The following is a 230686-nucleotide window of genomic DNA, read 5'->3' as shown; positions in this document are numbered from 1 at the left end:
TAAGCAGAACGGGCAATCATCGTGGTCGTCGAAGTTCTCCAACGCCCGCTGGGTGATCCGCACCTTCCGGCCGTCGGGTAGGCGAAACTCCTCCTCGTCTTCCATACCAGCAATGCTCACACCGGATACCGACAGCTCAGGTTGGCGGGTGTCTGCTCTTAACACGATTGAACGGTTCCGAGTTCTTGCTGGCGACGTCCATGATCGCCTTTGCCGCAAGTCGTGGATAAGAGCCCAAATTCCCCTCTATGTTGGCCGGTATGGCTATTTCACGGTGTCGTAAAGGGGGCTCGTTGGTCGCCGCGGTCGCGGTGTTGATCGGAGTCGGGGTGGCACCGGCCGGACGCGGCGGTGCCGATCCGGAGTGTGCCAACGGGCAACCCGACGCCGCCCCTGCAGGCAAAGGTCAGCAGGTGATCGTCGACTACTTCACGGCAATCAACAACCACGACTACCGCACCGCATGGGGATACCTCGGTGGGCCGGTCCGTGCCATGTACGGCGCCGGGCTGACGACGTTCTCGTCGATCATGGGCGAGCACGTGAAGTGCGTACGAGTCACCAACATCGCCGTGGCCAGGAGTAGCGACCCGGACATCTCGGCGTCGCTCGGAATCCAGTGGTATCGGGTGACTTTCGATGCCGAGTACCTCACGCCGTTCGAGGCCGGTGCGGGCACCCTGCCGCCGTTCTACAAGACGCACGCCGACCCCCATGAGGGAGCGCCACCGCCGCTGATCATCAACCAGGGCACCAGCCCCTGAGTCTTCGGGCAGGCCCGCCGTCGACGTCGCGGAATATACCCCTACCGGTATTTGTTGGGACGGGTTGGACCACCGAAAGGACCGCGATGACCCTCACCGACACTCCCACCGCCGCCATGCCCCGGATTGGCGAACCGGCACCGGCTTTTTCCGCCGTCACCACCCAGGGGCCCATCAACTTCCCCGCCGACTACGCCGGCAAATGGGTGATCTTCTTCTCCCACCCAGCAGATTTCACGCCGGTGTGCACCAGCGAGTTCATGACGTTCGCGTCGATGCAGCAGGAGTTCGCGGCCTATAACACCGAGCTGGTCGGCTTGTCCGTGGACTCGCTGTACAGCCACATCGCCTGGTTACGAACCGTCAAGGACAAGATCACCTTCCGCGGTATGCACGACGTGGAGGTCGGCTTCCCGCTCGTCGAGGATGTCTCGATGCAGGTCGCGCAGAAGTACGGGATGATCATGCCGGGCGAGGACGCCACGAAGGCAGTGCGCGCGGTCTTCATCATCGACCCCGGGGGGATAGTCCGCGCGATCATCTATTACCCGCTGAGCCTCGGACGCAATTTCGACGAGCTGTTGCGAGCGGTCAAGGCCCTGCAGACGGCCGATCGCTTCGATGTCGCGACGCCGGCCGATTGGCGACCCGGTGATCGGGTAATCGTGCCGCCGGCAGGTTCGTGCGGCACCGCCAAGGAGCGAATGGACGGTCACGTCGCGGGCGTCGAGTGCAACGACTGGTTCTTCTGCACCAAGGAGCTCAGCGCCGACGACGTCGAGTCCGCTATCCGAGTCGACGGCCCTGGCTGACTCGCCGGCTGCCGACGCGCCCAATCGGTACCTTCCCACGCGGCGGCGCACCTGCCGGGAGGTCCCGGATGACGACCCGGCCGACTTCGGCTGTCCAGTGCCGGATCAGCGCGGGACCACATCCAGACTGGGGCTGAAGATGTTTCGCGTCGGCAAGGCGGCAAGCTGACGACGGTGGAGCACCGTTTCCGGACGCGTTGCCGGCGTCACCGGGCGCCGTGGCAGGCTGTGCGTCGTGACCATGGCAGAAGCGGCGAAGCTCGCCTTCCAGATAAGCCTGTTCGTCGTGATCCTGGGCTACGGGTTGACCGCGCGGTTCGCCGACGTGGGCTACCTGGCGCAACGCCCGGGACTGCTGGCGCGATCCCTGCTGGCCGTTCTCGTCGTTGCACCCGCGGTGGCGGTGCTGCTGGTCCAGATGATGGATCTGCGGCCGGAGGTTGCCATTGCGCTGGTGACGTTGGCGATCTCACCGTTGCCGCCGTTGTTGCCCCGCCGCGGGGAAAAGGCCGGCGGGCAGGTCCAATTCGGGCTGGGCCTGGTCATCGTGTTGGCGGTGCTCGCCGTTCCCGTGCTCGCCGTCGCCGCGACCTTGCTGGGCAACGTATTCGGGCATCAGTACGTGGTCAGCCCGTGGGCGATCGGCAAGCTGATGCTGGTGTCGGTGTTGGCGCCGCTCGTCGCCGGAATGACGATCGGGGCGGTCTGGCCGGCGGCGGCCAAGCGTATCGCGGGTCCCATCGAGAGCGCCCAACGCTGGGTGCTGCCGGTGGCGATGATCGTGCTGTTGGTCACCGCGGCGCCGCGGATGTGGAAGCTCATGAGCGGTTCCACCCTGGTAGCCCTGGCGGTGTTCGTTGTGGCCGCGTTGCTCGCCGGGCATGTGCTGGGCGGGCCCGATCGCCAGTTTTCGGCGGTGGTGGCTTTCGCGAGCAGTTGCCGCCACCCGGCGACCGCGCTCACCATCGCGTCGGCGAATTTTCCCGACACCGACGAACGCGGGGCGGTTGCGCTCTACGGCCTGATCACTGCCGGTGTCGGCCTGATCTACACCCGCTGGATACGTCAGCGGGAAGCCGCGACACCCGGCTGACCTGCCGGACTTGCCCGGTTAGAGAATTCCCAAGCCGTGCAAGGCTTTCCACCCGAACCAGAGTCCGAAAACCGTCCCGACCACAACCATGATGGGCCGGTCGTTTGCCTGCAGCCAGCGCAGGATCCGGTCCAGCAGGGTGCGCGACTGGGCGGGGAATACCGCAGCCATCGCGATGATGAGCAGATTGGCGCTCATAGCCAGCAGCACGAACGCGATGTAGGAGGCGATATTGGCAGCCCGCGGCAAACCCGCGCCGCCGATCACGCTGATCGCCGCCAGGGTGAACACCCACGCCTTGACCGAGACCGTGATGACACCCGCCCCGATGAAGAAGGCCTTGGTGGGTGTCGCCGACATGAGCATGCTCATCCACTTCGGTGGCGGCGCCTCGGGATCGTCGTCGCTCAGCAGCTCGCGCGCGGCGGTGACCAGAAACAGCAGGGCCACTACCAACAGGACCGTCGACATAATCCAGTGGTGCGGGTGACTTGTGTCGGCCTTGCGGGCTCCCCAATGCAAGATGGTGCCGAAAATGAGGCCCTGCAATAGGCGGGTGCCGATATGCCCGGCGACCCAGGCGCCGGCCGTCCGCAGATGCGATGGCGTGCCCAGCAACATGATCGTGATCGCGATCTCGATCGGTTCCAGGACGCCGCCGAGAATCAGCGGGATAAGGCTGCTCCACATGGCGGTCACCGGCTGAGGATAGCGAGCCGTCGCCCCGTCTCGGCTACTGCGAGGTCAGCGCGGCGCGCATCTCGGCTTCGGCGATCGCGGCGGCGAGATCGGCCGGATGCGGGTCGACGGTGGCGTCGATGCGATCGATCCGGCCCGTGAACCGGAAGTCATGCCCGTACGGTGCCACCGGAGACCCGGTATCGACGCCGACGTCCAGCGTTTCGCCGCTCATCGAGAACCGGAAGGGTACCGTGCGCTCGAGGCGGCCGCTGACCACGGCGGCGCCGTCGACCAGCAGCGTCACCGATGCGCCCTTGCCCAGTCCCCCGCCGTCGTAATCGAACGAAAGCCCAAGGTTCACAGGGCCTTCGGGCAGTGGACCGGGTGCGGTGACGGTGGTGAGTTCGTGGCCCAGATAGTTGTAGGCAAAGCTTGGCACGCCGTCTTGCAGATAAAGGCTCCACCCGGCCATCGCCCCGCCGACGGAGATGACCACCCCCTGAGCGCCGCCGGGCGAGACGTGCAACTGTGCCCGCAGCGTGAACGACGTGCTGGTGTAGCTCAGCGTCACGGGTTCGGGGATGCGTACCTGGCCCGGGTAGTAGGTGACCGAGGTGCGATCACCGAGCAGGCTTGGCCGGTTGACCGGCAGCGCCCGCGCCAGCGTGGCATCACTGAGCGGGTAGACGTCGTACTTGCGTGCTTCGGCGTCGAAAACGGCTTGCAGCTCGGTGAGCTTGTCCGGGTACTGCTCGGCCAGGTCGACACCCTGGCTGAAGTCGTCGGCGAGATGGTAGAGCTCCCAGCGCTCGGCCTCGCCGAACGGAATGTTGCGCTGGGCACGGATCCAGGGCAGTCGACCATGGAAGCAGCACGCCATCCAACCTTCGTGGTAGACGGCGCGATTGCCGAAAATCTCGAAATACTGCGTAGTTCGGTGGCTTTCGGCGTCGGCGTCGGCGAACGAGTACCGCATGCTGACGCCTTCGAGCGGCTTCTGCTCGACGCCGTTGACGCGTTCGGGCATCTCGATGCCGGTGACTTCCAGGATGGTGGGGACGATGTCGATGACGTGGTGAAACTGGCTGCGCTGCTCTCCCGCGTCGGCGATGCCGCGCGGCCAGGAGATGGCCAATCCGTTGCGGGTGCCGCCGAAATGCGATGCCACCTGCTTCATCCACTGGAACGGCGCGTCGAGCGCCCAGGCCCAGCCGACGTTGTAGTGGTTTTCGCAGCGGGCCGTGCCGAAGTCGGCCATGTGGTCAAGGAGCCATTCGGGGTCTTCGGGCAGCCCGTTTTGAAACGCTGGCGAGCTCCAGGCACCGTGCAGGGTCCCTTCAGCCGACGCGCCGTTGTCGCCGCACACATAGATGAACAGTGTGTCGTCCCATTGCCCCAATTCGTCGATGGCGTCGACGACCCGTCCGATCTGGGCGTCGGTGTGGGCGAGGAACCCGGCGTAGACCTCCATCAGGCGCTGCGCGACCGGCTTGTACCGATCGTCGTAGTCCGCCCAGGCGGGTATCTGCTCGGGCCGCGGAGTCAGCCGGGTGCCGGGAGGGATGATGCCCATGTCGATCTGGCGGGCATATGTCTTCTCCCGCAATGCATCCCAGCCGTCGTCGAACTGGCCGGCGAACCGGTCCGACCACTCCGGCCACACGTGGTGCGGGCTGTGCGTCGCCCCGGGCGCGAAATAAAGGAAGAACGGTTTGTCGGGCGCGGAGGTTTTCTGCCGGCGGATCCACTCGATCGCCTTATCGGCCAGGTCCTCGCTGAGGTGATAGTCGTCGCGTCCCAGATACGGCTCGACGGGGGTGGTCTGGTCGTAAAGCGCCGGCTCGTACTGCGACGTATCGCCGCCCAGAAAGCCGTAGAAGCGCTCAAAACCGAGGCCGGTGGGCCAGCGGTCGAACGGGCCGGCGGGGCCGATCTCCCAGGTGGGGGTGAAGTGCGCCTTGCCGATCAGCGCGGTGCTGTAGCCGTTCATCTGCAGGATCTGTGCAACGGTCGCGGTGCTCTGTGGCAGCACGCTGTCGTAGCCGGGGAATCCGTAGGCGATCTCGCAGATGGTGCCCATGTGGGCGCTGTGGTGGTTGCGTCCGGTCAGCAGCGCGGCGCGCGTCGGGGAGCACAGCGCGGTGGTGTGGAATTGGTTGTAGCGCAAGCCCGCTCCGGCAATGCGTTCGAGAGTGGGTGTGGGAACCGGTCCGCCGAACGTGGATGCGGCGCCGAACCCGACGTCGTCGAGCAATACCACCACGACGTTGGGAGCACCCGCGGGTGGATACGTGATCGTCGGCGTGACCGGGGTGGACCCGGCCAAAGTCGGGTTGATGACGCCGGTGAATGGTTCAGTGCCGCGTGGTAGGTCAACCACTATGCCTCCGTTGGTCGTCGGGTGGAGCCTTCTGGATACCGATCCGTCCGGTGTGTTCGGCTTCGCATCGCTCACCGGGCCACTACACCGTAGTGGCTGGAGGTTATGCGGCTCTAGGCAGTCGACGAAGGGTGTAATGACCCGATCTAGACGGCTGCGCTGCAGCGCTTGGTTGCGTCGCGAACACCGGAAGAACGTTCGATGTAGGTAGAGCTTGCCGATGTGCTGCTGTGCAGGAGTTGAAGGATTGTCGGCCGTTCGGAGTCGCCCTTGCTGGGTGGCTTCAAACCGTCACATGCTGCGGATCGGCGATGTGATCGGCGATCAATCCCATTGTGCACCGCTGTATCCCATCGTGATGCCTAGGATCCGCAAGCCATGCTGCCGGGACCCCCTCCCGACGTCTGGTGATCAAGATCCGTCTTGTGATCGGTGTGGTGGCCGCGGGTCGGGATGGCGTTGGGGTGATGAGATCGGTTGTCGGACCGCTGCGTTGGTTTGCGGTGGGCACCGGCGAATCCAGTGCGTTGTTCGCTGTGGGTGAACATGTGAAATCGGTTGTTCGGCAGTCACTTTCTGCCCGGGTTTGTGTCAGAGGCCGCCGATAGGTTGGGTGTCATGGCGGAGCGCGAAGCGATCACGGCGGCCTTCGACGGGTTGGATGCCGCGCTGGATGTGGTGGTGGGTCTGGACTTTGACGCGTTGACCACGTTGGAGTGGTTGGCGTTGCTGGAGCGCTGCGAAAAAGTGCGCCGGCGCCTACCCGTACCCGAGCACCAGCTGATCAACCACCTGGCCCGCCAAGCCAGCGCCGAAGAGCTGGGCGGCAAACTGTCGCATGCGATCGCCGAGTGGACACTGACCAGCCGCGCCGAGGCCACCCGGCGCATCAACGCCGCCGCCGATCTGGGGCCACGGCGCGGGCTCACCGGTGAACCGATCGCCCCGGCGCTGGCCGCCACCGCCGCCGCCCAACGCGACGCCAAGATCGGCGCCGAACACATCACCGTGATCCGCCGGTTTTGCCGGCAGCTGCCCGGCTGGGTCGACCAGCCCACCCGCGAGCGCGCCGAAGCCCAACTGGCCCGCCAAGCCAGCCAGTTTCGCCCCGAACAACTCGCCGAGCTGGCCGCCACCCTCGCCGACTGCCTCAACCCCGACGGCACCTACACCGATCAGGATCGGGCGCGGCGGCGCGCTCTGACGTTGGGCAGCCAACACGCCGACGGCATGTCGGAGCTGCGGGGACTGATCACCCCCGAACTACGCGCCACCCTGGAAGCGGTGCTGGCCAAACTGGCCGCCCCGGGCATGTGCAACCCCGAATCTGAAAGCCCATGTGTCGAGGGCACCCCCAGCCAAGACGCCATCGACGCCGACACCCGCTCGGGCGCCCAGCGCCACCATGACGGGCTGCTTGCCGGGCTGCGCACCCTGCTGGCCTCCGGAAACCTGGGCCAACACAATGGGCTGCCCGCCTCGATCATCGTGTCCACCACGCTCAAGGATTTGGAGTCGGCCGCCGGCGCCGCACTGACCGGCGGGGGCACCATCGTGCCGATGTCGGATGTGATCCGCCTGGCTCGCCATGCCCACCACTATTTGGCGGTTTTCGACCAAGGCAAAGCGTTGGCGCTGTATCACACCAAGCGGCTGGCTTCCCCGGGGCAGTGAATCATGTTGTACGCCAAGGAACGTGGCTGCACCGCCCCAGGCTGCGACGTCAAAGGCTACTACGGTGAAGTCCACCACGTGATCCCCTACGCCCAATCGCCCACCACCGACATCAACCAACTCACCTTCGCCTGCGGACCCCACCACAAACTCCTCGACAACGGCTGGACCACCCGCAAAAACACCCACGGCGACACCGAATGGCTCCCCCCACCCCACCAAGACCGCGGCCAACCCCGCACCAACACCATGCATCACCCCGAAAAACTGCTCCGCCACGGAGACGACGACGACGAACCCCCATAGCCGGCACCACATCCCACACATACCTGTCCCTGGTGGATGACGTTGCAACACAACGCCATACGTGCTCAGGTCACCGCACGAGGCAACTAGCGGCCATTCGTGGATACGGGACGTTGTCGGCCTCGTCGTGTGCACACGACGTGGAGTTCCGGGGCGTAGTCACCGCCTGCTTTCGCATGCACCAGCGACAACGGCGGCTATCGCACAGTCTGGCCCAACCTCATGGCTCAGAAGTGTTGCGCAACAAGGATTTCCATGGGTTGACGCTGCCAGGTCCGACTCTCGGAGGAGCTAGTGCGCTCCCAATACGCCGCTGAGATATTGGGCACGACAGGCCCGGCGAGCCAGCTTGCCGCTGGTGGTGCGCGGAATGGCCCCGGCGGGGAGGAAACGCACGTCGGCGGGCGACAGACCATGGCGTTCGGCAACCGCGGCCCGGATCGCCTCGATCGCCGGTTGCGGGTCGGCGTGGCTGGTGCCCGCCGCACGTTCGGCAATGATCACCAACCGGGGACGGGTGTCGTCCGCATCGTCCGCATCCGGCAGCTCGTTGGCCGGCGCCGCGAAAGCCGTCACATATCCGCGCCGGACGATGGGCGATGCCGCCGCGACGGTGGCTTCGATGTCCTGCGGATAATGGTCGTGGCCGTCGATGGTGATGAGATCGGCGATCCGCCCCGTGACGTACAGTTCACCGTCGAGGTAGACGCCCAGGTCTGAAGTCCGCAGCCAATTCCCTTCGAGCGCAGCGCCGTTGGCGCGGCTGTGTTCACCGAGCTGCGCTTGCAGCCTGGCGCCGAAGGTGTGGCGCGTTTCGTCCGGCCGCCCCCAGTAGCCGCGGCCGACGTTGTCGCCCTGCAGCCAGATTTCGCCGACTTGACCATCCGGCAGCTCGGCGCCGGTTTCGGGGTTGACGATCACCGCCCACAGACTGCGAGCGACGTGACCGCACGACACCTGCACGACGGCGTTGGGGTGATCCGCCGCGACGGGGACCGCACGACCGCAGCCCAGTTGTTCCCGGTCGAGGTAGACCACTGTCGTTTCGGCGGCGTGGTCGATGGTCGCGACGAGCAGCGTCGCCTCGGCGATGCCGTAGGAGGGCTTGAACGCCGTCCGCGGTAGTCCGTAGGGCGCGAACGCTTTGTTGAATGTCGTGATCGCCTCGATGCTGACCGGTTCGGATCCGATGATCAGCACGACGTTGCGCAGGTCGATATCCTCGCCCGCGGCGGGCAGGCCGCGCTGGGCGGTCCACTCGTAGGCGAAGTTCGGCGCCGCGGTGACCACCCGGCCGGTCCGCGACCCCGCGGCCAGCGCATGGATCCACCGCTGCGGCCGACGCACGAACGCGGTCGGCGACATCAGGGTTGAGTGCCCGCCGTACACCGCTGGGAAGCCGATCATGGACAGGCCCATGTCGTGGTAGAGCGGCAACCAGCTGACGCCGTGAGTGTTGCGGTTGAGCAGGTCGATCGACAGGATCATCTGCACCAGGTTGGTGCCGACGGCGCGGTGAGTGATCTCGATGCCGACGGGCGGCCGTGTCGAGCCCGAGGTGTACTGAAGGTGGGACACGGCGTCGATGTCCAGCTCGACCGGACTGAACTGCTCCCCTGCCGAATCCGGGATCTGATCGATGATGATGACGTGGGGCTTTCGCAGGTGCGGCCGGCCGGCCAGAAAGCCCTCCACGGCGGCCTTCGCTGTCGCCGTCGTCAGAACGACCGTGGGCTCCGAGTCGCGAAGTGCGGTATCGAGACGTTCGGCGTGGCCGGGCAATTCCGGGGCAAACAGTGGCACCGCGATAGTTCCGGCCTTGATCGCCGCGTAGAAACCCGCAACGTAGCCGATGCCCTGCGGCGCCAGGACCGCGACCCGGTCGCCGTTGCCGGCGAGTTGTTGGATCTGCGCACCGATGGCCGCCAATCGCACCCCCAACTGCGCCCAGGTCACCTCAAGGGCCTGACCTTCAGCGGAACGGGTGTAGTCCAGATAGCGATACGCGATGGCGTCGCCGACATTGGCGATATTGCGTTGGATGAGGGAGATCAGGGTGGTGCCGGGCGGCAAGGCGATACTGCCGTCGGCTGCCAGGCAGTCATCGATCTCCAGCAGGCCTTCTGGAGCCCGGGAGCCCTGCGGGGAACCGTCGTTCATACGCGGCAGTCTATGCACCGGCGCACGGCTGACACGGCAAGCAGCGGTGGCCTCGGCCACCGATCGGGTGGCTCGATGGAACTCGCCGCGGCAACCGGTCCACTAGAGTCCGTGCGGAACCCGCTCGCCGATCGCGTAAGCCAGGAGTAGCCATGGACCCAGTCGACCAGCGCGCCCGGGCCGTCACCCGCGACGAGGCGCTGAGCCGCGTGCTGGCATATCGCGAGCGCGGCCGGTCCCGGCCGACGGTGGTGCGCGTATCCCTGGCCGTGCTCGCCGGCGCGTTGCTCATCGCCTCCATCCCGCTGATCGTGCTGCTTCCCGAGCTGGGCATCCCGGCCCTGCTGGTCGCGTTTCGGCTGCTCGCGGTCGAAGCTGATTGGGCCGCACGTGCCTATGCGTGGACCGACTGGCGCTTCACGCAGGCGCGTGCGTGGTTGCACCGTCAGTCCGGGTTTGTGCAGACAGCCGTGATAGGCGGATTGCTGCTGGCGGCCGCCGCTCTGGTGTGGCTGGTGGTCGACGAGTTGGTCTAGGCAGGTCTGGGCAAGGTCTAGGCAAGGGTGACCCAATGACGACGGAACGGGACCAACAGACCGGGCGGCGCGGCGTGTTGCAGCCCCTCACCGCGCTGTGCGTTCGGTATGTCGAACGCCTCATGCCGGATCCGTATTTGTTCGCGGTCATCCTGACCGTCCTGGTGGTCCCGCTGGTGGCGCTGCTGGTCGACGGCGCGACGCCGGCCGGCGTGCTCAAGGCGTGGTACGCCGGCGTGTGGGGATCGCAGAACATCTTCACCTTTGCCTTCCAGATGGTACTGATCCTGGTGACGGGCTATACGCTCGCCGAGGCGCCGATTCTCAAGCGGGCCATCATCGGGGTGGCGAGCAAGCCGACGAACCAGGTGGGGGCGGCTCTGCTGTGTTTCGGTGTCAGCGCCGTCCTTTCGTTGCTGAACTGGGGGCTCGGTCTGGTCGCGGGGGCGCTGGTCGCCCGCCAGGTTGCCAAACGGCTTGCGGGCGCCCATTTCGGTTATCTCGTCGCCGCGGCGTTCATGGGCTTCATCGTCTGGACGCAGGGGCTGTCGTCGTCGATTGCGCTGGCGAACACCGATGTCAGCAGTCCGATCAACGTGATACACAAGCTGACCGGCATGGTGGTGCCGCTGAAGCTGACGATTTTCCAGCCCTACAGCTGGGTGGCCGTGATCGTGGTGCTGGTGCTGCTCGCGCTCGCGATCCGGCGGATGGAGCCGGCGCAGCCCCTCGAGCCCGACCCGGCCGTTTTCGAGGACGAGGAGCCCGTCTGGGCCCCGCCCGCGGGCAAGCGCACGTTTGCCGAGTGGCTGGAAAACTTGTGGATTCTCAACGTTGCCGTCTTCGCCGCCGGGATCACCTACTTCTGGCTGAGCGGGTTTGCGTTGAACATCTCGTCGATGGTCATGCTGTTCACCGTCACCGGTGCGTTGCTGCACCGCACACCGATCCGGTTCATCCGAGCGTTTTCCGGTGCGGCGAGGGTGTCTGGCCCGCTGCTGTTGCAGTACCCGCTGTACGGCGGGATCGTCGGTCTGCTGGGCTATGTACCGGCTGGATCGGGCAAGCCGCTGCAGACGGTGCTCGCGGCGGCCCTGGTGACCGGCGCCGGCCAATACACCCTGCCGTTCTTGACCTTTCTCGGTTCGATCGTCATCTCGCTGTTCGTGCCGTCCGGCGGCGGGCACTGGGCCGTGCAGGGGCCCGTCGCGGTTGACTCGGCGCTTGCGATCGGCCAGCACTCACCGGCCTACCTTGGGCTGATCTCGATGTCCGTCGCCGTCGGCGAAGCGGTCGCGAATATGATCCAGCCGTTTTGGCTGCTGCCGCTGCTGGCCATCGCGAAGCTCAATGTCCGCCAGGTGATGGGGTTTACCGTCGTGGCCTTCCTGATCGGTTCGGCGGTGTTCGGCGCTGCGCTGCTGATTGCGCCCTATGTGCTCTGACGACACGACCGGCTACCCGGTCGACGAGATCAGCGCCCGGCTGGCTCGCCGACTCGTGGACAGTCAGTTCCCGCACTGGTCGTCACTTGCCCTCACGCCCGTGGCCCGCCAAGGTGTCGACAACCGCACCTTCCGGCTCGGCGAGGAGCTGTCGATCCGGTTGCCCACTGGTGATCGGTATGCCGAACAGGTCGCCAAAGAACAGCATTGGCTGCCCCGGCTGGCGCCGCGGCTGCCGCTGCCCATACCCCAACCCGTCGCGATGGGCAGACCCGCATTTCACTATCCCTATCCCTGGTCGGTATACCGTTGGCTCGACGGCGCCACCGCGGAAGAGGCGGTCACCGACTGGGGCCCGATCGGGTATGCGCTGGGCCACTTCCTGCGCGCACTGCACCACATCGATCCCGGCGACGGTCCAGAACCCGGGCCGCACAACTTCTTTCGCGGCGCACCCGTATCGGTGTACGCCGAGGAAACCGGCGCCGCCATCGACGAGCTCGGTGGTGAAATCGACGTCGCCGGCGCGCAAGCGGTGTGGGCCGTCGCCATCGGCAGCACCCGCGCTGGCGAACCGTGCTGGTTTCACGGCGATATGGCCGCCGACAACCTGCTGACGCGGCGTGGACGCCTCACCGCGGTCATCGACTTCGGGCTCTGCGGTGTGGGAGACCCCGCGTGTGACACCGTCCTGGCCTGGACCCACCTCGACGCGGGCAGCCGAACGATATTTCGCCGCGCGCTGGACATCGACGCCGCAACCTGGGCCCGCGGCCGCGGGTGGGCGTTGTGGAAGGCCCTGATTAGTTTGCGCAGCCACCTCGAAGCCGACGACCCGCACGCCGCAGCGGTTGTCCGGGCCATCATCAACGGTGTCATCGCCGACCACGACGCTGACCGATAACGACGGCCGCCGGTACGACGAGGCTGCCCGACGTTGTGTGCCAACAGTTTTGACTGCTACCCCTTGCCAAACGCCGCCGGCTGGCATAGGCCTGAACAATGACATCGAACGAATCGCAGCAACCGAACCGCCCCGACAGCAGTGCGTTCGGCCCGGTGATCGGCGGACTCGGCCCGCGGCTGCGCGCCGAGTTCGAGCAGTTGCACCGGTCGGAGCGCACCATCCTTGCGGCGCTGGCCAAACCGGAGGTCGCCCGGCAGTTCGCCACCGACCCGCTGGCCACACTGGCGGCGCTGAAAATCGACGTCCCGCCGATCATCAAACAGCGACTCAAGGCGGCGTCGCTGACCGGCGACGCCCCGGACCTGCACCGGCCACGGGCGTTCCGGTTGCCGAACGGACAGGTGATCACCGCCAACGTCAACATCCGATTCACCGGCTAGGCCACTGGTGGCCAGATAAGGAGGGCGTGATGTCGGGGGAACAGACACACGGCTACGACCTCGTCGTCGAATTCGCCGAACAGGCCTATCAGCAGCTACTGAGCGTCGTCTTCGACACCGGCGGCTTTCTGCTGGGCACCATCCTGGGGGGCCTCGGCATCCATCTCGACCCGGCCACGCCTTTTTCGGTGACGGTCTCCTTCGACCGGCCGGGTGGCCTCCCGCCCGGCGCGACCGACGTCGTCGACATCCATGTACTGCTCGGCGACGCCGGCACAGTCGGGGCGCTGCGCATCGTCGCCAGCGTTGACGTGGACACCAGCACCAACGGAATCGATCTGGTGCGAATCGATCTCGAACAGAAGCTGTGGCTCACCGAGATCGCGGTGGCGGGGTTCCCGATCCCCGGCCTCGACGGACTGTTCGCCGCCTTCCTGCGGAACAACGTCAAACTGATCCCGCTGGTGCCGTTCCCCGTCGACCACGCCACCAGCACCACGACCGCAATGAAGAACGCCGACGTGCACATCGTCGACGACACCTCCCCGGCCGACAAAGACGCGTCGGCGTTCCTGGTCACGTTCGGCGGTGGCAGCCCCGGCGACAAGTCGGCGTTTACCCAGAACTTCATCACCGGGGGCGGCAACGGGGGGATCGTCGCGTCGATGGGCTGGATCTGCCGGGTCATCAGCCCGATGATCGACAGCGCGCTGAACCTTGGCGGCGCGTTCACCAACTGCACGCTGACCCGCACCGTGCGCATCGACGAGGACAACGAGGTGGATCTGACCGGGTTGTCGATCACCGCGGGTGACGACGGCGCCTTGCACGTTCAGGTCAAGATCACCAAGTCGGGCTTCTGCTATGCGGCCACCGGCACCGTCGGGGCGAAGATCACCATCGCCGTCGCCGGCGGCCAACTCGTCGTGCAGGTCCAGGCGGACGATCCCAACGTCGACGTCGACATCCCCTGGTACTGCTGGGTGGCGGGGGCGGTGATCGGCGCACTGCTCGGGGCGCTGCTCCCCTCCGTGATCTATGTGATCGTCGGCGCGGTGCTGGTCCCGCTCATCATGTACATCGCTGAAGAGGTGATCGAGGGCACCATCAACAGCGTCGCCGCACACATCACCGACGCGCTGAACCAGCTGCTGGTCCCGGTCAACATCCCCGCGGTGGGCTTCAACATCGTGTTCAGCGACGCGCACATCGACGACGTGCAGATCGGATGCCGCATCCGGCCCATCGACACCGCCCCGGTGCGCGCAGCCGGCACCGTCGTCGTGCCCAACGGTTCGTCGTTCGACCTCGACAGCGGCCGAGTCGGCGTCCGCGACATGCCCAGCGGCGACCTCACCGTGCTCGGCGGTGCGTTCGACCGGACGGTGCGGGCGGTATGCGGTGCCCGCTGGGCCCGAACGGGCCTGCGCGACTTCGACGGCCTGTACCGCGCGGCCGTCTACGGCTACGCCTACGACGCTCCCAACCCGATACCCCTCGCCGACCTGGCGACCGTTGACCCCTTCGGGCTGCTGTTCGGCAACCCGTTTAGGGAATCGCTGCGCATCTACGGCGTGCGCACCAACGAAGGCAGGTGGGCGGCCGTCCAAGCCGTCGACGTGACCCTCGACCACATCCGGTTCCGCTACATCACCTGGGAGAAAGCGCTCGCCTCGGTTCAGATTGTCGGCGGATTCACCTGTCCGCCGAGCGTTTTCGGCACGTTCGGCGAGGTCGCCAAGCCGGGCGCGGCGGTTTTCGCGCCCTCGCCGGCATTGCGCGCCAGCGCAGTCGGGACGCAGCGTGATCCCTGCAACCAGTTGCGTGCGGCGCTGGATGCCGTGGCCGCCGCTCCCCCGGCGGTCAAGGGCGCCGACACCGTGAACGACGCCATTCGCGCGCTACCTCTCATCGATCGGCGCATCGGCACATTCGCCGGAACCGTGGTGCGGCCGATGCGTCCGCAGGGCCGATTCGACGCCATCGCAACGGGTTTCGGTCCGGGGCTGGAGGCGAAGTGGCAACTCGACGGCACCGCGCTCGGGGCGGCCAGCGGGCAGGTAGACCTGGGCGGCGGCGCGATCGCGCACTACCGGCTCACCGGAACCACCCTGTTGCTGACCGTGCAGGCCGGCAAGCCCGTCGAGATGCTGCTATCGGTGACCGTCGTCGACGAAGAGGCGCACGTGGCCTCGGCCGAACGGTGTGTGCACTACGAGCCGCGATGCGTCAGCCGCGGCCGCCTGACACCGACATGGAGCGACTACCGCACGGCCTGGGCGACGAACTTCGGCGTCGTCGAGGTCCCGGCACCGCACCCGGTCATCGGCTGACGAGCCGCTATGACGCGGGCTCTTGCTCGTCGGCCTCCCGGTAGGGCGCACCCAGATGGGGCACCTCGAGCGGCCCGGCGCGACGCGCGGCCGAGATGGCGCTGCTCAGCAGCGGCGCCAGCCCGGCGAACGATCCGACATCGAACAGCAACAGCGTCAGCAGACGGTTGTGCACGTAGCCGAACGAGCTGCCGGTGTCCGGGTCGGCCCAGCCAAGGGTTCCGCCCAGACCGATGTGGCCGTATCCGGGCAGCAGTCCCGGCACCGGCGACGACTGGTAGCCGTGGTGATAGCTGAACGGTATCCCCAGGTTCAGATCCGGTGTCAGATTGGGCTTTCCGCGCAGTTGGCTGACCAACTCAGAGGACAGCAGCCGGGTCCCGTCAATGACGCCGTCGTTGGCGATCGCGCCGTACACCTTGGCCAGCCCACGCGCGGTGACCACGCCATTGACCGCCGGAAGCTCGCCGTCGAGAAACGGCATATCGCCCTGCAGCATCGACATGATGCCCGGGAAGTAGATCGAACCGAGCAACCCGGAAAACGACAGCCCGGCGACCTTCGGCGCAACGAAGTCGAGCACCGGCGTGGGGATATTCGCCTGCGGTAACAGCGTCTGCGCCGCCGTGGTGGGCGAATCGGCCGGCGGACGGCCCAGATGCAGACCGTCGATGTCGAGCGGGAGGGCGAGCTCTTCACGGAACAGCTCCCGCATGCCCTTGCCGGTCACCGCCCGGGCCAGACCGGACAGCAACCATCCGTAGGTCACCGCGTGATACGCCATCTTTTTGTGGGTGTGGTCCAGCGGCGCCGCGGCCAGCTTCTCCTCCATCAGGAGGTGGTCCAGCACTTCCTTCTTGCCCACCCCCTTGAGGTGTGACAACCCGGCCCGATGCCGCAGCACGTCGCTGACCGTGACTTCGGACTTGCCGTTCGCCCCGAATTCCGGCCAGTATTCGGCGACCGGCACGTCATAGGACAGCAGCCCACGGTCGACCAGGCGGTGGATTACCGTCGCGGCCAACCCCTTGGTCGCCGAAAACACCATGGCCCCGGTGTCGGCCGTCCATGGCACTTTGCCACGCCGATCCGACCAACCGGTCCAGACGTCCACGACCTGCACACCGTCGATGTAGACCGCCAGCGCTCCGCCGCCGAACATCCGTCCGGGAAACAGCGCGTTAAACGCCCGGATGAGTCCGGCGAAACGGGAATCGCAGGCACCTTTCACGCCGGACGGCAGGCCATTGTCGGTGGTCAAGACGGACGGTTTCGCCATAACTGAATGATTATGCCTACCGCGCGCGGCGCTTGGGAATGACGCATCGGGTTGAAATGGTGATTGCCTCGAAGCTACATCCAGAGACGCCCCAGTGCGTCGGCCATGGTTTCGGGGTCCTGCTTTTCGGTGTTGCAGCTGACGGCCACCGCGGTCCGGCGGTCGCTGCTGATACGGAACTCGGTAATGAACCCCGCCCAGCTGCCGCTGTGTTCGAGCGTGCCGTCGGCGCGCGAAAAGATGCCTGCGCCGTAGCGGTCGCCGCCGCCGGGCTCGGTTTCCACCGCCCCGGCCAGCTGCTCGTCGAGCAGTTTGGGGCCACCCACCGTGCCGGTTCGGTAGTTGTCCGCCCATCGCACGAGTTGGCTGGGCGTGGTCTGGATGGCCCCATCACCGATCTGCTCCCATGGCGAGTCCAGCACCCGGAACTGGGAACCGTTGTCGCCCTTGTCATACGACACGGCCTTTTCGGGAATCTTGCCGACCGGATCGACCACCATGGCCAGCCCGAGCGGTTGGAAGACCTCGGTGCTCAGGAATTCCGGCAGCGGATGGCCCGACACCCGCCGGACTATCTCACCCAGCAGCAGGTAGTTGGAGTTGGAGTACTCGAAGTGGGCGCCCGGGCGAAATCCCAGCTCCGGCGCCGCGGCCAACGCTTGCAGCGCTTGAGCCTGGGTGGTCCGGTCGGTTGATTGATATCCCTGTTCTTCGAGCAGTCCGATGTAGTCGGGTATGCCGCTGGTTTGGTGCATCAGTTCGGCCACCGTCACGGTGGCGGCCCAGTCCGGCAGGTCGGGAACGTACTGGGCCAGCGGGTCGCCCAGGGCTAGCCGCCCCGCATTGACCAGCAACAGGATCGCGGTAGCGGTGAACTGCTTGGACACTGACCCGATGTCGAAAACGGTGTCGGCGGTGATCTTGGTGCCGTTCGCCAGGTCCGCGATACCCCGAACTCCCGTCCAGACCACTTTCCCCTCCACGCCCACCGCAGCCGAGCAACCCGGCTCCTCGGCGTTGACGGCGCCGTCCAACACGGCCTGACTGCGGACCCTGACGCCGGAGTTGGCGGCGCCGGTCGCGGTGGTGGTGGTCGAGGAGCTGACGGCGGTGTGCTGGCCAGCGCACCCACCGAGCAGCAACGCGACCGCCAACAGGGGCCCCCACCTGTGTCGCTTGCCGGCACGACCTGCCCGGGCGTGGCCGGGCTTGGCCGGAATCGCGGTCGCGGAAGGAGACAGCGACACCTCAGCTTGAGCGTTCATGCCGCGCAACACGGTCGCCATATCCCCTTCGTCGTCATCACCGACCCGACCGCTCGGATCGTGTCATCGGATGGAATCCGTTGTTCGCCGGGCTGCGCGGTGCCGCGGGCAAAATCACGGTGCCGCGGACCGGGTAAATCGGTTTGGTTGCTTGGGCTTTCAAGCGTCTGATCGGAAGAGGCGGCCCACCAGGGATCGGTTCGGGTCGGCTTCGCGCTCGGCGAGCATCAGTTCGATGCCCTTCTCGATCGCGGCGGCCGCACGCTCGCGCACCTTACGGGCAGCGTTGTCGTCGGCTTCGTGTCCGGCGAACTCGGTGGTGTCGATCGGTTCGCCGAACCAGTAGTACTGCCGCTCGGGTCGCGGTACCGGGGTCAGCCCCACGCCGCGAACCAGCGGTGGGCCGTCGGGCGTGCCGAGCAGCTTGGCAGCCAGAAACTGGCTCGGCGCCAGCAGGGGGGAATCGGTGTCGAGCACGATATCGATGCCGTGTTCGGCTCCCACCGAAGCGAACGGCACAATCGGATACCCGTGCTGAATTGCCAACCGCGCGAACCCGAGTCGGTTCTTCCAGACCAACTTGTACTGCTCGTTCTTGCGCTTGTTGACCTCACGGGCGCCGCCGGGAAACACCATGACCAGTTCGCCGCGGCGCATCAGTTCCGAGGCAATCTCGCGGGTGCCTTCGACGACTCCCATCCGCGTCAGCATGTCGCGCCACCCCGGAACCTTGAAGTGGGCGTGGTCGCCGAGGGATCGGACCAATCTGCCGCGCTCCCAGAGCTCTGCGGCCAGCAACGGCGCGTCGACCAAGCCGAGCGTGTTGTGGTTACCCACCAGCAATGCACGTTCGGTCGGCACATTCTCGATGCCATAGACCTTGGGCTTGATCAGTATTCGCAGCGGCTTCATCAGGCGTAACGCCGCGTCGACGTCAGCTTGGGACAGCGCGGCTGGAACTGAGACAGTTTCGGCGTTCGGCACATCGTGAGTATGCCCCGGCGCCGCCGCCGCGGCATTGTTTTCGCTGCCCCGCGACTGCCCGAGGCGCTCCGCAGGCGGTGTCGCGGTAGGGTACCCGTCAGCCAGGTCAGTTTTGTCGGGGCGGGAGTCGGATATGCCGGGACGGAAGTTCTCCTTCGAAGTCACCAAGTCCAGTAGCGCGCCGGCCGCGACACTGTTCCGGCTCGTGACCGACGGTGGGCGATGGTCAGAGTGGGCCAAACCCATCGTCCTGCAATCAAGTTGGGCGCGCCAAGGTGATCCGGCGCCCGGCGGGATCGGAGCCGTCCGCAAGGTCGGCATGTGGCCGGTGCTGGTGCAGGAGGAGACCGTCGAGTACGAGCAGGATCGCCGTCACGCCTACCGGCTGATCGCGCCCCGGACACCGGCCAAGGACTACCACGCGGAGGTCGTCCTCACGCCGAATGCGTCGGGCGGCACCGATATCCGCTGGAGCGGCTCGTTTACCGAGGGCATCCGCGGAACCGGACCGGCGATGCGGGCGGCACTGGGCGGCGCGGTCAAGTTCTTCGCCGGCCGGCTGGTGAAGGCAGGCGAACGCGAGTCCGGTACCGCACCGTAGCATTGTGGGCTTGGCTCAACGACTTTCGGGTCGCGCGGTCGAACTGACCTCATCGTGATACTTCTTGGTCATGTGCTCGATGGCCTGCAGCTGGGTGCGTGCGAGGTCGTCACGCACCTCGCCGGCGCGCGCGGCGGCGTCGAGGGTCGGTTGCGCCTGCCCTTGAAAGTGCGGCATTACTTCGGCGGCAAACAATTCGGCGGAGCGCTTGGTCGCCGCCGGGTTGGCCCACTCGTGACCCATTTGCAGCATGCAGCCGAATCCGCCGGACTGATCCCACAACCGCTGCACCTGCGCCCGCGCCCGATCGGGGGTGCCGATCACACCGGCCCCATTTTCATTGATCATGTCGATCATTTCGTCGAGCCGGTCTCCCGACATGGTCATCTGCGGGAAAGCGGCAATCTTCTGGAAATAGCGGAACCAGGGCTCGATACCGAATTTCACGTCGGCACGGGCCTGCTCATCGGTCTCGGCGAGGTGGAAGGGACCCACCAGCGTCCAGTCCTTGCGGTCCACCCGAGTGCCGAACGCTGCGGCGCGTTCCTCGACGATGCCCCAGTGATACGACAGCGCATTGAAACCCTCGATGGTCAGCGTCGCACCGATGGACAACAGCCCGACGCCGTACTTGCCGGCCAGCCGCGCGCCGGTCGGTGACGCGACCGCGGCGACCGCCAGCGGGATGCCGCCCTCGGAATACGGCGCGAGCTGCAACTTGGCGTCGAAGAGTTGGTGCGTGGCGGTTTTGGCGGTCACGGTCTCCCCCGCCAGCAGCCGGACGACGATGTCGAGGTTGGTTTCCAGAAGCTCCCGGGTGTCGGTGGGCGTCAACCCGATCATGGACGAATCCGTGGGCAGCGAACCCGGACCCATACCACCGATCACCCGGCCACGGGTGAGGTGATCCAGCAGCATCAACCGGTCGGCGACCCACAGTGGGTTGTGGTAGGCGAGTGAGATGACCCCGGTGCCGAGTCGGATCCGTTTGGTTCGTTCTGCGGCGGCGGCAATGAAGATTTCGGGCGAGCTGATGATCTCGCTGCCCGCCGAGTGATGCTCGCCGATCCATGCTTCATCGAAGCCCAGGGCGTCGAGATGTTCGACGAATTCGAGGTCGCGTTGCAAGGCCAGCGTCGGGTTGGTGCCCGCGCGGTGGAACGGGGCGATGAAATATCCGAACCTGAGCTTGGCCATGTCGATGCTCCCTTGCGATCCGCCTGAAGCGAACCTTAACCGTTGCCGACCGGTCTCAGGCCGCGACGGGAGTCAACGACGGCGCGCCATCACGGGTAGCCACCGCAGATGTTGCCGATGCAACCGCCACCGCCGCCCGGTCCGCCGCCGCCTCCGCCGACACCGGGAATGGTGCCGCCCCCACCGCCCGGTCCGCCGCCGCCGGTGGGTCCGCCCGGGATGCTGCCGCCACCGCCGCCCGGTCCGCCGCCGCCGGTGGGTCCGCCGGGGATGCCGCCACCACCGCCGGGAACGCCGCTGCCGGACGGCCCACCCGGTGCCGGGGACGTTTCCGACGGAGGCAGGCTGGATGGGGCGGTCGTTGTCGTTGTCGACGGCGTCGTGCTGCTGGTGGGTCCCTTGTTGCCGCCGCCACCGCAGGCCACAGCCATGACCAGCATGGCGCCGCCACCGAAAACCGCGAATGCTGTCCTGGCTGGTCTTGTCATCAGCTTCTCACTTTCGGTTCAAGGCTTTCGGTTCAAGGCATGCGCCGCATACCCCCAGTTGCCCCGGCGTAAACCGCAGGTCGGGTTGGTCTGGCCGCGTGATAGATCGCGGAAGGTCTTATTCCCTGCCTTCCCGACATCGCCCGCGGCTCCGCGCAATCTGGCCGCTGGCATCGCCTCAGCTAGTTGTTTCATAACTGGAAAGCTGTGATAACCGGATCGATTCCGGGCTCAAGTTGGCCCTTTCTGCTTGAGGATGTCCCGAGTCCCGTGGAACTTCGGTGGCGGTCCGGTGAGCATCAGGCTGCGCTCACCTGATCATTGTGCGCGACGGGTCCGACATGTTTGGCGGCTTCATGTTCGAGCGCGGTCCGTAGTGCCGGCAGGTGCAGGTGACCGTTGACGCGACGGAACTGCTTGCCGGCCTCGACCATCCCAGCCGCGCACCAGCGCAGCGCCATCTGCCCGTCGCGCCAGCGTTTGACGTTCCCGGCGTGCTCGCGGCACACCGAGATCATCGATTCGATGCAGTTCGTCGAGCGTAGTGTCCGCGCCAGCGTGGGCGGCACGCCGAGGCGTAGCACCGTGAGCGTCTCATCGAGGCCCTCGCGCAGGCTGGCCGCCGCGCCCGGGTGGGTACGGTCGAGTTCGGCGGCCAGGGCCAGCAGGGCCGCCTCGGCCTCCAGCGCCGAGTCGGCGTGGTAGGCGTCGGTCATCCTGCGGCCGGCGGTGCTGCGAAGCCGTTGCGGCAGATGGTCTTTCACATTCCTGATCTTATGGAGCTGACAACGTTGGATGACCGGATGGTCGAGCACGTCGACTACCGCCTTGCGCAGCGCCTTGGACCCGTCCAGGCCGACCAGCATCGGCCGGGTCACGTCCAGGCCCCGTTCCCGCAAGTCCACCAGCAGGCCGGTAACCAGGGTCGCGTTCTCCGTGGAGCCCTCCACCAACGCCAACGGATGCTTGACCCCGTCGATGCCGATACCCAGGGCCACCACACAGCACGATTCGGCGAAGTGCACCCCATCGATCATCAACGCCACCAGATCCAGCCCCGACAGATCCGCGGCGAGCAGCTCGGCCAGCGCGGTCTCGGTCATCGCGACGAACCTGCGGGAGACCGCTGACTTGCTTGTCGCCGAGGATGTTTCGGTGACCTGCTGCCCGACCGGCTCCAGCCCGACCGGGTAACGGCGGGTCGAGAGCCCGGCGAGCATCTTCTCCATCGCCATCTTGCCCAGAATCTCCGTCGAACTGAACAACTCATACGAGGCGACCGGCAGTTCGCCCGCCCCGTCGGCGGCCCGCACCCGTGGGCGGGTCACCGGCACCCGGCGACCACCCAGGGTCACCGAGCCGCGTTCACGGCCGTGGCGCACCGCTGTCCGCGCCGCATCATGGCGGCCCTTCGGCCCAGCCAACGCTGTCACGTCGGCCTCCATCAGCATCTGCATCACCTGCAGACCGGCGCCCACGGCCAAAGCCAGCAGGCCCTCCTGCATGTTCTCGGCGATCTCGGCCATCGCCACACTGACGTGTTCTGGGATCGCGGGCGCCGTCGCGTCCACGGCCAAATTCTGGTTAGCCTCGGGCTTTCACACTGAGTGATCTTGATTGCGTGTGTTGAACGAAGAAAGGTGCTCTGAGCTGGGATAATTTGGCTTGCTGAAGGACCAGATCATCGCAAGAATCGGAGCACCAATCTGGTGGGCAAGTCTAGGTCGTGTTACCCGTCGTTGGCGTTGGATGGTCGTGCAACCGGTGTCGTGTCGCATGCTGGTGCGGTTGTGCTGCTGCGTGCCGCCGAGCGGGTGAGGCTGACCGGGGCGTTGTCGGGCGCGTTGGCGCCGTGGCGTAAACCGCTGGCCAGCCACGACCCCGGCAAGATCGTGCTCGATGTGGCTATCGCGCTGGCGCTCGGTGGGGACTGCCTGGCTGATGTCGGCCTGCTGCGCGCCGAACCCGGGGTGTTCGGTACGGTCGCATCCGATCCCACCGTGTCGAGGTTGATCACTTCGTTGGCCGCAGATGCCCCGAAAGCGTTGGCGGCCATCGGCTCTGCGCGGGCCGCCGCACGTGCCGCGGCGTGGGCGGCTGCTGGACAGGCCTCGCCGGGTCATGGGATCGATGCCGATCACCCGTTGATCATCGATTTGGATGCGACCCTGGTCACCGCGCACTCGGAGAAGGAGAAAGCCGCACCAACATTCAAGCGTGGCTTTGGGTTTCACCCGTTGTGTGCGTTCGTCGATCACGGCAGTGCGGGAACGGGGGAGTCGCTGGCGATCTTGCTGCGGGCCGGCAATGCCGGCTCTAACACCGCCGCCGACCACAAAACGGTCCTCGCGTGCGCGCTGGAGCAATTGCCCTTTCAGGTCGGCTATCGGGTCGGCAAGAAAGTTCTGGTGCGCACCGACGCCGCCGGGGCCACCCACGAATTCCTCAACTACCTGAGCGCGCGCCGGCTGTCCTACTCGCTGGGATTTGCCCTCACCGAGACGATGGCCACCGGCATCGACGCGATTCCCCAGACGGCGTGGACCCCGGCCTACGACGCTGATGGGCAGGTCCGTGACGGGGCGTGGGTCACCGAGGCAACCGGGGTCGTTGACCTGTCGGACTGGCCCGCGGGGATGCGGCTGATCGTGCGCAAAGAACGCCCTCATCCGGGCGCCCAGCTACGTTTCACCGACCGCGACGGGTTACGGCTGACCGCGTTCGTCACCAACACCACCCGTGGGCAGCTGCCCGATCTCGAACTGCGCCATCGCCGCCGCGCCCGCTGCGAAGACCGCATCCGGGTCGCCAAAGACACCGGCCTGGCCAACCTCCCCCTGCACGGATTCGACCAAAACCGGATCTGGTGCGCATTGGTGCAGCTGGCCATGGAGCTGACCGCCTGGTGCCAAATGCTGGCCTTCGAGGAGCACCCGGCGCGGCGCTGGGAACCCAAACGACTACGGCTGCGGCTGTTTTCGATCGCCGGCCGCCTGGCCCGCCACGCCCGCCGAACCCGGCTGCGCCTCGCCGCGCACGCACCCTGGGCCGACGTGTTGACCACCGCGTTGGCCCGCCTGCAACCCGGCTGACCAACTACCCAACCGTCCCCACGACCCCAAGAAAGGACCACCCGGGCCCAAGGAACCCCGCAGAAGCCGCTGACCCGGGCCCACCACCGCACCCCCCAACCGAAAATCAAGATCCAAAACCACAATCCGACCCGATCAGGCCACCACGTCAACCCCACGAAACATCCGGGTTAGTCTTCTTCACGGTGGTGGTCCCCTTGCAGTTGGTGTTCTTGGCGGAACGCCCGACACCTACCACACGGCAGGTCTCAAGCGGGGGACCGCCACCTCAAGTTCTACGACGCCCGGGACAACCTCTTTCTGCTTTCCGCACAGATCTTCTGATGTCAGCGCTCTTGTCTCAGGGCCGTCGTCAGCGCCTGGGTCACAGGTATGCGGGGATAATGTCGAGGTTGAATGTCCGATTAGCCGGCTAGCCCTGCGTCGCGGCCGCATCGGACCAATTCGGTTGGCCGCCAGTCGATTTTGTGCTGGCGACAACTACTTTTTGCTTGACATTGACCACTCAACACCCCGCCTAGCGCGGACGATGTAAAGAAGTTAGGCGTTATTTCACAAATGTCATCACATTTCTATAACAGTCCCATACCGTTTTGATTAACCGGATAGGTCGTCCTGTCTCGCCGCGTAGCTTGTGCACAACGCACGGCTTCTTGGCGACCGGTCTTAGAGCTCGAGTGCGCTTCACCGGGAAGGGTCGAAGCGATGAATTTTTCAGTGCTGCCACCGGAGATCAACTCGACGTTGATATACGCCGGTGCAGGTTCGGAAGCGATGTCGGCAGCCGCGGTGGCCTGGAACGAGTTAGCTGACGAATTAGCCTTGGCGGCAACCTCTTTCGGATCGGTGACCGCTGGGCTGGTCGGTGGATCGTGGCAGGGCCGCGCGGCGGTTGCGATGACAGCGGCGACGGCTCCTTACGCTGGCTGGCTTACCGAGGTGGCGGCGCAGGCCCAGCAGACGGCCGCGCAAGCCCTAGCCATGGTGGCCGAGTTCGAGGCCGTCCGTTCGGCGATGGTGCAGCCAGTCCTGGTGGCAGCCAACCGGAATCAGGTGATTTCGCTGGTGATCTCCAACCTGTTTGGGCAAAACGCTCCGGCCATCGCTGCGGTGGAAGCCGCTTACGAGGAGATGTGGGCCGTCGATGTGTCGGCCATGTCGGCCTACCATGCCGGGGCTTCGGCCGCCGTCTCGGCGTTGACTCCCTTCGCGCAGATTGTCCAGGGCATGGCGGGGCTGCCAGCTCAGCTGGTCGCAGCCCCGGCGGCCATCGCGACGGCCGCACAAGCGGCCGTCTCGAGTATCCCGAGCGTGATGAGCAACTTCAGCCTGGGCTTTGCAAATGCCGGTTTCGGTAACGTTGGCAATGCGAACCGCGGCAATTTCAACCTGGGCAATGCAAATCTCGGCAGCACCAATTTCGGTAGTGCGAACCTCGGCAACCTCAATTTCGGCAGCGCAAACCTGGGCAGCTCCAACTTCGGCTTCGGCAACCTCGGTAGCAATAACATCGGTTTCGGAAACGTGGGTCCGGGTGTGACCGCAGCCCTGAGCAACTTGGGTTTCGGCAATACCGGCAGCAACAACATTGGCTTCGGAAATACGGGTAACGGCAACATCGGCTTCGGCAACACCGGCAATGGCAATATCGGCATCGGGCTGGATGGGAACAACCTGCGGGGGTTCGGCGGGCTGAACTCTGGCGCTGGCAATATCGGTTTGTTCAACTCGGGCACCGGGAATATCGGCATCGGAAACTCGGGTACCGGAAACTTCGGTATCGGAAACTCCGGCAACAGTTACAACACCGGCATCGGTAACTCGGGCGAGGCAAACACGGGATTCTTCAACGTCGGCATCGCCAACACCGGCTTCGGCAACACAGGCAACTACAACACGGGCAGCTTCAACCTGGGCAGCTTCAACACGGGTAACTTCAACCCCGGCAGTTCCAACACCGGCTCGTTCAACCCCGGTGACCTCAACACTGGTTGGGCAAACACGGGCAACGTCAACACCGGCGCACTCATCTCGGGCAACTACAGCAACGGCTTCTTATGGAGAGGCGATTACCAGGGCTGGCTCGGTGTTTCCGGCACAATCACTATTCCCCCAGCCGCACTGGACCTCGACGGTACCGGCCTCCTCGGCCCGATCACCGTGCCGCCTATCCGTATTCCGCCGATCAATTTGGGGCTTAACAGTAACGGGGCTATTGTCGGTCCGATTACTGTTCCGCCGATTCATATTCCGCCGATCAATTTGGGGCTTAACAGTAATGGGGCTATTGTCGGTCCGATTACTGTTCCGCCGATTCATATTCCGCCGATCAATTTGGGGCTTAACAGTAATGGGGCTATTGTCGGTCCGATAGCTGTTCCGCCGATTCATATTCCGCCGATCAACTTGGGGCTTAACAGTAATGGGGCTATTGTCGGTCCGATAGCTGTTCCGCCGATTCATATTCCGCCAATCAGCTTGGGTCTCAACAGTTCCGGCGCTATCGTCGGGCCGATCAATATCCAACCAATCAGCATCAATCCGATTGGCTTATCGCTATCGAGCAACCCGCTAGTCATCCCGATTACGATTCCCCAGTCTCCCTTTACATTCGGCATCTTTCCCTTGCCGCCCGCCCCAGGTACCATCGGCCCCTCCGCGGTCGATCTGACGGTAGGCGGCATCACGGTGACCGGTACCATCGGTGGCATCACCACACCAACCGTCAATATTTCGGGTATCCCTTTGGGTATCAATGTGGGTGGTGTTGTTGGTGATCCGGTGAATGGCATCACGCTGTTCCCGGGTGGTTATACGCTTCCTGGGATTCCGTTGGGTATCAATGTGGGTGGTGTTGTTGGTGATCCGGTGAATGGCATCACGCTGTTCCCGGGTGGTTATACGCTTCCTGGGATTCCGTTGGGTATCAATGTGGGTGGTGTTGTTGGTGATCCGGTGAATGGCATCACGCTGTTCCCGGGTGGTTATACGCTTCCTGGGATTCCGTTGGGTATCAATGTGGGTGGTGTTGTTGGTGATCCGGTGAATGGCATCACGCTGTTCCCGGGTGGTTATACGCTTCCTGGGATTCCGTTGGGTATCAATGTGGGTGGTGTTGTTGGTGATCCGGTGAATGGCATCACGCTGTTCCCGAACGGCTACACTCTGCCCCAGATCCCGTTGAGCCTTCATGTATCCGGTCCCGTCGGCCCGATCAATATTCCGGTCGATATCGGAGGAGGGCCGGGTTTCGGAAATTCGACCAGCACCCCGTCATCGGGCTTTTTCAACAGCGGTCCCGGTAGCGCCTCGGGTATCGGCAATATCGGGTCGGGAGCTTCGGGCTTCTGGAATCTTGCTCAGAGCTTGGGGAACTCGGGCTACTTTAATGTCGGGCCGTTGACATCGGGTGTCTTCAACTTCGGCAACACCGTCTCAGGCGTCTATAACACAAGCACGCTTGGCTTGGCGACAGCGGCCTTTAGCTCGGGCGTCGGCAACACCGGCAGCCAGCTCGCGGGCATCTTGCGCGACGGCGTGGCAGGGACAACCTTCAACTTTGGCTTCGCCAACCATGGCAGCCTCAACGTGGGTGGCGCAAACGTCGGTGACTACAACCTCGGCAGCGGAAACGTCGGCAACTACAACTTTGGTTCAGGCAACGCTGGCGGCAGCAACTTCGGCTTCGGCAATGTCGGCGGCAGTAACTTCGGCTTCGGGAACTTTGGCAGTAACAACTTCGGGTTTGCAAACACCGGTCCGGGGTTAACGGCAGCCCTGCACAACGTCGGCTTTGGCAACGTTGGCAGCAATAACGTCGGCTTCGGCAACTTCGGTAACGACAACCTCGGCTTCGGCAACACAGGTAACGGAAACATCGGTATCGGGCTGACCGGCAACAACCAGCTAGGGCTTGGCGGGCTGAACTCGGGCAGCGGAAACATCGGCTTCGGCAACTCTGGTACCGGAAACATTGGTTTCTTCAACTCGGGCACCGGAAACTTCGGCGTAGGGAATTCCGGCAACTACAACACCGGGCTGGGCAACGCGGGCAACGCCAACACTGGCTTCTTCAATGTCGGCAGCGTCAACACCGGGGTTGCCAACACGGGCAGTTACAACACGGGCAATTTCAACACCGGCAGCATCAACACGGGCGACTTGAATCCGGGAAACACAAATACCGGCTACTTGAACCCGGGTGATTTGAATACCGGCTGGAGCAACACCGGCGATGTCAACACCGGTGCCTTGATATCCGGCAACTTTAGCGATGGCTTGTTGTGGCGGGGCGACTTCCAGGGCTTGCCGGGCTTCTCGGGCACAATCACTATTCCCCCAATCCCACTAGGCGTCCATGTGACCGGCGGTGTAGGCCCTATTATTGTGCCTGACATTAATGTACCCGCAATTCCGCTTGGTATTAATGCCATCGGCACAGTGGGCGCGATCTCTGTGCCTAGTGTCCCCATTCCTACGATTCCGCTGGGTATTAATGCGGGGGGTACGGTGGGCGCGATCTCTGTGCCTGGTGTCCCCATTCCTACGATTCCGCTGGGTATTAATGCGGGGGGTACGGTGGGCGCGATCTCTGTGCCTGGTGTCCCTATTCCTACGATTCCGCTGGGTATTAATGCGGGGGGTACGGTGGGCGCGATCTCTGTGCCTGGTGTCCCTATTCCTACGATTCCGCTGGGTATTAATGCGGGGGGTACGGTCGGCGGGATCAGCGTGGGTAGTATCACTGTTCCCGGAATACCTGTGACAGTCGGCGTGACGGTGCCAGTCGATGTCACTATTCGAGCGGTTCCATATAGCGTCGCTCTGGTCGTTTCGGGCACCATCGGCCCCATCACACTAAGTCACTTCGACATTGGCCCCACGTTGACTGGCGGCACGGGCCCAATCGTCGTCAACGGTGTCAATATTCCTCAGTTCGGTTTCAGCATCCCGTTGAGCGGCCAGCTTAATGGGTTCACGATTCCTGGGTTCGATATTGGGCAGTTCGGTTTCAGCATCCCGTTGAGCGGCCAGGTTAATGGGTTCACGATTCCTGGGTTCGATATTGGGCAGTTCGGTTTGAATATTCCGTTGAGCGGCCAGGTTAATGGGTTCACGATTCCTGGGTTCGATATTGGGCAGTTCGGTTTGAATATTCCGTTGAGCGGCCAGGTTAATGGGTTCACGATTCCTGGGTTCGATATTGGGCAGTTCGGTTTGAATATTCCGTTGAGCGGCCAAGTCGGTGGGTTCACCATCCCTGGTATCACCATTGGTGGCTTCCCCCTGAACGTCGATCTGAACGGTGGATTAGGACCGATCAGTATCCCGATTAATATCGGAGGCACCCCGGGTTTCGGAAACGTTACCACGAACCCGTCGTCGGGTTTCTTCAACAATGGCGACGGAAACGTATCGGGAATCGCAAACGTGGGGTCCGTTATTTCAGGCTTTTGGAACCAGGTCCCGGATTCATTGCCCGGCATAATTTCGGGTTACTACAACGTCGGGCACCTGGAATCGGGCATGTGGAATCTCGGCAACACCATCTCGGGTCTGTACAACACCAGCCCGGTTGGCACTCTTACGTCGGCCTTCAACTCCGGCGTCAAGAACGTCGGGCAACAGCTCGCGGGCTTCTTCCGCACGGGCACTGGGCCGTAATAACTGGTCAGGGCCGGCCAGCCCGACAATGGTGCCGCCAGGACCGACGCCTACCCCTCCTTGGTGATCAACTGCCGCAGCGCCACCCGGTCGGCCGTCAACAGCTCCTCGATGCGCGGCTTGTTCACCTCGGCCACGATGATCTCGCCGACGTCCTGGTTGACCTCGCTGAAGATGCCGTGCGACTTCATCTTTGAGGTCTGGTACTGGTTGTCCTCGGTCGGCGTGACGTAGTAGACGGCGTCGGCCTTGAACCGGTGGACCAGCCAGAGGTGGATCAACGTCATCAGCCGCTTCTGCCGCAGCTTCTGGGCGAACGTGTTCTGGTCACGCACCGTGAGGATGCTGCGGCCGTGCCGGTCCTTGATGGGGTCGAAGACGACGTTGGCCAGCTGCTCGCCGTCGTTGCCGTAGATCCCGAGCTCGAGCACATCCGAGCCGGCGCGGCGGGGCCGCAATTGCACCCGCAGCTTCTCACCGAGCTGATAGTGCTCGCTCCACAGGGCCAGCCATTCCTCCAGCAGCTTCTTGGGCACCTCGGTCTGGACCAGGTGCTGATGCTGTGTGGAGCCCTTGCCCATCGCCTTGGTGGTGGCCGTCCGGCCAGACGAGGCGGCCAGTGCGGCGTCGCTGCGTGGCCCGCCGACCAGGGTCTGCGGGGTGCGGTAGGGCGACTCGACCAGGCGCATCTTGCGCTGCAGGCGGGCCAGCGCAAGCATGCCGTCCTGCTGCAGCGAGGTGGCGAACTCCTCGGCTGCAACGCCGTCGATTTGATGCCCGCCGTAGGTGATGAAGTTGAAGACGAATCCCATCTTGCCGAGCTCAACGGGGAACTGCTTCATCTCCTCGTCGGTCATACCGGTGGTGTCCCAGTTGAACGATGGCGAAAGGTTGTAGGCCAGCATTTGGTCGGGGTACTCGGCATGGATCGCCTCGGCGAATTGGCGGGCATCGGCCAGATCGGCGGTCTTGGTTTCCATCCAGAGGATGTCGGCAAACGGTGCGGCCGCCAGCGATTTGGCAATCGCATACGGAATGCCGCCACGAACCTGGTAGTAGCCCTCCGGGGTCTTTGCCAGCTCGCAGTCCCACCCCGGGTCGGCGCCCAACTCCTTGGCCTTTGTCCGTGCGGCGTAGAGCGAGGCGCGACGGGCGAACGCCCGCCATTCCTCGGGACTCATGCCCACGGATTCGCCTTCACTCTCACCGAACGCGAGGACGTCGGCCACGGCTTCGCCGTACGTCATCAGCCCGGCGTCGTCCTCCCAGGCGGCCACGAACCGCGACTCCACCTGGTCGAAGAGGTCGTCGATCGACGTCATGCCATTTTCCCGCCAGGTGTTGACGGCATCGGTGATCACGCCCATGATGCCTTGACGCTCGAGCCAGGCGCTGGCCGTCGCGTACTCACCCTCGGGCAGCGCGTAGAGAAGGTGGCCGTTCAATTCTTTGACGCCCAGCTCGTAGAAGCGCCGCAGCATCGCCAGGAAGCACGCTTTGTACGAGGGAATGTTGAGGTTGGTTGCGCCGAGGAGGAACGGCTGGTCGCGTTCGTCGGCCCGGCTGTCGATCAGGTTGGCTGCCTCGGCGTCGGTGCGCGCGACGATGATGCCGGGCACCCCCATGACATCGAGCTGGAATCGGGCGGCGTTGAGTCGCTTGATCTGTTCGTCCGACGGCACCAGAACCTTGCCGCCCTGGTGACCACACTTCTTGGTGCCGGGGCGCTGGTCCTCGATGTGGTACCCCGGCACGCCGACCTCGACGAAGCGGCGGATCAGGTTGCGGACGTGCGGATCACCGCCGTGGCCGGTGTCGGCGTCGGCGATGATGAACGGCCGGAAGTCGTAGACCGGGGCCGCAGCGCGCTGCTGTTCGGTCATGTTCAGCCGCAGATACTCCTGGTTGCGGTCGGCGGTCAGCAGTGCGCGCACCAGGACGGCGGCGTCGTCGGGCACCTGGCTCAGCGGATAGCTGGCCAGGTCGGGGCCGGGATCTTCGGTGGTGGAACCCTTGGCTGAAGTGGCCCACCCGCCGAGGTAGATCGCCTCGATGCCCATACGCTTCATGCTCACCGCTTGCCCCGGCGAATAGGGGCCGAAAGTGGTGACGCTCTTGTGTTCGGCGAAAAGCTCGCGCAGGCGCTCGTAGAAAGCCGCCGCCGCGGTGCGAGCCACGGTGTAATCGACCGGGATTGTGCCGCGCTGTTCTACGACTTGCCGGGCAGTGTAGAGCCGGATGATGCCGGCGAAGCGGGCGCTGTCGAAGTATCGCTGCGTCTCGGCTGTCTCTTTGTCGAAGTCTTGCTCGAATGGTGTACGGACCGCAGTGTCCGTTTCGGCGATAGCCATGGGCTTGCGCTCCTTTGTGCGCCCGATTCCGCTGACGCAGAGAGTGTATCCCTGGATTGGGCGGTTAATTCACGGGCTGACCGGGTGGTTGTCCACCCGGTCCGACAGGCGGCGGTGAGGCCGCGCGGACGGTGGTCGCCACACCCGGGAGCGCGAGGTCAGTGTGGCTCGCGGCGCCCCGGCTCGTTCAACCAGTCCCGCTGGCGCCGGACGAACTCCGCGTCGACGACACTGCCGTGGCCGGGGACGTAGACGGCGTCGGGTCCGCCGAGTGCCAGGAGCCGATCGAGCGTCGCAGGCCAGGCCGCGACATCGGAATCGGCGTCGATCAGCGGATCGGCGGACTCCTCGATGAGGTCGCCGGTGAAGACCACGACCGGTTCGCCGCCGGCGGCTGCACCCGGGACCACTACCACCAGGTCGGCGGTGGTGTGTCCGGTGCCCGGGTGGGTGACCGTGACAGAGCGGCCGCCGAGATCGATTACCGCGTCGTAGATACCCCGCCGAGGTGGCCGCAAGGCGGCGATCGCGCGGTCGATCTGCACCACGTCGGCGCCGTATTGCAGTGCATGGGCGCGTAGCTGATCGGTCGCCGACGACAGATAGTCGACAACCTCGGGAGCGGCGTATATCTGGGCGCCGGCGAAGCCTGCTGATCCCAGCACGTGGTCAAAGTGCTTGTGTGTCAAGACAATATGTGTTACCCGGCAATGGGCGATCTGGCTGACGTCGGCCTGGATCGCGGCCGCTTCAGCCAGCGTGGTGCCGGCGTCGATCAGCAGTGCCGTGCCGCGGCCCACCACCAGGCCGACCGTGACGTCGCAAAACGGCAGTCGGCAGCGATACACGCTCGCGGTCAGCTGTTCCCAGCGGTAGTGCACAGCTAGCACGATAGGCCGCGAAGCCCGGCCGCCGTCCCAGCCAGTCCGGCTTGGTACCAGGCGACAAACGGATTGCCGGCGTGTTCAATCACAGGGGACTCCCGCTTGCGGGGTTGCGGCAAGGCCGGGTGCTGCGATTCGACGAGCCGATTCGGAGGAACACAATGCGTGCAGTCGTTATCACCAAGCATGGTGACCCATCGGTGCTGCAGGTGCAGCAGCGGCCGGACCCGCCGCCACCCGGTCCGGGCCAGCTGCGGATTGCCGTTCGCGCCGCCGGTGTGAACTTCGCCGACCACCTCGCCCGGGTCGGCCTGTACCCGGATGCACCGAAGCTTCCGGCGGTGGTGGGCTACGAGGTAGCCGGGACGGTCGAGGCCGTCGGCGAAGGTGTCGACCAAAACCGGGTCGGCGAACGTGTCCTGGCCGGAACACGATTCGGTGGCTATGCCGAAATAGTGAATGTGGCCGCGACCGATTCGGTGGTGCTTCCCGAGGCGTTGAGTTTCGAGCAGGGTGCCGCGGTTCCGGTGAACTATGCGACCGCGTGGGCGGCACTGCACGGCTACGGGTCGTTGCGTGCCGGCGAGCGGGTGTTGGTTCATGCGGCCGCGGGTGGCGTGGGCATCGCGGTGATTCAATTCGCCAAGGCTGCCGGCGCCGAAGTGCACGGCACCGCCTCGCCGGGAAAGCACCAGAAGCTGGCCGAGTTGGGCGTGGATCGTGCCATCGACTACCGCCGCGAGGGCTGGTGGAAGGGCCTGGGGCGGTATGACCTCGTGCTCGACGCACTCGGCGGCACCTCGCTGCGGCGGTCCTACGATCTGCTGCGCCCCGGGGGAAGGCTGGTCGGATACGGGATTTCGAACATGCAGCACGGCGAGAAGCGCTCGTTGCGCCGGGTGGCTCCGCATGCGTTGTCGATGCTGCGCGGCTTCAATCTGATGAAGCAACTCGAGGACTCGAAAACCGTGATCGGTCTCAACATGCTGCGGTTGTGGGACGACCGTGGCACCCTCGAACCCTGGATCACGCCGCTGCGCGAGGCTCTTGACGAGGGTACGGCCCGGCCGATCGTTCATGCGACTGTGCCGTTCGCGGAAGCGCCGGCAGCGCACCGGATTCTGGCGGCACGGGAGAACATCGGCAAGGTTGTCCTGATCCCCTGAGGACTGGAACGCCGGATGGCGGTGCGTTGCCAGGGTCGTCGTCACAGTCGACGATTTCGGTTGTTTGAGCCGGCGCGGTGTTGGTTATGTTTTTTCCCATGGCCGTCACCGAGTCCCGCGAGCTCATCATCGAGGCGACGCCCAAGGAAATCCTGGACGTATTGTTCGACCTCGAATCGTTGCCGGAGTGGTCCTCGATCCATCGAAAGGTCGAAATCCTGGAGCGCGACAATCAAGGCCGTCCAACCAAATCTCGACAAGAGGTCAAGATCGTCGGCGTCGGCGATGAGCAAGTGCTGGACTACTCGGTTCACGACGACGGCGTGAGCTGGACCTTGGCCAGCGCCAAACAACAACGCGGGCAGCAGGGCCGTTACACGCTGACCCCGGACGGCGATTCCACCCGGGTTCGGTTCGATCTCACCGTGGACCTGCTGGTGCCGTTGCCGGGATTCCTGGTCCGTCGAGGTGCCAAAGGCGTGATGGACACTGCTACCCGAGGCCTTCGTGACCGGGTGTTGGCGGTCAAGGGGCGCGCCGGCTAAGGCGCGGCGGGGGCGCACGGTTGATCGTCGATCGGCGGCATCCGGCGGGTGAAACCGCTTTATTCCGCGGTCGCTGAGCGCGACACTGTCCATATGAAACTCGTAGCGGCGCATCTACTTAAGTCCGTCGCCCCGGCTTTCACGGGGCTCGCTCTGGTGCTGGCATTGGTTGGCTACGGCGGCGGCGGCAACACTCGAACGCCTTCGTCGGTGCCGACCCTGCTGACGGCAGGCATGACGAAGGCGGCACCCGCCGGCGGGCCATTGACGATCAGCAGTCCCGCGTTCGCCGACGGCGCGCCCATCCCCGTGCACTACACCTGCAAAGGGGCCAACGTCGCGCCGCCGCTGAGCTGGTCTGCGCCGTTGGGGGCAGCGTTAGTTGTCGATGATCCGGACGCGGTCGGGGGAAACTACGTCCACTGGATCGTGATCGGAATTCCTCCCGGAGCCGGCAGCTCCGCGGATGGTCAGACTCCTGCTGGAGGCACCAGCCTGCCGAACTCGGGTGGCCAGGCCGCATACAGCGGGCCCTGCCCGCCGCCGGGCACCGGGACTCACCACTACCGTTTCACGCTGTACCAGCTTCCGGCCACGCTGCAGCTTCCCCCAGGATTGGTCGGGTTGCAGGCGGCTGAGGCGATAACGCGAGCCACCACGGCGCAGGCCCAACTCACCGGAACGTTCGGAGGCTGACCGATCCCGTCGGTTACCGGTCGTCCAGTGCCTGATAGGCGGCGTTGTAACCGGGAATGAAGGTGATGCCGGGACCGCCATCGCATCCGGCGCAGCCGAGATACAGACCGTCGATCGGAATCGGGAAGTCGCGAAATCCTCTGGGTCCCAGACGGTTAGGGCCCATCAAATCGGGGTGCAGCAGCCCGTGCCAGAAAGCGGCGGCGGGGGTGCCGAACATTCGTTTGCATATGTGCGGCGCGCAGATGATCTGGCGGATCACAATGTCTTCGCAGTTCGGGGTGAGCGGGTGATCTTGTCGATAACACGTTGAGCCATCTCATTTTTGAGGTGGCCGTGTTGGTTGCGGTGGGCTTCGACCGGAAAGCCGTAGGCGAACGCGCTCGCGGCGTGCTTACCGGGCGGCGCGAGGCCGGAGTCGTGCACCGACGGTATCTGCAACCCCATCGACGGATTGTCCGGCACGGCGCTCCACCAACGTCACCGAGGTGCCCTGCATGTCAGACACACAGGCGATATCACGGGCGATAACGCTTCAATGAATCGCCTCATGGTCAGCGGCCCCGATCCGTGACGAATGCTTCGGCGCCCCAAGAGCGCTGCCGCAGCGCGTAAGTCGCCCAGCAAACCCATCAGACGTCGCTGTGCCGGATTCGGCCACTGCGGGCCGCGGCGCAGTTGATCGCACGGTGGAATCGTTGTTGTGACGGGCAGGCGTGGACGTGCGTGCTCCCCTACGGCGCGAGCCTGATAACGCCCGGTGGCGAGGGGCGTGCCGGCGACGGCTGCACCGGACCGCCGCCGCCACCACTACCACCACTACCACCACTGCCACCACTGCCACCATTGCCGCCACCGCCGCTGCCACCGGGGCCGGCTCCGGGCTGAGGAACATCAGCCGGAAGCTCCACCTCTTGCAGAGGTGGCGGCGGCTCTTGTGGTGGCGGCGGTTCTTGTGGTGGCGGCGGTTCTTGTGGTGGCGCCGGCGATCGCTTTGATGGCGGCGGTGTCGCGATCGGCGCGGGCGGTGTCACGATGTGCGCGGTCGGCGGCGGTGGTGCCGGAGTTTGCGGCGGGCTCGGTAGCTGGGGATCCCCCTCGGGAACGGATGCGATCAGCGAAGCCAGCATCGTGCCAAGAGCGTTACCGGCCGACCGGTTTCCGTGGCGATCCTCCATGACAGCACTGCGATCCATCAACGGCAGGCGCGTTGTAGCGATGCCGGTCGGTTCGTGCCACGTCGCCGGCATGGTGGTCACGTCCAACGCCGGCAGCGTCAGTACCTCGCATCCCACATCGACTGCATCTCGGTTGTACGTGGCGATCCAGCGGGTCGGTTCATTCGATTGCGGCGCGGGAGTAGCTGTGATGGAAGCGATCTTGCCCCGGTCGTACGGACAGTAGATCTCCACCGCCGCGGTGACGAATCGGGTCATGGTGGACGTGACGCGCCTGGGCGGGTATTGGCGCAAGGTCGGGTCCATGTTGTACGCGTCGTTGCGCAGCCCGTCGACTACTTCGTCCACCGGCATGCCGCCATCGAGTTTGCGACAAACTTTGTGGGCTGCGGCGATCACGCGGGGCACATTTGAGAGGACAGGGATTTCTTTCTTCTCGAGCAGCGCCAGAAACTGGTCGTCCTGGTTCGGGTCGGCCGCTGCTGCGCCGCCCCGGAGAATTGCTGTGCCGGTTACCACCACGACGGCGCTAACCAAGGCGCCGACGTGACTAGTGATGCCGCTGAACATGGCAGGGGCTTCCATTCCGCTAGAGGCGTCACTTGGCGGGCTTTGGATCGCGATTTACGCCGCACGAGTGGCTGTCTGGTCAGGTTTCCCGGGATACCTCCGTATCTTTTTGTCCGCATTCGCAGCATGCCACACACATACCCCACCTGGGTAGGGGCGAAAGACCCTTTAGCTTGGGCCGGGCCGCAGGTCGCCTGCCCAAGCCGATATGAGCGGGCGCGCTTCGCCGCCGTTAGCCTGTAACGGGTGGCATTCGGCGGCGAAGCAGCAGCCGGACGGTGCGGCCGCTGATGGTCTCGGTCACCCAAAACGGCGAAGAGGACTGCTCTTTCGCCCGCGGCCGGGCACGTTACTCACCCGAGAGCTCGAAGGAGTGTGGCAATGTCGCTGACCACCCGCCTGACCGAATTCTTCGGGATCGAACATCCGATACTGCTCGCGCCGATGGCCCTGGTTTCTGGGGGCAGGCTCGCGGCGGCGGTGACCGCGGCCGGGGGTCTGGGCCTCGTCGGCGGCGGCTACGGCGAGGCCGATTGGCTGCAAGCCCAGATCGACGAAACCGACGGTGCGCGAGTCGGATACGGGTTCATCACCTGGAGCCTGGCAGGTAATCCCGGGCTGCTCGACAACGCTTTGGCGCAGCAACCCGCGACCATCATGCTGTCGTTCGGTGATCTGACGCGGTTCGCCGGGCGCATTCGCGGCGCCGGAGTTCCGCTGACCGCTCAGGTGCACACTCTGCACCAGGCGCGCCTTGCCGTGGCAGCCGGCGCGCAGATCATCGTCGCCCAGGGCGGCGAGGCGGGCGGGCACGGAACGGGCGCCCGGTCGACGTTCACACTGGTGCCCGACGTCGTCGACCTCGTGGCGCAACGCTCGCCGGAAACGCTGGTGGTGGCCGCAGGCGGCGTCGCCGACGGTCGTGGACTGGCGGCCGCGCTGGCGCTCGGGGCCGACGGCGTGCTCGTCGGCACCCGGTTCTGGGCGGCGACCGAGGCGCTGGTGTCACCGCGAGCCCAGCAGCGAGGTATCGACGCCGGCGGTGACGACACAGTGCGCACCAGAGTCTATGACATTGTGCGGCAGCGTGATTGGCCTGACGAATACGACGCCCGGATGGTCGGCAATGCCTTGACAGCGAGGTGGCGCGGCCACGAGGCCGCATTGTCGGCCCGGTTGCCGGAGGTGCTCAGCGAATTCGAAAGGGCGACTGCGGCAGAGGATTTCGACGTCATCACGGTACTCGTCGGCGAGGCGATAGGACTTATCCACGACGTTCGCCCCGCCGCTGAGATCGTGCATCACATGGTCCGCGCGGCCGCACGAATCCTGAATCAGTAAAGCGGCGACCACGCCGATGTTCGCAGCAGCCGGCTCTGCCACTGGTCGCGGTGTTTCAGCGCCTCGTACATGTAGCTGCCCGGCCCTCGGTGCTCCGGCGGAGCGTCGTTGGTCAGCAGCTGCACCAGCGCCGCATAGTTGTTGGAATCGTCAACCTTTTGCCACAGCATCGCCTCTCGGTGCCGGTGGCTGCCATGTGCGACCTGGAAGCAGGCCTGGATGTCGAGTATCCGCATGCCGGCTGGGGCCTTCGACAGCGGCCGGTAGTAGATCTCGTCCCAGGAGCGGATGCAGTCGTCCAGCGGCGCGTAGGGCCAGCCGGTGTCCTCCATGAACAGGCTCAACGGATGGGTCGCACCGTCGGTGGGGACCGCCGCCAGGTCCACCGTCTGCAGCGGGGACCAATCGACCGGCAGCAAGATCTTGCCCGTCGCGTCGTACCGGAGATTGTCGAGCTCGCGCATCCAGGGCCGAAGGTCGCCCTGCTGGGCGCGACGTACCAGTCGCTCCCAGGCAGCGCCGTCGGTAATCGCGGTGATGGTGACGACGGTGTAGGAGGCCCCCGAACCGTGCGCGTGATTGGTGTACCAGAGCAGCCGAGCGTCGTCGTCGTGGGCCAGTGTGGGCATCCAGCCTTCCCGGTAGGCGGTCTCGAAACTCGTCCTGCCGCGCGCCGACCACCTGGTGGGTTTCATGCAGAAACAGCATCCGAACTCCCGTTCACCCTCCAGCTCAATCCTCGCCCGAGATCAGCGCGGCCAGCTGACGGCGATTGACTTTGCCGGTCGCGCTGTACGGGATGGCCTCGATGATCGCCAACTTCTCGGGCAGCTTGAAATACGCGATCAGATCGCGACAATGCGATCGCAGCTCGTCCAGCGTCACCGGACTGCGGACCACCACCGCAGCCCCCACCCGCTGGCCCATCTCCGCGTCGGCGATTCCGGCGACGGCGACGTCGGTCACCGCCGGGTGGGAACGCAGCGCCTCCTCCACTTCGATCGGCCCGAACTTCTCTCCCCCGCGGTTGATGGTGTCCTTCACCCGGCCGGTCGGGTAGAGGTAGCCGTCGGCATCCACGCGGCCGAGGTCGCCGGTGCGCAGCCACCCGTCGGTGACACTCTGGGCCGTCTTGACCCACAACTCGCCGACTGTTGCCGGCGCGACGTCCGCGCCCGTGGCGGGGTCGACCACCCGCACCTCGACTCCGGGCAGCGGACGGCCGACGGATCCCGCCCGCGCCGGGTCGTGATGATCCTCGGGCAGCAGCGTCGTATAGGCGCCGAGTGTCTCGGTCTGACCGAACACGTTGGCGAAAGCCACATGAGGGAGTGCCGCCATCGCCCGGCGCACCAACGCGATGGGCGCGGCGGCGGCTCCGTAGGCGATGGCGACCAGCGAGGTGAGATCGGTGCAGGCGAAGTCGGGATGGTCGAGAATGCGCTGCAGCATCGTCGGCACCAAGAAGGTGGCGGTAACACGGTGCTGCGACACCAGACGCAACCACTCACCGGCGTCAAAACGTGTTTGCACCACCGAAGTGTTGCCCGAGTACAGGCTGCCCAGCATGCCGAGAGCACCGCCGACATGGAAGAAGGGAACGCACATCATCCTTACCGACGGTGTCGCGTCCGCCCGAAACGGTGGCGACATCCGTTGGATCCGCGTCGTGAGCTGCCGGCCGGTGATGCCGACCGCTTTGGGGAGTCCCGTTGTGCCGCTGGTGAACAAGATCAAGGCCTCGCGGTCGTCGACGTCGTGAGTCGGCAACGCCGCCACGGCGCGGTGTTCGTCGACGAGGTCTGTCACCACCGTCAGCGCGCCGGCGTCGCGGACCCGGTCTGCGTAGGCAGCCCCCGCAACCGCCACCGGCGAGCAGCCGGCGTTTTCCAGCAGCACCCGCAGCTCTGCGGGAGTCAGCGCCGGGTTCATCAACGCCGCTGCGGCGCCGATCCGCGCCGCCCCGAGCACGGTCGCGATCGACAACAGGCTTCCGCCGTCGACGACGGCGACGCGCTCGCCGGGTCCAACCCCATGGACGGCGAGGCCGGCGGCGCACTGCCGGACCGCCGCACCGAGGTCGCCATAATTGATGTAGCGCTCACCGATGATGAGCGCCGCCCGGTCGGCAGTGCCGGCCGCCGGCGCGTCGATGATGGTGCCGATGTTCATCTGCGGCCTAATACAGGGGTGACCACGCGCAGGTGCGCAGCAACCGGCTGGTCCACTGGTCGCGCAGGTCCAGGGCGTCGTACAGCCAGGTGCCCGGGGCGCGGTGTTCGGGCGGAATATGGGTCCGGAGCAGTTCCAGCAGGGCCTCCGGCCGCCGGATGCGCTGCATCAAGATCACCTCCCGCCGCAGGTGGCTGCCCAACGCGGGCTGGAAAGCGGCCTGGATGGTCAGCATCGACTGCGGCCGCTCCAGGCTGCGGGCATATACCGCGCCGCTGCGGTCGATGTACTCCTCGAACTTCTCCTGATAGGGCCACATGGTGTCTTCCAGGTAGAGGGTCAGCTCGTGCTCGCGCCCATCGGACGGCACCTCCGCGAAGGACACGTCCTGCAGCGGCGACTACGGCAGCGCCACCAGCAGTTTGGCTTCGACGTCGTGACGAAGCTCGTCTAGTTCGCGCATCCACTTCTGCAGATCGCCTTTCTGCACCCGCCGCGCAAGGCGTTCCCATCCCGCACCGTCTTCGACGGCGGTGATGGTGACGACGGTGTATGCCGGGCCGCTGCCATGTGCGTGATCGGCATACCAGAGCAGGCGGGCGTCGTCGCCGGCGGCGAGCATCGGCATCCGGCCGTCGCGAAACGCGATCTCGAAATCATCCTCTGCGCGCCCGCGTACCTTGTGTACCTCGTGCATGAACAGCACGCCGAGACCTCCCACGCGGCGCCGCCCGGTCAACGCCCTCGTCCACGGACGCTAATCCCGAGGGTCCGGCCTGTCCACGTCGGGGTTGGCCGAGGCCGCATCGGATGCCAGCTAGGACACCGGCCGCGAACGGGAGCGGCATGTCCGTATCCCGCTGTGCCCGTTCGTGTTTGAGGAACCCCGGCCGCAATCGCCCGCCACGCCACCGCCGAGGGCCGGATGCGGCCGATTGGCGAAGTGGCATCGAGCCTGCGCTCACCGCTTGAATCCAAGGCGCGTATGGCGTCTATGGCCGCAGAATCGATGTCCTGGACGCAGGCTCGACACGGTGGCCGCAGGATCGATGCCAGGGCCGCAGAACCGAGGCCGTAAGCAGCAAGACTCGATGTTCAACGACCCAGTGGGCGTTCGGCGAGCCAGCAGGCGGCCACCGCCCGCGGTTCGGCCCCGCCCCGCCACATGGGCGCACACCCGGCCCGGAACTGCGAAGCACATCTGGACAGTCGAGCCGAGAATCTGGTTTGCTCCGATCGGTAGTCGTATTCACCCGGCAGGAGTTCGCGCATGACCCGACTTGACGTGCCGGACGGTCCCGGCGGCGAAGCCGCGATGATCTGGACGCTGCGTCCCGAGCTCGGTGGCATGGTCGAGCGGATGATCCGCGACGCCTACCAGCAGAGCATCGTGGCGGCCGACGAGCGCGAGCTGGCCAGGATGCGTATCGCGCAGATCAACGACTGCGTCGCGTGCTCGGGTTTTCGTGCGCCGTCACTGCTGGACGCCGGCCCGAAAGCCCCGGCGCCCGAGCTCTACGACCACGTCGCGGATTACGCCGGCTACCCGGGCTACACGCCACGCCAACGCCTTGCCATCGAGTTCGCCGAGCGCTTCGCCACCGACCACGCGTCGCTTGACGACGCATTCTTCGGGCGGCTGCGAGCAGCGTTCTCCGATGCGGAAATCCTCGATCTGACGCTGTGCGTCGCGGTGTTTCTGGGCCTGGGACGTTCGCTGACAGTGCTCGGGGTCGACCACTCCTGCGCGATCGACATCTAGGACACAAATGGACTTCACGTGGACCTAGCCTCGGTCGACGAGCTGCTCACCACCACGCGGTCGGTGCGCCGACGCCTCGATCTGACCCGGCCTGTCGGCCGTGAGGTGATTCTCGAGTGCCTGCGGCTGGCCACCCAGGCGCCCACCGCCAGCAATGCCCAGGATTGGCGCTGGCTAGTGATCACCGACGCCGACAAGCGCGCCGCGATCGCCGACATCTACCGCAGCGTCGGCGCCGAGTATCTCGCCAGGGTTGCGGCCACCGCGTCCGATCCGCAGACCCAGCGGGTGTATCGCAGCGCGCTCGGCCTGACCGAGACGCTGGCCCGGGTTCCGGTGCATGTCATTCCCTGTCTGCAGCAGCGCATCGACGAAAGTAACCGGCTGGTCGCCGCGTCGGCCTGGGCGTCGATCATCCCGGCCGGCTGGAGCTTCCTGCTTGCGCTGCGGTCCCGCGGATTGGGATCGGTGTGGACGACGATGCATCTGGCGAAGGAGAAAGAGGTAGCCGGGGTGCTCGGTGTCCCGGATACGGTCACCCAGGCTGCGCTGTTCCCGGTGGCCTACACCGTCGGCACCGACTTCCGTCCGGCCGCGCGGCCGCCCGTGGAGACCATCACGTATTGGGATACCTGGGAACAGCCTATTGGAGAAAGCTGATGCAGTCCTACACCGTGCGATTTCACGTCGACGCGCCCCCGAGCAAGGTGTGGCGGGTGCTGCATCCGCCCGCGCCGCCGAATTCTCCGCGGCCGCGGGTGCTCCGGTGGCCGACGGGCAGCATGGAAATTTTGCATGAGGGAGACGAGGCCGGCGAAGGTCTGGTCCGCACCTGCATTTTCGAGGTGCCCAAGTACCTGCTGTCCGGTGGCAAGGGGCGGTCGTTCGAGACCGTCACGGAGGCAAAGATCAACGAGCTGTCACGATATGTGGCCGTCGGCGCGCCGCTGTGGTCGCGCGCCGAGGGCTATCACCAACTCGACAAACAGCCCGACGGCAGCACCACACTGACGTTCCACGAGACCTATCACGCCTATAACCCATTGTTGCGCTTCTTCCTCGAACGCCCAGTGCACGCGGCAATTTCGCGCGACAACCTCAAGACCTACGAGCATGCGCTGGGTTACGCCGGGCGGGTCACCCGACTGGACCCGTGATTTGGCTTCCGGCCCCGGGAACTGCTGCGTTAACTTCGGACTCACACGAAGGTGGTGATCAACGCCAAGACGGCGATGCACCAGGCCAGGACGGCAATCAGCACACAGAGGGATCCAACCGCCGCGAGCCGGTCACTGCGGTCGGCGTTTTCGTCCAGCATGACGGCGAAACTACTGGGCATTCGCCGGAATACGTCCGGCCACGCCACCCGCGAGGCGGCCCTCTTGATACCGGTGGGGTCTTCGTCGGCGCGGCGGCGTGGCGCCACCGCGGTGCCGTTCGTGACAAGCACAAAGCCCACGGCAAACGACGCCACACTCGCCACAATGAGCAGCACGGCAAGCCACAGCATCATGTCCTCCCCTCTCTCGACCCCGTCACCTGTGTCGTCGACTCCAGTTGCGTTGCGGCCCACCATGGTCCCGCTAGGCGCCCGCAGTCATGGTGGATACCCCAACCCCCGTTCACGGAAACGACGATCGCCGGTCGTGCCCTGGTCTTGCGCGCGATTCCACACGCGCCACGTGGTCGGTCCTCACCGTTGCGAGTGATTCGTACCGTGACGGCGGTTCGAAATTGGCTGTCCGCCCCGGTAGGCTGCTGAGCTATGAGTTCGAAGGCGCCAGCTGCCGGATTTCTCGCCGGGGGGCTGATCCTCGCGGGCTGGGCCGGGTCCGCTGGTGTGGCGGCTGCCGACCCGCAGCCGGCACCGCCTCCCGCGCCCAAGACGACCATCGATCACGACGGCACCTATACGGTGGGCGCCGACATCGCGCCGGGCACCTACAGCTCTGCCGGGCCTGTGGGTAACGGCACCTGCTACTGGAAGCGGTTAGGCAATCCCGACGGCGCCCTGCTCGACAATGCCCTGAGCAAGAAGCCGCAGGTAGTGCAGATCCAGCCGACCGACAAGGCATTCAGGACATCCGGTTGCCAGCCCTGGCAGATCACCGGCGAGGGCACTGCGCCGGCGGAAGTTCCGGGGCCTGCGGCAGGCGCCCAGCTGCAAACCGATCTGGCGATCCTCAATGGGCTGCTCGGCCCGACCGGCGAACGGGTGCCACAGTCCTGACGGCGGGGTGACGCTGCTGTGGCTGACCGTGTGCAACAGGTCGTCGTCATCGGTGCTGGCGTCAGCGGATTGACCTCAGCGCTATGCCTGGCCGAAGCGGGATGGCCGGTGCACGTCTGGACCGCAGCGATGCCGCAGGACACGACCTCGGCGGTGGCCGGGGCCGTGTGGGGCCCGGTATTCACCGAACCTGTCGCCAAGACGCTGGCTTGGACGGCGGAATCACTGCACGTGTTCGGCGAACTCGCCAAGGACCCCGCCACCGGAGTTCGCATGGCACCGGCCCTGACTGTCGGTGACGTACCCGTGGGCGCGGCGCTGCCGCCGCAGGTCGCGTTGATCCCCGACCTACGGCCGGCCGATCCGGCCGAACTACCCGAGGGCTTTCCGGCGGGGTTTTGCTCCACGCTGCCCATGATCGACATGCCCCAATACCTTGACTACCTGACCAAGCGGTTGGCCGCGGCCGGCTGCGGGATCGAGATCCGTCCGGTGCGGTCGCTGGCCGATGCCGCCGACGCCGCACCGATCGTGGTGAACTGCGCCGGTCTCGGCGCCGCAGAGCTGACCGGCGACGACACGATGCGGCCGCTGTTCGGCCAGCACGTTGTCATGACCAATCCCGGTCTGGAGCAGATATTTCTGGAACGCAACGACGCCCCGGAATGGGTCTGCTACTTCCCCCACCCGCGGCGCGTGGTCTGCGGCGGCATCAGCATCGCCGACCGCTGGGACACGACTGCGGACCCCGCGGTGACCGAAAGGATCCTGCAGCGCTGCCGGCGGATCGAGCCGCGGCTTGGCCAGGCCGCGGTGATCGAGACGATCGCGGGGCTGCGTCCCGACCGTCCATCGGTGCGGGTGGAATCCGAGGCGCTCGGCCGGGCGCGGTGTATTCACAACTACGGTCACAGCGCCAACGGAGTAACGCTGTCGTGGGGATGTGCGCGCGACGTGGCGCGCCTCGTCGGCGCGCAATGAGTGTCAGGCCGGCGGCGCCAGCGCGTTCTCGACCGAGGTGTACATCGGCAGCAGGCGACGCAGGCCGCACGCGGCGATGGTGCGGGCCACGATCGGCTGGTTGCTGACCAGCCGCAGGTTCACGCCACGACGGCGGCACCGCACCGATTCCTGCGCCAGCACGGCGTACGCGCACGACCCCATGAACTCGAGGTCTCTGACGTCGATGACGAACGGACCCGGCGCGATGGCAATGGCGGCGCTGCGGGTCACCAACCGTTGCCAGACTGTCTCGTTGCTGGCATCGATGTCGCCGCCGACGTGGACCACTACAGCCGAGCCGGTAGATTCGGTGACTGCCCGTAGACCGCTTTGCGCGTCACCTAGTTGCAAACTCAGCCGCGTGCTCGCGGGACCGGAGGATGCTCCGAGCGCGACAGTGTCCATCTTGTGCAACGTCCCGTCCGTCGTGTGGTGCTAAGTGCTGCCGTCCTGGCTGCGGGAAGGCGCGCGGGTGATCGTCGTGGCTAGGAGTGCCCTGTTTTCACAGTGGTAGTAAGCATATGTGTAACAGATCCTGAAATAGAAGGATGTCCAATACCAAATTTTGCGCAATTCATGGCGGCGGGCACGTTCTTGGCTGTGCGAGCCACCGGGCGCGGCGACATCACTACTATCTGGATCACGCTTGTATCCGGATCAAGCTTGCTACTGCTAGGAGAAACCGGCCAATAACGCGGTGAGCATCGATTACACGCTGCATGACCACCTCGACCACATTGTCACCATCACAATCAACCGGCCCGAGGCGCGCAACTCTCTGGACATGGCGCATTTCCGCGACCTCGCCCACGCCTGGGCCGCCTTTCGCGATGACGCCGATGCCTGGGTCGCCGTCGTCACCGGCGTTGGGCACGACTTCTGTACCGGAGCCGACCTCAAGAAGTTCATCCCCGAGCTGACCGGTGATCGTCCCCGGCCCGAAGGATGGAACAAGGACGACGCCATCCATGCCGTGTTGCATCGGTTCCCGCTCTACAAGCCGGTTGTCGCAGCGGTGAACGGCACGTGTGTCGCGGGCGGCTTCGAAATGCTGGGCTTGACCGACATCCGAGTGGCGGTGCCCGAGGCGAGATTCGCGGTGATGGAGCCCAACCGCGGACTCTTCGCGGGCGGCGGCAGTACCGTGCGACTGCCGCGCCAGATCCCCTACGCGTTAGCGATGGAACTGCTGCTGACCGCCGACCTGGTGGACGCGCAGCGCGCGCTGGCCATGGGGCTGATCAACCGCGTGGTTGCGGCCGACCGGCTGATGGATACCGCCTATGACTACGCCGCGCGTATCGCCGCCAACGCTCCGCTTGCGGTATCGGCAACAAAGCAATCCGCCGTCGAAGGCCTGGCACTTGACCTGGAGTCGGCATACGACAACGAGACCCGGCACAGCGACCGCATCTTCGAGACCGAGGACGCCAAAGAGGGGCCGCGCGCCTTTGCCGAGAAGCGACCGCCGCGATGGCGGGCGCGCTGACGGGTCAGCTAACTGCGGCTGCGCGCGGCGCGGCGAGTCAGCAGCGACAATAGCCAACTCACGATCGACAACAGGATCGCCGCCCAGATTGCGCTCCACCAAAAATGGTCGATCTGTAGACCCCAGTGGGTGGTGTCCTTGGTGATCTGGGCGGTGATCCACAGCATGAACGCATTGATCACGATATGAAAAAGACCGAGGGTGAGGATGTACAGCGGGATCGACAGGAATTGCACGATCGGCTTGATGATCGCATTAACCAATCCGAAGATCACCGCGACGACGAAGATGATGACGACCCGCTGCAGCGTCGTATCACCGCCGACAAAGCGCACCCCCGAAACGCACAGGGTGACCACCCACAACGCAAACCCCGTCAACGCCGCACGAACCAGAAAAGGGCCCATACGCCGATCCTGCCATCAATTCAGCGCATAGAAGCGCTGGGCGTTGCGGCCGCCGATCTTTTCCCGCGACTCTTCGCTGATGTCGGACCGGGTGCGCAGATGCTTTGTGCTCTCCGGCCATTCGCCGTCCCAGTGCGGGTAGTCGCTGGCGAACATGATGAACTCGTCGCCGAGTACGTCGACCACACCCGGCAGAATCGGCTCCTCGGGCTCGCAGGTCACCCAGATGTTGCCGGCCCGCCAGTAGTCGTGCGGGTCGCGGCGCCAGCCGCCCTCGATCCAGTCGCCGCGCTTCTCGTAGTGCTCATGTAAGCGGTCGATGAAGAACGGAACCCAGCCGGCACCCGCCTCGAGGAAGGCGACCCGCAATCGCGGATGGCGTTCGAAGACGCCGCCGGAAACCAGCGCGGTCATCGCGGTCATCTGGTCGAACGGAAAGCTGATGCAGTGCACCTGGATGTAGTTGGTGAAGCGGTCCACCCCGATCTTGGGTAGGTGGATACCCGGGGCGCCGTGGATCCCGAGCGGCATCTCCAGCTCAACGGCGGCGGCGTAGAACGGGTCGAGGTCAGGATGGTCGAGGTTGCGCGTCTTGAGTGCCGGCGGAACCAGGGTGGCGACCAGTCCCAGGTCTTTGGCCTCGGCCATGATGTCGATGGCCACCTGCCCGTGTTCGATCGGGGTCACGGCGACGCCGCGTAGCCGGCCCTTGGACGGCGCGCAGAAATCGGCGATCCACTTGTTGTACAGACGCGCGAAACCCGCTGCGAAATCGGGGTTTTCCAAGCTGGGCACGCACAGCCCCAGGCTGGGATACAGCACCATCGTGTCGAGGTGATCGCGGTCGGCGTCACCCAGGACACCCTCGGCGGTCGCGGTGTGGATGTCGCCTGCCGTGGTGATCCCGTGCTGGGGTGGGCAACCCGCGCCGGGTCCCGTGTCCTCCGGGTAATTGCGGCCTTCGATCCGCAGCCCTGGTCGTCCGTCGCTGCTGAGTTGCACGTATTCCGGCCAGCGCTTGAGTGCTTCGATGGCCAATGACGGGTTTTCGGCGACGTGTCCGTCGGCATCGATGATTCGCATGTTCCCGAAGTTACTCGCGCGCTTGCCATACCCCAAGGTTCGCGGAATCGCACCCGTGCTGCACGATGCTGACGTGACAACACCGGGGCTGACCGTCGACCAGCGAAACTCGTTCATTGCGGCGTTCCTGGGCTGGACAATGGACGCCTTCGACTACTTCATCGTGGTGCTGGTCTATGCCGACATCGCAAAAACCTTCCACCACACCAAGACTGAAGTTGCATTCGTCACGACCGCCACCCTGGCCATGCGCCCGGTGGGTGCGCTGCTGTTCGGGCTGTGGGCCGACCGCGTCGGCCGGCGCATTCCGCTCATGGTCGACGTGATGTTGTATTCGGTGGTCGGATTCCTGTGCGCCTTCGCGCCGAACTTCACCGTACTGGTGATCCTGCGCCTGCTGTATGGCATCGGGATGGGCGGCGAGTGGGGGCTGGGTGCTGCGTTGGCCATGGAGAAGGTTCCGGTCGGTCGGCGTGGGTTCTTCTCCGGGCTGCTGCAGGAGGGCTACGCGTTCGGCTATCTGCTGGCCACCCTGGCCTGCCTGCTGGTGGTGAACTGGCTGGGTCTGTCGTGGCGCTGGCTGTTCGGTCTTTCCATCATCCCGGCGCTGATCAGCCTGATCATCCGCTACCGGGTGAAGGAGTCTGAGGTGTGGGAAGCCGCGCAGGACCGGATGCGGCTCACCAAAACCCGAATTCGCGACGTGCTGGGCAACGCCGCGATCATCCGCCGGTTCTTTTATCTGGTGTTGTTGATGACCGCCTTCAACTGGATGAGCCACGGCACCCAGGACGTCTACCCGACCTTCTTGACCGCGACCGCCGACCAGGGGGCGGGGCTGTCGACCGTGACCGCCCGCTGGATCGCGGTCGTCTACAACGTCGGCGCCATCATCGGCGGGCTGGTGTTCGGCACGCTGTCGCAGCGATTCGGCCGCCGCTACACGATTGCGTTCTGCGCGGTGTTGGGGTTGCCGATCGCGCCGCTGTTCGCCTACTCCCGCACCGCGGCGATGTTGTGCCTTGGTTCCTTCCTCATGCAGGTCTGTGTGCAGGGCGCCTGGGGGGTGATTCCCGCGCACCTGACCGAGATGTCGCCGGACGCCATTCGCGGTCTGTATCCCGGTGTGACGTACCAGCTCGGTAACCTGCTGGCGGCACTGAACCTGCCCATTCAGGAACACCTGGCCGCGTCGCACGGGTATCCCTTTGCGCTGGCGGCGACGATCGTACCGGTGCTGACCATGGTTGCGATCCTGGCCATGGTCGGCAAGGACGCCACCGGTGTCCGCTTCGGTACTGCCGAAAGTGCCCTTCTGCCAACGCAAGTCGCGTAGTCTACGGGGCGCTCAAGGTGCGCCGCAGCAGGTGCATGGCCACTGTCGTCGAGCGCTCGCGGATATCGGACCGGTTTCCGGGTAGCCGCAGCGTGCGGGTAACCGTGCGGCCATCGTCGAGTAGCACGGTGAAGCACACCGTTCCCACCGGCTTTTCCTGCGTTCCCCCGCCGGGTCCGGCGATCCCGGTGATCGCGACAGCGGTGTCGGCGCCGAAGCGTTGCAGCGCACCCGCCGCCATCGCCCGGGCCACCGGTTCGGACACCGCGCCGTGCGTCTGGATCAGTGCGGGGTCGACGCCGAGTAGTTCTGTTTTCGCGCCGTTGGAATAGGCGACCACGCCACCGGCCACGTAGTCCGAGGAACCGGGATGGTCGGTCAGCCGTGCCGAAAACAGCCCGGCGGTGCAGGATTCCGCGGTGGCTATCCGGCGGCCGGCCAGCATCCGGGCGACCACATCGTCGACCTGGGAACCGTCTTCGGAATAGATCTGCTGGCCGTGCTTGTCCCGCAGCAGCACGGTCAGTTGCCCGTACACGTCGGCGTCGGGCGGCTCGTAGCGGGTGACCATTTCGATCTCGCCGCGTCGCAGGCAGGTGGTGATCTCGAGCCGGTCGTAGCCGGGGATGGATGCCTGGGCGGCCCGCAGGGTCTCGGCAAGGCCGGATTCGGGCAGGCCGAACATCCGGATCGTGTCTTGCCGGTAGACGGTTCGGCCGGCGATCGCCTCTTGCGCGGCGGGTGTATGAATGGCCTTGTGCCACATAGGTTGTAGCTCGCGCGGCGGTCCGGGCAGTACGATCACCGCCGGCTTTCCGGGCACGACGACACCTGGTGCAGTGCCCACCGGGTCAAGTACCTGCGCGCCGGCCGGGATCATGGCCTGCTTGCGGTTGGCGGCCCGGACGGCCTCGAAGTCGCCCGGGTTGAAGTGGGCCATGAGCTTCTTGAGGATGTTGGCGATGGTGTTCTCGACCTCGGTGTCCAGCATCAGCTCGCGGCCACAGAACCGGGCCACCACTTCGACCGTCATGTCGTCGGCCGTCGGCCCCAGGCCGCCGCTGGTGACGATCAGGTCCACGCCCTGGTCGGCCAGGAAGCGCAGTTGCGCCTCGATGTCGGCGGAGCGGTCGCCGCAGATGGTGATGTGAGCCAGTTCGACCCCCAGCTCCAGCAGCCGATCGGCGATCCAGGGGCCATTGCGGTCTTGCACTCGTCCGGTGAGGACTTCGGTTCCGGTAACGACGATGCCCGCGCGTGCGCTCACCGGAATGAGCCTACGTACCGGAGATCGCGGTGTTGAAAGTACGTCGGTGCCAACCGGTTACCAACTACGCGACAATGTGGCCGATCCGCTGCCCGCCCCAGAGTCGGACGCAGGCGTCCGGCGGGGTGCTAGTTGCCCGGTCGGCCTGGTTCGCCGGGTTGGCCCGGCTGCCCGGGTTGGCCCGGCTGCCCGCCCGCGCCGGGGGCGCCACCGGGGCCGCCCGCCCCGCCCTGACCGGGCTGACCGCCGGGGCCTGGTGCTCCGCCCATGCCGCCGTCACCGCCCCGACCGCCTTGGCCACCCGGGCCGCCGTGGCCACCCGGCCCGCCGGCACCGCCGCGGCCACCTTGTCCGCCTCGACCTCCGGCGCCACCTCTCCCCCCGGCTCCGCCGGCAACGCCTTGGCCGCCTGCCCCGCCCGGACCGCCCGGCTGGCCGGGTTCACCGGGCTGGCCGGGTTCACCGGGCTGGCCGGGCTGGCCGGGCGAACCCTCCGAGGGCGTATCGGCGTTCATGCGCGTAGGGCCGGTGCTGGGATAGGACGAAGAGCCATTTGTCTGCCTTTCCGCAACGCGCCTGGTTTCTACGCTCGAGTCAAACTACTCGACCTAGCTGACGGTTCGCCATGACTTGCGGGGCAACTGCGGCCGGTCGCAGACGGGGCGCATCCGTCGACCCCCGAAGGAACTCATACCGTACGCACAACACACTCCGAGATTTCAGGTTTCGGTGGAAATTTCATGGGCGCGCCGTCGCGCATATGCCGCGCGGGATTTGTGACGTTGCCGACCGGCGGCCCGACAAGGTTGTCGACGCGGCCGGTCCGCGCAGCTGGGCTGATACGCATCGTGCGTTGCCTGCATACCGGTGCCGTCATCGCAGCCCTTTCGACCGGATCTGCTCGTGGCGCTCGGTGGGTGATTGCCGGTGCGCGGCGCGCGAGAATGTGTGAATGATCGACTTAGAGGTACTTCAGGCCGACGTAACCAAGCTCGAACTCGACGCGATCACCAACGCGGCCAACACCCAGCTTCGCCACGCCGGTGGCGTCGCCGCGGCGATAGCGCGCGCCGGCGGACCGGAAGTGCAGCGCGAATCAAACGAGAAGGCGCCCCTAAGGCTTGGGGAAGCGGTCGAAACCACCGCGGGCATGATGCCGGCGCGCTACGTCATCCACGCGGCGACGATGGAACTCGGCGGCCCGACCTCAGCCGAGATCATCAGCCGCGCCACCGCATCGACCCTGCGCAAGGCCGACGAGCTGGGCTGCCGTTCGCTGGCCCTGGTGGCATTCGGCACCGGCGTAGGCGGATTCCCGGTTGACGAGGCGGCACGACTGATGGTCGACACGGTTCGTCGGCACCACGCGGCTTCCCTCGAGCGCATTGTGTTCGCGGTCCACGGCGACGCCGCCGAGCGCGCATTCACCGCGGCCGTGCAGACTCAAGGTGACAGATAGCGTTCCACGGACGCGACTTTTCGGGTCATCGCATCGACCGCCCCCTGACGCCAATCCGCTTTGATCACCGTGCTCACCCGTGGCGCACGAGCGGCCACCGCCTCCACCGCGCGCTGCACTACCGCCATCACTTCTTCCCAGGTATCTCCCTCGATCACGGTGAACATCGAATCCGTCTCGTTGGGCAGGCCGGAATCACGGACCACCCGAACCGCTTCGGCCACAATCTCGCCGACAGCCTCGCCCACGCCCAGTGGAGTGACGGAAAACGCGACCAGCACCGACATACGACGAGACTACCCAGCGCGTTCGCGGTCAAAGCCGTCCTGGCAGCATCGAACTCCATGCGGATTCTGGTCCAGCGGGTCTCATCGGCGGCGGTGGTAGTCGACGGCAAGGTCGTCGGCGTCATCCGGCCGGAGCCGCAGGGCCTGCTGGCATTCGTCGGCGTCACCCACGCCGACGATCCCGACAAGGCGCAGCGGCTCGCCGAAAAGCTTTGGACCTTAAGGATTCTCAGCGACGAGAAGTCCGCTTGCGACGTCGACGCACCGATCTTGGTGGTCAGCCAGTTCACCCTCTATGCGGATACGGCCAAAGGCCGGCGGCCCTCCTGGAACGCCGCCGCACCGGCCGCTGTGGCCGAGCCGCTGGTGGCGGTGTTCGCCGAAGCGTTGCGAGGCCTTGGCGCACACGTGCAAACCGGGGTCTTCGGCGCGCACATGCACGTGGATTTGGTCAATGACGGCCCAGTGACGGTAATGCTGGAGCTGTGACACGAGAGGACGGCCCGTGACAACACCTGAATTCGGATCGCTTCGCTCCGACGACGACCAGTGGGACATCGTCAGTAGCGTGGGTTACACCGCGTTGCTGGTGGCGGGATGGCGCGCGCTGCATGCCGTCGGCCCACACCCGCTGGTCCACGACGAATACGCCAAACAGTGCGTCGACGCGTCCGGGGACCCCTATTTGAGCGAGCTGCTTGCCAACCCGGTAACCTCCGGCGACCAGACGGCCTTCCCCCGCCTCTATGGCGTGCAGACCCGATTCTTCGACGACTTCTTCCGCTCGGCCGCCGACGCGGGACTCCGTCAGGCGGTGATCGTCGCCGCCGGCCTGGACTCACGCAGCTACCGGCTTGAGTGGCCATCCGGGACAACAGTTTTCGAGATCGACCTGCCCAAGGTCCTGGAATTCAAAGCGCGCGTCCTGGCCCAGCGAGACGCCGAGCCCAAAGCCCACCGAACCGAGGTAGCCGCCGACCTGCGCACCGACTGGCCGAAACAGCTGAAAACGGCCGGCTTCGATCCGCGACAGCCCAGCGCCTGGTCGATGGAAGGCCTGTTGATGTATCTGACCGGTGAAGCCCAAGACGCGCTGTTCGCAAGGATCGACGAACTGTCGGCACCCGGCAGTCGAGTGGCCGTGGGCGCCCTGGGCACACGCCTTGACCACCAGCAGCTCGCCGCTCTGGAAGCGACCCACCCCGGGGTCAATCTGTCTGGGAACGTAGACTTCTCGGCTCTCAGCTATGACGACAAGACCAACCCGGCAGAATGGCTGGCCGACCGCGGGTGGGTCGTCGGACCCGTCCGCAACACCCTCGAGTTGCAGGCCGGTTACGGAATGACGCCCCCGGAGGTGGACGTGCAGATCGACAGTTTTATGCACTCCCAATACATCACGGCTACTAAGGGGTGAGCAGGACCTTCACGTCGTCGCCCGACCGGGACCCCGCTATCGCGTAGCCCTTGGCCGCCTCGTCCAACGGCAGCGCCGTGGTGAAGATGCCGTCGACTTCGAGGCGGCCCGACCGAAGCAGCGGGATCAACTCCGCCCAGGTGCGCTGCACCGGCGCAATCGTCAGTCGCAGCGTGATGCTGCGCAACAGGCAAGCCAGGGCCGGAAGCGGGAACGGCCGCAGATCATGGACCCCGACGACCGAGACGGTGCCGCCGGGCCGCACCGCGGTCAGCGCGTCGGTGATGGACGCGTCGGTGCCGACGGCGTCGATCACCGCGTCCGCGCCACGGCCACCGGTGGCGGCAAGAACGGTCTCCGCCGCCGGCGAGTCGACGGGTGTGGCGCCACATCCCGCGGCGCGGCGCAAGCGTCCTTCGACTCGGTCTACAGCGAAAACCGTTGCCGCGCCATGGAGGAATGCGGAGCGCACCGCGCATAGCCCCACCGCGCCCAGGCCGATGACCGCTACCGTGCCGCCGAACGGTATGTCGGCCCGGCGGGCGGCCGCCCAACCCGTGGCGAGATTGTCGGTGAGCAGCAGCGCCTGTTCGGTGGTGATCCCGCCGGGAACCCTGAGCACCTGGAAGTCGGCGGCAGGTACTGCCAGCAGGTCGGCCTGCGCGCCGCCCAGCGCGCCGGAGCCGAAAATCTGTGGGCCCAAACGACACATCGCCGGGTCGCCGGTAGCGCACCCCTCGCAGCCGCCGCAGCCGGCCACCGAGGACACCAGGACCTGGTCACCAACCGTGACGGAACGCACCTGCGGTCCGGCTTCGACGACGGTGCCGACCGCTTCGTGACCGAGGGCGACCGGTTCGGCCAGTGGATAGTCGCCGTCGTAGAAGTGCAGATCGGAACCGCAGATACCGGCGGCGCTCACGGCGACGATGACGCCGTCGGGTCCGGTAAGCGTCGGGTCCGGACGTGTATCGACGCGGATTCTTCCCGGCCCGTCGATGACTACCGTGCGCATGTCGGGGTGCTCACTTTCTTTGTCGCAGAATGAATTGAGACCAGTCCGGTTCTCGCACCGCCGCCCAGTACTCGCTGAGCCGCCACGGGCTGACGGTATGGATTTCCCCGTCGGCGTTTTTGAAGTAAGAGTGTTTGACGTCCGGATGTGACCACACCATCTGCTGTATTTCGGCCTGCGTACGCTGATGCCAGTCAGCGGCGGCTCGAGCCGTCGGCTCCATCGAATGTACGTCGGCGGCAATCAGGTGTTGCAGACACAGATTGATGTAGCGCATCTGGAGTTCGGACTGGAAGATCAGGCTACCGCCATGGGCCAGATGAGTGCCGGGCCCGTAGATGAGGAACAGGTTGGGAAACTCCGGAACCGTGATGCCAAGATAGGCATAAGGTCGGCTGCCCCAGCTGTCGCGCAGGTCAATCCCGTTGCGGCCGAGGATTTTCAGCGGCCACAGCACGTCGGTGTGACGAAACCCGGTCGCGTAGATGATGACGTCGACGGGGTATGGCTGACCGTCTTGGGTGACGATGCCGCCGGGTGTGATTCGCCGGATCGGCGTGCGCACCAGTTCGACGTTGTCCCGTTGCAAGGTCTGCAGCCAGCTGCCGTTGTCTTGCAGTGTCCGCTTACCGGTGGCGGGATAGTCGGGCATCACCTTCGCCAACAGCTCATGGTCGTCGCCGACTTGGCTGGTAATCCACTGGCTGAACATCATCCGCGCCGCGGCGTTCATCTCGCTGACGGCATAGTCCTGATCGGGGTAATCCGGGTCGGCACGCGCCGCGTCGAGTCCCTTATCGGCTCCCGGCCACAGCAGCAGGAACCGATACCACCTGCCATAAAACGGTAGGTGCCGCATCGCCCAGCGGACCCCGTCGCCGACGCAATCGTGGTACATCGGGTTGGGAAACATCCATTGCGCGGTGCGCTGGAAGACGGTGAGACGCTCGACGTCGCCCGCGATCGCCGGCGCGATCTGGAAGCCGCTGGCGCCCGCCCCGACCAGCGCGACCCGTTTGCCGGTCACGTCGACGGAGTGGTCCCAGGCCGCGGAGTGAAACGACGGTCCGGCGAACGTGCCGGCACCATCGAATGGCGGGATATGCGGTCGGTTCAGCTGACCGACCGCGGTGATGACGGCCCGCGCGTTCACGGTGGTCTGGCCGTCGGGCGACCGCAACGAAACCGTCCACATGCCGTCGTCGTCGCGCCACTCGGCGGCCAGGACCTCGGTGTCCCAGCGCACCTGGCCGGACACGCCGTACTTGTCCATCACCTGGGTGAAATAGTCTCGCAGCTCCCACTGTTCGGCGAAGAAATGTGTCCAGTCATTGTTGGGTTCGAAGCTATAGCAATAGAAATGGTTCGCCACGTCCACACGGGCTCCGGGATAGGTGTTCTCCCACCATGTTCCGCCGGGGCCGGCGTTCTTCTCGATGATGGTGAAAGGAATGTTTGCCTGTTTCAACCGGATTCCAGCCAGAATGCCGGATTCGCCGCAGCCGATGACGACGACCGGCAGCTGGGCGGCGCGCTCGGACGGGATGGGGGCGGGCCGGCGTGGATCGACCCCGTCGAGGTCCATCTCTTCCAGTACCAGGGGCAGGTAGTCGTCGGCAACGTGTTCGCAGGCCGCCCAATCCATCATTTTTCGGATCAGGTCGATGCTCAGCGGCTCGGGTTCGGGGCAGCCGCGGTCACGATACTGCGAGATCACCGCCAAGGCTTCGGCGCGGGCGCGGGCCTTGTCCTCCTCGGACATAAACCCCTGGACTTCGTTGAGGAAGAGCCCCATCGGCTTGAAGTCACGAATAAAACGGCAGTCGCCGGTGATGTGCACCAGCGACAGCAACAGTGTCGGGATGCTGACGTCCTCGAGCGCGGACGCGATCTCCGGGGTCGAGGTGGTGAAGGGCAGGCCGGCGTACCCGCTGCGCATCGAAGCCGATCCTTTCGTACGATCCAATTACGATACCGAGCGTTTCGTAATTGTCCGGCATCACGCTACCCCGACGCCCGGTAGCCGATCAAGGGGATCTCGCGGCGCTATGGCGCGTTCGAGCAAGCAGTTACTCGCAGCGAGGGTCGGGAGCATCGGGCAGGGTGCCCTCGATTTCGCGAACGGGCTACGGTGTCACCCCGCGCTGGAGTGACGAGTCCACGCCAAATGTACTGAAGCGACCTATTCGGGCTGATACTTCCGACCCTCGGACTCGATACTGAGCACCACGAGGAATTCTGATACGGCCAAATGGCCAAGGGATCGGCGACCCGATCGACGAGGCCCGAAAGCGGGTATGCCTCTGCGGATTGAGGCAACGAATCGGCCGCGGGGGCATTGGCGGCTTTGGCGCAAGTGGCGCAACAATTGCGAGCACCCGGGACCCTCGATACGCTGTGCCGCGATGGACGCTGAGTACACCGTGCGCGCGGAAGCCGCGAATATGCGGAGTTTCGCGGAATCGTCGTGTGCTGCTGCGTCCGAAGGATGTGGGCCCATCGGACCGCCCGGACCGGACGACGCAAGGTCGTTGACGCTGCCGCCGGGTTTGCCGATTTCGCGGACGTCGATCGGGAACGTCGGTGTCGCTTGTCAGATCAACGCGACGGGGTCCGCGCGGGGTTTGCGCGAGGTCGGCCATGGTTGAGCCGTTCGCGGCCGATCCGGCCCCAATGGTCGACGCGGTCGAGCGGACGGCTGAGTTCGGGTGTTATGCCGAAAGTGTGCTTGCCGAAATAGACCAGCTGTTCGGCACGCCGGGTGAGGCGTGGACGACGGAAAGTGCGGCGCGCTGCCCGACAACCGCCGGCTCGGGCAGCGAGGGCCGTCTCCGACACAGAGATGGCCTGAGCAAGGACGGGACACCACATGAATTCTGCAATTCAACCGATGGTCTCATAGTCGATGGCAACTTCTATCTGCCGGGCAGTTTGCCGTCATACGACGAGCTGGTGGAATTGACAAAGACGGATCCTGATGCGGCCTACTATTGGTCGGGTCTTGACGCGCGGGGAGTGAGCGTCGGGCCGGACGGTTCGAGAATCGCCGAACGGCTGGCGGGTGAGGCGAACGGCACCACGCTGAAAATGCTGCTGGAACGAAATGGGATGCAGCCAATTCCGGGATGGAATAAGTGTGACCCGGAACTGGTCCGGTTTTGGCACGACGCGGCCAGGGCATACGCCGATAACTGTAGTGGGACGGTAACCGCGGTGGTGGGATGTGATGTGCGCCCCGACAACATCTGGCAGACAGTCGAGGTCCCCCGGCTGACAGATAATCTGAACGTAGCCAAGATCATTCAGATTGACCCGGACTCTCGTCTGACAACCGTGATATTCGAACGGTATGTCGAGGAGTGTTCATGGCAGGGCCAGGCGGAAGTTGTCGAACCAGGCCGGGCGGTCCACTTCGTCGAAACACCATCCGCACAGCAATGACGGGGAACGTCGGCAACTCTCGCGCAGGCTCGCATGGCTGAGATTGCGCTGCCAAGAAGCGCGTGGGTGGCTGGCGTCGCGGCGGCCGGGAGCGAACGGGTGCTCGTCGGTGTGGGTCGGGTGGTGGCGTGACGGTTTTGTTGGTCAATCCTGCCGGGGTTCGTGGCAACGGGCGATCCTATGTCGGCGCACAAAAACTTTGGGGTCCGTGGGTGTATTCGTCGATGCCGATGGAGCATTTGGGGATGATGTCGATCAAGGCGTACGCCAAGAGGCGTGGGCTTGAGGTCGTGACGGTCAATGGTTTGGTGGCCGGGCATGAGGGTGTGGAGCAGACGTGGCAGGCGATGCAGGCCGCGGTGGCGGTCTCGGGTGTGCCGCGGTTGGTGGGGTTTTCGTGTATCGACACTTTTGCCGAGGTGTTGTGGTTGGCTCGGCGGGCGCGTCAGTGCTGGGAGGGTGTGCAGATCGCGTTGGGCAATGTGATTGCCACGCTGAACTATGAGCGCATTCTGGGTGAGTATGACTGCTTTGATTTTGTGGTGGTCGGTGATGGGGAGGTGGCGTTTACCGAGTTGGCCTTGGCGGTGGTCAATGGTGCTGGGGTAGAGGGTATTGCGGGGCTGGCGCGCCGTGACGAGCAGGGCCGGATCGTGTGCTCGCCGTCGGGGTTGGTTGATCTGGACGAATTGCCGTGGCCGGCTCGTGAGGAGTTGCCGACGGTGCTCGGCGATGGTTTTGCTGCGTCGGTGTTTACCACCCGGGGTTGTCCGTATCGGTGCACGTTTTGCGGGACGGGGGCGGTGTCGGCGATGTTGGGCCGCACCAGTTATCGGGTTAAGTCGGTGGATGCGGTTGTTGACGAGATCGGTTATTTGGTCTCGGATTTCGATGTCAAGTTTTTGTCGATTACCGATGATTTGTTTGTGTCCAAGCATCCTGGTTCGCAGCAGCGTGCGGTCGAGTTTGCCTCGGCGATGATTGGCCGGGGTATCGATGTCAACTTCATGATCGATATCCGGTTGGATTCGGTGGTCGACCTCGAGGTGTTCAAGCAGTTGTACCGGGCGGGTTTGCGGCGGGTGTTTGTCGGGTTGGAGACCGGTTCCTACGATCAGCTGCGCGCTTACCGCAAGCAGATCCTCAACCGTGGCCAAGACGCCGCCGACACCATCAACGCGTTGCAGCAGTTGGGAATTGACGTGATCCCCGGGACCATCATGTTTCACCCCACGGTGCGTCCCGAGGAGCTACGTGAAACCGCCCGCCTGCTGCGGGCAACCAAATACCGGCATCCCTTCAAGTTCCTCAGCAAGATCACGCCGTATCCGGGAACGCCGTTGTACCAGGCGTATTCGGCGGCAGGCTATCTGAGTGCGGAATGGCCGCTGGGCCAATGGGACTTCGTCGACCCGCACGCCGCCCGGGTCTACGCCGATGTCGTTGCCCGCATCGCCCCCGACGAGAACATCAGCTTCGACGAGGCCGAAGCGTTCTTCCTGGCCCGCCTCGACAAATGGGACAACGCCACCGCCCTCAACGCCGGGTGACGGCCCGCTACTGCTTGTGCGAAACGTCGGCGACCACGCCGCCGTCTATGACGAACTCGGCGGCGGTGGCATATGACGACTCGTCGCTGGCCAGGAACAGCACGAACGTCGACACGTCCTCGGGTTCTCCGGGGCGTCCGAGCGGGATGTGGAGCATGTCCTGGGGCAGTTTTGCGGTCATCGGGGTGCGGATAAGTCCCGGGTGGATGGAGTTAACCCGAATGTTGTTGGGCGCCAACTCCAATGCTGCGGACTTGGTCAGGCCACGCACTGCCCACTTCGACGTCACATACCCGTGCACCCATGCCGCTCCGCGCAGGCCCTCGATGGATGAGACGTTGATGATCGAGCCGCCGCCGGCAGCGATCATCGGGTCGATAACAGCCTGGATGCCCAACAGGGTGCCGGTGACATTGACGTCGAGGATCTGTTGCCACTTGGTCAGGTCGAAAGTCTTGAGCGGACCGTAGTTGATGATCCCGGCGTTGTTGACAAGGACGTCGAGCTTCTCGAACTCCCCCACCGCCGTTTCGACGGCCGCCGTCCACTGCCCCGGTTGGGTCACGTCCAGATGCACGTAGCGTGCCGCGGGGCCCAAGTCGCCGGCCAGTGCCCGGCCTTGCTCATCGAGAATGTCACCGATCACCACCTTGGCGCCCTCGGTGACGAGCAACCGGGCATGGGAGGCCCCCATCCCGCGAGCACCACCGCTGATCAGTGCAACCTTGTTGTCCACCCGGCCCATGACGGGCCAGGCTACTCCCGGCACATCGCGGTACGAGAAGCTGTTCGACTACGTCGCAACCGGGCACGCGAAATAATGATTGGCGTAATGGCCGGCGCCGGTTGCCAATGGGAGGTGAATGAGCGTCGTGGCCCCGTTACTCACGGCCTGCGGCGGGTTCTTGTTTGCTGTCTTGTGGATGGACTTGATTTTCGACGTCCAGGTTCTGCGGTACCGACGACCGAGCGCCCAACTACCCGAGCCGGTGCTGGCATCCATCGCCGGCTATTACCATCGCGCGACGACCACATCGCGTCCGATGAGTCGATTGATCGCGCTGGTGATGGTGATCTTGTTGAGCGGACTGGGGTTCGAGGCCGTGCGCGGTCCCGAGCCCGGTTGGTTGTTGGCGGCCTCGGCCGTTCTCGCCGGTATCCCGGTCGGGCTGGCTGCCGTGCACACGGTTCCCTGCGCGGTTCGACTTGGAAAGCGCGTCGATAGCCCTGTCGAACAGACCCGCCTCGCGCGAGCCATCTGCCGGGATCACCTCGTCTGCGTCGGTTGCATGCTGGTGTTCCTGCTCCTGTGGTTGGCATACAGCATCGCCTCCTGGAAGGGCCCCCGCTGAAGGGCCCTAGTCGCCACGTGCGCCACCTTGCTGGCCGCGTCGGCAACACCCGTACTAAACTAGAACACGTTTCAATTCGGCGAGGGGCCCAGGAGCAGGCATGCATACCGCCATATGTGACCAACTTGGCATCGAGTTTCCGATCTTCGCATTCACCCACTGCCGCGATGTGGTTGTCGCTGTCAGCAAAGCCGGCGGGTTCGGCGTCCTCGGCGCCGTCGGCTTCACTCCCGAGCAACTGGAGATCGAACTGACCTGGATCGACGAGCACATCGGCGACCATCCCTACGGCGTCGACATCGTCATTCCCAACAAGTACGAGGGCATGGACTCGCACCTGTCCGCCGGGGAACTGGCCGAGACGTTGCGCAAGATGGTGCCCCAGGAGCATCTGGATTTTGCCAAGAAGATCCTCGCTGATCATGGTGTGCCGGTCGAGGACGGCGACGAGGAAAGCTTGCAGCTGCTTGGCTGGACCGAGGCGACGGCCACCCCTCAGGTCGAGGTGGCGCTGCAGCACCCGAAGGTGGCAATGATCGCCAACGCCCTGGGCACCCCGCCGGTCGACATGATCAACCACATTCACGACGCGGGACGCAAGGTTGCCGCGTTGTGCGGCTCGCCCTCACAGGCCCGAAAGCATGCCGATGCCGGCGTCGACGTCATCATCGCCCAGGGTGGGGAGGCCGGCGGGCACTGCGGTGAGGTCGGCTCGATCGTGTTGTGGCCGCAGGTGGTCAAGGAGGTCGCGCCGTTACCGGTCCTGGCGGCCGGCGGCATCGGCACCGGTCAACAAATCGCGGCAGCCTTGGCCCTGGGTGCCCAGGGGGCCTGGACCGGCTCGCAGTGGCTGATGGTCGAGGAGGCCGCTAACACCCCGGTTCAGCAAGCGGCCTACGCCAAGGCGACCAGTCGTGACACCGTGCGCAGCCGGTCGTTCACCGGTAAGCCTGCCCGCATGCTCCGCAACGACTGGACCGAGGCCTGGGAGCAGCCGGACAGCCCGAAGCCGCTCGGCATGCCGTTGCAGTACATGGTGTCCGGCATGGCGGTGCGAGCCACCAACAAGTATCCGAACGAGAGCGTCGACGTCGCGTTCAATCCCATCGGGCAGGTCGTCGGTCAGTTCACCAAGGTCGAGAAGACCGCTACCGTCATCCAGCGGTGGGTGCAGGAGTACCTCGAGGCAACGAACCGGCTCGACGAGCTCAACGCCGCCGCGACCGTCTGAGACGCCCTGAGACGCCCAAGCACCGGCTAATCCTCGGCTAATCCAGGTCGTCGTCCTTGCCGGTGAATACCTCTTTAACCCTGTCGACCGCGTGAGTGGCGATGTCGATCGAGCTCTGCACGATGCCGCTGGCGCCCCCGGCGATGTCGCCGCGGATGATGTCGCCGGCGTTTTCGACGATGTCCGACGCCTTCTCGACGGCGTTGGTCGCGATGTCCTTGGCTGCGTCGACTGCATCTTTGGGATTGATGGCCATCGGAGGCTCCTAATTCGTTGACGGGATGCTTGCTACGACTGTAGACCCCACAAGGGGCATCAGTTCCCAGGTCAGTAGTCGACCAGCGTGCGCCAGTAGTGCTCCGGAATTTCGTCGCCGGACTGCAATACGCGTGCCAGCCCGACTGCCATCGCGATGCCGAGCAGTCCCAGCCATAACCCCGCCAGCGCGATGATCCACCACAGGACCGCGGTGACCGCTGGCCACGGTGACACCAGGGCGAGCACCGGTGCAAAGAAGAAACCGGTCCCGACGTACCACGCCGAGCCCGCCCGATCCGACGCGAGGACCAGCCGCAACCATCGTGGCATCGGAGACTCAGCTGGCTGGCGGTCGGTCGTCATCGCACTAGATCAACCGATCATCCTTCGGGCGGGAAGAACCCGGCCCCGGTGAACCACCCGGCTTGCCATCCCTGCGCCCCCAGACACAACATCGGCAGGCCGTCCGGCGTCTGCGCCGCCGCCTGCGGACCCGGGCAGGGGGCACCCGCCTGCTGCACCCCGTACAGCGGGTAGGAGATCACCCAGTAACCGGTGGTGGCTGCCGGGAACTGGTTCGGTGGCGGGAAATGACAGGCTTCGGCCTGTCCGCTGGTGCCGCGGCCAAAGATGAAGCGCTCGTAATTGTCACACGGCGCTCCCAACGAGGCGTCATAGTTCATCCCGGGCACATCACCTTCGTAACGCCCGTTGTCGGCGCCGGCGACCGGTGCCAGGCCGATCGCGGCCCCGGCGATCGCGGCGGTGGTCAGCAGTTCCCGAATCATGTCGACCCCTTCATGCCCTGCAGCACCGGCTAATGTCACCACAGCATAACGACTGTGGCGTAGCCCACAACAGCCGCCGCGACCCACGCGACCTTGTCGATGCAGGGCAGGTGACCAGGGAATTCCTCACGAGCCGCTGATCGTGGGCGAACCACCACACTGGCGCCGATAGTCAGCCGGCATCCGTCGCTCATGCCAGCCCGCTCCCCCGCCCGCCGGACGCTTGCCCGACCGGTCGGCATCACAACTCACCGGGAACGACGCGGTAGCCCGACCGGACGCATCCGCGGCTGTAGACCAGGGCCGGCTGAACACGTTGCAGTTCGGCCCTCGCCACGTTGCATCAATGCTTCCCATCTCAGGTGGAGCAATGGATTATTGGCAGTAGACGACCACTAGCAGAGTTCATATTGAGGAGTGGGCCTTGTCAACAGCCAAGTCAGCGGCCAAACCAGCAGCCAAGCCGGTACCCAACCTGCCCCCCGGGTTCGACTTCACCGACCCAGACATCTATGCCGAGCGCCTGCCGGTGGCAGAACTGGCCGAGATGCGCCGATGCGCGCCGATCTGGTGGAACGAGCAGCCGATCGGCTGCGGCGGCTTCGATGACGGCGGCTATTGGGTGGTGACCAAACACAAAGACGTCAAAGAGATCTCGCGCCGCAGTGACGTCTTCTCCAGCCTGCAAAAGACTGCGCTGCCACGCTACAAAGACGGCACGGTCGCCGAGCAGATCGAGCGAGGCAAGTTCGTCCTGCTCAACATGGACGACCCACAGCACACCCGGCTGCGCAAGATCATCTCCCGCGGCTTCACGCCGGGGGCCGTCGAGCGGCTGCGCGACGAGCTCAACGAGCGCGCCCGGCGCATCGTCGAGGCCGCGGCGGCGCAGGGTTCCGGCGACTTTGTCGAGCAGGTGTCCTGCGAACTGCCGTTACAGGCCATCGCCGGGTTGCTCGGCGTGCCCCAGGAAGACCGGATGAAGCTTTTCCACTGGTCGAACCAGATGGTGGGCGACCAGGATCCCGAGTTCGCCAGCAATGACGCCATCACCGCCTCGGTCGAACTGATCATGTACGCCATGCAAATGGCGGCTGACCGGGCCAAAAACCCGGGGCCGGACATCGTCACCAAGCTCGTCGAGGCCGACATCGACGGCCACAAGCTCTCCGAGGACGAGTTCGGCTTCTTTGTCATTCTGCTGGCCGTTGCCGGTAATGAGACAACCCGCAACTCCATCACCCAGGGCATGATGGCGTTCACCGACTTTCCCGACCAGTGGGAGTTGTACAAGCGGGAGCGTCCCGCCACCACGGCCGACGAGATCGTGCGGTGGGCCACCCCGGTCACCTCGTTCCAGCGGACCGCGCTGCAGGACTACGAACTGTCCGGGGTGCGGATCAAGAAGGGTCAGCGGGTGGTGATGTTCTACCGCTCAGCCAATTTCGACGAAGAGGTGTTCGACGACCCGTTCACCTTCAACATCCTGCGCAGTCCCAATCCGCACGTGGGGTTCGGCGGCACCGGCGCGCACTACTGCATCGGGGCCAACCTGGCTCGGATGACCATCGACTTGATGTTCAATGCGATCGCCGACGCCGTGCCCGACTTGGCGTCGACTGGCAAACCCGAACGGCTGCGATCGGGCTGGCTGAACGGAATCAAGCACTGGCAGGTCGACTATCACAGCACCGCGTCGACGAAATGCCCTGTCGCACATTGACTCGAGGAGATGCCCTTTTCGCATGCGGCGGACGGTTACGCGGCGATGGAGCAGGGACGGACACGCTATCGCACTGTCCTCACCATGTGAATACGGCGCCGACTTGATATGTACGTCTATTTGTCAAATAGGCAAGGTGAAGCGGCGGCCGCGACCGTCGTCGTGGCCGCCGGTTGGTTGACCGGATAGTTCCTCGATGGTGTCGAGGGTGTCGTATCGACGCGTGTGAGGTCTAATAGAGTCGTGACGTGAGCGACACGGTGTGGACGCTGGACCCATCCGGCGGTGAGTTGATCGTTCTTACCGGTGTCGCGGGGCGAGCCGCCCGAATGGGCCATCGGCTCACCATCGCTATGACTCGCTGGCAGGCCACGGTGAGCTGGGTGGCTGATGAACCCGCCACCGCAGAGCTTGCCGTGGAAGTGGATTCGCTGGAGGTGCTGCGCGGCGAGGGTGGTGTCAAGAGCCTGTCCGGGCCGGAGAAGGCCCTGGTCCGGGCAAATGCGCTGAAGTCGCTCAACGCCGGTCGCTTTCCGGGTATCCGGTACAGCGCATCAGAGATTGACAAGACCGAGGACGGTTACCGCCTCACCGGACAGCTGCAGATCCGGGGCAAGTCGCGTCAGCACGTGATCGACCTGCGCGCCGAGGATCTTGGTGACTCCTGGGCGATGTCTGCCGAATCGACGGTTCGCCAGTCCGACTACGGGGTGAAGCCCTATTCGCTATTGATGGGCTCGTTGCAGGTCGCCGACGAGGTGACCGTTTCTTTTCGCGCGGTTCGGCCCAAGAACGGTTGACACTCCGATGCGGGGTTGGCGCTGCAGCCAGCGTCCGCCGTCAGACCCGCACCGGCGACAAAACCATCCGATCGTCGATTCGGCAGTTCGACTACTCCGGCGGCTCCATGCCGGTGTCGCCGTAGGTGCCGGGAATGTGCTTGAGCACCCGGGTCAACAGCGGCGATCCATCGCTCGGACTCGGTTGCGACGCAACATCGTTCGGCTGCTCGGTGATGGTGTCGGTAAGCTCTTCACCGGAAGTGAGCTGGATGGGCTCCCGCTCTGTCGCGGGCTCCGGATGAGGAGTGGGCAGCTGGGCACTCGCGGGCACCGAAGCTGCTGTCGCAACTGCCTCAGCGATTTCCGCTGTCGATGTGGGTACGGAGCGCAGTGCCGTTTCGGAGTGCCTGTCCGGAGTCAGTTGCAGGCCAACTGCCAGCGACACCGAAGCCACGAAGGTAACCGCAGCCGCCGCCAAAGTGGTTGCAGCTCCGGTATATTGGCGTGACCGCTTGGACACGGCGATGGCCTCACCGGTGTCTGCCACCAGTCGCTCGTCGGTGAACTCGGTGGTTCGGGCCGCCGCCTGCGCCGTGCCTCGCGCGATTGTCACCTGCGCCATGGTCTGTGCGAAAACCGGTACCGGCAGCGCGGTTTCGAGTTGCCAGGAAAAGTCGCTGATGTCAAGGTCGGAACCCACCACCACCACGGCGGCCGGACGCCACGCACTGCGGTCGAACATTCCGGTCAGCCACGAGGTCAGCCCGTCATAACCACCACGGACATGTTTGATTGCTGTTTGCGTCTTTCCGTCGCGGGTGTCAACCATGACGACGGTTGCCCATTCGTGCTCGAGGATGCACACCGCGGTCTGTTCGTATCCGATGACCGGTGCGACCGCCTCGGCCAGCGTCTCGACGGCATCGAGCAGCCGAACCGGTACCACGTTGTCGAATCCGGCGTCGGTCAAGGCCTCGACCAGTAACGCGGCTTGGGCGGAAGCTTCGTCGTTCCACGTCACGCCGACGACACGTAAACGGTGGCCGGCCTCGGCTGCCAATTCCCCCGCACGAATGACTTCCGCCGCCGCCTGTTCCGCGGCATGGACGATGCCCACTCCGCGGCCACCGCGCAGCTGCATTTCGTGATGATGCAGGATGGTGCCTTCTGCGCCGTGCCCTTCAGCCAGGACCCAACCCAGTGCGGTCGGCGTCACTGACAGCCCAAGTACCGTCTCCAAAATTTCGCACCTCAATCGTTCCCGAATCGTTCCCGGTTCGTCAGGCGCCTCGAGCCAACGCCGTCGCACCCGCATACACCGAGGGACCTGGTGTGCTGGTGCCTGAGCGCCGGAACGGACCGGATAGCCCGGAAGATCCCGGAGGATCGTTGTCTCCATCGGCTTGCCTGACAGAGACTACGCGGTCGGCGTAAGTTCGGCTTCGCCGGAGGGCAAACCGCCAGGTGACTCACATGAAATGGACATGGCGCTCGGACCGCCGGACGCCGTCGCAGACTTGCACCGGATGCACCGGCGCCGGGCTTTCCGGTCGTCTGGGCACAGGCCCGGGGTAAACCCGCGAAACGTTGCTCGAGCTACTTCCGGCGTGTCGAGGTCCGACGTGCCGCATCGGTTAACTATTCTTTCTACCGCTCCCCGCCTGCCGCCTTCTGCCCTGCTCCGGGTGCCTAGCACTCGTTTGCGCTCTCGGATTTTCCGGACCGCAACGGGGCAACGGGGGAAGCGGTGAGTCCGTCGCCGGCTCGCATAGCACAGTTGCTGTGTCGGCGGGGGTAACCGATATCGAAATGGAATGACTTCGCGTCCCGATCGACATTTGCCCTACTCACACGGTAAGTTCTGCCGGGAGCACGCGAGCACATACGGACAAGGGGCAGGGTATGACAGACGTGAGCGGGAAGATTCGGGCGTGGGGCCGACGCCTTCTGGTCGGCGCGGCCGCTGCTGCGGCCCTTCCTGGCCTGGTCGGACTCGCCGGCGGAGCGGCGACCGCGGGAGCGTTCTCCCGGCCCGGCCTGCCGGTGGAGTACCTCCAGGTGCCGTCGGCTGCGATGGGTCGCAGCATCAAGGTTCAATTCCAAAGCGGCGGGGATAACTCGCCGGCGGTGTACCTGCTCGACGGTCTCCGCGCTCAAGACGACTACAACGGCTGGGACATCAACACCCCGGCCTTCGAGTGGTACTACCAATCGGGCCTGTCGGTCATCATGCCGGTAGGCGGACAGTCCAGTTTCTACAGTGACTGGTACAGCCCGGCCTGCGGCAAGGCCGGCTGCACGACCTACAAGTGGGAAACCTTCGTCACCAGCGAGCTGCCGCAATGGCTGTCCGCGAACCGGAGTGTCAAGCCCACCGGAAGCGCCGCGGTCGGCATCTCGATGGCCGGCTCCTCGGCCCTGATCCTGGCGGTCTACCACCCGCAGCAGTTCATCTACGCGGGTTCACTGTCGGCCCTGATGGACCCCTCCCAGGGCATGGGGCCGTCCCTGATCGGCCTGGCGATGGGTGACGCCGGCGGTTACAAGGCCTCCGATATGTGGGGACCCTCAAGTGACCCGGCCTGGCAGCGTAACGACCCGTCGCTGCACATTCCCGAGCTGGTCGCCAACAACACCCGCCTGTGGATCTACTGCGGCAACGGCACCCCGTCCGAGTTGGGCGGTGCCAATGTTCCGGCCGAATTCCTGGAGAACTTCGTTCGCAGCAGCAACCTGAAATTCCAGGACGCTTACAACGCCGCGGGCGGCCACAACGCCGTGTTCAATTTGGACGCCAACGGCACGCACAGCTGGGAGTACTGGGGCGCGCAGCTCAACGCTATGAAGGGTGACCTGCAGGCCAGCCTCGGCGCCCGCTGATCGCGCAACGCTTAAGCTACTGGGCTTGACGGCACGACGCCGTCAAGCCCAGTAGTGTGTTCGGCACCTTGACGGCTGGTCCGGTGCGTACAACCAGCCGGTCTACCTGCCCGCACCGAACTGGCTGGTGATGTCGACCCAAGCGGTGCCGTCGCGGCGGTGATCATTGATGTTGCGGCACTGACCGTACAGCCGCAGGACGCCCGCGCCGACTTCGTCACGGTGACGGTAGATGATCACCGTGACGTCGTCGTGGGACAGAGTCCGGCCGAACACCTGGTCGTTGGGCGGCAGCCCCTCGGTCCAGCCGTGGCTGACCAGCGCCGCCATGACGTCGCGAAAGTACCGGTCGGCAGGTGTCTCGGCGGGCAGCGCGAAGGTCAGGTAGACCGTCCCTTGATAGGGCGGATCGTCGCGGTTCTTGCACGACATCAAGAGGTACCCGGCGGTGGTCGTCCGAAGTCCTGCGATCTCGACGATCTGTTTTGCCTTGTCGACAACCTGGGCCTCGGTCGCGGCGTCGTCGAGGGGGCGGACGGGGTGCTCGAGAGAGTTGGCGGACGAAGCACGATCGCGATTCGCCACCAGCAGGACAGCCCCACCGAGCAACAAACACGTCACCAGCGCAGCGGCGAGTACGGCCCGAATCCCTCGGGCCCGCAACCAATCTGCGCTAGCAGCCGCGTGCCGAACCATCAGCCGACTGGTCACCTCCGGAGATGCCGGCGATCAGGCCGCCGATACACGACGGACAACTGACCGGCGAGACGGACCGCGCGACGGTCCAGGTCGGCTCACGAACGGGTGCGGCTTCAGCGGCCACCCCGACATCGTCGACTGTCATATGCCGCGATGCAAGAACTTCCGGACCGAGCCTGCGGGTCTTCCGCAAACGAAACCTGAGTCAACAGCCAATCTCAGCAACATCCATCCGGGGGCGGCCAACCCGGCGGCCGGGTCGCGGGCTGCAGGCCTGACCACCCCATCGGCCGACCCGCGAGCGGTCGGCGTCAGGGCCGGTGCCCGAGGTGCCCAAAACTAAGACTTTGTCTCAGATTGTGGCCTCGCGAAGTTTGCTGGAGTCGTCGGCATGCGCCTGCCGAATCGCCAGCGCGCCCGACGAGTCAACGCGGGCTCCCCGCTTGGACAGTCGTTGTCAACGGGTGATCCGAGGCCACAGCGTGACCCGTACACCCAGACCCGCCGGTGGTTTGATTCGCCCGGCCGGACGTCGTTTGCGCAAATCACAATGCGGCGGCTAACCAATTTCATAAGTTTTTCTAGGCGGTAACGCTTTAGCCACGGCCGCCGAAATGCCGGACATGACACGCATCGCAAAGCCCCTCATCAAGTCCGCCACGGCCGCAGCACTCGTCGCAGCTTCGATGTCACTATCCACCGGCATCGCCCACGCCGACGTCATGAACTGGGACGCTGTGGCGCAGTGCGAGTCGGGTGGCAACTGGACCGCCAACACCGGCAACGGCGCCTATGGCGGACTCCAGTTCAAGCAAGCCACGTGGGACGAGTACGGCGGCGTCGGTAACCCCGCGACCGCCTCTAAGCAGCAACAAATCGCCGTGGCCAACAGAGTTCTAGCCGGCCAGGGACCCGCCGCGTGGCCGAAGTGCGCCAGTGCCGGCGGTCTGCCGCCCGTGCCCGTGGTGTTGCCCAAGCCGGTACGGCAGCTGCAACAGACGGTGACTGAGATCATCTCGCTATTCACACCGCATCAGTGAATATCGGTGTTTCCGTTCCCAGCGTTACAGGGACGTGATTGGATCATGCTATGGAGGGTTCGGCAACGGTTCACATGGCGGCCCCGGCGGAAAAGATCTGGGACTTAATCGCCGATATTCGCAACACCGGACGGTTTTCACCCGAAACGTTCGAGGCCGAGTGGCTCGACGGTGCGACCGGCCCAGCACTCGGCGCCCGATTCCGCGGACACGTCCGGCGCAACGAGATCGGTCCCGTCTACTGGACGGTGTGCAAGGTGACGGCGTGTGAGCGCCCTCGTGAGTTCGGGTTTGCTGTGATGGCCGGCGGTAGATCGGTCAACAATTGGCACTACCGGCTCGCCCCGGCGGGCGATGGCACCGATGTCACCGAGTCGTTCCGGCTCACCCCTTCGGTGTTAACGACCGTGTATTACTGGGCGTTCGGTGGCTGGTTGCGCAAGCGCCGCAACATCCGGGACATGACCAAGACGCTGCACCGTATCAAAGATGTCGTCGAAGCCGACTGAGGGCGGGCTCTACCGGATCGTATGAAGTCGATATTCATCACCGGCGCCGGTAGTGGAATGGGCCGTGAAGGGGCAAGGCTCTTCCACGCCAAGGGCTGGCGCGTCGGTGCGGTGGATCGCGACGACGCCGGTCTGGCAACCCTGAGCGGCGAGCTCGGCGCCGGGTTGTGGACACGAGTGGTCGACGTGACCGACAAGGCCGCGCTCGACTCGGCGCTCGCCGACTTTTGCGCCGGCAACACCGGCGGCGCGCTCGACATGATGTGGAACAACGCCGGCATCGGCGAAGGCGGGTGGTTCGAGGACGTACCGTATGACGTCGCGATGCGGGTCGTCGATATCAACTTCAAGGCGGTGCTGACCGGGGCTTACGGCGCGCTGCCCTACCTGAAGAAGATCCCCGGCAGCCTGATGTTCTCGACGTCCTCGTCTTCGGCCACGTATGGCATGCCGAGACTTGCCGTCTACTCGGCTACCAAGCACGCGGTCAAAGGGTTGACCGAGGCGCTCAGCGTGGAGTGGCAGCGGCATGGTGTGCGGGTGGCCGACGTGTTACCCGGTCTGATCGACACCGCGATTCTCACCTCGACGCGCCAGCATTCCGAGGAGGGCGCGCCTACGCTTTCGGCGCAGCAGATCCGTGCCGCCGCTCCCAAGAAGGGCATGTTCCGGCTGATGCCCGCGACCAGCGTCGCCGAGGCGGCCTGGCGAGCCTACCAGCACCCCACCAGATTGCATTGGTATGTGCCCCAAAGCATCCGGTGGATCGACCGGCTCAAGGGGGTTAGTCCGGAATTCGTCCGGCGTCTCATCATCAAAGCCCTGCCCAGGCTGCAGCCGGGGCAGCAGTAAAGTTTCGTGCACAAGGCTCGGGCCCGCAATGTCCACAACGTCCACAAGGCCCACAAGGCCCACAAGGCCCACAACGGAGGTGGCTGGTGCGAAGCCGGTTGGTAAGGGTGGCAGTGATTGCCGTGGTCGTGGTCGCGGGCCTTTCCGGGTGCGCCGAGGCGCAGACAGTACCCCGCAAGGCCGCACATCTGACAATCGATGGATATACACGCACCACGCGTCCGGCCGCATGCAGCCAGGAGCAGACCTACCGGACTATCGACATCCGTGACCGCGACGGACACGTCCAGGCCGTGGTGTTGGTCAGCGGTGAACGGGTGATCCCACAATGGGTCAAGATCCGCAACGTCGACGGGTTCAACGGCAGCTTCTGGGAAGGCGGGGTGGGCCAGGCCCATGCCGACCTGTCCCGCGGCACCTACACCATCACCGGCAGCGCCTACGGCATCGGCAACAGCAACCCCAACAAGGTCGTGACCACGGACTTCAAGATCGTCGCCGACTGTTGAAACGTCACGCGCGTCCCGACCCGACGGGCTTAGCTTAGGCTGGGTCGCAAAGCGCCCTGGCCCGCAACGGGATGGAGGAGCGGTGAAGGACCGACTGCACTGGCTGGCGTTGCACGGGCTGATCCGCGGCATGGCCGACGTCGGCGTTCGACGAGGTGAACTACAGGCCCGGCTGATCGCCGACCCGGCCGTTGCCGCTAACCCGGTGCCGTTCTACGACGAGCTGCGCCGCCACGGCCGCTTGGTGCGGACCCGAGTCAACTGCCTGACCGTCGACCATCAGCTCGGCCACGACATCTTGCGCTCCGACGACTTCCAGGTCATCTCCCTCGGCGAGAACCTGCCGGCAGCGCTGCGATGGCTGGAGCGCCGTACCCGTGATAATCAGCTGCACCCGCTGCGCCCGCCGTCGCTGCTGGCGGTAGAGCCGCCCGATCACACCCGCTATCGCAAGACGGTGTCGGCGGTGTTCACCGCGCGGGCCGTTGCCGCACTGCGTGATCGGGTCGAGCAGACCGCCATCAGTCTGTTGGATCAGCTTGCCGCCCAACCCGGTGTGGTCGACGTCGTCGGCCGGTATTGTTCCCAGCTGCCGATCGCGGTGATCAGCGAAATCTTAGGGGTGCCGGCCCACGACCGCCGACGGGTCCTGGAATTCGGCGAACTGGCCGCGCCCAGCCTGGATATCGGCGTGCCCTACCGGCAATACCAGCGCGTGCAGCGCGGTGTGAAAGGGTTCAACGCCTGGCTCGTATCGCATCTCGAACAGCTGCGACGAGCCCCCGGCGACGACCTGATGAGCCAGCTGATCCGCACGGCCGAAAGTGGGGACCCGGAAACGCATCTCGACGACGACGAGCTACATGCGGTCGCGGGGCTGGTGTTGGTCGCCGGCTTTGAAACCACAGTCAACCTGTTGGGCAACGGAATTCGGATGTTGCTGGACATGCCCGAGCATCTGGACACCCTGCGCCAGCGTCCTGAGCTGTGGCCGAACGCGGTCGAAGAGATCTTACGGTTGGATTCGCCGGTCCAACTCACCGCGCGGGTGGCCCGCACCGACGTCGAGATGGCCGGCGTGCCGGTCAGACGCGGTGAAATGGTGCTGATTTGTCTGGCGGGGGCCAACCGCGATCCGTCGGTGTTCCCCGACCCGGATCATTTCGACATCGAACGTCCCAATGCGGGCAAGCATCTCGCGTTCTCCACCGGCCGTCACTTCTGCCTTGGCGCCGCGCTTGCCCGCGCCGAGGGCGAAGTCGGGCTGCGCACGTTCTTCGAGCGCTTCCCCGAAGTGCGGGCCGCCGGCGCCGGAAGCAGGCGCGACACCCGAGTGTTACGGGGCTGGTCGACGTTGCCGGTCACCTTGGGGCCGGCCCGCACGCTCGCCGCTCAGTAGCGCTGCGGCTGAGGTGATCAGAGCCGACCGTGCGGCACGACGCGGGGTGGTTGCGGATGTCGATCGGCACAATCTCGGTGCCGCGGCCTGCCTACCGGTGTTGAGGGCTCCCGCCACCGAGTTCTCGACAACGCAGCCATAGTGATTGGTCGCTAAGTGGGTGGCCAGGCCCTGGCGGGTACGGCGATTGGCGGCAAACAGACCAGCGGCGGCAGCACGCACCGGCTTTGACGGTTTTCACAGCTAGCTGAGGTAGCAATCCCGCCTCATCTTGTACCGTCTTGCCACGGTGGGACTTGGGAGCACTGGCAGAACTCGACGATGGCAGTCGACCATCGCAATCGTCGCCGCGCTGAGCCTTTTCGTTGCCCTGATCGCAGGGTCCTCGTTGCGTCCCCGGTTCTCTCCGGCTACATTGCCGGAGCCTGTGACGTGGGGGTTTGTTGGCGTTGGCGTCGTGGTCTGCTGCGTCAGAGCTTCGGCCGGGTGTCGTGTACCGGGCTGCATCCGCGGCCGCTGCGGTTAACCGAGATACCTTGTCCCAGCTCTGCGTCGTTCGCTGCTGATAGGTCAGTGCCGGCCCGTCGCACCATCAGGCTCGGCTTTAAGAGGTCAACGCGCGCAACGATTTACGCCAGCGCTGAGGTTTTCGATGCGCGAAGGCAATCACAAGGATCCTGCCTGATTATTTGCCTGCAGCGGTAGTGGGCCAAGCCGTTCGACGGGACAACACGACACTCGACGTCGGTCTATTTCCCCGCATCAATGTCTTGGAGAAAAGTCATGCTTGCAAGCGCCACTCAACCCGCCCGACCCGCCGCACGGCAGGTGAGACAGCAATGAGTTTCGAAGTGCGGCGACCGGAAATCAATTCCGGGCGAATCCACTCGGGATGCAGCCTTGGCGAAAGCCAGCCGCGCCCGTTCCACCTGCCCCGGCTGGAGCATTCCACGCTACCAATGGCCGCTGACCGGGGTGTCGGATGGAAGACGTTACGGGACGCCGGACCAGTGGTATTCATGAACGGCGCTTACTACCTGACCCGTCGCGAAGACGTGCTGGCAGCGCTGGGCGAGCCAAATCTTTTCTCCGCACATTTGGCGCTTCAGCCCCCAGGCAACCCGGTGCCGGTACTGCCTTCGGCATTCGACCCCCCCGAGCACACCCGCTACCGCAAGATTCTGCAACCATACTTCAGCCCGCACACGTTGGGTAAATACCGGCCCGTGCTGCAGCTCCACGCCGCTGAAATGATCGGTGTCCTCTCCCGTCGAAACGAGTGTGAGGCCATGGCAGATTTCGCGCGCCTCTACCCGTATCAGGTATTCATGGACCTCTACGGGCTGCCGTTGGAGGACCGGGATCAAGTGATCGGGTGGAAGGACGCCTTTGTGGCCGACAAGTCCGGCGGTCATGAGCTATTGGCGTATTTCACCGACGCCATCCGACAGCGTCGGCGAGACCCGGGTTCTGACATGTTGTCGCAAGTGATGGCCGGTCCGGGCGACCTCAGTGACCTAGAGCTGCTCGGGATGACTCAACTGCTGATTGTGTCCGGTCTGGACACGGTGGCCGCGGCGCTCGGTTTCTCGCTGTTCGAATTGGCGCGCCGACCGCAACTGCGCAGACAGCTCGACGAAAAACCCGAGCAGATCAAGGTTTTCATTGAAGAGATCGTCCGGCTTGAGCCGTCGGCGCCGTTGGCGGCCCGGGTTACCACCGATTTCGTCAACGTGGGTGGCATGACGCTTCCCCCGGGAACGCCGGTGCGGTTGTGCACAGCCGCGATCAACCGGGACGGTAGCGACGCGATCTCCACCGATGACCTGGTCATGGACGGAAAGGTACACCGCCATTGGGGATTTGGAGGCGGACCACACCGCTGCTTAGGTTCCCACCTGGCACGAACAGAATTGACCATCGTTGTCGGTGAGTGGCTCAAACAGATCCCGGACTTCGAACTGCCACGGGGCTACACCCCCTACATCAAATTCCCGTCGAAGTCCTTTGCGCTCAAGTCGCTACCGCTGAGCTGGGGCCGACGGTCATCTTCTGACCCACGCGGCTTAACGCCGGCGGCAGCTAGCCACAGGAGGATTGCCCGCTCGATGGCCGGGTCAGCGGATAATCGGTTGGCTGGTACCGGTGGTGCGCCTGAAGGTTCCGGCGCCGGCGTGGCGCTTGGATAGTCGGTAGGACCCAGTGTCGAAATCTGATGCGCGGGCGCTGTGGTGCGGACTCGCGACGGGTTGACACCAGCGCCGATACCACGTGTCATTGGCCGTTATGACAGATGTTTCTGCGACCGCGGCCGGCGATGTGGTGTTGGGGCTGTGGCGGGCCCTGGCCCGGCGGGATTGGGATGGCGTCAAGACGATTCTGTGCCCGGACTGCCTCTACGTCGACATGCCGGTGCCCGCGCTGTCTGCGCGTGGTCCCGACGACATCGTTACGCGACTGAAGCTCGGACTGGAGCCGCTCGCCGACTACCAAAACCATGACGGGCTGCTGCTGTCCGATGGATCAGATGTAATGTACGAGCATTCCGAGACCTGGACCTTCGCCACCGGTGAACAAGGGCTGCTGCGGTTCGTCAGCGTCCACAAGGTGGTCGATGGCAAGATCGCCGTCTGGAAGGACTATTGGGACTTCAACAGCCTGGTCAGCTTCGCGCCGCCGAACCATTTTGAGAACCTTGCAAATGCGGACACCAGCTGGGTATTTGATGCCACTGCGTTAGTTTGACACGGCCCGCTCTATGTTTAGTGATGGTGATCCGGCCAACACCTCCTCGTCGGAGTCGTTGATCGGCACAGTGTCGCCGAAGTCGGCCGGTCCGGCGAACTCCATGCCAACGAGGCTCATTTCGCAGTCCGCCTCGCTCTTGAGCCGCACCGCAGTAGCGCGCAAACCCGCTGGGGAGAACGCATTCCGCTCAATCGGGGTAGTGTGGGTCTGCGGCGGCCAGTCGATGACGCGTTCGACGAATACCTCGCCCGGTTCGGGATCGAAATGCTTGTGCAACAGCCACACACCAAACCGCTGCCAGGCATCAGCCGCGACCAGATAGGCGCCGAGATCGCTCAGACGGTCCCGGTCATCGCCAGTCAAGATACCGACGTCGGTGCCGTCCATGTCGGCTAATTCCGTGTAATCCTCGACTCGATGATCCTGCAAAGAAAGCATGACACTTCTCCTACCGCTCCTGCAGATTGACGGCCCCGAAAAGGGTGCACAAACCAAACCGTAACAACCGAGGCGCATATATTTCACGGTGCAGCGGCTTACGAATGCCGACGCCGGTTGGATCTTTGACGCGACCGGCTTCGTCTGATTTTCGCCGTTACGAATTAACCTGCGCTACAACGCGACACAGCACAGCACCGGCCAGAACCGGTGATCGTGGGGGTGCTGTTCAGGCTCGGCTGGGTAAGGTCACCCGGCAAGCCTGACCGATGTCCAGGGTCCGCAACACCCGCCCCATTCCCACCCATAGCGCGCAGGACAAGGCCAAGTCGGCGAGCAATTCGTCGGAGAAGTGTTCGCCGCAGCGGCTCCAGAAATCATCGTCGTCACGCAGCACGGTGTGCTCGGTGGCGAAACGGTACGCGAACTCGGCTGCCAGCCGCTCCTGTTCGCTGTAGCCCGGCCAGGTGCGCCATTCGGCCGCGTGGGCGTAGAGGTCCTCGTCGACCCCGGCGGCAGGCCCGTCGGCATCGCGGGTGTTGGCGCAGACAGTGCACTCGTTGTTGTCGGCAATCACCGCGCGCGCAAGCTCGCGGGTGCGCATCGGCAACCGGTTGCTGGTGTAGACCGCCCGGCTGAAGGCGGCCAGCGCCCCGCCGAGCTCAGGGGATTTTGTAATCCAGCGGGCCACGTCGTCGTCGGCAAAAGCTCCGATTCGGCTCATGGCGCGATGGTACGCCCCGGGCGGCGCGCTGTCGGTCAATGCAGGCGCGGTATTGCGCCGGTGGGGTTGGGGGCTACCGCACGGGTAGCCCCAGTCGGCGCGTCGCCGGACCAGTCACGGCCCCAATCACGCTGCGCGAGAACACGATACGCAATATGTCGGAGAGCCGTTTCCGCTTCGCGGCGATCCGGCCGGCGTTCGAAGCCGGGCGCTCTGGCCAGTTTGTCCGCGATCCAGTTCAACAGCAGCGAGTACACGTATTCGACTTGGTGAACCCCCGCGCCGGTCAGCGACATCTGATCGCCGTCGCGCTCGACATATCCCGTGGCAACCATTCGGCTGAAGGTGGGCTCCAAGACCTCGAAGGGCAACCCCAGGTGGTTACCGATGTCGGTGATCCGGGCCGCTCCGAAGAACTGCTGATAGCGGTTGATGCGCAGCAATCCCCAAAGACCGGCGACGTCGAGCCGGCAATCGGGGCGCATGGCGATGCTGCGCAGTCGCATACCGGGATCGCCGCGCACAACATGCGACCGATCGTGTTCTCCAACAGCTTCTCCGGCGTCTCGGTGGTCGGCATCCCGAATCCGTCGCCCACATCGAGCGCGATGTTGTGGATATCGCGTAACGGCACTTCGCGCAGGAACAGCGCCAGGACGAAAGCAACGGCGGCAATCGTTGCCGCCCAAAGAAACACCTGGCCCAGTGATTCGGCGTAGGCCCGCACGGCCGGTGCCGCCACAGTGAGAGGCTGCCGGTGCAGGGCTTCCGGGGAACTGACCGACTCCGCCGACAACCCACTGCGTGCCAGCGCCGGGCCCAATCTGTCCCGCAGGAAGTTCACGAACAGCGAGCCGAAGACCGCCGCACCGAACGAGCCGCCGATGGTGCGGAAAACGTCACACCCGACGTCGCCACACCCAGATCCTCGAAATCGGAGGTGCTTTGCACGACGAAGACCAGTACCTGCATGGAAAGGCCGATACCGGCGCCCAGCACCAGCAGGTACAGCGACTGCACCACGGCGGGGGTTGTTGCATCCATGCGCGACATCAGCACAAACGCGACCGCCATCAGCGCCGTACCGGTCACCGGGAATACCTTGTACCGGCCGGTGCGGCCGACCACGACACCACTGCCGGTGGAGTGACCAGCATCCCGACCACCATCGGCAGCGTGCGCAGGCCCGAGGTGGTGGCCGAGACACCGTCCACATACTGCATATAGGTGGGCAGAAAGGTCATCGCGCCCAGCATCGCCAACCTCACGACAGAAGCCAGCACGCAGCACAGAGTGAACACCGGACTGCGAAACAGCCGCGGCGGCAGGACCGGTTCCCGGGCTCGGCTTTCCACCTAGACGAAAACGCCCAGCGCGGCAGCGGCCAACGTGAAAAGCCCGACAATGGGGACCGACACCCACGGGTACACGGTGCCGCCACAGCTCGTCGCCAGGGTCAGTGCGGCAGCACCCACGCCGACGGCGACGATCCCGGCATACTCGATAGCCGGTTTGGCGCCGGCGGTCAGCGCAGGGATCGCCGCCGCCGCGACGAGGATGACGACCACCGAGATCGGGACGTTGATCCAAAAGGCCCACCGCCAGGTCAGGTAGTCGGTGAAATAACCGCCCAGCAGTGGTCCGACGACCGTGGTGACGCCGAAGACCGCGCCCAAGATGCCCTGGTAACGTCCCCGTTCCCGCAGCGGAACGACCTCCCCGATCAACGCGGTGGCAGTCACCGTGATCGCGCCGCCTCCGACGCCCTGCAGCGCCCGCGCTGCCACCAGCATGGCCATCGACTGCGCGAGTCCGCACAATATCGACCCGACGACGAAAAACACCACCGCCGCTTGAAAAACGCGCTTGCGACCGACCAGGTCGCCCAGCTTGCCGACGAGCGCGGTGACGATGGTCGACGCCAGCAGGTAGCTTGTGACCATCCACGATTGATGCCCGGCATCCCCCAGGTGGGCGACGATGGTCGCCAGTGCGGTGGCGACGATGGTCTGGTCCAACGCCGCCAGCAGCATTCCGAGTACGACCGCCAGGAAAACAAAGTTGCGCCGTTGCGTGCTGATCAGCGTGCCGCCGGATCCGGTATCCGTAACAACAGCTGTCGCGGTTGTCATGCCTGTCTTTACCGTCGGCGTCGGATGCCGGCCCGGCGAAGCGTACGCCTGACACCGCGCACCGCCGAGCACCCGGTTTGGGCAGCGGCGGGAGGGGCGCGGGTGGTCAATTCTCGGGATGCCCAGGATAGCCACCGGTCAATCGTGGCGGAGTCCGAACTGCCGGGCCGGAAGTGGCCAGAATGCGCTAAGAACCTGCGGTGACTGCGCGGGTCCTACTTGGCAGCAGCGAGGGTGCCCGCCGGCGCCAACTCGTCGTCCAGGTCTGCGTACCAATCGCGCTGAACCAGCACCCCGTCGGTGAGTCGTTGTAGAGCGGCGTCGAATTCCTGGTGGTCGGGCTGCTGCTCGACGCCGGGCGCTACGGCCAAGTGGTCGACAAGCCACTTCCGGAGCAGGCCCGAGAGGGCTTCGACCCGGCCGAGCCCGGCGGCGGTCAGCGACAGGACGTCGCCGTCGCGTGACGCGTAGCCGGTCTGGACCAGCCGGTCGAAGACCGGTTCCAGCACCTGATGAGGCAGGTGCAGGTGTTTGGCAATGTCGGTGAGCCTCGCGGTCTCGAAGAACCGTCCGTATTGATAGATCCGCAGTACACCCCACAGCCCGGCGACGTCGAGCTCCGAATCCTGGTACGCCGCAGCAAGATTCGGCAGCCGCACCTCGGAAGCTTCGTGCAGCAGATGGGTGACCGCAATTTCCAGCACGTCCTCCGGAGTTTTCGTTCTGGGCACGGCGAAGCCGTCTCCGAGGCAGGCCGGGCTGTCGTGGATATCGGCTAGCGGAACCTCTCGCAGGAACAACGCGAGGATGAAGCCGGCCAAGGCTACCACGGCCGCGCACAGAAATACCTGGTTGAGCGACTCGGCATAGGCTCGCACGATCGGTGAGGCAACGTAGTGCGGCAGGCGGTGTAAGACGGCCGGGGAGTGCGCGGCCTCGATGGGCGCGCCGCTGGTGACCAGCGCGGGACCTATCCGCCGGCCCAGGAAGGTTGCGAACAGCGCGCCGAATATCGCGGCACCAAACGAGGCGCCGACCACACGGAAGAAGGTCACGCCCGAGGTGGCGACGCCGAGGTCCTCAAAGCGGGAAGTGTTCTGCACGATGAGAATGAGCACCTGCATCGACAAGCCGATCCCGGCACCCAGAAGCACCAGGTACAGCGACTGCACCAGCCACGGCGTCGACTCGTCCATCCGGGACAGCAGCAGGAAAGCGATGGACATCAGCGCCGTCCCCGCGACCGGGAAAATCTTGTACCGGCCCGTCCGGCCGACCATGATGCCCGCACCCAGCGAGGTGGTCAGCAGGCCGACCACCATCGGCAACGTCCGCAGACCCGAGACGGTCGCCGAGGCGCCCTCGACGTAGCGCAGATACATCGGCACGAAGGTCAGCGCACCCAGCATCGCAAACCCGACCATCAAGGACAGCACGGAGCACACGGCGAACACCTGATTGCGAAACAGGCGGGGCGGGAGGATACCCGCAGCGGCTCGGCTCTCGACCCACACGAAGGCGCCCAGCGCCACCGTGGCGCCGACGAACAGCCCCATGATCGGCGTCGAGCCCCACGCGTAGGTGCTTCCACCCAGGCTGGTGGCCATAATCAAGGCCGTCGTGGCCAGCGCAATGACCATGATCCCGAGGTAGTCGATAGCCGGTTTGGGGCGGCGGGGCAACGCGGGAATGGCCGTAGCGGCCACTGCGAAGACCACGATCGAGATCGGCAGGTTGATCCAAAATGCCCAACGCCAGTTCAGATAGTCGGTGCAAAAGCCGCCCAGCAGCGGGCCCGCGACCGTGGTCACCCCGAACACGGCGCCCAAAATGCCCTGGTAGCGGCCGCGATCCCGCAGTGGGAAGGCCTCGCCGACCAAAGCGGCCGCCGTCACCGAAATCGCACCGGCGCCCACGCCCTGCACAGCCCGCGAAATCGCCAGCATGGTCATCGTTTCCGCTACCCCGCACAGCACGGAGCCGAGCAGGAAGACCAGGACCGAGCCCTGCAGCACCCGCTTGCGACCGAGCAAATCGCCCAGCTTGCCGGCCACCACGACAACGATGGTGCCGCCCAGCAGGTAGCTGGTGATGGCCCACGATTGGTGAACAGAGGCCCCCAGCTCGTCGACGATCGTCGGCAACGCGGGCACGACGATGGTCTGGTCCATCGCCGCGACCAGCACCCCGAGCACCAGCGCCATGAAGATGACATTGCGCCGTGCCGGGCTGATCGATAGGCAGGGAGTTCGAGTATCCGCAGCAGCAGTCCGGGATGCCGTCGGGCTCGTCATATCTGCCTCCCGTCGGAGTTCGAGCCCGTGCGCGATACCCAGGAGTGCTGCCCGCGGAATCTCGATCGGATATCAGGTCGGTGGCCGAGAGACGCACTGCGCCGAGTACAGCGCCTCTCCGAGTTTCTCCATCAGTTCCAGCTGCGTCTGCAGGTAGTCGAGATGTAGTTCCTCATCGGCCACAATTTGTTCTAGCAGCTGCGCACTGGTGGTGTCCTGCTTTTCGCGGCACATGATGATTCCGGGCTTGAGGCGATTCAGTACTTCGATTTCGATCGCGATATCGCTTTCGAATTGTTCCCGCAGTGTCTGGCCCACCCGTAACGAGCCGATGCGCTGGTAGTTCGGCAACCCGTCGAGCAGTAGTATCCGATCGGTGATCGCCTCGGCATGCCGCATTTCGTCGAACGACTCGGCGCGGGTTTTGGCCGCCAGTTCGGTAAAGCCCCAGTTTTCCTGCATCTTGGAGTGCAGAAAGTATTGATTGATAGCGGTCAGCTCGCTGGTCAATTGTTCGTTGAGCAGACGCAAGACATCCGGATCACCTTGCATGATCACTCCTACGGTGTGAAGGCTGGCATCATTTACCGCAGCAGATGGGCTGGGCTGGAGCACCATCATGGCGGGTTCTAGCAGCACCTTCGGGTGCCGCGTTTCAATCTAGTGCAGCAAGTGGGCCCGGGCGCAGTCTTTGTTGTGACGTCGGCGCGTCACGCACAGCCCGGGCGGGACCAAGCCAAACGGGCTTAGGTTAGACTGCACTAACCTACTTAGGTTAGACTCTACTAACATGCGGACCGTTCGTTCGGTGGCTCCCGTGGCCACTCCGATTACGGAGGATGTCATGAGCGAGCATCGGGTGGGAGTTTGCTGATGTACGTGTGTCTCTGTGTTGGAGCTACCAACCAGACCGTGTGCGAGGCCGTCGCCCGTGGTGCGGCGACGTCCAAGGAAGTTGCCGCGGCCTGCGGCGCGGGCAGTGATTGTGGACGTTGCCGCCGTACGTTGCGGGCGATTATCGCCGCGGCTACTCAACCGGCTGCGGTCTGAGGTCGCGCCCGGGTCGGGCAATGCCTTGTCTACGCCCGCCGCTTGGTGAAATCGGCCAACGCCGTGGTGTTGGCCTGCGCGCCCATCAACTCGGCGAAATGGGCGTTCTCCCGGGCGCTGGCGGCCGCTATCTCGGGGCGGATCGGTTCGACGATGGTGTGCTTAACCGCCATCAGGCTCGAAAGCGGCCGGGCCGCAAGGATTTCGGCATGCCGGCGGGCCTCGGGAAGCAGCGCCTCCGGTTCGCAGACACGCCAGACCAGCCCCATCCGCAAGGCCTCCTCGGCGTCCACCCATTCCGAAGACATCAGGAGCCAGGCTGCGTTCTGCCGGCCCACCAGCTGCGGCAGCAGATACGACGACGCCGCTTCGGGTGCCACACCGAGGCTGGTAAACGGGCATTTCAGGCGCGCCGTCGAGGACATGAACGCCAGGTCGGCGTAACCGAGAATGGTGGTGCCTATCCCCACGCCGACGCCGTTGACCGCGCAGATCAGCGGTTTGGGGAAACTGGCGAGCGATTCGATGAGCCCCCGGAAGCCGTATCGTCCGCCTTGGAAGCCGGGGTCGGTGATGCGTGCCTGCATCTCGGCGAGATCGGTGCCGGCGCTGAAGCCGCGACCCGAGCCGGTCAGCAAGACCACGGACACCCCTGGATCCTGGGCCGCGTCCAACAGGGCCTGCGCGGTGGCGTCGTAGAGGGCTTCGTTGAAGGCGTTGAGCGCCTCGGGCCGGTTCAGGGTGAGCGTGCGTACCCGGTTGTGGTCATCGATCAGCAGCGTCACGGCGGCAGCCTAACCGTTGCCGTATACGCGGGTCGGTTCGATCAACACCACGGCACGGCGCTCCGCGGCCATGACCCGGTCGTACTCGTCCCAGTCGTCGTGGGTGCCACCCGCCGCGATGAAGACGTCGCGAAGCAGCAGCCGCAGCTGCTCCCCGTCGCTCAGCCACGGCTGGGAGTCCTCGGGTCCGACGAGTTCGGCGCGGCCCTCGACGGTTGCCCACCGCCAGCCGTTGCGGAAGGTGACGGCCAGTTGCGGCCGGGCCCGCAGGTTGGTGAGCTTGACCTTGCCATACGTCGTGAAGCCCAGGACGGATCCGCCACCGGCGGGATGCGTCAACAGACCGACATTGACCAGCGATGCCTGCACGGTGCCGGTTGCGCGAACGGTGGAGACCACCGCCAAGCCTTTGTCGGCGGCGGCCAGGGCCACCGCATCGCTGAGTGTCGTCATGAGCGGTCCTCACATTTCGAACGGTGTGGTGAACACGTAACGGCTGGTGGGCACCGTGTCGATGTTCTGGTTGGCGCCGAATGCGGTTGTGCTGGCCACCATTCGGCTTATCCGGTGCTGCAGTTCGGCGTCGTCGTGGGCCCCGAAGAACGCCTTGAGGTCGGTGATGGCTTCGGCCGGGAACAGCTCCTCGACGATGCCGGAGATTGCAGGCGCCCCGGGAGTGAGGGTGCGCACCACCCAGTTCTGGGTATAGCCGAAGGTGGCCTGCGCTTCGATGGCCACTGACGTGTGGTCGCGCTGCCAGCGGGTCAGCCAGGTCGCCTCGTCCATCCCGGGAGGCTGCCGCAACAACGCGATATTTGCCAAACCTGGTGTGCGAGAACCTGGTTCGGCGTCCGGCGCGGCCATCGGAACCGATTCGGTCACCAGGTATGCGCCGAGTTGCGCGCATTCCCGGTGGAGCAGCTGCAGGGCCGACGCCAGCTGATCGCCATAGCACTGCTGTGTCCACATGCTCACCACCGCGGCCACCGGTGGCTGCAAGGTGGTCAGGGTCATGAGGGATGTACGCACCGCGCTGTCGCGGACATTGACCGAAAGTCCGGGAAGGCCCAGATCCACCAGCGCGTCAGCGACCGGCCCGCGTTGGCGAGCACACCAGTCGTCGTCCGGCTCGTCGCGCATCAGGACGGCGATCACCTTCTCCATAGGCCGAACTTACCTTCGCCGCCACCGGCTCAGGGCTGACCGCCCGCGCGGTGCTTGACCAGGCGCACCGGTTGTTCCGCGGCGACGACTTCCCCGATGATCCGGGCAAGCCGCCGATACGACTCATCGCGACCACTCGACGAGCGGTATGCCAGGCCGATTCGTCGACCCGGGCGGGGCGCGCAAAAGTGCGCGAGCCCGACGCGGCTGCGTGCGGCCTCGACGGTCACCGCGCTCTGCGGTATCAGCGTGACCCCCAATCCGGCTGCCACGCATTGGGCGGCGGTGGCCAACGACGCTGCCCGCGTATCGGCGAGTTCGGCGCCGCCGCCGGCTTCTTGGCAGAGGTCCAGGGCCTGATCGCGCAGGCAATGGCCCTCGTCCAGCAACAGCAGGGGCAACTTCGCCAGCACCGCGGCCGGTACCCGACGCTTGCCGGCAAGTGGGTGTCCAGGAGGTAGCGCCAATACGAAGTCCTCCTCATATATGGGGATCTGCGTAACGCCGCCGGAATCGACGGGTAGCGCGATCATGGCCACATCCAGCGCGCCAGCACGCAAGCCCGCCAGCAGGCGTTGGGTCTGATCTTCGATCACTTGCGCGGTCAGCGCCGGGAGTCGGCGGGTAAGTCCGGCCAGCACCGTCGGCAGCACGTAGGGCGCCACCGTGGGAATCATTCCCAACCGGATGCCGCCGTGTAGCGGATCGGACACTCCCCCGGCGGCGGTGCTGAAGGCCTCCGCCGCCTCGACCACAGCCTGCGCGAGCGGTAGCAGTTGCATACCCTCGGCCGTCAAGAAGACCCGACGTGTCGAACGCTCGACGAGGTGGGTGTCGAGCCCGGCCTCCAGTGCGGCCAGCGCCTGCGATAACGTCGATTGGCTTACGCCTAAAGTGGTTGCGGCACTGCTGAAATGCTGCTTCTTCGCGACAGCGACGAAGGCCCGCAGCCCGGCAAGGGTCGGCTGATAACTCTTATCGGCCATATCGATTAGTATAGTGTGATATATCACCTTTACTTTCGAGCCGGTTTCGCGGCATTATTGGTGTCGAGACAGCTAATCTTGACTAAATCCAGATTAAGGAGCGGATGTGTCCTTGCTGACAATCGGCGACCAGTTCCCCGCCTACCAGCTCACCGCGTTGATCGGCGGCGATCTGTCGAAGGTCGACGCCAAGCGGCCTGGCGACTACTTCACCACCATTACCAACGAGGACCACCTGGGCAAGTGGCGGGTGGTGTTCTTCTGGCCCAAGGACTTCACCTTCGTGTGCCCGACCGAGATCGCGGCGTTCGGCAAGCTCAACGACGAGTTCGAGGACCGCGACACGCAGATTCTCGGAGTCTCGATCGATAGCGAGTTCGTCCACTTCCAGTGGCGCGCCCAGCATGAGGACCTGAAGAAGCTCCCCTTCCCGATGCTTTCCGACATCAAGCGCGAGCTCTGCCTGGCCACCGGCGTGCTCAACGAGGAGGGTGTCGCCGACCGGGTGACCTTCATTGTCGACCCGAACAACGAAATCCAATTCGTCTCGGCCACAGCCGGTTCCGTCGGGCGCAACGTCGACGAGGTGCTGCGGGTACTGGACGCTCTGCAATCCGACGAGTTGTGTGCCTGCAACTGGCGCAAGGGCGACCCGACGATCGACGCCGGCGAGCTGCTCAAAGCTTCGGCGTGACGGTCGGAGCAGAACAGATGAGCGTCGAGGATCTGAAGTCCGCGCTGCCCGAGTTCGCCAAGGACCTCAAGCTGAACCTGGGCTCGATCACGCGCAGCACCGAGCTGAACCAGGAGCAGTTGTGGGGCACCCTGCTTGCCAGCGCCGCGGCCACGCGAAACACCCAGGTGCTGGCCGAAATTGGGGCCGAAGCGGCAGACAACCTGTCCGAGCCGGCATACCAGGCGGCGCTGGCAGCGGCATCGGTCATGGCCATGAACAATGTGTTCTATCGTGGCCGCGGCTTTCTCGACGGCCAGTACGACGACCTGCGGCCCGGATTGCGGATGAACGTCATCGGCAATCCGGGCGTGGACAAGGCCCACTTCGAGCTGTGGTGCTTCGCCGTCTCGTCGATCAACGGTTGCTCGTACTGCGTGGTCGCCCACGAGCACACGTTGCGGGCAGCGGGCGTGGGCCGGGAGGCGGTGCTCGAGGCCTTGAAGGCCGCGGCAATCGTTGCCGGTGTGGCACAAGCGGTTACCGCCGCCCAGACATTGGCTGCCGTTGGCTGACCGCCCTCTCTAGGAAATCTTCAAGCGCGCCAGCGTCGCCGGATCCTGCTGCCCGCCGTAATACCGGGTGATCAGCGCGACGAAATCCGCGTTGTCGGCGGTGGCGCGGGCGAACAGCGTCATCGACGAGCGCAGCTTGAGATCATCGGGCCAACCGAAGATCGCTTCGATGGAGCGGCCCTGTGCCTGGTTGACCAGCTGCGTGCACTCATGCAGGCGCGGCCCGAGCAGGTCATGGTCCAGATACGCGCGTGCTTCGGCTATGGACGTGATGCCGTAGTAGTCCGCCATGGGGCTGCGGCCCAGTCCTCGCAGTTGCGGGAAGACGAACCACATCCAGTGAGTTCGCTTGCGGCCCGACCGTAGCTCCGCGAGCACGCGGCGGTAGACCGGAGCCTGCGCGTCGGCGAAACGCTTCAAGTCGAAGGGGTCGGATGGTCTTGTCATACGACCACGGTTGCACACTGGTTGGATGGCGCGGCTATGCATCGGTTCCTGCGGGTAATGGCGGTCCGGCGACGGGTGCCCAAGGTTGGCGACCTGGCACCGCTGATTCAGCTGAGAAGGCCTCGATTCGGCCGCAAGCGGCGTCTGGATGCCGCGCAGACCATCGAGGATCTGCGGCGCATCGCCAAGCGCCGAACCCCCAGGGCGGCGTTCGACTACACCGATGGCGCCGCCGAGGACGAGCTGTCGATCCGGCGAGCCCGACAGGCGTTCCGCGACATCGAGTTTCACCCCACGATCTTGCGTGACGTCACCACGGTGTGCCCGGGTTGGGACGTCCTCGGCCAGCCGGTGGCGTTGCCGTTCGGGATAGCGCCGACCGGGTTCACCCGATTGATGCAGACCGAAGGGGAGATCGCCGGTGCGCGGGCGGCAGCCGCGGCGGGGATTCCGTTCGCCGTGTCCACCCTGGCCACCTGCGCCCTCGAGGATGTGGTGGCCGCGGTTCCCCAGGGCCGCAAGTGGTTTCAGCTCTACATGTGGCGTGACCGGGATCGGTCGATGGCGTTGGTCAAGCGCGCGGCGGGCGCGGGATTCGACACCCTGCTGGTCACCGTCGACGTTCCGGTGGCCGGCGCCCGGTTGCGTGATGTCCGCAACGGCATGACGATCCCCCCGGCGCTCACGCTGCGCACGGTCCTGGACGCACTGGGACACCCGCGCTGGTGGTTCGACCTGTTGACCACCGAACCGCTGGCGTTCGCGTCGCTGGATCGCTGGTCGGGCACCGTCGGTGAGTACCTGAACACCATGTTCGATCCCAGCGTCACGTTCGAGGATCTGGCCTGGATCAAGGCCCAATGGCCGGGAAGACTCGTCGTCAAGGGGATTCAGACGCTCGACGATGCGCGTGCCGTGGTGGAATGCGGGGCCGACGGCATCGTCTTGTCCAATCACGGTGGCCGGCAATTGGATCGGGCGCCCGTTCCGTTCCACCTGCTGCCGACGGTGGCCCGCGAACTCGGCAAGCACACCGAGATCCTGATGGATACCGGCATCATGTCGGGCGGCGATATCGTCGCGGCGATCGCGCTGGGAGCGCGGTGCACGTTGGTCGGCCGGGCCTATCTTTACGGGTTGATGGCCGGTGGCGAGGCGGGCGTCGCACGCGCCATCGAGATCCTGGCAAGTGGTGTGATCCGGACCATGCGGCTGCTGGGTGTGACCTCCTTGGCGGAGCTTTCGCCCAGGCACGTGACGCAATTGCAGCGGTTGGCGCCCCGTCCAACTGCGTGACGCTCGCCCAAGGCGCCGAGACTGCCGCAATTCCGGTTCACGGGCTGTGCCCGAGACCTCGAGCGCGACCATGGCGGCAATTTCGTTGCGGCACCGCCGGCAACTGCGGCCAGGAAACACCCCCCGACCGGCTGAGTTAGGCGCAACAAGGACGACGGCACCGGGTCTTGCGATGATTGTCGGGCCCGCGTCGAGGCCGCCGATCTCCCCGAGAAGGTGCGTGCAGCGGCGCTGCGCGAAGCCGGCGTGGACCGGTCGCCGCGCCGGGCTGTGTTCGCGGCCGGCGATCCTGCACAATCACACCCATGGCTCAATTGCGAGACGTCAAACGTCAGGTGGTCCATCGCTTTCAACGGCTGATAGCCAACCCCTTGGGTCGGCAGTTGCCGCTGACCATGCTCGAAACCATCGGCCGCAAAACAGGGCAACCGCGCCGCACCGCCGTCGGCGGCAAGGTCATCGGCAACCAGTTCTGGATGGTGTCCGAACACGGCGAACATTCGGATTACGTCTACAACATCAAGGCCAACCCGGCTGTCCGGGTGCGCATCGGCGGCCAGTGGCGTACCGGGACCGCGTATCTGCTGCCGGATGACGACCCGCGGCAGCGGCTGCGTGACCTGCCCCGGGTCAACAGTGCGGCCGTGCGCGCTATCGGGAGCGACCTGCTGACCATCCGGGTCGACCTGGATTGACCGCGGATGGCCTACGACATCGACCTCGTCGAACGGATTCGCGAGTTGCTGGCGTCGCAGTCCGGCGTGGAAGAAAAGCGGATGTTCGGCGGGCTTGCCTTCCTGATCGATGGGCACCTGGCCGTGGCCGTCAGCGGTCAGGGCGGACTTCTGGTCCGGGTGCCGCCGGCGGACACCGACAAGCTGCTCGGTGGTGCCCACGTCAGCCCCATGGTAATGGCCGGCCGGCAAACGCGCGGATGGTTACGCGTCGCCGCGGAAGGGGTGAAAACCAAACGGCAGCTTCGCAGTTGGGTCACGCGCAGCGTGACCTGGGTGCACAGCCCGCCGGCTAAATGACCACCCGGTTTGCGGCCGGCAAATGCGGGTACGCCGCCCGAATGGACAAGCCCGAGCCGCGGGTGAAACGACTGCTCAAGGTCGCCGGTACCAGTTACGCTGCCGAGGCCGGCATTCGCATCGACGACAAGCCGATGCCGCTGTTTCAACTGCTGGTGCTGTGCATGCTGGCCAGCAAGCCGATCGACGCCACCATCGCCATGCGCGCCGCGCGGGAACTGTTCAAGGCGGGCCTGCGCACCCCCACAGCGGTGCTGGAATCCCGGCGACAGACCATGATCGATGCGTTCGGCCGTGCCCACTATGTGCGCTATGACGAAAGTTCGGCCACCCGGCTTACCGAAATGGCCGAGCGAGTCCGCGACGAATTCCGCGGCGACCTGCGCGAGATGGCGCGCCGCAGCGACCACGACCCGTCGAAGGTCAAACGAGTCCTCAAGCAGTTCAAAGGGATTGGCGACACTGGTGCCGATATTTTCTTGCGCGAGGTGCAGGATGTGTGGACCTGGGCGCGGCCGTATTTCGACGACCGGGCCACCGCCGCGGCCAAAGAGCTGGGCCTGCCCACCGATCCGGAAGAGCTTTCGGCGCTGGCCGCCGGCGCCAACGCCCGGCTGGCCGCGGCGCTGGTCCGCGCCTCCCTGGACGACGACGTGCGCCGCCAGGTGACCGGTTGAGCACCACATGACGGTACGGATCGGCACATCGGGCTGGTCGTATGACCACTGGTCCGACGTGCTGTATCCGCCCGGGCTGGCGTCTGTCCGGCGATTATCCTGCTACGCGCAGACGTTCGACACCGTCGAACTGAACACCAGCTTCTACCGCTGGCCCAGGGATTCGACGTTCGCGGGCTGGCGAGCCCAGTTGCCGGACGGGTTCACCATGTCGGTCAAGGCACATCGCGGTCTGACCCACTACCGCCGGCTGGTGTCGCCCGAACCCTGGATCGAGCGGTTCGAACGCTGCTGGCAGCTGCTGGGTGATCGTCACGGCGTGCTGCTGGTGCAGCTGCATCCCGAGCAGCGACGCGACGACGCTCGCCTCGATTCCTTCCTGCGCAGCGTTCCGGCGTCGATCCGGGTGGCCGTCGAGCTGCGCCACCCGTCGTGGAACGACCCGGCGGTATATGCGGTGCTGGAAACCCATCGCGCCGCCTACGTGGTGATGAGCGGCGGCGGCCTCGCGTGTATCCCGCGGGCCACCACCGACCTGGTGTACGTCCGGATGCACGGTCCCGATCGGGACGCGATGTACGCGGGTTCGTACTCGCCCGACGACCTGCGCCGCTGGGCCGACCGCATCACCGACTGGGACGTTGAGGGCCGCGACGTGTGGATGTACTTCAACAACGACCTGGGTGGCCACGCGGTCCGTAACGCGCTGTCATTGCGGGAGCTGCTGAGGTAAGTAGGCTGGGGGCATGGCCAGTTCGACAACATTCGTCATCGTCGGCGGCGGGCTTGCCGGCGCTAAAGCGGCAGAAGCCTTGCGCAACAGCGGTTTTGACGGCACGGTTACCCTCTTTGCCGAAGAGGGACACCTGCCCTACGAGCGTCCCCCGCTGTCCAAGGAATTCCTGGCGGGCAAGAAGTCGCTCGACGAGTTCACCGTTCAGAACTCGGACTGGTATCGCGACCATGATGTCGACCTGCGGCTGGGCGCGCGGGTGTCGTCGTTGGATCCCGACGCTCACACCGTCGGGCTTCCCGACGACACCACCGTGCACTACGACAAGCTGCTGCTGGCGACCGGATCGGCGTCGCGTCGCTTGTCGATTCCAGGCGCCGACGCCGCCGGCGTGCATTACCTGCGCACGTTCGAGGATGCGTCAGCACTGAATTCCGCGCTGGCAGAGGGCTCTTCGCTCGCGGTCGTGGGCGCGGGCTGGATCGGTCTGGAGGTGGCCGCCAGCGCTCGTCAGCGCAACGTCGATGTCACCGTGGTGGAGGCGGCCGGCCAGCCGCTGTCGGCCGCGCTGGGCGACACCGTCGGCAAGGTGTTTGCCGACCTGCATCGCGATCATGGGGTGGACTTGCGGCTGGAAGCGCGGGTGGCCGAGATCACGACGGAGGGCGGTCGGGCCAGCGGGCTCGAGCTGGGCGACGGGTCCTTCATTACCGCCGACGCCGTGCTGGTGGCCGTCGGCGCGAAACCCAACGTCGAACTGGCCCAACAGGCCGGGTTGGCGATGGCTGACGGCGGTGTGCTGGTCGATGCGTCGCTGCGCACCAGCGATCCCGATATCTACGCCGTCGGTGACATCGCCGCCGCGGAGCACCCGCTGCTGGGCACCCGGATCCGCACCGAGCACTGGGCCAACGCACTCAAACAACCCGCGGTGGCAGTCGCCGGAATGCTCGGCACCCCGGGCGAATACGCCGAGCTGCCCTACTTCTTCACCGATCAGTACGACCTCGGGATGGAGTACGCCGGCCACGCGTCCGGCGCCGAGCGGGTGGTGTTCCGCGGCGACGTCGCCGGCCGCGAGTTCGTCGCGTTCTGGCTCGACGGCGACAACCGGGTACTGGCCGGGATGAACGTCAACATCTGGGACGTGCTCGACGACGTCAAAGCCCTGATCCGCTCGAAAGCCCCGGTCGACGCCGGCAGGCTGGCTGATCCCGCATCGCCGTTGGCCGAATTGCGGGTCGGCTCTTAGCGCTCTTAACGCTCTTGGTCTGGGGGCTTCCAGGTGTGGTCGATGACGTCGGGCGGCGGCTGAGCTTGCAACCGCTCGCGCTCGGTGCGTCGGCGTTTGACCCGTAGCCGGGCGTCGGCCGGCATGGTGACCAGCTCGTCGCAGGTCAGGTAGTACACGTCGTCGACGGTGTCGATCAGGTCTGCCGCGACCCGCCGAGATCCTAACTCGCGCAGCGTCATCCGGAGTTCATGGGTGAACCGGATGGTGGTGTCGTGAGCCAACTCTCGCGAACTGCGAGCACTGGCCGCCAACCGCTGAGCAAACGTCGCCGGTGGCGCCGGCTCGGCGGGCGCCGTAGCGGCTTGCGCAGCGAGGGTCAACAGTAGCGACGGGTCGTCGCCGAACGCCGGGTTGGCCAGCTCCGCTTCCCCCGAGCCGCGGTGCCCCAGCTGGGCAACGGCCGCGTCGAGGGCCGCAGCGGCCGACGGCGACAGCGCCCGGATGCTGTCGACGTTGCCTTCGCGGGCCAGGGCGCACAGCGGTGCATCGGCGCGCAGGATATCCGTCAGCTCACTGCTCACCGCTGCGACCCGGCCGCTCTCCATGATCACCCTGATCCCGGACACGCTGGATCTCGCGTGTGTGTGCTCCAGCGTCGCCGCGGTGATGCCGGTGTCGATGACCCATAGCGCCGTGAGGATCCAGCCCTGGTGAATCCGATCACGCAACAAGCGAACCCGTACTTCCAGACTGGCGTCCGGGAGTTCGCTCAGCTGGCCGGCATCGACGTGCTCTGCCGACGCCGCGGCGACATAGGCCTGAGTGTCAGCCCGCAGGTGACGCAACAGTGACAGCGACCGAGCCGTCACGACCACCTTGGCGACCGACCCGAGTGCTCCGCCGGCCAACTGGGGTCGCCCAAACGGCAGCAGGCCCGTGGGCGGTTGCTGGTCCCCCAGCGCACGGCGGGTGATGGCCTGCTCGTCCCAGCCCGGCAGCTGGCTGGCGGCGACGATGTTGGCCGACACGCCGACATAGGGGCGATGACCGAATACCGCGATGGCCCTGCTCTCCCACTCCTGGGCAACCACGTCGCCAAGTGCCAGGATTCGACCCATCGCCCGACCTGCGGCACGCAGTCCGCCCATCTGGACGTCCAGCGTCATCGGGGTCAGCGGTCCGGGCAGCGCTTCGGCGAGACCGGTTGCGCTGAATACCGGAAACCGCGGATCGATCCGGTCGTCGAATTCACCCTCGAGCCCGTCGGGCCCCGCCGAGTTCACTGTCGCGCCGTAACGGGGAAACGACTGCGGGACCGGCTCGACCGGCAGCGCGAGTTGGCCTGACCCGATGGTCGCGCCACCACGATCCAGCCGCCGGCCCACCAGCCCGCGACCGGTATCGACGATCGCCTCGGTCGCCTGCCACCCGTACTGAAATTTCCAATCTTCTCGGGCCGCAGCGGTGTCCATCTGCGGAATCAGGTCAGCCCAGCGGCGAATCCCGTGGGTTCGCTGGCGTGGGTCGGCCGATTGCAGCAGCCGCCACGCGGTGACCAGGTTCGCGGCGTCCGGCGTGGCCAGGTCGACGACACCGTTGCGGTCGGTGTTCAGCGCCAATACCAGGAAGCGAACCAGGTCATCGAGGTGCAGCACCCGTATCGGCTGCGCCGAGACTCTACTGCGCAGCAGAGTGGCCACCGTCCGGCAGACCATCCAGTCGAGGTGTCGACCGACCGGCGGCGCTATGCGAATCACCAAGTTCGGCGCCCAACAACTGGACACCAAGGCCTCGGCCTGCTGATACAGATCGGGTGACCCAGCGGCCTGGGACACGAACAGCAGCCGCGCACCTGCACGGGAGGCCGCATTGCTCACATGCGCCAGGCCGTTGAGGCCGGCCGCGCCCGGTGCGCTGGTGTCCACCGGGGCCAGATGAATCACCGCGTCCGCTTCGGCGGCTAACTCCAGCAACACGGGGTCGTGCAGCGACGCGCAAACAAAGTCGACACCGGCATCCAGGGACGGGTGTCGGTGCGGGGCGATGCCGCTGACCGTATGTCCGGCGGCGATCAGCTGGCGTGCTACCAGTCGCCCGACCGCGCCGGCAGCATCGGTAACCAGGACGTGCACCCTGCCCACCTTCCCCAACGTCTTGTCATGACAATAGGCACGCCGACCCTACTTGCGCGACAAATTGAGTCCGGACCGTGACCCCGGAGGGCCGTTCTATATCGTCGCGGCCGTTTACCGCAACGTCGCGCTGCCGTCGGCGGCGATGGCAACCTTGGCCCCGGCAATGTCTCCGGTGTCTTGGTGCACCGTCGCTTCTGCCGTATCGGGATCGGTGATCACCCCCAAACTTCGTGCCCCGTCGGGCGTGCGTACGGCCACAAAGGTCTTCTCGGGCCGGCCCTCCCTGGTGAACGGTGTGGTCCATGCCTCGACCGTTCCGATTCCCTCCCACTTGACCAAACCCGCCGTCGTGGGCTCGCGGTCCACGACCGGCTGCACATCTTCCCAACGAAATTCCGCGGGCGGCTCGGTGCTGTACACGCCGAAGCTGTGTTTGGTCAGGTAACCGCCGTTTGCGGTGATCAGGCCGCGGCTGCCGGGGTTGGCCACCAGCACTTCGGCCATCGTGGCGATGGAGTGGGTGACGTAATTGCTCCACGGGCCGCCGGCGAAGGTCAGGCCGCCGGTGACCGTCAGCGGGCGGGCGGGATCGTCGGTCGCCAGGCCGAGTTCGGCCGCGGCAACCTGCACGGCAGAGGGAAAGCACGAGTACAGGTCGACGTAGTCGACATCGTCGGTGGCCAGGCCGGCCAGCTCCAGCACACGCGTACCGCCGATCCGGATCGCCGGCGACCGGTACAGCTCAGCCCGCTCGGCGATCGCGGGTGTGTCGTGGGCGTCGGTACCCGCATGCGGGTAAACCCAGCGGTCGCTGGGAACCTGCAGGCGGGTGGCATGCTCGACCGACGTCAGGATCAGTGCCGCGCCCTGGTCAACCATGTTGTTGGAGTTCATCAACTTGGTGTAGGGCCAGCTGATCATCCGGTTCTGCGGGCCGGGTCGGCAAATCTCCTCCGCGGTCATCGGGGTGCGGATCCAGGCGTAGGGATTGTCGACCGCGACGGCGTTGAAGCGCGCCCACAGCTGACCGACCCGCCGCCGGTGATCCTCCATCGACTCGCCGTTGGCGATGCGCAGCGCCTGCTCGAACAGCGGGTAGACGTAGGCGGGCCGGTCCAGCTTGATCCTGAGCTCGGCCTCCCCCGCCATCGGAACGTCGTCACCGGCGATTTCAGGCAGCGGAACGGATTCGTCCTGTCGCGTCCACACCAGCCGGCTGCCCTGAGACTTCAGCCCGGTCCTGGTACGCCAGGTTTCGGCGCCGCCGATCAGCACCACATCGGCGCGACCCTGCTGGATGTCCAAGCATGCCTGGCTGACCAGCGACTGTGGCGTGTTGCCGCCGACACTGCCGTAGCTCGTGGTGAAGCTGCCGGCGCCGAGGCGCTCACCGAGCAGCTGCCCCGGGTTTCGGTAGTGCGCCGACAGCATGTGCACCACGCGGATCGAGTCGACGGCCGCCAACACCTGAGAATCGGCGGCTTGCCGGGCCGCTGCGACCATCAAGTCGACCGGTTCGACCGACGGCCTGGCCGGGTCGATCTCGTCGCGATGGTTGACCTGACCGTAGCCGATCAGCACCGGTGTCCTGGGATCAACGGGCATGCCTCGAACCTAGCGCCGAACTTCGGCGCGCCGCACACCAGCGTCGCGTTCGCGGATCCTTACCGGCCGGCCGGCGCGAACAGCACGCCCTCGGCGATCAGCCGCTCGATCTCGTCCGGGCTCATCCCGAGCAGCTCGTGGCAGACGGCACGAGTGTCCTGCCCCGCCTGGGGCGCCGGCCGCCGCGGTGAATGCGGGATATGGCGAAACGGCGCCGGACCGGTCTCTGCCGGCAGCGGACGTGAAATCAGCGGATGCGCCATGGTCGCGAACAGCTGTCGCTCGGCCAGCTGAGGATCCTCGAGCAGGTCCGGCGGGCGGTTCATCGGACCCGCAGCGACGCCGGCCGACTGCAGTAATTGGGCAGCCTGCAACGGGGTGCGAGCGCTCGTCCACGCCGACATCACCGCCGACAATTCGGCGCAGTTGGCCCGGCGAGCCTCGGCCGTCGCGAAGCGCGGGTCCTCGGCCAATTCCGGCTTACCGAAAACAGATGTAGCACAACGCCATTCGTCATCTGTGCAGATCGAGATGACGCACCACTCGTCGTCACCGGCGCAGGGGCAGATCGCGTGCACGCTGATGTCGTCGCGGATTTCGGCGGCGCCGGCGGCCCGTGCGGCTTCCGTCACGAACAGCGTGTCGAGTTGATTGACGACGACTTCGGCCTGAGAGACGTGGACGTGGGCGCCGGCTCCGGTCCGATCGCGGTGGATCAGCGCGGCCAGGGCCAGGATCGCGACGACGCGTCCCACCACGTGATCGGGGAAGATGGTCGTCGCGTCGTAGAAAGGGTGCCGGGCGCCGTCCTTCGGGGCTTCCCCGGACGTCCACACGCTGGTGACGCCGGTGGTCGCGCGCACCAACGGGCCATAACCCAGCCGGCGGCTCCACGGGCCCCGGTTGCCGAACGCGCTGCTGCCGGCGAGCACGATCCGAGGGTTGAGACCGCGCAGCTTGTCGTAGTTGAACCCCAGTGAGGTCAGCGTTCCCGGCTTGAAGTTGGCGAAGACGGCGTCGGCCTCGGCCACCAGGCGGCCGAAGATTTCCTTGCCCTCGCTGCTGCGCAGGTCTACCCCGAACGCGCGCTGATTGCGGTGGGTCCAGGCGAACGACTCGCTCATTGCCTCGCCGACGCGGGCCTGTCGCAGCCCGTCGGGGTAGTCGGCGCTTTCGACTTTGATGACCTCCGCGCCTAAGTCGCCGAACAGGCGGCTCAGCTCACCGCCGGCGACGATGATGCCGAGATCGAGAATGCGCAGCCCCTCGAAGGGGTAGCCACCAACCCGGCCGGCGGGCGGGGGTACCGGCGCCGGGTCGGCCGGCCAGCGCGGTTCGTGCTGGCCGGCGGCGGGCGCGGGGGTGCGAAAGCCGGCGCGCCGCTCGTTGACCGTGAAATATCCGGTCGGCACCTGGGCGTGCACACCGGGAACCAGCTCGGCATCGGTGATCGCCCCCACCGCCTGGAAATGTTCGGAGGCCAGGATCCGTGACGGTGTCAGCACCGCTGCGATCGGCACTCCATGTGCCTGCCCAGCGGCCACCAGCTCTTTCATGGTCTGGCCGGCGAACAGCGCCGCCACCAGCACACTGATCTGAGGCCACGCGGCAAACCGGGCGCCGATCACGTCGTACTTGGGATCCTGAAAGTCTTGCGGCTCCCCCAGCCAGCGGCGCAGGGCGCGCCACTGCCGCGGCGCCATCACGCACAACCGCACGTAGCCGTCCTGGCACGGATAGATCGGGTAGGCGTCCTGGTTCTTGGGGCGTCCGCGCCACCGTGTGCTGCCGCGGATTCCGGCCGCGACCTGCCCGTGCGCCCCGAACGCCGGGTCCAGCGCCATGACCACCGCGTCGAACCGCGAGAAGTCGATGTAATCGCCGGTGCCACAACGCAATCTGTCGTAATAGGCGACCAGCAGCGCCCAGGCCGCCTGGACGGCGGCGGTCGCCGAAGCGATGTAGTCCGGCGGTAACACCGGCGTGCCGGTGGTGGGGCCGGACCGCGACAGCGAGCCCGACATGGAATACAACACCGGATCGGTGGCACGCCACCAGGATCGTGGCCCCGAGGTACCGAACTCGCTGAACGACAACACAACCAGGTGCGGGTGACGATCGGCCAGTTCGGCACACGTTGTCCCGTAGGCGGACGCCGCTCCCGGGAGACCGCTGTCGACCACGATGTCGGCGGTGGCGGCGAGGTGGCGGAAACGCCGGCGATCGTGCTCGTCGCGCGGGTTCAGCACCGCGCTGCGTTTGTTGGCGTTGTGTACGGCGAACGGGATGCTGGTGCCGGCCAACGTCGGCGGGACGCCGCGTCCCGGGCTGCCGCCGGGAGCTTCCACCTTCAGGACGTCGGCACCCAGATCGGCCAGCAACCGGGTGACCGTGTCAGCGCTACCACCGGACAGGTCCAAGACGCGCACGGCATCGAGCAACCCGTCGGCCATGCGCACACCGTACCCGCCGGTCCGCCCGCCCGGCGCCTCATCCCGGCCGTCCAACGTGTGGCGCCCTGTCCAGGGGCTGCCAGCTGACGCCGTCGGCCTCCTACGACTGCAGCGCCAAGTTCGGTTGGCGCAAAGACACTTTCGGAGCTTCCTCGCAGCTGACTCGGGAGAAACCTCTCAGCCAACGGCGATAGGGAAACCATCAACGAGACCGGTGGGCGTCGATGGCGCACCTGGTCGCGGCTGCGTAGCTGTGGGGACGGGTCACAGCGTGCGGGAACTCGAAGCCGGGCTGCCCCGGATCAGACCGGCGTGCATTGGTAGCGCAGTTGTTCTACCGTCGTGGCCCCGAAGACCTCGGTGCGCCGTGTGCCGTCGAACTGCCACCCATCGCGCTCGTAGAACCGCCGGGCGCGGACATTGCCGTCCAGCACCCACAACGAAGCGTGCCTGACCCCGACTCGACGCAGCCGATCACGGGCAGCGGCCATCAGCAAACGGCCGACCCCGCTACCCATCCAGGCGGGATCCACGTAGATTGCCAGCAGCTCACCGGAATTCGGCAAGTCGTAGTCCCGGCACAGTCCCGTGGTGGCCAAGCCGCAGATGGCAGCACCGTCGACGGCCACCACGGTGGCCGGCAGCCGGAGGCCCATGCGGCCGAACGTGTATCTGCGCGCCCACACCTCCGGCCGCAGACCGTCGAGATATTCCTGGTCGATGAGTCCCGGGTAGGCGCACTGCCACGACCGGACGTGAACCCGAGCCACCGCTTCGGCGTCCTCCGGGACGGCCGTGCGCACCTGCGTCACCGTTGCAGTATCGGCGTGGTTGTTGCGAAGCCCGCGGCCGGGTGGTGTGCTTACCAGATTGCCTAGTTGACACCCGTCAAGCCCCGGAGAGGACGAACATGGCACACACGGCATCCCTCGGTGTCAAGGTGCGAGGCAAGGTCATCGTCATCACCGGCGGCGCACGAGGCATCGGGTTGGCGACGGCAACCGTCCTACACAGGTTGGGCGCCCGGGTTGCGATCGGCGACATCGACGAGGCGAAGGTCAAGGAGTCCGGTGCCGACCTCGGGCTGGACGTCTACGGCAAACTCGATGTCACCGACCGAGAGTCGTTTTCGGACTTTCTCGACCGGGTCGAGCGCCAACTCGGCCCGATCGACGTGCTGGTCAACAACGCCGGCATCATGCCAGTCGGCCGGATTATCGACGAGCGGGACTCGGTCACCCGCCGCATCTTGGACATCAACGTCTACGGGGTCATCCTGGGCAGCAAGTTGGCCGTTGAGCGGATGGTCCCACGCGGGCGTGGGCAGGTCATCAACGTCGCCTCGCTTGCCGGCGAGCTCTATGCGGTGGGGCTGGCCACCTACTGCGCCAGTAAACACGCGGTGGTCGCGTTCACCGATTCGGCCAGACTCGAATACCGCTCGGCCGGCGTGAAGTTCTCCATGGTGTCTCCCACATTCGTCAACACCGAACTGACCGCCGGCACCCACGGGGTCAAGGGGTTCAAGAACGCGGAGGCGGCCGACATCGCCGACGCGATCGTGCGGCTGGTGGCGCGCCCCAAGCCACGGGTGCGGGTCACCCGGGCGGCCGGCGCGATGGTCGTCGCGCAGAAGTTCATGCCGCGGCCGCTGGCCGAGGGACTGAACCGCATCTTGGGCGGCGAACACGTCTTCACCGACGACGTCGACGTCGCCGAGCGCAAAGCCTACGAGGCCCGCGCTCGTGGACAGGACTGACCGGCTTCAGCTGGCAGTTCACCGAGGGCGCGCACAATCGGCCCGGTGAGCCCTGAAACCCCAACAGCCGCGACCCTTTCCGACGACGAACTGGCCCGCATCGACGCGTATTGGCGTGCCGCCAACTACCTATCAGTCGGCCAGATCTACCTGCTGGACAACCCGCTGCTGGCCGAGCCGCTGTCAGCCGAGGACGTCAAACCCCGGCTGCTGGGACATTGGGGCACCACGCCGGGGCTCAACCTCGTCTATGCCCACCTGAACCGGGTAATCCGTAACCGCGACGCCAACGTCATCTACGTCGCCGGCCCGGGGCACGGCGGCCCCGGCTTGGTCGCCAACGCCTACCTCGAAGGCACCTACAGCGAGGTGTACACGGGCATTGAGGAAGACACCGACGGATTGCGGCGGCTGTTTCGGCAGTTCTCCTCCCCCGGCGGCATCCCCAGCCATGTCGCGGCCCAGACCCCCGGGTCCATCCATGAGGGGGGCGAACTCGGGTATGCGATGGTGCATGCCTTCGGCGCGGCTTTCGACAACCCCGATCTGGTGGTCGCCTGCGTGGTCGGTGATGGCGAAGCCGAAACCGGACCGTTGGCCGCCAGCTGGCATTCCAACAAATTCCTCAACCCCGCGATCGACGGCGCGGTGTTGCCGATCTTGCACCTCAACGGATACAAAATCGCCAATCCGACTGTGCTGGCCCGCATTCCGCATGACGAGCTCGATTCGTTGTTGCGGGGCTACGGATACCGGCCGATCACGGTTTCCGGGGACGACCCGCTCAAGGTGCACCGGCAGCTGGCAGCTGCGCTCGACGACGCATTCGACGACATCGCGGCCATCCAGCACGCCGCCCGCACCGGCGCGACTTCCGGTCGGCCAGTGTGGCCGATGATCGTGCTGCGCACCCCCAAGGGCTGGACCGGGCCGAAGGTGGTCGACGGCAAAAAGGTCGAGGGCACCTGGCGCTCGCATCAGGTTCCGCTCGCCGATACCCACGACAGCGCCGAACGTCGCAGCCAGCTTGACGAGTGGCTGCGCAGCTACCGGCCTGAGGAGTTGTTCGACGCCCAGGGCCGGCTGCGGGCGGAGTTGCGGGCGCTGGCGCCCACCGGGGACCGGCGGATGAGCGCCAACCCGCACGCCAACGGCGGGCTGCTGCTGCGGGACCTGGATCTGCCCGACTTCCGCGACTACGCGGTTCCGGTGGCACGTCCGGCCTGCGAAATCCACGAGGCCACCCGGGTGCTCGGTACGTATCTGCGAGACGTGATCCGACGCAATCCGGATCGGTTCCGACTGATGGGTCCCGACGAAACCGCCTCAAACCGGCTCGGCGCAGTGTTCGAGGCCACCGGCCGCACGTGGCTGTCCGAGACCACCGCCGAAGACGACCATCTGGCCGCGGACGGCCGGGTGATGGAGGTGCTTTCCGAGCATCTGTGTCAAGGCTGGTTGGAGGGCTATCTGCTGACCGGCCGTCACGGCATGTTCGACTGCTACGAGGCCTTCGTGCACATTGTCGACTCGATGTTCAACCAGCACACGAAATGGCTGTCGACCAGCCGGGAACTGCCATGGCGGCGACCGATCGCGTCGCTGAACTACCTGCTGAGCTCCCATGTGTGGCGCCAGGACCACAACGGCGCATCGCATCAAGATCCCGGGTTCATCGACCTGGTGGCCAACAAGCGTCCCGAGGTGGTACGGGTCTATCTGCCCCCGGACGCCAACACCTTGCTGTCGGTCGCCGACCACTGCCTGCGCAGCCGTGACTATGTCAACGTCATTGTCGCCGGCAAACAACCAGCGCTGTCCTATCTCACGATGGACGAGGCCGTCGCGCACTGCACTCGCGGGCTCGGCATCTGGCAGTGGGCAAGCACGGCGACCGGTGAGCCCGACGTGGTGCTTGCCTGCGCGGGAGACATCCCGACGCTCGAGACGCTGGCTGCCGCCGACATTCTCCGGCGGGAATTGCCCGAGTTGGGCGTGCGGGTGGTCAACGTCGTCGACATCATGCGGCTGCAACCGGAGTCCGAGCATCCACATGGTTTGCCGGACAAGGAATTTGATGCATTGTTCACGCGCGACAAGCCGGTCATCTTCGCCTACCACGGTTATCCGTGGTTGATCCACCGGCTCGCGTATCGCCGCGTCAATCATCCACGTATTCATGTGCGCGGGTTCAAAGAGCGGGGTACCACCACGACACCGTTCGACATGGTGATGCTCAACGACCTGGATCGCTTCCATCTGGTCATGGATGTCATCGACCGCGTGGACGGGCTGGCCGGTCGAGCCGCCGTGCTGCGCCAGCGCATGGCCGATGCTCGGCTCGGGGCGCGGCAGTACACCCGTGAGCACGGCGAGGACGACCCCCGGATCGCCGGATGGGCCTGGGAGTCGAGCGGGCGGAACGAACGCAGTGAGTGACGGGAAAGAGACGACCCATCCCGCTCAGTGGCGCGGGTCAGTCGCTGAAGAGTTCCGGCCGCAGGAGCAGCTGCGGCAACGCCTGGGCGAGCCATTTCTGGTAGCGATCCGGTGACCAACCCATGTCGGCGGTGAGCATCGAATAGGTTTGCGGCAACGTCATTGTCGCCATCACGTCGGCGGCTTGCTTCTTGGAGAGGCCACGGCGCAGGGCGGTTCGCCAATACTTCTCGATCGCCGCAGCGCAATCGGAACGCAGCGCGAGGATCAGACTGGTGCGCAGCTGCTGTAGGGCGGGGTCGGCTGATGTCGCCTGCTCCATCACCCGGATCAGTGGCGCTACCCGCGCATTGATGGTGTGGATGAAATGGGCGACGGCGACAAATTGCTGAGGTTCCTGCGGGCTGGCCTCCTCGATAAGGCTCAGCACCCGGTCCACCACAGGGACATCTTCGTAGTCGCCGACGACGGCGACGTCGATCGCGCGGGCCAGCACACCGGCCTTGGAGCCGAATGTCGCGTAGATGGTCGGTGCTGACACCTCGGCCGCGGCGGCGATCTGGTCAATGGAGGTGGCGCCGAACCCCTGCTCGACGAACAGGCTGGCCGCCGCCTCAATCACTCTGCGCTGTCGGGCCTCGGCGTCGGCGCGGCGACGACTGCTGTCGTACTTGCGCCGCGGTGAGGGCCGGGAACTCGTTGACACCATTGCACCGAAAGTCCTTATAGTTAACTCTATTCAATAGAATGAACGCTATTGAATTATACGCTGGAGGTTGCGGTGGTATCCATACTTGACACCCGGGTCGCCTTGGACTGGTCCACCATTGGCGACCAGGCGGCCGCGTTCATCACTACGGAGTACGCCTCGCTGGACCGCGGCGGCGCGCCCATCACCTGGCCGGTCACGCCTTACGTGGGTGGAAACGGGCGCAGCGTCGATGTGACTACTGGCCTCACCTACCCGCTCAAGGCGGAGCGGGCCCGGCGCAATCCCAAAGTGTCGCTGTCATTTTCGCAACCACGGGGCTCCCGGCTCGTCGATCCGGCGACGTTCGTGATCCATGGCCGGGCCACCGTCCGCGACGCCGACCTGAGGGCCGATTCAGCTCGCTATCTGGCGGAAGTCGCCGCGCACCTACCGGAAGCCTTCGACAGCATCCCCACCGTGATGCTGCGCCGGATGGCGTGGTACTGGGCCCGCATCCGGATCGAAGTCACCCCGGTTCGGGTGCTGTGGTGGCGGGGCGGGGATCTTGATCAGCCGCCGCAACTGTGGGAGCCGCAGACCCTGCCCACGGTGGCGCCGTCGGATCCCGCACCGGTTGGACGCGGCGCCGGATCCTGGAACACCCGCGCGGCGGCGGACTGGAGGATGCGGATGCGCGGTGCACTCGACCGGCTGGGCCTGCCGGTGCTGACCAGCGTCACACCCGACGGCTGGCCGCTGCCGCTGCGCGTGCGGAACGCCGAGCAGATCCCCGGCGGCTTCCGGATGCGCCCGCCCGCCGGCATCGACATCGTCGACGGGCCGGCCTGCCTGACGTTCCACACCCACGGGCCCGCCTTCGAAAGCCAGGACAATGCGTGCTTGGGTGGGGCACTGCCGCAATGTCGGTGAACACATCGAATTCGACGTCGAGCGAGCGCTCAACGACTTCATCATTCCGGCCAATCCGCTGCGGCGCGCGGTGCACCTGATGTCGGCGAGTCGGCGACTGAAGCGGCGGCTGGACTCCGAGGCGCGGCGACGTGGGCAGCACGTTCCCCCGATTCGACGAACTCGGCTTCTATAAGAGCAAGCGAAGCTAGAAGGAAAGCCCGATGAGAGCCGTCGCTCAGCAGCGGATACCCGGATGATGGGCATCGTCCACAGTGCGCTGCGGCCCGACATCGCCCGGGCGCAGTTGGCGCTGACCCGGTGGCCCTACCCCGACCGCAGCCAGCGCGCGGCTGTCGCCGAGCACCTGGTGTGGATGACGAAGTTCCTGCACCGCCACCATCGCGTCGAAGATGAAGGCCTTTATCCCCTGGTGCGGCAACGAGTCTCACAGGCGGCAGGCCTTCTCGACGCAATGGACGCCGACCATCACGCACTGATTCCGGCGATCGAACAGCTCACCGATAGCGCCCGGCGCTATGCCGCGGACCCGTCGGTCCGTCTGGATCTGGCTACCGCGCTGAACGTGTAGGCCGCTGCGCTGCTGCCGCACTTGCAGCGCGAGGAACTCGAAATGATGCCGGTCGTGTCGGCGGCGCTGACGCAGGCCGAGCGGGATGCCATCGAACAGGTCCATGCCGTCAAGCCGCTGAAGCCAACCGAGCTTGCTTTCACCGCATTGTGGCTGTGCGATGACGCCAGCGATGAGGACCGTGCGATAGTCCGATCGCTGGTCCCCAAGCCGGTCGCGCGGGCGATCGAGATCTTTGCCACCCCTGGCTACCAGCGCTACGCATGGCGCCTTTGGCATCTGGCGCAGCACACTCGGCTGCGCCAGAAACTCAATGGACAACTCAGCGTCGATATTCCCGCCCCGATCGAGGCGGTGTGGCAACTGGTCGCCGATCCGCTTCGGGTTCCGGAGTGGAGCCACGAGTGTCGGCGGGTGCGATTTCTGGATGGCGCGACCTCGGCGGGACCCGGCCGGCGATTTCGTGGGACCAACCGCAGCGGCCGTTATCGATGGACGCGTAGCTGCACAATCTTCACCTACGACGAGCCCAGAGAGTTCGGCTACCTCACCTCAGGAGGTCCCGGCGATGCAACCGCCTGGCACTTCCGGTTGGAGCCCACCCCGGCGGGCACCCGGCTAATCCAGTCCTTCCAAGGCGTCTCGATGCCGCTATGGTTCTCGCGTTTGGTTGCACTGCTGATACCCGAGCACGACGACCGCACCGAGGCGCTGTGCGCTGACCTGGTGCGGTTGGCTGCGATTGCCGAAGCGGAGCACTGCGCGCCGTCGATCGGATGCGCCGGACTGGTCGGTCCATCGCTTCGGTCTTGACCAACCGTCAGGGCCCGAAACCAGACGACCGGGTGCAGTGTCTGCCCGCCACTAGCGCCGCAGCGCTAGCCTGTGCGGGTGGCGCATGTCGTGTCGGTGAACGTTGCCCGTGCCCGAGCAAACCCTGATCCCCGCGCATTGTCCAAGGTGACAGGCATCGACAAGGTGGCGGTAACCGAGCCGGTCATGGTCAGAGCGCCGGGCCCGATGCACGGTGGTATGGGCAGCGGGCTGGTCGGCGACATCATCGGCAATCAGAAATTCCATGGCGGCGACGACCAGGCCGTTTACGCGTATGCGCGAGAAGACCTGGACGGCTGGGAATCTCGACTCCAGCGCACGCTCAGCAGCGGAATATTCGGCGAGAATCTGACTACCGTGGGCATCGATGTGACCGGCGCACGGATCGGTGACCGATGGCACGTCGGCACGGACGGTTTGGTGCTGGAAGTATCCGCGCCCCGGACGCCATGCCGGACGTTTTCGGCATTCCTGGAATTGCGCCATTGGATCAACACCTTCACTCAAGCAGGGAAACCCGGGGCCTACTTGCGGGTGATATCGCCCGGAACAGTTCGGGCCGGTGACGCAATCACGATCGACCGCCGCTCCGATCATGACGTGACCATCGGTCTCGTCTTCCGCGCCCGAATGTCGGAACCTGAGCTGCTGCCCCAGCTATTGGTAGCCGACGCGCTCTCAGCCGAACTTCTGGCCTACGCGCGCCGCAGGCTGACGGCGAACGACGGGTGACCCGCGCTGCGGCCCCGAGCCAGTGGACGATTGCATCGACACTTGATGACACTTGATCGGGTCTGCGCTGCCGAAGAGAGCGGGCATTCGGCGGCGCGCGGGTAGACTCGCGACGATGCGTGACCCAGCCCCGGACCAAGCCGCCGCCAGCGCTCAGCACGACGCGCTGGCATTGTCGATGCCGAAACTTGAGCGGTTGCGGATCCACGTCGATATCGCCGTCGTCGTCGTGGTGCTGGTGCTGACCAACCTGGTGGCGCACTTCACCACACCGTGGGCCAGCATCGCGACCGTCCCGGCCGCCGCCGTCGGTCTGCTGATCCTCGTCCGATGGCGTGGGCTTGGCTGGACCGAATTGGGTCTGGGTCGACAGCACTGGAGATCCGGTTTGGGGTATGCGCTGGCTGCCGTGGCCGTGGTGGTGTCGGTGATCGCGGTCGGCGTGCTGGTGCCGGTGACTCGACCGATGTTCCTGAACAACCGCTACGCGACTGTCTCGGGCGCGCTGATCGCCTCGATGCTCGTCATCCCGCTGCAAACCGTCATTCCCGAGGAGCTGGCGTTCCGCGGTGTCCTGCACGGTGCGCTGAATCGTGCCTGGGGATTTCGGGGCGTCGCGATGGTGGGCTCGCTGCTCTTCGGCCTTTGGCATGTTGCCACGTCATTGGGACTGACCAGCACCAATGTCGGCTTCACGCGGCTGTTTGGCGGCGGGATCGCCGGGATGCTGGCCGGGGTGACGTTGGCGGTGTTGGCTACCGGCGCGGTGGGCTTCGTGTTCAGCTGGCTGCGCCGGCGTAGCGGCAGCCTGCTCGCGCCGATAGCCCTGCATTGGTCGCTGAACGGATTGGGCGCGCTGGCCGCCGCCGTAGTCTGGCACCTGACCACCTGAACCCGGTTAGATCAACAGGACGGCTGCACCCGCGATGCGCCCGGAGCTGAGGTCGCTGAGCGCGCGATCAGCTTGTCCCAACGGGTATTCCGGAGTGGTGACCTGGATGTGATGGTGCGCTGCGAAGTCGAGAAACGCGCGCGCGTCGGCCCGCGTGTTCGAAGTGACCGACCGGATCTGGCGCTCCTGGAATAGGTGCCGCTGGTAGTTCAGGGCCGGGATATCGCTGAGGTGGATGCCGGCGATCGCCAAGGTACCGCCTCGGTCCAGAGCCTCGCAGGCGGGCAGCACCAGGTCACCGACCGGCGCGAACAAGATCGCCGCGTCGAGCGGCACCGGGGGCGGGTCGGCGGCACCTTGGGCCGAGGCGGCGCCGAGTTCGAGCGCCAGCCGGCGCGCTTGCGCTCCGCGGGTCATCACGTGGACCTCGGCGCCCTGGGCCAGCGCGACCTGAGCGGTGATATGGGCGCTGCCGCCGAAGCCGTAAAGACCCAGCCGACCGCCGGGCGGCAGCTCCGCCCGCAACAGTGAGCGGTATCCGATGATGCCGGCACACAGTAGCGGCGCAAGCTCGCTGTCGCTGTAGCCGCTGGGCAGGTGGTGCGCGAAAGCCGCTGGAACCGTGGTGAATTCGGCGTATCCGCCGTCGGCGTCCCAGCCGGTGTAGCGCGACTTCGGACACAGATTCTCGTCGCCCCTAAGGCAGTACTTGCACACCCCGCAGGTGTGGCGTAACCACGCGATACCAACCCGGTCCCCGACCTGGAACTCGTCGCCGGCATCGGCGCTCACCTCGATGACCTCCCCTACCACCTCATGTCCGGGAGTCACCCGTTGGCGGTGCACGGGAAGATCGCCCTCGGCGACATGCAGATCGGTCCGGCAAACCCCGCACGTGTGCACCGCCACGAGCAGCTCACCCGGTCCCGGTCGCGGCATTTCGGTGCTGACCCGCTCGAGCGGGCTGCTGTCCAGCGGGCCGGGCCGGCGTATCTGCCAGGCCGTCATCGTCGGGGCGCTCGCCGCTGCGGACATCACCTCATCATGCCGCAATCCGGCACGGCCGCAACGGGTTAGCTGCTGTTAACGCTTTTGCACCATCCCGACTAGCCAGAGCAGGATCACCGAGCCGAGAATCGCGGTGAACAGGGTGAACCACCAGCCGCCGGCTGCCGTGTCGACGAAGAAGCTCAGCAGGAAGCCGCCGATCAGCGCTCCTACGACGCCGATGACGATGTTCATCAAGATCCCGGATCCTGACCCTTTGACAATCTTGCCCGCGATCCAGCCCGCGATCGCGCCGATGATGATGTAGCCGATCCAGCCGACGCTGGTCAGCGTCGTCGAACGGGCCAGAAACTCGGTTGCTGCCATGACACCCATCGGGATCTCCTTGTCATCACCGGCTCATCACCGGCTGATCACCGGCTGATCACTGGTCAGGCCCAACTCGACTGCTGGACCGTGATCTCGGTATACCCGGTTCGCGCGCCGATGGGAATGGTCGCCTCCGCGGCGCCCGGCCAAGCGGGGCGGATATGCGCTTCGCGACGGCCGGTTACGCCGGTTGTGTCCGCTGCGGTGTCGGCGTGAGGGTGGGCGTCACTCCCGCAGCCGGAGCCTGGACCGGAGCGGGGACGGGCGCCGGTGCAGGCGCGCCCGGTTGTGTCGCCGGCTCGCCCGGGGCCGGTTCCGGTGGCGGTGGTGTCCAGGGACGGATCGACTCGGCAAGAGCTTTAGCCGCGCCCTTGTCGACCGGGTTATTCGAGGTACCCAGCCACACCACAAACCAGCGCTGCGGAGGTCCGGCATTGGGCGTACTGCCGGCAGGTGTACCGATCACGCCGGTCCAGATCTGGCCGTTCGGCTTGGCCGGATCGCTGAATTTGACTTCGTAGTAGGACGCACTTCCGGACACCCCGTTGGCGTTGAGCGGAACCGTTTCCTGGTTGATTCGGGTGCCCGGGTACGGCATAAAGAACTCACCCATGTCCGACCCCAACCGCACCGCGGCCTTGGGATTGGTGGTTTCGGCACTGGCGTAGAGCCGTTGGTCGAGGCGGCCCAGCACGATACGCGTGTCGTTGGCCACCGGCGGTGCCTGCCCGGGCATGGGTGGCTCCCCGGTTGCCTTGCTGAGCAGCGCCGACCCGTAGTCGAGGTGAGAAGCGTCGGACTCGACCCAGCCCGGCGGCAGGATGAAGCTGAATCCGCCGACCGCATTAGTCATCCGGGCGGGTTCGGGTGCATTCGGGTCGGCAGCGGGTGGGGGCGGTGCGTTGGGGTCCGCCGGTGGCGGTGCGGCATTCGGATCCCCGCCCGGCTGTGCCGCAGGCGTGCTGGTGGTTCCCGGTGGCGGTGTCGCCGGAGCGGTCGCCGGTGCTGGTGCCGGTGCCGCCGCGGTGGTCGACGGTGGCGCGACCGCTGTCGTGGTGGCCGGCGCGGGCGCCGGCTCCGGGTCGGCGCCGGAGGTCGCCGGCAGCGCGATGGTGAGCGCGCCGGCACTGCTTACGGTGGCGATCGCCAGCGTTGCCCACAGTCCGTTGCGACGTCTCGTGTTGGAGTCCACCTGATGCATGGCGACGAACCTACCGTGTTGTTGCCGTGAAGCAAGGATGGCCTGCCGGTGTCGACGCTGTTCGTCTTTGGCGGCTGCGACAATGTCCTGGCGTGTGTGCCTATCGGTGAGGTGCCGGATGCAGCATCACTTCATGAGCCTTGATGCTGTACCACACCCGCGTTCCGGGGGTCAGCCGCAACTCTGCGGCGGCGTCGACGGTGATACTGGCGGCCAGGCCCGGGGCGCCATCGGGCTGATCGCGGCCACGGACCAGGACCGCGGATCCGCGAGTCTGCACCTCTGCCACGGTTACTTCGACCGTATTGCGGGGGCTACCGTGCGGCTGTTCGAGGTGTACCGCCACCGCCGACGGCGCGAACACGGCCACCACGTCGTGCCCGTGGGTGAGATCTTGGGCCGGGATCCCGTGCCAGCGAGCGCCGGCCGGTGTGTGTAGCGCGCCGTCAGCGCCCATGGCCCCGCTGACGAGGTTGATACCGGCAACGCGCGCCCCGAAGTGACTGCGGGGCGCGGCGAGCACATCGGCCACCGGACCGATTTCGGAGATCTGCCCGGACTCGAGCACCATCACCCGATCGGCCAGCGTCAGCACGTCCAACAGGTCATGGGTCACCAGGACGACAGCGCAGCCGGTGTCGGTGACCACGCTTTGCAGCACCGTGCGTATCGCCGCGGCGGCAGTCACATCCAAGCCGGTCAACGGCTCGTCGAGCAGCAGTACCTCGGGTTCGGCCGCAAGGGCACGGGCGATGGCGACCCGCTGCGCTTGACCACCGGATAGCTGTCGCGGCTTGCGGTCAGCAAACTGCGCGGCGTCCACTTCAGTCAACCAGCGCAGTGCGGCCGCCCGCCGCCGGGAACGACCGAACCGGAATGTCCCGCGACGGCTGAGCGGCCCGAACATCACGTTGGCGGCGACGCTCAGATGCGGAAACAGCAGCGGCTTCTGCAGGAGCAGCCCGACCCGGCGGTCGTGCGTCGCCACATCGATTCCGGCGGCGGTGTCTGTCAACACCCGGTCCCCGAGGCGCACCAGACCGGAATCGGGACGTATCAGCCCGGCAATGACATGAAGGGTGGTTGATTTGCCCGCACCGTTGGGACCGAGGATAGCCAGCACCTCGCCCGGCGACACCGAGAAATCCAGGTCCAGCCGGCGGCCGGTCATGGCGGCGCGAAGTTGCAACCCGCTCACGATCGGCCATCTCGCGTGAGGGCGGTGCTAGCTGCCGGGACACAGATTCGGCACTGCAAGCACCGTCCCCCACAGTTGCCAGGCATGGATCACACCGTAGGCGACGATTTCCCTGCCCCGGCAGCGCGGAGCGGCGCTCGCCGCGATGAGGGCAGCATCGGCCAGTCGCATGGGCCGTTGTCGCGAACTGCAGGCGGCCGCGCCGGGCCCGCCGCCCGCCCTCGCCCACATTGCCCTAGCGGCTGTGGTTGGTCGGGTGAGCACAGCGCTAGTGGCAATTTCGGCGGGATAAGGCCCGGCGATCCGGCTCAGTTGTAGAACGTCACGCAGCGGCCCACCGACGGGGCCGGGCGCTAATCGCCGGTGCGCACGAGTGTTTCATCAAAGTCGACATTCGTTGCGCAGGAGCCCGACTGCTGATGATGACCGTGACCGCTGAGCCGGGTGATCGGATCCTGCGTCGGTTGCGGCAGCGGATACTGCCCGGTGGTTTTCACATAGAGGCCGATGCAGCCCGGGAAGTTCCCGTCTTGTTCGAGGTCCAAGGTCCAGCTGCCGTCCTCGAATACCAGTGGTGTGTCGCTGGTTGGTGAGTAGAAGTAGCTCATGCATTGATCGCCGCTGCGCAGACAGCTGGTGGTGACGTCTTCGTCTGCCTGCTGTTGCGGGAGAGTGCTGCTGAAGTTTCGCGTGATGTGATAGCGGCCGTGCAGCGCTTCGGCGGGAGATACCACTCGTGCCGGCAGCGAGGCCGGGTCGGGAAGGCTGTTGACGTCGACGTCGCCGGTGCGGGTGAACGTCACGGTTCGCTTCTCGGCGCAGGAATTGCTGGCAGCACCGCGATATTCGACGGTGAAGGTGCCGCCGGGACCGGGCTGCAGAGTGAACGCTTCCCACATTCGTGAGGCCGAATCTCGGCACTTTACTGATCCGATCGTTACGGCCACCCAGCGACCGTCGACTTCGTCGAACACCATGGTCGACGCGAGCTTGATTTCGCCGTTGAGGCGTGATGCGGTGGCGACGCAGCCGGCGGACCGGCATACCGAGCGGGCGGCATAGGTGGCCGTCGTCTGCTTCGCGCCGTCAGCGGGGGCCTCGGCGAGTTTGGTGGCCGGACCGAACTGGACCCTCCCCCATGAACCGAGCCCGATACTCCGGGTCGTTCGTCAGATCCGCGGGCAGCACCTTGAGCGCATCCTCGCGCGGCAACCGCGGATGTTGTGCCAGATACACCTGGCCCATTCCGCCCCCGCCGAGCACGCGAAGAATCGTGTATCCCACGAACACCTCGCCGGCCTCAAGCGACATGGCCAAATCGCAGATAAGTCAACGAGGTTGAACCGCCGATTGGTGTCGGTCGCACGTGATGACGACCACGTTGCTCACCGGTATTCGCGCAACGGGCCGGCATATGGCGCTATTCGCCAGTGCGAGTGAATGTTTCGTCGAAATCCACATTGGCGGCGCAGGACCCGGTCTGTTCCTGATTACCGTGCCCGGTCAGTGTGGTAATGGGATCTTGTGGTGGGTGGGGCAGCGGATACTGTCCCGCTTTTTCAAGTGCATCGCGGTGTTTCGGCCCGGGCACACCAATGTCGGACTCGGTGTTCAGTGTCCAGTTGCCGTCACCGAATACCAGCGGTTCCACCGCACCCGACGGTGCGTGGAAGAAGCTCATGCACCGATCGCCGGTACGCAGACAGCGGGTGGTGACCGCATAGTCCGTCTGTTGCGTGATACCCCGGCCCCGGAAGGTCCGTTGTTCGCGTGGTAGCTGCCGCGCAGCGCCTCGGCCGGGGACACCACCCGCGGCGGCAAGGTGGCCGGGTCGGGAAGACTGTTGAGGTCGACGTCCCCGATGCGGGTGAACGTCACGGTGTGCTTGCCCACACAATCATTGCTGGTCATGGCGGCGAATTCGCCGGTGAAGCTGCCGCCGGGGCCCGGCTGCAGCGTGAACACCTCCCAGATCTCGGCGGGAGCTCCTTGGCACTTGTCGGAGCCGATGGCTACGCCCAGCCACTGCCCGTCGATCTGGTCGAGCACCATTGTCGGCGCGAACGTCGTTTCGCCGCCCAGATGCGACGCGGTTGCCACACACACCCCGCCGACCCGCACACCGAACGGACCGCGTAGCTGTCGCTAGACGGCGGGCCACTGGGGCCCGGACCATCGGCGAACGTCGTGCCCTTGCCGAAGTCGGCCCGCTAGACACCGGTGAACGGACCCGTGTTGGGTGCCGCGGACGGACGGGGTACCGGTCGTCCCATGGGACTCAGTGGCGGCCGGCTTGTCAGACCGGGTGAGTTTGACCGCCGCGAAAACACCTCCGGCGATCAGCAACAGGATGCTCACCAGGGCGCCCACCAAGAGACCCCGACGTTGACTCAATCGCTTGCGGTTGGTTGACGCGCGCGGATAGGCGGGCACGGTGCGGTCGATCGCCGGCTGGGTGTCTTGAGTGTCGGCCCGTAGCGGAATCTCATCGGCGTACGCGAAATCCGGGCTCAGTTGCCGCCTCAGTTGGGCGGCGAACTGCGCACAGCTGCCAAACCGGTCGGCAGGATTCTTGGCCATCGCTTTGGCGAACACCGAATCCAGTGCGGCCAATTCGGGGCGGTAAGCGCTGATCGGAGGCGGTGAGGCGCTGATGTGTTGGCTGATCACCACCGCCGGGTTGGCGTCGCTATACGGTGGCACGCCGGCCAAGAGGTTGAACGCGGTGCAGGCCAACGCATATTGATCGGCACGCCCGTCAACCGGATCGCCTTTCAGTTGCTCGGGCGCAATGTAGGCCATGGTGCCCACCGTGACGTCGGTCGCGGTCAGGCCCGTCGCGTCATCGACGCGCCGCGCAAGGCCGAAATCAGCAAGAAAAACCCGGCTCGCCTGTCCCCCATCGGGTTCGGTCAGCAAGATGTTTGCCGGTTTGACATCGCGGTGAAATAACCCGCGATGATGCGCATAGTCGAGCGCCGAGCGCCGAGCCGACCGCAGTGATGATCGGTGCCGCCGCATCGAGCGGCATTTCGCCCGGGTACTGCTGACGCAGCAATTGAGCAACATCGGTGCCCGCTACATATTCCATTGAGATCCACAGGCGGCCCTCACATTCACCGCGGTCATGAATCCTGACGATATTCCGATGATGCAAACTGGCGGCCAGGTCAGCCTCACGCTCAAATCGCGCGCGGTACTCGGGATCGCCGGTCAATTCTGCCGGCGGTATTTTCACCGCTTCCTCGCGCGGCAACCGCGGATGCGCCGCCACATACACTTGGCCCATTCCGCCCGTACCCAGCGCCCGCAGGAACGTGTATCCCGCGAAGACCTGACCCACCTCTACCGACATGGCCAAATCGTGGATCCCGTCACTAGGTGGCACACCCGATTCGGAATTGCCGGAATCGCTCGCATTCACCAAGTCCGGTCACGGTTGTTCAGGACTTTCCGGCCGTTTGTCCCGCCAGCCGTCGAGTGCCCAGACCCAGCACGACCAGTCCCGCCACCGCCACCAGAAGAAGCGACAATGCCACCGCGGCGTCCGGATCGTTCACCCGCTGCAGGTAGATCTCCAGCGGAAGGGTCCGGGTGACCCCCTCGCGGGAGCCGGCAAACGTCAACGTGGCCCCGAACTCCCCCAGCGACCGGGCGAACGCCAGCACCGCTCCCGACACCATGCCCGGCAGCACCAGCGGCAGCGTCACCCGCCACCAGATCGTGCTGGGTCGAGCCCCCAGTGTCGCCGCCACAACCTCGTAGTCGGCTCCCGCCGTGCGCGCCGCCCCTTCCAGCGATATCACCAGGAACGGCAGCGAGACGAAGGTCTGCGCCAGCACCACCGCCGTCGTGCTGAACGCGATGCTGATGCCAGCGGCCTCCAGATAGTGCCCGATCAGCCCGAGCCGGCCGAACGCGTAAAGCAGCGCGATGCCCCCCACCACCGGCGGCAGCACGAGCGGCAGCAGGATCAGCGGCCGCAGCAACCGCACCAGCCGCGCCCGGCTGCGGGCCAACACCAGCGCCATCGGCACCCCCAGCAGAACGCACAGCACGGTGCTCGCCGCTGCCGTTTTGAGGCTGAGTACCAGGGCGGTCCTGGACGAGGTGCTGGCGATCAGCGACCAGAAGTTGGGCCAATCGACCTTGAGGGCAATCGCAATCAGTGGTAGCACCACGAAGACCGCCCCCGCGGCGGCGGGGACGTACACCCAGCGGGGCAGATCGGCAGGCCGGCGCACAGCAGCTCGTCAGGGCTTGGCGAACCCCGACCGATCCAGGATCTGCCGCCCTGTCTTGGCCGTCACCAGGGCCACGAACTTCCGCGCCAGCTCAGGCTGGGGCGCCTTTCTCAGCACCACGATGGGATACACATTTACCGCGCCACTGGCCTCGGGAAACTTGACCGTGGCCACTTTGTCGCCGGCGTTCACTGCGTCGGTGGCATAGACCAGCCCGGCATCGGCCTGTCCGGTCGCGACCTTGTTGAGAACGTCGGTCACGCTGAGCTCTTCGCTGACCGGCCGCAGCTGGATTCCGGTGGCGTCCTCGATGCGCCGGGTAGCCGATCCACACGGAACCGGCTGCTGGCAGATCACCACGCCGAGTCCCGGCCCGGCCAGGTCGGCGAATGATCCGATCCGTTTCGGATTTCCCGGCGCGGTGACGATGACCAGCGTGTTGGAGGCAAAGTTGGCCGGATCTGCGGCCACCAAGCCGGCCTTGGCCACGGTGTCCATCTGGGCGGTATCCGCCGAGGCGAAGACGTCGGCAGTCGCGCCCTGGGTCAGTTGTGTCGCCAGCTCGGAGGAACCGGCGAAGTCGAAGTCGACTCCAGCGCCGGGGTTGTCTTTGCGGAACTGCTCACCGATCTGGGTGAACGCGGACTTCAGTGATGCCGCCGCGAACACCGCTATCGATCGCGAGTCCGGGGCCCGTTGTGCGTGCGAACTGCACGCCACCACGCTCCCGACCAGCCCCCAGATCAGCAGCCTCGATACCAAACCGCCCAGCATCCCGATCCGGCGCATTGATCAAACGTAGCAGCCGGGCCATCACCCACGGCCGGCCAAAAGCGCTCCCGAACAGGCCGCCACAGTTATGAAATTCGTCTGCGCGTCGCAGCTTCGCGGAGTTTCGCCGAATAGCTACTGTCCAGTAACATGTACCGGGATTGAGGCCATAACATGCCGAGGTCCCAGGCAAGGCTCCCGTGGCGGGCGAACTTCCAGGGTCTGGGTTCAATGGTGAACACGAGGAGGTCATGGCAGTGGAGGTGCTGGTCACCGGCGGCGACACGGATCTGGGGCGTACGGTTGCCGCGGGTTTTCGCGACGACGGTCACAAAGTGACGCTGGTCGGTGCCCGACGCGACGACCTGGAGGTTGTCGCCAAGGAACTCGAGGTGGACGCGATTGCTTGCGACACCACCAACCCGGCGAGCCTGACCGAGGTCCGCAGTTTATTCCCCCATCACCTGGACACCATCGTCAACGTGCCGGCGCAGTCCTGGGACGCCGGTGATCCGCGGACCTACTCGCTGTCGGATACCGCCGCGGCGTGGCGCAACGCGCTCGATGCGACGGTGCTCTCGGCGGTACTGACCGTGCAATGTGTGGGTGACCATCTGCGCTCCGGTGGTTCCATCATCGGCGTCGTGGCGGAAAACCCGTCCGCGGGCAGCGCCGACGCAGCGGTCAAAGCTGCGCTATCGAATTGGATCGCGGGGCAGGCCGAGGTTTACGGCACCCGCGGCATCACCATCAACGCTGTCGCGTGCGGCCGTAGCGTCCAGCCCGGATATGAGGGTCTTTCCCGCACACCGGCTCCGGTTGCAGCCGAGATCGCCCGGTTGGCGCTGTTTCTGACCACCCCCGCGGCACGCCACATCACCGGCCAGACACTGCACGTGAGCCACGGCGCGCTGGCGCACTTCGCCTGAGCCTGTTGGGTTACCCACGCCGATCGCTACGGTAGATGCCGTGGCTATCAGGCTCGGCTTTCAGATCCCCAACTTCTCCTACGGCACCGGCGTCGAAAAGCTGTTTCCGTCGGTCATCGCCCAAGCGCGCGAGGCCGAAGCTGCCGGCTACGACTCGCTTTTTCTGATGGACCACTTCTATCAGCTGCCCATGCTCGGGACGCCCGACCAGCCCATGTTGGAGGCGTACACCGCCCTGGGCGCGCTGGCCACCGCGACCGAGCGGCTGCAACTGGGCACCCTGGTGACCGGTAATACCTACCGCAACCCGGCCTTGCTGGCCAAGACCATCACCACACTGGACGTGGTCAGTGCCGGCCGGGCGATTCTCGGCATCGGCGCCGGCTGGTTTGAACTCGAGCACCGCCAGCTCGGATTCGAGTTCGGCACCGTCACCGACCGATTCGAGCGGCTCGAGGAGGCGCTGCAGATTCTGGACCCGATGATCAAAGGCGAGCGCCCGACCCTCTCGGGAAAGTGGTACACCACCGAATCGGCCATGGCCGAGCCGCGTTACCGGGACCGCATCCCGATCCTGGTCGGCGGCGGCGGGGAAAAGAAGACGTTCGCGATCGCCGCCCGCTATGCCGACCATCTCAACATCGTCGCGGCGCTTGACGAATTGCCCCGCAAGATGGATGCTGTCGCGGCTCGCTGCGAGGAAGCCGGTCGAGACCCCGCCACGCTGGAGACCAGTCTGATGCTGACCGTGGTGATCGACGAAAAGGCCAAGTCTGATCAGCTGCCCGCGGAGACCAGCCGACGCATGGTTATCGGCAGTCCGGCGCGAATCGCCGACCAGGTCCAGGCCAAGGTGCTCGACGCCGGCGTCGACGGGGTGATCATCAACCTCTCCGCCCACGGTTTTAGCCCCGGCTTGATCACCACCGCCGCCGAAACGCTGCGCCCGCTGCTCGGCCCATAGCCCTACAGGTGCGGGTGTGGTTGATTACACACGCACGCGCTTGGGTATTTGGGGGTCGGCTTGACTACCGTAGTAGCTAACTGCGGTTCACCGGTCAAGGAGACCCCTCAGGAGTAGCGGAACATGAGCACCCAGCCCGATCCCACAGCTGAAACACGTCGTCGGCATCGGGTCGTGATCATCGGATCTGGGTTCGGCGGCCTCAATGCGGCAAAGAAGCTCAAGCGTGCCGACGTCGACATCAAGTTGATTGCCCGTACCACTCACCACCTGTTTCAGCCGCTGCTCTATCAGGTTGCGACGGGCATCGTGTCCGAGGGTGACATCGCGCCGCCGACTCGGGTCGTGCTCCGCCGGCAGCGCAACGTCCAGGTGCTGCTGGGGGATGTCACTCATATCGATCTGGCCGGGCAATTCGTCGTGTCCGACTTACTCGGCCACACCTACGAAACCCCGTACGACAGCATGATCGTCGCCGCGGGGGCCGGCCAGTCCTACTTCGGCAACGACCACTTCGCCGAGTTCGCACCGGGCATGAAATCCATCGATGATGCGCTCGAGGTGCGGGGACGGATCTTGAGCGCGTTCGAACAGGCCGAACGGTCCCGCGATCCGGAACGACGGGCCAAGCTGCTGACGTTCACCGTCATCGGCGCCGGCCCCACCGGTGTCGAAATGGCCGGGCAGATCGCTGAATTGGCCAGCCACACGTTGAAGGGTTCGTTCCGGCACATCGATTCGACCAGGGCGCGGGTGATCCTGCTCGACGCCGCCCCGGCCGTGTTGCCGCCATTCGGCGAAAAGCTTGGTCGGCGCGCGGCCGCCCGGCTGGAAAAGATGGGGGTGGAGATCCAGCTGGGGGCCATGGTCACCGACGTCGACCGCAACGGCATCACCGTCAAAGACTCCGACGGCACCGTCCGGCGCATCGAGTCGCAGTGCAAGGTGTGGTCCGCCGGCGTCTCGGCCAGCGCGCTGGGCCGCGATCTCGCCGAGCAGTCGGAGGTCGAACTCGACCGCGCCGGCCGGGTCAAGGTGCTGCCGGATCTGACGATCCCCGGGCACCCGAACGTCTTCGTCATCGGCGATATGGCAGCGGTCGAGGGTGTGCCCGGGGTGGCGCAGGGCGCCATCCAGGGCGCCAAGTACGCGGCCGGCACGATCAAAGCCGAACTCGCCGGGGCCGACCCGACGCAGCGCGAACCCTTCCAGTACTTCGACAAGGGATCCATGGCCACGGTGTCGCGGTTTTCCGCGGTAGCCAAGGTCGGTCCGGTGGAGTTCAGCGGCCTCATCGCCTGGTTCGCCTGGCTGGTGTTGCACTTGGTCTACCTGGTTGGGTTCAAGACCAAGGTCAGTACGCTGCTGTCCTGGACTGTGACCTTCCTGAGCACTCGCCGAGGCCAGCTGACCATTACCGAACAGCAGGCGTTCGCGCGCACCCGGCTTGAGCAGCTGGCGGTCCTGGCGGCCGAGGCGCACCGGCCGGCGGCCCGTCGGGCAAGCTGACCGGTAACCGGTCACCCTGCCAGGTGCTCAGTGTCCCGCCGCCAGCCAACGTCAGGATGGTCGACGCACCGGGTATGTCGGCAGTGCATGGCACTGCGGGATAACGCAGTTCGTTGATAGTCGCCCGTGGTGCCGAAATGACGTCGTCGGCCAGCGATCCGGCGCCCAATTCCACCCGGTGTCGCAGCATCGGGTGGCCATCCCGGTCGGCGCGCAGCGAGCCTGTCCAAAACCCATCGCTTTCACCGTATCTACCGATCTGAACGCGTTCGCGGAAGCGGACCTCGCACCCGTCGTGCAGCCGCAGGGCAACGGTCGACAGGTGCCGGGCCGCGGCGGCGACGACCGTCGGCTCCAGGTCCACATCCAGCGTGCCAGTCACCTCGATATCCCAATGAGCTTGGGACACCGGTGTTTCGGCACCGGGTAATGCCACCGTGCCGGCTGCGCTGCGCAGCCGCAGCCGAGCACCCTGTTCGACGACCACCCGAATGTCGATGATGTCGCCACCGAGCGGGTTTGCGGCCGCCGACACCAGGTATACGGTGTCGGGCGCGGTGCAACGAGCCGTGATGCCACCGCGGGATTGGATGCGCGGCAACCGGTTCCGGGCTGCGACCAGCAGGACCTCAGAGTGCATCAGCCGCTGCCAGTTGGGCACGAACCCAGGCCAGCACCGCGGTGGCGGCCGGGTCCTCGGTCAACGACTGCAGCACCGTCGGCCGGCCGTCGCGAACCGCGTCGGCGTCGCGGGACATGACCTGCAGGTCGGCACCTACCAGCGGGGCCAGATCAGTCTTATTGACTACCAACAGATCCGAGTAGGTGACCCCCGGCCCGCCCTTGCGCGGCACCTTGTCGCCGCCGGCCACATCGACGACGAAGATCTGCACATCCACCAGGCCAGAAGAAAAGGTGGCCGTGAGGTTGTCGCCCCCGGACTCGACCAGGATCAGGTCGAGCGGGTCGTGAGCGGCGATCAAGTCGTCAATCGCATCCAGGTTGGCGGTGATGTCGTCCCGGATCGCGGTGTGCGGGCACCCGCCGGTCTGCACGGCCGCAATCCGGTCGTCGGGCAGCACCGCATGCTTGCGCAGGAAATCGGCGTCCTCGGTGGTGTAGATGTCGTTGGTCAGCACGGCCAGGGACAGCTCGTCGCGCAACTGCCGGCACAGCGCCGCCACGAGCGCGGTCTTGCCGGAGCCGACCGGACCGCCGATGCCGATGCGCAACGGCTCCCCCGGTTGACGGACCCGTCGTGGCCGCGGGTTGGGGGCGTGTGAGTGGGAATGTGTTGGCACGGTTTACCTTTCAGGAGGCGAACAAGGGTCGCTCGCGTTCGGCATGACGTTGCGCCAGCGTGTCGAGCAGCGGATCGGACAAGTCGGCCAGCCCGGCGGTGGCTTCGGCGGCGGTGTGTTCGCACAAGTGCGACAGCCGGAAGGTCAGGACTGCGACGTCGGCGGGATCCAGCGCCAGCAGTCGCTGGGCGGCGGTGGCCGAACCGGTCATGGTGGTGTAGACGATGTGCAGCGCACTGTGCTCAGGGGTCAGCCCGCTGACCGCCCCGATGCGGCCCGCCGCCACCGCCAGATGCGGCCGCAGGCCGAGGTCGTCCCAGCCGGCTTCTGGCCAGACCGCTCGGGCCAACCGAGCCAGCCCACGGCCCTGGCTGCGTGAGGCCTGCCTGGCCGCGGGAGCCGGTGTGCGGGCGTCGGTTTCGCGGTCGGCGTCCGCGGGCTCCAGCTCGCCCCGGTGCACCGCCGCCGCGATCGACGCCGTGACCAGTCCGTGGCTGCGGATCCGCCGGGTCAGGAATGCTCCCAGGGTGCCCAGATCGGTTACCAGGCCGCTGGTGATGGCCTCTTCGATACCACCGGAGTGCACATGAGCACCGGTGGGTAGCCGCGAGTCGGCCAGGGCGAGGAGCACTGCAAGCGAGGTCACCGGAGGGTCACTAAAGGCCACTAGAATAAGAAATACCGTTGCGCCATGGGAAGTTCCGTGGCCGGCTGCTCCTGCCACACCTGCCCGTCGATACGTACGGTGAAGGTGTCGGGATCGATTTCGATGCTGGGCAGCGCGTCGTTGAGGGGCAAGTCGGTCTTGCCGACGGCGCGGACATCGGCCACCGGAACCAGCCGCCGGTTGACGGCGAGTCGATCGGCCAATCCCGCATCGATCGATGCCGGCGCCACGAAGTGCACGGAAGTTGCCGTCGCCGCAGCCGGGGCGGCACCGAACATCGGTCGGGGCAGCACCGGTTGCGGCGTCGGTATCGAGGCGTTGGCGTCACCCATCGCGGCCCAGGCGATCGCGCCGCCCTTGAGTACCAGGTCCGGGCGAACCCCGAAAAATGCGGGCTCCCATAGCACCAGGTCGGCGAGCTTGCCCACCTCGATCGAGCCGACCTCGTGATCCATGCCGTGTGCGACGGCCGGACAGATGGTGTATTTGGCGACGTAGCGACGTGCCCGGTTGTTGTCGGCCGGGCCATCGCCGGGTAGCGCGCCCCGACGGCGCTTCATCACGTGGGCGGTCTGCCAGGTGCGCAGCACCACCTCGCCGATGCGGCCCATGGCCTGGGAGTCACTGCCGATCATCGAGATCGCCCCCATGTCGTGGAGCAGATCTTCGGCGGCCATGGTGGACGGGCGGATCCGGCTTTCGGCAAAGGCCAGATCTTCGGGTACCGAGGGGTTGAGGTGATGACAGACCATCAGCATGTCCAGATGCTCGTCGAGCGTGTTCACCGTGTGCGGACGAGTCGGATTGGTGGAACTGGGCAGCACATTTGGCTGCCCGGCCACTCTCATGATGTCGGGTGCGTGGCCGCCACCGGCGCCCTCGGTGTGGTACGTGTGGATCGAACGGCCGGCTATGGCGGCAATGGTGTTTTCGACGAATCCCATCTCGTTGAGGGTGTCGGTGTGCAGCGCCACCTGAACCCCGGCGGCATCGGCAACGGTTAGGCAGGTGTCGATGGCCGCGGGTGTGGATCCCCAGTCCTCGTGCAATTTGAAACCCGATGCGCCCCCACGCAATTGCTCCCACAACCCCTCGTGGCTGACGGTGTTTCCCTTGCCGAGCAGGGCAAAGTTCACCGGCCACGAATCCAGTGATTCCAGCATCCGGGCCAAATGCCATGCTCCGGGGGTGACGGTAGTGGCCTTGGTGCCTTCGGCCGGCCCGGTTCCGCCGCCGATGATGGTGGTGATGCCGGCGCCGAGCGCTACGGGTATCAGCTGCGGGCAGATCAAGTGCACGTGGCAGTCGATGGCGCCGGCGGTAAGGATGCGTCCGTTGCCGCCGATGACCTCGGTGGAGGGTCCGACGACCAGATCCGGATGGACACCCGACATGGTGTCGGGATTGCCTGCCTTGCCGATCGCGACGACGCGGCCGTCACGAATCCCGATGTCGGCCTTGATGATTCCCCAATAGTCGATAATCACTGCACCGGTGATGATGGTGTCGGGCGCGCCCTCGGCCCGGGTCGCGCGCCCCTGACCCATCGACTCGCGTAAGACCTTGCCGCCACCGAACACTGCCTCGTCGCCGGCCAGTTCCGGCCCACCGCAGCGGTCTTCGCTGATTTCGACCAGTACATCGGTGTCGGCCAGTCTGATCCGGTCACCGGTGGTAGGACCGTACAGTTGCGCGTAGCGCTCCCGGGTCAACCGCATCATGAAGGGTCGAGCCTTCCCGGCGGATCCAGTGTCAGCCCGTGGACCTCTCGCCGCCCGCGCAGCGGAACCAGTCGGACAGTCCGGGAAACGCCCGGCTCGAAGCGGACCGCGGTGGCCGCCGGGATGTCCAACCGGTAACCATGGGCCGCCGCGCGATCGAACGACAGCGCCGCATTGGCCTGCGGAAGATGGACGTGGCTGCCGACCTGTACCGGGCGGTCACCGGTGTTGACGACCTGCATCTCCAGCCGCTGCGCGCCCGCGTTGATGTCGATGTCGCCGGTGCCGTAAAGGATTTCGCCGGGAATCATGTGATCGGGTGATGGACGGTGACCAACTTGGTGCCGTCCGGGAATGTTGCTTCCACTTGCACGTCCTTGATCATCTCCGGTACTCCCTCCATCACGTCGTCGCGGCGTAGCACATCGCAGCCGCTCGCCATCAGTTCGGCAACGGTGCGGCCATCCCGCGCGCCTTCCAGGATGTGGTCGGTGATCACTGCGACGGCTTCGGGGTGATTGAGGCGCAAACCGCGGCCCCGACGGCGGCGGGCCAACTCGGCGGCGTAGGACAACAGAAGTCGCTCTTGCTCATGCGGCGTCAGACGCATGGCCTCCGATCCTGCCATGGGCCCAGCCGTGGTGCGCGGGGGAGCCACATTCACAGCTGTCTTTCAGCTTGAAGTCCGTCGCGGCGGCCGGCCGGGTAGGTACGGTGAAGTGCGGCGCGCCGAAAGGGCCGCCCGGACGAGCCGTACCCGGAGAGCGACAAGACGGTGAGTGCGGGAAATGTGGCGCGCCGGCACACTAAATCGGTCTACCTCGGGTTCCAGATGGTCGTGCTGGCGGCCCTGCGCGCCAGACTGAAGGGCTGGGCGCCGTCCGGCAAGTACCGGCTGGGCCGCTGGGGAATGCCCGTCAACATCGGCGCCCTGGTCTATGGCGTCGCGGCGATTGCCAACGTGTGCTGGCCGCGGACACCCGAGGCGCCCTGGTACGACAACTACGTCGTGCTGCTGATGTCGGGGGTGATCATCAGTCTCGGCATCCTGTACATGGTGTTCAGCCGGGCCTACGCCAACAGCGACGCCCCGCACGCTGACGGCGATTCCGCGGCCCGAGATCGATCGGGCAGTCACAGAGGGGCCGGCAATGCCCGGGGTGCGAAATCAATCGACGGTGAAACTCCGGACCGCGCTCGGTGTGCCGAGCAGTCACCCCAACCCGTCGACACCGCGGCGACGTTGGGGTCAGGAGTCTGGCGACGGCTCCAGATTCTGCAGCCGTACCTGACCCCGGGCCACCACCCGATCGGTCTCGTCGGTGATGACGACCAACCACAGCTGTTGACGCCGGCCGCGATGCAATGGTTCGGCGGCGCCGTACACCATCCCCGACGTGATGGCATGCAGAAAATCGGTGTTGTTGTTGACGCCGACCACGCCCCCACCGCCACGGGTACTGAGCCAGGTGAACGCCGCCACGCTGGCCATGCTCTCGATCATCGAGCAGTACACACCGCCGTGCACGATGCCCATCGGCTGCAACAGCTCGGGTTTGACCTTCAGCTGCGCGCGTGCGCCGTCAGGGCTGAGCTCGGTGAACTGCAGACCCAGTTGATGGTCGAACGGCGCGGTGAACGTCGGCGGGCTGACACCTGTGTCCGGGTCCGGGTCAGATGGCACGTTCATGTGTCTACACCATCGGTATTGGCCGGTTCCCGCAGGTCTGCCGGCGCCAGTGATCGCCCCGGGGCCGAACAGCGGGCGAGCCCCGCGCACACAGCACGGGGCTCGCCGATCGAGTAGACCGGGGGTCGCTGCAGCCCTCAGGACTCCGGCACGGTCATGTTGTGCTCGACCACACTTAGGATAGGCAAGGCTGCCCTAATTCTGCAAGCATCGAATGTAGAGAGTTGGCTAAGGGTTCGAAGGGTGTCGAACTCGCAGCCGGCGATTACCGATGACTCGGTGGCTTCGGGACCGGCTGGATACGACAGTCGGTAGTAAACCGGAGTACGCTGGGTGCAACGCTCAGGGAGAGAACGAACTATGGCCAAGCTGACGCGGTTGGGGGATCTGGAACGTGCAGTGATGGACCACCTGTGGTCCACGCCGGAGCCCCAGACCGTCCGCCAGGTCCACGCAGCGTTGTCGGCGCGACGTGACCTTGCCTACACCACCGTCATGACCGTGCTGCAACGGTTGGCGAAAAAGAACCTGGTCTCGCAAATCCGCGACGATCGGGCCCACCGCTACGCACCCGTGCACGGCCGCGACGAGTTGGTCGCCGGTCTGATGGTCGATGCGCTGGCCCAGGCCGAGGACTCCGGCAGCAGGCAGGCCGCCCTGGTGCACTTCGTCGAGCGTGTCGGTGCGGACGAGGCCGACGCACTTCGTCGCGCCCTTGCCGAATTGGAAGCGGCTCAGCGCATTCCCCCATCTGCTGGCGCTGCGGTGGAGGACTGAGAGAGACTAGCAGCGTGTCCGCGCTGGCCTTCACCATCCTCGCGGTGCTGTTGGCTGGCCCGACACCAGCCTTGTTGGCACGTGCGACGTGGCCGCTACGCGCCCCGCGCGCCGCGATGGTGCTATGGCAAGCGATAGCCCTGGCCGCAGCGCTTTCGGCGTTCAGCGCTGGCCTCGCCATCGCCAGCCGGCTGCTCATGCCCGGCGCTGATGGGCGGCCTACGGCCGGTGTCCTTGACGCCCGAATCCGGCTCGGCTGGCCGTTGTGGGCGGCATATATCACCGTCTTCGCGCTGACTGTGCTGGTCGGGATCCGGCTGATGGTTGCGATAGTGCGGGTGGCCGTCGCGACTCGGCGCCGTCGCGCCCATCACCGCATGGTCGTCGATCTCGTTGGAGTAGGGCACGGCGCCGCGCTGGCCGAGCCTTGCGCGCGAACCCGCGATCTGCGCGTGCTCAACGTCGCGCAACCGCTTGCCTATTGCCTGCCCGGCGTCCGCAGCCGGGTGGTGGTCAGCGAGGGAACGTTGACCACGCTCACCCACAAGGAAGTCGCTGCAATCCTCACCCACGAGCGGGCGCATCTGCGGGCCCGCCACGACCTGGTCCTGGAAGCATTCACCGCCGTACACGCGGCGTTTCCGCGGCTCGTCCGCAGCGCCAATGCGCTACGTGCCGTGCAGCTACTGGTCGAACTGCTCGCCGACGACGCCGCGGTGCGCGCCGCCGGGCGCGCGGCGCTGGCCCGGGCGCTGGTCGCCTGCGCCTCCTCCGCAGCGCCGTCGGGTGCCCTGGCCGCCGGAGGCCCCAGCACGGTGGTGCGGGTGCGGCGGCTGGCCGGGCGCGGCAACAGCCGGGCGCTGTCCGTGACCGCGTATCTGGCCGCGGCCGCGGTGCTGGTCGTGCCCACCGTCGCGCTGGCCGTCCCGTGGCTCACCGAGCTGCAGCGGCTGTTGGGCGTCTGACACAGGCCCAACCTTGCGAGACCGCGACGCCACTGTGCCACAGTGTGTCCGACCAGCCTTGCCGGACAGCTCCGGCAAGAGTTTGCAAACCTGACAGGCCCGACCGAAAGGCAGCACATGAGTTCCTCGGAATCGAGCACCGCCACCGCGCAGATCGGCGTCACCGGCCTGGCGGTGATGGGTTCGAACATCGCCCGCAACTTCGCCCGGCACGGCTACACCGTGGCGCTGCACAATCGGTCGATCGCCAAGACCGATGCGCTGCTGAAAGAGCACGGGTCCGAAGGCAAGTTCGTGCGCAGCGAAACGATTCCGGAGTTTCTGGCCGCGCTGCAAACCCCGCGCCGGGTGCTGATCATGGTCAAAGCCGGTGATCCCACCGACGCTGTGATCAACGAGCTCGCCGACGCCATGGAACCCGGCGACATCATCATCGACGGCGGCAATGCGCTCTACACCGACACTATTCGGCGGGAAAAGGCGATGCGGGAGCGCGGCCTGCACTTCGTCGGCGCCGGGATCTCCGGCGGCGAAGAGGGCGCGCTGCACGGGCCGTCGATCATGCCCGGCGGGCCCGTCGAGTCGTACGAATCGCTGGGCCCGCTGCTCGAGGAGATCTCGGCACACGTCGATGGGGTGCCGTGCTGTACCCATATCGGCCCTGACGGCTCCGGGCACTTCGTCAAGATGGTGCACAACGGCATCGAGTATTCCGACATGCAGCTGATCGGCGAGGCTTACCAGCTGTTGCGTGACGGGCTGGGCCTGAGCGCACCGCAGATCGCCGAGGTGTTCACCGAGTGGAACAAAGGCGACCTGGACAGCTATCTGGTCGAGATCACCGCCGAGGTGTTGCGGCACTACGACGCCAAGACCGGTAAACCGCTCGTCGACGTGATCCTCGACCGTGCCGAACAGAAAGGCACCGGGCGCTGGACGGTCAAGTCCGCCCTGGATCTGGGGGTGCCCGTGACCGGCATCGCGGAGGCGGTGTTCGCCCGTGCGCTATCGGGATCAGTGGAGCAGCGTACGGCGGCCCGCGGGCTGGCCTCCGGGCGGCTTGGCGACCAGCCCGCCGATCCCGACACGTTCACCGAGAACGTCCGCCGGGCCTTGTACGCCTCCAAGATCGTGGCCTACGCGCAGGGCTTCAACCAGATCCAGGCCGGCAGCACCGAATACGGCTGGAACATCTCACCCGGCGATCTGGCGACCATCTGGCGGGGCGGCTGCATCATCCGGGCCAAATTCCTCAACCGCATCAAGGAAGCGTTCGACGCCGAACCCAACCTGGCCAGCTTGCTCGTCGCCCCGTATTTCCGCAGCGCGGTTGAGTCGGCTATCGACAGTTGGCGGCGCGTGGTGTCCACAGCGGTGCAGCTGGGTATTCCCACGCCAGGGTTCTCGTCGGCCCTGTCGTACTACGACGCGCTGCGCACCGAGCGGCTGCCTGCCGCACTCACCCAGGCCCAGCGCGACTTCTTCGGCGCACACACCTACGGGCGGATCGACGGACCGGGCAAGTTCCACACCCTGTGGGGCGCAGACCGCCGCGAAGTGCCCGCTTAGCCGGGTGTAAGGACTCAACCAGAGGGCGAGCCATGAGGTTTCTGGACGGGCGCAGACCCGGATACGACCTGACGTACGACGACGTGTTCATCATGCCGAACCGCTCGGAGGTGGCGTCGCGGTTCGACGTGGATCTATCCACCGTCGATGGTTCGGGAACCACAATTCCCGTGGTTGTCGCCAACATGACGGCGGTTGCCGGGCGGCGGATGGCCGAGACCGTGGCTCGCCGCGGCGGCATCGTGATCCTGCCGCAGGACCTGCCCGTCCCGGCAGTGCAGCAGACCGTGCACTTCGTCAAGAGCCGTGACCTGGTGCTTGACACGCCGGTGACGCTGGCGCCCGACGATTCGGTATCCGACGCAATGGCGTTGATCCACAAGCGCGCGCACGGGGTCGCCGTGGTCGTCCTCGAGGGCCGCCCCATCGGTTTGGTCAGCGAATCGTCCTGCCTGGGCGTGGATCGCTTCACCCGGGTGCGCGACATCGCCGCATCGGACTTCGTGACCGCTCCGGCGGGCACCGAGCCGCGCAAGATCTTCGATCTGTTGGAGCACGCCCCCATCGATGTTGCGGTGCTCACCAGCGCCGACGGGACATTGGCGGGAGTGCTGACCCGCACCGGCGCGATCCGCGCCGGCATTTACACGCCCGCCACTGACGGCCAACGCCGACTACGGATCGGCGCGGCCCTCGGCATCACCGGCGACGTGGCCGCCAAGGTCCTTGCCCTCGCCGAAGCAGGTGTTGATGTGCTGGTGATCGACACCGCGCACGGACACCAGCTCAAAGCGCTTGATGCGATCAGGGCCGTATCGTCGCTGAAGCTGGGTGTGCCGCTGGCGGCGGGCAACGTGGTTTCGGCCGAGGGAACCCGCGAGCTGCTGGGCGCCGGAGCGAGCATCGTCAAGGTTGGCGTCGGCCCCGGCGCCATGTGCACGACTCGGATGATGACCGGCGTCGGCCGCCCGCAGTTCTCCGCCGTGGTCGAATGTGCCGCCGCGGCAAGGCAACTCGGTGGCCATGTGTGGGCCGACGGCGGAATCCGCCATCCGCGCGACGTCGCGCTGGCGCTGGCGGCCGGTGCGTCGAACGTGATGATCGGATCGTGGTTCGCCGGCACCTACGAGTCTCCGGGCGACCTGATGCGAGACCGCGAGGACCAGCCGTACAAGGAGAGCTACGGCATGGCATCCAAGCGGGCGGTGGTCGCCCGGACCACCACCGACAGCGCATTCGACCGCGCCCGAAAGGCCCTGTTCGATGAAGGTATCTCGACGTCGCGGATGGGGCTCGACCCTGATCGCGGCGGTGTCGAGGACCTGATCGACCACATCACCTCCGGCGTGCGAAGCACCTGCACCTATGTCGGCGCCGCCAACCTGGCGGAGTTGCATGAGCGTGCGGTAATCGGTGTTCAGTCGGCGGCCGGCTTCGCCGAAGGCCATCCGCTGCCCACCGGCTGGTGAGTGCGATCACCGGCGGCGGGGACTGATTCGTGCCGAACTGTTTCGCTACGATATGGACTTCCGTCTCGCAATGCAGCACCGCGGGATCGAGCGAAAGGGATGACGTGCCGCAGGCACCCGTCGGAGCCGTTGGCTTCGGGGGCAGGTCACGCCCGGCGTCGGCGCCGGCTGCGGCGACATCACGACCACCGGGCCGCCGATGATGTTCGTCGGCACCGCCGTCAGCATCGTCGCCATCTTGGCGCTGACCTTCGGCACCGCGGTGTTCGTCGCGGCGGAATTCTCGCTGACCGCATTGGACCGCAGCACCGTCGATGCGAACGCCCGCGGTGGCGGCACCCGCGACCGGTTCATCCAGCGCACGCATCGCCGGCTGTCATTCCAGCTGTCCGGTGCGCAGTTGGGTATCTCGATCACCACGCTGGTGACGGGTTACCTGACCGAACCCCTGGTAGCCGACCTCCCGCATCCGGCGCTGACCGCGGTCGGAATCTCGGACCGGATGTCCGACGCGGTCACGGCGTTTTTGGCGCTGGTGCTGGTGACGTCGCTGTCGATGGTGTTCGGCGAACTGGTCCCCAAGTACCTGGCGGTAGCCCGGCCGCTGCGCACCGCACGCGCCGTGGTGCTGCCTCAATGGTTGTTCTCGGTGCTGTTCACGCCGGCGATCCGGTTGACCAACGGAGCGGCGAACTGGATCATGCGTCAACTCGGGATCGAGCCGGCCGAGGAACTGCGCTCAGCGCGAACGCCGCAGGAGCTGGTGTCGCTGGTGCGCGCCTCGGCTCGCCGCGGCTCGCTCGACGACGCGACCGCATTGCTGATGCGCAGGTCCCTGCAGTTCGGTGCCCGGACAGCAGAGGAACTGATGACGCCGCGATCGAAGATCGTGGCGCTGCAGACCGATGACACCATCGCCGACATGGTCGCTGCCGTCGCGGCATCCGGTTTCTCGCGGTTCCCGATTGTCCGCGGTGACCTCGACGAAACGGTCGGCATCGTGCACGTCAAGCAGGCTTTCGAAGTCGCGTCTGCCGATCGCCCGCACACCCGGCTGACCACCGTCGCCCAGCCGGTTGCGGTGGTGCCGTCGACACTGGACGGCGATGCGGTGATGGCCGAGATTCGTGCCAATCCGTTGCAGACCGTGATGGTTGTCGACGAGTACGGCGGCACTGCGGGCATGGTCACCCTGGAGGACCTGATCGAAGAAATCGTCGGCGACGTCCGCGATGAACACGACGACGCGACACCCGATGTAATCGCGGCCGGTACCGGATGGCGGGTATCGGGTCTGCTTCGCATCGACGAGGTGGCGGTCGCCACCGGCTACCGCGCGCCGGAGGGCCCCTACGAGACGATCGGTGGGTTGGTCCTGCGAGAGCTCGGACACATCCCGGTGGCCGGCGAGTCGGTCGACCTTCCCGCGTTGGACGTCGACCGCCTGCCGGATGAGTCGGTGTGCTGGCGGGCCAGGGTGGTGCAGATGGACGGCCGCCGGATCGACCTGCTCGAACTGACCGAACTGCGGGGTCACACGGACGGGCACCATGAACACGGCGCAAGGCGGGGTGGGCGATGAACCCCGTGCTGGCCGTGGTGTTGGCGATCCTGCTGATCGGCGCCAACGCGTTTTTCGTCGGCGCGGAGTTCGCGCTGATCTCGGCCCGTCGTGACCGCTTGGAAGCGTTGGCCGAGCAGGGCCGGACGAGTGCGGTCACCGTCATCCGGGCCGGCGAACGGCTCCCCTCGATGCTGGCCGGTGCCCAGCTGGGCGTCACGGTGTCCTCGCTGCTGCTCGGACGCATCGGTGAGCCGGCGGTGGCCGAGTTGCTGCAGACGTCGTTCGGGCTGGCCGGAATGCATCCGCGGTTGCTGCACACGTTGTCCTTCGTGGTGGCGCTGGCCATTGTGGTGACGCTGCACGTGCTGCTCGGTGAGATGGTGCCGAAAAACATCGCGCTAGCCGGCCCGGAGCGGACGGCGATGTTGCTGGTCCCGATCTACCTGCCCTACGTGCGCGCCGCGCGTCCGGTCATCGTCTTGTACAACAAGGTCGCCAACGCGATACTGCGTGCGCTCGGGGTGGAGCCCAAAGATGAACTCGACATCACGGTTTCCACGGTGGAGCTTTCGGAGATGATCGCCGAATCGGTTTCTGAAGGTTTGCTGGACCCCGAGGAGCACACCAGGCTGACGCGCGCACTGCGGATCCGCACCCGGGTCGTCGCCGATGTCGCGGTTCCGGTGCCCGACATTCGGTCCGTGCCGGTGGCGGCGGTGGGATCGGGCCCAACGGTCGGCGCGGTCGAACAAGCGCTGGCGCAGACCGGCTTCTCGCGGTTCCCGGTGGTAGATCGCGGCGCGTTCATCGGGTACGTGCACATCAAGGACGTGTTGGCGCTGGGCGAAGACGCCCTCACCGTGATCAAGGCGGACATGGTGCGCCCGCTGCCGCAAGTTCCCACGGCGCTGCCGCTGGCCGATGCCTTGTCACGGATGCGTCGCAGCAACAGTCACCTGGCTTTGGTAACTTCCGACGGCGGCACCGTGGTCGGGATGGTGGCGCTCGAGGATCTGGTCGAAGACTTGGTCGGCACCATGCGCGACCAGCGAAACCACGACTGACCAGCCCGGTTGACCGGTACCGCTACATGGGCCCGGGACGATCGGCGGCCGAGGCGCCCATTGCGCTCAGGCAGCGCGAAAATGCGTTGCCAGAGCCCAGTCGGTGTGGCCAGCCGCCTACCGGCGGCCGGGCTTTGGGCGCGCCGTGACCTGCCCTTGCGGTTGGCCGGATAGGCTCGCCAGGCTGCCGATCGGTAGGCTGAGGGCCGTAGCCAGTGAGAAGCCAATGGGGACCAAGTACCGGCAAGTACCGCCGAGAACCGGCCAATTTTGGAGGAGAACCATGACAGACCGCGTGTCGGCGGCGAACCTGCGCGTCGCTCGAGTGCTCTACGACTTCGTGAACAACGAGGCCCTGCCCGGCACCGGACTGGACCCGGACAGCTTCTGGGCCGGCGTCGACAAAGTGGTCACCGACCTCACCCCGCAGAACCAGGAATTGCTCAAGATCAGAGACGAGCTGCAGGCCCAGATCGACAAGTGGCATCGGCACCGGGTGATCGAGCCGCTGGACCCCGAGGCTTACCGGCAATTCCTCACCGACATCGGATATCTGCTGCAAGAACCCGAGGATTTCACCATCACCACCTCAGGGGTTGACGACGAGATCACCACGACCGCCGGCCCGCAACTGGTGGTGCCCATACTCAACGCGCGCTTCGCGTTGAATGCGGCCAACGCTCGTTGGGGCTCGCTGTACGACGCGCTGTACGGCACCGACGTCATCCCGGAAAGCGACGGCGCCGAAAAGGGCACCAGCTACAACAAGGCTCGCGGCGACAAGGTGATCGCCTACGCACGCAAGTTCCTCGACGACAGCGTGGCGCTGTCCGGGGGCTCCTACGCCGATGCCACGGGCTTTACGGTGGAAGACGGCCGACTGGTGGTTTCCCTGGGTGACTCGTCGTCAGGACTGGCCGACCCCGGCCAGTTCGCCGGGTATACCGGCGCGGCCGAGGCTCCGACTTCGGTGCTGCTGGTCAACCACGGGTTGCATATCGAGATCCTGATCGACCCGGAGTCGCCGATTGGCGCCACCGACCGCGCGGGGGTCAAGGACGTGGTTCTGGAGTCGGCCGTGACCACGATCATGGACTTCGAGGATTCGGTGGCCGCCGTCGACGCGGACGACAAAGTGCTCGGGTACCGCAACTGGCTCGGCCTGAACAAGGGTGACCTGGCCGAGGAGGTCACCAAGGACGGTAAGACCTTCACCCGGGTACTCAACCAGGACCGCACCTACACCACACCCGACGGCGGCGAGCTGACCCTGCCCGGCCGCAGCCTGCTATTCGTCCGGAACGTCGGTCACCTGATGACCAACGACGCGATCGTTGTCAGCGACGGCAGTGGTGACGACAAAGAGGTGTTCGAAGGGATCATGGATGCCCTGCTCACCGGCCTGATCGCGATCCATGGGCTCAGGGCGGGCGAGGCTAACGGCCCCTTGACCAATAGCCGAACCGGCTCCATCTACATCGTCAAGCCCAAGATGCACGGGCCGGCCGAGGTGGCCTTCACCTGCGAGCTGTTCAGCCGAGTGGAAGACGTGCTGGGGTTGCCGCAAGGCACCATGAAGGTCGGCATCATGGACGAAGAACGCCGCACCACCGTGAACCTCAAGGCGTGTATCAAGGCAGCAGCCGATCGAGTCGTCTTCATCAACACCGGGTTTCTGGACCGCACCGGCGATGAGATTCACACGTCGATGGAAGCCGGTCCGATGATCCGCAAAGGTGCGATGAAGAACACCGCTTGGATCAAGGCCTACGAGGACGCCAACGTCGACATCGGGCTCGCCGCGGGCTTCACCGGCAAGGCTCAGATCGGCAAGGGCATGTGGGCGATGACCGAGCTGATGGCCGACATGGTCGAGCAGAAGATCGCCCAGCCCAAGGCCGGCGCCACCACCGCTTGGGTGCCTTCCCCGACGGCGGCCACCCTGCACGCGATGCACTACCACCAAGTGGATGTGTTCGCCGTGCAGAAGGAACTTCAGGGCAAGACCCGCACCACCATCGATCAGCTGCTGACCATTCCGCTGGCCAAGGAGCTGGCCTGGGCGCCCGAGGAGATCCGCGAGGAACTGGACAACAACTGCCAGTCCATCCTCGGCTACGTGGTGCGCTGGATCGACCAGGGCGTGGGCTGTTCGAAGGTGCCCGACATCCACAACGTGGCGCTCATGGAGGACCGCGCCACCCTGCGGATCTCCAGTCAGCTGCTGGCCAACTGGCTGCGACACGGCGTGATCACCAGCGAAGACGTGCGGGCCAGCCTGGAGCGGATGGCGCCACTGGTGGACAAGCAGAACGCCGGTGACCCCGCATACCACCCGATGGCGCCGGATTTCGATGACAGCATCGCGTTCTTGGCCGCTCAGGACCTGATCCTGTCCGGGGCGCAGCAGCCCAACGGTTACACCGAGCCGATCCTGCATCGCCGTCGTCGGGAACTCAAGGCGCGGCGCGGGTGACCATCAGGACCCACTGGAAACAGCCCCTGGCTTATCCCTGGTCGACGCTGGGCAATTTTCGACGGAGAGGACGCTGACACCACATGGGTAGGCACAGTTTGCCCGACCCTGAGGATTCCGCTGACGAACCGCCTGACGAATACGCCGCGGAGCAGCTAGACCGGGGCGATCAGTTTGCCGATCGGCCCGGTGGTGGCAGACATTCAGACGTCGGGTATCCCGGGTCTGCTGAGCCGTCGGCCGTCGAACCTCCCGGCGGCAGTGGCTACGCCGATCGGGCCTATTGGAGTGAAGGCGATCTTTCCGACGGGGCTCCATACGCCGGCGCGGATGACCATGCCGCCGATTATCCGGCCCGCGGCCCAGATGAATACCCCGACTTCGGTTCGGGCTTGGCAGGTGAGGAGTCGCCGGGTCCCGAATCGCAGGCAGCTCCCCCGCCACCACCATTCCGCGCCGCCGGCCATCGAGGCCTGGGCAACTGGCAGGGCGGCCACCGCAGCGCAGACGGATGGCGCGGGGTCAGCATCGGCGTGGTCGTGGCCCTCGTCGCGGTCGTGGTGGTGGTAGCCGGGGTGATTGTGTGGCGCTTCTTCGGTGACGCGTTGTACCACCGCTCCCGCACTGCCGCAGCGCGCTGTGTGGGCGGCAAGGACACCGTCGCCGTCATCGCCGACCCGACGATCGCCGAGCGGGTCAAGGAATTCGCCGACAGCTACAACGCGTCGGCTGGCCCGGTCGGGGACAAGTGCGTGACGGTGGCCGTCAAGGCCGCCGATTCCGACGCCGTCATCGCTGGTTTCATCGGTAGATGGCCATCCGAACTGGGCGGCCAGCCCGGACTGTGGATACCCGGCAGCTCCGTCTCTGCAGCGCGCCTGTCCGCGGCCACCGGTAAGCAGACCATCAGCGACAGCCGTTCACTGGCTACCTCACCAGTGCTGCTCGCTATCCGCCCCGAGCTGCAGCAGCCGCTGTCAAACCAGAACTGGGCAGCCCTACCGCAGCTGCAGGCCAACCCGAACTCGATGGCCGCGTTGAACCTGCCGTCCTGGGGTTCGCTGCGTCTGGCAATGCCCGTCGCCGGTAACGGGGATGCCGCATTCTTGGCCGGCGAGGCGATTGCGGCCGCATCGGCGCCGCCGGGAGCACCGCCGACCGCCGGAAGCGGCGCAGTTCGCACGTTGATGGCCGCCCAGCCCAAGCTGGCCGACGAGTCCTTGACCGAGGCGATGAACACGCTCGTCAAATCCGGCGACGCCGCGGCGGCGCCGGTGCACGCAGTGGTCACCACCGAGCAGCAGTTGTTCCAGCGTGCCCAGTCACTGTCGGACGCAAAGAAGATGTTGAGCTCCTGGCTGCCGCCCGGGCCGGTTGCGATCGCCGACTACCCGGCGGTACTGCTCAACGGCTCGTGGCTATCGCAGGAGCAGACCACGGCGGCCAGCGCCTTCGCCCGTTACCTGCAAAAGCCCGATCAACTCGCGAAGCTGGCCAAAGCCGGCTTCCGGGTCAACGGCGTCAAGCCGCCGAGCAGCCCGGTCATGAGTTTCGCGGCGCTGCCCGCCCCGCTGTCGATCGGTGACGACGGAATGCGCGCCACCCTGGCCGACACCATGGCCACACCGTCGATCGGCGTGGCCGCGACCATCATGCTCGACCAGTCGATGCCCACCGACGATGGCGGCAAGACGCGTCTGGCCAACGTTGTCGCGGCGCTTCAAAGCCGACTGAAGACGCTACCGCCAAGCGCGGTGATCGGCTTGTGGACATTCGACGGCCACGAGGGTCGCAGCGAGGTGCCGACGGGACCGCTGGCCGACTCCGTCAACGGCCAGCCCCGCTCAGCGGCACTGATCGCCGCGCTGGACAAGCAGTACTCGTCGAACGGCGGCGCGGTGTCGTTCACCACGCTGCGCATGATCTACCAGGAGGTGCAAGCCAACTTCCGTGCCGGTCAAGCCAATTCGATCCTGGTGATCACCGGGGGGCCGCACACCGACCAAACCCTCGACGGGCCGGGACTGCAGGACTTCATCCGCACCAGCGCCGACCCGGCCAAACCCGTCGCCGTCAACATCATCGATTTCGGCGCCGACGCGGACCGGTCAACCTGGGAAGCCGTCGCACAACTCAGCGGTGGCAGTTACCAGAACCTGGCGACGTCGGCCGGCCCCGACCTCGCGACCGCACTCAGCATCTTTCTAAGCTGAGTCCACCAGCAATGACAACGCCGCCCCGGCATACGCCCGGGGATCCTCCAGCTGCGGATAGTGGCCCAAGCCGGGCAGTTCGACGACGGCGGCACGCGGGCGCAGGTCCCGTAATCCGTTGAGCACGTTGGGCGTTGCCACCGGATCGGCAAGTCCCCAGACAAACCCCAGCGGTTTGGGCCAGTCGCGTACGGCACCGTGCCAGCGTGTCGCATACCGCACCCGCTCTTCGAGATAGCCGATCAGCAGGTGAGGTATCCGATGACCGTCGTGGTAGGACAATAGCTCCCACTGGGCCTCGGCTTCCCCGTCCGACAGCGGGTGCCCCGCGGAAAACAGTGTGCCAAAACTACGCCGGAAGCCGCCGCGGGTGACCAATCGGGCGGCGACGGGCCCCAGCGGGCCGCGCAGCACCTTCTGGATCGGCCGCAGACTGGCCCGCTCCAAGATCACGCTGCCGTTGCTCAGCACTGCGCGGCGCAGGTCGAACGGCAGGCGTCCGTCCAGGTCCCGGGCGAGCAGTTCGGTGGTCACCGACGTGCCCATGTCGTGCGCCAGCACCACCACCGGGCCGCTGGTGGTTCGGGCAACCACGGCCTGCACCAGGTCGGCCTGTTCCAGCAGGCTGTAGTGGTGCGGGCGAGGCTTGTCGGACAAACCGAAACCGAGGAAATCCATCGTCACCCAGGCCTGACCGGCCAGGTGCGGAATGACCTCCCGAAAGTCGAATGAACTGGACGGATAGCCGTGCAACAGCAACACGGTCGGCGCGTTGCCCGGCCCTGACCGTACGAACACCTTGCCCGCGGCGGTGTACAGCCAGCGACCGCCGTCACGCCAGGCTCGAACACTCGGTGATGTCACCCTTCCGACATACCATCGTGAACGACCAAAGGAGCGTAATGAGCCCGCAGTTCAACCCGGTTTTCACCCCGGATCCCCAGCTGTATCCGTTCCAGTCGCGCTGGTTCGAAAGCTCGCACGGGCGTATGCACTACGTCGACGAGGTAGACGGGCCACCGCTCCTGCTGTGCCACGGCAACCCGACCTGGAGCTTCCTGTACCGCAACATCATCGTGGCGCTGCGGGACCGGTTCCGTTGTATCGCACCGGATTATCTCGGTTTCGGCCTGTCGGAGCGCCCCGCGTCGTTCGGCTACCGGATCGATGACCACGCGCGGGTGGTCGGTGAATTCGTCGACCACCTCGGCCTCGACGGTTACCTTGCGATGGGTCAGGACTGGGGTGGTCCGATCGGCATGGCGGTATCCGTGGACCGCGCCGAGCGGGTCCGCGGAGTCGTGCTGGGCAACACGTGGTTCTGGCCGGCGGACACCCTGACGATGAAGATGTTCAGCAGGGTGATGTCCAGTCCCCCGCTGCAGTACGCGATTACGCAGCGCAATTTCTTTGTGGAGCGGTTGATTCCGGCCGGGACCGAGCACCGCCCCGGCCCTGCGGTGATGGAGCATTACCGGGCCGTGCAGGCCAGCCCCGCGGACCGGCCGGGAGTGGCGAGGATGCCCCGGGAAATACTGGCCGCCCACCCGTTACTGGCGCGGCTGGCCCGCGACGTGCCGATCAAACTCGGCGCCAAACCCGCACTGTTCGTTTGGGGTATGAAAGATTTCGCGTTCCGGCCCGGCCCATGCCTGCCACGGATGCGCGCCACATTCCCCGATCATGTCCTCGTCGAGTTGCCCAACGCCAAGCACTTCATTCAAGAAGACGCGCCGCAGGAGATCGCCGCCGCGATAATCGACCGTTTCGGCTCAGACCTCAGGCTCAGCTCGGGCTAGGCTAGGCAAACGCCTCCACCGGAGGACATGAGCAGACCAGGTTGCGGTCGCCGTAGGCGCCGTCGATGCGGCGCACCGGCGGCCAGACCTTGGGCCGGAACGTGGTGCCGAGCGGATAGGCGGCCTCTTCCCGGGTGTACGGATGGTCCCAGTCGGCCACCAGCAGGCACTCGGCGGTATGAGGGGCGCCCCGCAACGGATTGTCGTCCACGGGCCACTGGCCGGCCCCGACGCGGTCGATCTCGGCGCGGATGCCGATCATGGCTTCGCAGAATGCGTCGACCTCGGCCAGACTCTCACTCTCGGTCGGTTCCACCATCAGCGTTCCGGCCACCGGGAAGCTCATTGTCGGCGCGTGGAAACCATAGTCCGCCAACCGTTTTGCTACGTCGTCGACCGTGACTCCGGTTGCCTTGGTGATGCCGCGCAGGTCCAGGATGCATTCGTGGGCGACCATGCCGTTCTCGCCGGTGTAGAGCACCGGGAAATACTCGTCGAGGCGCCGAGCAATGTAGTTGGCCGACGCGATCGCGTTCAGCGATGCCGCCCGCAGGCCGCCGGCGCCCATCATCCGGATGTAGGCCCAGGTGATCGGCAGGATCGACGCCGAGCCATAGGGCGCCGACGACACCGGATGTCCCGGCGGCAATTCAGGTGCGAACGGGTGGCCCGGTAGGAACGGGGCCAGATGCGAGCGCACCGCGACAGGTCCCACTCCCGGGCCGCCGCCGCCGTGCGGAATGCAGAACGTCTTGTGCAGGTTCAGGTGGCTGACGTCGCCGCCGAACTTGCCGGGCCGGGCCAGGCCGACCAGCGCGTTGAGATTCGCCCCGTCGACATACACCTGGCCGCCGGCGTCGTGCACCGCCGCGCAGATGTCGGCGATGTCGTGTTCGTAGACGCCGTGCGTGGACGGGTAGGTGATCATCAGGGCCGACAATCGGTTCGCATGGTCGCTCACCTTGGCGCGCAGATCGTCGAGGTCGACGTCGCCAGCCCGACTAGCCTCGTCGTGGCACCGGACAACTACGACCTTCATTCCGGCCAGCGCGGCCGAGGCGGCGTTGGTACCGTGCGCGCTCGACGGGATCAGGCAGATGTCGCGGTGCGACTCGCCGCGGCTGGCGTGGTAGTCGTGGATCGCCAGCAGACCGGCGTACTCCCCCTGCGAGCCCGCGTTGGGCTGCAAGGAGACCGCGTCGTAGCCGGTGATCGCGACCAGCCAGCTTTCCAGGTCAGCGATGAGCCGACGTAACCCGGGTGTGTCCGACGCCGGTGCAAAGGGATGCTGGCGCCCGAACTCCGGCCAGGTGATCGACTCCATCTCCGTGGCGGCGTTGAGCTTCATCGTGCATGAGCCGAGCGGAATCATGCTGCGGTCCAAGGCGATATCTTTGTCCGCCAGTGTGCGTAGGTAGCGCATCATCGCGGTTTCGGTGTGGTATTGCGTGAACGCCGAGTGGGTCAGGAACTCCGAGGTGCGGTTGGCGATCCCCGCGCACACCGGCTCGGCAGGCTCGACCCCGAAGGCCTGCAGCACCGCGGCCACGTGCTCGTCGGTGGTGGTTTCGTCGCAGGCCACCGACACGTGGTCGGCGTCGACCCGCCACACGTTGATGCCGTTGGCCTTGGCCGCGGCCAACACCTGGTTGGCACGTCCGGGCACTCGAGCCAGCACGGTGTCGAAAAACCGGTCGTGCACCACCGCATCGCCGAGGGCAGCGGCGATGGTTTCGGCATGGGCATGCACCCGCCGCGCGATGGCGGTCAGCCCGCCGGCGCCGTGGTAGCTGGCGTACATCGCGGCCATCACCGCCAGCAGAACCTGCGCGGTGCAGATATTGCTGGTTGCCTTGTCGCGGCGGATGTGCTGCTCGCGGGTTTGCAGCGCCAGCCGATAGGCCGGATTACCGTCACCGTCGACGGACACCCCCACTAGGCGTCCGGGCAACTGCCGGGCATGCTTGGCGTGCACGGACAGATATCCCGCATGCGGACCGCCGAATCCCATTGGCACCCCGAACCGTTGGGTGGTTCCGAACGCGACGTCGGCGCCGATCTCACCAGGCGGGGTGATCAGCGTTAGCGCCAACAGGTCGGCGCCGATAGCCGCCAGCGCGCCACGGTCATGGGCCTGCTCCACCAGAGCGGTCCAGTCGGTGATCCGGCCACTGGCCCCGGGCAGCTGGGCGATAACGCCGAACAACTCCCCCGCCGGAAGACCATTGCGCAGATCGGCGGTGACGATCTCGATGCCCAACGGCTTGGCGCGGGTGGCCAATACGGCGGCGGTTTGAGTGAACACATCGACGTCGACGGCCAGCCGGTTCGACCGGCTGCGGGTGGCGCGGTGCATCAGCGTCATGGCTTCGGCGGCAGCGGTGCCCTCGTCGAGCATCGACGCGTTGGCGATCTCGAGGCCGGTGAGATCGGTGATCATCGTCTGGAAATTGAGCAGCGCTTCCAGGCGCCCCTGACTGATCTCGGGTTGGTAGGGCGTGTAGGCCGTATACCAGGCCGGATTCTCCATGATGTTGCGCAGCAGCACGGGAGGGGTGAACGTGTCGTAGTAGCCCTGCCCGATCATCGACACCGCGACGGTGTTGGCGTCGGCCAGCGCCCGCAGCTCGGCCAGCGCCTCGGCCTCGCTGGCGGCCGGCGGCAGCTGATCCAGGCCCGGTGCGGCACCGGCGTCGGTGAGGGTGTCGAGGATGCCGGCAGGAACCGCCTTGGCCGCCAAGTCGTCGAGCGTGTCGACACCGATGACCGCCAGCATCGTCGTGATGGCGTCGTGATCCAGCCCGATGTGGCGATTGGCGAACGTTGAATGGTCGGACACGGTGAACTCCTGAAGGGCAAGGGACTAGCGGCCCTCTCCCTCTGTCTTCACCCGTGCACCAGGCGCCTGAGAGATTCGGCGCCATGGCTGCGGGCGCCTTTCCCCATCGGCGGGTGAGGACCCCCGTGGGTCGTCACCGCTTTCCAGAGGCATCGTTGTCCGGCGCGGTCCGGGTGCCTGAGAGGTTGACGGAGAGGTGTTGCTCCTTCGGCGTCCGTAGCTGGCGGCCACGAAACTCTCCCGCGCGAGAGCGATGCGGAACCCAGTTTACTCGGCTCGCCGATCGCTGCCGCGACTGCGCATGCCCGGCCCGTGCTAGCCGATCTTGCGATCGCGCTGCTTGCGGCGCGAAGCCAGCTCGTCTTCCGGAGCGGCAATGGCTTCACCGCCGTCGGCGCGCTCACCGTGAAATTCGGCGATGACGCCGGTCAGCTCCCGCATCGCGCCCGAGACGGCGATACCGAACACACCCTGGCCGCCCTGGAGAAGGTCGACGACTTCCTCGGCGGAGGTGCATTCATACACCGTCGTGCCGTCGGAGAATAAGGTGATGTTGGCCAGGTCCTGGACACCACGCTGGCGCAGGTGGTCGACGGCAACCCGGATGTTGTGCAGCGAGATGCCGGTGTCAAGCAATCGCTTGACGATCTTGAGAACGAGAATGTCCTTGAACGAGTAGAGCCGCTGGCTTCCCGATCCCGCCGCACTGCGGATCGACGGGACAACCAGCGACGTGCGCGCCCAATAGTCGAGTTGGCGGTAGGTGATGCCGGCGATTTGACAGGCACTCGGTCCGCGGTAGCCGACCAGCTCATCGGGCACCGAATCGTCGGGAAACAGCCCCGGCTGAACGGGTTCGCTCGCGCCGCCATGAGCGCCATGGTCCGCGGTAGTCGCGTGGTCTGCAAGATCGAGCTGTTCTTGACGTGGCCGTTCGCTCACGGTGCTTCCTCTCGCCGATCGCGCTCTTGTCACTAGCTGCGTCATTGGCTGCCTTGGCAACCATGTTTGCTCAGGTCCGAGTGTTTGTGAGCATACGCTGTTGGGCTGTTTCGGTGCGCCAGTTGATTATCAAGTCGTCATCAAAGTATCGCTGTTGTCGGACCCGCTGGGCGCCATCCGCCAGGCGTGTCGAGCCCGCATCGCGTGAGATGAGACGCATCCGTGATGTAGCCGACTCAACCGCGAGGTGGTCGCTGCTGTGCATGCCGCCGGGTCAGGTCGCATTGCCCGACGGTCTCCGCCCCGGGCGTGGGTGTCGCCTGCCCGCCGTGAGTGGCCGGCCATGCCCACGGGTGCGCGCGTTGTCGACAAGCTAGGTGGCCTTGAAATCGTCGGGTGACACGCTGTCGAGGAATTCTTTGAACTTCTCAACCTCGTCCTCGCGGACCGCGCTGCTGGCTTCTTCGTCGCTCTCGTCGGGGATCAGCAGCCCGGCTTGGGCCAGCACGGCCTCCTCGACGTAGATCGGAACTCCGACGCGCAGCGCGATCGCCACCGAGTCGGAGGGACGAGCCGACACCTTGATATCGCGGTCGAAGATCAGATCCGCGTAAAACGTACCTTCGTGCAGGTCGACGATACGCACCTCTTTGAGCGAATGCCCAAGTGCAGCAATGACATCCCGGATCAGGTCATGCGTCAGCGGTCGGGGCGGCTCGACGCCTTGCTGCTCAAGCGCGATGGCGGCCGCCTCCGACTGACCGATCCAGATCGGCAAATAGCGATCACCGTCGGCCTCGCGCAGTAACAGCACCGGCTGGTTTTGCGGTTGCTCGACGCGAATGCCGACAACGCGAACTTCACCCATCTGTGTCTGCCCTCCGCCATGCCGCCGTTTCCGTTCAGCGCGGCGACGCGGTGAGTACACTCCTTGCCGCGTCGTCGAATACACGCTGTCGAGGAAAGTCTAATCCTCAGCGATGCAGAACGTCGCGTACCGCGGACTTGATCAACGAGGTGTGCAAAGTAATCGCAAGCGCGGCGACCTCTCGGGCTAAGTCGTCGGCACGGTCACGGGCTCCGGCCTTGTCCGCCTTGACCAACGGACCGGCGATCTGGGCGATCAGGTCGGACTGACGATCGGCCGCGGAGCGAAATGCGCGCAGGTGCCTCGGCTCCACACCGAAGTCGGCGAGTGCGCGCGCACATTGCAGGATGACGACCGCGTGTTCGTCGAAGAAGCCGCCCGGGCCGGTATTGATCACTCCGGCTTTCAAGAGAGCAGTCAGCAGGTCGTCGTCGACTCCGGAGCGGTGCAGGAGGTCTTCGCGGCTGAGTCGAATGCGGGTCGGCGACACCGCCGCTGCGTCGGACCTCGTGCCGGCGGTGCCGTCGTCGCTGACCGGGACCAATCGCGGTACGCCATAAGGGGATCCGAACGGTGGCAGCTCACCATCGGGCTGAGCGTCCAACTGCGCCCTGATCACCTTGAGCGGCAGGTAATGATCCCGCTGGGCGGTGAGGATGAACCGCAGCCGCGCACAGTCGTACGCGGTGAACCTCCGGTAGCCCGATGCGGCGCGCTGCGGCGTCACCAGCCCCTCGGCCTCCAGAAACCGAATCTTGGAGATCGTGACATCGGGAAAATCCGGTCGCAGCAGCTCCAAGACTGCGCCGATCGACATCCCGGCCAGGGCGGGGCTATCCGGTGCGCTCACCGGCCTCCGGCGCCCCCGTCGTCGTCACCTTGCTTGGGTCCGGTCAAGAAAACCAAGCGGAATTTGCCGATCTGAACCTCGTCGCCATTTGCCAGCACGGCCGAGTCCACCGGCTCACGGTTGACGTACGTGCCGTTTAGGCTTCCGACGTCGACGACGCTGAACTCGTTGCCTTCCAAACGGAATTCGGCGTGGCGACGACTCACCGTGACATCGTCGAGAAAGATGTCGCTGTCGGGATGCCGGCCGGCGGATGTAATGGGTTGATCGAGCAGAAAGCGCGACCCTGCATTGGGTCCCCGCTTGACGACCAGCAACGCCGAGCCCGCCGGAAGGCCTTCCACCCCGGATACCGCGCTCTCGGTTCCCGCCTGTGCTGGAGCGTCCAGTTCGCTGAGGAAATCGGCGCGGAAGACTGAGGTGGTCTCCACGGTGACTTCGTCAGATGTCTGGTCCTGCTCTCGTTCTGCGTCCATGTCCGTCACCCGCTGCTCCTCACTGGCCGCTGTGGCGTTGTTCGACCGGGCCGATCGGCCGGTGCCTCCCTCGGATTTACCGCCTGTATTGCCTTTACTGCTTCTGGTACTGCTACTCGTACTGCTTCAGGTGCCTGCCAACGGCGTCTGACGCTGATGTCTCGACCGTACCCCGGACGTGTCGGCCTCGGGGCGGCGACGTGCTCACCACTGCAGGATCGTAAGCCCCACACCGTGCCTTCTCCTAGGCCCTCTCGGAGGTCTTCTCGGAGGCCTTCTCTGAAGACTTCGCCGAGGCCCATAGCACGGTCGGAATGGTGGGCGCACCCGCCGGCACGGACCTTAGCAACTGTCATTCGGTTATGGTGCCGCGGTACGCCTCGGCGTCGAGCAGGGCCGCCAGGGCTGCTTCCACGGCGGCGGGGCTTTCGACCTGAAGGTCCAGCAGCCAGCCGTCGCCGTACGGGTCTGAGTTCACCAATTGTGGTGTGCCTTCCAGATCGCTGTTGACCGCAGCGACCTTGCCGGACACCGGCGCGTACAGGTCCGACACCGATTTCGTCGATTCCACCTCGCCGAAGGATTCCCCTGCGGTCACCTCATCGCCCACGGCCGGCAATTGAACGAAGACGACGTCGCCCAGCGCGGACTGCGCGAAATCGGTGATCCCGACCCGCACGGTGTCGTCCGCGGTGCGGCGAACCCACTCGTGTTCGGCGGTGTAGTGCAGATCGGGTGGGATATCGCTCACGGTAATCCTGTTCTGGTCGGGGCTCATTTGACGGGCTGAGCGTATTGGTGCGGTTTCGGTTGTCGCAAGGCGGTCACATCCACCCGGTCTGCCTGTTGCACCGACATCCGTCCGCCGACGCGTTTGATGCTGTCCACCGCACCACCGGGAATGTTCATCGCCGCGGCCAGCGTCGGTGGATCGCCAATCGCCAGAACCGAATAGGGCGGAGACAGCGCTTTGGCGTCGATGGTCAGCGCGCCCGGGGAACCGACCACCCAGGTGTCGACTCCGACCCGCACCGACTCGTGTGCGTCGCTGATCTGGATCGCTTCCGCTCCGGCGGCACGCAACTCGTTGACCACGTCGAGCATTGCGTCCGGAGCCACTCCGGGACCGGGATCTTCGATGCGCACGGTGACGCCGGGTCCGGTCGCGCCCACCACCCCCACCAGGATCGACAGCGCCGCCAGTCTGGCCTGTGCGCTTTCGATGGCGGCCTCGTCGTTGTTGCCGGAGGCCTGCAATGCGTTGAGGGTGTTCTGCAGGTCGGCCACCTCGGTGTTGAGGGTGGCCTCACGCTGCCGCAACGAATCGAGCAGCACCAACAGATCCGCGGGGCGAGCCGTGTCCAGCGAATCACCCGACTCGGTCTGGCGGACCTGAGTGACGATGGCCACCCCGAGCACGAGGCATAGCAAGATTGCCAATGCCCCGAACAGCATTCGGGAACGGCTACCTCGCAACATCGCGGACAGTCCCGTCCGACGCACCGGCCCGATCTCAGGGCGAGGACGGTCGGCGGGCAGTTCGTGACGGCCGCGCCGCGCCGCTTCGTGGGCGTAGCGCTCGGCTTTGGAGTGGCCGTGCCGGGTTGGTGCGCAGCGGCTTTCGTCGCCGGCGCTGTCCGGAGGGCCCTGGCTCACGCTGACCTCACCTCCGTCAGGCTCCGAACAGCCGTCGCCGCAGCGCGGCGGTATTGCCGAAGATGCGGATTCCCAGTACCACGATGATGGCCGTGGACAATTGCGTGCCAACGCCCAGTTGATCACCCACATAGACGATCAATGCGGCCACCAGGACGTTGAACACGAACGACACCACGAAGACCTTCGGATCGAAGATCCGCTCGAGGTAGGCGCGCAACCCGCCGAACACGGCGTCGAGCGCGGCGACCACTGCGATCGGCAGATACGGCTGAATCACCTCGGGCACGCTGGGGTGGAAAACTAATCCCAGCACGATGCCAAGGGCAAGGGCCGCGATACCGATCATGCCCGCCGCAGTCCCGTCCACGTCGCTCCCGGAGTAACCACTGTCACCAAAGTTCTTCTCACTAGGACCCAATCTGTTTGGCGAACGTGACGTCCCGGATAGCGCCGGCCGGCAGCGCCAGACCGTCGGAGGCGTTGACGCTGACGCCGACGCCATAGGAGACCTCCAGCAGCCGAAGGCGGTGCAGACCGGGACTACGGTCGAAGACATCTTGCATCGCATGCGGTGGTCCAACCGCGAGGATGGTGTAGGGGCTGCTGGTGGGATTGTTGTCGACGAGGATCGCTCCCCCGGCCTGGCGAATGGTCACATTCGGCCCGATCCGCGCGCCGTCGACCGAGATTGCCTCCGCGCCACTGGCCCACAAGGAGTTCACCACCAGCTGCAGGTCTCGGTCCAGGATGATTTGCTGGCTGCCGCTCACCCGCTGTTTGGAGGCATCGGAGAGATTCGGCCCCACTCCCGGATCGGTCACGGTCACAGTCAACCCCGGACCGATAACCGGCGTGCTGGCCGCCGCCAGGCTGAGGGCATCCAGACGGGCGAGCAGTCGCTGCCCCTCGGCGTCGTCGGCCAGCGCTAGCCGTTGCACGTCGTCGACCTTCGCCGAGAGCGCGCTGCGCTGCTGGGCCAACCTGGAAGCAGCGGCCTGGGTAGACCGCACGTTTGAGACAAGCAGCTGCTGGGCCGCGCGCACCCCGGGTGCAACGGACCGGGCCTGCGCCACGGCGGCCGCGAATACCGCTGCGACCACAGTCGCGGCCAATGCCTGCCACAGCCAGCCGAAAGCGCGGGCGCGACCATCTTTGGGCGCGGCGGAGCCGTCCCGTTTGGCGGCCGCCGCAGCGTAGCCGGGGTCGAGATGTACGGACAACAGCGCGCGAAGCAGCGACGGTACCGGGTTGTGCTTGGGCCGCGCCGCCGCATGCGCGCTGTAGCCGGCGTTCGGGTCATAACCGCCGAGCACTCGGTCAACGTCGGCCATGGCCGCTCGCTTTTCGCGCAACTGGTTGATACGCCCGGTGCTTGAGCTTGGGCATCCGCCGAACCACCATCGTCATCTGCACTACGTACAGCACAAACGCCCACAGGTACGCATACATACCCCAGATCAGAAATGCCCAGCCGCAGGCGCCGAGGAGGCGGCTCCATAACGCGTCCCACTGCCCCAAGAGCAGTATCGGAAAGCCGGCCATCAGGGCGAAAGTCGCCGCCTTGCCGATGTAGGTGACCGGCAGGGCGGACAGGCCTCGGCTCCACAGCAACGGCAGCGTGGCAGCCAGCGCGGCGTCACGCGCCAGCAGCGTGAGCACAAACCACCACGGCACGGTCCCGCTCAGCGCCAACACGATGGGGACGGTCACCATGTAGAGCCGGTCGACGGCCGGATCCAGCAGCACGCCCAGCCGCGACGACTGGTTCAGCAGCCGGGCGATCTTGCCGTCCGCCCAATCGGACACGCCGCTGAACATCAAGATCGCCACCGCCCAGCCATGGATGTGCGCAATCAGCATGACGTAGACGAACACCGGAATCAGCGCCAGGCGGATGACGCTCAGCACGTTAGGTACCGTCAGCACCCGACTGTGGGTGAGTACCGGCTCCATGAGCCGTGACCTTAGCCCGGCGACGATACGGTCCGTACGGCGGACCGGTGAGGAGCCGGGCGGTTAGGCCGGGCCCGGCGACGATACGGTCCGTACGGCGGACCGGTGAGGAGCCGGGCGGTTAGGCCGGGCCCGGCGACGATACGGTCCGTACGGCGGACCGGTGAGGAGCCGGGCGGTTAGGCCGGGCCCGGCGACGATACGGTCCGTACGGAGCACCGGTGGCATAGCCGCGAGCGTAACGCTGTGGCGATTTCCGGCACCGTTTTTCGCACTGGCGTTACATTCGGCGGGTCAAGTCTGACACTCAGCGGAACACGCCGGGCAGGCTCAGCGTGGACAGTGTGTCGTCAGACAGTGGGTTGTCGTTGACCATGTAGGTCCACGTCGACGTGGGCCGCGCCAGCTTGGACAGATCCAGCCCGGGCTCTTCTTCGAGAACATTGGCCGTTTCGAATGTTTGCTGTGCGGCCTCGATCGCATCTGCGGCCAGAGACGCGAACGCATCCACCGCCAACCGGTGGAACTCGTCGAGCGGGTTCTGCCGACCCAGCGCTCGCAGGTGGATGCTCTCCCGGATGTCGGCCAGATAAGCCAGGTGATCGGCCCAGCCGCGGTCCAGGTGGTACAGCATGATCAGCCGGCAGATCTTCTCGAGGCGCTCTTCGGACCCGTCGTCGGGCATCGCCTGAGCCAGCTCCTGGTACCTCTCGGGCGCCAGTTCGGCCAGTTCCTCACGCGCGGTCGCGGTGCGCAGCAAGGTGTTTCGTCGTTCGACGATGATGGCGCGTTGTTGCGCGATCAACTGGTTGTAGCGCCAGGTGTTCGCATGCACATCCAGCAACCGGCCCTCGGCGACGCGCTGGGCATGGTCGAGCAAACTCCCGGTCTTCGGACTGACGATTCGGCCATCCTCGTCGGTGTCCATCGGCAATTTGTTGGTGTCGAGGTTGGCCGCGACGACGTCGTCTTCCCAGCTCGAGAAGAACACCGACGACCCGGGGTCGCCCTGGCGCCCGGCCCGCCCGCGCAACTGGTTGTCCAGCCGCTGGGTGTGATGGCGGCCGGTGCCGACAACATGCAGGCCACCCAGTTCGGCGACCCGGTCGTGGTCGGCTTCGTCGGAGCCGCCAAGCCGAATGTCGGTGCCGCGTCCGGCCATCTGCGTCGACACGGTTACCGCACCGAATTTGCCGGCCTCGGCGATCACCTGCGCCTCCTCCGCGTCGTTTTTCGCGTTGAGCACGACCGCGGGGACGTCGCGTCGCAGCAGTCTTTCGTGCAGCTCCTCGGATTCGGCAACGTCGCGCGTGCCGACCAGCACCGGTTGCCCGGTCTCGTGCACTTCGGCGATGTGCGCGACGATCGCGTCGTTCTTGGCCGCCGCCGTGATGTACACCCGGTCGGTCTCGTCCTCGCGGATGTTCGGAGTATTCGGCGGTATCGGCGACACACCGAGTTTGTAGAACTGGCGCAGCTGCTCGCCGGCGGCCAGCGCGGTCCCCGTCATGCCGCACACGGTGGCGTAACGGTTGATCAGCGCCTGCACGGTGATGGTGTCGAGCACTTCACCGGTCTCGGTGGTCTCGATGCCCTCCTTGGCCTCGACGGCGGCCTGCAGCCCGTCGGGCCAGCGCTGCAGTTGGGCGATGCGCCCGCGCGAGGCGTTGATCAGGTAGACCGCACCATCTCGGACGATGTAGTGCACGTCGCGCTGCAGCAGCACATGCGCGTGCAAGGCGACGTTGACCTCGGTCAGCGTGGTGCCGACATGTTCCTCGGAGTACAGGTCGATGCCACCGAGTGCTTTCTCGACTTTGCGAGCGCCGGTCTCGGTCAGGTGGACGTTGCGGCTGTCGGAGTCGGTCTCATAGTCGGTGCCGGGGACCAACTCGGCAATCAGGCGGATGATTTCCAGCCGCGGCGTCTCCCGGTGGGTGGTGCCGGCCAGGACTAAGGGCACCAGCGCCTCGTCGACGAGCACGGAGTCGGCCTCGTCGATGAGGGCCACGTCCGGATTGGGCGATACCAGGTCTTCCACGTCGGTGACCAGCTGATCGCGCAGTACATCGAAACCGATCTCGTTGACCGAGGCATAGGTGACGTCGCAGCCGTATGCCGCCTTGCGGTCGTCGCTGGTCGACTCCGCGGTGATCCATCCGACCGTCAGCCCCAACGCCTCCAACAGCGGGCCCATCCACTCCGCGTCGCGGTGGGCCAGGTAGTCGTTGATGGTCACGACGTGGACATGCCGGCCGGCCAGTGCATAGCCAGCGGCCGCGATCGCGCCGGCAAGCGTCTTGCCCTCACCGGTCGCCATTTCGATCACGTCACCGGCAAGCATGCGCAGTGCACCCAGCAATTGCACGTCGAACGGGCGCAGGCCGGTCGCCCGCTCAGCTGCTTCCCGGGCGATGGCCAAGAACTGCGGGATGTCGGCGGAGTCGGCGAGATCGTCGAGGTTGAGCAGCCCGGCCGCGCGGCGCAGCTTTTCGTCGGTCAGGTCGGCGGCTTCTTCGTCGTACTCTGCCGAAGCGGTCACCTGGGTCAGGGACCGGTTTCGATTCTTTTCCGTACTGGCGCCGAGAAGTCGCCAAAATCGGCTGCTCAGGCGGCCAGGTTCAGCGCGTGTGGTCTTGGGCACACGTCAACGGTACGTGACCCTGTGACCGGTGCGGGCGGACGTGGTACCGGCGACACGCACCGCCTGGGCAGAGCGCAACCGAGCCCGTCAGGCCAGGTTCGATCGCCGCGGGTAGGCGACAGCGGGGTCGGTCAACACGTTGACGACCGACGGCAGACCGCTGGCGAAGGCTCGCTCCAGCGCCGGGCGAAGGTCCGCCGGCGCCGAGACCAGCTCTCCGTGCGCGCCCAGGGCGCGCGCCACCTCGTCGTAGCGGGTTCCCGGGCGCAGCTCGGCCACCACCGAGTAGCCGTACAACGCCTCCATCGGATGCTTTTCCAAACCCCAGATGCCGTTATTACCGACGACCGACACCACCGGCACATTGTGCCGAACCAGGGTGTCCCACTCCATGCCGCTGAATCCGAACGCGCCGTCACCTTGCAGCAACACCACTTGACGCTCCGGTCGGGCCAATTTCGCGGCCAAGGCGTAACCGGGCCCAGAACCCAGACAGCCGAAGGGACCGCTGTCCAGCCAGCAACCCGGCTGATAGCTGTCGATCACCCGCCCGGCGTAGGACCCGAAATCACCGGCGTCGATCACCACGATGGCATCGCGGTCCAGGAGCGGGGCCAACTCGGCGTACACCCGCATCGGATGCAGCGGGATCCGTTCCTCGGCAAGCTCGACTTTTTCCGCTTCGCGCGCCGCGGTCTCGGCGGCCCGGAGTTCGTCGATCCAGTCCCGGTGGTCGGTGCCGCCGGGTCCGGTCAGCGCGGACAGGATCGGGCTCAGATCCCCGTAGAGGCCGGCCGCTACGGCACGCGGATGACCGCGATCGGGTTCGGCGCGGTCGGCGACGACGAGCTGGGTCTGCGACCCGAAAACGCCGCCGAATCCCAGGCGGAAATCCATGGGCACACCGACGATCAGCGCAACATCGGCCTGCCCCAAGGCTCTTGACCGTGCCCGGGAAAAAGCCAGCGGGTGGTCGGCGGGCACAACGCCCCGGGCCATCCCATTCATCAGCACCGGAATCCGGCGTTCCTCGGCCAGACGCAGTAGCGCAGTCTCCGCGTGTCCCCACCAGACGTTGGTGCCTGCCATGATGACCGGACGTTGCGCCGCCCAGAGCAGGCCGGCGGCCCGGTCCAGGGCGTCACCGTCGGGGGTTGCGGTCGCGGGTCCGTCCGTCAGCGCGCCAGGACGACCGTCGTCGTCGGACATGGAAAACACGTGGTCCATCGGAAAATCTACGAAAGCCACCCCCGACGGCGCTCGAACCGCGGCCTGCAGGGCTTCGTCGACCAGCCTGCCCGCGTCACCGGCTGATTGAGCGGTGGCGGCAAAACGAGCCAGCGGCGCGACAAAAGGGACGTGGTCGATCTCTTGCAGGGAGCCCATCCCCCAGCGCAAGGCCGGCGCCCGGCCACCGAGCACCACGAGCGGCGACTGGTTTTGTTGGGCGGCCGCCATAGCGCTCATCCCGTTGGTCACGCCGGGACCCGCGGTCAGCGCGGCCACCCCGGGCACCCGTGTCACCTTGGACCAGCCCTCGGCGGCGAAGGCGGCACTTTGCTCATGACGGGTGTCGATCAGCCGGATGCCCTCGTCGCGGCAGCCGTCGTAGACGGAAAACAGGTGTCCGCCCGACAGTGTGAAAACCGTGTCGATACCGCTGGCTTTAAGCCGTCGCGCTATGAGCCGCCCCGCATGCATTGTCTGGGAGGGGGTGGCGCCGGCGCTCATATCCGTCATATTTCGAAAGCCTATCCGCATGGTTCCGGTACCTTCGCCGAAGGATTTCTGTTCAGCAGCCGCCTGAACACCTCGACCGTGAGGAGCATCTACCTTGGGCCCGAAGCCGTTTACGCCCTCCATCGACTGGTCTAGGGCAACCGTGGATTCGTTGTATTGGGTCGGCAAAGCCTGGGCGATCAGCGCTGTCTGCGTCCTGGTCGTGCTGGTGTTGCTGCGGTTTCTGACGCCCTGGGGGCGGCAGTACTGGCGGATCACCCGTGAGTACTTTGTCGGGCCCAAGAGCATTCCGGTGTGGCTGATGCTGGGTGTGCTGTTGTTTTCGGTCGTGTTGGCGGTGCGGCTGAATGTGCTGTTCAGCTACCAGGGCAACGACATGTACACGGCTCTGCAGAAAGCGTTCCAAGGGGCCGCCGCCGGTGATGAGGTGGTGAAACGCTCAGGCGTACATGGGTTTTGGATGTCGATCGGGGTTTTCAGCATCATGGCCGTGATACACGTGGTCCGGGTGATGGCCGACATCTATCTGACGCAGCGTTTCATCATCGCCTGGCGGGTGTGGCTGACCGACCACCTCACCAGAGACTGGCTCGACGGCAGGGCGTACTACCGGGATCTGTTTATCGACGAGACGATCGACAACCCGGACCAGCGCATCCAGCAAGACATCGACATCTTCACCGCCGGAGTGGGCGGCACCCCAAATGCACCCTCCAACGGCACCGGCAGCACGCTGCTTTTCGGGGCCGTGCAATCGATTATCTCGGTGATTTCCTTCACCGCGATTTTGTGGAACCTCTCCGGAACCCTGAACCTCTGGGGTGTCTCGTTCCCACGGGCGATGTTCTGGACCGTGCTGGTTTATGTGCTGGTTGCCACGGTCATTTCCTTCGTCATCGGACGTCCGCTGATCTGGCTCAGCTTCCGCAACGAAAAGCTCAATGCCGCTTTCCGGTACGCGCTGGTGCGGCTGCGAGATGCCGCCGAAGCCGTGGGGTTCTACCGCGGTGAGCGGGTTGAGGGCGCGCAATTACAGCAACGGTTCAGGCCGGTGATCGACAACTACCGTCGGTACGTTCGCCGCAGCATCGCCTTCAACGGATGGAACCTGTCGGTGAGTCAGACGATTGTTCCGCTGCCGTGGGTGATTCAGGCGCCTCGATTGTTCGCCGGACAAATCGAATTCGGCGACGTGAGCCAGACGGCCACCGCGTTCGGCAATATTCACGACTCGTTGTCGTTCTTTCGAAACAATTACGACGCCTTCGCGTCCTTCCGCGCGGCGATCATCCGTTTGTACGGGCTGGTTGACGCCAACGAGAAGGGTCGCGCGCTGCCTGCGGTGCTGACCCGGCCGAGTGACGACGAGTCCGTTGAGCTCAACGAGATCGAAGTTCGCACCCCCGCCGGCGATCGGCTGATCGATCCGCTCGACGTGCGGCTGGACCGCGGCGATTCGCTGGTGATTACCGGCCGTTCCGGGTCCGGCAAGACCTCGTTGCTGCGCAGCCTGGCAGAACTATGGCCCTTCGCGTCGGGAACGCTGCGCCGTCCGGACGGCGACAACGAAACGATGTTCTTGTCGCAGCTGCCGTATGTGCCGTTGGGCACCCTGCGGGACGTGGTGTGCTATCCCAATCCACCGTTCGTCATCCCAGACAACGTTGTGCGCGACACGCTGACCAAGGTGGCCCTCGCGCCGCTGTGCGACCGACTCGACGAAGAACGAGACTGGGCCAAGGTGCTCTCCCCCGGCGAACAACAACGCGTTGCCTTCGCCCGTATTTTGCTCACCAAACCCAAAGCCGTGTTCCTCGACGAAAGCACATCAGCGCTCGACACGGGCCTGGAATTCGCGCTGTACGAACTGCTGCGCAACGAGCTGCCGGATTGCATCATCGTCAGTGTCAGCCACCGGCCCGCGCTGGAGCGCCTGCACGACCAACAGCTCGAATTGCTGGGCGGCGGGCCATGGCGGCTGAGCCCGGTAACGAAGGAGCCGGTGCGGGTCTAGCGTGAATCCCGCGCCGATACTCGCCCACATGGCGACAGGACCGCTTGGGTGCCGCTCGCGAAATGCGTTGCGCCGGCTGGTGAAAGCGGTGACACGGCCTAGCGCGCCGTGCCCTGGGCGCAGCCTCGGCGCGCTGGCGACCGATCGCGATAGTCAGATCTGACTATCCGGGGGCCGATGCAAATGCGTCGTTGTGGTCATGACCCGAGGCCCCCGGGCCCGTAGCGTCGCGGCATCAGGCCTGGTAACTCAAGAGGAACAGGGGGATGGCGATCAGCCCTACGGCAGCGACCGTCGGATGACGCACCGGCGCAAGTGGTCACCGTCTGCGGGCCCGGCCGTAGCGGCCCGGTGTGGCAATTCGGGGACGCCCTCAACCTGGTGCAGGTGAACAGCACTGGCGGGCACCGACAGGCGCGCCGCGGCGGCGCGACACCGGACCGGCGGTCTCGACGTCGCCGGCCCTCGGTCAGCTCGTTGTCGTCATTGCTGGCAACGCGGGGTTGGGGAATACGAACGGCTGCGTCGGTGCCGGCGGCACCGGCGGACTGTTGGGCCTGAACGGGCTAAACGGGTTGCTGTAGCCGGGCCGCGTGCGCTCCGGCGCCCACACTCAACGCGCCTGCACGCCCCCGGCCCGCCGGGCCGCGTGCGCTCCGGCGCCCACACTCAACGCGCCTGCACGCCCCCGGCCCGCCGGGCCGCGTGCGCTCCGGCGCCCACACTCAACGCGCCTGCACGCCCCCGGCCCGCCGGGCCGCGTGCGCTCCGGCGCGGCGGCCGAAGAACGAGCCCTCGCCCAGCTGTGTGCCACTGGCGTAGCCCTTGCCATCCTGGGCGATGTTGGATGCACACGCTCCGGCCGCGTACAACCCGGGTATCACCGAGCCGTCTTGGCGCAGCACCTCGCCGTCCACCGACGTGGCCAGCCCACCGAGGGTGAAGCCGGCATACATCGCCTTACCCAGTGACATGTCGAACGCGCCCCACGGCCCTTTGTCTTGTGGCGCAAGGAATTCCGGCTGCTTGTGAAAGTCGGGATCTTCGCCGCGCGCGGCGTAGGTGTTGTAGCGGTCCAGGGTCGCCGCCAGGTTGCCTCGCGGAATGCCCAGCGCAGCTTCCATCTCGGCAACCGTTTCCCAGCCGTCGATCAACGGGACCAACGGCATCGTGGGACGTTCCAGGTGCGCCTCGTCGACGATCAGATACGCGGCGCTGTCCGGCTGGTCCATGATGAACCCCGCGGTCCGGGAGTGGTAGGAATCCTCGGCGACGAACCGCTGCCCGAGTTTGTTGACGATCACGCCGGTGAGCAGTATTGACGGCGGGTATGGCGGAGCCGTGATGAAAATCTGGTCCATGTGCTCGGTGGCACCGCCGGCCGAAACGCCCATCCGGATGCCCAGGCCGTCGTCATAGGTGTTGCCCAGCACGAACGGTTTCTCGGCCAGTTTCGGGGTGTACTTGGCCACCATGTCCGGGTTCATCACGAATCCCCCGGCGGCGATGATCACCGATTTGGCTTTGACCACCCCCATTTCGGAGAATCGCTTCCACATCACTCCGGTCACTGCCCCCAAGCCGTCCACAATGAGCTCGGTGGCTCCGGTCTCGTACCGGATTTGCACGCCCAAACTCGCCGCTCGCTTGAGTAGTAGATCGATCACGATGCTGGCGCCGCCGGTGTCGCCAGGCACAGGCACCTTATGGCCACGCGGTGCCGGCACCGCCATCTCGAAGAAGGGCCAGACCTTTTCGTTGCCGGTGAACATCAGCCCCTCGGTGTTGGGCTGGATCACCGCCTTGCCGGGAAAGTAGCTGCGCTCGAACTGAAAGCCCAGGTCTTCCAGCCAGTTGAAATGCTCCACACTGCCGTCGCAGTAAGCCCGGATCTTGGCGTGATCGGGCTGCCGCGACACCGCAACCAGGTACTTGTACATCTCGTCCGGCGAATCAAGATGTCCGGTCGCCTGCTGGACCGCGGTCCCGCCGCCCAGGTAGAAATGCCCGCCGGCAAGTGACGTGGTGCCGCCCGCCGCGGCGGCCCGCTCGAGCACCAGCACCCGCGCACCGGCCGCAGCCGCCGTCACCGCCGCACAGCCGCCGGCAATGCCGAAGCCGATCACCGCCACATCGACGTCGTCCGACCATGACGCCACCGAGTCCGCACTGACAGTCGCTGGTAGGTCGGTGCTCACCGTTGCTCCCGTTTGATGTAGTCGTAGAACGCCCTGATCTCCGGCGAGAAATACGCGATCTCCACAAACGGCACCCCGGCCCGCGGTGCCGCCAGGTAGGCGAACTGAATCCCGCCGGGCATCACGCCCCGCTGGACCACAGTGGCACCGTTCTCGGCCGCCTCAGCAAGTGCAGCCTCTAGCTGTTCCGGGCTCTCGGCTTCCATGCAGATGTGGTGCAGACCGGGACCGGAGTCACGCAGAAAATCACTATAGATATTCTCCCCGCGGACCGGGGAGATGAGTTCTAACTGCATGTCGCCCAGGTAGCTCAGCGAGATGCTCGCGACGAAGTCGGCGGGTTTGCCGTAGTAGCTGCACGCATCGGGAGCAAAGTGCACGTCGGGTATTCGTACCCACTTCCGGACACCCAATAGGCCCGTGAGCGCTGTTTCCGTGGCATCCAGGTCCGTGGTCACCCATGCGATCTGCGTCGGCGACGGAACGGGAAAGTTCATCGTCTCGCAGGATAGCTCAGCCTGGTGACACCAGAAAGAGCCCGCAGGAACTTTGCCGTCATCACCGGCAGCTGGCCCGAATGTGGCGGATGAACACGTTCTAATTCTTGGGGATTACCGCATCCTCAGTGCTCAGCCAAGACGTCGACCAACAGCCGTATCTGACTGTCGAAGACCTGACGCGGCTCGGTCACCGTGTCGGCACCGTACTGTCCGAACACTTCCAGGCTGATCGCACCCACCACACCAGACCACAGCAAGAAGCACTTGGCGACCAGTCGGTCATCGCCGGGAAAGTCGAATTCCCGGCGAAGCCGCTCGAAATCCGATGACATCGGCTGGGAGGCAACGTTATTCGTCAAGATGATGTCGCCGGTGGCAATCGCGGCTGCAATCGCGTCGAAGAACGCTCGGACGACGCGGGTGCCGACGCCGACGGTACGTTCCGGTGGCGCGTGATACCCGGGGACGGGGCTGCCGTACAGCAGCGCCCACTGCGCCGGGTGCGCGACGGCCCAGCTGCGGACGGCATGGGCGATGGCGATGACGTCGTCGCTCCATGAGTCGAGGCCGGCCTCGGCGCGAGCGCGGTCCACGGTGTCGGCCAGATCGGAGTATGCGTCGACAAGCAGCAACGTCAGGAGCTCGTCGCGGCTGGATACGTACCGATATACCGCTGACGAGACCATGCCCAGGTCGCGGGCGATCGCACGTAGCGATAGCCCGGCTGCGCCGTGATCCACCAGGTGGCGGCGGCCCAGCTCGACGATCTTGGCCTCGATCTGTTCCCTGGCCTCCTGGCGTTTGCCCACGCCGCAATTCTGACATGACCGAGATCACCGCTCTTGCTTTTGCTTCTGGGTTATGGCAGCGTAGCCAGTATCGAGAGCAGTGCTCTCGCAAGATTGCACACGGCTTGAGAGGCTCGAAAGGGACCGCCATGACCACCCGCTACCAAGCGCCCACTCCAACCGCTCGTGCCGCGAACACCGCTGTCCGTTGGCCGGCAGAACTCGGAATCAGCATCGCCGGCACCCAGGTGCTGCGCGTCCGGGGCCGCAAGACGGGCAAATTACGACCCGTGGTGGTCAACCTGCTGACCGTCGACGGCATGGACTACGTGGTGTCACCCCGCGGTGACACGCAATGGGCGCGCAATGTCAGAGCGGCAGGTGTCATCGACATGGGTCCGCGTTGGCGCGGCGAACGCGCGGTGATCAGCGAGGTGGCCGACGATGCCAAACCGGAAGTCCTGAGACGCTATCTGGCCAAGTGGTATTGGCAGGTCAAAGGGGATGCCGGAGGGTTGACTCCACAGTCCGGCGATGACGAGTTGCGCGCCGCGGCACCGTCGATCCCGGTGTTCGCCCTGGGCAAGGCCGGTTGCTAGCTGGCGGCGGGGACACCGAGGTCCTGGCGGAGCTGATCAGAGGCCGCTTGCCAGGAGACGGCGGCGGGATATTGCCCCCAAACGCTGTTGAAGATCCCGATCAGCTGTCCGGGCCCGTTGCCGATCAAATACACCGGTCCACCTGAATCGCCCTTCTGGCTGGCGACGCCGCCGGTCATGGTGAACCACCCGTTGTTGACACTGTCGACGGTTCCGCAGGTTTCCCCGGTGCTGATGCCGAAATGGCAAACCGCTTGGCCCGGTTGGGCGACCACGCCGGGCCGCGACGTCAACTGCCGTCCGCCCGGCAGGACATCGCTCACCCGGACGCCGTCGACCAGTGCAATCGCCTCGTAGTCATCGATCGACTGGTCGGTGGCCACAGTGGAACCGCTTGGGGTGTTGTCACGGAACGCCCGCAGGTGCCCGATGACGTTGTTGTCACGGTCGCTGACTGCTCCCTCGCCCCGGCAGTGACCCGCGCTGAAAGCCATGCGCAGCTTGGCGTCGACATACGCCAAAGTGCAGATGTGGATATCCTGGTGGATTTCCATGCCCGGGAACACCAGCGGCGGCTCCGCATCGGCGGTCGGACCCAGCTCGCACGCCAGCGCCGCGACAGTAGCCGATACTGCGAATGCGCGCAGAGCCAGGCGGCGCACCATGGACTCCATCCTTTCAGGGCCGGCATGCCGACCGGAATCTGAAATTACGGCGTACCCGACGGATTATTTTTCGTTATCGCCGTCGCCCGCGTTACCTTGCCGGGCGAGGCGCCGCTACCGCGACGAGGCGACAGCCACGGCGCCGTCGGCTGCGGTGGCAGCCATGCGCGGCTGCCAGCCCGGAGGGCCGAAGACGTAGCCGAGCCGATCACGCAGCCGCGTCGCTGATCGGCAGTCGCGCGCAATCGCGAGGTATTCGTAGGTCTGCAGTTTCCAGATGTTGAACGTGTTTAACTGCTTGGTCAGGCCGTAACGGGGCCGGAATACCTCGGCCTGGAAACTGCCGAACAGCCGATCCCAGATGATCAGGATGCCCCCGTAGTTCTTGTCCAGGTAGATCTGGTCCATCCCGTGGTGCACCCGGTGGTGCGACGGCGTGTTGAAAATGAACTCGAACCATCGCGGCAGCTTGTTGATCCGTTCGGTGTGCACCCAGAACTGGTAGATCAAGCTCACCGAGAAGGCGAAGAACACCATCCAGGGTGGTACACCTAAGAGCGGCAACGGCACCCACATGAGGATCTCGCCGCTGTTGTTCCACTTCTGGCGGAGCGCAGTGGCAAAGTTGAAGTATTCGCTGGAGTGGTGGGCTTGGTGGGTAGCCCAGATCAACCGGACTCGGTGGGCGATCCGGTGATAAGTGTAATAGAGCAGGTCAACGCCCACGATGGCAATCACCCAGGTGTACAACTGGCCCGCCGAAAGGTGCCACGGGGCAACATAGGCGTAGATTGCCGCGTAGCCCAGCAACGCTATGCCCTTCCACGCCGCCGTGGTGGCAATCGAAACCAGGCCCATCGAGATGCTTGTCAAGGAATCACGGGTGAGGTAGGCGCCGCTGGCCGGCCTGGGCCTTTCGCTGACGGCCGCCTCGATTCGTTCCAGTTTGCGGGCGGCTGTCCATTCGAGGGTCAAAAGGAAGAGAAAAAAAGGAATGGCGAACAACGCCGGGTCCCGCAACTCCGCGGGCAGCACGGACCAAAAGCCCGTCAAAGCACTCACGTTAGACAGACTACTGATCGTCCGGTCGGTGGCCCAAGGGTCGCTGGGCCCGCGGGCGGGAATGGATTCGGCTCGAGCTAGCCGATCGCCTTCGAGATCGCATCACGGGCGCGGTCGAGCAGCGACGCGAATGGTCCAACGGCAAAGTTCAACATTGCCGACTCCACGCCGGGGTGCGGCCTCGTCGGTGCGAGGGCCTCGGCCCTTTTCAATGCTCGACAGCAGCTTCTTGGCATCGTGCTCTTCTCGTAGTCGCGCATCCGCGATCTCATCACCGGCAGCCACCTCCCGACGGACGCGCGGATGAATGAGCATCTCCTCAGCGGTCTCGTGCACGGCCAAGAGTTGGCGCAAGTCGTGAAAGGCGGTCTCGCGCGCTTTGTGGTCCGACGCGTGCAGCACGTCGTCGAACATGTCGTTGATCAGATCGTGCTGAGCTTTGAGAAACTTGACCACTTCTTGTGGCGTCTCGACAAGCATTTCGGCCATGCGGGGCCACCTCCGGTGTGATGGGATTCGCGCTGTGGGCTGTGCGCGCATCTACTGGGCCGAATACCCGCAGCGAGAACGGCCGAAACGGTCGAGCGCTCGATCCTGATCAACGGAGGTTACCCGGGTGGATGCTCTCGACCGGCCGCTAAGCCAATGCGACGTTGGCCCGGATGCCTCAGGCGCTGACCGATTGACCCGCGTATTGGTGATCGGCTCCGGGTTCGCGGGGCTGTGGGCGGCACTGGGCGCTGCCCGACGACTCGATCAGCTCGCCGTCCCGGCGGGGACGGTGGAGATCACGGTGTTGAGCGACAAACCGTTCCACGACATCAGAGTGCGCAACTATGAAGCCGACCTGCGTGCCTGCCGCATCCCACTGGCCGACCTGCTTGATCCGGCCGGGGTTGTGCATGTCACCGCGAACGTGACCGGAATCGACGCGCCCGCACGCGAGGTCACGACGTCGAGTGGCCAGACCTGCCGCTACGACCGGTTGGTGCTCGCAGCGGGTAGTCGGCTGGTCAAGCCCGACGTACCGGGCCTGCGTGAGTTCGGATTCGATGTCGATACCTACGACGGCGCAATGCGGCTGCAGTGCCACCTCAAAAAGCTCGCCAACGGCCCTGCGACGGGCGCGGCGGCGACCGTGGTGGTAGTCGGCGCGGGACTGACCGGTATCGAGACAGCCTGTGAGATGCCGAGCCGGCTGAGGGCGTTGTTCGTCGGAAGTTCGGTGGCCCCCCGGGTGGTGCTGGTTGACCATAACCCGTTCGTCGGCTCCGATATGGGCGGCTCAGCGCGGCCGGTGATCGAGCAAGCCCTGGCGGACAACCGTGTTGAAACCAGGACCGCAGTGAGCGTGGCCGCAATCAGTGCGGCCGGCATATCACTGTCGTCGGGTGAGCACCTGGCCGCGGCCACCGTCGTGTGGTGCGCCGGCATGCGGGCCAATTCGCTTACCGGACAGCTACCGGCGACCCGCGATCGACTTGGTCGCGTGGGAGTCGACGACTATCTGCGAGTGGTGGGCGTACCGGCCGTATTCGCTGCCGGCGATGTAGCCGTTGCCGCGGTGGATGACGAGCACATGTCGGTGATGTCGTGTCAGCACGGACGGCCGATGGGCCGCTACGCCGGCTACAACGTGATCAGCGACCTGTTCGGCGAGCCGCTGTTGGCATTTCGAATCCCTTGGTATGTAACGGTTCTCGATTTAGGGCCGGCGGGCGCCGTGTACACCGAAGGGTGGGATCGCGAAGTGGTGTCGCGTGGTGCCGAGGCCAAGGCGACCAAACAGACGATCAACACCCGGCGCATCTACCCGCCGCTGACCCGCGACCGCGCCGACCTGTTGGCCGCCGCCGCGCCAGAATTGCAGGCCCAGCCCTGAGCGGTCCCCGCGTGGACGTCAGATCAGTCCGACGGCGACATCGGCAACATTGGATTGGTTTGTTCACCGGCATACCAGTGCACCGCGAAAATGCCCGGTTGCAAGGACAGTTCGGCCACCAACCGCTCCAGCTTGGCCGGTGTGTGGCCGTCCATCAACAGGTGAGCGGTCAAAGCGATGTTGTCGTCGGTGGCTGTGCCGGTGTGGATGCCACGCAGCGTGATGTCGTTTCGAGCCGTGTGTTGCACGATCTGAGCGCGCACATATTTCGCGGACTTGGGGCGGCAGAGCACCTGCAGCTGGTAGGGCCGCAGGCCTTCGTCTTCTTCGACGGTGTTGTCGTGATCGATCAGCCGCCCCAGCGGGCGGCCGAAAAGATGGATGGTGACGACGGTGGCGGTGGCGATCAACGCGAACACCAGGTGTCCGGAGGCGGCGAGCACACCGACTGCAGCCGAGCACCACAGGGTGGCAGCGGTGTTGAGGCCGCGTACGTTGAACCCCTCCCGCAGAATTACCCCGCCACCGAGAAACCCGATGCCCGACACCACATACGACGCGACCCGGGTTGGACTGCTGTCCTCGGTGGCGGCCGCATACAACACGAAAAGGGTCGCTCCGGTGGCCACCAGAGCATTGGTACGCAGCCCGGCCATGCGCGCCCGCCACTGCCGCTCGAGGCCGATCAGGGCCCCGCAGCCGACGCCGACGGCGAGCCGGAGCGTGAATTCGGCGATGCTGAGGTTCTGCACGGCACTGCGTTCCCTTCTGTCCCAGTGCGAGGGCGACGGCAGCTAAGCATATGACGGTTAACGACGGGTGGCGAGCTGGCGAACCGGTTGCATTGCGGCGCTGACCAACACGCGAAACATGCTGAACCTCAAGCGATTTGATCACGCGCAAGACCGCGTAACGGTCAGGCCACTTCGAGTTGCCGGAGTGGCATGGCCTGTGGCGGCCGGCCCCGCCGGCTCCTCGCCCAACCCTGGGTGTATCAGACGTGGCTCAGGTGTTGGGGGCAGTAGTATTTCGCGGAAATCACCGCGAACTGCGATGCAGCTTCCATATTGAATCCGGGATTGCGGACCTTCACTTCGTGGACCACTTCCAGTCCCGCTTCGCCGTTATCCAGGTATCCGCATACCGCCTGCGCGGATCCGATGGCTGCCGCCGGGCTGGGATAGGTGATGCCGGCTTGTTGCAGCGCAGCGAGGAAGCCCGCGTCGTCGGCGCCGCTCGGTTCCTGCGGATCGGCATGCGCAGGCGCCGCGACGCCGATCACGGCCGCCAGGGCCAGTAGCGCTAGCAGCTTTTTCATGGTTTACATTCCTCCGTCCCCGGCAGTCTTGCGGTTGCCCGGTCCTTAATTCGACTCCCGAACTGCCCTGTCCGGCAACGTTTCAACTCCGCCCCTTCGTGGCCCTGCCACCACGGCTGTCGAGCCACCGGGCCGCAACCGCGGCCAGTGCTGCAACCGCGGCGCGCTGCAGAATCGCCAATGCCGTTGCAGCGGTTGGCATCACGGTTGATCAAATGCATAGCTCTTGCCATGTGTCAGCCCAACTGTGAATCCGAGGGAACCACTTTGGGTTTGTCGCCTTTGGACAGGTGCACGGCGTGGATGCCCGGCTTCTTCGCCAGTTGCTCGAGCAGGCTGTCAAGGCCTTCGGGGTCGACGCTGTGATGCTGGACGCTTTCGGGCTTCTCCGATATCTGCGCGACCAGCCGCTGGAGTTTGTCCGGCGACGTGGCGTCCTTGAGGTCTTTGAGCGGGGTGATACGGCCGCGGACGCCGACGCCACTGACGGCGCTGGGAGCACCGGCACCGAGGGCGCTTCCGAGCATGCCCGCCAGCGCCGTCGAACTGAGTAGCCCTCCCTCGCCGAGGGCAGCTGCCGGCACGGCCTCCGGCCCGGCGGCCGATAATGCGGCGGCCACGGTCCTGATGGCGGGCGTGGCTGTCGCCCAGCTGGGTGGAACGCTCAAGGACCCGACGAGGGTGCCGCGCCCCCAATGCGCCGTCACGTCGCCCGATGTTGCGCCGGTCAGCCAGCCTCGGCCCCAGTGGGGCGCCAGCCCCAGCCCAGCGCCCAGCCCCTCTTTCGAGAGCGCGCCGAGTCCACCAGCCGCCGAGTGCGGGGCGAACTTCAGGAATTGCGATGCGGGGAAGTTGACCAGCAGCCCGATGCAGTTGAACGGCGTGGTAAAGCCCACGGGACCCCTCACAGCGAGGAACAGCCGCACATAATCCGCCGCTGCAGTCGGCCCGAAGATGCCGTTCACCAGGTCGTTCATGGCCTTTGTGTAGGCGGTGCTGAGGTCGGCACCCAGTTGCAGCAACCACGAAATCGGATCGGCCGAGGCCAGGACCGACTGCGCAGCGGTGCCGGCCGAGGTTCCGGCGGCTTGGCCCGCCGCAGCGGCTTGGCCCGCCAGTCCTGTCGCGTTGACGACTTGCGGCGGCTCGGTGAACGGTGTCAGCTGGCCGGCAGCCGCCGAGGAGCCGGCGTAGCCGTCCATCGCGACGGCGTCTTGGACCCACATCTGGCCGTATTGCGCCTCGGTGGCAGCGATCGCCGGGGTGTTCTGGCCGAAGATGTTGGTCGCCACCAGCGACGCCAGTTGACTGCGGTTGGCCGCGATCTCCACCGGCGGCACATGTGCTGCGAACGCCGTTTCGTAGGCGCCGGCCGCCGCGGCGGCCTGGGTGGCCGCGTGCGCGGCCTGGGCGGCGGTGCCTTGCAGCCAAGTCACATACGGCGCGGCCGCGGCCGCCATGGCCACCGCCGACGGACCGACCCACGGCCCGCTGGTCAGGCTGTCGATGACCGACGAGCACGCGGCAGCGGTGGATTGTAATTCGGCGGCCAGCGCGTCCCAGGCCGCCGCGGCGGCACGCATCGGGCCCGATCCGGGACCGGTGTACATGCGGCCCGAATTGATCTCCGGTGGAAGTGCTGCGTAGAACACGTCTCTACCCCTTACCTGGCCGGGTGCTTTGTGTGGCCCGAGTTGGGCTATGGCCCGTCGTAACGCCGATCATCACCGTCACCGCCGTCATTCGTCGAGCGCCGGGATCACGATGATGGTGGCGGTGGCGGGATCTGCCCCGGCGACAACGCCGCCCAATGAACTTGCCGTACCACTGCCTGCGGAGCCGAACGTGGTGGCAGCCAGGGCGCGGCCGGCCAGGCTCGACAGGGCCATCTGGCCGAATACCCCGGCCTCGCCGGAAAACGCCGCGGCCGGGGCGGCGGCCAAGTTGCTGGGCAGCAGCGAGGAGACCAGTCGCATCGCGGGGGCGGCTTGCGTCCAACCCTGTGGCACCGACATGCTGCCCACCAGGGCCGCCCGCCCCATCGCTCCGGTGACCGGCCCACCACCACCCGCGCTGCTGGACGTCAGGTTTGCGCCCAGCGAATCAGCGATCGGGGCCAGGGCCCCGGTGATGGGCTTGGAAGGGGCGAAAAAGGCCTGCAAACCCTGGCCATTCTGGGCGTAGGCGTAGACCTGTCCGAAGGACAGGAACGGGCCGCCCGGAATGGCGGCGAGCCCCTGCAGCGAATAAGGCCCGTTCAGGGTCGCCATGATGATGTTCCAGTTTTCGATATCGGTCACCAACCATGGCGGCAACGCCGGGAATAAGGATCCCGGTAAGGACGGCGCCGCCGTCGGTAACGACGTGGTCGAGGCCAGGCTTTGCAGCGCGTTGGGCACCGCGGCGATCAGCTGGGAAAGCTGTGTCGTGATGTCCGAGGCCGCAGCGGTGCCGGTTGCCGGTGCCACCGCGGCGGATTGGGCCGCCGCCGCGGACGGGTTTGTGGTCTGTGGCGGCTCGGTAAACGGCGTCAGCTGAGCGGCCGTGGCGGAGGAGCTGGCGTAGGCATACATCGCGGCCGCGTCTTGGGCCCACATTTCCAGGTACTCGGCCTCGGTGGCCGCGATCGCCGGTGTGTTCTGCCCGAAAATGTTGGTGGCGATCAACGTCATCAGCAGCGCTCGGTTGGCCGCGATCACCGGCGGCGGCACCGTCGCGGCAAAGGCCGTCTCGTAGGCGGCTGCAGCGACCGCCGCCTGGGCGGCAGCTTGCTCTGCTTGTGCCCCCGTGGTGTTGATCCACGCCAGATACGGCGCAGCCGCGGCCGCCATCGCGATCGACGACGGCCCCGTCCACGGTCCTACGGTCAGACTCTCGACGATCGACCGATACGAGGCGGCCACGGACTGTAACTCAGCAGCCAACTCATCCCATGCCGCGGCCGCTGCCAACATCGGACCAGCGCCCGCCCCGACGTACATCCGCCCCGAGTTGATCTCCGGCGGAAGCGCCCCAAAATCCGTCATTTGCTGCCTCCGGTCCTTCGCTGACCGCCATAGTAATCACGGCCGTGTAGTTCCGTACGTGGTTAGGTCAGCTCTTACGGAACTCATTCTTCATCCCGCCGACCGCTCCGTGATTGATTCCGCCTGCTTGACGTCTATCCAGGCTCTCCCGCTACGAATCATCTGCTCGTCGAGATGCGCCACCGGCGCGATTGTGACTGCCCCCTAGCCGACCATCTCCGTTATGCTGCCGAATAATTATTTGCATTGCGTTCCCGGCATGTAATCACGACGTTAAAAGTAACCGCCACTGCGTCGTTGATCGGCGGAAAACTCTCAGCTTAGCTATCACTTCGCCAGGACGGATCACGCGGTAACCCCTTCTAGCCATAGTGCTGGAGAAAAGCGAATTATGCGGTCCGATCGCGCTCCACGTGGCACAGATCAAACCGCGAGCAGAGCAAATCCGGCGATATTGTACGTGTGTCAGTCCACGCGATCGGCTGCCATTGCCGATGATAATCGATACGGTAACCTGTATCGCTATTACAGTTCCGCCCAAGCATGTCGGCCAGACAACCGAAACGCCGCAAATATTACATTATTTTCAGACATTCTTGGGGTAACCGGCGCCGTATTGCCTCCTGGGATTTGATCCTGCTGGCAAGGAGTCGATTGCTGGTTCGTCAGCTACAGCATCCCGAGACGGTCCCCGGTGAGTTTCGAGGACGGCTGTGGCTGACGGCACGGCGGTAGCCGGCGATCCGATTGCGGAGGCCCTGCTGACCAAGCGCCTGAGCGCCACACCACCCCGAAACGACTGCTGGCCGACGTCATGCCACTCACAAGAACTCCCAGGAGGCGAGCACGTCGCGCGCGACGCGGCGGGGCTCGGTCGCCGCGGCTACCTTCTGGGCCTGGATAGCGCGCCGGTGGACGTCGACGCCATCGACCTGATGAGTGATCGCCATGACGTGTGCTCCTTACCCCGAAAGGAAGCAGGGTACTCATGACCTGACTGAAAGGTGCCGCATTTGCCTGTCACTGACCTGAGTGAAGGCTGGAAAAATGCTGGGACCGGCCGGTCGGTTGCCGCGCCGCTCAGCCGCCTCCGCAATCATCCAGACCGCCTCTGCAGCACCAAAGGCAGGTGTGATCGCCGCGCAGCCAGGTCTTCGCGGCTAGCCCGCCGCGGGCGGTCGCGCGACGAAGGTGGGACGGAAGCCGTACTGGGGCACAGCCCGTCCGAAGGGATGACCGGCCATGTTGCCGAACGGCATACCGGGCATACCCGCCGCCACCGCCGGCGGAGGCGCAACCATCGGCGTGCCGCCCAATGCCGAACCCAGCGGGTTGTGCAGTGGCGAGGCGGCGGTCCACGCCGGCGGCACCGACAGCTTGCCGACAATCCCCGAGTTGCCCAAAGCGGCCGAGACCGCATTTCCCAAGCCACCGGTGGACGCGAGCGGCCCCGCCGCCAGCGCGTTGCCAGCTCCAGCCGCGGCCACACTCGCATCCTGAGCCGCATCGGCGGCCACTGCGCCGCCCAGCAGGCTGGCCATGAAGGGTCCAAACGTGCTTCCCGGGACGAAGAGCCCGGTCGAACTGATGGTGTTCCAGACATTCGCGTTGGGTCCCCAGACGTTCCACAAGGTCTGCCACCAAGCAGGTCCAGACCCGGTCAGCAGGTCCCAAATCACCTGTAGCCAGGATGTGCTGGTAGGTCCCGAAAGTCCTTGCAATGCACTAGGAACCATGGAAATCAGCCCGGACAGCGTGCTCGGCTGACTGCCGGCGGAGGTGCCGGCGGCCTCGGTGACCGCAGCCGCCTGGGCGGCCAGCCCGCTGGAGTTGGTTGACTGCTGAGGCTCGACGAACGGGCTCAGCTGTGTGGCGGCAGCCGAGGATCCGGCGTAGCCGTACATCGCCATGGCGTCTTGGGCCCACATTTCGCTGTACTGGGCCTCGGTGGCCGCGATGGCAGGGGTGTTCTGGCCGAGGATGTTTGTGGCGATCAGCGCCATCAGCTGGGTACGGTTGGCCGCAATCACCGGCGGAGGGACGGTCGCGGCGAAGGCGGCTTCGTAGGCTCCCGCGGCGGCCTCCGCCTGTATCGCGGTCTGTTCTGCCTGAACAGCGGTAGCGCTCAGCCACGCGACGTAGGGCGCGGCGGCGGCTGCCATCGATGCCGATGCAGGACCGTACCATTCTTCGCCGGTGAGCGCCGCGAGCACCGAGTGATAGGACAGTGCCGTCGCACGTAATTCCGCGGCCAGGCTATTCCAGGCCGCCGCCGCGGCAAGCATCGGGCCTGAGCCGGGTCCCGAATACATGCGAGCGGAATTGATTTCGGGCGGCAGCATGGCAAAGTCCAGGGCGACGGTCATCGCTGGCCTCTTTTCTCATCGGCTGGGATAGTGCTGGCGGCGCCGGTGGCCGCACCTAAGCCGGCGCCGGTACCCGAAGTCGCGGTAGGTGATCGATGGGCCGCCCGCACTGTGACGCCACCGCCAGCTCCGGACGCGGGCACTGAATTGTGTTGTGGTCCGGTCTGATTCGTCGCTTGCAGTATTTGTCCGCTGCAGGGCAATGGGCGGTTGCTCGTTGCGGGTGCGGTGTTCGCTTGGCACGGCCCGGGGGTCGTAGACAGCACAGCTGCACGGGTGATCGCAAACGACATCAAACTTCTCCTGGAGAAAAGACCCACCCCGGATCGAAGTTGCTTTCGCGCGCTCTGCGCCGCGTCTCCACAATGCGGAGCCGCGTAGCGAAGAGAATCGGGCGAACCCGTTTAGATTGCGAAAAGGGCGCCGAGGTCGGATCGGAACGAAATGCTCGTCGGACTCGGATACGGACTATCGCCGGGACTCATCTCGCTCTCACCTCCTCAGGGCCAGGGCACGCGGGGATGCCAGGCAGACTGCACCCGGGGTGAGAGCCCAGTGAACAACTGGGCGCGGCACCCCTCTCGTCAGAGCTTTGGCACCACACGGCGTATCCAGCTAGCCAAAGCCGGAAGCCACTTGGGCTCAACCCTTAAGCCGGGAAGAGCTGTCCTGACCCTGGGCGTCTTTCGACGTTCGAGGTCAGTGGCCTGTATCCGTGCAGACGCCTCACCTAGCGAGGTGCATGCAAGGGCAATCGTGGCACTTGTGGCGATGGGAGTCAACCCAACCCGCCGATAATGGCAATACCCGGTTGGTGGACAAGCGGTAACTATTCGTCGTATCAGGTGGCGGTATGGCAAATCACGCATATTGCGGTGGCCGGTCAAGCCGGCCGCACCGACGTCTGGTCGCAAACCGTCTGTGCGACACAGCATCCCGGAACATCCATGGGTGCGCCGGCGATGTCCTGGCGACAAGGCCGGCGATGACGAGTCGGACCAACCGTCCGGGCCATGATCCGGATCTTGTTGCGGGACACTGGCACAGGAGCCGCGTGGACCCGCCGGCACTGGCGGGTGCGTGCCGGCAAACTTCACCGCGAACATCGCCCTTGTCGTCAGCCCGCGGCCGGGGGCCGGGACATGATGGTCGGCCTGAACCCGTACCGGGGACCGCTGCCGAAGCTGTGTCCGTAAACACCCGGGGCGGGCATTCCCGGCACGCCAGGTGTGCCCGCTGCGGCGTCGGGAACAGTGGCGGTGCTGGTCCAACCGCCGCCGGGGGCGGCGGCACCGGCGTGGTTCACCACCTGGGTGGCAGCCGTCCAGCTCTCCGGCACGGACAATCGGCCGACGAACGCCGCCCGATTGAGCCCGGTCACGACGCTGCTCACACCCGTCGAGGCCGGCGCCGATGCCGGGGCCGACGCCGCCGCCAATGCGGGGAAGTTGAAATGGCCGCCGTCGGGTGGCGAGATAGCCGGCAGTCCGCCGGCCTGCAACGAGTTGAGGTCTGCCATGGCACCCGTGATCGCGGGCGTGATCAGGTCCGGGCTAACGTACCCGGCTGAGGTGAAGCCGTTGACCAGCGAGGAGTTGAGGAAGGTCCCGTAGGGGTTGCCGTCTCTGCCGTCCAGGAAATTCAGGATATCGGCGAGGATGCCGCCCGGCACCGGAGTTGCAGCTGCGGGATTCGCAGCTGCAACTCCGGACAGGGCCGATGCCGGTGACGCGAGTCCTTCGAGCGCGGACGGCACTACCGACATCAATTGCGGCAGCTCCGACTGTGTCAAAGTGCCTGCCGAACTGCCGGCTGCTTGAGCGACGGCCGAAGCCTGGCCGGCCGGCCCTGCTGGGTTGGTGGTCTGCGCCGGCTCGGTAAACGGTGTCAGCGTCGAGGCCGCCGCAGCGCCGGCAGCGTAGCCATACATCGCCGCGGCATCCTGCGCCCACATTTCGCCGTACTCGGCCTCGGTGGCCGCGATCGCGGGAGTGTTCTGGCCGAAGATGTTGGTGGCAACCAGGATCATCAACCGAGCACGGTTAGCCGCGACCATAGTCGGCGGCACCGTCATCGCGAACGCGGCCTCGAATGCACCCGCCGCCGTCGCCGCCTGGGCGGCAGTCTGCTCGGCCTGGACGCCGGTGATGCTCATCCACGACATATACGGGGCAACTGCAGCCGCCATCGATGCCGATGCGGGGCCCAGCCAGCCTTCGCCGGTCAGCTCCGAAATCACCGCGTCGTATGAGTTTGCTGTCGAACGCAGTTCCGCGGCCAGCCCGTCCCAGGCCGCCACAGCAGCCAGCAGCGGCGCCGAACCCGGACCGGAATACATGCGCAGCGAATTGACTTCTGGTGGAAGCGCTCCGAAATCCATCGTCCTCACCTCCCTTATCCGACTAGGGCTTCGGTGGCCGCGTCGGCGGCTTCGGTCGTGGTGTGGCAACCAACGTCCTTCGGCGTGGCGGCCCAGCGCGATTTCTGAACAGCGCCAGCGTGTACGACTGCTCGTTGCCCGTGGGCAGCGAATTGCATTGTGGTCAACGCGGTTACGTCGCCGGCCGCTGTGTGCAGCGAATCCGGTTGTTTCCTAAGCAAATACATTGGACTTCTCCTCTTGGGGATAGTCCAACCCGGCCACGGAGCCTCGCCGCTGTGGTGGTGTCGGGGTGTTACCGAGAGCACGTACGTGTGTTACGTAGCGCGCGCCGGGGTACTCGGCGCCAGCCGATTCAGACGGCGGACACAGCGCCGTGACCAGATCGGGATGAATCGGTCATAACTTTCATGGAGCACGCTATTGATCGGGTCCGTTCGGCCCACCTCCTGTCACGATCGGGGCACATCGGGGTGCCACGGTGGTAGCAATATCCCGGATGAAGTCACCTCGCGAAATTTGCCAGGAGCGCCACCCCGGTCGTCCGAGCTTTCAGCACCACACAGCGTATCCGGCCGCAGCCGCCCCGGAAGCCAGTTGGGCCTAACCCATAGGGGTAGCACCGGGAAAATCTCGAACCCCTTACCGGCGGTGTGGCTCAATGTCTTTTCCCGCGCGGAAACGCAAGCTCACACCGGGTACTCCCGTGCTTCAGTGGTACCGCGAGCATTAGGTCACCGTCGTGGTTCCACGGCGGGTGACTCAGCACCCAGGTCGAGGTTTCCCGCACGGGAATCCGGTTACGACGGCGGCGCGGTGCGCTAGCGTTCAAGTCGTAAGGTTAGCTGTTGCCGGCCAACGAGACAGCGGCTACGTCTCGGCTAAGTCGTCGTCTTCTTCTCCGCCACTGCTGCGCTGAGGCCTTCGGCAAGGTCCTCGCGGGTGAGCTCCTTGAATCGAAGCAGCTGGTCCTGGCTGAAATCCGTCAGATCGCTGTTCAGTACGGCATCCAGATCTGCGTCGTCCAGGCGGAAACTACGGTGATCGCGGGCCTTCTCGACGACATTGCGCACGAAACCTGCGTTGCCGAGCATGTCGATGCCTCGGATCAGATCGCCGTCCTCGGAGTAGGTCTGGTCGTTGTAGAACTTGGTGTACGACGGCAGTAACACCTGGGCTGCCGCGTCGGTGATGACGTCTTCATTCTCCTGACCCATCAACCGGGTCAGCGCGATCAATTCTTGCGGGGTATAGCTGAAGAACTCGATCACGGTCGAAAACCGCCGTCGCAGACCTTGATTCACTTCCAGCATCTTTTCCATCGCCTTGGCATAACCGGCGCCGAAGACCACAAGCTCGTCGCGGTGGTTCTCCATGTAAATCAGCAGGGTGTTAATGATCGCGTTGCCGTAGGGGTCGCCCTGGGAATAGCCACGCTCGTGCAGAGTGTGCATCTCGTCGAAAAAAACCGCACCGCCCAGCGCACCCTCGAGCATTTCTTCGGTGTTCTTCTCGGCATCGGCCATGTACCGGCCCAACAACTTGGTGCGACTGGTCTCCACCACCAGCGGCTTGCGCAATACCGTCAACCCGCAGAGCTGCTTGGTGAATGCCCTTGCCACCGAAGTCTTTCCAGTACCCGGCGGCCCCAGTAGCAAGGTGTGACGCGATGTCACCGGGACGGGAAGCCCCATCTTGGCCCGTGCCAAGTTCACCTTGGTCGTCGCCTTGATGAGTTTGATTTCCTTTTTGGCCTTTTCCATGCCGAGCATCGCATTCAGCTCGGCGTCCCCTTCCGCCAAATACTTCGCGGCCATCTCGGCATGGCGAGCAGCCTCCGTTTGGGCGCGGGTCGGCGCACTATCCGGATCCCACGGATCTTTGCGCGCCTCAATCGTTTCCGGATCGGTCAGTACCAGCCGGAAGTTGGGATTGTCCAGAGCCTCGCGGGCCGGGGTGAACTTGGGGTCGCGCGAATACACCCGGCGCAACAGTTCAACGGCTTCCTCCTCGCGGCCGACATGCCGCAAGCACATGCCCTGCGTGTAGAGCGCAATGTTGGCCGCACCCGGCACCCGGTCCCCTTCGATGGCTTCTTGCGCTCGCCGGAACGCCTCCTCGAAGACGCCCAGTGACGCCAGCGCGGTGGTGGCCATCGCCGCGCCGGCGGCCTTCAGTTCCGGGTGACGCCATGGCGTTGCCTCGGGAAACTGGTTCAGCACGTCGGGCCAGCGTTTGGTGCGGAAGTAGAGCACCCCCCGCACATAGCTGACCAGCTCGGTGTCGAAAGGATGGCGGGGGTCGGTGGCGTCGAGCAGTTCGGCCGCCTCCTGGTAACGCCTGTTCTCGGCGAGGACCGCAGCGTATGCGCATGCCAGCGAATCAACGCTGGTGACGGCCAGCCGCAGAAACAACCCGTCGGAGACCTCGGGACGGAACTGCAGGTCCGTTACGCCGAGACGGCGGGTCTCCCAACCGAATGTCCTGACCGCCGCCCAAGCGCCGGCGAGCACCTCGATGCTCTGGTCGCCGGCGAGGATCCGGGCCAGCCAGGCATCGCACATGCCGGGATCCAGTTTGGTGGCGGTGGTAAACATTTGTGCCGCCACTTGTGGGTTGTGGCTGGGCTGGAGACTATTGACCGAGATTCCAGAGGCGAGCAGACCGGCGACCAGGGCGTTGCGGGCATCTTCAGCGGTTGACTGCGGGCGAGTCATTGCCCTGCGGACGAGCTTGTCGCGTGCTCCTGTACTTGATCCACAGGCAGTTCAAGCTCGTCGTAATCACGCAGTTCGCGACCGGGCACGACCAGTCGGGAACGTTTTCCCGGCACCGGCAGGCTCGCGCGCACGGCCGCCAACTGGCGGCCGGTGAGGCGGTTGAGCCCCGGCGTGAGCTCCTTGGGCAGACGTGAATCGCTGTGATAGCGAACCCACGCCGACATCTGCGGCCGACCGGCCCGCATCGTCAGCCGTACCGTGATCACCGTGGTGCCCACTTCCGGCGTGTCCGGCAACCACAGGTGGTCCAACGTCTCGGAACTGATATCCGACGGCGTCACCCAGAAACTAGTGACGAACCCGTTGAAATACTTGAGACGACGCCAACCCGGCCGGCTCCAGGTTGGCTCCAAATCTGCCAACACCGCGCTGTCGACCTCGGCCAACTCATCAGCGGTCAGTGGCCGCGCCGCACAGGTTTGACCGTCCAGATCCTGAACCAGCCGCTCGGTGGCCGCAACCAACGTCGAGGCCAATGAATCGCGGGAGGCGACCGCGGCCACGTTGCGCTGCGGATCCATCCGCAGCACCAACCAGGTGCGGCGCCGGTTGGCGGCGGGTTTGTCCCCCACCACTCCCCACTCCTCAGGACCCCACTCGTCCAACGAAGCCGACGCTTTGGCGGCCTCGGCGACGCCGCGCACTTCCACCGACACGATGTCGATGCCATCGAGTTGGATGTCGAACTGTCGCAAGTTTTCAGCAACCGCGCCCACCGGCAAGACCGCCGAGTGCGAGGTCCGATGACGGTGTCGGCCCGGCTGGTCGCCCTCACCACCGTCGACCTCGATCACCGTGACCAACTGGCCCTGATATTCACGCACTCCGACGGTGTCACGTCCGAAGTTGCGCTGGTGATCGATGGCCGGTGTACACCCCGCGCCCAGGGCTGTACCCGGATCGGCAGACCAATCCCACACCCAGGTGGCGATACCCGAGGTCACGGTGATCCCGTGATAGGTGACGATCGACAACAGTGTCAGCACCACCGCAAGGCCCACCCCGACCCACCATGCGACGCGGTACTGGCCTTGCCACGAGTCCGGGCAATGGCTGGCGACCACGAGTATGACCACGTCAGCCAAGAACACCGTCGTCAACCGCGGCCACGACAAAGCCAGCCCAAACCTATGCTGAGCCTTCATCGCTGCTTCCGTGATCGTCGCATCAATGTCGCCGTACCGAACACCGCACCGCCTATCAGTAGTGCCCCGGTCAATCCCCCGGCAGCCACCCAAACCGGGACCATATTGCGTTCGGTGGGTGGTTTCGGCAGCGCCAGTGGCGCTGACAGTTGCTTCGGCGGCTGGACCGGCCCTTCTGGCACATCCCAGGTCAGGGCTGCCACCGGGTCCACCACACCGTAGCCGACCTGGTTGTCCACGCCGCGAGCGGGCGGCCTGGCGGTGCGAATCATTCGGTTCTTGACCTGGTAGGCCGACAATTCGGGGTACTTCGCGCGGACCAGGGCCACTACCCCGGACACGATCGCGGCGGAGAAACTGGTGCCAGCCGGAACCAGCAACGTGTTGTCCGGGCCGTCAATCGCGTTGATCAAGCCGTCGTCTCGAGGCGAGAGGCCGACGACGTCGGTCCCCGGTGCGGCAATCGAGACCCATGGCCCGGCGATGCTCATTTGACTCATCGGTTGACCATTGGCATCGACTGCGCCGACCGTCAGGACGTAGTCGCTGAACCACGACGGGGTCACCACCGTGGTGACCGCGTTCCAGTCACGGGGATCGCTGGGCTGCAACGGATCGAAAACCGGGTTCTGTTTGCAATCCTTCTTGCTGCTGTCACCGGCCGCGGCGACGATGACCGCGTTCTTGTCGACCGCCGCGTAGTGGACGGCCGCACCCAACACTCGTTGATCGATCACATTGCGGGCGCTCATGCACGTCACGTCGGAGATGTTGATCACCGAAGCACCCATATTGGCAGCATGCACGATCGCTCGCGCCATGGTCTGGACATTGTCGATCTTTTGCGCCGTCTGCGGATCTTCATCGCCGGTGTACGGGTCCTTGAGACCGAAGGCCTGACTCGATTGGCGGATGGAAATCAATTCGACATCCGGGGCGATTCCACTGAACGCGTCGGGCGGCGGCGCTGGTGAGGGCGGCGGGTCGAGCGGACGCGGACCGCTCGGATTGTCGATGCCGATCACCCGCCGGCCACCGGAGTAGCTCGGTATCGTCACCGTTCCACCGCCGTGGGTGCCGGCCGGGGCCTGACCCGGGGCCACCGGAGGCACCGGGCCCGGCGCCGGGGCGGCGCCCGGGGCCCCCTCCTCAGACGGCGGAGCCGGAACCACGGTGATCGTCTGGGTCTGCGGCGGCACCGGCGACAGCGTCACAGTCTGCGGTGGTGGCGGCTTCTCTGTGGTGGGGATGGTGACGGGCCGGCGCGGAACCGCCGGAGGCGGCGCCGCCCCACTGGCCGGAGCCGCGCCGATCATCGACGCCACGATGGTCCCGTGAGCATCGCAGTCCGACAAGCCGTCACCGCCGGCCATCACGTAGTCGCCGCCGGGAATCAGGTGCGGAAACCTGGGGTGCGGCGTCACTCCGGTGTCGATGACGGCGACTTTCACCCCCTCGCCCCGGCCGAACTGCCATGCCTCGGTGAGGTTCAGCATCTCCATGTACTTGGGTGGCAATCGGAAGTCGGTGCCGGGCAACGTTCCAACTTCGGTGCAGTAGGAGTTCTGCTTCATCGGGGCGACGGGTCCGGGCGGACCATCAGGTGGCAACGCTGCCGGGTCGATCGTCGGTGGCGAAATCGCATGCGCCGGCGGCAAACCAGCTAGCGCACCCGTGGCAAGCAGAATCGCGGCGACGGCCGCTGCTGGGCCACGACCACGCCGCAACCTGTGGTTACCGGTACCGGATCGCTGCATAGACATTCATCAACCACAATGCCAGCGGGAAGATCGGCATCAAGCAGAGGTATTCGATCCATTCCACGAACTTGCGGAACAGCGGGCTGTAGATGGTGTTGGGCACCACGGCCGCAGCTGTCAGACCCGCGGCGGGCAGCAGCACCAGGATCGCCGCGGCGATCGACACCGACAACGGCGAGGCCAACACCAGCGCATACCGGATAACCACCGCGGCGACGACGATCACGCCGGTGGCGGCCAGGGTGGTCGCCTGCCAGCGGTCGACGTACGAGCGTCCGCGCAACAGCAGGAACCCGGCGGTGAATCCGGCAAGTAACAGCGGCAGCCAGCGTTGCCCGGTGTGCGGATTGCACAGCGCGGTCAGACATACCACCATCAGGACGCCGAGCCCCACCAGTAGGCCGCTCAGGAATGACCGGGCGCGTTCGGCTTGCAGCACCACATCGCGTACCGACGCCGGCCCTTCGAGGGTCGCCGGACCACCACCGGACCTCACCACCGTGGTGGGCAGGTCGGGACGGGCCTCGAAGACCCACCGGCTGGTCGCGGACGGAAACACCGGCAACCGTATCCCGGCCAGCCGTCGCGACAGCGCGGGGGCTGCGTGATAGAGCAGGACGCTGGCCAGCACCGTGCTACTGAACAACGTCACCGCGCCGGCTGCGGCGACCATCCGGGCCAGACCCGCAAGCGTCGCCACCACGCTGATGGTGACGATCGCGGTGTAGATCCCAAGCCGGCGACCGGTGAATCGCAGCGCCAACGTGGCGGCTACTGACAGCACCCCGAAACCCAGCACCGCTTGCGGCGACCCGACCGGACCGGGAGGCGCAGCCGCGGCGGCCACTGCCAGTGGAGCAAGACCGCTCATCAGCATGATGTCGGCAACGCGCCGATCCGGGTCGGTCTTGGCGCGCATCAACAGCAGCAGCGACACCGCCAACACGAGTACAGCGACCACTGACGCGAAAATGGTGGTCAACCACGTGTTGTGGTGCCACCTCCACCACCCGAGCACTCCTGATGCCAGGACGACGCCGATGGCCACCATCGACGCCCCAACCTGTACGGCGACAACCGGGTCGATCGAGGCGAATCGCTTGCTGAGATTGGACGCAACCGCTGTGGAGATGTGCTCGATGACTTGCGACCGCTTCTCGGTATCCGGGATGAATCGGATCCACAGCCGGTCGCCGTCATAGACCTCCTGTTCGGTCAACGACTGCGTGGCCCGCAACGGCGAGCCATCGACCAGACACAACGCCCACCTGCCGCGGCCGGTCGCCTCCAGGGGAGGCTCGCCGAGCTCTCGGAGCCTACTGTTCACCACTTTCAACAGTGGTTCGGTCATCACCGAAACCGGGGCGTTGGCATCCAGTAGCACGCCAATCTGGACGCCGACACCGGCCATGATGCCGACGACGACAGATCGGGGCGACGAGACGCCCTCGATTTCGGTCTGTGGCGCATCAGCTACTGCGGTCATCGTCCTGTACCCCCTGCCGTGGCGAACGTAGTAGCCCATGACTTCAGCCGCGCCCGGGGCACCGTCGGTGTGCTCACCGAGGCGTCGCCCCGGCTGAGTTGCGGATCGACCAACTCCGAATTCATTTGCCTCGCCTCGCGACTAAATGGTTGTGGTTGACACTTGCTTTTCAATTTTGCAGCCGCTACCAGAGCAGTATGCCCGGTCCGCATCTGGCTCGCATTCTATGTTTGAAAGCGTTGTAACACTTCGTTTTTCGTAACAGTGTTGTTAAACCCTGCTGTGTGTTTTCCACTCGCCGTACGGCAGCGTATCCAACACGGTCTTCACCCCGACTTGCACCAATTGCGGGGTCGCCGGGCAGATAGCCAGCCACGCCTCCCCGGAACCCGCGGTTCGCGCCTGCTGGTAGAGCGCAATGCGCCCACCCGATCCGTCCTTAAGGGACAGCACCGAGGCGCTCGGACCCTTGGCATCGTCTCGGTACTGCCGTGCATAGACCGCGACCTCGGCCGCAGGATCTGATAAGGCCTGGCCCAGCGCGGCCACCGTGGAGGCGCTGATACCCATTCGCCGCAGATCCCCGCCGGAAAAGACGTTGAAGCCGGATTCCTGCCATGACTTGGTGGCCTCCAGCATCTCCTCCAAAGGCACATTGACCGCATTGATCGCAGCAGGGTCGGCGTGGTGAATCGATTCCAGCCCGTCTATCACCAGTGCGGCGATCGATGCGCTGTCGGTTACCGAGACATCGTCGACGGTGATGTCGTTGCCCACCCGCACAGCGGACACCCAGTGTTGGCCTCGGCGGGCCAGTACCACCCGGAACTCGTTGTCCGGAATGTCGCGCGAACCGGGCGGCTGGTTCTCGTCATCGACTACCCCGTACAGCAGCTTGCCCCGGGAGAGCAGGGCTACGACCTCGAGGTCGGGCGCGGCGAGCACCCTCATTCGGGCGGCCACCTGTTCGTTGACCGTGTCTCCGACGACAATGCCCTGCTCGCGCATGACCGCCATTCCGGGATGCTCATTCAGCCAGTCGTTGTTGTCAGTGGATACGTACGGCCGGCACCGCAGTTCGGGCGCAACGTGCCGGATATCCAGCAGCGCCTGGAGCATCCAGAAGCCGTCGACGTTGACGGTGATGTCGGTGCGCGTGCTCTGTTGATCCATGCCTAACCTCAGGGGTTTTCAGTTGTTGACTGCCGGTCAACTGCAGGACACGGCAGCACACCCGGTAGTTGGTGTGCTGCCGCGCCTGAAGTTCGGTTTTAGGCCCAGCTGGAGCCGACGGCGCTGTCGGTCTGCGCCATGTTGCTGCCGGCGGCCTGGACCTTCTGGCCGTGGGCGTTGGCCTGCTCGTAGATCACCTGGAAGTTGCGACCCAACTGGGTGATGAACTCCTGGCAGGCCACCGAACCGGCGCCGCCCCAGAAGTCGCCGGCAGCCAGCACATCGCGAACGATGGCCTGGTGCTCGGCCTCGAGCGACGCCGCCTGGGCACGAATCGTGGCGCCATGGGCGTCGACATCGCCGAACTGGTAATTGATGGTCATAGTGGTGTTCTCCTAACCAGTGAAAGCGTACGCAGCTGTGGCTTTGGGCGCTAGCTGCTGAGGATCTGCTGGGAGGCCTGCTCTTGCTGCTCGTAGTTGTTGGCGTCACGGATCAGGCCGTCACGCACGCCGTGCAGCATGTTCACAATGTTGCGGAAGGCCTGGTTCATCTGGCCCATGGTGTCCAGCGAGGTGGCCTCGGCCAGGCCGCTCCAGCCCGCGCCGGAGATGTTCTGCGAGGACGCCCACATCCGGCGGGCCTCGTCCTCAACCGTCTGAGCGTGCACCTCGAAGCGGCCCGCCATCGCACGCATCGCGTGCGGGTCGGTCATAAAGCGTGAAGTCACCTGAATTGCTCCTTAATTGCCTAGATCTAGATCATTTGTCGTCTGTTGTTTGCGGGTGCGATGACCGGCCAGCTACGCGTTCACGCAACCGCCGACCGGAGAACTATGGATGATCCCCCCTTTCCAGCCGCCGTCCGCAGGGAGTCACGGCACGGCGACACCGACATCGGGCTCCGACCGCAACATCGGAATCGATGAATGCGGCGTCCCGGTCCACAGACTCGGCCGCGTGACGCGTTCGCACAAAGGTCAACCCGCGAGAGGTCAGCGTCGAACTCACGTCCGTAGCCGCATCCCGCCCCCGGTCCACAGCTGCCAGCGTGGTCAGCCGGCAGCGGCGGCGTTGGCGGCCTCGGTGGCCGCATACGAACCGGAACTGGTCGCCAAGGTGTTAACGAACATCTCGTGAATCGCGGCCGCCTGGGCGCTGACGGCTTGGTACATCTGCGCGTGCGCGGCGAATTGAGCCGCGGTCAACGCCGACACCTCGTCGGCGGCCGCTGGCACGACCCCTGTCGTCGGGGCCGCCGCAGCGGCGTTCTGGGCGCTCATCGTGGTACCAATACCCTGCAGGCTTGACGCCGCAGCGGCCAGAGCTTCCGGCTGTGTGGTCACAAATGACATGCTGTTTTCCTCCCTCGATTGTCCCCGGCACCGCTCTACTGCAAGAGAGTAGATGACCGCGCGGCGCCAGTTTGCTTTCAACGACACCATTTAGCAAGTATTCACATGTTGGCACGGCAAATTCACCTGTGGTAACGACACAGTAACAGCGGGAAGGGCTGTTTGTCGTCCGCTCAGCAAACTCCCGCCCCAACCCTTGGGAAGCCAGGTGTCGACACCGGTCATAACCGGCAGACCAAGGCGTTCCAGGTGCCGCGCGGGTTGGGCGGATCAAACCTGCCGGGCTGATGACGCGTAGTCGTGCAAGCCCAGCGCGCACCGGGGGCCTGCTAGCGCGTTCCGGGTAGGCGATGCGGCGTCGGCGAAACACGGCACAACGTCGCTGTCAGCCGGCGAACGGTGGGCGGGCCATGACGGTGGGCCGGAAGCCGTAGCGCGGCCCGGCGCCCGCCGCAGCTCCGGCACCGGCACCGGCTAGTGGCATGCCACCGAGCAGATTTCCGGCTGCCGTGTCGGGTGCCGCGCTGACAGTGCTGATCGGCAACGGAGCCGCATGGCCAACCGTCGGGCCTATCCCGGCGATCGCGGCCGGCACTGACAGCTTCCCGACAGACGCCGCCTGGCCCATGCTTGCCGCTACCCCACTACCCCCGCCGCCCAGTAGTCCGCCCAATCCCGCTAAGCCGTTCGCGGCGGCGTTGCCGGCGGCCGACGAGGCGGCCGGCGCCAGGCCCTTGCTCAGGGACAGCAAGGTATTCGCCATACCGGTCGAGAAGTAGGGCAGGCCCTCGACGTTATAGGCGGGACCGGCGAAGTTTCTGAACGCGGTAATGAACCACTGTGGGTTCAACGTGCTGTTTCCGCCGATCCCGGTCAAGATCGAGCCGACGATCGAGTTCGGGTTGAAAGCTACCGATCCCAACGTCTCGCTGGTCGGAGTCAGCCCGACAAGAGCTGCGTTCGAGGGCGACGCGAGACTTGCCAGCTGGGTCTGCAAGCCGTTAATCAGATCCGACAACGTTTGCTGCGCCGAGCCGGCCGCAGTGCCGGTCGCTTGCGTGACCGCGCCGGACTGTAATGCCGCGGCGGCTGGGCTGGTCGTCTGCGGAGGGGAAGCGAATGGGGTGATCTTCGTAGCGGTCGCGGACGAGCCCGCATACTGGTACATGGCTGCGGCGTCTTGTGCCCACATTTCACCATATTGGGCCTCGAGCGCCGCGATGGCGTTGGTGTATTGACCGAACACGTTGGCAGCCAGCAGCTGGGCGAGCTCGGCCCGATTGAGCGCGACCAGCTGGGGAAGCACCGTCGCCGCATGGGCGGCCTCGTATGCCGCTGCCGCGGCGGTGGCCTTGTTTGCTGCCAGTTCAGCCTGTGTGGCGGCGTTGCTCATCCAGGCCACATAGGGCGCGATCGCCTCGGCCATCGATGCCGACGCCGGACCAAGCCACTCTTCGGTGGCTAGCCCGGTGATCACGGCTTCGTAGGCTGTGGCGGCTGCGTTCAGCTCGGCTGCCAACCCGTTCCACGCGGAAGCTGCGGCCGTCATCGGCCCCGACCCCGGACCGATGTACATCAGCGTGGAATTGATCTCTGGCGGTAACGCCCCAAAATCCATTTGTTTGACCCTTATCTGCTCGCGACTACGTTCGCCGCCTCGGTGGCCGCATACGAGGCGGCGCTGACACCCAAGGTCTTGACGAACATCTCGTGGATGGCTACCGCCTGCGCGGATGCGATCTGGTACATCTGGGCATGCGCGGCGAACTGTGCCGCGGTCAGCGCTGGCACCTCATCAGCTGCCGCTGGAACGGCCCCGGTTGTGAGGATCGCCGCGGCGGCGTTGTGAGCGTTCAGTGCCGGGCCGACGCCTTGTGGGGTGGCGGCAACAGCCGACAATGCTTGTGGCTGTGTCGTCACAAACGACATCAGTTTCCTCCTCGAATAACCCTGTGCCTCAACGGCTTCAGGGCACCCCATCCCGTGATCACGTTACTTGGCCGTGATGGCTCGGCATGGTTCCGATGCCAACTATTCATTCCTGGACCGCTACTGTTCACTGATTGCTATCGAGCATTAATCTGCAGTTGGTGTTTGCGTCAGCATCTATGCGGTTTGTGGCCTCCATTTGTGTTGCTCGGACTGGCTGAATCGGCATGCTCACGAGTTACCCGGCCGGCAGTGGGCGGGCGAGCACGTTGTGGCGGAAGCCGTATTTGTTGACGTAGCCGGGGGTGCGCCGGCCGGCGCCGGTCAGGGGTATTCCGCGCATTAATCCCGATGTTCCGGCGTTGGTCGCGGTGGCGTCGAGGGCGCTGATGGTTGCGGGTTCGCCGGACAATGGACTTACTTCTGAGGCCGTGATGGCCACCCAGGTCGGTGGGACCGACAACCGGCCGACGGTCCCGGCCTTGCCAAGACCGGCCGCCGGGGCACCCCAGGAACCACCCACGGCTCCCGGCGGCGCCAGCGCTCCACCAAGCGCGGGATTTGGCGCCGGGGCACCCGGTAACAGCCCACCGCCCCACGCGATCAGCGAATTGACCGACCCCAGTGCGAAATATGGGTAATTGGTGACCGAGTTCCAAATATTTGTCGAATTCCCGAACAGGGTGGCGAGCAGTCCCGTGGGTCCGACGACCCAGGGGGGAACCGCCAGTGACGAGGGGGTCAGTGAGAAACCCAGTTGGGTCAGTATCGCGTCGATGCCCGTGATCGGTGTGGATAGCGGCGACGTCAGGCTGCCCGGGAGCGCAGTCATCGACATGGTCGGAAGAACGGTCGGCGCGGAGTTGGCTGCCGATGCCGCCAGGGCCTGCCCGACCGCGGCGGCCTGCCCGGCCGCTGCGTCGGATTGGATGGTGGTCGGGGGCGGCTGGAACGGCGTCAACTGTGAAGCGGTCGCCGAGGAGGCGGCATAGCCATACATCGCGGCGGCGTCTTGGGCCCACATCTCGGCGTAGTGGGCCTCGGTGGCCGCGATAGCCGGCGTGTTCTGTCCGAAAAAGTTGGTTGCGATCAAGGTGAGCAACAACGCCCGGTTGGCCGCGATCACCGCAGGCGGCACCGTCATCGCGAAGGCGGCCTCATAGGCTGTCGCGGCTGCGCGGGCTTGCATGCCCGCTTGCTCGGCCTGCTCGGCGGTGGCGTTCAACCAGGCCACATACGGTGCGGCCGCGGCCAGCATCGATGCGGACGCCGGCCCTACCCACGGTGAGCTGGTCAGTTCGGTGATCACCGAGCCGTAGCCGGCCGCCGCCGTGCTCAATTCTGCGGCCAGCCCGTCCCAGCCCGCCGCGGCAGCCATCATCGGGCCCGATCCCGGGCCGGCATACATTCGTCCCGAATTGATCTCCGGCGGTAACGCCCCGAAGTCCAACAACCCACCCCTCCTTAGCCCCTGCTTGGCCGACCGCGATCGCGGCAGCCGAGCCGGTCGCGGCTACGCTGTCACCCTGATTGCGAACTCGCCACGGGCCAGCAGTGCTTACCCCACCCCTGCCCATACGCCTGCCCATACCGGGGGATGCATTGGCTGCCGATGGTCATCGGTGGCTCGCCCTCGCCGTCCGGTGAGTCAACTCGTTACCGGCAGTCATCGCGCAGCCGACACCGGATCCATCCGCGGCCGTTACGGCCGCCGCTTCCGTCGGTACGGCCTGCAACGGGATGCCCCCTCGACCCCGAAAAGTCCAAGATTTTAGCATCGCCAACCAGCAATTCGTTTGTTATGAACCTGTTGCACATAAAACACTTTAGGTTGCCGAACGGCGTCCCCCGGGCGCGGACGCCAACAATTCATTCCCCGCAAACCATTGTTAAGCTGTCGTTAAACCGCGAGTTCAGTTGCGCCCGGGTGACCTGCGCAAACAGGGGTCATGGGCGTTGGGAAACCAGAATTACCCACTAGACGTTGCGCGCCGCCACGTATGAGTTTCCTGAGCACACCCCGGTCGCGTACGGCTACGGACCTATGAATCTATGAAGTGTCTTGGACGCGGCGTGATCAGTCCTCATCGAGGATGAGCGCCATCTCGGGGCAGGAGGCGACACCATCGCGGGTCAACTGCTCGTCCTGAGGGCGCACGACGTGTTCGTCGAGGACCGAATATCCCGAGTCATCAATCGGGAACAGTTCCGGGGCCACCGCGTAGCACTGGGCGTGTCCCACACACCGCGACCGCTCCAGACGAATCCTCACGTGGTTCCCTCCCTGGGCTTCAGGCATCGCGTCGTAGAGCCGCCCGTGCCAGTCGAACAAACTTCCACGAGGCTAGCCGAGCACATTGTCATCGGCCAGGGCCGTGCTCATACCGTCGGATTGGTGCGTGTTTGCCACGCGTGCGATATTGGGCTGTGTCACCGGGGCCCGGCTGCCTCGAAGGCCGTGAAACGGGAAAGCCAACAGCAGAAGAGTCGAATGGATGAGTATTACCGAGGGCAGCCAGGCCGGCGCGTTTTACCTACCGCGGCTTGAGTATTCGACGTTGCCGATGGCCACCGACCGGGGCCTCGGATGGAAGACGTTGCGCGACGCGGGGCCAGTGGTGTTCATGAACGGCTGGTATTACCTCACCCGCCGCGAAGACGTGCTCGCGGCGTTACGCGATACCACGGCGTTCTCGTCGCGGGAAGCCTTTCGATCCCCGGGCAATCCCCTACCACTGGTACCCCTCGGCTTCGATCCGCCGGAGCACACCCGGTACCGCAGGATCCTGCAACCCTATTTCAGCCCGGCCGCCTTGGCTAAGGTGCGTCCGGCGCTGCTGGCCCACACCATCGCCATGATCGATGCCCTCGCCCCCCGGGGTGAGTGTGAGGCGATGGCCGACTTCGCGAATCTGTTTCCGTTTCAGCTGTTTCTGGTGCTCTACGGTCTGCCGGTGGCCGACCGTGACCGCCTGATTGCCTGGAAGGACGCTGTCATTGCCATGTCGGACCGGCCTTACCCGACCGAGGCCGACGCCGCCGCGACCCGTGAGCTGTTCGACTATCTCGCACAAGCGATCACCGAACGCAAACAGAACCCGGGCCCGGACGTCCTGTCGCAGGTGCTCATCGGCGATGATCCGCTGACCGAGATCGAGGTGCTGGGGCTCAGTCACCTGTTGATCCTCGCGGGATTGGACACCGTGACCGCGGCGGTGGGTTTTTGCCTGCTGGAACTGGCGCGCAGACCGGAGCTGCGCGCCATGCTTCGCGGCAACCCCAAGCAGATCCGGGTGTTCATCGAGGAGATCGTCCGGCTAGAGCCATCGGCCCCGGTGGCACCACGAATCACCACCCGGGTCGTCGAGGTCGGGGGTATGACGCTACCCGCGGGTTCCCCGGTGCGCCTGTGCATGGCCGCGGTGAACCGCGACGGCACCGACGCGATGTCCACCGACGAGCTGGTCATGGACGGAAAACTGCACCGCCACTGGGGTTTTGGGGGCGGTCCGCACCGCTGCCTGGGTTCTCACCTGGCGCGATTGGAGCTGACCCTGGTGGTCGGCGAATGGCTTGACAGAATTCCCGAATTCGAACTGGCTCCGGAATACACGCCCGAGATCCGTTTTCCGTCAAAGTCTTTCGCGCTCAAGACGCTACCGCTGCGTTGGAGCTGACTGAGCTCAGCCCTACGCAGCGCTGACGGTCTTACCTCCGCCACTCGGTGGCAGCGACCTGAACGAACACCCCGGTGTCCTCGGCCATCAGCAGGCCTCGGCCACGTGGCAGCGGACCCCCCTTCATCTTGCCGCGGATGAAGCCCTCGTCCGGATCGGCGTCCATCACCAGCAGTGGTGCATTGGCCTGGTGCAGCGCCCGCAACATCGGGTCGCTGCCTGCCGAAGACCAGCCACCGAAGGTCCGGGTGACGATCACGTGCAAGCCGACGTCGGCAGCCCGGTTGACGAACGGAACGACCTTGTGCAACGGGGAATCGAAGCCCGGCGGCAGCTGCTGGATGTCGTCGACGATCAAGAAGATCTCCGGCCCGCTCCACCACGACCGCGACAACAGTTCCTCGGCGGACAAACCCGGCGGCGGCTCACGGCCGGCCAGGGCCGCCGACAGCTCACCCATCATCGCGACGACACCGTCGAGGTTGTAGGCGAACTTCTCCACATAATCCGAACCCAGCGCCGTCAGCAGCTGACGGCGCGGGTCGACCAGCCATACCTGCGCGGAGGGCCGTCCGGGCGGAGGCGGCGGTGCGCTGCTGGCGCCCGGCGCGTAGAGCCGCCCGATTTCGGACATGATCGTGGCCAGCGTCGTCGTGCGCCCACATTCGCGCCGACCGGTCACCATCAGGTGCGAGTTCTCGGCAAAGTTGAGGTAGACCGGCTGCAGATCCAATTCCGATATCGCCCAGGCGATTCCGCCGACACCCACACCTTGACGGGTGTCGCGTGCGGCCAGCTCGCGCACCTGTTCCACGCCGAATCGCGCCGGCAGCCGGCGTACCGGCGGGGCTTGGGCGGTTGTCAGCCGGCTTACCGCCGCGACCACACTGTCGGACTCGAAGACGTTGTCGGGCGTACTGCCCAGCGCCGGCCGAGCCACCAGGGTGTGCAGACCCGCCTGCGGGTCGCTGTCCAACCGGACATAGTTGACCGCAACCATGCCGCGGCCGGGCTTGACGGGAACGTCCTTGGCGAAGCGGGAACGCACCAGCTTGGCGTCCTCCACCGCGGCCAATCGCAGTTCGACCCGGGAACCGAAACCGCTGCGCACCGGCGGCCGCAGCTCCGATTCGCGATCCGCGGTGACCACCACGTGCACCCCGAACGAGGGGCCCTGGTTGATGATCAGGTTGACCTGCTCGATCAGTACTTCGTTTTCTTCGGCCAGTGCCCGGTAGTTGTCGATCACCAGGTACACATCGCCGAACCCGTCGTTGGGTACCGGCCCGGCTTCTCCGCCGAACTTGCGCCGGCGGAACATCTCCATCGACGCGATGCCGTGTTCGAGGAAGCTCCGTTTGCGCTCGCGCACCAACGCCAGCAATTCGGCCACTGTCCGGCGCACACCATAGGGGTCGGTGGGACCGGCGACCTCGCCCACATGAGGGAAGCGCGCCACCGTTGTCAGTGCGGTGCTGCTGTACGCCAAGCAGTAGAACTGAACTTGCTCGGGAGTATGGGTCAGCGCCGCCGAGCAGATCAGCGTCTGCAGAGCGGTGGTCTTGCCCGAACCGCCCGCGCCAAGGATTAAGACGTTGGCACCGGGGCCCGAGGTGTCGACCGTCCACGGTGGCTGGTCGTGCTTGAAGGGGCGGTCGATAATCCCGATCGGGAACACCAGATTCCGCGCCGAACCGTAGTCCTTCTGCCACGGGTGGCCGAGGAATCGGTTGACCAGCTCATCGATGGCTACCGGAACGGTCAGCGGCGGCTGCCACAACCGGTAGGGCTCGAACTTGATCTTGCGCAGCTGATCGATGATCACCGTGCCGACCTTGGGGGTCCGCACGCCTTCCTCTTCCTCCTCGGCGTCGGCGCCCTCGCCCTCGATCACCTCGCCGTTGGCGTGCGCGACGACCGCCTCGATTTGCGGCCCGCCCACACTCACCTCCAGCGGCGTGAACGAGTTGGTGAATAGCTGCGGCCGGATGTAGTCGATGTTGTGCACCAGAACCGGCGCTTCGTCGCCGTCGATGGTGCCGCCCGGGGCGTAGTAGTCGCGCCACAGGAACTCGGCCTGGAAGCGGGTGATGTCCTCGAGGCTCCGGCGGAAATAACCCAGACCGGCCTGTGCCGGCAGGTTCACCGCATTCGGCACGCCGGCGGCCTGCGCCGCCCCGGCGGTACGCGCCTTCAGCACCAAGCGATAACCCATGTTCTCCATGAGCTTTTCGGCCCGGCTCTCGATGGTCTGTGACGCCATCATCAGGTGGATCCAATACGCACGGCCCTGCCGGCCGATCGAGTCCAGAACATCGACCGCGGTCGGCATGATCCGGAACCATTCGTAGAACTCGTCGATGACCACCACGAGCATCGGCAACGGCGGCATGTCCTGGCCTCGGGCCCGCATCCGGGTGCGCACCGAGTTGTACTCCTTGGCGTCGTCGACCCCGGCGTTGTCGCACACTGCTTTACGGCGGGCGATCTCGCCCCATAGCGCGTCCAGGAACCGTTCCATCAACGCCTGGTCTTCCTCCAGGTCGGTGATGATGCGCGACACGTGCGGCACCCCGGCGAACGGCTTGACCGCCGAACCACCCTTGAGGTCGGCCAAAACGAACTGCAGCTCCTCCGGTGGATGGCCGAGCATCAACGACTCGATCACGGTCCGCACCAGCGTCGACTTACCCGAACCGGTCGTCCCGGACATGACACCGTGCGGGCCGTCGCCGCCTTCGTCCAGCGACTTCATGTCCAAGAACAGCAGTTCGCCGTTGTCGGAGCGGATGCCGAACGGCGCCCGCAATCGCGACCGGCCCATCGTGTCGGTGCGGTTGCCCCACAGCGAGTCGAAGTCGATGCTGCCCGGTTCGTCAATTCCGTAGTAGGACAGGATGTCTCGGGCCCCGATGTGGGCCACCCGTTGACCGATCTCCTCGTAGGCCTCGGCGAGGCGCCACTGCGCCAACTTCTGGGAGAATTCTTCGGCCTCGGCGATGCTCATCTGGTCGCTCAGCGCGAAGAACCAGGCCTTGTCGTCGATCACCATCCAGGTATCGCGGTCGCGCGGCAGCGCCTCGATCACACCCTTCTCGTCGAATTCCAGCTTGCGCTCCGGGACATCGGTCCACATCGAAGAGCCGGTCAGATCGAAGAACGTCACCCCGTCCACGCCTTCGGCGCTGATCACGTACTCCCACTGCGGGTCGTCGACATCGGCGATGATCACGGTGTGCGGCGTCGGCGTCTGCGCCGACGAGCTGGCGTGCCGGGGCGTGAACGACCCACGTCCGGCGAACAATTCGGCTTGCTCGGCGGCGAACTCGCGGACCGAGCTGTAGACCATCCGCGCATTACCGGCCGCATCATGACGGCGTGAGTCACCGAAGTGCGGAAGCCACTTCACCCAGTCCCACTCGTCCAGATCGGAACTGACCACGATCAACTGCACATGGTCCGGTCCGTGGGAGAACGTCAGCTGGCAGATGATCGCCCGCATCAGGCCCAGCACCTGCTCACGGGTCCCGACGAGCGCATACCAGGGCTCAACCAGCAGCGAAACCATCTTGGGCAGGTTGTAGACGACGCTTTGATAGCGCCCGAACTCCTGAAGCGCCTTACCGGTCACCGGCTCGAGCTCGATGTCGGTCGGCATATTCTGCGGCTCGCCCCAGGTCACCTCCGGGCGCGTCATGCCCACGCCGACGCGCACCACGCCGAAGTTGAGGTCTTTGCCGTCGGGCTTGCGCTCCCACATCCGGGGCGACCCCACTGCTGCCGCCAGTGTGGTGGGCGCCGGGTGGAACCACCGGTAGTTGGAGTCCATGCTGTCGGCCGACTCCTGGGCCGTCTCGCGCAGCATGTCCAGCATCAACATGAACTGAGCGCGCATCGCGTCCAGCTTGGGACGGCTCATCTGCTGCTGGCCGCCGAATCGGCCGCCGAACATCATCATCATCATCCCGCCGACCATGAAGATCGGGAAGATGGCGCCGGCGCCGCCGAACACGCGTGACCCGCTGGCGAACGTCATCGCGACCATGCCGCCCAGCAGGCCGATCACGACGACGCCCACCACGATCAGCCACCAGGGCTTGCCCTCCGGCGGCGGAATGCTCAGCGGTGTCGGCAGGACGATGTTCTCCGGCTTGATCACCGGCGGCTTTTCCGCGGTCGGCCGGGCAAAACCACGTTTCACTTGGGTACCACCAATTCTGCGGGGGTCATGTCCATGGGTAAGGTGTCGTGTTCGACCAGCGCATCGGCTCGAGACAGCGTGGGCCCCTGCGGCAGCAGCCGCAGCGCCACCCACGGGGCCATGCTCGGGGCCAGGCTCAGACCCAACGCCTCGCGGGCTTCCTTGGTGTCCTCCACCCCGAACCGCGCGCCCGCGTCGGTGAGCCACCACAGCGATTCGGTGGTCTGAGCGGCGGGGTTGTTGCCGGTGACAGCGACGAAGTTGGCATAGTCGGGTCCGAAATAGACGTGGTCAGCTTCACGGCCGCTCATGTCGGCCTTCACCAGGTCAACCACCTTGTGCATTTCATGGGTCGCGACCGGGATGGTAGGCCCGGAGATCACCTTGACGCGGGCCCGGTTCTCACCCCTGGTCCGTTCCCACCACCAGCACGTCGACGGATTTTCCCGGATGTCCAGCACATTGAGCGGTTCATCCGGGTAGGCGGACAGATCTATCCTGTTGACCACCGGCATCTTGGCCAACGCCGAGGGTTCCACCGTCACCGGCTTGGTATTCCCCGGCCGTCCGGCGTTCTGCATGATCTGGGCCACCAAGGGCGGCAGGGTCTGCACGCCGTCGGCCAAGACCAGCGAATACTGTTGCGGCCCACTGATTTGCGGCGTGACGAGCACCGTGCCCACCGGACCGGGAGCACCGGGGAAAGTCGCCGGAGCACCCGCGTTGGGTACTTCGGGCACCAGCAGCTCGGGCCCCACCGGCAGGGCGTCGTAGAGCGCATGGCTCATCGGTCGGGCCTGACTGACCTGTTCCGGCGTCAACCCCAGCGGCAGCAGCACCGACCGGTTGGTGGCGTCGATGCGGGACCGGCGCCCCTCGCGGATGACCCACGCGTCTCCGCCATAGCTGAGCACCACGGCATCGGAACCCTTCAATACCCGCCGGTGGCTGCTGAGATCGGGAGTGCCGTCAATGACGGTGACGGAGACCCCTTGCGACGACCCGAGGCTCGACGAGGTGGACACGGTGTCACAGACCAGCCACGACGACGCCGGCGGACTCTTCGGGTAGAACTGATTCGGCGCGCCGGGGATGCCCACCAGCGGGCCGTGCGGTTGGCTGGCGATCTGGCTTCCCTTAACCAGATGCGGGTTGTCCGGCCGCCCGGTGATCAACCGTGCCGATGCCAAGTTCAGCGCAGGATACAACCGGTCCCCGACCCGGACGAAGAGCGCGCCGGAATCCCGGTCGGCGATGATCGGCGACTCGTTCAACTGGCCCGACGGGCTGATGAACGACCACAGCAACGCGCCCAGGCAGATCACCAGGGCCGCAGACACCGATGCCACCACCGCCAGCGTCTGCCGCCGGCCGGGTTCGATCTCCATGCGCACCCGCCAGCGGGTCAATGCCATCGCGGTTCGGCGCGCCAGGAACTGATAACCCGTTACCTGGGTCCGCGTGGACAATCCAAGGCCGTACCCCGACCCCCGCTGCCCGCGGCTCTCTTCAGCCACGCTAGATCACCTTCCGGTCTGTTCAGAACGCCTGGATATTGGCCCAAATATGTGGAGAAATGCTGACGACATCGATAACCGTAGGGCACCCGAAAGGACGGCGCCATACGGCCCTTACCGCACTAGATCCCCCAAGGATTCGTCGTGTCTTCATTGCATCGTAGCGACCAATCGCCGTCTCGGCGCGCGGAAATGTTGCGGCCGGTTTAACGTCTCTGAGCTGGGAAGTAAACGCGCGGTGCGGTGAGCCCGCGGCGAACCGGACAAGCCAGACCGCCCCGCCGTCCGCGCGCAGCGATGTTGGACGCAAGATGGGCGCCATGACTGAGCTCGCGCCGTCGTTGGTCGAACTTGCCCGCCGACTCGGTATCGCCACCGAATATCAGGACTGGACCGGCCACGACGTGCGTGTCTGCGCGGACACACTGGTGGCCGTGCTGGCCGCGTTCGGCGTTGCCGCGCGAACCGAGGAGGAGCGCAACGCGGCACTGACCGAACAACTCCGGTCGTACTGGGCCCGTTCGCTGCCGGCGACCATCGTGGCGCGCGCTGGTGCGGCGACGCGGTTCTGGGTGCACGTCACTCACGGTGCGCCCGCCGACGTGTGGTTGCGCCTCGAGGACGGCACGCTACGCGGCGGGGTGCAGCAGACCGACAACTTCACCCCGCCGTTCGAGCTGGACGGACGCTGGATCGGCGAAGCGAGCTTTGTGCTGCCCGCCGACCTACCGCTCGGGTATCACCGCGTGCAGCTGCGCTCCGGCGACGACGAGACCGGCACCGCGCTCATCGTCACGCCGGACTGGGTCGGGCTGCCGGAAAAGCTCGGCAATCGTCGGGCCTGGGGCCTGGCCACCCAGCTCTACAGCGTGCGGTCCCGACGGTCGTGGGGTATCGGCGATCTCACCGACCTGGCTGAACTGGCGCTGTGGTCGGCTTACCGGCACGGCGCCGACTATGTCCTGGTCAACCCGTTGCACGCGGCGGCACCCACAACACCCATGGAGCCGTCGCCGTACCTGCCGACCTCGCGGCGCTACTTCAACCCTCTCTACCTGAGGGTGGAGGCCATTCCGGAGTTCGCCGAGCTGGCCAAGCGCAGCCGAGTCCGGCAACTGCGCACCGAGGTGCAGCAGCGCTCGGACCGGTGCGACACCATCGACCGGGACAGCGCGTGGCGGGCCAAGCGCAAGGCTCTCGAGCTGATCCACCGGGTGCCGAGATCGGCAGGACGCGAGTTGGCCTATGCGGCGTTCCGGTCCCGGGAGGGCCGCGCCCTGGACGACTTCGCCACCTGGTGCGCGCTTGCCGAAAAGTACGGCGGTGACTGGCATCGATGGCCGAAGTCGCTGCAGCACCCCGATGCCCCCGGTGTTGCCCGTTTCGTCGACAAACACGCCGTCGCGGTCGATTTCCACCGGTGGCTGCAATGGCAGCTCGACGAACAGCTCGCCGCGGCGCAGTCCGGGGCCAGCCGGGCCGGAATGTCGTTGGGCATCATGCATGACCTCGCCGTGGGCGTCCACCCCGACGGTGCCGACGCATGGGCGCTACAGGACGTGCTGGCGTTGGGCGTGACCGCCGGCGCGCCACCGGATGAGTTCAATCAGCTTGGCCAGGACTGGTCTCAGCCGCCATGGCGACCCGACCGGCTCGATGAGCAGGAGTATCAACCGTTTCGCGCCCTCATCCGGGCTGTGCTGCGGCACGCGGGCGGAGTCCGGATCGACCACATCATCGGGCTGTTCCGGCTGTGGTGGATCCCAGCGGGAGCGGCGCCGACTCATGGCACGTATGTGCGATACGACCACGAGGCGATGATCGGCATCGTCGCGCTGGAAGCGCATCGGGCCGAGGCGGTCGTAGTCGGGGAGGATCTCGGCACCGTCGAACCGTGGGTGCGCGACTATCTATTCTTGCGCGGCCTGCTGGGCACCTCGATTCTCTGGTTCGAGCTGGATCGGGACGGAAATGGCGGTCCGCTGCCGGCCGAGCGCTGGCGCGAGTACTGCTTGTCGTCGGTCACCACCCACGACCTGCCGCCGACGGCCGGGTATCTGGCCGGCGACCACGTGCGGCTGCGCGAGTCTCTCGGTTTGTTGACCCGGCCGGTGGAAGCCGAACTCGAGGCGCATCGGGCCGATCAGGACGCCTGGATAGCGGAATTGCGTCGGGTCGGCCTGTTAGCGGACGGGGCCGAAGCCGACCCGCAGCAGACCCTGTTTGCCTTCTATCGATACCTCGGCCGAACGCCGTCACGCCTGTTGGGAGTGGCTTTGACCGACGCGGTCGGCGATCGGCGGACGCAGAATCAGCCAGGCACTACCGATGAGTACCCCAACTGGCGGGTTCCACTGACCGGTCCAGACGGCAAGCAGGTGCTGCTCGAGGACATCTTCACGGACGAGAGGGCAGCGACCTTGGCCGACGTGATGCGAGCCGTGACGGCTCCCGAGGTCACCTGAGAATCGTCCTGTTAGCGTCGGATGTCGTGACATCTCTGCGGTGCGTCTCCGGCCGTCGCGCGGCGGAAGTCCCGGTACGCCCTGCGGCTGATGCCGCTGATCCCCACGGGGCGCATCGATGACGGCCACGCCCTCGGTGGCGGTGGTCGCCCCGGTCGCCGACGGAGTCACCGCGGACCCGGACTGGATGACCTGCTTCGCGCTGCACCTCGAGGCTTGCAACTTCGAATCGATCATCGTCGCTGAGCACACCGTGCTGGTCACCCGGTACGACAGCGTGTATCCGTACGACCGTTCCGGGCGGGTTGGGCTGGCCGCGGACTGCCCGATTCCCGACCCGCTCGATCTGCTCGGGTTTCTGGCCGGCCGGACGAAGCGGCTCGGTTTGGCCACCGGAGTCTTGGTGCTGCCCAACCATCACCCCGTGGTGCTGGCCAAACGCGCTGCGACGATCGATGCCCTCTCCGGCGGCAGGCTGCGGCTGTGTGTGGGTGTGGGATGGCTCAAAGAGGAGCTCGAGGCCTGCGGGGCGGAGTTCGACAGCCGCGGCCGCAGGGCCGACGAACAGCTGGCTGTGCTGCGGACATTGTGGGCCGACCACCCGCACGGCGCTTCTCACCACGGCGAGTTCTTCAGCTTCGACAACGCCATGTGCTACCCCAAACCGGTTGGGCGGCTTCCGATTCACATCGGCGGGCACAGCCGGGCGGCCGCGCGCAGGGCCGGGCGCTTCGGCGATGGCTTCCAGCCACTCGGCGTGGCCGGACTGCGGCTCGCTGCACTGATCGCGCTGATGCGTGAGGAGGCGTCCTCGGCCGGCCGCGATCCGGTATCCCTGGAGGTCTCTTTGGGCCACCTGGTGACCAAGATCGACAGCGAACGCGCGGCCCGCCTGGTCGATGAGGGCGCCGACAGGATCGTGCTGGGCATGCCGCCGACCACCGATATCGAGCACGCCAAAGACATCGTGTCGGCGTGCGCGCAGCGTCTGGGATTGGTTTCTTGAGGTCTCGTGAGGTCTGATGACCCCTGCCGAGTCTCTTGCGCCGGCCGATCGGCTGGCACTCAGCGATCTGGTGCACCGGTATGCGGCCCACGTCGATGACAGCGAATTCGACGCTGCGGCCGACCTTTTCACTGTGGCAGCCGAGCTGACGACACCCGACCCCCCCGCCACACTGACACCGGTCCATTCGCACCGGGGCCGAATGGCCATCGCCACCGCCATAGCGGCCGTCGCCCAAACCATGCGTACCGAACACGCGATCGTCGGAGAGGTCTATGACCACGCCCCGGGCCCGGGTGTCGCGCGAGGGCGTATCACCTGCATCGCGCACCATTGGAGCCGGCGCGGCGATGACCTGGTCGACGTGGTCTGGCATCTGCGGTACGACGACGAGTACCAGCTGACCGATTCGGGCTGGCGAATCAGTAGCCGCGCCTTGACGATCCACGCCATTGAAAGCCGGCCGGTACGCCGATTGCTGCCGCGCGACCAACTGCCGCCGGCGTGAGCGGCTGCCGACTCCGCTTTCCACGCCACGGCAAGCGAAGTCGTTTGGCCATGCGACATTTCGGGAATTCCGAAGGTGCTGACCGGCCCCGGCGGTTTGCCGGCCCGGGGGACCTCAACCTGAAGGAGGCGTTCATGGGGGGCATCTCGCGCCATGCCATCCACCGACGTCCCTACGCCCACGACTCGGCGGAACGCATCAACGACGCCCAGCACGCGCCCGGTCTGGTTGTCGTCGCTGGCGGCGTGCTGGCTTTCGTGGTGTCCCTCGCCAATTTCGCACTCGGACAGGTAGGACTCGGCCTCGCGGCCGCCATCGGCGGACTGCTCTCGTTCGGCGCCGGTCTGGCTTGGCTTGCCATGGAGCGCAGGCGAGTTCGCGAAGCCGAACGGCAGCGGCCGTTGGGCCACTCCGAGCGGCCTGAGATGTAGGTGTGCCGGCTACTGCAAAGCTGCGAGGTTGTCCACCGAGTTCTGAATCTCGGGGCGCAGAACTCTGGCGACGAGCCGCCCAACCGGCCCGCCGAGCAGACCGCCTTTCAGGTCAGCCGTCAGATGGAAATCCGACCCCGGATGGTTGGCGGTGACAGTCACCGCGACAGCGATCCGGATTCCGCCCCGACCGCAGCCATGCAGCTGGATCGAGGTCGGCTCGTCGTGCTCGGTGACCGTCCAGTGAATGACGTTGCGAAAACCCTTCACCTTGATCAGTGACGAGACGCGGGAGCCCTCCTCGATCGTCGATGGCACCGCCCCGCGCCAGCCTCCGAATATCGTCATCCATTCGTCGAATCGGTGCAGGTCGGAGGCGATTTTCCAGGCAGACTCAGGGTCGACGTTGGATGACGTTGACACCTCCACACGCGCCATGTGTTAACCCGCTCCCTGGTTCGGCGGCCCTGCTCCCGACAGGCCGGAGCCGCGCCATACGTTCGGGGTTACATACCCAGGCACCGCGGCCCGATAAACTCCGAAAAACCCCGATAATCCGGGCTGTCTGCCGGCGAGCGCCGATTTCGCGCCGACCAATCCAGCCTGTTGCAGGCCCAATCCCGTTGCCGCAGAACCAGTGCCAACCCCGTTGCCCTCGCCGCCTTGCGGCTAAATTCCTTTCCAGGCGGTATCCAATTGGGTGGCTACATCGATGACCTGGGCGGCCTGCGACTGCGGTGAATCGATCTCCTCAGCGACGTACTGGGCGATGAACCGCCGGATCTCGCCGTCAACACCGGCCAGAATGCGCAGCACCTCCCCGCGAATCGATTTGGACGACACGTTGACGGTGATATCGGAGGGCCGCGGTTTGGCGACGTCGACGATCAGCAGCAGCGGCTCGGCAGCACGTGCGGTGGCGCGCAGCGCGATATCTCCGGCCACCTTGAACCGTTGCTTGTCGAGCCGGAGGTCCAGCAGCAGGTCGATCGATAGCGGAATGTGGATCACAAATGTGATGAGGTCACCGAGCTTTCGGGTCACACGCGGCTCGTTGATCTTGACATGCGCGCTGACCTTGGCGATCCCTCCCGGGCCTTGGGCGATCGGTTCCATGTCGAATTCGCTGCCGGCGATTTCGGCGAATGATGCCGCCACCCGCTCCGGTGTGACGGCAACCTCGAAGAATCTGCGGCCGAAGTCTTCGTAGGTGAGGTAGTCGTGATGTTGCATAGGTTTATACCGTCTCACGTCAACTGGCGTAACGGTCGCTGATCGGTTCGCGTCGCGCGAAATTTGACGTCATTCGACGTCAGATGTCCCAGCGGACCGGTCCCCACCGCGGCAGTGTGATCTGCGACATCTGCCGCGAGTTGTGAACAACCCCACAAGCGGCCGCTTCGATTCGATAAGTCGGGTGGCGGCCTGCCACGCTGGAAGTACCTGGAGGTGTTTGGAGTCTCATGTGCGCCCACGAAAATCCTGATCAGCGCTCGGTCGTAACCCGCATCGAGGGACTGCTGACCTGGCTCGGCGGCGGACACTGGGGTGAACTCGGTGAGCGTCACGAGCGGTCAACCCACGCCGTAGCAGGCGCTGTGGTGGCCTTCGGATCCGGGCTGGCCTGGCTCGTGGCGAGCTTGGCGGTGAGCGAATCGACGGCCTGGCCCACCTGGGCCGTCGTTGCCGTGACCTTGGTGTTCGCCCTACTGGTCGGCGCGGTGGTCCGCGGTACCGCCGGTGGACCAGGCCGGGGCCGGTCCGGCATCGCGGGACGCGCCGGGGTCGCTCTCGCCGTCGGCGTCGTGGTCGGCGAGCTCGCAGCGCTCGTTGCGTTTTCCGGTGCCATCGATCAGCGGCTCGACGAACGCGCACTGCGCAACGCCGACTCCGTGCCCGCTGTCGCGCAGGCGTCGGCGTCGCTGCAACAGTCCCGTGCTGCGCGGGCCGCGCTCGACAACGGGGTCGAACAGGCTCGGGGGCATCTGGACACGGCTCTGGTGGTCGCGCGCTGCGAATACCACCCCACACCGGGTTGCCCGCAGACCAGGATCACGGGCGTTCCCGGTCAAGGACCCGAAACACGAACGGCCAATGACCTTCTCGCCGATGCGCAGCGTGAATTGGACAATGCGTTGGCGGCTCGCGACCGCCAGGCACCCGACCTCGACGCCAGGGTGCGGCAGGACCAGGAGGCCCTCAACACGGCTCGCCACGCGGTGGTGGCCGACGCGGGTCGCGGGCTGGGCACTCGCTGGGTGGCAATGAACGACGTAACCCTCGCCAGCGCAGGCGCGTTGGTGCTGCGGGCGCTGCTGATCGCGTTCTTCGCGCTGGTGTATCTGCTGCCGCTGATCCTGCGGCTATGGCGTGGTGAGACGACACATGACCGCCACGCGGCCGCGCGCGCCGAGCGGGACCGCGCCGAACTCGAGGCCGAGACCGCCATCGCGATCAAACGTGCCGAAGTTCGCCGCGCCGCCGAAATCATGTGGGCCGAGCATCAACTGACCCAGACCCGCCTGGCGATCGAGGCACAGGCCGAAATCGACCGGGAACAGCAACGCCGTCGTGTCAGCGAAGCGCTGGAGCTTCCCGTGCGCGCGTCGTCGCAGCGTCATTTCGAGGCAGTCGAGCCAGTCGAGGAAGTAGAGGAAGACATGTATCTGCCTATCGCGGCCGAAGCAGAGGCCGCCAGCCGCGCCGTCGCCCAATTGCCGGCTGGAACAGCGGATCGCCTCGCTCAACCACCGGAACGGCTTCCGGCGCAGGTCGACTCAAGCGGGACAGTGGCAGCGGATGAGACTGAGCGCGGCGGCCCGCTGATTCCGTCGATTCCGGACGCCACCAAGGCTGCGGCGCGATGGATACGGCCGTTGATGCCCCCGTTCGTGGCGCGGGTGATCGACAACACCACTCAGCCACTGCGCACCGCACGTCAGGTGTTCGAAGAGGTCGAAGAAATCGCTTTTTCGTTCAAGCGCACCCGCAAGGTCACCGTCAACTCCGAAAGTTCCGACAGCCCCGACAGCTCCAACAGCAGACGTGACCAGCCGACGCCTCAATCCCCCGTTGCTGAGGCCCCGGCCGGCGTGAACCGTATCGAATCGTCACGTGGCGAGGCCGACACCGGCAGCTACGACGGAAACTATGAGGGACTGAGCCCCAACGAGCGATACCGGCCGTTGGAGCAATCTCCGCAAGATCTGTCCGGGTTGTCGATGGGATCGACCGGACGTGCGAATCGGCGTGGGCTGGTCGGGCGGGAGGGGCCGGCCGAGCTGAGTTCCCCCGATGGTCCGCGTCAGCTGCCCCCCGGTAAGTAACCCCGGTAGGTAACCGCGGTAAGTAACATGGTGCGACACACGCTGGCAGGCAGCATGCCGGGTCAGGTCGCATGGGATTCTGTTAGCGATGGTATCTCGGACGGCACCATGCTGACCGTGCCCAGCACGGCGTAACGACGGACAAGGACAGGATCTCGTGGGTCTCTTGACGGCAGCACAGGACACGTTCTCAAGGTGATATCCCGATCGCCGATCGCAATGCCGGCGGCCTCATGAAAGTCAGCCTTTTGCTGGCGGACGCAGCGCAGGCCGACCCCCAGTCGGGTAAGGTCCACGCCCTCGGGCTGGGCTGGCGACAATGCCAAACACCCACTCCCCCTTTCGCTTTGGTGCTTTTTTTGGACATCGACTGGGATGAGACCAACCGACAGCACAAGTTGACGTGCCAACTGCTGACCACCGATGGAGATCCGGTGGTAGTGACGGGGCCGCATGGCCCACAGCCCATGCTGTTCGAAGCCGCCGCCGAGGCAGGCCGGATGCCCGGATCGATCCACGGCACTTCGGTCCGGATGCCGCTTGCCCTCAGTATCCCGCCGGGAATTCCGTTGGAACCGGGACTCTACGAGTGGCGGGTGGAGGTGGAGGGCTTCGAGCAGGCCACGGCGGTCGAGGCTTTCATCGTGACCGGTGGAGGCCATTCGCCGATGTCCTTCGAGTAAGAGTCCTCATGGCAATGCACTGCCGCCGTGCGGCACGGCCAAGCCGCGTCCAATGCTGTCGAAGCTGCTATCTCACCGTCAACTCGAGGTGTTCAAGGCGGCGCACCAAAATGCTTGGCAACCATCGTCCGACGTCGGCGGCCTCGATGGGTGCGGTTCTGTCGAGCAGTAGCCGCAAGACGATCTGCGCCTCCAGACGTGCCAGCGCGGCACCCACGCAGAAGTGTGCGCCCTTCCCAAAACTGATGTGGCCCTTGCCTCCTGCGCGGTCAAGACGGAATTGCTCGGGTGACTCGAACTGGGCCGGATCGCGGTTGGCCGCGCCCCACAGCAGCAAGAGGTGCGAATCAGCCGGGAGTTCGACGCCGGCCAAGCTGGTATCTCTTCGCACGTGCCGGTAGTGGCCCCGGAATGGGGCCTCGTAGCGCAACGTCTCTTCGATGAACGCCGCGAGCAGCTCCGGTTTCTCTCGGACTTGTAGCTGGATATCGGGGCGGCTGGCGAGCATCCACGCCGCGCTGCCCAGCAACGAGGCCGTGGACTCTCCGCCGGCGGCGAACAAGGTGACCATCATGATTTGGGCGGTGAGCGTGTCGATTTCACCGGATGCGCAGGCGGTGACCAGCTCCCCGAGCAGGTTGCTCTGCGGGTTGGTGGCCGCCCAGCCGAATTGCTCGAAGATGTAGCCGCTGAGTTCCATTACGGCGACGCCCGCGGCGGCGAGTTGCTCTTGACTAACCAACCCTTCGAGGAGCTGAGTGGCAGCATATCCCCACTTCACCAGTTGAGCGACGTCGGCGTGGGGGACGCCGATGAGCTCAGCCACGACCATCATCGGCAGCCGGTTGGCCATGGCACCCATCCATTCGATGCGCCCCTCCCGCAAGCCGTCGGCCCAGAGCCGCTCTGCGGTCTCGGCGGCGAAGTGCTCGATTACGCGGATTCGCTTGGCCGCCAAGTGACGCACCAACAGCTTGCGGTGCACCGCGTGGGCAGGGTCGTCGGCGGTGGCGAGCACGTGGGTGGGACCGTCGAGCTGATCCATCTCGAACGGCTTGACCTTCCCCTCGGGGGTATACGTCAACGCGGCAGTCAAATTCGAGGAGAACTCTTCGGGGCGGCTGATGGCGTCGTGAACGGCATCCCAACCGCACACGGCGTAGAACGCCGAGTCGGCTATGCGGTGGACCGGACCGGCGGCGTGCATGCGCTCGTAGAGTGGGTACGGATTCTGCAGGGATTCGGCACCGAAGAGGGTGATGGCATCGGTGGCGGCTGTCACTTGACCAGAGTGACTGGCAGGTTGCCTAGCAGTCAACGAGGTGGCGACAAATTGAAATTGCCCGCCGGCGACGCTGCCACGGGCCGTCTCACCGCGTGAACCTGACCTGCGGGATACCGTGTGCTTGAGATCGTCGTCCGTTTCAGGCTGAGATCAGGCCGCGCAACGCAGCAAAGGAAATTCTCGCCGTTCACCGATATAGGTCAGAAAAAAATTGGGCAGCCTCAGAAGCTTGCCGCTTCGAGCAAGACGTCAGATCTCGATGGGCGGCCAAACCGTCGGGGTGTGCAAAGCCATCCAAGCCGCAGGCTGCTGGCGCGCCGTGCAGCTGCGATCTCAAGAGGTTGACCCAGCACCGGTCTGCAACCGGCGCCCAAGGACCGGTACAACGCAGCCGGCAAATTTTGGACCGCCGCGTTCACCAAGCACGAGCCGAGGATAGGGACCGCCATTTCGTAGCGCAGGACCACCCGCGCCTCAGTCTGTGCGGGTGGCAGGGGGCGCTATCGACGGCGCCACCACCGATCCCCGACGCGGTCGGGCCATCGGACTCACGGGAGTCCCGCCGGTGGCGCCGCCGCGTCGGAAACCGTTAACAGACCTAAAGTGGGAACCCCAAAACCGGGGCCTTCGTGCCCGTGGACCCTTTGCTGCCGATGACGCCGGCGCTGCCAGTGGCACCAACGCCTCCAGCCGGGCTGCCCGGCCCTCCGAGACCACCTGCTGCGCCGGCACCGCCACTCCCGCCCACGCCCCCGGCGCCGGGAGTCGCACCATAGAAGGCGGTGCCGCCGCTACCGCCCCTGCCGCCGACGCCGCCTGCGCCACCGCGGCCGCCCGCACCGCCAGGTGCGAAGGCGCCGCCGGGTCCAGCCGGGCCATTAGGGCCGGCTGGACCGCCAGCCCCGGCCGATCCGGCCGGACCACCCACTCCGCCGACTCCGCCTGCACCACTGGCACCGCCGTCGCCACCGGTACCGCCAGTCCCCGTGACCACGGCGCCGCCACCGATGCCGCCAGCGCCGCCGCTGCCACCGATGCCGCCTACACCACCGACGCCGCCAGCGCCAACGGCACCACCGCGACCGTATTGCCCGCCGTTGCCACCATTACCGCCGGCGCCACCAGGGCCGCCAAGGCCACCCGGCGCGCCAACGCCACCGTCGCCGCCGTCGCCCCCGTTTGAGCCGACCGAGCCGCCGAGTCCACCGTTGCCGCCATTGGCACCGGGAGCTCCTACGCCACCCGTGCCGCCAGGTCCACCGATGCCGCCGGCGCCACCATTGCCACCCATCGATCCACCGTGACCGCCATTGCCGCCGCGTCCACCCGGGCCACCGGCGCCGCCCACGCTGCTGGCTCCGCCGGCGTCACCACCGTGGCCGCCGTCGCCACCGGCAGCCCCGGGGCCGCCGGCACCGCCCCTGCCGCCGGCGGCGCCAATGCCACCGTCACCACCGTCACCGCCATTGCCGCCGCTGAGCCCGATCCCTGCGCCGCCGTTGCCGCCCGCGCCGCCCGGCGCACCTGCACCGCCATCGCCGCCATCACCGCCGTTGCCACCGCCACCCGTGCCGCCGGGGACAGAAGTCGAGCCCATTCCACCCGCGCCGCCGGCACCGCCGGGCTGCCCGGCGACCCCGTCGGCTCCAGCGCCGCCAGGTGTACCGGGGCTGCCGGAGCTACCTGCGGCTGCCGCAGGCTGGGTGACGCTCTGAATCGGGTTGACGCCGGCGGCGCCGGGCGCGCCGATGCCGCCGGCACCGCCCGCCCCGCCGTTACCCAGTGTCATTACGTTGCCCCCGTCACCACCGGCACCGCCGCCGATGCCGCCGCGCCCGCCCGCTCCGCCGTTGCCGAATGTCGCATCACCGCCTCTACCTCCGGGCTGGCCAGGCAAACCGTCACCGCCCCGGCCGCCGTTGCCCCCTAACCACCCGCCAGGCTTTCCGGGCTGGCCAAGACCACCGTCGGCGCCGTTGCCGACCAGCGGACGGCCAGTAAGCGCGAGAGATTGAGCGTTCGCCGCGGTGTTTACCGCTCTAACGGGGGCCAGCAGGTTTTGGGCCGCAGCGTTCACAGCGCTGAGCGGGTTGACCGCCGCCGCGGCGTTGGCGGACTCGGTGAGCTGATACCAGCCAGCGTTGCTGAGCAGAGTACGCACAAACTGCTCATGAAAAGCCGCGGCTTGAACGCTGAGCTGCTGATATGTCTGCGCGTGTCCGCTGAAAAAGGCCGTGGCCGCCGCTGACACCTCGTCCACAGCCGGGGCCAACACCCGCGTTGTGGCGGCCGCCGCCGCAGCATTAGCCTCCACCAACGTCGAACCGATCCCAGCCAAATTACGACCAGCCTCCGCCAAGAACTCCGGCCCCGCGATCACAAATGACATGTCACTTTCCCTCCACTACGCGGGATTTCACCGCAGCCATCACAAGATTCCGAACGCCGCACGTCGGTTGGCGCGCTGGGTTGTCGGGACTCCCCGGTTCCGCCGCTGCCACCGCCGCTTCCGTTCAGGTCGGTCATGTGCGTATTCATCCGTGCGCCAGCGCAGGACAGGCCGCGGCTTCCGGCAATCACCTAGAACCTGAGGAAGAAGCCGGAGCCCGCACTTCCGATACTTGCGATGCCGGAGAGCAGGCTAGGTAACGTCATGGGCAGGCTGCCCGTATTTGCCAGGCCCGACAGCGAACCACCGAGATTCACCAGTCCAGAGATGTTGGTGCCGACATTCTGGTAGCCGGAACCACCCAGGAGCACCGCAGGGTTCACATTAAACACACCGGAAAGGCTCAAGCCCCGGTTACCGAAGCCGGAGCTGCCCCCGGCGCCGGTGTTGAAGAACCCCGACGATGGTGCGGTGCTCGTGTTGCCGAAGCCCGGCGGCTGCGGGATGTCGAAGCCCGCAATCGTGGTGCCAGGCAGGGTGATGCTCGGGATCGTGAAACCGGGGAAAGTAAAGGCTGACAACTGCACGGGTGGGACGGTAAGGCCCGGGACGGTGAAGGCACCGAGTCGGATCGGGTCGAGGTTGAGTTCGGGAATGGCGAAGGTGCCCAATGTGATCGGTGGGATGTTGACGTCGGGCACGGTGATCGGCGGAAGACCGAACTGGTCCACCCCGATCGGATCGACAACGAACTGGCCGGTGGTCGCTCCCGGAATAGTAAAGGCGCCCAATGTGATCGGCGGGATATTGACGTCGGGCACGGTGATCGGCGGAAGACCGAACTGGTCCACCCCGATCGGATCGACAACGAACTGGCCGGTGGTCGCTCCCGGAATAGTAAAGACGCCCAATGTGATCGGCGGGATATTGACGTCGGGCACGGTGATCGGCGGAAGACCGAACTGGTCCACCCCGATCGGATCGATAGCGAACTGACCCGTGGACATCGCCGGAATAGTGAACCCATCCAACTTGACGGGGTCGATGTCAAGCCCCGGAATGGTGAAGGCACCCAACTTGATCGGCGGAATGTTGACGTCGGGCACGGTGATCGGCGGAAGACCGAACTGGTCCACCCCCACGGGGTCGATCGTGAACTGACCCGTAGACATCGCCGGAATAGTGAACCCATCCAACTTGACGGGGTCGATGTCAAGCCCCGGAATGGTGAAGGCACCCAACTTGATCGGCGGAATGTTGACGTCGGGCACGGTGATCGGCGGAAGACCGAACTGGTCCACCCCCACGGGGTCGATCGTGAACTGACCCGTAGACATCGCCGGAATAGTGAACCCATCCAACTTGACGGGGTCGATGTCAAGCCCCGGAATGGTGAAGGCACCCAACTTGATCGGCGGAATGTTGACGTCGGGCACGGTGATCGGCGGAAGACCGAACTGGTCCACCCCCACGGGGTCGATCGTGAACTGACCCGTGGACATCGCGGGTATGGTGAACGCACCCAGCGTGATGCGCGGGATATTGATGTCCGGCAGGGTGATCGGCGGAAGGCCGAATCCGTCGATCCCGAAGCGCGGTAACGTATACGACCGGATGGTGAGGGTGGGAAGATCGAATCCCGAGGATTCCAGTGAGATCAGGTTAAAGTACGCCTGGCCGTTGAACGGATCAATGATAGCTGTATTCGGGAGGTAGTTCACTCCCTTGAGAGCAAATACATTGGTGTCCCACTTTACCGCTAGACTGTAGATACCAAGACCGTTAAAACGAATCGTCGGTGTAGTAAATTCTGGCGAAACTATGTGGGGCGTCTGAAAGCCGCCTACGGTTATGCTGTCGACCTTGAAACCAGGTATCGATATCTGCGGCAACGTGATACCCGGCGAATCGATCGGGGGGGTTGTCAGCGACGGAATGACCAGCTTGGGTGTGCTGAAACCGCCGACGAGTGAGCTGTCCAACTTGAAGCCCGGGACGGTCAGGGCCGGCAGATCCAACCCCGGCACCGCGATCGGGGGCGTAGTGATCTTCGGCAAGTCAAGATCCGGCACGCCGATCGTCGGTGTCGTCAGCGACGGAATGACCAGCTTGGGCGTGCTGAAACCACCGACGAGTGAGCTGTCCAACTTGAAGCCCGGGACGGTCACGGCCGGCAGATCCAGTCCCGGCACGGCAATCGGAGGCGTGGTGATGTTGGGTAGGGCAAGGTCGGGCACCGCGATGGTGGGCGTCGTCAGCGCAGGAATGGCCAGCTTGGGTGTGGTAAAGCCGCCCAGGAGAGCGCTGTCCAGCGCGAAGCCCGGCACGGCCACGGCCGGCAGATCCAGCCCCGGCACACTGATCGGGGGCGTGGTGATGTTGGGCAGGTCGAGACCGGGCACGTTGACGGTGGGCGTGGTCAGCGGCGGAATGACCAGCTTGGGCGTGGTAAAGCCGCCCAGGAGGGCGCTGTCCAGCGTGAAGCCCGGCACGGCCACCGCCGGCAGGTCCAGCCCCGGCACGGCGATCGTCGGTGTCGTCAGCGGCGGAATGACCAGCTTGGGTGTGGTGAAGCCGCCCAGGAGGGCGCTGTCCAGCGTGAAGCCCGGCACGGCCACCGCCGGCAGGTCCAGCCCCGGCACGGCGATCGTCGGTGTGGTCAGCGGCGGAATGACCAGCTTGGGTGTGGTGAAGCCGCCCAGGAGGGCGCTGTCCAGCGTGAAGCCCGGCACGGCGACGGCCGGCAGGTCCAGCCCCGGCACGGTGATCGCGGGCACGATGACATTGGGCAGGTCGATAGCGGGTATCGACAAGTCGGGCGTAATAATGGTCGGCAGGTTCAAAGCCGGTATTGTCAGAGTGGGCATATTGAGCGGCGGCAACGTCAGATCGGGTGTGCCGATATTCACGTGCAGGCCGCCCTGACCAGTGCCTCTGAAACCGAAGCCGTTGTTCATGTCGCCGGTGTTGAAAAAACCCGTGTTGACGTTGCCCGCGTTGAAGAACCCGGTGTTCACATTCCCGGTGTTGTAGCTACCGGTGTTGGACGAGCCGGAGTTGAAATTGCCGGTATTGAAGTTCCCAGCGTTGAAATTTCCAGTATTGGCGTTGCCGACGTCAAATACTCCGGTATTGAAATTTCCTGGATTGAAAAAGCCCGTGTTGAAGCCACCGGAGTTACCGATGCCAAAGTTGCCGGGGCCGGCGTTGAAGAATCCCGTGTTTCCGTTGCCGGAGTTGCCGATGCCGACATTCCCGCTGCCCGAGTTGAAGAAACCGATGTTTCCGCTGCCCGAGTTGAACAAGCCGAGGTTGGCGGTGCCAGAGTTCGGCAATCCGATGCCGATCTGGCCGGTGCCTGTGAGGCCGATTCCGATATTGTTGGTGCCGGTGTTGCCGAAACCGTAATTGTTGTTGCCGGTGTTGCCCAGGCCCACGTTGTAGCTGCCGAGATTTCCCGGACCAAAGTTGTAGTTGCCCAGGTTGCCAACGCCGAAGTTGCTGGTACCCAGATTTCCCGCACCGAAATTGCCATTGCCGCGGTTTCCGCTGCCCAGGTTCCCGAGGCCGACATTCCCGTTGCCCAGATTGCCGCCGCCAAGGTTGCCGAAACCGATATCGAAAGGCAGTCGCGACTCAACGGCGGCCGCCGCGCCGCTCGATTGTCCCGCCAGGCCCGCCAGACGCTGCAGCGGCTCGGTGAACGGCGTCAGCGATGAGACCACCGCGGAAGCGCCTGCGTGATAGGCAGCCATTGCCGACACGTCCTGCGCCCACATCTCCTCGTATACGGCTTCCACGCCGGCGATTGCCGGAGCGTTCTGGCCGAACAGGTTCGACATCACCAGCGACACCAGGTCGGATCGGTTGGCGGCCACCATAATCGGTTGCACAATTGCCGCTCGGACGACGTCGAACTCGGCCACCAGCGCTTCGGCTTGTGTCGCCGCCTGCAGGGCCTGGGCCGCCGAAGTAGACAGCCATTCCGCATAGGGGCCTGCCACTGCGGCCATCGCTGCCGACGACGGCCCCAGCCATGAACTGCCGACCAACCCCGTGGCCACCGAACCGAAAGAGGCTGCCGCCGAGGTTAATTCGTCCGCCAGCCCGCCCCAGGCCGCCGCAGCCGCCAAGAACGGTTCCGCCCCGGCTCCGGCGAAGATCAGAGCCGAGTTGATCTCCGGCGGCATTACCGAAAAGTTCATTGCCCGACCTCTCTCATGCGCCAGCGAGTCAGTGACAAAACGAGACCATCCGCAAACCGGCTAACCCGGTCCGAACGTCGCCGAGCTGGTCTGTCAAGCGACACAAGTGACATCCCGCACCTCCGGCGACCCCGTAACGACACGTTGTTGAACCAGCGTGATGAGCGGAAACCCGCAGGTCAACGGCGTGACAACAAGTTGAAATGCGCGACCGGCAGGTATCGTCCGGGGTCGTCTCAAAGCGGATTGAGGACCTGCGACGATGGTGAGAGAAGATGCTATCTTCGTCTCACTCTTAGAAAAATGATCCAATGCTTCTCGGCGGGAAGGACACGCAAATCTCGTGCCTGTTGACGATTGGCTCATCGGCGGCGATCGGCGCGCTGCTGCTGCCGAACGGATCTACGACGCCGCGACCGACCTCATCGCTCACGATGGGCTCAACACCCTCGATATCGACAAGCTCGCTATCCGAGTCCACTGCTCACGGGCAACCATCTACCGCTACGTCGGCGGGAAGACCGAGATCCGTAACGCCGTCGTCAAACGGACCGCGGAACGCATCGTGGACTCGGTGCGCTCGGCCGTCGAGCCGCTGACCGGTTCCGAGCGACTTGTCGCCTCGATCCTTTTGACGCTGCAACAGATCCGAGCCGACCCACTGTGTCAGCTCATGGTCAGCTCGATCCGGGGCGGCACCAGAGAAGTTGCCTGGTTCGCCGAGTCGCCGCTCCTTGCCGACTTTGCTACCGAGCTAGCCGGGCTCGCCGGCGGTGATCCCCAGGCCCCGAAATGGGTGATTCGAGTGGTGCTGTCGCTGATGTACTGGCCGGCAGAAAACGAAGAAGCCGAACGCCGCCTGGTACAAACATTCGTCGCGCCGGCATTTGCCGGACAGTGAGCCTACTCGTCGCCGAAGCTTTCGTAGAGCTGGGGCATGAACGCCGCCAGGTGGTTCATCTCCTGGGCGCAATGCACCAGCAGGTTGCGGGCGGTGGCGACCGGATCGCCTAGGACCCGAGATGCTATGGGACGCACCGCCTTCGACGCCATACCGGGGGCATTGCGAACCTCGATGTGCGGGCCACCCATCCAAAACCGCGACCGCATCTCCGAGCCGACCGGTGTCGAGCGAATGTGATGGACGAACCATCCGACATCCACCGGGGCATCACCGGAGCCCAGCCGTGCACAAACGGCCACGCCGTCATCGGAATCTTCGGGCAGGCCCATGGACGGCGGTGCGATGAATTGTATTGCGGCGGTCAGCATCGTCGAACCGATGTATTCCTTGATCATCGACCAGCGGCCGATGTAACGCTGGGCACCGCGACGTCCGGCATCGTTCGAGCCATCCTTCCAGGCCGCGGAGAGATGCGCACGCGGATGCCACAGTTTGTACCGACGAGTGTCGCAACCGTGCCAGCCGAACCACCACGTCCACATCGCCGGGGTCACTTCCGGCATGTCGGTGCGGACTGATACCTGGAAGCTGCCGTCCTCGAGTACCCCGTAGCCGTTCTCCGTCTGGTGGTAGCCCTCGTCAGCTACGGTCGCCGCGTCACCGAACGCCAACAGCGCCATCCCGCCTTGCGGACCATGTTGAAGCGCTTCGACGACATGGTCCGGCAGCGCCGCCATTTCGGGTTTGAAGAACTTGCCGAACGGTGTGTCCGCGTCGCCGTCGCGATATCCGAGGTACAAGTCGCCGGTCATCAAATCCGTCCCATCCAACTGTTGAACAAACCATCGGGGTCATAGGTGGCCCGGGTCTTGTCTAGCCGGGCCATGGCTTCATCGGTGGCGAACCGGGCCGGGCGATCACCGAGGTTCTCGTCGGCAAGCTGAATGCCCGTGGCCAAGTGAGACATGGCGGCCATGTTGGATCGCGCCCAATCGCCGTACTTCTCATCGTCGGCGGCGTCCTTCCAGGAACCGTAGAGCGCCAGATAAATCTCGTCTTCCACGCTGTAGGCCATGTCCTGGCGGGCCGGGGATGGTCCCCAGTTCAGCCACAAGAAGTGCGACGGTGGCGGCGGCAAGGTGTCGAGGATGTTGCGAATCCCCGGCAACAGCTGGTCAGCCGATGCCGATGTCCACATGTTGTCTGCCGTGTACCGGTGGTCGCCGAGGTAGTGGGTCATCACCACGTCGTACCAGGCCGGCAGATCAGTTGGCACATAAGGGTTTTTGATCAGTGCCCGGTCGACGACCGGGCAGGTGTCGAACACCGAGAGCGCCTCCTTGGCCTCTTCCTCCGAGTCGGCGAACGCTGGCGACGCCAGCACTATGGCCGGAATCTCCAGACCCATCTCCGCGACGCTGCGTGTCGCGATGATCTGCATCTCCACGCGGCGGTCCACGTCGGCGCTGATGTTGCGGGCCCAGGTGTAGACCTCGTCGGCGACCTCGAAGGGGTAGACATACACGCTGGTGCCGCAGACGGCCGGCCGCGGGTAAAGCTTCAGGTAGAACGACGTGACCACACCGAAAAAGCCCGGACCGGCGCCGCGGGCAGCCCAGTACAGGTCGGCGTGATTGTCTTCGTCGCAATGGATCTGCTCGCCCTCCGCGGTTATGACGTCGAGGCCGATGACGCTCTCACAGGCCGGGCCGAGAATACGGCTGTTCCAGCCGTAGCCACCCTGCAGCAGATAACCGCCGAGGCAGACGCCCTTGCAGTGGCCACCGGGGAAGAACAAGTTTTGCGCCTCGAGGTCGGCCATGAGCAGGCTGCCGCCCTTGCCGGGACCGACGACCGCGGTTCGCTTTTCGGCGTCGATCGTCGCGTGATCGAGGCGGCTGACGTCGAGCAGGACGGCGCCGTCACGCAGATGGCTGGCTGCGAAGCTGTGCCCCCCGGAAACGATGCTGACCTTGTGGCCGTTGGCTTTGGCGTAGCGCAGCCCCGCGATGATGTCGTCCGCACCGGCGGCTTGCACGATTACCGCGGGATACCGTTCGGGCACTCGTTGATGCCACACAGAACCACGGCGGGCCGCTTCGTAGCCCTCGTCACCGCGGAAAAAGTGCCGACCGGCCGGTAGCGCGCTCATCAACTCTCCTTTGATCCGTATTTCGGTTCATCAAGATTCGCAATACGAACCACTATAGTGGAATGGTGCCGCGAACGGAACGAAATTCCCCGGCGACTCGCGATGAGGGTATCCAGGTGCTGCGTCGGGCCGCAGCCGCATTGGACGAGATCGCGGCCGCGCCCGGTCAGTTGCGCCTCGTCGACCTCAGTGAGCGCTTGGAGCTGGCCAAGTCGACCACGCGCCGGCTGCTGGTCGGTCTGGTCGAAGTCGGTTTGGCCAGCATCGATGACCGGGGCCACTTTTCTCTCGGCGAACGCTTACTGGGATTCGGCAACGCCACCGCAGCGCACATCGCTGCGGTGTTCCGGCCGACCATCGAGCGAGTGGCCGCAGCAACCGGCGGCGAAACTGTCGACCTGTCGATTCTGCGTGGCCACAAGATGTGGTTCGTCGACCAGATCGAGTCGTCACACCGACTCCGCGCCGTTTCGGCAATCGGTGTCCGATTCCCGCTGAACAGCACCGCCAACGGAAAGGCCGCCCTCGCGGTACTCGACGACGCGGCCGCCGAAACCGCCCTGGCCAAGTTCAGTCCTGAAGTCGCCGCAGCCCTGCGTCGTGCGATCGCTGAAATCCGAAGCAGTGGAATAGCGTTCGATCGTGACGAGCACACCCCGGGTATTTCCGCGGCCGCTATCGCCGGACGAGCCTTGGGCGACAACGTGGTCGCCATCTCGGTGCCCACGCCGACCGAGCGGTTTGCGGAAAAGGAACAGCGCATCGTTTCAGCACTGCGCAGCGCGGCCGATTCTCCGGTCTGGACACGCTGACCGGGTCAGCGCGTTGGCGCGGCTGACCGGGCAAACAATTGACCCCACTCGCGCCGAACCGCCGATTGGGCATCGGCGAATACCTGAGATGTTGCGCCGTCACCGGCGAGATGGACCAACGCCCATGCCATCGCGAACACCGACACCTTGTGGCGTTGTGCCGCGGTGTGCAGCTCGTCGAGTGCATTCTCGGAAGCGCACCGGCGCAGCCCGATGAGAATTCCCCGCGCGGTGTCGAGAATGCGACCAGCGTCCGGGCCACCCGAGATCTGGGTCGGCACCCAGTTCGCCGTCATGCTCTGCCAATCTCCTGTCGAGTCCTACCGATACCCACCACAAGTGCCTCGGCCCGGGGGCAGGTGGCTCGGGTGAGCCGCTCTGGCCACGGTGCCATGATTTGGGTATCGGCTTCCTTGTGCCAGGCTGCCGCCCACATTGGTATTCGCCCGTGATCACCTTGATACCGGCCCCGCGTCATCAACGACGACGGACCCCGGCATTGGTGACTGAGGACTCTGTGCCAGGTGCCGGCCGGCCTGAATAGTCGGCGACATGCTAGGGACGATTCTCGATGTCTTTCGGCTGCGCCAGTACTTCGACGTGCTAACGCGCGCACGCGAATTTTCGCTGGGGTTGCGCCAGGACGCCGGATTTCTGGCGGACGCCGCCTGGGCTGCGCTGCGTCTGCCCTCCACGGGTGCTCAGCACCACCAGCCGTTCCCGTCCGCGGCGCCTTACGTCACGAATATCGCTGAAGGGCAACGGATTGCGCTGGCCGCCACCGGCGGAAGCGGCGCGATGGCCTCGCTGGTAGGGGCCGCGCGGGCGCTGGAGGAAGCGGGTCTGCGTCCGTCCGTCTACTCGCTGTGCTCGGGCTCGGCGCTGTTCGGTTTTCCCCTTGCGGCCGGGATGAGCGCGGACGAGGTGGCGGCCTTCACTCTGGGGCTGCTTCCCCGCGACTATGTCGACCTGGATTGGGGCCGGCTGCTGCGGCTGGCGCTGGATGCCGGGCGCGGGTTTGCCGGCATCATTGCCGGCGATGTGATCGAGCAGACCTACCGGCGTCTGCTCGGCGACCTGACCCTGGGCGAACTGCCTGTTCCGGCCTACGCACCGATCTGGAATATCGAACAGAATCGAATCGAATTCATCGGTCCCGGTACGCATCCAGAGCTTACGGTAGCGCGCGCCGTACATATGGCCATCGCGTTGCCGTTGTTCATCCAGCCTGTCGAGTTCGACGGGTTCCACTGGTGCGACGGCGGCATCGTCGACATCTTCCCGGTTCGCCCCCTGCTCGACATCGAGCAGCCCTGCGAGGTGACGCTGGCGATCAACGGGTTCTATCCTCCGGGCTTTGCGGGCGAAGACGCCACGGGTTGGGAGTATCGCCGCGCCAGCATCTTGTACGTCGCGAGCCAGGTGCGCACCTGCCAGCAGATCGAACTCGCCCGCGAGAACCTGGCCCGGTTACGGGCGGCGTCGAGGTTGATCATGATCGAGCCTGTTTCGTACCAGACGGTGCGGGGACTCGGCTTCTATCGCCAATTTCTCAGCACCCGCGACTGGGCCGGCTTCATGCGGGCCGGGCGGGTGCAGGCACGCGGGGCGCTGACGGCAACCGAGGCGGCACCCGACCAGCCAGCGCCCACTGAGGCTTCCTGGCGCCGTGTCCGCCCCGCCACAGGTACGCTGCCAGTGGTACAGCTTGGCCGCTAGCACCTCTGGCTTACGCGACAATCTCTTCATCGGTCTTTCCGGCGCTGTCAGGTCGTCGGCGGGCCGCAGCTACGTACAAGGTCCTCGGCAGAATGCTTCTTGCGTTGCTTGACAACCGAGGGCCGCAGCCGAAATCATATCTTGGACTGGTTAGTGCATCCGCGTAGGGGCAGCGTATGAAAACCGAATTTTTTTCAGCAGAACGGTATAACTTGCTTCTCGATGTAAATTCTGCCGATCGAAGAGTCCGCAAAGACCAGAAATTGGCTGCACTCTTGGAGGAAGCTTGCGCCTGTTTTTTCGAATTCGGTGTCGACGAATACTACTCCGTAGACTTGCTCCACAAGCACAATAGTATCGATTCGGAACACATTATGCTCGAGGATGAAGAGATCTTGGATGATGGAACCCCAGCGCTCACCACGATGATGGCTACGCGTCCATCGAAAGATGACTCCTTTGCTCCAAGCACGTTCAAGTTGCAGGCTGGGAATCTCATCCCGCTAGAGTTCTCGCGAGATCCTGTCGTCAATTCTGCTATCGGAAGACTGCCCGAGCACATTGAATTCCTCTGCGCTTATCAACGTCTATTGACAAAATACGAGCTGAGCGAATTCATCGGGTTGGGTTTTGCGGGAAGACAATTCTACGACGGTTTACGCGCTGACCAGATCTTGGTTGAGGAGAGTGATCTGGAGCGGGTCGCGAATATTGTCACGATCAAGAATCGGGAATCCATAGAATATGACAAGACAATTTCGACGAGTTGGGCCTTCAAGCGTACGATCAAACGCTGCTATACAGCGACAGTTTGCGTAAAAGTCTGTGTTATCTACACTCCAGGTCATGCAATAGAGCATCGTAAGGGCACCCAGCACAGGCAGTATGAAGAGGCTTGAAAACCCGGACTGGTCATGACGGGTGCTGACCCAGGAAAATCCGCATCCGATGTGTGGCCAGCTAGACTCTATTACCATCAGAGAAGCGCGCTGCTCCACAACATAATTCGTCGCATCCATGACGCTGGGGCCACCTCGCTGCTCGATATCGGCGCCGGGTACCCCGCAATGGCTGTTCCACTATCAAAGCGTGTTCGGGCTTACTGTGCAATTGAACAGGATAACGAATGTGCTGCGGCGTTGCGGGACGTTGGGCTACAGGTGATTGAGGGAGTTTTTCCATTACCCATACACAGGACGTACGATTTCGTTCTATCGTGCCACTCGGTACCCGAGGGCTCGACTGCCTCATATCCCGCATTTCTCAATGCTGCATGGGAGAGTGTGAGTCAAAATGGACTGCTGCTTATCGTTACATTTAAAGGATCGCATGGAGCTGTTGGATATCTTGACCAAAAGCTCTTGGGTAGGACGGACACTGATAACTCACAATTCGATACATTAATCGAGTGCTGCAATCGTCTTGGCACGGTCGACGTGTATCCGGTGAACAGCTTCGTTGAGGCGACCTACGCGGACGCAATCGTCAAATTCCTTGGCCCATGGCTTACGGGCTCACAGGACACGCGCGATGCGTTTAAGAGTCGACTGCTTCGGATCGTAGAGCGCGAGTACAGGGTTCGAGACAACTTGTACGTTTTTCCCACTCAGCACCTCTTTATAGAGTGCAAACGTTAGCTCGGATCTTCGCAGGGTTGGTGTACTGGGCTGATCGGCTTGGGATTTGTTTGTGGACCTTGGATTTCGTCGGCGACCTAGCCGCACTGACCGTTCCAGTTACATCAGGTGCGCAGGCACGCCGCGTCACTTTCCGAGCACGTTACTAGCCTGCGAGCGCCAATACTTCGTCGAAGCCGGCGACCAGAGCGTCATGGAAGACGTCGTAGTCGGGGATCGCGGCGGTGTCGACGTCGATGCCCAGTGCGCAGGTGTCGACATAGGACAGCAGCGTGACGTTGACGGCCGAGCCGATCGTCGGGCCGAACGCGTATTGCCTGCGCACTGCCGCACCTCCGAGGAACACCGGCACCGGGATGCCGGGTACGTCGCTGGTCAGGAAATCAACGTGGCGCAGCACCGAGCCGATGTACCAGCGCGGCATCAGGTTGAGAACGCCGGCAATCACCTGGGTGTAGGGCAGCGACTTTTCCTGCCGCACCGCGCCGACGCGCTCGTGGATGGCCTTGATCCGTTTCGCCGGGTCAGCCTCACCGACGGGAATGTCGAACCGCATCAACGTGATTCGGTTTCCACCCATGTCATCGGTGTTCGTCCGCAGGCTGATCGGCATGGTCAGGTGCAAATCGCCAACCGCAACGCCGTGTTTTTCGTGATAGATGCGTAACCCGCCCGCCACCCCGGCGACAAACGCATCGTTGAGCGCGCCGCCACACCGATGCGCGGCGTCGCGCAATTGCAGCCGCGGCACCTCGTGCACCCCGAGGCGCCGGATCAGGCCCCGCTGCCTGATCAGCGGTGAACCGGTGCGGTTGAGCGGCCGGACCGTCCGGTACACCGACGCCGCGTTGGCCGCTGCCGACCGGAGCGTCGAGATGGGGCGCCGGACACCGCCGTACACCAGTTGCGGTACCTGCCGTGCCGTGCCGGTCACCACGTTGGCGAGCAACGTGGCGCTATAGCGCCACGAATCGCGGTACCCCTCCAGGCGGGACGGCTGGGGTACCTCCGGTGCGGCGGGCAGTGACTCCAGCTCGTAATGCTCTTCGGAAAGGTCGAATAGCCGCATCGCGATCTGGATGCCTCCGACACCGTCGGTGAGCGCATGGTGGAACTTGCAGATCACCGCCGCGGCGCCGTCGTGCAGGCCCTCGACCAGCGTCGCCTCCCAGAGGGCCCGGGCCCGGTCGAAATCCTGCATCGCGGCCACTCGGGCCAGTTCGAGCACATCGTCGAGGGTGCCCGCTCCCGAAACGGCCACCCGCCGCATGTGGTAGTCCAAGTCGAAGTCCGCGTCGTACTCCCATCGTGGCGGGGCGGGCGGCGGAGATTCCACCACCCGCTGGCGGAACATCGGTAGTTCCCGGCTGATCAGATCGAAGCGCTGGCGTATCTGGTCCCAGTCCGGGGATCGATCCAGCAGCACGACCGTGACCACTGTGGACCGCAGCCGTGGGTCGGTTTCCATCGCCCAGGTAAAGGCATCGCTGTTGCGCATGAATTCAGTCATAGTGGCTCCACGGACAAAGCTACGATGCCTGGTGGCCGCGGTCACTAGGATGTTGTCAGCCAAGGACTTTGGTCCCTACAAGTGGTGCCATTGGTCGCCCGTCAGGGGCCGAGGACCCGCCGGGTGTAGTCGTTGAGGAAGACCCTGTTGGGGTCGAGGCGATCGCGGACCGCCGCGAAGCGATCCCAAGCGGGATACCGATCGCGAAGCGTGCCGGCGCTCTGATAGTGGCGCTTACCCCAATGCGGACGGCCCGCATACTCGTCCATGATCTCTTCGACGGCGCGGAAGTAGGTTTCGAACTCCATGCCGGTGTACTGGTGAACGGCGATGTAGCAGGTGTCGCGGTCATGCGCGGTCGACAAGAACGCGTCGTCGGGGGCGCCGAAGCGGACCTCGAGCGGAAACATGATCGGCAGGTTGCGGCGGCGGACAAGGTCGATGATCCGCTGCACGCCCTCGCGCGCGTGCTCGCGCGGTATCGCGTATTCCATCTCGGTGAACTTGACGTTGCGTGCACTCGCGTAGACCTTCCAGCCGTGATCCTGGACGGTGGCCGGCGACATCAAGTTCGTCATGAGGCGGTTCAATGCCGGTGCGGCACTGGGGAATTGACGACCAGCGCGGCAGATCAGGCTCAGCGCCGCGTTTTCGGCGTAGTCGTTGATCCGGCGTTTCCACAGCGGCAGCGGCCTGGGCTCCTCGTCGCTGCGGCGCGTGGTGCGGGTCAGCGCCGTATCGCCGTAGGGGAACACGAAGAACTCGAAGTGGTCGTTGCCGTCCACCTGCTCGTCGAGTCGATCCAGCGTGTCGGCCAGCGGGCGCAGCGCGTCGTCGCGATGCAGCGTGAACAGCGGCACCACCCGCAGGGTCACCTGGGAGATCACGCCCAACGCGCCGATCGATACCCGTGCCGCCAGGTAGTCGTCACCCTCCGACAGGGTCACGACGTCGCCACTGGCGGTAACCAATCGCAGCGAAACGACCTGCGCCGACACGTTGGTGAAGCGCGCCCCGGTGCCGTGCGTGGCAGTCGCGGTCGCCCCGGTGATCGACTGCTTGTCGATGTCGCCCTGGTTCTCCAGGCCCAGCCCCCGCTCGGCCAGCTGCGCGAACAGCGGGTGCAGCCTGGCCCCGCCTTGCACCGTCGCCAGACCGGCCGCCACATCCACGTCGATGACCCGCTGCATGCCGCTCATGTCGACCATCACGCCGTCGGTGCAGGCGCAGTCGGTGAACGAATGCCCGGTGCCGACGGCGCGCACCCGTTCGCGGCGCTGTGCAGCCTTGACGACGACCTCCGCCAACTCGGCTTCGGAAGTGGGCCGGACAATCTGCGACGGCGCGCACAACTGCTCGCCGGCCCAGTTGCGCCACACGGTGCTCACCGGGCCAGCTCCCGCACCACGGATTCGGCCACCGTTGTCGCATGCATCACCGTTTCGTAGACGACGTTCTCCGGTGTATCGGACATCTGGTGGTAGTTCGACAGCGCCTTGTGGCGGTTGAAGGAAGAAAAGCAGGCGGTCGGGTAGCCCGCCCGACTCATGATCACGGCGTCGGTGCTGTTGCGCGATCGCAGCCCCCGCCGCAGCGGTGCGTCAGCGCGTTCGGCGGCTCGAACCACCAGATCCCGGAACGGCCGGTGGTAGTAGTCCTCCATGATCGTGGTGCCCTCACCCTCGAGCATGATGAGTTCAGGTGAGCCGACGGTGTCGAAGTTGAGGAAGTAGGTGTGGTCACGGTCCAGCTGAGGCTTGTGACGGGCGATGAAACCGTAGATGCCACCCTGCAATTGCTCCTCGGCGCCCAGCGACACCAGCAGCACCCGCACACCCTGCACTGGGCGATCACGTAGCCGCTCGGCCAGCGCGACGATCAGCGCCACGGCGGAAAGATTGTCGTTGGCTCCCGGCACGATCGGGCTGCGGGCGATGTCGGTGAACGCCGCCACCCCGATCGCGCTCATCGCGGCCCCGGCGAGCATCATCTTGCGGCTGCCCCGTAGCGCGCCGGCACCGGCCACCGCCGGCGCCAGGATCGACGGCCACCAGTTCGGCAGTGAGGTGTCGATGCGCTCGACGATCCCCGGGAATCGCTCGACGAAGAACCGCTGATAGCCGGGTTCGAAGAACTTGCCGCTGTGTGCGGCGTCGTGATGAGCGCACACCACGACCGTCCGCTGGCCGGTGGGGTCGCCGGCTTCGGCCACGACATTCCATGTCGTCCGGGGCTTTTGGAGTTTCTTGCGCACCACGCGTATCCCGTTGGAACAGTCGTCGGCGATCGCCAGCCCCGCGCCCAGCCCCGCCAGCCCGGCAAGTACCCGCAACCGTCGGCTGATCAGACCGGCGATCGCGGCGCCGACGCCAACCGCCGACAGCTTGGCGTGCAGCTGCGGGTAGCCGTCGTAGAACTGTTCGTCTTCGATCCGCGCATTCTGTGCACCGGCGGCTCTCAAGCGCTCGACGATCCAGGCGGCAGCCTCCTGCTCCCCCGCGTCGCCGGCACCGCGTTCGATCGGTGCCAGTGTCTCGATGACCTCACGCATCGTGGCCAATTCAGTCGGCAATGCGGTGATCGCAGTCATAGCAGCTCCTTGTCGCACGGCGGGTAGGCGAACCATTCCATCATCAGAGAAACGCGCGGCCCTCACCCCGGTAGGTCGGGACGGCGTCGAGGATCTGCGCGCCCCGAACCAGGTACAACCGATCGAACCGCTCACACAGCTCGCCGGCCTTGGTGTGCCGGAAATACACCTTGTCGCCGATCTTCAGGCGCCGGGCCGCTTGCCCGGACAAGGGCGTCTGAACCTCACCGGTGCCTTCCATCGGGTCGAGCTTGAGCCCGCTCGGCAGATAGGGGGTCGGCATGCGATCCTTGGCGCCCACTCCGCTGGCCAGATAGCCGCCCCCGAGCGCGGTCACGGTGTCGGCGCCAGGCCGGCGGCAGACCGGCAACGCGAAGATCGCGCCCGGCTGCAAGGCGAACGTCGAATACGAGTCGAACAGCGTCGGGGCGTAGAACCCGGAGCCGGCGGTGGCCTCGGTGATCGCCGGCTCCTGGGCGACCAGCTGAAGGTCGCCGGTACCGCCGGCGTTGACGATCTTGATGTCGGCGACGTCACGCACCAGCTCGACGGCGCGGGCGCGACGTTCCCGCAACTCCGCGAAGGACCGCCGCTGCATCCACCGCACGGCCGCGTTCTGGGCGGACTTGCCCGCCACGTTGTCGCCGAACCCGGCGATGTGGCCCTCGTAGGACATCAACGCCACCAGGGTCACCGACGGGCGGCGCGCGATCTCCACCGCGAGCGCTCGGGCCTGTTCCGGCGTGTGTAGCGGTGACCGTTTGGGCCCGATTTTCACTCGTCCGCCGGCTCGCCAGTAGCCGGCGTCGAGGTCCAGGCACAGCCGCACCGGGTGTGCGGTCGCGCTTTCGATCAGGTCGAGGTGCTCGACGCTGTCGACCATCACGATCGGCGCCCGTTCGGGGTCCGCGGCCGTCAGCTCGCCCAGCTTGGGCAGTGCCGCCCGATCGGTCGTTGGATAGGCGAGGAGCAGGTTGTCGAAGCCGTGCTCGGCCAGCCAGAGAGTCTCGGCCAGCGTGAAGGTCATCAGCCCGTCGAAGCGAACGTTGGAGTCAAGGATTTCGCGCTGTAAAGGCCTGCACCGCAACGACTTCGACGCCACTCGGATCGGCTTGTCACCCGCGCGGGACAGCAGCTGACCGGCATTGGCCCACATCGCGTCGAGGTCGACGAAGGCAAACGGCGCGTCCAGGGCGGCGAATGCCTGCTCGTAGCGTTGCAGCCGGCCGTGCGGGTCGAGCCTGACCGGCTCGTCGGCACGCTGCTCGCGACCCACCTCAGGCACGCCGCCACCTTACTGAACGCGGCGGACTCTGGCAGCAGATCGGTGATGTTCCGGCACGGCGGTGAACACGCCGAATGGTGTGCCCGCTGCGCCTTTTCGATTGTCTTCGATTGTCCGAGGCGGTCCCCGCCGAATTAGGCCGACCCGTTCGTCCCGTTTTGGCCGAAGAGGAATCCGCCGGCGCCGCCGTTGCCCCCGGCGGCCAAGCCGGTGCCGTTTCCGCCGTTGCCGCCGTTGCCGATGATTACCGCGCTGCCGCCGTTGCCGCCCGCGCCGACGCCGCCGGGTGCGCCGTTACCGCCGGCACCGCCGTTGCCGAAGAACACCGCACCCGATCCGCCGGAGCCGCCGGCACCCTGGCCGCCCGCGCCGCCGGTGCCGCCGGCACCGCCGTTGCCGAAGAAAAACGAACCGTTGCCGCCCTGACCGCCGCTGCCGACACTGGTGCCGCCACCGGCGCCGCCGTTGCCACCGGTACCGCCGTTGCCGAAGATCAGGCCGCCGTCGCCGCCGTCGCCGCCGCTGGCATACAGCGCCCCGTTGGTGCTGGTGGCCCCTCCATTGCCGCCGTTGCCGCCCGTCCCGAACAGATATCCGGAGCGACCGCCATTGCCGCCGATGCCGCCCACCGGCTGCGAGGTGACCGGCACCGCGGCCGTGGTTCCGGCGCCGATACCACCGCCGTTGCCGCCGACGCCGCCGATCCCGAGCAGCTGGGCATCGCCACCGGCGCCGCCGAAGCCACCCGAGCCGGCGAAGCCGGTGGTCACGCCGGCGCCACCATTGCCACCGAGCGCACCGTTGCCGCCGGATCCACCGTTGCCCAACAGCAGACCACCGGGGCTTCCGGTACCGCCGAGACCACCGATACCACCCTGGCCGCCCTGGGCGCCTCCCGTGCCACCGTCGCCCCCCAGCCCGCCGTCGCCGCCGACCGCGCCATTGCCGAACAGGCCGGTGGCGCCCCCGTTCCCACCGGACCCGCCATGGCCGCCGAAGCTGGCGAACAGTCCGTCGCCGGCCCCGCCCGCACCGCCGACGCCCCCGGCGCCCGGAGCGCCGTACAGCAGTCCGCTCTGTCCGCCGAGACCGCCCATGCCGCCGTAGCCACCCACGCTCTGGACCGTCGCGTTGCTGAGGCCGCCGGCCCCGCCGGTCCCGCCCGCGCCGCCGACGCCGAACAACGCCGCTGCCCCGCCGCCGGCACCCCCGGACCCGCCGACACCGCCCGCGGGGATGATGGTCGGCGAGGGGCCGATGGCCGGCGCGGCTCCCCCGATTCCGCCGTTTCCGCCCGCGCCGCCCAAGCCGTAGATCAGCCCGGCGCCACCACCGTTGCCGCCGTTGCCGCCGGTGGTGCCGACGCCACCGGCCAGTGGCGCAGGGCCGCCATTGCCGCCGGCGCCACCGGCACCGCCGTTGCCCCACAGCAAGCCGCCGTTGCCTCCGGCGCCGCCGTTGAACCCATTGAGACCGGCGGTGGTGGAGTTCCCCGCGGCTCCACCGGCGCCGCCGTTGCCCCACAAGCCGGCGTTGCCGCCGTTGCCGCCGCCCTGGTTGATGCCGCCGGACCCGCCGTTGCCGCCGTTGCCGATCAAGATCCCGCCATCACCGCCGCTCTGCCCGGTTCCGTTTATTCCATCGGCGCCGTTGCCGATCAGTGGACGTCCGAATAGCGCCTGGGTGGGCGCGTTGATCAGGTCGAGCAGGTCCTGCTGCAAGGATTGTGCAGCCGAGGCATTGGCGGCCTCGGCGAGGGAATACGAGTTCGCTCCCGCGGTGAGCAGCCGTACAAACTGCTCGTGGAATGCCGCGGCCTGGGTGCTGAGCAGCTGATAGGCCTGGGCATGCGCCCCGAACAGGGCAGCGATCGCGGCTGACACCTCGTCGGCACCGGCCGCCAGCACTGCCGTCGTTGGCGCGGCAGCCGCGAAGTTGGCCGCGCTTATCGACGAACCAACGCTCACCAGATCCGTTGCCGCCGCCGCCACCAGTTCTGGGGCCGCGATGAGATACGACATCAGGGACCTCCCACCACCTCACGGAAACCCGGCGGTCGCCCGGTCGCCATCAACCCTCGGCAAAGGGTATCGCCATCGGGTCAGCACACCCCGCATTTCCGGTAGACCTACCGATCGTTTCGCCGGATGGCCCCGAAGTGTTTCAGCGATCTCGCCGCTGCCGGGGGCCGGCGCCGCCGGACGGCAGGGACCGCCCTAAGAAGGTTTGGTCTCGGCGAATTCGCAGAATGCGGTGTAGGCCCGAGCGCCGTAGATGGTGGCCGGTCCGCCATGCATGAGGATGGTGACACCGATCGCCTCGGCGGCTTCCTCGGCGGTGGCACCGGCGCGGGCCGCGGCCTGGGCGTGGGAGGCGATGCAGCCGTCGCACCCCTGTACCACCCCGATCGCCATCGCCATGAGTTCCTTGACCTTACGGCTGAGGGCGCCGTCGGTGAGCGCGGCGCCGCTGAGGGCCGCAAATCCCTTGTAGACGTCCGGAATCTGGCTGCGAAGCGCTCGGTGTTGCGGCCGCAGCTCCTCGAGGACCTCGTGATGGTAGTGGTCTGACATCAGCCTCGTACCCCTTCGGGTGGTTGTGGGAACCTCAGGGTCGCAAGGGTACCGATTACGCCTGCGAGCGTTCGGCCGCCTTGTCCGAGCGTTGCAGCTCGTCGATGACGGCTTGGATCCGGCCGGTGACTTCATCGGCGATCGGGGCGAGCTTGGGTTCACCGGTGACATCAGCCAACAGCCGCGGGTTCATCGCTTCGACGACGGTGGTGCCGGCCTTTTCGGGGTCCGATCGCACCACCACATTGCAGGGCAGCAGAGTGCCGATCTGGCGGGTCGCCTCGATTGCACGGTGCGCCAGCGGCGGATTGCAGGCGCCCAGGATCAGGTAGTCCTCCATGTCTTCGTCGAGTTTGGCCTTCAGGGTTGCCTTCACGTCGATCTCGGTCAAGACGCCAAAGCCTTGCTGCGCCAGCGCCTCGCGGGTGCGCTTGACCGCCTCGTCGAAGCCGGTGTGCAAGGTGGCCGACAATGCAATATCCATCTCCACTATCTCCTCTATCTTTTCGGACATTCTCTTCGGATTCTTGTAGCAACCTCTGTTCAGGCCAGCGCCAGGAAAAGCTTTTCCAACTCGGCTTCACTCAGCGGCGCGGCACCGTCGGACTGGGCTCCGGTGATGCATTCCCGTAGTCCGGTGGCAACAATCTTGAACCCGGCCCGGTCGAGCGCCCGCGACACCGCGGCAAGCTGGGTAACAACCTCTTTGCAGTCGCGACCTTGCTCGATCATCGAAATCACGCCGGCAAGCTGCCCTTGGGCGCGCCGCAGCCGGTTCAGTACCGCAGCCATGCTGTCTTGATCACCAATCACGGTGGATCCTCCCGTCTCATCGGTCTTATTCACCATAGTACCCCGGGGGGTATGAATTGCCAGCTGCGGCACCTGGGAATATACCCCCACGGGTATCTGTTCTTAGCAGCAGTATCCCCGGATGGAAGGACCGACAATGGCCACCGTCAATCTAACCCACGACACATTCGAGAGCACGGTTACCAACAATCAGCTTGTGCTGGTTGACTTTTGGGCCGCCTACTGCCGTCCGTGCCAGGCGTTCGCCCCGATCTACGAAAAGTCCGCACGAGCCCATCCCGACGTCGTGCACGCCAAGGTCGATACCCAGGCCGAGCGCGAACTGGCCGCGGCGGCGGGCATCCGCTCAATTCCCACCATCATGGCGTTTCGTGACGGCGTGCTGGTCTACAGCCAGGCCGGCGCCCTGCCGCCTGCGGTGCTGGAGAACCTGATCGGCCAGATGAAATCGCTGGACATGGCTACGGTGCGCGCCAAGATCGCCGCACGCCAGGCAGCCGCTGCCCGGTAGCCGGCTGCTCGGTACCCGGCCCCTCTCACAGGATCGCGTTGAGATCCTTGGCCCGTGCGATGTCGTCCCAGTCCACGTCGATCTCGAGCAGAATCTCCTCGGTGTGCTGGCCATGCTCGGGGGCACGCGCGGGACCCGGCGGCATTTCGTTGAATTGAACCGGCGCGGCCACGATCCGGTACGGCTCGCCGTGGTCATCGCGGTTGGTCACCACGTACCCGTTGGGTTCGACCTGAGGATCGTTGAGCGTCTCCCGTGGCGTCGCCAGGGCTGCCCACACACCCGGTTCGTCCTCGAGAACCTTCTGCCAATGCGCGAGATCGTGGCCGGCGAAGGCAACGGCGAAGATCTGCGTTGCCTCGGCCGCGTTGGCAATGAGGTTGCGCGACGGCACGAACCGCTCGTCAGCGGCCAGCTCGGCAAGTCCCATCCGCCGGCAAAAGCCGGCCCAGTATTTGTCGGGTTGCAGGAACACCAGCTGAATCCACCTGCCGTCCCTGGTCTGGTACCGATTCACCAGCGGATTGATGGCCAACCCGGGCGGCGCCCCGGGAATGCCGTCGATATCGAAGAAGTCCGCCGCCGAAATCGACGGCGCGATGGCCCACATCGCCTGAGCCAGTAGTGACGAGTCGACGATGCACGGCTCTCCGGTGCGTTCGCGGTGAAACAACGCGGCACACACCCCACCGGCCAGCGTTGCCCCGCCCTGCAGGTCGCCGAACGCCGGCCCCTGCACAGCCGGCGTCTCGCTGCCGAACGGGGTGAGGGTGTAGGCCACCCCACCGCGCGCCAGGTAGGTGGCGGCATCGAAGCCACCGCGATCGCGATCCGGGCCGCGCACGCCCAGCCCCGTTCCTCTGGCGATGATGATCTTGGGATTGAAGGAGCGGATCTCCTCGACGGTCAGCCGGGCGCGCTCGAGGGCGCCGGGCAGCCAATTGGTCAGAAACACATCGGCACTGGCCAGCAGGCGGCCGAACAGCTCACGGCCGGTCTCGGATTTGATGTCCATCGCGATGCTGCGCTTGCCACGGTTACCCAACTCGAGGATGAAGTCGGCGTCGACCCGGGCCGCCTCACGAGTGAAACCACCCACCACCAATGCCCGGCCGGGATCACCCGCCGCGACACCCTCCACCTTGATCACGTCGGCGCCCCAATCCGACAGGACGGCACCGGCTGACGGTACGTAGGTCCACGACGCCAACTCGACAACCCGGACACCGCTGAGTACCCCTGCCATCGCAATCCCCTCGGCCGCCGCAGCTATTCCTTGCTATTTTAGATATTCTAGCTAGCGTAGCGGATGGCGATATCCCGGCTGCAGGCACGCGCGGTTCTTCGGAAGAGATGCGATGGGAACCACCAACGGTTCGACGCCGGCGTCGTTGGCCGCTGCCGCAGCCCGGCCGTGCTCGGTGCCAGCGCCGCGCGGGCAGCGAAAGGCTTTGACTCCCAATGTGGGTCGTCGGTGTAGGGACGCGGACAAGGGGCGGCGATGAGCCGGATAGCGGGCCGGGTAGCCGGCAAGGTGGCGGTGATCAGTGGCGCGGCGCGCGGGCAGGGCCGCTCGCATGCACGGTTGCTTGCCGCAGAGGGCGCCGACATCCTCGCGGTGGACTTGTGCGCCGATATCGAGACGAACGAGTATCCGCTGGCCCGGCCGGAGGACCTGGACGAGACGGCGCGTCTGGTGGAAAAAGAAGGCCGGCGGGTCATCACCGCGATCGCCGACGTCCGCGACCGCGCGGCCTTGTCGACGGCGATCGACAACGCGGTGTCCGAATTGGGCCGTCTCGACATCGTGGTCGCCAACGCCGGCATCTGCCCGCTCACCGCCGGCCTGCCGCCGCAGGCCTTCGCCGACGCCGTGGACGTGGACCTGGTGGGGGTGCTCAACCTGGTGCATGCCAGCCTCAAACACCTACGCGCCGGCGCGTCGATCATCGTCATCGGTTCCAATGCGGCATTCATGTCGTCGATGAACACCACCGGCATCGACGGCGGCCCCGGCGGAGCCGGCTATGCCTTCGCGAAAATCGCTGCGGCGCACTACGTCAACGACTTCGCCCGGACGCTGGCTCCGTTCTCCATCCGGATGAACGCGGTACACCCGACCAACGTCAACACCGACATGTTGCACAGCGCTCCCATGTACCGGGCCTTCCGGCCGGACCTGCCCAACCCCACTCGCGAGGACGCCGAACCGGTTTTCCCGGTGGTGCAAGCGATGCCGATTCCCTATGTCGAACCCGAGGACATCAGCGAGGCCGTGTTGTTTCTCGCCTCCGATGCGGCCCGCTATATCACCGGCCAGCAGCTGCGGGTGGACGGCGGCGGCTTCCTCAAGGTCAAGCCGTGGTCCGGCGGGTGATCGCGATGAGATCAATTCACCTGCGGCACATGGGACTTGGAGACACACCGTGACCCTCGACCGTTTCGGCGACTTCCGCCGCCGCCTCTATGAGCTGATGGTGCTGATGAAAACGGCCGATGACCGGCTGGCCAAGGGCATCAGCACCGGGGAGTTCATCTGCGTGTACTGGCCGTCGCGCGGCCAGGAAGCCATCGCCGCGGCGATGGGTGTGGTGTTGCGGACCGACGATCAGCTGGTGACGACCTACCGCGGGCTGCATGATCTGATCGGCAAGGGAGTGCCGCTGCAGGAGATCTTCGGGGAGATGCTGGGACGCACCGTCGGTGCCAGCCGCGGCAAGGGCGGCACCATGCATATCGCCAATCCGGCCGTAGGCGTGATGCTTTCGACCGGCATCGTCGGCGCCGGGCCGCCGGTGGCCGTCGGGCTGGCGCTGGCCGGCAAGCGCAAAGGGCTGGATCGCGTCACGGTGGTCAGCTTCGGCGACGGCGCCACCAACACCGGCTCCTTCCACGAGGCGGCCAACATGGCCGCGCTCTGGAACCTGCCCGTGGTATTCGTATGCCAGAACAACCGGTACGCGGAGATGACACCCACATCCGCCACGATGAAGCTTGAACATGTCGCGGAACGTGCCGCCGGCTACGGCATGCCGGCCGTCCGCGTCGACGGCAACGACCCGCTGGCGGTGAGGTCAGCACTTGACAAGGCGGTGGAGGCCGCCCGGGGCGGCGGCGGCCCCACCTTCATCGAGTGCGTGACGTTTCGCTTCCGCGGCCACTACTTCGGTGACCGGATGCCTTACATACCAAAGGACGAGCTGGCAGCGGCCATGGCCGCCGACCCGGTGCCGCGGTTCCGCAACCACCTCCTCGAAACCGGAATCTACGGCGAGAACGAGCTCAGCGGCATCGACCACGACGCGCTGCTGCAGGTGGATTCGGCGTTGCGCGCGGTCATGAGCGCCGGTGCGCCGTCCCTCGACGAACTCGAACGTGACGTATACGCAACGCCGCTCGGGTTTCCGGTGTGAGGCACGGCAGATGACCGAACAAGAGATGACGATGCGCGAGGCGCTCAACCTCGCACTCGATCAGGCGCTACAGGCCGACGACCGGGTGTTCCTGCTCGGCGAGGACATCGCCGATCCCGGCGCGTCCGGGCCCACCGCTGGCCTGTCGACAAAGTACGGCCACGACCGGGTCGTGGACGCCCCGATCTCGGAAGCCGCGATCGTGGGTGCGGCGATCGGCGCGGCGGTAGACGGGATGCTGCCGGTAGCCGAGATCATGATCATGGATTTCATCGGCATCGCCGCCGACCAGTTGATCAACCATGCCGCCAAGCTGCGCTTCATGACGGGCGGACGCACCACGGCGCCGATCACCGTACGGACCCAGGTATACGCCGGATTGGGCACCGGCGCCACGCATTCGCAGAC

At 65.6% G+C, this 230686-nt stretch carries 206 protein-coding genes, 6 pseudogenes and 4 riboswitches (2 of these 216 running past the window's edge); of the genes and pseudogenes, 86 read left to right on the top strand and 126 right to left on the bottom strand.

What is annotated here, in order from left to right:
* Positions 1–105: the start of a hypothetical protein gene (locus tag EET10_RS15175; protein WP_051490644.1), read on the bottom strand. The gene continues 186 nt to the left of window position 1, outside the view; 105 of the gene's 291 nt are visible here — the first part of the coding sequence; its start codon is at positions 103–105; its stop codon lies beyond the left edge, outside the window.
* Positions 106–260: 155 nt separating this feature from the next.
* Between EET10_RS15175 and EET10_RS15170 the strand changes: the two genes are divergently transcribed.
* The 3 genes from EET10_RS15170 (at position 261) to EET10_RS15160 (ending at position 2669) form a co-directional block, all read left to right on the top strand.
* Positions 261–764, top strand: a complete 504-nt coding sequence (locus EET10_RS15170; protein ID WP_244601952.1) for a hypothetical protein — start codon at positions 261–263, stop codon at positions 762–764.
* An 86-nt stretch (positions 765–850) separates the two neighbouring features.
* On the top strand, positions 851–1576 hold the full coding sequence (locus EET10_RS15165; protein ID WP_174719692.1) for a peroxiredoxin: 726 nt from the start codon (positions 851–853) through the stop codon (positions 1574–1576).
* 241 nt (positions 1577–1817) lie between these two features.
* Positions 1818–2669 carry a bile acid:sodium symporter family protein gene (locus EET10_RS15160; RefSeq protein ID WP_246013732.1) on the top strand — a complete coding sequence of 284 codons (852 nt, stop codon included), beginning with the start codon at positions 1818–1820 and terminating at the stop codon, positions 2667–2669.
* Between the two features lie 18 nt (positions 2670–2687).
* Here the strand turns inward: EET10_RS15160 and EET10_RS15155 are convergent, their stop codons facing one another.
* Positions 2688–3359 carry a GAP family protein gene (locus tag EET10_RS15155; protein WP_036405485.1) on the bottom strand — a complete coding sequence of 224 codons (672 nt, stop codon included), beginning with the start codon at positions 3357–3359 and terminating at the stop codon, positions 2688–2690.
* A gap of 43 nt (positions 3360–3402) precedes the next feature.
* On the bottom strand, positions 3403–5730 hold the full coding sequence (locus EET10_RS15150; protein ID WP_122502264.1) for an arylsulfatase: 2328 nt from the start codon (positions 5728–5730) through the stop codon (positions 3403–3405).
* Positions 5731–6348: 618 nt separating this feature from the next.
* Here EET10_RS15150 and EET10_RS15145 point away from each other — a divergent pair.
* A pseudogene (locus tag EET10_RS15145) lies at positions 6349–7710 on the top strand (HNH endonuclease signature motif containing protein).
* Positions 7711–8001: 291 nt separating this feature from the next.
* Here the strand turns inward: EET10_RS15145 and EET10_RS15140 are convergent.
* Positions 8002–9870, bottom strand: a complete 1869-nt coding sequence (locus EET10_RS15140; protein WP_036405321.1) for a fatty acyl-AMP ligase — start codon at positions 9868–9870, stop codon at positions 8002–8004.
* A gap of 152 nt (positions 9871–10022) precedes the next feature.
* Between EET10_RS15140 and EET10_RS15135 the strand changes: the two genes are divergently transcribed.
* The 5 genes from EET10_RS15135 to EET10_RS15115 all read left to right on the top strand — a co-directional run bounded on the left by EET10_RS15135 (position 10023) and on the right by EET10_RS15115 (position 15531).
* A complete protein-coding gene (locus tag EET10_RS15135; RefSeq protein WP_122502263.1) occupies positions 10023–10406 on the top strand; it encodes a hypothetical protein in 384 nt (127 codons plus the stop codon).
* Between the two features lie 35 nt (positions 10407–10441).
* Entirely contained in the window at positions 10442–11851 is a 1410-nt protein-coding gene (locus EET10_RS15130) for a TIGR00366 family protein (RefSeq protein ID WP_122502262.1), read from the top strand.
* The gene (locus EET10_RS15125; protein WP_036405317.1) at positions 11841–12755 is read left to right on the top strand and encodes an aminoglycoside phosphotransferase family protein; all 915 of its coding nucleotides are present in this window, start codon (positions 11841–11843) and stop codon (positions 12753–12755) included. Before EET10_RS15130 ends, EET10_RS15125 begins: the two co-directional genes overlap by 11 nt.
* Positions 12756–12853: 98 nt before the next feature.
* Positions 12854–13198, top strand: a complete 345-nt coding sequence (locus EET10_RS15120) for a hypothetical protein (protein WP_036405315.1) — start codon at positions 12854–12856, stop codon at positions 13196–13198.
* Between the two features lie 29 nt (positions 13199–13227).
* The gene (locus tag EET10_RS15115; RefSeq protein WP_063466501.1) at positions 13228–15531 is read left to right on the top strand and encodes a hypothetical protein; all 2304 of its coding nucleotides are present in this window, start codon (positions 13228–13230) and stop codon (positions 15529–15531) included.
* A 7-nt stretch (positions 15532–15538) separates the two neighbouring features.
* Here the strand turns inward: EET10_RS15115 and lipD are convergent, their stop codons facing one another.
* The 3 genes from lipD to EET10_RS15100 form a co-directional block, all read right to left on the bottom strand.
* Positions 15539–16810: a lipase LipD gene (lipD, locus tag EET10_RS15110; protein ID WP_036405312.1), complete on the bottom strand. Its 1272-nt coding sequence runs from the start codon at positions 16808–16810 to the stop codon at positions 15539–15541.
* A 74-nt stretch (positions 16811–16884) separates the two neighbouring features.
* The gene (locus tag EET10_RS15105; protein ID WP_246013641.1) at positions 16885–18096 is read right to left on the bottom strand and encodes a serine hydrolase domain-containing protein; all 1212 of its coding nucleotides are present in this window, start codon (positions 18094–18096) and stop codon (positions 16885–16887) included.
* A 138-nt stretch (positions 18097–18234) separates the two neighbouring features.
* Positions 18235–18987 (bottom strand): lysophospholipid acyltransferase family protein, encoded by a 753-nt coding sequence (locus EET10_RS15100; protein WP_244601957.1) that lies wholly within the window; start codon positions 18985–18987, stop codon positions 18235–18237.
* Positions 18988–19192: 205 nt separating this feature from the next.
* On the opposite strand from EET10_RS15100, the gene EET10_RS15095 reads away from it, so the two are divergent.
* Entirely contained in the window at positions 19193–19660 is a 468-nt protein-coding gene (locus EET10_RS15095) for an SRPBCC family protein (RefSeq protein ID WP_036405310.1), read from the top strand.
* 15 nt (positions 19661–19675) lie between these two features.
* Here the strand turns inward: EET10_RS15095 and EET10_RS15090 are convergent, their stop codons facing one another.
* The 3 genes from EET10_RS15090 to EET10_RS15080 form a co-directional block, all read right to left on the bottom strand.
* Entirely contained in the window at positions 19676–20857 is a 1182-nt protein-coding gene (locus EET10_RS15090; protein ID WP_122502261.1) for an LLM class flavin-dependent oxidoreductase, read from the bottom strand.
* A gap of 89 nt (positions 20858–20946) precedes the next feature.
* Positions 20947–21345: a hypothetical protein gene (locus EET10_RS29630; RefSeq protein WP_063466499.1), complete on the bottom strand. Its 399-nt coding sequence runs from the start codon at positions 21343–21345 to the stop codon at positions 20947–20949.
* A 299-nt stretch (positions 21346–21644) separates the two neighbouring features.
* Positions 21645–22922: an IS256 family transposase gene (locus EET10_RS15080; RefSeq protein ID WP_122502260.1), complete on the bottom strand. Its 1278-nt coding sequence runs from the start codon at positions 22920–22922 to the stop codon at positions 21645–21647.
* Positions 22923–23054: 132 nt separating this feature from the next.
* Between EET10_RS15080 and EET10_RS15075 the strand changes: the two genes are divergently transcribed.
* Both EET10_RS15075 and EET10_RS15070 read left to right on the top strand, forming a co-directional pair.
* Entirely contained in the window at positions 23055–24437 is a 1383-nt protein-coding gene (locus EET10_RS15075; RefSeq protein WP_036400547.1) for an IS1380 family transposase, read from the top strand.
* A gap of 705 nt (positions 24438–25142) precedes the next feature.
* Positions 25143–30101, top strand: coding sequence for a PPE family protein (locus EET10_RS15070; RefSeq protein ID WP_122502259.1), 4959 nt, complete (start codon positions 25143–25145; stop codon positions 30099–30101).
* A 50-nt stretch (positions 30102–30151) separates the two neighbouring features.
* Here EET10_RS15070 and aceA read toward each other — a convergent pair whose 3' ends face one another.
* Entirely contained in the window at positions 30152–32452 is a 2301-nt protein-coding gene (aceA, locus tag EET10_RS15065) for an isocitrate lyase ICL2 (RefSeq protein WP_063468133.1), read from the bottom strand.
* Positions 32453–32610: 158 nt separating this feature from the next.
* On the bottom strand, positions 32611–33333 hold the full coding sequence (locus EET10_RS15060; RefSeq protein WP_036405304.1) for an MBL fold metallo-hydrolase: 723 nt from the start codon (positions 33331–33333) through the stop codon (positions 32611–32613).
* 164 nt (positions 33334–33497) lie between these two features.
* On the opposite strand from EET10_RS15060, the gene EET10_RS15055 reads away from it, so the two are divergent.
* The 3 genes from EET10_RS15055 (at position 33498) to EET10_RS15045 (ending at position 35743) form a co-directional block, all read left to right on the top strand.
* Complete coding sequence (locus tag EET10_RS15055) at positions 33498–34502, top strand: synaptic vesicle VAT-1 family membrane protein (protein WP_036405303.1); 1005 nt, start codon at positions 33498–33500, stop codon at positions 34500–34502.
* A gap of 98 nt (positions 34503–34600) precedes the next feature.
* Positions 34601–35047: an SRPBCC family protein gene (locus tag EET10_RS15050; protein WP_036405483.1), complete on the top strand. Its 447-nt coding sequence runs from the start codon at positions 34601–34603 to the stop codon at positions 35045–35047.
* Between the two features lie 93 nt (positions 35048–35140).
* Positions 35141–35743, top strand: a complete 603-nt coding sequence (locus EET10_RS15045; RefSeq protein ID WP_122502799.1) for a YbhB/YbcL family Raf kinase inhibitor-like protein — start codon at positions 35141–35143, stop codon at positions 35741–35743.
* Positions 35744–35756: 13 nt separating this feature from the next.
* Here EET10_RS15045 and EET10_RS32310 read toward each other — a convergent pair.
* The 3 genes and pseudogenes from EET10_RS32310 to EET10_RS15035 all read right to left on the bottom strand — a co-directional run.
* Positions 35757–35933, bottom strand: a pseudogene (locus tag EET10_RS32310) (NAD(P)/FAD-dependent oxidoreductase); the annotation flags it as partial.
* Between the two features lie 68 nt (positions 35934–36001).
* Entirely contained in the window at positions 36002–36190 is a 189-nt protein-coding gene (locus EET10_RS32305; protein ID WP_425461690.1) for a hypothetical protein, read from the bottom strand.
* A 287-nt stretch (positions 36191–36477) separates the two neighbouring features.
* A complete protein-coding gene (locus tag EET10_RS15035) occupies positions 36478–37491 on the bottom strand; it encodes a DUF732 domain-containing protein (protein ID WP_122502798.1) in 1014 nt (337 codons plus the stop codon).
* A 381-nt stretch (positions 37492–37872) separates the two neighbouring features.
* Here EET10_RS15035 and EET10_RS15030 point away from each other — a divergent pair, with 381 nt between their 5' ends.
* Positions 37873–38832 (top strand): NAD(P)H-dependent flavin oxidoreductase, encoded by a 960-nt coding sequence (locus tag EET10_RS15030; RefSeq protein WP_036405300.1) that lies wholly within the window; start codon positions 37873–37875, stop codon positions 38830–38832.
* Here the strand turns inward: EET10_RS15030 and EET10_RS15025 are convergent.
* The 4 genes from EET10_RS15025 to EET10_RS30870 are packed head-to-tail and all read right to left on the bottom strand — an operon-like array spanning position 38826 to position 41710.
* The gene (locus tag EET10_RS15025; protein ID WP_246013639.1) at positions 38826–39527 is read right to left on the bottom strand and encodes a hypothetical protein; all 702 of its coding nucleotides are present in this window, start codon (positions 39525–39527) and stop codon (positions 38826–38828) included. The two genes, EET10_RS15030 and EET10_RS15025, sit on opposite strands and share 7 nt — an antisense overlap.
* A gap of 37 nt (positions 39528–39564) precedes the next feature.
* Positions 39565–41004, bottom strand: a complete 1440-nt coding sequence (locus EET10_RS15020; protein ID WP_036405297.1) for a class I adenylate-forming enzyme family protein — start codon at positions 41002–41004, stop codon at positions 39565–39567.
* Between the two features lie 7 nt (positions 41005–41011).
* A complete protein-coding gene (locus EET10_RS30875; RefSeq protein WP_244601950.1) occupies positions 41012–41389 on the bottom strand; it encodes a hypothetical protein in 378 nt (125 codons plus the stop codon).
* Between the two features lie 15 nt (positions 41390–41404).
* Positions 41405–41710, bottom strand: coding sequence for a hypothetical protein (locus EET10_RS30870; protein WP_246013638.1), 306 nt, complete (start codon positions 41708–41710; stop codon positions 41405–41407).
* Between the two features lie 564 nt (positions 41711–42274).
* On the opposite strand from EET10_RS30870, the gene EET10_RS15010 reads away from it, so the two are divergent.
* From EET10_RS15010 to EET10_RS15000, 3 genes are read left to right on the top strand one after another with little or no spacing between them, the layout of a single operon-like run.
* A complete protein-coding gene (locus tag EET10_RS15010; RefSeq protein WP_036405295.1) occupies positions 42275–42766 on the top strand; it encodes a carboxymuconolactone decarboxylase family protein in 492 nt (163 codons plus the stop codon).
* An 18-nt stretch (positions 42767–42784) separates the two neighbouring features.
* Complete coding sequence (locus EET10_RS15005; RefSeq protein WP_036405294.1) at positions 42785–43426, top strand: nitroreductase family protein; 642 nt, start codon at positions 42785–42787, stop codon at positions 43424–43426.
* A complete protein-coding gene (locus tag EET10_RS15000; RefSeq protein WP_036405292.1) occupies positions 43426–43923 on the top strand; it encodes an SRPBCC family protein in 498 nt (165 codons plus the stop codon). The genes EET10_RS15005 and EET10_RS15000 overlap by 1 nt, the downstream gene beginning before the upstream one ends.
* A 41-nt stretch (positions 43924–43964) precedes the next feature.
* On the opposite strand, the gene EET10_RS14995 is transcribed toward EET10_RS15000, so the two are convergent.
* Entirely contained in the window at positions 43965–44276 is a 312-nt protein-coding gene (locus EET10_RS14995; protein ID WP_136622950.1) for a hypothetical protein, read from the bottom strand.
* A gap of 255 nt (positions 44277–44531) precedes the next feature.
* On the opposite strand from EET10_RS14995, the gene EET10_RS14990 reads away from it, so the two are divergent.
* Positions 44532–44996, top strand: a complete 465-nt coding sequence (locus tag EET10_RS14990; RefSeq protein WP_122502258.1) for an Rv1352/Rv1906c domain-containing protein — start codon at positions 44532–44534, stop codon at positions 44994–44996.
* An 18-nt stretch (positions 44997–45014) separates the two neighbouring features.
* Positions 45015–45977 (top strand): FAD-dependent oxidoreductase, encoded by a 963-nt coding sequence (locus EET10_RS14985; RefSeq protein WP_099187310.1) that lies wholly within the window; start codon positions 45015–45017, stop codon positions 45975–45977.
* A 3-nt stretch (positions 45978–45980) separates the two neighbouring features.
* Here the strand turns inward: EET10_RS14985 and EET10_RS14980 are convergent, their stop codons facing one another.
* Entirely contained in the window at positions 45981–46403 is a 423-nt protein-coding gene (locus EET10_RS14980; RefSeq protein ID WP_036405286.1) for an anti-sigma factor antagonist, read from the bottom strand.
* 292 nt (positions 46404–46695) lie between these two features.
* Between EET10_RS14980 and EET10_RS14975 the strand changes: the two genes are divergently transcribed.
* Positions 46696–47487 (top strand): enoyl-CoA hydratase/isomerase family protein, encoded by a 792-nt coding sequence (locus tag EET10_RS14975; RefSeq protein WP_063468137.1) that lies wholly within the window; start codon positions 46696–46698, stop codon positions 47485–47487.
* 8 nt (positions 47488–47495) lie between these two features.
* On the opposite strand, the gene EET10_RS14970 is transcribed toward EET10_RS14975, so the two are convergent.
* Both EET10_RS14970 and EET10_RS14965 read right to left on the bottom strand, forming a co-directional pair.
* Positions 47496–47894, bottom strand: coding sequence for a phage holin family protein (locus EET10_RS14970; protein ID WP_036405283.1), 399 nt, complete (start codon positions 47892–47894; stop codon positions 47496–47498).
* 15 nt (positions 47895–47909) lie between these two features.
* Complete coding sequence (locus EET10_RS14965; RefSeq protein ID WP_036405282.1) at positions 47910–48977, bottom strand: amidohydrolase family protein; 1068 nt, start codon at positions 48975–48977, stop codon at positions 47910–47912.
* A gap of 73 nt (positions 48978–49050) precedes the next feature.
* Between EET10_RS14965 and EET10_RS14960 the strand changes: the two genes are divergently transcribed.
* Positions 49051–50313 carry a sialate:H+ symport family MFS transporter gene (locus tag EET10_RS14960; protein WP_099188403.1) on the top strand — a complete coding sequence of 421 codons (1263 nt, stop codon included), beginning with the start codon at positions 49051–49053 and terminating at the stop codon, positions 50311–50313.
* A gap of 1 nt (position 50314) precedes the next feature.
* Here the strand turns inward: EET10_RS14960 and EET10_RS14955 are convergent, their stop codons facing one another.
* Together EET10_RS14955 and EET10_RS29190 are read right to left on the bottom strand one after the other, a co-directional pair.
* Positions 50315–51580: a competence/damage-inducible protein A gene (locus tag EET10_RS14955; protein WP_483237947.1), complete on the bottom strand. Its 1266-nt coding sequence runs from the start codon at positions 51578–51580 to the stop codon at positions 50315–50317.
* Between the two features lie 64 nt (positions 51581–51644).
* Positions 51645–52043, bottom strand: coding sequence for a hypothetical protein (locus EET10_RS29190; protein WP_063468138.1), 399 nt, complete (start codon positions 52041–52043; stop codon positions 51645–51647).
* A gap of 489 nt (positions 52044–52532) precedes the next feature.
* Here EET10_RS29190 and EET10_RS14945 point away from each other — a divergent pair, with 489 nt between their 5' ends.
* On the top strand, positions 52533–53039 hold the full coding sequence (locus EET10_RS14945) for a macro domain-containing protein (RefSeq protein ID WP_036405277.1): 507 nt from the start codon (positions 52533–52535) through the stop codon (positions 53037–53039).
* On the opposite strand, the gene EET10_RS14940 is transcribed toward EET10_RS14945, so the two are convergent.
* Positions 53024–53326 (bottom strand): MTH1187 family thiamine-binding protein, encoded by a 303-nt coding sequence (locus EET10_RS14940; protein WP_036405275.1) that lies wholly within the window; start codon positions 53324–53326, stop codon positions 53024–53026. The genes EET10_RS14945 and EET10_RS14940 overlap by 16 nt on opposite strands.
* A 57-nt stretch (positions 53327–53383) precedes the next feature.
* On the opposite strand from EET10_RS14940, the gene dtd reads away from it, so the two are divergent.
* The gene (dtd, locus tag EET10_RS14935; RefSeq protein ID WP_036405273.1) at positions 53384–53815 is read left to right on the top strand and encodes a D-aminoacyl-tRNA deacylase; all 432 of its coding nucleotides are present in this window, start codon (positions 53384–53386) and stop codon (positions 53813–53815) included.
* Between the two features lie 16 nt (positions 53816–53831).
* On the top strand, positions 53832–54743 hold the full coding sequence (locus tag EET10_RS14930) for a class I SAM-dependent methyltransferase (protein WP_122502257.1): 912 nt from the start codon (positions 53832–53834) through the stop codon (positions 54741–54743).
* Here the strand turns inward: EET10_RS14930 and EET10_RS14925 are convergent.
* Together EET10_RS14925 and EET10_RS14920 are read right to left on the bottom strand one after the other, a co-directional pair.
* Positions 54733–55758: an alcohol dehydrogenase catalytic domain-containing protein gene (locus tag EET10_RS14925; protein WP_036405270.1), complete on the bottom strand. Its 1026-nt coding sequence runs from the start codon at positions 55756–55758 to the stop codon at positions 54733–54735. The genes EET10_RS14930 and EET10_RS14925 overlap by 11 nt on opposite strands.
* A gap of 10 nt (positions 55759–55768) precedes the next feature.
* On the bottom strand, positions 55769–57697 hold the full coding sequence (locus EET10_RS14920) for a flavin-containing monooxygenase (RefSeq protein ID WP_036405268.1): 1929 nt from the start codon (positions 57695–57697) through the stop codon (positions 55769–55771).
* 701 nt (positions 57698–58398) lie between these two features.
* Here EET10_RS14920 and EET10_RS14910 point away from each other — a divergent pair.
* Both EET10_RS14910 and EET10_RS14905 read left to right on the top strand, forming a co-directional pair.
* Positions 58399–59199 carry a hypothetical protein gene (locus tag EET10_RS14910; RefSeq protein WP_051490638.1) on the top strand — a complete coding sequence of 267 codons (801 nt, stop codon included), beginning with the start codon at positions 58399–58401 and terminating at the stop codon, positions 59197–59199.
* Positions 59200–59327: 128 nt separating this feature from the next.
* Positions 59328–60749 carry a B12-binding domain-containing radical SAM protein gene (locus EET10_RS14905; RefSeq protein ID WP_218028468.1) on the top strand — a complete coding sequence of 474 codons (1422 nt, stop codon included), beginning with the start codon at positions 59328–59330 and terminating at the stop codon, positions 60747–60749.
* Positions 60750–60756: 7 nt separating this feature from the next.
* Here the strand turns inward: EET10_RS14905 and EET10_RS14900 are convergent, their stop codons facing one another.
* Positions 60757–61494, bottom strand: a complete 738-nt coding sequence (locus EET10_RS14900) for a glucose 1-dehydrogenase (RefSeq protein ID WP_063467878.1) — start codon at positions 61492–61494, stop codon at positions 60757–60759.
* A gap of 127 nt (positions 61495–61621) precedes the next feature.
* Between EET10_RS14900 and EET10_RS14895 the strand changes: the two genes are divergently transcribed.
* Positions 61622–62101, top strand: a complete 480-nt coding sequence (locus EET10_RS14895; RefSeq protein ID WP_063467885.1) for a hypothetical protein — start codon at positions 61622–61624, stop codon at positions 62099–62101.
* Between the two features lie 100 nt (positions 62102–62201).
* Positions 62202–63332, top strand: a complete 1131-nt coding sequence (locus EET10_RS14890; RefSeq protein ID WP_063467877.1) for a nitronate monooxygenase — start codon at positions 62202–62204, stop codon at positions 63330–63332.
* Between the two features lie 37 nt (positions 63333–63369).
* Here the strand turns inward: EET10_RS14890 and EET10_RS14885 are convergent, their stop codons facing one another.
* The 3 genes from EET10_RS14885 to EET10_RS14875 all read right to left on the bottom strand — a co-directional run bounded on the left by EET10_RS14885 (position 63370) and on the right by EET10_RS14875 (position 64378).
* Positions 63370–63588: an Rv1893 family protein gene (locus EET10_RS14885; protein WP_023364230.1), complete on the bottom strand. Its 219-nt coding sequence runs from the start codon at positions 63586–63588 to the stop codon at positions 63370–63372.
* Between the two features lie 71 nt (positions 63589–63659).
* A complete protein-coding gene (locus EET10_RS14880; RefSeq protein WP_036402946.1) occupies positions 63660–63953 on the bottom strand; it encodes a hypothetical protein in 294 nt (97 codons plus the stop codon).
* A gap of 17 nt (positions 63954–63970) precedes the next feature.
* The gene (locus tag EET10_RS14875) at positions 63971–64378 is read right to left on the bottom strand and encodes a hypothetical protein (protein ID WP_036402948.1); all 408 of its coding nucleotides are present in this window, start codon (positions 64376–64378) and stop codon (positions 63971–63973) included.
* Positions 64379–64802: 424 nt separating this feature from the next.
* On the opposite strand from EET10_RS14875, the gene EET10_RS14870 reads away from it, so the two are divergent.
* Together EET10_RS14870 and EET10_RS14865 are read left to right on the top strand one after the other, a co-directional pair.
* Positions 64803–66101 (top strand): cytochrome P450, encoded by a 1299-nt coding sequence (locus EET10_RS14870; protein ID WP_063467876.1) that lies wholly within the window; start codon positions 64803–64805, stop codon positions 66099–66101.
* 248 nt (positions 66102–66349) lie between these two features.
* Entirely contained in the window at positions 66350–66901 is a 552-nt protein-coding gene (locus tag EET10_RS14865) for a YceI family protein (RefSeq protein ID WP_036402950.1), read from the top strand.
* A 91-nt stretch (positions 66902–66992) separates the two neighbouring features.
* Here the strand turns inward: EET10_RS14865 and EET10_RS14860 are convergent, their stop codons facing one another.
* A complete protein-coding gene (locus EET10_RS14860; protein ID WP_036403400.1) occupies positions 66993–68123 on the bottom strand; it encodes a DUF7159 family protein in 1131 nt (376 codons plus the stop codon).
* A gap of 662 nt (positions 68124–68785) precedes the next feature.
* Here EET10_RS14860 and ag85B point away from each other — a divergent pair.
* Positions 68786–69763, top strand: coding sequence for a diacylglycerol acyltransferase/mycolyltransferase Ag85B (ag85B, locus tag EET10_RS14855; protein ID WP_036402954.1), 978 nt, complete (start codon positions 68786–68788; stop codon positions 69761–69763).
* Between the two features lie 102 nt (positions 69764–69865).
* On the opposite strand, the gene EET10_RS14850 is transcribed toward ag85B, so the two are convergent.
* Positions 69866–70384 (bottom strand): hypothetical protein, encoded by a 519-nt coding sequence (locus EET10_RS14850; protein WP_244601947.1) that lies wholly within the window; start codon positions 70382–70384, stop codon positions 69866–69868.
* Between the two features lie 52 nt (positions 70385–70436).
* Positions 70437–70607, bottom strand: coding sequence for a hypothetical protein (locus EET10_RS29625; protein ID WP_167480179.1), 171 nt, complete (start codon positions 70605–70607; stop codon positions 70437–70439).
* Between the two features lie 478 nt (positions 70608–71085).
* Between EET10_RS29625 and EET10_RS14845 the strand changes: the two genes are divergently transcribed.
* From EET10_RS14845 to EET10_RS14815, 7 genes and pseudogenes are all read left to right on the top strand, one after another.
* Entirely contained in the window at positions 71086–71502 is a 417-nt protein-coding gene (locus EET10_RS14845; protein WP_122502796.1) for a transglycosylase family protein, read from the top strand.
* 50 nt (positions 71503–71552) lie between these two features.
* Positions 71553–72011 (top strand): SRPBCC family protein, encoded by a 459-nt coding sequence (locus EET10_RS14840; RefSeq protein WP_036402957.1) that lies wholly within the window; start codon positions 71553–71555, stop codon positions 72009–72011.
* Between the two features lie 21 nt (positions 72012–72032).
* Positions 72033–72863, top strand: a complete 831-nt coding sequence (locus tag EET10_RS14835) for an SDR family oxidoreductase (RefSeq protein WP_063467875.1) — start codon at positions 72033–72035, stop codon at positions 72861–72863.
* An 86-nt stretch (positions 72864–72949) separates the two neighbouring features.
* On the top strand, positions 72950–73372 hold the full coding sequence (locus tag EET10_RS14830) for a lipoprotein LpqH (protein WP_036403407.1): 423 nt from the start codon (positions 72950–72952) through the stop codon (positions 73370–73372).
* Positions 73373–73454: 82 nt separating this feature from the next.
* Positions 73455–74771 (top strand): cytochrome P450, encoded by a 1317-nt coding sequence (locus EET10_RS14825; RefSeq protein WP_036402959.1) that lies wholly within the window; start codon positions 73455–73457, stop codon positions 74769–74771.
* A gap of 959 nt (positions 74772–75730) precedes the next feature.
* A pseudogene (locus EET10_RS14820) lies at positions 75731–76807 on the top strand (cytochrome P450 family protein); the annotation flags it as partial.
* Positions 76808–77057: 250 nt separating this feature from the next.
* Entirely contained in the window at positions 77058–77516 is a 459-nt protein-coding gene (locus tag EET10_RS14815; protein WP_036402962.1) for a nuclear transport factor 2 family protein, read from the top strand.
* Here EET10_RS14815 and EET10_RS14810 read toward each other — a convergent pair.
* The 5 genes and pseudogenes from EET10_RS14810 to bfr all read right to left on the bottom strand — a co-directional run bounded on the left by EET10_RS14810 (position 77508) and on the right by bfr (position 83659).
* On the bottom strand, positions 77508–77957 hold the full coding sequence (locus tag EET10_RS14810; protein WP_036402964.1) for a hypothetical protein: 450 nt from the start codon (positions 77955–77957) through the stop codon (positions 77508–77510). The genes EET10_RS14815 and EET10_RS14810 overlap by 9 nt on opposite strands.
* A gap of 229 nt (positions 77958–78186) precedes the next feature.
* A complete protein-coding gene (locus EET10_RS14805; protein ID WP_036402966.1) occupies positions 78187–78681 on the bottom strand; it encodes a carboxymuconolactone decarboxylase family protein in 495 nt (164 codons plus the stop codon).
* Positions 78682–78716: 35 nt separating this feature from the next.
* Positions 78717–80813, bottom strand: a pseudogene (locus EET10_RS14800) (MDR family MFS transporter).
* A gap of 215 nt (positions 80814–81028) precedes the next feature.
* On the bottom strand, positions 81029–83107 hold the full coding sequence (locus tag EET10_RS14795; RefSeq protein ID WP_122502255.1) for an MDR family MFS transporter: 2079 nt from the start codon (positions 83105–83107) through the stop codon (positions 81029–81031).
* 72 nt (positions 83108–83179) lie between these two features.
* Positions 83180–83659 (bottom strand): bacterioferritin, encoded by a 480-nt coding sequence (gene bfr / locus EET10_RS14790; RefSeq protein WP_036403411.1) that lies wholly within the window; start codon positions 83657–83659, stop codon positions 83180–83182.
* Between the two features lie 321 nt (positions 83660–83980).
* Between bfr and EET10_RS14785 the strand changes: the two genes are divergently transcribed.
* Positions 83981–84157 (top strand): (2Fe-2S)-binding protein, encoded by a 177-nt coding sequence (locus tag EET10_RS14785; RefSeq protein ID WP_081254821.1) that lies wholly within the window; start codon positions 83981–83983, stop codon positions 84155–84157.
* A gap of 29 nt (positions 84158–84186) precedes the next feature.
* Here EET10_RS14785 and EET10_RS14780 read toward each other — a convergent pair whose 3' ends face one another.
* The 4 genes from EET10_RS14780 to EET10_RS14765 are packed head-to-tail and all read right to left on the bottom strand — an operon-like array spanning position 84187 to position 87092.
* A complete protein-coding gene (locus EET10_RS14780) occupies positions 84187–84942 on the bottom strand; it encodes an enoyl-CoA hydratase/isomerase family protein (protein WP_036402968.1) in 756 nt (251 codons plus the stop codon).
* A gap of 9 nt (positions 84943–84951) precedes the next feature.
* Positions 84952–85395 carry a TIGR03618 family F420-dependent PPOX class oxidoreductase gene (locus EET10_RS14775; protein ID WP_036402970.1) on the bottom strand — a complete coding sequence of 148 codons (444 nt, stop codon included), beginning with the start codon at positions 85393–85395 and terminating at the stop codon, positions 84952–84954.
* Between the two features lie 9 nt (positions 85396–85404).
* Positions 85405–86106 (bottom strand): EthD domain-containing protein, encoded by a 702-nt coding sequence (locus tag EET10_RS14770; protein ID WP_063467871.1) that lies wholly within the window; start codon positions 86104–86106, stop codon positions 85405–85407.
* A 29-nt stretch (positions 86107–86135) separates the two neighbouring features.
* Positions 86136–87092, bottom strand: coding sequence for a hydrogen peroxide-inducible genes activator (locus EET10_RS14765; protein ID WP_036402976.1), 957 nt, complete (start codon positions 87090–87092; stop codon positions 86136–86138).
* A gap of 106 nt (positions 87093–87198) precedes the next feature.
* Here EET10_RS14765 and EET10_RS14760 point away from each other — a divergent pair, with 106 nt between their 5' ends.
* A complete protein-coding gene (locus EET10_RS14760; protein ID WP_036402979.1) occupies positions 87199–87786 on the top strand; it encodes a peroxiredoxin in 588 nt (195 codons plus the stop codon).
* A gap of 17 nt (positions 87787–87803) precedes the next feature.
* A complete protein-coding gene (gene ahpD / locus EET10_RS14755; RefSeq protein ID WP_036403413.1) occupies positions 87804–88340 on the top strand; it encodes an alkylhydroperoxidase, AhpD family in 537 nt (178 codons plus the stop codon).
* Positions 88341–88349: 9 nt separating this feature from the next.
* Here ahpD and EET10_RS14750 read toward each other — a convergent pair whose 3' ends face one another.
* Entirely contained in the window at positions 88350–88787 is a 438-nt protein-coding gene (locus tag EET10_RS14750; protein WP_036402982.1) for a DUF1810 domain-containing protein, read from the bottom strand.
* Positions 88788–88844: 57 nt separating this feature from the next.
* Between EET10_RS14750 and EET10_RS14745 the strand changes: the two genes are divergently transcribed.
* The 6 genes from EET10_RS14745 to EET10_RS14720 all read left to right on the top strand — a co-directional run bounded on the left by EET10_RS14745 (position 88845) and on the right by EET10_RS14720 (position 93779).
* On the top strand, positions 88845–90083 hold the full coding sequence (locus tag EET10_RS14745; protein WP_036402984.1) for an alpha-hydroxy acid oxidase: 1239 nt from the start codon (positions 88845–88847) through the stop codon (positions 90081–90083).
* A gap of 305 nt (positions 90084–90388) precedes the next feature.
* On the top strand, positions 90389–90778 hold the full coding sequence (locus EET10_RS14740; RefSeq protein WP_036402986.1) for a nitroreductase family deazaflavin-dependent oxidoreductase: 390 nt from the start codon (positions 90389–90391) through the stop codon (positions 90776–90778).
* A 6-nt stretch (positions 90779–90784) separates the two neighbouring features.
* A complete protein-coding gene (locus EET10_RS14735) occupies positions 90785–91117 on the top strand; it encodes a TfoX/Sxy family protein (RefSeq protein WP_036402989.1) in 333 nt (110 codons plus the stop codon).
* A gap of 41 nt (positions 91118–91158) precedes the next feature.
* Positions 91159–91794, top strand: coding sequence for an HhH-GDP family DNA glycosylase (locus EET10_RS14730; protein WP_036403416.1), 636 nt, complete (start codon positions 91159–91161; stop codon positions 91792–91794).
* 7 nt (positions 91795–91801) lie between these two features.
* Entirely contained in the window at positions 91802–92527 is a 726-nt protein-coding gene (locus EET10_RS14725; RefSeq protein WP_122502254.1) for a DUF72 domain-containing protein, read from the top strand.
* A 13-nt stretch (positions 92528–92540) separates the two neighbouring features.
* Complete coding sequence (locus EET10_RS14720; protein WP_036402993.1) at positions 92541–93779, top strand: NAD(P)/FAD-dependent oxidoreductase; 1239 nt, start codon at positions 92541–92543, stop codon at positions 93777–93779.
* Positions 93780–93784: 5 nt separating this feature from the next.
* On the opposite strand, the gene EET10_RS14715 is transcribed toward EET10_RS14720, so the two are convergent.
* The 4 genes from EET10_RS14715 to EET10_RS14700 all read right to left on the bottom strand — a co-directional run bounded on the left by EET10_RS14715 (position 93785) and on the right by EET10_RS14700 (position 100766).
* Positions 93785–95893, bottom strand: coding sequence for a Rossmann-fold NAD(P)-binding domain-containing protein (locus EET10_RS14715; protein ID WP_036403417.1), 2109 nt, complete (start codon positions 95891–95893; stop codon positions 93785–93787).
* A gap of 114 nt (positions 95894–96007) precedes the next feature.
* Complete coding sequence (locus tag EET10_RS14710; protein ID WP_036402996.1) at positions 96008–97501, bottom strand: acetyl-CoA acetyltransferase; 1494 nt, start codon at positions 97499–97501, stop codon at positions 96008–96010.
* Between the two features lie 59 nt (positions 97502–97560).
* Complete coding sequence (locus EET10_RS14705) at positions 97561–99954, bottom strand: CaiB/BaiF CoA transferase family protein (RefSeq protein ID WP_122502253.1); 2394 nt, start codon at positions 99952–99954, stop codon at positions 97561–97563.
* Between the two features lie 302 nt (positions 99955–100256).
* On the bottom strand, positions 100257–100766 hold the full coding sequence (locus tag EET10_RS14700) for a GNAT family N-acetyltransferase (protein ID WP_036402999.1): 510 nt from the start codon (positions 100764–100766) through the stop codon (positions 100257–100259).
* A 98-nt stretch (positions 100767–100864) separates the two neighbouring features.
* Between EET10_RS14700 and EET10_RS14695 the strand changes: the two genes are divergently transcribed.
* Both EET10_RS14695 and EET10_RS14690 read left to right on the top strand, forming a co-directional pair.
* Positions 100865–101713, top strand: a complete 849-nt coding sequence (locus EET10_RS14695; RefSeq protein WP_036403002.1) for an SDR family oxidoreductase — start codon at positions 100865–100867, stop codon at positions 101711–101713.
* 45 nt (positions 101714–101758) lie between these two features.
* Complete coding sequence (locus EET10_RS14690) at positions 101759–104152, top strand: phosphoketolase family protein (protein WP_122502252.1); 2394 nt, start codon at positions 101759–101761, stop codon at positions 104150–104152.
* 37 nt (positions 104153–104189) lie between these two features.
* On the opposite strand, the gene EET10_RS14685 is transcribed toward EET10_RS14690, so the two are convergent.
* Positions 104190–104861 carry a TetR/AcrR family transcriptional regulator gene (locus EET10_RS14685; RefSeq protein ID WP_246013636.1) on the bottom strand — a complete coding sequence of 224 codons (672 nt, stop codon included), beginning with the start codon at positions 104859–104861 and terminating at the stop codon, positions 104190–104192.
* 48 nt (positions 104862–104909) lie between these two features.
* Here EET10_RS14685 and EET10_RS14680 point away from each other — a divergent pair, with 48 nt between their 5' ends.
* From EET10_RS14680 to EET10_RS14655, 5 genes are all read left to right on the top strand, one after another.
* Positions 104910–105773, top strand: coding sequence for a pyridoxamine 5'-phosphate oxidase family protein (locus tag EET10_RS14680; protein ID WP_051490504.1), 864 nt, complete (start codon positions 104910–104912; stop codon positions 105771–105773).
* Between the two features lie 235 nt (positions 105774–106008).
* Entirely contained in the window at positions 106009–106344 is a 336-nt protein-coding gene (locus EET10_RS14670; protein WP_122502251.1) for a hemerythrin domain-containing protein, read from the top strand.
* 42 nt (positions 106345–106386) lie between these two features.
* On the top strand, positions 106387–107157 hold the full coding sequence (locus EET10_RS14665) for an SRPBCC family protein (RefSeq protein ID WP_136624736.1): 771 nt from the start codon (positions 106387–106389) through the stop codon (positions 107155–107157).
* A 78-nt stretch (positions 107158–107235) separates the two neighbouring features.
* Positions 107236–107910 carry an MOSC domain-containing protein gene (locus EET10_RS14660; protein WP_036403427.1) on the top strand — a complete coding sequence of 225 codons (675 nt, stop codon included), beginning with the start codon at positions 107236–107238 and terminating at the stop codon, positions 107908–107910.
* Between the two features lie 178 nt (positions 107911–108088).
* Positions 108089–108802, top strand: coding sequence for a CPBP family intramembrane glutamic endopeptidase (locus EET10_RS14655; RefSeq protein ID WP_036403429.1), 714 nt, complete (start codon positions 108089–108091; stop codon positions 108800–108802).
* A 6-nt stretch (positions 108803–108808) separates the two neighbouring features.
* Here EET10_RS14655 and EET10_RS14650 read toward each other — a convergent pair whose 3' ends face one another.
* From EET10_RS14650 to modA, 12 genes and pseudogenes are all read right to left on the bottom strand, one after another.
* Positions 108809–109837 carry a zinc-binding alcohol dehydrogenase family protein gene (locus tag EET10_RS14650; protein WP_036403431.1) on the bottom strand — a complete coding sequence of 343 codons (1029 nt, stop codon included), beginning with the start codon at positions 109835–109837 and terminating at the stop codon, positions 108809–108811.
* A gap of 48 nt (positions 109838–109885) precedes the next feature.
* Positions 109886–110185: a GlsB/YeaQ/YmgE family stress response membrane protein gene (locus EET10_RS14645; protein WP_036403008.1), complete on the bottom strand. Its 300-nt coding sequence runs from the start codon at positions 110183–110185 to the stop codon at positions 109886–109888.
* Positions 110186–110360: 175 nt separating this feature from the next.
* Positions 110361–111380: an alanine and proline-rich secreted protein Apa gene (locus tag EET10_RS14640; protein ID WP_063467866.1), complete on the bottom strand. Its 1020-nt coding sequence runs from the start codon at positions 111378–111380 to the stop codon at positions 110361–110363.
* A gap of 100 nt (positions 111381–111480) precedes the next feature.
* Positions 111481–112578, bottom strand: a complete 1098-nt coding sequence (locus EET10_RS14635) for a sulfate/molybdate ABC transporter ATP-binding protein (protein WP_036403011.1) — start codon at positions 112576–112578, stop codon at positions 111481–111483.
* A gap of 353 nt (positions 112579–112931) precedes the next feature.
* On the bottom strand, positions 112932–113477 hold the full coding sequence (locus EET10_RS14630) for a hypothetical protein (RefSeq protein ID WP_136622948.1): 546 nt from the start codon (positions 113475–113477) through the stop codon (positions 112932–112934).
* 223 nt (positions 113478–113700) lie between these two features.
* Positions 113701–113889 (bottom strand): annotated as a pseudogene (locus tag EET10_RS14625) (serine/threonine protein kinase); the annotation flags it as partial.
* Between the two features lie 109 nt (positions 113890–113998).
* Complete coding sequence (locus tag EET10_RS14620; RefSeq protein ID WP_122502249.1) at positions 113999–114259, bottom strand: hypothetical protein; 261 nt, start codon at positions 114257–114259, stop codon at positions 113999–114001.
* Positions 114256–114678 carry a hypothetical protein gene (locus tag EET10_RS14615; protein WP_136622947.1) on the bottom strand — a complete coding sequence of 141 codons (423 nt, stop codon included), beginning with the start codon at positions 114676–114678 and terminating at the stop codon, positions 114256–114258. Before EET10_RS14615 ends, EET10_RS14620 begins: the two co-directional genes overlap by 4 nt.
* Positions 114679–114723: 45 nt before the next feature.
* Positions 114724–115500, bottom strand: a complete 777-nt coding sequence (locus EET10_RS14610) for a protein kinase domain-containing protein (protein WP_281280109.1) — start codon at positions 115498–115500, stop codon at positions 114724–114726.
* Positions 115448–115933, bottom strand: coding sequence for a protein kinase domain-containing protein (locus EET10_RS31665; protein ID WP_281280031.1), 486 nt, complete (start codon positions 115931–115933; stop codon positions 115448–115450). Before EET10_RS31665 ends, EET10_RS14610 begins: the two co-directional genes overlap by 53 nt.
* 88 nt (positions 115934–116021) lie before the next feature.
* On the bottom strand, positions 116022–116822 hold the full coding sequence (locus EET10_RS14605; RefSeq protein ID WP_063467864.1) for an ABC transporter permease: 801 nt from the start codon (positions 116820–116822) through the stop codon (positions 116022–116024).
* Between the two features lie 9 nt (positions 116823–116831).
* On the bottom strand, positions 116832–117611 hold the full coding sequence (gene modA / locus EET10_RS14600; RefSeq protein WP_122502248.1) for a molybdate ABC transporter substrate-binding protein: 780 nt from the start codon (positions 117609–117611) through the stop codon (positions 116832–116834).
* Positions 117612–117844: 233 nt separating this feature from the next.
* Here modA and EET10_RS14595 point away from each other — a divergent pair, with 233 nt between their 5' ends.
* The 3 genes from EET10_RS14595 (at position 117845) to EET10_RS14585 (ending at position 120995) form a co-directional block, all read left to right on the top strand.
* On the top strand, positions 117845–118522 hold the full coding sequence (locus EET10_RS14595; protein ID WP_036403021.1) for an SDR family oxidoreductase: 678 nt from the start codon (positions 117845–117847) through the stop codon (positions 118520–118522).
* A gap of 40 nt (positions 118523–118562) precedes the next feature.
* Positions 118563–119486: an LLM class F420-dependent oxidoreductase gene (locus EET10_RS14590; RefSeq protein WP_036403024.1), complete on the top strand. Its 924-nt coding sequence runs from the start codon at positions 118563–118565 to the stop codon at positions 119484–119486.
* Positions 119487–119609: 123 nt separating this feature from the next.
* Positions 119610–120995, top strand: a complete 1386-nt coding sequence (locus EET10_RS14585) for an NAD(P)/FAD-dependent oxidoreductase (protein ID WP_063467863.1) — start codon at positions 119610–119612, stop codon at positions 120993–120995.
* Here the strand turns inward: EET10_RS14585 and EET10_RS14580 are convergent.
* From EET10_RS14580 to EET10_RS14545, 7 genes are all read right to left on the bottom strand, one after another.
* Positions 120901–121635: an urease accessory protein UreD gene (locus EET10_RS14580; RefSeq protein ID WP_082273260.1), complete on the bottom strand. Its 735-nt coding sequence runs from the start codon at positions 121633–121635 to the stop codon at positions 120901–120903. The two genes, EET10_RS14585 and EET10_RS14580, sit on opposite strands and share 95 nt — an antisense overlap.
* Positions 121625–122296: an urease accessory protein UreG gene (gene ureG, locus EET10_RS14575; protein ID WP_063467861.1), complete on the bottom strand. Its 672-nt coding sequence runs from the start codon at positions 122294–122296 to the stop codon at positions 121625–121627. The genes EET10_RS14580 and ureG overlap by 11 nt, the downstream gene beginning before the upstream one ends.
* A gap of 10 nt (positions 122297–122306) precedes the next feature.
* Positions 122307–122942, bottom strand: coding sequence for an urease accessory protein UreF (locus EET10_RS14570; protein ID WP_036403031.1), 636 nt, complete (start codon positions 122940–122942; stop codon positions 122307–122309).
* 20 nt (positions 122943–122962) lie between these two features.
* Positions 122963–124684: an urease subunit alpha gene (locus EET10_RS14565; protein WP_036403034.1), complete on the bottom strand. Its 1722-nt coding sequence runs from the start codon at positions 124682–124684 to the stop codon at positions 122963–122965.
* Positions 124681–124995: an urease subunit beta gene (locus EET10_RS14560; RefSeq protein ID WP_036403037.1), complete on the bottom strand. Its 315-nt coding sequence runs from the start codon at positions 124993–124995 to the stop codon at positions 124681–124683. Before EET10_RS14560 ends, EET10_RS14565 begins: the two co-directional genes overlap by 4 nt.
* Entirely contained in the window at positions 124992–125294 is a 303-nt protein-coding gene (locus EET10_RS14555; protein WP_036403040.1) for an urease subunit gamma, read from the bottom strand. The genes EET10_RS14560 and EET10_RS14555 overlap by 4 nt, the downstream gene beginning before the upstream one ends.
* Positions 125295–125407: 113 nt before the next feature.
* Positions 125408–125465: riboswitch (guanidine-III (ykkC-III) riboswitch) on the top strand.
* Positions 125466–125933: 468 nt separating this feature from the next.
* The gene (locus EET10_RS14545; protein WP_036403047.1) at positions 125934–126374 is read right to left on the bottom strand and encodes a PaaI family thioesterase; all 441 of its coding nucleotides are present in this window, start codon (positions 126372–126374) and stop codon (positions 125934–125936) included.
* Positions 126375–126734: 360 nt separating this feature from the next.
* On the opposite strand from EET10_RS14545, the gene EET10_RS14540 reads away from it, so the two are divergent.
* The 8 genes from EET10_RS14540 to EET10_RS14505 all read left to right on the top strand — a co-directional run bounded on the left by EET10_RS14540 (position 126735) and on the right by EET10_RS14505 (position 138471).
* The gene (locus tag EET10_RS14540) at positions 126735–127151 is read left to right on the top strand and encodes a BlaI/MecI/CopY family transcriptional regulator (RefSeq protein ID WP_036403049.1); all 417 of its coding nucleotides are present in this window, start codon (positions 126735–126737) and stop codon (positions 127149–127151) included.
* Between the two features lie 14 nt (positions 127152–127165).
* A complete protein-coding gene (locus tag EET10_RS14535) occupies positions 127166–128116 on the top strand; it encodes a M56 family metallopeptidase (protein ID WP_036403052.1) in 951 nt (316 codons plus the stop codon).
* A gap of 117 nt (positions 128117–128233) precedes the next feature.
* Positions 128234–129685, top strand: a complete 1452-nt coding sequence (gndA, locus tag EET10_RS14530; RefSeq protein ID WP_036403054.1) for an NADP-dependent phosphogluconate dehydrogenase — start codon at positions 128234–128236, stop codon at positions 129683–129685.
* Between the two features lie 32 nt (positions 129686–129717).
* Positions 129718–131154 (top strand): GuaB1 family IMP dehydrogenase-related protein, encoded by a 1437-nt coding sequence (locus EET10_RS14525; RefSeq protein ID WP_122502247.1) that lies wholly within the window; start codon positions 129718–129720, stop codon positions 131152–131154.
* A 199-nt stretch (positions 131155–131353) separates the two neighbouring features.
* Entirely contained in the window at positions 131354–132736 is a 1383-nt protein-coding gene (locus EET10_RS14520) for a hemolysin family protein (RefSeq protein WP_063467859.1), read from the top strand.
* A complete protein-coding gene (locus tag EET10_RS14515) occupies positions 132733–133782 on the top strand; it encodes a hemolysin family protein (protein ID WP_036403061.1) in 1050 nt (349 codons plus the stop codon). The genes EET10_RS14520 and EET10_RS14515 overlap by 4 nt, the downstream gene beginning before the upstream one ends.
* A 283-nt stretch (positions 133783–134065) precedes the next feature.
* A complete protein-coding gene (locus EET10_RS14510) occupies positions 134066–136258 on the top strand; it encodes a malate synthase G (RefSeq protein WP_122502246.1) in 2193 nt (730 codons plus the stop codon).
* Positions 136259–136341: 83 nt separating this feature from the next.
* Positions 136342–138471, top strand: coding sequence for a substrate-binding domain-containing protein (locus tag EET10_RS14505; protein ID WP_036403063.1), 2130 nt, complete (start codon positions 136342–136344; stop codon positions 138469–138471).
* On the opposite strand, the gene EET10_RS14500 is transcribed toward EET10_RS14505, so the two are convergent.
* Positions 138463–139335: an alpha/beta fold hydrolase gene (locus tag EET10_RS14500; protein ID WP_036403065.1), complete on the bottom strand. Its 873-nt coding sequence runs from the start codon at positions 139333–139335 to the stop codon at positions 138463–138465. The two genes, EET10_RS14505 and EET10_RS14500, sit on opposite strands and share 9 nt — an antisense overlap.
* Before the next feature lie 38 nt (positions 139336–139373).
* On the opposite strand from EET10_RS14500, the gene EET10_RS14495 reads away from it, so the two are divergent.
* On the top strand, positions 139374–140270 hold the full coding sequence (locus EET10_RS14495; RefSeq protein WP_122502245.1) for a haloalkane dehalogenase: 897 nt from the start codon (positions 139374–139376) through the stop codon (positions 140268–140270).
* Between the two features lies 1 nt (position 140271).
* On the opposite strand, the gene gcvP is transcribed toward EET10_RS14495, so the two are convergent.
* The 12 genes from gcvP to EET10_RS14435 form a co-directional block, all read right to left on the bottom strand.
* Entirely contained in the window at positions 140272–143109 is a 2838-nt protein-coding gene (gcvP, locus tag EET10_RS14490; RefSeq protein ID WP_036403070.1) for an aminomethyl-transferring glycine dehydrogenase, read from the bottom strand.
* Between the two features lie 31 nt (positions 143110–143140).
* Positions 143141–143264, bottom strand: a riboswitch (glycine riboswitch).
* A riboswitch (glycine riboswitch) is annotated at positions 143265–143362 on the bottom strand.
* Between the two features lie 62 nt (positions 143363–143424).
* Positions 143425–144051: a MerR family transcriptional regulator gene (locus tag EET10_RS14485; protein ID WP_036403072.1), complete on the bottom strand. Its 627-nt coding sequence runs from the start codon at positions 144049–144051 to the stop codon at positions 143425–143427.
* A 373-nt stretch (positions 144052–144424) separates the two neighbouring features.
* Complete coding sequence (locus tag EET10_RS14480) at positions 144425–144919, bottom strand: bifunctional nuclease family protein (RefSeq protein WP_036403074.1); 495 nt, start codon at positions 144917–144919, stop codon at positions 144425–144427.
* Positions 144920–145025: 106 nt separating this feature from the next.
* Positions 145026–145769, bottom strand: a complete 744-nt coding sequence (gene ftsR / locus EET10_RS14475; RefSeq protein WP_036403076.1) for a transcriptional regulator FtsR — start codon at positions 145767–145769, stop codon at positions 145026–145028.
* Positions 145766–146245 (bottom strand): glycogen accumulation regulator GarA, encoded by a 480-nt coding sequence (gene garA / locus EET10_RS14470; protein WP_423793580.1) that lies wholly within the window; start codon positions 146243–146245, stop codon positions 145766–145768. Before garA ends, ftsR begins: the two co-directional genes overlap by 4 nt.
* Before the next feature lie 352 nt (positions 146246–146597).
* Positions 146598–146996 carry a glycine cleavage system protein GcvH gene (gene gcvH, locus EET10_RS14465; protein WP_036403437.1) on the bottom strand — a complete coding sequence of 133 codons (399 nt, stop codon included), beginning with the start codon at positions 146994–146996 and terminating at the stop codon, positions 146598–146600.
* Positions 146997–147019: 23 nt separating this feature from the next.
* Complete coding sequence (locus EET10_RS14460; RefSeq protein ID WP_099187296.1) at positions 147020–147901, bottom strand: DUF881 domain-containing protein; 882 nt, start codon at positions 147899–147901, stop codon at positions 147020–147022.
* A 16-nt stretch (positions 147902–147917) separates the two neighbouring features.
* Positions 147918–148250, bottom strand: a complete 333-nt coding sequence (locus tag EET10_RS14455; RefSeq protein WP_023364046.1) for a small basic family protein — start codon at positions 148248–148250, stop codon at positions 147918–147920.
* A 61-nt stretch (positions 148251–148311) separates the two neighbouring features.
* A complete protein-coding gene (locus EET10_RS14450; protein ID WP_063467856.1) occupies positions 148312–149235 on the bottom strand; it encodes a DUF881 domain-containing protein in 924 nt (307 codons plus the stop codon).
* A complete protein-coding gene (locus EET10_RS14445; protein WP_036403088.1) occupies positions 149222–149857 on the bottom strand; it encodes a CDP-alcohol phosphatidyltransferase family protein in 636 nt (211 codons plus the stop codon). Before EET10_RS14445 ends, EET10_RS14450 begins: the two co-directional genes overlap by 14 nt.
* A 307-nt stretch (positions 149858–150164) precedes the next feature.
* Positions 150165–152501, bottom strand: coding sequence for an accessory Sec system translocase SecA2 (gene secA2 / locus EET10_RS14440; protein ID WP_036403091.1), 2337 nt, complete (start codon positions 152499–152501; stop codon positions 150165–150167).
* 87 nt (positions 152502–152588) lie between these two features.
* Positions 152589–154232 (bottom strand): acetolactate synthase, encoded by a 1644-nt coding sequence (locus tag EET10_RS14435; protein ID WP_036403094.1) that lies wholly within the window; start codon positions 154230–154232, stop codon positions 152589–152591.
* 103 nt (positions 154233–154335) lie between these two features.
* Here EET10_RS14435 and bacA point away from each other — a divergent pair, with 103 nt between their 5' ends.
* Positions 154336–156255 (top strand): vitamin B12 ABC transporter pemease/ATP-binding protein BacA, encoded by a 1920-nt coding sequence (gene bacA / locus EET10_RS14430; protein WP_036403097.1) that lies wholly within the window; start codon positions 154336–154338, stop codon positions 156253–156255.
* Between the two features lie 725 nt (positions 156256–156980).
* Here the strand turns inward: bacA and EET10_RS14425 are convergent.
* From EET10_RS14425 to EET10_RS14415, 3 genes are all read right to left on the bottom strand, one after another.
* The gene (locus EET10_RS14425) at positions 156981–158453 is read right to left on the bottom strand and encodes an FAD-binding protein (protein ID WP_063467855.1); all 1473 of its coding nucleotides are present in this window, start codon (positions 158451–158453) and stop codon (positions 156981–156983) included.
* Entirely contained in the window at positions 158450–158950 is a 501-nt protein-coding gene (locus tag EET10_RS14420; RefSeq protein WP_036403100.1) for a VOC family protein, read from the bottom strand. Before EET10_RS14420 ends, EET10_RS14425 begins: the two co-directional genes overlap by 4 nt.
* 125 nt (positions 158951–159075) lie before the next feature.
* Positions 159076–159762 carry a TetR/AcrR family transcriptional regulator gene (locus EET10_RS14415; RefSeq protein ID WP_036403102.1) on the bottom strand — a complete coding sequence of 229 codons (687 nt, stop codon included), beginning with the start codon at positions 159760–159762 and terminating at the stop codon, positions 159076–159078.
* Between the two features lie 128 nt (positions 159763–159890).
* Between EET10_RS14415 and EET10_RS14410 the strand changes: the two genes are divergently transcribed.
* Positions 159891–160340, top strand: coding sequence for a nitroreductase/quinone reductase family protein (locus tag EET10_RS14410; protein WP_036403104.1), 450 nt, complete (start codon positions 159891–159893; stop codon positions 160338–160340).
* On the opposite strand, the gene EET10_RS14405 is transcribed toward EET10_RS14410, so the two are convergent.
* The 3 genes and pseudogenes from EET10_RS14405 to EET10_RS14395 form a co-directional block, all read right to left on the bottom strand.
* Positions 160337–161005, bottom strand: a complete 669-nt coding sequence (locus EET10_RS14405) for an Rv1815 family serine proteinase (RefSeq protein WP_036403439.1) — start codon at positions 161003–161005, stop codon at positions 160337–160339. The genes EET10_RS14410 and EET10_RS14405 overlap by 4 nt on opposite strands.
* A gap of 114 nt (positions 161006–161119) precedes the next feature.
* Positions 161120–162067 carry a sterol desaturase family protein gene (locus EET10_RS14400; RefSeq protein ID WP_218028466.1) on the bottom strand — a complete coding sequence of 316 codons (948 nt, stop codon included), beginning with the start codon at positions 162065–162067 and terminating at the stop codon, positions 161120–161122.
* Positions 162068–162144: 77 nt separating this feature from the next.
* Positions 162145–162556, bottom strand: a pseudogene (locus EET10_RS14395) (hemerythrin domain-containing protein).
* Positions 162557–162749: 193 nt separating this feature from the next.
* Here EET10_RS14395 and EET10_RS14390 point away from each other — a divergent pair.
* Entirely contained in the window at positions 162750–163949 is a 1200-nt protein-coding gene (locus tag EET10_RS14390) for an NAD(P)/FAD-dependent oxidoreductase (protein ID WP_063467852.1), read from the top strand.
* A 23-nt stretch (positions 163950–163972) separates the two neighbouring features.
* On the opposite strand, the gene EET10_RS14385 is transcribed toward EET10_RS14390, so the two are convergent.
* The 19 genes from EET10_RS14385 to EET10_RS14295 form a co-directional block, all read right to left on the bottom strand.
* Positions 163973–164701, bottom strand: a complete 729-nt coding sequence (locus tag EET10_RS14385) for an MgtC/SapB family protein (RefSeq protein ID WP_036403108.1) — start codon at positions 164699–164701, stop codon at positions 163973–163975.
* Between the two features lie 242 nt (positions 164702–164943).
* Complete coding sequence (locus EET10_RS14380; protein WP_036403112.1) at positions 164944–165267, bottom strand: DUF732 domain-containing protein; 324 nt, start codon at positions 165265–165267, stop codon at positions 164944–164946.
* A gap of 236 nt (positions 165268–165503) precedes the next feature.
* The gene (locus EET10_RS14375; protein WP_036403115.1) at positions 165504–166919 is read right to left on the bottom strand and encodes a PPE family protein; all 1416 of its coding nucleotides are present in this window, start codon (positions 166917–166919) and stop codon (positions 165504–165506) included.
* A gap of 87 nt (positions 166920–167006) precedes the next feature.
* A complete protein-coding gene (locus EET10_RS14370; RefSeq protein WP_122502244.1) occupies positions 167007–168293 on the bottom strand; it encodes a PPE family protein in 1287 nt (428 codons plus the stop codon).
* 821 nt (positions 168294–169114) lie between these two features.
* On the bottom strand, positions 169115–169243 hold the full coding sequence (locus EET10_RS31660; protein ID WP_276860978.1) for a hypothetical protein: 129 nt from the start codon (positions 169241–169243) through the stop codon (positions 169115–169117).
* A gap of 210 nt (positions 169244–169453) precedes the next feature.
* Positions 169454–170659: a PPE family protein gene (locus EET10_RS14365; RefSeq protein ID WP_167480176.1), complete on the bottom strand. Its 1206-nt coding sequence runs from the start codon at positions 170657–170659 to the stop codon at positions 169454–169456.
* Between the two features lie 569 nt (positions 170660–171228).
* Positions 171229–171404, bottom strand: a riboswitch (M-box (ykoK) riboswitch).
* A gap of 372 nt (positions 171405–171776) precedes the next feature.
* Complete coding sequence (locus tag EET10_RS14355) at positions 171777–173039, bottom strand: PPE family protein (protein ID WP_122502243.1); 1263 nt, start codon at positions 173037–173039, stop codon at positions 171777–171779.
* Between the two features lie 881 nt (positions 173040–173920).
* Positions 173921–175756: a type VII secretion system ESX-5 AAA family ATPase EccA5 gene (gene eccA5 / locus EET10_RS14350; protein WP_036403119.1), complete on the bottom strand. Its 1836-nt coding sequence runs from the start codon at positions 175754–175756 to the stop codon at positions 173921–173923.
* On the bottom strand, positions 175753–176964 hold the full coding sequence (gene eccE, locus EET10_RS14345; protein ID WP_063467848.1) for a type VII secretion protein EccE: 1212 nt from the start codon (positions 176962–176964) through the stop codon (positions 175753–175755). Before eccE ends, eccA5 begins: the two co-directional genes overlap by 4 nt.
* Positions 176961–178721 carry a type VII secretion-associated serine protease mycosin gene (gene mycP / locus EET10_RS14340; protein ID WP_122502242.1) on the bottom strand — a complete coding sequence of 587 codons (1761 nt, stop codon included), beginning with the start codon at positions 178719–178721 and terminating at the stop codon, positions 176961–176963. The genes eccE and mycP overlap by 4 nt, the downstream gene beginning before the upstream one ends.
* A complete protein-coding gene (gene eccD / locus EET10_RS14335) occupies positions 178699–180210 on the bottom strand; it encodes a type VII secretion integral membrane protein EccD (protein ID WP_063467846.1) in 1512 nt (503 codons plus the stop codon). Before eccD ends, mycP begins: the two co-directional genes overlap by 23 nt.
* A gap of 270 nt (positions 180211–180480) precedes the next feature.
* Positions 180481–181383, bottom strand: coding sequence for an ESX secretion-associated protein EspG (locus EET10_RS14330; RefSeq protein ID WP_023363995.1), 903 nt, complete (start codon positions 181381–181383; stop codon positions 180481–180483).
* Between the two features lie 98 nt (positions 181384–181481).
* On the bottom strand, positions 181482–181766 hold the full coding sequence (locus EET10_RS14325; protein ID WP_023363993.1) for a WXG100 family type VII secretion target: 285 nt from the start codon (positions 181764–181766) through the stop codon (positions 181482–181484).
* 50 nt (positions 181767–181816) lie between these two features.
* Positions 181817–182113: a type VII secretion system protein EsxW gene (esxW, locus tag EET10_RS14320; protein ID WP_036403122.1), complete on the bottom strand. Its 297-nt coding sequence runs from the start codon at positions 182111–182113 to the stop codon at positions 181817–181819.
* Positions 182114–182437: 324 nt separating this feature from the next.
* Positions 182438–182737 carry a PE family protein gene (locus EET10_RS14315; protein ID WP_023363989.1) on the bottom strand — a complete coding sequence of 100 codons (300 nt, stop codon included), beginning with the start codon at positions 182735–182737 and terminating at the stop codon, positions 182438–182440.
* Between the two features lie 385 nt (positions 182738–183122).
* Positions 183123–184355 (bottom strand): PPE family protein, encoded by a 1233-nt coding sequence (locus EET10_RS14310; protein WP_036403124.1) that lies wholly within the window; start codon positions 184353–184355, stop codon positions 183123–183125.
* An 11-nt stretch (positions 184356–184366) separates the two neighbouring features.
* Entirely contained in the window at positions 184367–184666 is a 300-nt protein-coding gene (locus EET10_RS14305) for a PE family protein (RefSeq protein WP_036403125.1), read from the bottom strand.
* A 238-nt stretch (positions 184667–184904) separates the two neighbouring features.
* Complete coding sequence (locus tag EET10_RS14300) at positions 184905–186116, bottom strand: PPE family protein (protein WP_122502792.1); 1212 nt, start codon at positions 186114–186116, stop codon at positions 184905–184907.
* 627 nt (positions 186117–186743) lie between these two features.
* On the bottom strand, positions 186744–186965 hold the full coding sequence (locus tag EET10_RS14295) for a ferredoxin (protein ID WP_423793578.1): 222 nt from the start codon (positions 186963–186965) through the stop codon (positions 186744–186746).
* Positions 186966–187161: 196 nt separating this feature from the next.
* Here EET10_RS14295 and EET10_RS14290 point away from each other — a divergent pair, with 196 nt between their 5' ends.
* Positions 187162–188343 (top strand): cytochrome P450, encoded by a 1182-nt coding sequence (locus EET10_RS14290; RefSeq protein WP_036403127.1) that lies wholly within the window; start codon positions 187162–187164, stop codon positions 188341–188343.
* A gap of 31 nt (positions 188344–188374) precedes the next feature.
* Here EET10_RS14290 and eccCa read toward each other — a convergent pair whose 3' ends face one another.
* Together eccCa and eccB are read right to left on the bottom strand one after the other, a co-directional pair.
* Complete coding sequence (gene eccCa, locus EET10_RS14285) at positions 188375–192544, bottom strand: type VII secretion protein EccCa (protein WP_122502241.1); 4170 nt, start codon at positions 192542–192544, stop codon at positions 188375–188377.
* On the bottom strand, positions 192541–194061 hold the full coding sequence (gene eccB, locus EET10_RS14280; protein ID WP_036403132.1) for a type VII secretion protein EccB: 1521 nt from the start codon (positions 194059–194061) through the stop codon (positions 192541–192543). Before eccB ends, eccCa begins: the two co-directional genes overlap by 4 nt.
* Positions 194062–194381: 320 nt before the next feature.
* Between eccB and malQ the strand changes: the two genes are divergently transcribed.
* The 4 genes from malQ (at position 194382) to EET10_RS14260 (ending at position 198471) form a co-directional block, all read left to right on the top strand.
* Positions 194382–196526 (top strand): 4-alpha-glucanotransferase, encoded by a 2145-nt coding sequence (gene malQ / locus EET10_RS14275; protein ID WP_063467880.1) that lies wholly within the window; start codon positions 194382–194384, stop codon positions 196524–196526.
* A gap of 118 nt (positions 196527–196644) precedes the next feature.
* Complete coding sequence (locus EET10_RS14270) at positions 196645–197532, top strand: LLM class F420-dependent oxidoreductase (protein ID WP_036403135.1); 888 nt, start codon at positions 196645–196647, stop codon at positions 197530–197532.
* 16 nt (positions 197533–197548) lie between these two features.
* Positions 197549–198040, top strand: a complete 492-nt coding sequence (locus EET10_RS14265) for a nuclear transport factor 2 family protein (protein ID WP_063467842.1) — start codon at positions 197549–197551, stop codon at positions 198038–198040.
* A 134-nt stretch (positions 198041–198174) separates the two neighbouring features.
* On the top strand, positions 198175–198471 hold the full coding sequence (locus EET10_RS14260) for a LapA family protein (protein ID WP_244601945.1): 297 nt from the start codon (positions 198175–198177) through the stop codon (positions 198469–198471).
* A 9-nt stretch (positions 198472–198480) separates the two neighbouring features.
* Here EET10_RS14260 and EET10_RS14255 read toward each other — a convergent pair whose 3' ends face one another.
* Together EET10_RS14255 and EET10_RS14250 are read right to left on the bottom strand one after the other, a co-directional pair.
* A complete protein-coding gene (locus tag EET10_RS14255; protein ID WP_036403138.1) occupies positions 198481–198909 on the bottom strand; it encodes a type II toxin-antitoxin system Rv0910 family toxin in 429 nt (142 codons plus the stop codon).
* 231 nt (positions 198910–199140) lie between these two features.
* A complete protein-coding gene (locus EET10_RS14250; protein ID WP_023363964.1) occupies positions 199141–199704 on the bottom strand; it encodes a hypothetical protein in 564 nt (187 codons plus the stop codon).
* 230 nt (positions 199705–199934) lie between these two features.
* Between EET10_RS14250 and EET10_RS14245 the strand changes: the two genes are divergently transcribed.
* Positions 199935–201797: a DUF4407 domain-containing protein gene (locus EET10_RS14245; RefSeq protein WP_122502240.1), complete on the top strand. Its 1863-nt coding sequence runs from the start codon at positions 199935–199937 to the stop codon at positions 201795–201797.
* 233 nt (positions 201798–202030) lie between these two features.
* Positions 202031–202480 (top strand): DUF6941 family protein, encoded by a 450-nt coding sequence (locus EET10_RS14240; RefSeq protein ID WP_122502239.1) that lies wholly within the window; start codon positions 202031–202033, stop codon positions 202478–202480.
* 67 nt (positions 202481–202547) lie between these two features.
* Here the strand turns inward: EET10_RS14240 and EET10_RS14235 are convergent, their stop codons facing one another.
* The 3 genes from EET10_RS14235 to EET10_RS14225 form a co-directional block, all read right to left on the bottom strand.
* The gene (locus EET10_RS14235; RefSeq protein ID WP_218028465.1) at positions 202548–203762 is read right to left on the bottom strand and encodes a cytochrome P450; all 1215 of its coding nucleotides are present in this window, start codon (positions 203760–203762) and stop codon (positions 202548–202550) included.
* Positions 203763–204363: 601 nt separating this feature from the next.
* On the bottom strand, positions 204364–206154 hold the full coding sequence (locus EET10_RS31655; protein ID WP_122502238.1) for a PE family protein: 1791 nt from the start codon (positions 206152–206154) through the stop codon (positions 204364–204366).
* A gap of 191 nt (positions 206155–206345) precedes the next feature.
* On the bottom strand, positions 206346–210359 hold the full coding sequence (locus EET10_RS14225; protein WP_122502237.1) for a PPE family protein: 4014 nt from the start codon (positions 210357–210359) through the stop codon (positions 206346–206348).
* Between the two features lie 343 nt (positions 210360–210702).
* Between EET10_RS14225 and EET10_RS14220 the strand changes: the two genes are divergently transcribed.
* Entirely contained in the window at positions 210703–211260 is a 558-nt protein-coding gene (locus tag EET10_RS14220; protein WP_063467836.1) for a TetR/AcrR family transcriptional regulator, read from the top strand.
* Between the two features lie 2 nt (positions 211261–211262).
* Here EET10_RS14220 and EET10_RS14215 read toward each other — a convergent pair whose 3' ends face one another.
* Together EET10_RS14215 and EET10_RS14210 are read right to left on the bottom strand one after the other, a co-directional pair.
* Complete coding sequence (locus EET10_RS14215) at positions 211263–212075, bottom strand: DAPG hydrolase family protein (RefSeq protein WP_036403149.1); 813 nt, start codon at positions 212073–212075, stop codon at positions 211263–211265.
* Positions 212075–213415, bottom strand: coding sequence for an FAD-binding oxidoreductase (locus EET10_RS14210; protein ID WP_063467835.1), 1341 nt, complete (start codon positions 213413–213415; stop codon positions 212075–212077). The genes EET10_RS14215 and EET10_RS14210 overlap by 1 nt, the downstream gene beginning before the upstream one ends.
* A 65-nt stretch (positions 213416–213480) precedes the next feature.
* Here EET10_RS14210 and EET10_RS14205 point away from each other — a divergent pair, with 65 nt between their 5' ends.
* Positions 213481–214227: an IclR family transcriptional regulator gene (locus EET10_RS14205; RefSeq protein ID WP_036403457.1), complete on the top strand. Its 747-nt coding sequence runs from the start codon at positions 213481–213483 to the stop codon at positions 214225–214227.
* Between the two features lie 5 nt (positions 214228–214232).
* On the opposite strand, the gene EET10_RS14200 is transcribed toward EET10_RS14205, so the two are convergent.
* Complete coding sequence (locus EET10_RS14200; RefSeq protein WP_036403150.1) at positions 214233–214523, bottom strand: ANTAR domain-containing protein; 291 nt, start codon at positions 214521–214523, stop codon at positions 214233–214235.
* 256 nt (positions 214524–214779) lie between these two features.
* Between EET10_RS14200 and EET10_RS14195 the strand changes: the two genes are divergently transcribed.
* Together EET10_RS14195 and EET10_RS14190 are read left to right on the top strand one after the other, a co-directional pair.
* On the top strand, positions 214780–215946 hold the full coding sequence (locus tag EET10_RS14195; protein WP_122502236.1) for a patatin-like phospholipase family protein: 1167 nt from the start codon (positions 214780–214782) through the stop codon (positions 215944–215946).
* 176 nt (positions 215947–216122) lie between these two features.
* Positions 216123–216845 carry a hypothetical protein gene (locus tag EET10_RS14190; protein WP_136622946.1) on the top strand — a complete coding sequence of 241 codons (723 nt, stop codon included), beginning with the start codon at positions 216123–216125 and terminating at the stop codon, positions 216843–216845.
* Positions 216846–217728: 883 nt separating this feature from the next.
* Here the strand turns inward: EET10_RS14190 and EET10_RS14180 are convergent.
* The 8 genes from EET10_RS14180 to EET10_RS14145 all read right to left on the bottom strand — a co-directional run bounded on the left by EET10_RS14180 (position 217729) and on the right by EET10_RS14145 (position 226354).
* Complete coding sequence (locus EET10_RS14180) at positions 217729–219093, bottom strand: wax ester/triacylglycerol synthase domain-containing protein (protein WP_036403160.1); 1365 nt, start codon at positions 219091–219093, stop codon at positions 217729–217731.
* A 101-nt stretch (positions 219094–219194) separates the two neighbouring features.
* Positions 219195–220481, bottom strand: coding sequence for a D-arabinono-1,4-lactone oxidase (locus tag EET10_RS14175; protein ID WP_036403162.1), 1287 nt, complete (start codon positions 220479–220481; stop codon positions 219195–219197).
* Complete coding sequence (locus EET10_RS14170; RefSeq protein WP_063468014.1) at positions 220478–221683, bottom strand: M28 family metallopeptidase; 1206 nt, start codon at positions 221681–221683, stop codon at positions 220478–220480. The genes EET10_RS14175 and EET10_RS14170 overlap by 4 nt, the downstream gene beginning before the upstream one ends.
* A gap of 43 nt (positions 221684–221726) precedes the next feature.
* Entirely contained in the window at positions 221727–222968 is a 1242-nt protein-coding gene (locus EET10_RS14165) for an amino acid deaminase/aldolase (protein WP_036403164.1), read from the bottom strand.
* Between the two features lie 134 nt (positions 222969–223102).
* Positions 223103–224989, bottom strand: a complete 1887-nt coding sequence (locus EET10_RS14160; RefSeq protein WP_063468016.1) for a PE family protein — start codon at positions 224987–224989, stop codon at positions 223103–223105.
* Between the two features lie 195 nt (positions 224990–225184).
* Positions 225185–225541, bottom strand: coding sequence for a carboxymuconolactone decarboxylase family protein (locus tag EET10_RS14155; RefSeq protein ID WP_036403166.1), 357 nt, complete (start codon positions 225539–225541; stop codon positions 225185–225187).
* Between the two features lie 55 nt (positions 225542–225596).
* Positions 225597–226025, bottom strand: a complete 429-nt coding sequence (locus EET10_RS14150) for a DUF302 domain-containing protein (RefSeq protein ID WP_036403461.1) — start codon at positions 226023–226025, stop codon at positions 225597–225599.
* Between the two features lie 59 nt (positions 226026–226084).
* Positions 226085–226354: a metal-sensitive transcriptional regulator gene (locus tag EET10_RS14145; protein ID WP_036403464.1), complete on the bottom strand. Its 270-nt coding sequence runs from the start codon at positions 226352–226354 to the stop codon at positions 226085–226087.
* 136 nt (positions 226355–226490) lie between these two features.
* Between EET10_RS14145 and EET10_RS14140 the strand changes: the two genes are divergently transcribed.
* Positions 226491–226865 (top strand): thioredoxin family protein, encoded by a 375-nt coding sequence (locus EET10_RS14140; RefSeq protein WP_036403169.1) that lies wholly within the window; start codon positions 226491–226493, stop codon positions 226863–226865.
* 25 nt (positions 226866–226890) lie between these two features.
* Here the strand turns inward: EET10_RS14140 and EET10_RS14135 are convergent, their stop codons facing one another.
* Complete coding sequence (locus tag EET10_RS14135; protein WP_063468017.1) at positions 226891–228111, bottom strand: CaiB/BaiF CoA transferase family protein; 1221 nt, start codon at positions 228109–228111, stop codon at positions 226891–226893.
* A 255-nt stretch (positions 228112–228366) separates the two neighbouring features.
* On the opposite strand from EET10_RS14135, the gene EET10_RS14130 reads away from it, so the two are divergent.
* The 3 genes from EET10_RS14130 to EET10_RS14120 form a co-directional block, all read left to right on the top strand.
* Positions 228367–229242, top strand: a complete 876-nt coding sequence (locus EET10_RS14130; RefSeq protein ID WP_036403171.1) for a mycofactocin-coupled SDR family oxidoreductase — start codon at positions 228367–228369, stop codon at positions 229240–229242.
* Between the two features lie 97 nt (positions 229243–229339).
* Entirely contained in the window at positions 229340–230278 is a 939-nt protein-coding gene (locus EET10_RS14125; RefSeq protein ID WP_081260730.1) for a thiamine pyrophosphate-dependent dehydrogenase E1 component subunit alpha, read from the top strand.
* Positions 230279–230288: 10 nt separating this feature from the next.
* Positions 230289–230686: the beginning of an alpha-ketoacid dehydrogenase subunit beta gene (locus EET10_RS14120; protein WP_063468018.1), read on the top strand. Its footprint extends 601 nt past the window's final position; only the first 398 of its 999 coding nucleotides appear in the window; the start codon lies at positions 230289–230291; its stop codon lies off the right edge, out of view.

Origin of the sequence: Mycobacterium pseudokansasii, assembly GCF_900566075.1 — a bacterium.
GTDB classification, from domain to species: Bacteria; Actinomycetota; Actinomycetes; order Mycobacteriales; family Mycobacteriaceae; genus Mycobacterium; species Mycobacterium pseudokansasii.
Note: the sequence above shows the minus strand (reverse complement) of the source record. Positions and strands in the feature narration are given on the sequence as shown.

Coding starts and splice junctions, on each gene's coding strand:
- EET10_RS15170 (WP_244601952.1), top strand. CDS start 261: ATGGCTATTTCACGGTGTCGTAAAGGGGGCTCGTTGGTCGCCGCGGTC.
- EET10_RS15165 (WP_174719692.1), top strand. CDS start 851: ATGACCCTCACCGACACTCCCACCGCCGCCATGCCCCGGATTGGCGAA.
- EET10_RS15160 (WP_246013732.1), top strand. CDS start 1,818: ATGGCAGAAGCGGCGAAGCTCGCCTTCCAGATAAGCCTGTTCGTCGTG.
- EET10_RS15155 (WP_036405485.1), bottom strand. CDS start 3,359: ATGTGGAGCAGCCTTATCCCGCTGATTCTCGGCGGCGTCCTGGAACCG.
- EET10_RS15140 (WP_036405321.1), bottom strand. CDS start 9,870: ATGAACGACGGTTCCCCGCAGGGCTCCCGGGCTCCAGAAGGCCTGCTG.
- EET10_RS15135 (WP_122502263.1), top strand. CDS start 10,023: ATGGACCCAGTCGACCAGCGCGCCCGGGCCGTCACCCGCGACGAGGCG.
- EET10_RS15130 (WP_122502262.1), top strand. CDS start 10,442: ATGACGACGGAACGGGACCAACAGACCGGGCGGCGCGGCGTGTTGCAG.
- EET10_RS15125 (WP_036405317.1), top strand. CDS start 11,841: ATGTGCTCTGACGACACGACCGGCTACCCGGTCGACGAGATCAGCGCC.
- EET10_RS15120 (WP_036405315.1), top strand. CDS start 12,854: ATGACATCGAACGAATCGCAGCAACCGAACCGCCCCGACAGCAGTGCG.
- EET10_RS15115 (WP_063466501.1), top strand. CDS start 13,228: ATGTCGGGGGAACAGACACACGGCTACGACCTCGTCGTCGAATTCGCC.
- lipD (WP_036405312.1), bottom strand. CDS start 16,810: ATGGCGAAACCGTCCGTCTTGACCACCGACAATGGCCTGCCGTCCGGC.
- EET10_RS15105 (WP_246013641.1), bottom strand. CDS start 18,096: ATGGCGACCGTGTTGCGCGGCATGAACGCTCAAGCTGAGGTGTCGCTG.
- EET10_RS15100 (WP_244601957.1), bottom strand. CDS start 18,987: ATGAAGCCGCTGCGAATACTGATCAAGCCCAAGGTCTATGGCATCGAG.
- EET10_RS15095 (WP_036405310.1), top strand. CDS start 19,193: ATGCCGGGACGGAAGTTCTCCTTCGAAGTCACCAAGTCCAGTAGCGCG.
- EET10_RS15090 (WP_122502261.1), bottom strand. CDS start 20,857: ATGGCCAAGCTCAGGTTCGGATATTTCATCGCCCCGTTCCACCGCGCG.
- EET10_RS29630 (WP_063466499.1), bottom strand. CDS start 21,345: ATGACAAGACCAGCCAGGACAGCATTCGCGGTTTTCGGTGGCGGCGCC.
- EET10_RS15070 (WP_122502259.1), top strand. CDS start 25,143: ATGAATTTTTCAGTGCTGCCACCGGAGATCAACTCGACGTTGATATAC.
- aceA (WP_063468133.1), bottom strand. CDS start 32,452: ATGGCTATCGCCGAAACGGACACTGCGGTCCGTACACCATTCGAGCAA.
- EET10_RS15055 (WP_036405303.1), top strand. CDS start 33,498: ATGCGTGCAGTCGTTATCACCAAGCATGGTGACCCATCGGTGCTGCAG.
- EET10_RS15050 (WP_036405483.1), top strand. CDS start 34,601: ATGGCCGTCACCGAGTCCCGCGAGCTCATCATCGAGGCGACGCCCAAG.
- EET10_RS15045 (WP_122502799.1), top strand. CDS start 35,141: ATGAAACTCGTAGCGGCGCATCTACTTAAGTCCGTCGCCCCGGCTTTC.
- EET10_RS32305 (WP_425461690.1), bottom strand. CDS start 36,190: ATGGGGTTGCAGATACCGTCGGTGCACGACTCCGGCCTCGCGCCGCCC.
- EET10_RS15035 (WP_122502798.1), bottom strand. CDS start 37,491: ATGTTCAGCGGCATCACTAGTCACGTCGGCGCCTTGGTTAGCGCCGTC.
- EET10_RS15030 (WP_036405300.1), top strand. CDS start 37,873: ATGTCGCTGACCACCCGCCTGACCGAATTCTTCGGGATCGAACATCCG.
- EET10_RS15025 (WP_246013639.1), bottom strand. CDS start 39,527: ATGAAACCCACCAGGTGGTCGGCGCGCGGCAGGACGAGTTTCGAGACC.
- EET10_RS15020 (WP_036405297.1), bottom strand. CDS start 41,004: ATGAACATCGGCACCATCATCGACGCGCCGGCGGCCGGCACTGCCGAC.
- EET10_RS15010 (WP_036405295.1), top strand. CDS start 42,275: ATGACCCGACTTGACGTGCCGGACGGTCCCGGCGGCGAAGCCGCGATG.
- EET10_RS15000 (WP_036405292.1), top strand. CDS start 43,426: ATGCAGTCCTACACCGTGCGATTTCACGTCGACGCGCCCCCGAGCAAG.
- EET10_RS14995 (WP_136622950.1), bottom strand. CDS start 44,276: ATGCTGTGGCTTGCCGTGCTGCTCATTGTGGCGAGTGTGGCGTCGTTT.
- EET10_RS14990 (WP_122502258.1), top strand. CDS start 44,532: ATGAGTTCGAAGGCGCCAGCTGCCGGATTTCTCGCCGGGGGGCTGATC.
- EET10_RS14980 (WP_036405286.1), bottom strand. CDS start 46,403: ATGGACACTGTCGCGCTCGGAGCATCCTCCGGTCCCGCGAGCACGCGG.
- EET10_RS14970 (WP_036405283.1), bottom strand. CDS start 47,894: ATGGGCCCTTTTCTGGTTCGTGCGGCGTTGACGGGGTTTGCGTTGTGG.
- EET10_RS14965 (WP_036405282.1), bottom strand. CDS start 48,977: ATGCGAATCATCGATGCCGACGGACACGTCGCCGAAAACCCGTCATTG.
- EET10_RS14945 (WP_036405277.1), top strand. CDS start 52,533: ATGATCGACTTAGAGGTACTTCAGGCCGACGTAACCAAGCTCGAACTC.
- EET10_RS14940 (WP_036405275.1), bottom strand. CDS start 53,326: ATGTCGGTGCTGGTCGCGTTTTCCGTCACTCCACTGGGCGTGGGCGAG.
- dtd (WP_036405273.1), top strand. CDS start 53,384: ATGCGGATTCTGGTCCAGCGGGTCTCATCGGCGGCGGTGGTAGTCGAC.
- EET10_RS14925 (WP_036405270.1), bottom strand. CDS start 55,758: ATGCGCACGGTAGTCATCGACGGGCCGGGAAGAATCCGCGTCGATACA.
- EET10_RS14920 (WP_036405268.1), bottom strand. CDS start 57,697: ATGCGCAGCGGGTACGCCGGCCTGCCCTTCACCACCTCGACCCCGGAG.
- EET10_RS14910 (WP_051490638.1), top strand. CDS start 58,399: ATGGTTGAGCCGTTCGCGGCCGATCCGGCCCCAATGGTCGACGCGGTC.
- EET10_RS14900 (WP_063467878.1), bottom strand. CDS start 61,494: ATGGGCCGGGTGGACAACAAGGTTGCACTGATCAGCGGTGGTGCTCGC.
- EET10_RS14890 (WP_063467877.1), top strand. CDS start 62,202: ATGCATACCGCCATATGTGACCAACTTGGCATCGAGTTTCCGATCTTC.
- EET10_RS14885 (WP_023364230.1), bottom strand. CDS start 63,588: ATGGCCATCAATCCCAAAGATGCAGTCGACGCAGCCAAGGACATCGCG.
- EET10_RS14880 (WP_036402946.1), bottom strand. CDS start 63,953: ATGACGACCGACCGCCAGCCAGCTGAGTCTCCGATGCCACGATGGTTG.
- EET10_RS14875 (WP_036402948.1), bottom strand. CDS start 64,378: ATGATTCGGGAACTGCTGACCACCGCCGCGATCGCCGGGGCCGCGATC.
- ag85B (WP_036402954.1), top strand. CDS start 68,786: ATGACAGACGTGAGCGGGAAGATTCGGGCGTGGGGCCGACGCCTTCTG.
- EET10_RS29625 (WP_167480179.1), bottom strand. CDS start 70,607: ATGACAGTCGACGATGTCGGGGTGGCCGCTGAAGCCGCACCCGTTCGT.
- EET10_RS14845 (WP_122502796.1), top strand. CDS start 71,086: ATGACACGCATCGCAAAGCCCCTCATCAAGTCCGCCACGGCCGCAGCA.
- EET10_RS14840 (WP_036402957.1), top strand. CDS start 71,553: ATGGAGGGTTCGGCAACGGTTCACATGGCGGCCCCGGCGGAAAAGATC.
- EET10_RS14835 (WP_063467875.1), top strand. CDS start 72,033: ATGAAGTCGATATTCATCACCGGCGCCGGTAGTGGAATGGGCCGTGAA.
- EET10_RS14815 (WP_036402962.1), top strand. CDS start 77,058: ATGACAGATGTTTCTGCGACCGCGGCCGGCGATGTGGTGTTGGGGCTG.
- EET10_RS14810 (WP_036402964.1), bottom strand. CDS start 77,957: ATGCTTTCTTTGCAGGATCATCGAGTCGAGGATTACACGGAATTAGCC.
- EET10_RS14805 (WP_036402966.1), bottom strand. CDS start 78,681: ATGAGCCGAATCGGAGCTTTTGCCGACGACGACGTGGCCCGCTGGATT.
- EET10_RS14795 (WP_122502255.1), bottom strand. CDS start 83,107: ATGACGAGCCCGACGGCATCCCGGACTGCTGCTGCGGATACTCGAACT.
- bfr (WP_036403411.1), bottom strand. CDS start 83,659: ATGCAAGGTGATCCGGATGTCTTGCGTCTGCTCAACGAACAATTGACC.
- EET10_RS14785 (WP_081254821.1), top strand. CDS start 83,981: ATGTACGTGTGTCTCTGTGTTGGAGCTACCAACCAGACCGTGTGCGAG.
- EET10_RS14775 (WP_036402970.1), bottom strand. CDS start 85,395: ATGACGACACTCAGCGATGCGGTGGCCCTGGCCGCCGCCGACAAAGGC.
- EET10_RS14770 (WP_063467871.1), bottom strand. CDS start 86,106: ATGGAGAAGGTGATCGCCGTCCTGATGCGCGACGAGCCGGACGACGAC.
- EET10_RS14765 (WP_036402976.1), bottom strand. CDS start 87,092: ATGGCCGATAAGAGTTATCAGCCGACCCTTGCCGGGCTGCGGGCCTTC.
- ahpD (WP_036403413.1), top strand. CDS start 87,804: ATGAGCGTCGAGGATCTGAAGTCCGCGCTGCCCGAGTTCGCCAAGGAC.
- EET10_RS14750 (WP_036402982.1), bottom strand. CDS start 88,787: ATGACAAGACCATCCGACCCCTTCGACTTGAAGCGTTTCGCCGACGCG.
- EET10_RS14745 (WP_036402984.1), top strand. CDS start 88,845: ATGGCGGTCCGGCGACGGGTGCCCAAGGTTGGCGACCTGGCACCGCTG.
- EET10_RS14740 (WP_036402986.1), top strand. CDS start 90,389: ATGGCTCAATTGCGAGACGTCAAACGTCAGGTGGTCCATCGCTTTCAA.
- EET10_RS14735 (WP_036402989.1), top strand. CDS start 90,785: ATGGCCTACGACATCGACCTCGTCGAACGGATTCGCGAGTTGCTGGCG.
- EET10_RS14730 (WP_036403416.1), top strand. CDS start 91,159: ATGGACAAGCCCGAGCCGCGGGTGAAACGACTGCTCAAGGTCGCCGGT.
- EET10_RS14725 (WP_122502254.1), top strand. CDS start 91,802: ATGACGGTACGGATCGGCACATCGGGCTGGTCGTATGACCACTGGTCC.
- EET10_RS14720 (WP_036402993.1), top strand. CDS start 92,541: ATGGCCAGTTCGACAACATTCGTCATCGTCGGCGGCGGGCTTGCCGGC.
- EET10_RS14710 (WP_036402996.1), bottom strand. CDS start 97,501: ATGCCCGTTGATCCCAGGACACCGGTGCTGATCGGCTACGGTCAGGTC.
- EET10_RS14705 (WP_122502253.1), bottom strand. CDS start 99,954: ATGGCCGACGGGTTGCTCGATGCCGTGCGCGTCTTGGACCTGTCCGGT.
- EET10_RS14695 (WP_036403002.1), top strand. CDS start 100,865: ATGGCACACACGGCATCCCTCGGTGTCAAGGTGCGAGGCAAGGTCATC.
- EET10_RS14685 (WP_246013636.1), bottom strand. CDS start 104,861: ATGGTGTCAACGAGTTCCCGGCCCTCACCGCGGCGCAAGTACGACAGC.
- EET10_RS14670 (WP_122502251.1), top strand. CDS start 106,009: ATGATGGGCATCGTCCACAGTGCGCTGCGGCCCGACATCGCCCGGGCG.
- EET10_RS14665 (WP_136624736.1), top strand. CDS start 106,387: ATGATGCCGGTCGTGTCGGCGGCGCTGACGCAGGCCGAGCGGGATGCC.
- EET10_RS14655 (WP_036403429.1), top strand. CDS start 108,089: ATGCCGAAACTTGAGCGGTTGCGGATCCACGTCGATATCGCCGTCGTC.
- EET10_RS14650 (WP_036403431.1), bottom strand. CDS start 109,837: ATGTCCGCAGCGGCGAGCGCCCCGACGATGACGGCCTGGCAGATACGC.
- EET10_RS14645 (WP_036403008.1), bottom strand. CDS start 110,185: ATGGGTGTCATGGCAGCAACCGAGTTTCTGGCCCGTTCGACGACGCTG.
- EET10_RS14640 (WP_063467866.1), bottom strand. CDS start 111,380: ATGCATCAGGTGGACTCCAACACGAGACGTCGCAACGGACTGTGGGCA.
- EET10_RS14630 (WP_136622948.1), bottom strand. CDS start 113,477: ATGTGGGAAGCGTTCACTCTGCAGCCCGGTCCCGGCGGCACCTTCACC.
- EET10_RS14620 (WP_122502249.1), bottom strand. CDS start 114,259: ATGAGCTTCTTCCACGCACCGTCGGGTGCGGTGGAACCGCTGGTATTC.
- EET10_RS31665 (WP_281280031.1), bottom strand. CDS start 115,933: ATGTCGGTAGAGGTGGGTCAGGTCTTCGCGGGATACACGTTCCTGCGG.
- modA (WP_122502248.1), bottom strand. CDS start 117,611: ATGCGCCGGATCGGGATGCTGGGCGGTTTGGTATCGAGGCTGCTGATC.
- EET10_RS14595 (WP_036403021.1), top strand. CDS start 117,845: ATGGCAGTGGAGGTGCTGGTCACCGGCGGCGACACGGATCTGGGGCGT.
- EET10_RS14585 (WP_063467863.1), top strand. CDS start 119,610: ATGAGCACCCAGCCCGATCCCACAGCTGAAACACGTCGTCGGCATCGG.
- EET10_RS14580 (WP_082273260.1), bottom strand. CDS start 121,635: ATGCACTCTGAGGTCCTGCTGGTCGCAGCCCGGAACCGGTTGCCGCGC.
- EET10_RS14565 (WP_036403034.1), bottom strand. CDS start 124,684: ATGATGCGGTTGACCCGGGAGCGCTACGCGCAACTGTACGGTCCTACC.
- EET10_RS14560 (WP_036403037.1), bottom strand. CDS start 124,995: ATGATTCCCGGCGAAATCCTTTACGGCACCGGCGACATCGACATCAAC.
- EET10_RS14555 (WP_036403040.1), bottom strand. CDS start 125,294: ATGCGTCTGACGCCGCATGAGCAAGAGCGACTTCTGTTGTCCTACGCC.
- EET10_RS14545 (WP_036403047.1), bottom strand. CDS start 126,374: ATGAACGTGCCATCTGACCCGGACCCGGACACAGGTGTCAGCCCGCCG.
- EET10_RS14540 (WP_036403049.1), top strand. CDS start 126,735: ATGGCCAAGCTGACGCGGTTGGGGGATCTGGAACGTGCAGTGATGGAC.
- gndA (WP_036403054.1), top strand. CDS start 128,234: ATGAGTTCCTCGGAATCGAGCACCGCCACCGCGCAGATCGGCGTCACC.
- EET10_RS14525 (WP_122502247.1), top strand. CDS start 129,718: ATGAGGTTTCTGGACGGGCGCAGACCCGGATACGACCTGACGTACGAC.
- EET10_RS14520 (WP_063467859.1), top strand. CDS start 131,354: ATGATGTTCGTCGGCACCGCCGTCAGCATCGTCGCCATCTTGGCGCTG.
- EET10_RS14515 (WP_036403061.1), top strand. CDS start 132,733: ATGAACCCCGTGCTGGCCGTGGTGTTGGCGATCCTGCTGATCGGCGCC.
- EET10_RS14510 (WP_122502246.1), top strand. CDS start 134,066: ATGACAGACCGCGTGTCGGCGGCGAACCTGCGCGTCGCTCGAGTGCTC.
- EET10_RS14505 (WP_036403063.1), top strand. CDS start 136,342: ATGGGTAGGCACAGTTTGCCCGACCCTGAGGATTCCGCTGACGAACCG.
- EET10_RS14495 (WP_122502245.1), top strand. CDS start 139,374: ATGAGCCCGCAGTTCAACCCGGTTTTCACCCCGGATCCCCAGCTGTAT.
- EET10_RS14480 (WP_036403074.1), bottom strand. CDS start 144,919: ATGGGTGAAGTTCGCGTTGTCGGCATTCGCGTCGAGCAACCGCAAAAC.
- garA (WP_423793580.1), bottom strand. CDS start 146,245: ATGGACGCAGAACGAGAGCAGGACCAGACATCTGACGAAGTCACCGTG.
- EET10_RS14455 (WP_023364046.1), bottom strand. CDS start 148,250: ATGATCGGTATCGCGGCCCTTGCCCTTGGCATCGTGCTGGGATTAGTT.
- EET10_RS14450 (WP_063467856.1), bottom strand. CDS start 149,235: ATGGCCGACGTTGACCGAGTGCTCGGCGGTTATGACCCGAACGCCGGC.
- EET10_RS14445 (WP_036403088.1), bottom strand. CDS start 149,857: ATGGAGCCGGTACTCACCCACAGTCGGGTGCTGACGGTACCTAACGTG.
- EET10_RS14435 (WP_036403094.1), bottom strand. CDS start 154,232: ATGAGCGCCGGCGCCACCCCCTCCCAGACAATGCATGCGGGGCGGCTC.
- EET10_RS14420 (WP_036403100.1), bottom strand. CDS start 158,950: ATGAACTTTCCCGTTCCGTCGCCGACGCAGATCGCATGGGTGACCACG.
- EET10_RS14410 (WP_036403104.1), top strand. CDS start 159,891: ATGACCACCCGCTACCAAGCGCCCACTCCAACCGCTCGTGCCGCGAAC.
- EET10_RS14405 (WP_036403439.1), bottom strand. CDS start 161,005: ATGGTGCGCCGCCTGGCTCTGCGCGCATTCGCAGTATCGGCTACTGTC.
- EET10_RS14380 (WP_036403112.1), bottom strand. CDS start 165,267: ATGAAAAAGCTGCTAGCGCTACTGGCCCTGGCGGCCGTGATCGGCGTC.
- EET10_RS14370 (WP_122502244.1), bottom strand. CDS start 168,293: ATGACGGATTTTGGGGCGCTTCCGCCGGAGATCAACTCGGGGCGGATG.
- EET10_RS31660 (WP_276860978.1), bottom strand. CDS start 169,243: ATGGCGATCACTCATCAGGTCGATGGCGTCGACGTCCACCGGCGCGCT.
- EET10_RS14365 (WP_167480176.1), bottom strand. CDS start 170,659: ATGACCGTCGCCCTGGACTTTGCCATGCTGCCGCCCGAAATCAATTCC.
- EET10_RS14355 (WP_122502243.1), bottom strand. CDS start 173,039: ATGGATTTCGGAGCGCTTCCACCAGAAGTCAATTCGCTGCGCATGTAT.
- eccA5 (WP_036403119.1), bottom strand. CDS start 175,756: ATGACTCGCCCGCAGTCAACCGCTGAAGATGCCCGCAACGCCCTGGTC.
- eccE (WP_063467848.1), bottom strand. CDS start 176,964: ATGAAGGCTCAGCATAGGTTTGGGCTGGCTTTGTCGTGGCCGCGGTTG.
- mycP (WP_122502242.1), bottom strand. CDS start 178,721: ATGCAGCGATCCGGTACCGGTAACCACAGGTTGCGGCGTGGTCGTGGC.
- eccD (WP_063467846.1), bottom strand. CDS start 180,210: ATGACCGCAGTAGCTGATGCGCCACAGACCGAAATCGAGGGCGTCTCG.
- EET10_RS14330 (WP_023363995.1), bottom strand. CDS start 181,383: ATGGATCAACAGAGCACGCGCACCGACATCACCGTCAACGTCGACGGC.
- EET10_RS14325 (WP_023363993.1), bottom strand. CDS start 181,766: ATGACCATCAATTACCAGTTCGGCGATGTCGACGCCCATGGCGCCACG.
- EET10_RS14315 (WP_023363989.1), bottom strand. CDS start 182,737: ATGTCATTTGTGACCACACAGCCGGAAGCTCTGGCCGCTGCGGCGTCA.
- EET10_RS14310 (WP_036403124.1), bottom strand. CDS start 184,355: ATGGATTTTGGGGCGTTACCGCCAGAGATCAATTCCACGCTGATGTAC.
- EET10_RS14305 (WP_036403125.1), bottom strand. CDS start 184,666: ATGTCGTTTGTGACGACACAGCCACAAGCATTGTCGGCTGTTGCCGCC.
- EET10_RS14295 (WP_423793578.1), bottom strand. CDS start 186,965: ATGCCTGAAGCCCAGGGAGGGAACCACGTGAGGATTCGTCTGGAGCGG.
- EET10_RS14290 (WP_036403127.1), top strand. CDS start 187,162: ATGAGTATTACCGAGGGCAGCCAGGCCGGCGCGTTTTACCTACCGCGG.
- malQ (WP_063467880.1), top strand. CDS start 194,382: ATGACTGAGCTCGCGCCGTCGTTGGTCGAACTTGCCCGCCGACTCGGT.
- EET10_RS14270 (WP_036403135.1), top strand. CDS start 196,645: ATGACGGCCACGCCCTCGGTGGCGGTGGTCGCCCCGGTCGCCGACGGA.
- EET10_RS14265 (WP_063467842.1), top strand. CDS start 197,549: ATGACCCCTGCCGAGTCTCTTGCGCCGGCCGATCGGCTGGCACTCAGC.
- EET10_RS14260 (WP_244601945.1), top strand. CDS start 198,175: ATGGGGGGCATCTCGCGCCATGCCATCCACCGACGTCCCTACGCCCAC.
- EET10_RS14255 (WP_036403138.1), bottom strand. CDS start 198,909: ATGGCGCGTGTGGAGGTGTCAACGTCATCCAACGTCGACCCTGAGTCT.
- EET10_RS14250 (WP_023363964.1), bottom strand. CDS start 199,704: ATGCAACATCACGACTACCTCACCTACGAAGACTTCGGCCGCAGATTC.
- EET10_RS14245 (WP_122502240.1), top strand. CDS start 199,935: ATGTGCGCCCACGAAAATCCTGATCAGCGCTCGGTCGTAACCCGCATC.
- EET10_RS14240 (WP_122502239.1), top strand. CDS start 202,031: ATGAAAGTCAGCCTTTTGCTGGCGGACGCAGCGCAGGCCGACCCCCAG.
- EET10_RS31655 (WP_122502238.1), bottom strand. CDS start 206,154: ATGTCATTTGTGATCGCGGGGCCGGAGTTCTTGGCGGAGGCTGGTCGT.
- EET10_RS14225 (WP_122502237.1), bottom strand. CDS start 210,359: ATGAACTTTTCGGTAATGCCGCCGGAGATCAACTCGGCTCTGATCTTC.
- EET10_RS14215 (WP_036403149.1), bottom strand. CDS start 212,075: ATGACCGGCGACTTGTACCTCGGATATCGCGACGGCGACGCGGACACA.
- EET10_RS14210 (WP_063467835.1), bottom strand. CDS start 213,415: ATGAGCGCGCTACCGGCCGGTCGGCACTTTTTCCGCGGTGACGAGGGC.
- EET10_RS14200 (WP_036403150.1), bottom strand. CDS start 214,523: ATGACGGCGAACTGGGTGCCGACCCAGATCTCGGGTGGCCCGGACGCT.
- EET10_RS14195 (WP_122502236.1), top strand. CDS start 214,780: ATGCTAGGGACGATTCTCGATGTCTTTCGGCTGCGCCAGTACTTCGAC.
- EET10_RS14190 (WP_136622946.1), top strand. CDS start 216,123: ATGAAAACCGAATTTTTTTCAGCAGAACGGTATAACTTGCTTCTCGAT.
- EET10_RS14180 (WP_036403160.1), bottom strand. CDS start 219,093: ATGACTGAATTCATGCGCAACAGCGATGCCTTTACCTGGGCGATGGAA.
- EET10_RS14170 (WP_063468014.1), bottom strand. CDS start 221,683: ATGACTGCGATCACCGCATTGCCGACTGAATTGGCCACGATGCGTGAG.
- EET10_RS14160 (WP_063468016.1), bottom strand. CDS start 224,989: ATGTCGTATCTCATCGCGGCCCCAGAACTGGTGGCGGCGGCGGCAACG.
- EET10_RS14155 (WP_036403166.1), bottom strand. CDS start 225,541: ATGTCAGACCACTACCATCACGAGGTCCTCGAGGAGCTGCGGCCGCAA.
- EET10_RS14150 (WP_036403461.1), bottom strand. CDS start 226,025: ATGGATATTGCATTGTCGGCCACCTTGCACACCGGCTTCGACGAGGCG.
- EET10_RS14140 (WP_036403169.1), top strand. CDS start 226,491: ATGGCCACCGTCAATCTAACCCACGACACATTCGAGAGCACGGTTACC.
- EET10_RS14135 (WP_063468017.1), bottom strand. CDS start 228,111: ATGGCAGGGGTACTCAGCGGTGTCCGGGTTGTCGAGTTGGCGTCGTGG.
- EET10_RS14130 (WP_036403171.1), top strand. CDS start 228,367: ATGAGCCGGATAGCGGGCCGGGTAGCCGGCAAGGTGGCGGTGATCAGT.
- EET10_RS14125 (WP_081260730.1), top strand. CDS start 229,340: ATGGTGCTGATGAAAACGGCCGATGACCGGCTGGCCAAGGGCATCAGC.